This window comes from Paraniabella aurantiaca, from assembly GCF_050309965.1.
Classification (GTDB): domain Bacteria; phylum Bacteroidota; class Bacteroidia; order Chitinophagales; family Chitinophagaceae; genus Niabella.
This window is the reverse complement of the sequence record NZ_JBLOSY010000002.1, coordinates 1,268,776-1,499,461: the sequence shown is the minus strand read 5'-3', so window position 1 is coordinate 1,499,461 and position 230,686 is coordinate 1,268,776. Positions and strand designations below refer to the sequence as shown.

Annotated in this window: 195 protein-coding genes and 1 tRNA gene (2 of these 196 running past the window's edge); 65 read left to right on the top strand and 131 right to left on the bottom strand. The window is 41.8% G+C overall.

The genetic code is table 11. The features are described from left to right. The 7 genes in view from ACLOAU_RS20550 to ACLOAU_RS20520 are tightly spaced (at most 50 nt apart) and all read left to right on the top strand, a layout consistent with a single transcriptional unit that may run on beyond the window. Positions 1-67, top strand: the 3' portion of a protein-coding gene (locus tag ACLOAU_RS20550; RefSeq protein ID WP_427863776.1) for a SusC/RagA family TonB-linked outer membrane protein. 3,209 nt of this gene lie to the left of the window's left edge; the window shows 67 of its 3,276 coding nt (coding positions 3,210-3,276); its start codon lies beyond the left edge, outside the window; it ends in the stop codon at positions 65-67. Positions 68-69: 2 nt separating this feature from the next. Next, entirely contained in the window at positions 70-2,001 is a 1,932-nt protein-coding gene (locus ACLOAU_RS20545) for a RagB/SusD family nutrient uptake outer membrane protein (RefSeq protein WP_427863775.1), read from the top strand. 11 nt (positions 2,002-2,012) lie between these two features. After that, a complete protein-coding gene (locus ACLOAU_RS20540) occupies positions 2,013-3,230 on the top strand; it encodes a DUF4959 domain-containing protein (protein WP_427863774.1) in 1,218 nt (405 codons plus the stop codon). Positions 3,231-3,267: 37 nt separating this feature from the next. Further along, the gene (locus ACLOAU_RS20535; RefSeq protein ID WP_427863773.1) at positions 3,268-4,482 is read left to right on the top strand and encodes a DUF4998 domain-containing protein; all 1,215 of its coding nucleotides are present in this window, start codon (positions 3,268-3,270) and stop codon (positions 4,480-4,482) included. 50 nt (positions 4,483-4,532) lie between these two features. Then, the gene (locus tag ACLOAU_RS20530; RefSeq protein ID WP_427863772.1) at positions 4,533-6,488 is read left to right on the top strand and encodes a sialate O-acetylesterase; all 1,956 of its coding nucleotides are present in this window, start codon (positions 4,533-4,535) and stop codon (positions 6,486-6,488) included. A 19-nt stretch (positions 6,489-6,507) separates the two neighbouring features. Continuing rightward, complete coding sequence (locus ACLOAU_RS20525) at positions 6,508-8,844, top strand: glycoside hydrolase family 95 protein (RefSeq protein WP_427863771.1); 2,337 nt, start codon at positions 6,508-6,510, stop codon at positions 8,842-8,844. Between the two features lie 30 nt (positions 8,845-8,874). Next, positions 8,875-11,061 carry an alpha-galactosidase gene (locus ACLOAU_RS20520; protein ID WP_427863770.1) on the top strand — a complete coding sequence of 729 codons (2,187 nt, stop codon included), beginning with the start codon at positions 8,875-8,877 and terminating at the stop codon, positions 11,059-11,061. Between the two features lie 168 nt (positions 11,062-11,229). Here the strand turns inward: ACLOAU_RS20520 and ACLOAU_RS20515 are convergent, their stop codons facing one another. The 9 genes from ACLOAU_RS20515 to ACLOAU_RS20475 all read right to left on the bottom strand — a co-directional run bounded on the left by ACLOAU_RS20515 (position 11,230) and on the right by ACLOAU_RS20475 (position 24,173). Beyond that, positions 11,230-12,552, bottom strand: coding sequence for a Gfo/Idh/MocA family protein (locus tag ACLOAU_RS20515; protein ID WP_427863769.1), 1,323 nt, complete (start codon positions 12,550-12,552; stop codon positions 11,230-11,232). A gap of 39 nt (positions 12,553-12,591) precedes the next feature. Next, complete coding sequence (locus ACLOAU_RS20510) at positions 12,592-13,539, bottom strand: formylglycine-generating enzyme family protein (RefSeq protein WP_427863768.1); 948 nt, start codon at positions 13,537-13,539, stop codon at positions 12,592-12,594. A 31-nt stretch (positions 13,540-13,570) separates the two neighbouring features. Beyond that, positions 13,571-14,488, bottom strand: a complete 918-nt coding sequence (locus tag ACLOAU_RS20505; protein WP_427863767.1) for a hydroxypyruvate isomerase family protein — start codon at positions 14,486-14,488, stop codon at positions 13,571-13,573. An 89-nt stretch (positions 14,489-14,577) separates the two neighbouring features. Then, entirely contained in the window at positions 14,578-15,687 is a 1,110-nt protein-coding gene (locus ACLOAU_RS20500) for a DUF4998 domain-containing protein (RefSeq protein WP_427863766.1), read from the bottom strand. A 70-nt stretch (positions 15,688-15,757) separates the two neighbouring features. Then, positions 15,758-16,930 carry a DUF5000 domain-containing lipoprotein gene (locus ACLOAU_RS20495; RefSeq protein ID WP_427863765.1) on the bottom strand — a complete coding sequence of 391 codons (1,173 nt, stop codon included), beginning with the start codon at positions 16,928-16,930 and terminating at the stop codon, positions 15,758-15,760. 17 nt (positions 16,931-16,947) lie between these two features. Then, positions 16,948-18,876, bottom strand: coding sequence for a RagB/SusD family nutrient uptake outer membrane protein (locus ACLOAU_RS20490; protein ID WP_427863764.1), 1,929 nt, complete (start codon positions 18,874-18,876; stop codon positions 16,948-16,950). Between the two features lie 11 nt (positions 18,877-18,887). Beyond that, on the bottom strand, positions 18,888-22,328 hold the full coding sequence (locus tag ACLOAU_RS20485; RefSeq protein WP_427863763.1) for a TonB-dependent receptor: 3,441 nt from the start codon (positions 22,326-22,328) through the stop codon (positions 18,888-18,890). A gap of 130 nt (positions 22,329-22,458) precedes the next feature. Continuing rightward, positions 22,459-23,544, bottom strand: a complete 1,086-nt coding sequence (locus ACLOAU_RS20480; RefSeq protein WP_427863762.1) for a FecR family protein — start codon at positions 23,542-23,544, stop codon at positions 22,459-22,461. A gap of 47 nt (positions 23,545-23,591) precedes the next feature. Beyond that, on the bottom strand, positions 23,592-24,173 hold the full coding sequence (locus tag ACLOAU_RS20475; protein WP_427863761.1) for an RNA polymerase sigma factor: 582 nt from the start codon (positions 24,171-24,173) through the stop codon (positions 23,592-23,594). Positions 24,174-24,659: 486 nt separating this feature from the next. On the opposite strand from ACLOAU_RS20475, the gene ACLOAU_RS20470 reads away from it, so the two are divergent. Together ACLOAU_RS20470 and ACLOAU_RS20465 are read left to right on the top strand one after the other, a co-directional pair. After that, positions 24,660-25,943: a BspA family leucine-rich repeat surface protein gene (locus ACLOAU_RS20470; RefSeq protein WP_427863760.1), complete on the top strand. Its 1,284-nt coding sequence runs from the start codon at positions 24,660-24,662 to the stop codon at positions 25,941-25,943. Between the two features lie 190 nt (positions 25,944-26,133). Next, a complete protein-coding gene (locus ACLOAU_RS20465; RefSeq protein ID WP_427863759.1) occupies positions 26,134-26,586 on the top strand; it encodes a hypothetical protein in 453 nt (150 codons plus the stop codon). A gap of 163 nt (positions 26,587-26,749) precedes the next feature. Here ACLOAU_RS20465 and ACLOAU_RS20460 read toward each other — a convergent pair whose 3' ends face one another. After that, complete coding sequence (locus ACLOAU_RS20460; RefSeq protein ID WP_427863758.1) at positions 26,750-27,850, bottom strand: hypothetical protein; 1,101 nt, start codon at positions 27,848-27,850, stop codon at positions 26,750-26,752. Between the two features lie 183 nt (positions 27,851-28,033). On the opposite strand from ACLOAU_RS20460, the gene ACLOAU_RS20455 reads away from it, so the two are divergent. Continuing rightward, positions 28,034-28,717, top strand: coding sequence for an aspartate/glutamate racemase family protein (locus ACLOAU_RS20455; protein ID WP_427863757.1), 684 nt, complete (start codon positions 28,034-28,036; stop codon positions 28,715-28,717). Between the two features lie 200 nt (positions 28,718-28,917). Here the strand turns inward: ACLOAU_RS20455 and ACLOAU_RS20450 are convergent, their stop codons facing one another. Continuing rightward, positions 28,918-29,364, bottom strand: a complete 447-nt coding sequence (locus tag ACLOAU_RS20450) for a GNAT family N-acetyltransferase (RefSeq protein ID WP_427863756.1) — start codon at positions 29,362-29,364, stop codon at positions 28,918-28,920. 88 nt (positions 29,365-29,452) lie between these two features. Between ACLOAU_RS20450 and ACLOAU_RS20445 the strand changes: the two genes are divergently transcribed. The 6 genes from ACLOAU_RS20445 to ACLOAU_RS20420 all read left to right on the top strand — a co-directional run bounded on the left by ACLOAU_RS20445 (position 29,453) and on the right by ACLOAU_RS20420 (position 34,992). Then, positions 29,453-30,907, top strand: coding sequence for an aminotransferase-like domain-containing protein (locus ACLOAU_RS20445; protein WP_427863755.1), 1,455 nt, complete (start codon positions 29,453-29,455; stop codon positions 30,905-30,907). A gap of 204 nt (positions 30,908-31,111) precedes the next feature. Next, a complete protein-coding gene (locus ACLOAU_RS20440) occupies positions 31,112-31,900 on the top strand; it encodes an SDR family oxidoreductase (RefSeq protein WP_427863754.1) in 789 nt (262 codons plus the stop codon). A gap of 168 nt (positions 31,901-32,068) precedes the next feature. Beyond that, positions 32,069-32,422 carry a hypothetical protein gene (locus ACLOAU_RS20435; RefSeq protein WP_427863753.1) on the top strand — a complete coding sequence of 118 codons (354 nt, stop codon included), beginning with the start codon at positions 32,069-32,071 and terminating at the stop codon, positions 32,420-32,422. Between the two features lie 9 nt (positions 32,423-32,431). Beyond that, the gene (locus tag ACLOAU_RS20430; protein ID WP_427863752.1) at positions 32,432-33,343 is read left to right on the top strand and encodes a helix-turn-helix domain-containing protein; all 912 of its coding nucleotides are present in this window, start codon (positions 32,432-32,434) and stop codon (positions 33,341-33,343) included. A gap of 137 nt (positions 33,344-33,480) precedes the next feature. Beyond that, the gene (locus ACLOAU_RS20425) at positions 33,481-34,050 is read left to right on the top strand and encodes a Crp/Fnr family transcriptional regulator (RefSeq protein ID WP_427863751.1); all 570 of its coding nucleotides are present in this window, start codon (positions 33,481-33,483) and stop codon (positions 34,048-34,050) included. 81 nt (positions 34,051-34,131) lie between these two features. Continuing rightward, entirely contained in the window at positions 34,132-34,992 is an 861-nt protein-coding gene (locus ACLOAU_RS20420; protein WP_427863750.1) for an SDR family oxidoreductase, read from the top strand. Between the two features lie 244 nt (positions 34,993-35,236). Here the strand turns inward: ACLOAU_RS20420 and ACLOAU_RS20415 are convergent, their stop codons facing one another. Then, positions 35,237-36,280, bottom strand: coding sequence for an SDR family oxidoreductase (locus tag ACLOAU_RS20415; RefSeq protein ID WP_427863749.1), 1,044 nt, complete (start codon positions 36,278-36,280; stop codon positions 35,237-35,239). A gap of 178 nt (positions 36,281-36,458) precedes the next feature. On the opposite strand from ACLOAU_RS20415, the gene ACLOAU_RS20410 reads away from it, so the two are divergent. After that, complete coding sequence (locus ACLOAU_RS20410) at positions 36,459-37,250, top strand: AraC family transcriptional regulator (protein ID WP_427863748.1); 792 nt, start codon at positions 36,459-36,461, stop codon at positions 37,248-37,250. Between the two features lie 92 nt (positions 37,251-37,342). Here the strand turns inward: ACLOAU_RS20410 and ACLOAU_RS20405 are convergent, their stop codons facing one another. Then, on the bottom strand, positions 37,343-38,263 hold the full coding sequence (locus ACLOAU_RS20405; protein WP_427863747.1) for a helix-turn-helix domain-containing protein: 921 nt from the start codon (positions 38,261-38,263) through the stop codon (positions 37,343-37,345). Positions 38,264-38,324: 61 nt separating this feature from the next. Further along, positions 38,325-39,098, bottom strand: a complete 774-nt coding sequence (locus ACLOAU_RS20400) for an SDR family NAD(P)-dependent oxidoreductase (RefSeq protein WP_427863746.1) — start codon at positions 39,096-39,098, stop codon at positions 38,325-38,327. A gap of 280 nt (positions 39,099-39,378) precedes the next feature. On the opposite strand from ACLOAU_RS20400, the gene ACLOAU_RS20395 reads away from it, so the two are divergent. From ACLOAU_RS20395 to ACLOAU_RS20380, 4 genes are all read left to right on the top strand, one after another. Then, positions 39,379-39,933: a putative glycolipid-binding domain-containing protein gene (locus ACLOAU_RS20395; RefSeq protein WP_427863745.1), complete on the top strand. Its 555-nt coding sequence runs from the start codon at positions 39,379-39,381 to the stop codon at positions 39,931-39,933. Between the two features lie 73 nt (positions 39,934-40,006). Then, positions 40,007-40,354, top strand: coding sequence for a VOC family protein (locus tag ACLOAU_RS20390; protein ID WP_427863744.1), 348 nt, complete (start codon positions 40,007-40,009; stop codon positions 40,352-40,354). Between the two features lie 414 nt (positions 40,355-40,768). Continuing rightward, positions 40,769-41,344 (top strand): Crp/Fnr family transcriptional regulator, encoded by a 576-nt coding sequence (locus tag ACLOAU_RS20385; protein ID WP_427863743.1) that lies wholly within the window; start codon positions 40,769-40,771, stop codon positions 41,342-41,344. Between the two features lie 64 nt (positions 41,345-41,408). Then, positions 41,409-42,419: an NAD-dependent epimerase/dehydratase family protein gene (locus ACLOAU_RS20380; RefSeq protein ID WP_427863742.1), complete on the top strand. Its 1,011-nt coding sequence runs from the start codon at positions 41,409-41,411 to the stop codon at positions 42,417-42,419. 70 nt (positions 42,420-42,489) lie between these two features. Here the strand turns inward: ACLOAU_RS20380 and ACLOAU_RS20375 are convergent, their stop codons facing one another. The 4 genes from ACLOAU_RS20375 to ACLOAU_RS20360 all read right to left on the bottom strand — a co-directional run bounded on the left by ACLOAU_RS20375 (position 42,490) and on the right by ACLOAU_RS20360 (position 45,256). Beyond that, positions 42,490-43,293 carry a helix-turn-helix domain-containing protein gene (locus tag ACLOAU_RS20375; protein ID WP_427863741.1) on the bottom strand — a complete coding sequence of 268 codons (804 nt, stop codon included), beginning with the start codon at positions 43,291-43,293 and terminating at the stop codon, positions 42,490-42,492. A 21-nt stretch (positions 43,294-43,314) separates the two neighbouring features. After that, positions 43,315-43,716 carry a GlcG/HbpS family heme-binding protein gene (locus ACLOAU_RS20370; RefSeq protein ID WP_427863740.1) on the bottom strand — a complete coding sequence of 134 codons (402 nt, stop codon included), beginning with the start codon at positions 43,714-43,716 and terminating at the stop codon, positions 43,315-43,317. A gap of 65 nt (positions 43,717-43,781) precedes the next feature. Further along, positions 43,782-44,573 (bottom strand): SDR family oxidoreductase, encoded by a 792-nt coding sequence (locus ACLOAU_RS20365; RefSeq protein WP_427863739.1) that lies wholly within the window; start codon positions 44,571-44,573, stop codon positions 43,782-43,784. Between the two features lie 599 nt (positions 44,574-45,172). Further along, positions 45,173-45,256: transfer RNA gene (locus ACLOAU_RS20360), tRNA-Leu, on the bottom strand. Between the two features lie 196 nt (positions 45,257-45,452). Between ACLOAU_RS20360 and ACLOAU_RS20355 the strand changes: the two genes are divergently transcribed. Further along, positions 45,453-46,652 (top strand): NAD(P)-dependent oxidoreductase, encoded by a 1,200-nt coding sequence (locus ACLOAU_RS20355; RefSeq protein WP_427863738.1) that lies wholly within the window; start codon positions 45,453-45,455, stop codon positions 46,650-46,652. A gap of 70 nt (positions 46,653-46,722) precedes the next feature. Here the strand turns inward: ACLOAU_RS20355 and ACLOAU_RS20350 are convergent, their stop codons facing one another. Beyond that, positions 46,723-48,912 carry a glutamine synthetase III family protein gene (locus ACLOAU_RS20350; protein ID WP_427863737.1) on the bottom strand — a complete coding sequence of 730 codons (2,190 nt, stop codon included), beginning with the start codon at positions 48,910-48,912 and terminating at the stop codon, positions 46,723-46,725. A 334-nt stretch (positions 48,913-49,246) separates the two neighbouring features. Here ACLOAU_RS20350 and proC point away from each other — a divergent pair, with 334 nt between their 5' ends. From proC to ACLOAU_RS20315, 7 genes are all read left to right on the top strand, one after another. Next, complete coding sequence (proC, locus tag ACLOAU_RS20345; RefSeq protein WP_427863736.1) at positions 49,247-50,041, top strand: pyrroline-5-carboxylate reductase; 795 nt, start codon at positions 49,247-49,249, stop codon at positions 50,039-50,041. Between the two features lie 32 nt (positions 50,042-50,073). Next, on the top strand, positions 50,074-51,387 hold the full coding sequence (locus tag ACLOAU_RS20340; protein WP_427863735.1) for a hypothetical protein: 1,314 nt from the start codon (positions 50,074-50,076) through the stop codon (positions 51,385-51,387). A gap of 195 nt (positions 51,388-51,582) precedes the next feature. Further along, positions 51,583-53,226 (top strand): CTP synthase, encoded by a 1,644-nt coding sequence (pyrG, locus tag ACLOAU_RS20335; protein ID WP_427863734.1) that lies wholly within the window; start codon positions 51,583-51,585, stop codon positions 53,224-53,226. Positions 53,227-53,392: 166 nt separating this feature from the next. Next, positions 53,393-54,667, top strand: a complete 1,275-nt coding sequence (locus ACLOAU_RS20330) for an MFS transporter (protein ID WP_427863733.1) — start codon at positions 53,393-53,395, stop codon at positions 54,665-54,667. A gap of 58 nt (positions 54,668-54,725) precedes the next feature. Then, positions 54,726-55,967 (top strand): nucleoside permease, encoded by a 1,242-nt coding sequence (locus ACLOAU_RS20325; protein ID WP_427863732.1) that lies wholly within the window; start codon positions 54,726-54,728, stop codon positions 55,965-55,967. Then, entirely contained in the window at positions 55,960-56,841 is an 882-nt protein-coding gene (locus ACLOAU_RS20320) for a hydroxypyruvate isomerase family protein (RefSeq protein ID WP_427863731.1), read from the top strand. The genes ACLOAU_RS20325 and ACLOAU_RS20320 overlap by 8 nt, the downstream gene beginning before the upstream one ends. A 103-nt stretch (positions 56,842-56,944) precedes the next feature. Then, positions 56,945-57,814: a TIM barrel protein gene (locus tag ACLOAU_RS20315; RefSeq protein WP_427863730.1), complete on the top strand. Its 870-nt coding sequence runs from the start codon at positions 56,945-56,947 to the stop codon at positions 57,812-57,814. Between the two features lie 302 nt (positions 57,815-58,116). Here the strand turns inward: ACLOAU_RS20315 and tpiA are convergent, their stop codons facing one another. From tpiA to ACLOAU_RS20295, 4 genes are all read right to left on the bottom strand, one after another. Next, positions 58,117-58,878, bottom strand: a complete 762-nt coding sequence (gene tpiA, locus ACLOAU_RS20310) for a triose-phosphate isomerase (RefSeq protein ID WP_427863729.1) — start codon at positions 58,876-58,878, stop codon at positions 58,117-58,119. 14 nt (positions 58,879-58,892) lie between these two features. Continuing rightward, positions 58,893-60,122, bottom strand: coding sequence for a putative sugar nucleotidyl transferase (locus ACLOAU_RS20305; RefSeq protein ID WP_427863728.1), 1,230 nt, complete (start codon positions 60,120-60,122; stop codon positions 58,893-58,895). Between the two features lie 108 nt (positions 60,123-60,230). Then, the gene (locus ACLOAU_RS20300; RefSeq protein WP_427863727.1) at positions 60,231-60,479 is read right to left on the bottom strand and encodes a type B 50S ribosomal protein L31; all 249 of its coding nucleotides are present in this window, start codon (positions 60,477-60,479) and stop codon (positions 60,231-60,233) included. A 199-nt stretch (positions 60,480-60,678) separates the two neighbouring features. Next, positions 60,679-61,170 carry a YajQ family cyclic di-GMP-binding protein gene (locus tag ACLOAU_RS20295; protein ID WP_427863726.1) on the bottom strand — a complete coding sequence of 164 codons (492 nt, stop codon included), beginning with the start codon at positions 61,168-61,170 and terminating at the stop codon, positions 60,679-60,681. Positions 61,171-61,245: 75 nt separating this feature from the next. Here ACLOAU_RS20295 and ACLOAU_RS20290 point away from each other — a divergent pair, with 75 nt between their 5' ends. The 7 genes from ACLOAU_RS20290 to ACLOAU_RS20260 all read left to right on the top strand — a co-directional run bounded on the left by ACLOAU_RS20290 (position 61,246) and on the right by ACLOAU_RS20260 (position 66,873). Further along, positions 61,246-62,307, top strand: a complete 1,062-nt coding sequence (locus ACLOAU_RS20290) for a threonine aldolase family protein (RefSeq protein ID WP_427863725.1) — start codon at positions 61,246-61,248, stop codon at positions 62,305-62,307. Positions 62,308-62,314: 7 nt separating this feature from the next. Beyond that, a complete protein-coding gene (locus ACLOAU_RS20285) occupies positions 62,315-62,707 on the top strand; it encodes a DoxX-like family protein (protein WP_427863724.1) in 393 nt (130 codons plus the stop codon). A 4-nt stretch (positions 62,708-62,711) separates the two neighbouring features. After that, complete coding sequence (locus ACLOAU_RS20280) at positions 62,712-63,458, top strand: DUF2071 domain-containing protein (RefSeq protein WP_427863723.1); 747 nt, start codon at positions 62,712-62,714, stop codon at positions 63,456-63,458. After that, complete coding sequence (locus ACLOAU_RS20275) at positions 63,443-64,207, top strand: class I SAM-dependent methyltransferase (RefSeq protein WP_427863722.1); 765 nt, start codon at positions 63,443-63,445, stop codon at positions 64,205-64,207. The genes ACLOAU_RS20280 and ACLOAU_RS20275 overlap by 16 nt, the downstream gene beginning before the upstream one ends. Continuing rightward, positions 64,191-64,589 carry a hypothetical protein gene (locus ACLOAU_RS20270; RefSeq protein ID WP_427863721.1) on the top strand — a complete coding sequence of 133 codons (399 nt, stop codon included), beginning with the start codon at positions 64,191-64,193 and terminating at the stop codon, positions 64,587-64,589. Before ACLOAU_RS20275 ends, ACLOAU_RS20270 begins: the two co-directional genes overlap by 17 nt. A 56-nt stretch (positions 64,590-64,645) precedes the next feature. Beyond that, complete coding sequence (gene pgi, locus ACLOAU_RS20265; protein WP_427863720.1) at positions 64,646-66,298, top strand: glucose-6-phosphate isomerase; 1,653 nt, start codon at positions 64,646-64,648, stop codon at positions 66,296-66,298. 119 nt (positions 66,299-66,417) lie between these two features. Beyond that, positions 66,418-66,873, top strand: a complete 456-nt coding sequence (locus ACLOAU_RS20260; RefSeq protein WP_427863719.1) for a hypothetical protein — start codon at positions 66,418-66,420, stop codon at positions 66,871-66,873. Between the two features lie 179 nt (positions 66,874-67,052). Here the strand turns inward: ACLOAU_RS20260 and ACLOAU_RS20255 are convergent, their stop codons facing one another. Further along, positions 67,053-67,742, bottom strand: coding sequence for an SIR2 family NAD-dependent protein deacylase (locus ACLOAU_RS20255; RefSeq protein WP_427863718.1), 690 nt, complete (start codon positions 67,740-67,742; stop codon positions 67,053-67,055). A gap of 104 nt (positions 67,743-67,846) precedes the next feature. Here ACLOAU_RS20255 and ACLOAU_RS20250 point away from each other — a divergent pair, with 104 nt between their 5' ends. Further along, on the top strand, positions 67,847-68,497 hold the full coding sequence (locus tag ACLOAU_RS20250; RefSeq protein WP_427863717.1) for a hypothetical protein: 651 nt from the start codon (positions 67,847-67,849) through the stop codon (positions 68,495-68,497). A 142-nt stretch (positions 68,498-68,639) separates the two neighbouring features. Here the strand turns inward: ACLOAU_RS20250 and ACLOAU_RS20245 are convergent, their stop codons facing one another. The 8 genes from ACLOAU_RS20245 to hppD form a co-directional block, all read right to left on the bottom strand. Next, positions 68,640-69,542, bottom strand: a complete 903-nt coding sequence (locus ACLOAU_RS20245) for a DUF4349 domain-containing protein (protein ID WP_427863716.1) — start codon at positions 69,540-69,542, stop codon at positions 68,640-68,642. A gap of 88 nt (positions 69,543-69,630) precedes the next feature. Next, the gene (locus tag ACLOAU_RS20240) at positions 69,631-71,199 is read right to left on the bottom strand and encodes a vWA domain-containing protein (protein WP_427863715.1); all 1,569 of its coding nucleotides are present in this window, start codon (positions 71,197-71,199) and stop codon (positions 69,631-69,633) included. 21 nt (positions 71,200-71,220) lie between these two features. Further along, a complete protein-coding gene (locus ACLOAU_RS20235) occupies positions 71,221-71,871 on the bottom strand; it encodes a hypothetical protein (RefSeq protein WP_427863714.1) in 651 nt (216 codons plus the stop codon). 288 nt (positions 71,872-72,159) lie between these two features. Beyond that, entirely contained in the window at positions 72,160-73,026 is an 867-nt protein-coding gene (locus tag ACLOAU_RS20230; RefSeq protein WP_427863713.1) for a flavin reductase family protein, read from the bottom strand. 47 nt (positions 73,027-73,073) lie between these two features. Beyond that, positions 73,074-73,460, bottom strand: coding sequence for a GxxExxY protein (locus ACLOAU_RS20225; protein ID WP_427863712.1), 387 nt, complete (start codon positions 73,458-73,460; stop codon positions 73,074-73,076). A 152-nt stretch (positions 73,461-73,612) separates the two neighbouring features. Continuing rightward, positions 73,613-74,605: a fumarylacetoacetate hydrolase family protein gene (locus ACLOAU_RS20220; protein ID WP_427863711.1), complete on the bottom strand. Its 993-nt coding sequence runs from the start codon at positions 74,603-74,605 to the stop codon at positions 73,613-73,615. 11 nt (positions 74,606-74,616) lie between these two features. Continuing rightward, positions 74,617-75,843: a pyridoxal phosphate-dependent aminotransferase gene (locus ACLOAU_RS20215; protein WP_427863710.1), complete on the bottom strand. Its 1,227-nt coding sequence runs from the start codon at positions 75,841-75,843 to the stop codon at positions 74,617-74,619. A gap of 131 nt (positions 75,844-75,974) precedes the next feature. After that, positions 75,975-77,105: a 4-hydroxyphenylpyruvate dioxygenase gene (hppD, locus tag ACLOAU_RS20210; RefSeq protein ID WP_427863709.1), complete on the bottom strand. Its 1,131-nt coding sequence runs from the start codon at positions 77,103-77,105 to the stop codon at positions 75,975-75,977. 450 nt (positions 77,106-77,555) lie between these two features. Between hppD and ACLOAU_RS20205 the strand changes: the two genes are divergently transcribed. Next, the gene (locus tag ACLOAU_RS20205) at positions 77,556-78,713 is read left to right on the top strand and encodes a homogentisate 1,2-dioxygenase (RefSeq protein ID WP_427863708.1); all 1,158 of its coding nucleotides are present in this window, start codon (positions 77,556-77,558) and stop codon (positions 78,711-78,713) included. 62 nt (positions 78,714-78,775) lie between these two features. On the opposite strand, the gene ACLOAU_RS20200 is transcribed toward ACLOAU_RS20205, so the two are convergent. After that, a complete protein-coding gene (locus ACLOAU_RS20200) occupies positions 78,776-79,678 on the bottom strand; it encodes a hypothetical protein (RefSeq protein ID WP_427863707.1) in 903 nt (300 codons plus the stop codon). Between the two features lie 143 nt (positions 79,679-79,821). Here ACLOAU_RS20200 and ACLOAU_RS20195 point away from each other — a divergent pair, with 143 nt between their 5' ends. Both ACLOAU_RS20195 and ACLOAU_RS20190 read left to right on the top strand, forming a co-directional pair. After that, positions 79,822-81,741: an SPFH domain-containing protein gene (locus ACLOAU_RS20195; RefSeq protein ID WP_427863706.1), complete on the top strand. Its 1,920-nt coding sequence runs from the start codon at positions 79,822-79,824 to the stop codon at positions 81,739-81,741. Positions 81,742-81,819: 78 nt separating this feature from the next. Further along, positions 81,820-82,437: a carbonic anhydrase gene (locus tag ACLOAU_RS20190; protein WP_427863705.1), complete on the top strand. Its 618-nt coding sequence runs from the start codon at positions 81,820-81,822 to the stop codon at positions 82,435-82,437. 32 nt (positions 82,438-82,469) lie between these two features. Here the strand turns inward: ACLOAU_RS20190 and ACLOAU_RS20185 are convergent, their stop codons facing one another. Together ACLOAU_RS20185 and ACLOAU_RS20180 are read right to left on the bottom strand one after the other, a co-directional pair. After that, positions 82,470-84,242, bottom strand: coding sequence for an aromatic amino acid hydroxylase (locus ACLOAU_RS20185; protein ID WP_427863704.1), 1,773 nt, complete (start codon positions 84,240-84,242; stop codon positions 82,470-82,472). A gap of 121 nt (positions 84,243-84,363) precedes the next feature. Beyond that, entirely contained in the window at positions 84,364-84,771 is a 408-nt protein-coding gene (locus ACLOAU_RS20180) for an EVE domain-containing protein (protein ID WP_427863703.1), read from the bottom strand. A 68-nt stretch (positions 84,772-84,839) separates the two neighbouring features. Between ACLOAU_RS20180 and ACLOAU_RS20175 the strand changes: the two genes are divergently transcribed. Both ACLOAU_RS20175 and ACLOAU_RS20170 read left to right on the top strand, forming a co-directional pair. Beyond that, positions 84,840-85,952, top strand: a complete 1,113-nt coding sequence (locus ACLOAU_RS20175; RefSeq protein ID WP_427863702.1) for an NAD(P)/FAD-dependent oxidoreductase — start codon at positions 84,840-84,842, stop codon at positions 85,950-85,952. Between the two features lie 79 nt (positions 85,953-86,031). After that, positions 86,032-86,541 (top strand): DUF6265 family protein, encoded by a 510-nt coding sequence (locus ACLOAU_RS20170; protein ID WP_427863701.1) that lies wholly within the window; start codon positions 86,032-86,034, stop codon positions 86,539-86,541. A gap of 73 nt (positions 86,542-86,614) precedes the next feature. Here the strand turns inward: ACLOAU_RS20170 and ACLOAU_RS20165 are convergent, their stop codons facing one another. After that, positions 86,615-87,772: a galactokinase gene (locus ACLOAU_RS20165; RefSeq protein WP_427863700.1), complete on the bottom strand. Its 1,158-nt coding sequence runs from the start codon at positions 87,770-87,772 to the stop codon at positions 86,615-86,617. 32 nt (positions 87,773-87,804) lie between these two features. Between ACLOAU_RS20165 and ACLOAU_RS20160 the strand changes: the two genes are divergently transcribed. Then, complete coding sequence (locus ACLOAU_RS20160) at positions 87,805-88,842, top strand: aldose epimerase family protein (RefSeq protein ID WP_427863699.1); 1,038 nt, start codon at positions 87,805-87,807, stop codon at positions 88,840-88,842. Between the two features lie 109 nt (positions 88,843-88,951). On the opposite strand, the gene ACLOAU_RS20155 is transcribed toward ACLOAU_RS20160, so the two are convergent. The 25 genes from ACLOAU_RS20155 to ACLOAU_RS20035 form a co-directional block, all read right to left on the bottom strand. Further along, positions 88,952-90,154, bottom strand: a complete 1,203-nt coding sequence (locus ACLOAU_RS20155; RefSeq protein WP_427864306.1) for a BaiN/RdsA family NAD(P)/FAD-dependent oxidoreductase — start codon at positions 90,152-90,154, stop codon at positions 88,952-88,954. An 89-nt stretch (positions 90,155-90,243) separates the two neighbouring features. Beyond that, positions 90,244-91,044 carry a type I methionyl aminopeptidase gene (gene map, locus ACLOAU_RS20150; protein ID WP_427863698.1) on the bottom strand — a complete coding sequence of 267 codons (801 nt, stop codon included), beginning with the start codon at positions 91,042-91,044 and terminating at the stop codon, positions 90,244-90,246. Positions 91,045-91,111: 67 nt separating this feature from the next. Then, the gene (secY, locus tag ACLOAU_RS20145; protein WP_240848581.1) at positions 91,112-92,452 is read right to left on the bottom strand and encodes a preprotein translocase subunit SecY; all 1,341 of its coding nucleotides are present in this window, start codon (positions 92,450-92,452) and stop codon (positions 91,112-91,114) included. Positions 92,453-92,600: 148 nt separating this feature from the next. After that, positions 92,601-93,050, bottom strand: a complete 450-nt coding sequence (gene rplO, locus ACLOAU_RS20140; protein WP_427863697.1) for a 50S ribosomal protein L15 — start codon at positions 93,048-93,050, stop codon at positions 92,601-92,603. A gap of 125 nt (positions 93,051-93,175) precedes the next feature. Next, positions 93,176-93,355 carry a 50S ribosomal protein L30 gene (rpmD, locus tag ACLOAU_RS20135; RefSeq protein ID WP_114790969.1) on the bottom strand — a complete coding sequence of 60 codons (180 nt, stop codon included), beginning with the start codon at positions 93,353-93,355 and terminating at the stop codon, positions 93,176-93,178. Between the two features lie 82 nt (positions 93,356-93,437). Further along, positions 93,438-93,956, bottom strand: a complete 519-nt coding sequence (gene rpsE, locus ACLOAU_RS20130) for a 30S ribosomal protein S5 (RefSeq protein ID WP_427863696.1) — start codon at positions 93,954-93,956, stop codon at positions 93,438-93,440. Positions 93,957-93,983: 27 nt separating this feature from the next. After that, positions 93,984-94,340, bottom strand: a complete 357-nt coding sequence (rplR, locus tag ACLOAU_RS20125) for a 50S ribosomal protein L18 (protein WP_427863695.1) — start codon at positions 94,338-94,340, stop codon at positions 93,984-93,986. An 87-nt stretch (positions 94,341-94,427) separates the two neighbouring features. Next, positions 94,428-94,982, bottom strand: a complete 555-nt coding sequence (gene rplF, locus ACLOAU_RS20120) for a 50S ribosomal protein L6 (protein WP_427863694.1) — start codon at positions 94,980-94,982, stop codon at positions 94,428-94,430. A gap of 150 nt (positions 94,983-95,132) precedes the next feature. Beyond that, positions 95,133-95,531 (bottom strand): 30S ribosomal protein S8, encoded by a 399-nt coding sequence (gene rpsH / locus ACLOAU_RS20115; RefSeq protein WP_427863693.1) that lies wholly within the window; start codon positions 95,529-95,531, stop codon positions 95,133-95,135. Positions 95,532-95,634: 103 nt separating this feature from the next. Beyond that, positions 95,635-95,904: a 30S ribosomal protein S14 gene (rpsN, locus tag ACLOAU_RS20110; RefSeq protein ID WP_114790703.1), complete on the bottom strand. Its 270-nt coding sequence runs from the start codon at positions 95,902-95,904 to the stop codon at positions 95,635-95,637. Positions 95,905-95,927: 23 nt separating this feature from the next. Further along, complete coding sequence (gene rplE, locus ACLOAU_RS20105) at positions 95,928-96,503, bottom strand: 50S ribosomal protein L5 (RefSeq protein WP_240848577.1); 576 nt, start codon at positions 96,501-96,503, stop codon at positions 95,928-95,930. Positions 96,504-96,554: 51 nt separating this feature from the next. Then, positions 96,555-96,890, bottom strand: coding sequence for a 50S ribosomal protein L24 (gene rplX / locus ACLOAU_RS20100; RefSeq protein WP_114790701.1), 336 nt, complete (start codon positions 96,888-96,890; stop codon positions 96,555-96,557). A 108-nt stretch (positions 96,891-96,998) separates the two neighbouring features. Continuing rightward, positions 96,999-97,367: a 50S ribosomal protein L14 gene (rplN, locus tag ACLOAU_RS20095; protein WP_114790700.1), complete on the bottom strand. Its 369-nt coding sequence runs from the start codon at positions 97,365-97,367 to the stop codon at positions 96,999-97,001. 142 nt (positions 97,368-97,509) lie between these two features. Beyond that, positions 97,510-97,767 carry a 30S ribosomal protein S17 gene (gene rpsQ, locus ACLOAU_RS20090; protein WP_114790699.1) on the bottom strand — a complete coding sequence of 86 codons (258 nt, stop codon included), beginning with the start codon at positions 97,765-97,767 and terminating at the stop codon, positions 97,510-97,512. A 32-nt stretch (positions 97,768-97,799) separates the two neighbouring features. Next, on the bottom strand, positions 97,800-98,015 hold the full coding sequence (rpmC, locus tag ACLOAU_RS20085) for a 50S ribosomal protein L29 (protein WP_114790698.1): 216 nt from the start codon (positions 98,013-98,015) through the stop codon (positions 97,800-97,802). A gap of 24 nt (positions 98,016-98,039) precedes the next feature. After that, a complete protein-coding gene (gene rplP / locus ACLOAU_RS20080) occupies positions 98,040-98,462 on the bottom strand; it encodes a 50S ribosomal protein L16 (protein WP_114790697.1) in 423 nt (140 codons plus the stop codon). A gap of 114 nt (positions 98,463-98,576) precedes the next feature. Further along, positions 98,577-99,335 carry a 30S ribosomal protein S3 gene (gene rpsC, locus ACLOAU_RS20075; protein WP_427863692.1) on the bottom strand — a complete coding sequence of 253 codons (759 nt, stop codon included), beginning with the start codon at positions 99,333-99,335 and terminating at the stop codon, positions 98,577-98,579. Between the two features lie 9 nt (positions 99,336-99,344). Continuing rightward, entirely contained in the window at positions 99,345-99,749 is a 405-nt protein-coding gene (gene rplV, locus ACLOAU_RS20070; RefSeq protein ID WP_427863691.1) for a 50S ribosomal protein L22, read from the bottom strand. 84 nt (positions 99,750-99,833) lie between these two features. Continuing rightward, positions 99,834-100,100, bottom strand: coding sequence for a 30S ribosomal protein S19 (gene rpsS / locus ACLOAU_RS20065; protein WP_114790694.1), 267 nt, complete (start codon positions 100,098-100,100; stop codon positions 99,834-99,836). 28 nt (positions 100,101-100,128) lie between these two features. Continuing rightward, positions 100,129-100,968, bottom strand: coding sequence for a 50S ribosomal protein L2 (rplB, locus tag ACLOAU_RS20060; protein WP_427863690.1), 840 nt, complete (start codon positions 100,966-100,968; stop codon positions 100,129-100,131). Positions 100,969-101,035: 67 nt separating this feature from the next. After that, positions 101,036-101,335 carry a 50S ribosomal protein L23 gene (gene rplW, locus ACLOAU_RS20055; RefSeq protein ID WP_114790692.1) on the bottom strand — a complete coding sequence of 100 codons (300 nt, stop codon included), beginning with the start codon at positions 101,333-101,335 and terminating at the stop codon, positions 101,036-101,038. Between the two features lie 32 nt (positions 101,336-101,367). Beyond that, entirely contained in the window at positions 101,368-102,009 is a 642-nt protein-coding gene (gene rplD, locus ACLOAU_RS20050; protein WP_427863689.1) for a 50S ribosomal protein L4, read from the bottom strand. A 35-nt stretch (positions 102,010-102,044) separates the two neighbouring features. Continuing rightward, the gene (gene rplC, locus ACLOAU_RS20045) at positions 102,045-102,662 is read right to left on the bottom strand and encodes a 50S ribosomal protein L3 (RefSeq protein ID WP_114790690.1); all 618 of its coding nucleotides are present in this window, start codon (positions 102,660-102,662) and stop codon (positions 102,045-102,047) included. Between the two features lie 277 nt (positions 102,663-102,939). Then, the gene (gene rpsJ / locus ACLOAU_RS20040) at positions 102,940-103,245 is read right to left on the bottom strand and encodes a 30S ribosomal protein S10 (protein WP_008584585.1); all 306 of its coding nucleotides are present in this window, start codon (positions 103,243-103,245) and stop codon (positions 102,940-102,942) included. Positions 103,246-103,428: 183 nt separating this feature from the next. After that, positions 103,429-104,541, bottom strand: a complete 1,113-nt coding sequence (locus ACLOAU_RS20035; RefSeq protein ID WP_427863688.1) for an alpha/beta hydrolase — start codon at positions 104,539-104,541, stop codon at positions 103,429-103,431. 185 nt (positions 104,542-104,726) lie between these two features. On the opposite strand from ACLOAU_RS20035, the gene pafA reads away from it, so the two are divergent. Both pafA and ACLOAU_RS20025 read left to right on the top strand, forming a co-directional pair. Then, the gene (pafA, locus tag ACLOAU_RS20030) at positions 104,727-106,355 is read left to right on the top strand and encodes an alkaline phosphatase PafA (RefSeq protein ID WP_427863687.1); all 1,629 of its coding nucleotides are present in this window, start codon (positions 104,727-104,729) and stop codon (positions 106,353-106,355) included. A gap of 133 nt (positions 106,356-106,488) precedes the next feature. Next, entirely contained in the window at positions 106,489-106,749 is a 261-nt protein-coding gene (locus tag ACLOAU_RS20025) for an acyl-CoA-binding protein (RefSeq protein WP_427863686.1), read from the top strand. A 167-nt stretch (positions 106,750-106,916) separates the two neighbouring features. Here ACLOAU_RS20025 and ACLOAU_RS20020 read toward each other — a convergent pair whose 3' ends face one another. The 5 genes from ACLOAU_RS20020 to ACLOAU_RS20000 form a co-directional block, all read right to left on the bottom strand. After that, entirely contained in the window at positions 106,917-108,332 is a 1,416-nt protein-coding gene (locus ACLOAU_RS20020; RefSeq protein ID WP_427863685.1) for a serine protease, read from the bottom strand. 131 nt (positions 108,333-108,463) lie between these two features. After that, positions 108,464-108,931 carry a 30S ribosomal protein S7 gene (rpsG, locus tag ACLOAU_RS20015; protein ID WP_231008431.1) on the bottom strand — a complete coding sequence of 156 codons (468 nt, stop codon included), beginning with the start codon at positions 108,929-108,931 and terminating at the stop codon, positions 108,464-108,466. Between the two features lie 94 nt (positions 108,932-109,025). Then, a complete protein-coding gene (rpsL, locus tag ACLOAU_RS20010) occupies positions 109,026-109,400 on the bottom strand; it encodes a 30S ribosomal protein S12 (RefSeq protein WP_114790683.1) in 375 nt (124 codons plus the stop codon). Positions 109,401-109,691: 291 nt separating this feature from the next. After that, positions 109,692-110,300 carry a hypothetical protein gene (locus ACLOAU_RS20005; protein ID WP_427863684.1) on the bottom strand — a complete coding sequence of 203 codons (609 nt, stop codon included), beginning with the start codon at positions 110,298-110,300 and terminating at the stop codon, positions 109,692-109,694. Between the two features lie 230 nt (positions 110,301-110,530). Next, positions 110,531-111,595, bottom strand: a complete 1,065-nt coding sequence (locus ACLOAU_RS20000; RefSeq protein WP_427863683.1) for a branched-chain amino acid aminotransferase — start codon at positions 111,593-111,595, stop codon at positions 110,531-110,533. 66 nt (positions 111,596-111,661) lie between these two features. Here ACLOAU_RS20000 and ACLOAU_RS19995 point away from each other — a divergent pair, with 66 nt between their 5' ends. The 6 genes from ACLOAU_RS19995 (at position 111,662) to ACLOAU_RS19970 (ending at position 115,516) form a co-directional block, all read left to right on the top strand. Continuing rightward, positions 111,662-112,195: a hypothetical protein gene (locus tag ACLOAU_RS19995; protein ID WP_427863682.1), complete on the top strand. Its 534-nt coding sequence runs from the start codon at positions 111,662-111,664 to the stop codon at positions 112,193-112,195. Beyond that, entirely contained in the window at positions 112,192-112,779 is a 588-nt protein-coding gene (gene rdgB / locus ACLOAU_RS19990; RefSeq protein WP_427863681.1) for an RdgB/HAM1 family non-canonical purine NTP pyrophosphatase, read from the top strand. Before ACLOAU_RS19995 ends, rdgB begins: the two co-directional genes overlap by 4 nt. Before the next feature lie 165 nt (positions 112,780-112,944). Then, entirely contained in the window at positions 112,945-113,454 is a 510-nt protein-coding gene (locus ACLOAU_RS19985) for an RNA polymerase sigma factor (RefSeq protein ID WP_170138303.1), read from the top strand. Between the two features lie 7 nt (positions 113,455-113,461). After that, complete coding sequence (locus tag ACLOAU_RS19980; RefSeq protein WP_427863680.1) at positions 113,462-114,370, top strand: hypothetical protein; 909 nt, start codon at positions 113,462-113,464, stop codon at positions 114,368-114,370. A gap of 52 nt (positions 114,371-114,422) precedes the next feature. Continuing rightward, complete coding sequence (locus ACLOAU_RS19975; RefSeq protein WP_427863679.1) at positions 114,423-114,860, top strand: acyl-CoA thioesterase; 438 nt, start codon at positions 114,423-114,425, stop codon at positions 114,858-114,860. A 38-nt stretch (positions 114,861-114,898) separates the two neighbouring features. Next, entirely contained in the window at positions 114,899-115,516 is a 618-nt protein-coding gene (locus tag ACLOAU_RS19970) for a class I SAM-dependent methyltransferase (RefSeq protein WP_427863678.1), read from the top strand. Positions 115,517-115,563: 47 nt separating this feature from the next. On the opposite strand, the gene ACLOAU_RS19965 is transcribed toward ACLOAU_RS19970, so the two are convergent. The 8 genes from ACLOAU_RS19965 to ACLOAU_RS19930 all read right to left on the bottom strand — a co-directional run bounded on the left by ACLOAU_RS19965 (position 115,564) and on the right by ACLOAU_RS19930 (position 124,691). Beyond that, on the bottom strand, positions 115,564-117,600 hold the full coding sequence (locus tag ACLOAU_RS19965; protein ID WP_427863677.1) for a hypothetical protein: 2,037 nt from the start codon (positions 117,598-117,600) through the stop codon (positions 115,564-115,566). A gap of 2 nt (positions 117,601-117,602) precedes the next feature. Further along, positions 117,603-117,962, bottom strand: a complete 360-nt coding sequence (locus ACLOAU_RS19960) for a DUF2304 domain-containing protein (RefSeq protein WP_427863676.1) — start codon at positions 117,960-117,962, stop codon at positions 117,603-117,605. A gap of 4 nt (positions 117,963-117,966) precedes the next feature. Beyond that, positions 117,967-118,677 (bottom strand): glycosyltransferase family 2 protein, encoded by a 711-nt coding sequence (locus tag ACLOAU_RS19955; protein WP_427863675.1) that lies wholly within the window; start codon positions 118,675-118,677, stop codon positions 117,967-117,969. A gap of 113 nt (positions 118,678-118,790) precedes the next feature. Next, positions 118,791-119,264 carry a hypothetical protein gene (locus ACLOAU_RS19950; protein WP_427863674.1) on the bottom strand — a complete coding sequence of 158 codons (474 nt, stop codon included), beginning with the start codon at positions 119,262-119,264 and terminating at the stop codon, positions 118,791-118,793. A gap of 55 nt (positions 119,265-119,319) precedes the next feature. After that, positions 119,320-119,817: a DUF1573 domain-containing protein gene (locus ACLOAU_RS19945; RefSeq protein WP_427863673.1), complete on the bottom strand. Its 498-nt coding sequence runs from the start codon at positions 119,815-119,817 to the stop codon at positions 119,320-119,322. Positions 119,818-120,006: 189 nt separating this feature from the next. Continuing rightward, on the bottom strand, positions 120,007-122,463 hold the full coding sequence (locus ACLOAU_RS19940; protein WP_427863672.1) for a hypothetical protein: 2,457 nt from the start codon (positions 122,461-122,463) through the stop codon (positions 120,007-120,009). 169 nt (positions 122,464-122,632) lie between these two features. Then, the gene (locus ACLOAU_RS19935) at positions 122,633-123,409 is read right to left on the bottom strand and encodes a LytR/AlgR family response regulator transcription factor (RefSeq protein WP_427863671.1); all 777 of its coding nucleotides are present in this window, start codon (positions 123,407-123,409) and stop codon (positions 122,633-122,635) included. 334 nt (positions 123,410-123,743) lie between these two features. After that, the gene (locus tag ACLOAU_RS19930) at positions 123,744-124,691 is read right to left on the bottom strand and encodes an NAD-dependent epimerase/dehydratase family protein (RefSeq protein WP_427863670.1); all 948 of its coding nucleotides are present in this window, start codon (positions 124,689-124,691) and stop codon (positions 123,744-123,746) included. Positions 124,692-124,839: 148 nt separating this feature from the next. Here ACLOAU_RS19930 and kdsA point away from each other — a divergent pair, with 148 nt between their 5' ends. After that, positions 124,840-125,661 (top strand): 3-deoxy-8-phosphooctulonate synthase, encoded by an 822-nt coding sequence (gene kdsA / locus ACLOAU_RS19925; RefSeq protein WP_427863669.1) that lies wholly within the window; start codon positions 124,840-124,842, stop codon positions 125,659-125,661. Positions 125,662-125,670: 9 nt separating this feature from the next. Here the strand turns inward: kdsA and ACLOAU_RS19920 are convergent, their stop codons facing one another. The 12 genes from ACLOAU_RS19920 to ACLOAU_RS19865 form a co-directional block, all read right to left on the bottom strand. Further along, positions 125,671-126,459 (bottom strand): glycosyltransferase family 2 protein, encoded by a 789-nt coding sequence (locus ACLOAU_RS19920; protein ID WP_427863668.1) that lies wholly within the window; start codon positions 126,457-126,459, stop codon positions 125,671-125,673. Positions 126,460-126,704: 245 nt separating this feature from the next. After that, entirely contained in the window at positions 126,705-127,199 is a 495-nt protein-coding gene (locus tag ACLOAU_RS19915) for a hypothetical protein (RefSeq protein ID WP_427863667.1), read from the bottom strand. Between the two features lie 94 nt (positions 127,200-127,293). Beyond that, complete coding sequence (locus ACLOAU_RS19910) at positions 127,294-128,028, bottom strand: 3-keto-disaccharide hydrolase (protein WP_427863666.1); 735 nt, start codon at positions 128,026-128,028, stop codon at positions 127,294-127,296. Positions 128,029-128,138: 110 nt separating this feature from the next. Beyond that, the gene (locus tag ACLOAU_RS19905) at positions 128,139-128,408 is read right to left on the bottom strand and encodes an acylphosphatase (RefSeq protein WP_427863665.1); all 270 of its coding nucleotides are present in this window, start codon (positions 128,406-128,408) and stop codon (positions 128,139-128,141) included. Between the two features lie 4 nt (positions 128,409-128,412). Beyond that, positions 128,413-128,886: a GAF domain-containing protein gene (locus ACLOAU_RS19900; protein WP_427863664.1), complete on the bottom strand. Its 474-nt coding sequence runs from the start codon at positions 128,884-128,886 to the stop codon at positions 128,413-128,415. Positions 128,887-128,914: 28 nt separating this feature from the next. Further along, the gene (locus tag ACLOAU_RS19895) at positions 128,915-129,439 is read right to left on the bottom strand and encodes a DUF1572 family protein (protein WP_427863663.1); all 525 of its coding nucleotides are present in this window, start codon (positions 129,437-129,439) and stop codon (positions 128,915-128,917) included. 141 nt (positions 129,440-129,580) lie between these two features. Continuing rightward, positions 129,581-130,228: an outer membrane lipoprotein periplasmic chaperone LolA1 gene (lolA1, locus tag ACLOAU_RS19890; protein ID WP_427863662.1), complete on the bottom strand. Its 648-nt coding sequence runs from the start codon at positions 130,226-130,228 to the stop codon at positions 129,581-129,583. 142 nt (positions 130,229-130,370) lie between these two features. Continuing rightward, positions 130,371-132,956 carry a DNA translocase FtsK gene (locus ACLOAU_RS19885; RefSeq protein ID WP_427863661.1) on the bottom strand — a complete coding sequence of 862 codons (2,586 nt, stop codon included), beginning with the start codon at positions 132,954-132,956 and terminating at the stop codon, positions 130,371-130,373. Positions 132,957-133,101: 145 nt separating this feature from the next. Then, positions 133,102-133,485, bottom strand: a complete 384-nt coding sequence (locus tag ACLOAU_RS19880; protein ID WP_427863660.1) for a DUF423 domain-containing protein — start codon at positions 133,483-133,485, stop codon at positions 133,102-133,104. 153 nt (positions 133,486-133,638) lie between these two features. Beyond that, entirely contained in the window at positions 133,639-134,166 is a 528-nt protein-coding gene (locus ACLOAU_RS19875; protein WP_427863659.1) for a shikimate kinase, read from the bottom strand. A gap of 126 nt (positions 134,167-134,292) precedes the next feature. After that, complete coding sequence (locus ACLOAU_RS19870) at positions 134,293-135,477, bottom strand: acyl-CoA dehydrogenase family protein (protein WP_427863658.1); 1,185 nt, start codon at positions 135,475-135,477, stop codon at positions 134,293-134,295. Positions 135,478-135,842: 365 nt separating this feature from the next. Next, on the bottom strand, positions 135,843-136,436 hold the full coding sequence (locus ACLOAU_RS19865) for a Yip1 family protein (protein ID WP_427863657.1): 594 nt from the start codon (positions 136,434-136,436) through the stop codon (positions 135,843-135,845). Between the two features lie 424 nt (positions 136,437-136,860). Between ACLOAU_RS19865 and ACLOAU_RS19860 the strand changes: the two genes are divergently transcribed. Together ACLOAU_RS19860 and tnpA are read left to right on the top strand one after the other, a co-directional pair. Next, positions 136,861-138,045 carry a hypothetical protein gene (locus ACLOAU_RS19860; protein WP_427863656.1) on the top strand — a complete coding sequence of 395 codons (1,185 nt, stop codon included), beginning with the start codon at positions 136,861-136,863 and terminating at the stop codon, positions 138,043-138,045. 637 nt (positions 138,046-138,682) lie between these two features. After that, a complete protein-coding gene (gene tnpA / locus ACLOAU_RS19855) occupies positions 138,683-139,141 on the top strand; it encodes an IS200/IS605 family transposase (protein WP_427863655.1) in 459 nt (152 codons plus the stop codon). A 36-nt stretch (positions 139,142-139,177) separates the two neighbouring features. On the opposite strand, the gene ACLOAU_RS19850 is transcribed toward tnpA, so the two are convergent. Genes ACLOAU_RS19850 through ACLOAU_RS19835 form a run of 4 tightly spaced genes read right to left on the bottom strand, consistent with a single transcriptional unit; the run spans position 139,178 to position 146,038 of the window. Next, positions 139,178-141,454 carry a GH92 family glycosyl hydrolase gene (locus tag ACLOAU_RS19850; protein WP_427863654.1) on the bottom strand — a complete coding sequence of 759 codons (2,277 nt, stop codon included), beginning with the start codon at positions 141,452-141,454 and terminating at the stop codon, positions 139,178-139,180. A 47-nt stretch (positions 141,455-141,501) separates the two neighbouring features. Beyond that, positions 141,502-142,923: a glycoside hydrolase family 125 protein gene (locus ACLOAU_RS19845; RefSeq protein ID WP_427863653.1), complete on the bottom strand. Its 1,422-nt coding sequence runs from the start codon at positions 142,921-142,923 to the stop codon at positions 141,502-141,504. A 32-nt stretch (positions 142,924-142,955) separates the two neighbouring features. After that, positions 142,956-143,858: an ROK family protein gene (locus ACLOAU_RS19840; protein WP_427863652.1), complete on the bottom strand. Its 903-nt coding sequence runs from the start codon at positions 143,856-143,858 to the stop codon at positions 142,956-142,958. Between the two features lie 26 nt (positions 143,859-143,884). Further along, on the bottom strand, positions 143,885-146,038 hold the full coding sequence (locus ACLOAU_RS19835) for a GH92 family glycosyl hydrolase (protein WP_427863651.1): 2,154 nt from the start codon (positions 146,036-146,038) through the stop codon (positions 143,885-143,887). Between the two features lie 202 nt (positions 146,039-146,240). Here ACLOAU_RS19835 and ACLOAU_RS19830 point away from each other — a divergent pair, with 202 nt between their 5' ends. The 7 genes from ACLOAU_RS19830 to ACLOAU_RS19800 all read left to right on the top strand — a co-directional run bounded on the left by ACLOAU_RS19830 (position 146,241) and on the right by ACLOAU_RS19800 (position 157,575). Beyond that, positions 146,241-146,819 (top strand): RNA polymerase sigma-70 factor, encoded by a 579-nt coding sequence (locus ACLOAU_RS19830; protein ID WP_427863650.1) that lies wholly within the window; start codon positions 146,241-146,243, stop codon positions 146,817-146,819. A gap of 67 nt (positions 146,820-146,886) precedes the next feature. Further along, entirely contained in the window at positions 146,887-147,957 is a 1,071-nt protein-coding gene (locus tag ACLOAU_RS19825; RefSeq protein ID WP_427863649.1) for a FecR family protein, read from the top strand. Between the two features lie 212 nt (positions 147,958-148,169). Further along, positions 148,170-151,508, top strand: coding sequence for a SusC/RagA family TonB-linked outer membrane protein (locus ACLOAU_RS19820; protein WP_427863648.1), 3,339 nt, complete (start codon positions 148,170-148,172; stop codon positions 151,506-151,508). Positions 151,509-151,520: 12 nt separating this feature from the next. Further along, on the top strand, positions 151,521-153,143 hold the full coding sequence (locus ACLOAU_RS19815; protein WP_427863647.1) for a RagB/SusD family nutrient uptake outer membrane protein: 1,623 nt from the start codon (positions 151,521-151,523) through the stop codon (positions 153,141-153,143). 140 nt (positions 153,144-153,283) lie between these two features. Further along, entirely contained in the window at positions 153,284-154,432 is a 1,149-nt protein-coding gene (locus ACLOAU_RS19810; protein WP_427863646.1) for a SusE domain-containing protein, read from the top strand. A gap of 7 nt (positions 154,433-154,439) precedes the next feature. Continuing rightward, complete coding sequence (locus ACLOAU_RS19805) at positions 154,440-155,570, top strand: glycoside hydrolase family 76 protein (protein WP_427863645.1); 1,131 nt, start codon at positions 154,440-154,442, stop codon at positions 155,568-155,570. Positions 155,571-156,414: 844 nt separating this feature from the next. Beyond that, entirely contained in the window at positions 156,415-157,575 is a 1,161-nt protein-coding gene (locus ACLOAU_RS19800) for an RICIN domain-containing protein (protein ID WP_427863644.1), read from the top strand. A gap of 274 nt (positions 157,576-157,849) precedes the next feature. Here ACLOAU_RS19800 and ACLOAU_RS19795 read toward each other — a convergent pair whose 3' ends face one another. The 11 genes from ACLOAU_RS19795 to ACLOAU_RS19745 form a co-directional block, all read right to left on the bottom strand. Further along, complete coding sequence (locus tag ACLOAU_RS19795; RefSeq protein ID WP_427863643.1) at positions 157,850-160,114, bottom strand: GH92 family glycosyl hydrolase; 2,265 nt, start codon at positions 160,112-160,114, stop codon at positions 157,850-157,852. A 185-nt stretch (positions 160,115-160,299) separates the two neighbouring features. Beyond that, entirely contained in the window at positions 160,300-162,771 is a 2,472-nt protein-coding gene (locus ACLOAU_RS19790) for a glutaminase family protein (RefSeq protein ID WP_427863642.1), read from the bottom strand. Positions 162,772-163,161: 390 nt separating this feature from the next. Continuing rightward, positions 163,162-163,578, bottom strand: a complete 417-nt coding sequence (locus ACLOAU_RS19785; protein ID WP_427863641.1) for a DUF4488 domain-containing protein — start codon at positions 163,576-163,578, stop codon at positions 163,162-163,164. Between the two features lie 211 nt (positions 163,579-163,789). Next, on the bottom strand, positions 163,790-164,767 hold the full coding sequence (locus ACLOAU_RS19780; protein WP_427863640.1) for a DUF4973 domain-containing protein: 978 nt from the start codon (positions 164,765-164,767) through the stop codon (positions 163,790-163,792). 121 nt (positions 164,768-164,888) lie between these two features. Further along, a complete protein-coding gene (locus ACLOAU_RS19775; RefSeq protein WP_427863639.1) occupies positions 164,889-166,937 on the bottom strand; it encodes a RagB/SusD family nutrient uptake outer membrane protein in 2,049 nt (682 codons plus the stop codon). Between the two features lie 18 nt (positions 166,938-166,955). Beyond that, entirely contained in the window at positions 166,956-170,039 is a 3,084-nt protein-coding gene (locus tag ACLOAU_RS19770) for a SusC/RagA family TonB-linked outer membrane protein (protein ID WP_427863638.1), read from the bottom strand. 27 nt (positions 170,040-170,066) lie between these two features. Then, positions 170,067-171,482, bottom strand: a complete 1,416-nt coding sequence (locus tag ACLOAU_RS19765; protein ID WP_427863637.1) for an IPT/TIG domain-containing protein — start codon at positions 171,480-171,482, stop codon at positions 170,067-170,069. A gap of 507 nt (positions 171,483-171,989) precedes the next feature. Further along, on the bottom strand, positions 171,990-172,925 hold the full coding sequence (locus tag ACLOAU_RS19760; RefSeq protein ID WP_427863636.1) for a BT_3987 domain-containing protein: 936 nt from the start codon (positions 172,923-172,925) through the stop codon (positions 171,990-171,992). A gap of 51 nt (positions 172,926-172,976) precedes the next feature. Beyond that, positions 172,977-175,154 (bottom strand): hypothetical protein, encoded by a 2,178-nt coding sequence (locus tag ACLOAU_RS19755; protein ID WP_427863635.1) that lies wholly within the window; start codon positions 175,152-175,154, stop codon positions 172,977-172,979. Next, entirely contained in the window at positions 175,154-176,950 is a 1,797-nt protein-coding gene (locus tag ACLOAU_RS19750) for a RagB/SusD family nutrient uptake outer membrane protein (RefSeq protein ID WP_427863634.1), read from the bottom strand. Before ACLOAU_RS19750 ends, ACLOAU_RS19755 begins: the two co-directional genes overlap by 1 nt. Before the next feature lie 19 nt (positions 176,951-176,969). Next, positions 176,970-180,041: a SusC/RagA family TonB-linked outer membrane protein gene (locus ACLOAU_RS19745; RefSeq protein ID WP_427863633.1), complete on the bottom strand. Its 3,072-nt coding sequence runs from the start codon at positions 180,039-180,041 to the stop codon at positions 176,970-176,972. Positions 180,042-180,570: 529 nt separating this feature from the next. On the opposite strand from ACLOAU_RS19745, the gene ACLOAU_RS19740 reads away from it, so the two are divergent. Together ACLOAU_RS19740 and ACLOAU_RS19735 are read left to right on the top strand one after the other, a co-directional pair. Beyond that, the gene (locus tag ACLOAU_RS19740; RefSeq protein ID WP_427863632.1) at positions 180,571-183,702 is read left to right on the top strand and encodes a ligand-binding sensor domain-containing protein; all 3,132 of its coding nucleotides are present in this window, start codon (positions 180,571-180,573) and stop codon (positions 183,700-183,702) included. Next, positions 183,692-184,468 (top strand): response regulator, encoded by a 777-nt coding sequence (locus ACLOAU_RS19735; RefSeq protein ID WP_427863631.1) that lies wholly within the window; start codon positions 183,692-183,694, stop codon positions 184,466-184,468. The genes ACLOAU_RS19740 and ACLOAU_RS19735 overlap by 11 nt, the downstream gene beginning before the upstream one ends. Here ACLOAU_RS19735 and ACLOAU_RS19730 read toward each other — a convergent pair. The 17 genes from ACLOAU_RS19730 to ACLOAU_RS19650 all read right to left on the bottom strand — a co-directional run bounded on the left by ACLOAU_RS19730 (position 184,465) and on the right by ACLOAU_RS19650 (position 208,537). Continuing rightward, positions 184,465-185,472 (bottom strand): LacI family DNA-binding transcriptional regulator, encoded by a 1,008-nt coding sequence (locus ACLOAU_RS19730; protein WP_427863630.1) that lies wholly within the window; start codon positions 185,470-185,472, stop codon positions 184,465-184,467. The genes ACLOAU_RS19735 and ACLOAU_RS19730 overlap by 4 nt on opposite strands. Positions 185,473-185,861: 389 nt before the next feature. Further along, on the bottom strand, positions 185,862-186,680 hold the full coding sequence (locus ACLOAU_RS19725; protein ID WP_427863629.1) for a DUF4249 domain-containing protein: 819 nt from the start codon (positions 186,678-186,680) through the stop codon (positions 185,862-185,864). After that, positions 186,677-187,528, bottom strand: a complete 852-nt coding sequence (locus ACLOAU_RS19720; protein WP_427863628.1) for a DUF4249 domain-containing protein — start codon at positions 187,526-187,528, stop codon at positions 186,677-186,679. Before ACLOAU_RS19720 ends, ACLOAU_RS19725 begins: the two co-directional genes overlap by 4 nt. A 1-nt stretch (position 187,529) precedes the next feature. Continuing rightward, on the bottom strand, positions 187,530-189,851 hold the full coding sequence (locus ACLOAU_RS19715; RefSeq protein ID WP_427863627.1) for a TonB-dependent receptor: 2,322 nt from the start codon (positions 189,849-189,851) through the stop codon (positions 187,530-187,532). Between the two features lie 137 nt (positions 189,852-189,988). Continuing rightward, on the bottom strand, positions 189,989-190,858 hold the full coding sequence (locus ACLOAU_RS19710) for an aldose 1-epimerase family protein (RefSeq protein ID WP_427863626.1): 870 nt from the start codon (positions 190,856-190,858) through the stop codon (positions 189,989-189,991). A gap of 32 nt (positions 190,859-190,890) precedes the next feature. Further along, positions 190,891-191,712, bottom strand: a complete 822-nt coding sequence (locus ACLOAU_RS19705) for an SDR family oxidoreductase (protein WP_427863625.1) — start codon at positions 191,710-191,712, stop codon at positions 190,891-190,893. 22 nt (positions 191,713-191,734) lie between these two features. Continuing rightward, positions 191,735-192,790 carry a metallophosphoesterase gene (locus ACLOAU_RS19700; protein ID WP_427863624.1) on the bottom strand — a complete coding sequence of 352 codons (1,056 nt, stop codon included), beginning with the start codon at positions 192,788-192,790 and terminating at the stop codon, positions 191,735-191,737. A 120-nt stretch (positions 192,791-192,910) separates the two neighbouring features. Further along, on the bottom strand, positions 192,911-194,455 hold the full coding sequence (locus tag ACLOAU_RS19695) for an alpha-N-arabinofuranosidase (RefSeq protein ID WP_427863623.1): 1,545 nt from the start codon (positions 194,453-194,455) through the stop codon (positions 192,911-192,913). Between the two features lie 140 nt (positions 194,456-194,595). Continuing rightward, entirely contained in the window at positions 194,596-195,540 is a 945-nt protein-coding gene (locus ACLOAU_RS19690; protein ID WP_427863622.1) for an aldo/keto reductase, read from the bottom strand. Positions 195,541-195,629: 89 nt separating this feature from the next. Next, a complete protein-coding gene (locus ACLOAU_RS19685) occupies positions 195,630-196,400 on the bottom strand; it encodes a sialate O-acetylesterase (protein WP_427863621.1) in 771 nt (256 codons plus the stop codon). Between the two features lies 1 nt (position 196,401). Continuing rightward, positions 196,402-197,571, bottom strand: a complete 1,170-nt coding sequence (gene uxuA / locus ACLOAU_RS19680) for a mannonate dehydratase (protein ID WP_427863620.1) — start codon at positions 197,569-197,571, stop codon at positions 196,402-196,404. A 283-nt stretch (positions 197,572-197,854) separates the two neighbouring features. Next, the gene (locus tag ACLOAU_RS19675) at positions 197,855-200,608 is read right to left on the bottom strand and encodes a glycosyl hydrolase (RefSeq protein ID WP_427863619.1); all 2,754 of its coding nucleotides are present in this window, start codon (positions 200,606-200,608) and stop codon (positions 197,855-197,857) included. A gap of 433 nt (positions 200,609-201,041) precedes the next feature. Continuing rightward, a complete protein-coding gene (locus ACLOAU_RS19670) occupies positions 201,042-202,040 on the bottom strand; it encodes a Gfo/Idh/MocA family protein (protein WP_427863618.1) in 999 nt (332 codons plus the stop codon). Between the two features lie 239 nt (positions 202,041-202,279). Continuing rightward, a complete protein-coding gene (locus ACLOAU_RS19665) occupies positions 202,280-204,649 on the bottom strand; it encodes a glycosyl hydrolase 115 family protein (RefSeq protein ID WP_427863617.1) in 2,370 nt (789 codons plus the stop codon). A 16-nt stretch (positions 204,650-204,665) separates the two neighbouring features. Beyond that, positions 204,666-207,668: a glycoside hydrolase family 2 protein gene (locus ACLOAU_RS19660; protein WP_427863616.1), complete on the bottom strand. Its 3,003-nt coding sequence runs from the start codon at positions 207,666-207,668 to the stop codon at positions 204,666-204,668. A gap of 295 nt (positions 207,669-207,963) precedes the next feature. Next, positions 207,964-208,335, bottom strand: a complete 372-nt coding sequence (locus ACLOAU_RS19655; RefSeq protein ID WP_427863615.1) for a VOC family protein — start codon at positions 208,333-208,335, stop codon at positions 207,964-207,966. 10 nt (positions 208,336-208,345) lie between these two features. After that, on the bottom strand, positions 208,346-208,537 hold the full coding sequence (locus ACLOAU_RS19650) for a KOW motif-containing protein (RefSeq protein WP_427863614.1): 192 nt from the start codon (positions 208,535-208,537) through the stop codon (positions 208,346-208,348). Positions 208,538-208,720: 183 nt separating this feature from the next. Between ACLOAU_RS19650 and ACLOAU_RS19645 the strand changes: the two genes are divergently transcribed. Continuing rightward, the gene (locus ACLOAU_RS19645; RefSeq protein ID WP_427863613.1) at positions 208,721-209,602 is read left to right on the top strand and encodes an NmrA family NAD(P)-binding protein; all 882 of its coding nucleotides are present in this window, start codon (positions 208,721-208,723) and stop codon (positions 209,600-209,602) included. A 16-nt stretch (positions 209,603-209,618) separates the two neighbouring features. Beyond that, entirely contained in the window at positions 209,619-210,539 is a 921-nt protein-coding gene (locus ACLOAU_RS19640) for a helix-turn-helix domain-containing protein (protein WP_427863612.1), read from the top strand. Between the two features lie 54 nt (positions 210,540-210,593). Here the strand turns inward: ACLOAU_RS19640 and ACLOAU_RS19635 are convergent, their stop codons facing one another. From ACLOAU_RS19635 to ACLOAU_RS19575, 13 genes are all read right to left on the bottom strand, one after another. Beyond that, on the bottom strand, positions 210,594-211,400 hold the full coding sequence (locus ACLOAU_RS19635; protein WP_427863611.1) for an alpha/beta hydrolase: 807 nt from the start codon (positions 211,398-211,400) through the stop codon (positions 210,594-210,596). 100 nt (positions 211,401-211,500) lie between these two features. Then, positions 211,501-212,109: an alpha-ketoglutarate-dependent dioxygenase AlkB family protein gene (locus ACLOAU_RS19630; RefSeq protein WP_427863610.1), complete on the bottom strand. Its 609-nt coding sequence runs from the start codon at positions 212,107-212,109 to the stop codon at positions 211,501-211,503. Then, positions 212,096-212,341 (bottom strand): Ada metal-binding domain-containing protein, encoded by a 246-nt coding sequence (locus tag ACLOAU_RS19625; RefSeq protein ID WP_427863609.1) that lies wholly within the window; start codon positions 212,339-212,341, stop codon positions 212,096-212,098. Before ACLOAU_RS19625 ends, ACLOAU_RS19630 begins: the two co-directional genes overlap by 14 nt. Before the next feature lie 3 nt (positions 212,342-212,344). Continuing rightward, positions 212,345-213,058: a 2OG-Fe(II) oxygenase gene (locus ACLOAU_RS19620; RefSeq protein ID WP_427863608.1), complete on the bottom strand. Its 714-nt coding sequence runs from the start codon at positions 213,056-213,058 to the stop codon at positions 212,345-212,347. A gap of 105 nt (positions 213,059-213,163) precedes the next feature. Beyond that, complete coding sequence (locus ACLOAU_RS19615) at positions 213,164-214,021, bottom strand: bifunctional helix-turn-helix domain-containing protein/methylated-DNA--[protein]-cysteine S-methyltransferase (protein ID WP_427863607.1); 858 nt, start codon at positions 214,019-214,021, stop codon at positions 213,164-213,166. Between the two features lie 196 nt (positions 214,022-214,217). Continuing rightward, positions 214,218-215,543 carry a rhamnogalacturonidase gene (locus ACLOAU_RS19610; RefSeq protein ID WP_427863606.1) on the bottom strand — a complete coding sequence of 442 codons (1,326 nt, stop codon included), beginning with the start codon at positions 215,541-215,543 and terminating at the stop codon, positions 214,218-214,220. 148 nt (positions 215,544-215,691) lie between these two features. Then, a complete protein-coding gene (locus ACLOAU_RS19605) occupies positions 215,692-217,482 on the bottom strand; it encodes a RagB/SusD family nutrient uptake outer membrane protein (protein ID WP_427863605.1) in 1,791 nt (596 codons plus the stop codon). A 75-nt stretch (positions 217,483-217,557) separates the two neighbouring features. Beyond that, positions 217,558-220,734, bottom strand: coding sequence for a SusC/RagA family TonB-linked outer membrane protein (locus ACLOAU_RS19600; protein WP_427863604.1), 3,177 nt, complete (start codon positions 220,732-220,734; stop codon positions 217,558-217,560). Between the two features lie 25 nt (positions 220,735-220,759). Next, positions 220,760-222,121, bottom strand: coding sequence for a fasciclin domain-containing protein (locus tag ACLOAU_RS19595; protein ID WP_427863603.1), 1,362 nt, complete (start codon positions 222,119-222,121; stop codon positions 220,760-220,762). A 37-nt stretch (positions 222,122-222,158) separates the two neighbouring features. Next, on the bottom strand, positions 222,159-223,838 hold the full coding sequence (locus ACLOAU_RS19590; protein WP_427863602.1) for a fasciclin domain-containing protein: 1,680 nt from the start codon (positions 223,836-223,838) through the stop codon (positions 222,159-222,161). A gap of 27 nt (positions 223,839-223,865) precedes the next feature. Then, complete coding sequence (locus ACLOAU_RS19585; protein ID WP_427863601.1) at positions 223,866-225,368, bottom strand: RagB/SusD family nutrient uptake outer membrane protein; 1,503 nt, start codon at positions 225,366-225,368, stop codon at positions 223,866-223,868. A 43-nt stretch (positions 225,369-225,411) separates the two neighbouring features. Then, positions 225,412-228,705, bottom strand: coding sequence for a SusC/RagA family TonB-linked outer membrane protein (locus tag ACLOAU_RS19580; protein WP_427863600.1), 3,294 nt, complete (start codon positions 228,703-228,705; stop codon positions 225,412-225,414). A gap of 88 nt (positions 228,706-228,793) precedes the next feature. Continuing rightward, a protein-coding gene (locus ACLOAU_RS19575; RefSeq protein ID WP_427863599.1) for a fasciclin domain-containing protein crosses the window boundary here: on the bottom strand, positions 228,794-230,686 show its 3' portion. 351 nt of this gene lie beyond the right edge of the window; only the last 1,893 of its 2,244 coding nucleotides appear in the window; the start codon falls outside the window, past its right edge; it ends in the stop codon at positions 228,794-228,796.

Genomic DNA, 230,686 nt, shown 5'->3' with positions numbered 1-230,686 from the left:
GGGTGGCAATGGTTTTGCCTACCCTATTCAAAAAGTTTATAACATAGGTATCAATTTAAATTTATAAAAATGAGTCTGTCAGTATATATAAAAGGACTTGCAGGGACTATATTAATAGGTGCATCTTTGTCATCACTCACTTCCTGTAAAAAATACCTGGATATTGTGCCTGATAATGTAGGCACATTGGATTATGCTTTCAGGAATAAAAACGAAGCAGAGAATTATTTATTCACCTGCTACTCTACTATGCAGCGGCAATACAATACTATTGTCAACCCGGGTTTTACCCTGGCTGCAGAAATAATCTACCCAACTGACCCTAATGGTTTCGCCGCATTGAATGAAGCGGGTTTCAGCCTGATAAAAGGCATACAAACGCCATCCAATCCCCTGATTAATTATTGGGATGGCGAAGGAGGTGCGGAGCCTATGTTCCAGGCTATAAGAAGATGCAATATTATGTTGGAAAATATTGATAAGCCAATTGATCTTGACGCTCCAACCAAAAACAGGTGGCTGGCGGAAACAAGATTCCTGAAGGCCTATTATCATTATTGGTTATTAAAAATGTATGGCCCCATCCCGCTTATTAAGCAAAACCTGCCTATTAATACATCAGCCGAAGAGGTGAAAATAAAAAGAGCTACTTTAAAAGAATCTTTTGATTATGTACTGTCCCTTCTGGACGAGGCAATCCCTAACCTTCCCCCTACCATCCAGAATCCGGCGCAGGAACTAGGGCGTATCACCAAAGTCATTGCCCTTTCTTTCAAAGCTGAAATATTGATGATGCAGGCAAGTCCTTTATTCAATGGCAATCCGGATTATGTTGGCTTTAAGGACAAGGATGGAAGAACCCTTTTCCCGGGTGGCTATGATGCGAGTCTCTGGCAAAAAGCGGCAACAGCCTGTAAAGAAGCCATCAACGAAGCTGAAAGCATTGGCATTAAATTTCACACTTATATACCGGTGGGCAATGTACTGAACATGAACGATGAATTAAAGCAGGTACTTACACTACAAACGGCGGTTACAGAAAAATGGGAAAACAACCTGGAACTGATATGGGCAATGAATTATGGTTTCAATTACCAAAACTATGTTATACCGCGTATGACTGATAAATCTGTAGCCAGCGTCAACCAAAACCCGGGCAGTTTTTCTGTGCCTATTGCAACCACAGATCTGTTTTATAGCAAAAACGGGGTTCCTATTAATGAAGATAAAAATTTCGATTACATCAACAGGTATGCCACACAGGCCGGAGATGACGCCAATAAGAATTATATAAAATTGGGATATGCAACCGCAAAGGTGAACTTTAACCGGGAGCCGCGCTTTTATGCCAACCTGGGTTTTGATGGGGGCATCTGGTTTGGCAACGGGGTACTTGATGCTAATAACCCGCGCTATGTTCAAGGTCGCGGACCAACTGCCCTGGCGGGCCCTAAAAGTGTTGGGGCCACCAATATGACCGGATACTGGCCTAAAAAACTGGCCAACTATATAACAGTATATGATGAAACTTTTCAAACGGAACAGTTTAAACTTCCCGTAATCAGGCTGGCAGGATTGTATTTACTATACGCGGAAGCGTTGAATGAGGCCAATGGCCCAACGGCCGAAGCCTATGAATATATAGATAAAGTACGTATACGCGCCGGCTTAAAAGGCGTTATTGAATCCTGGCAAACCTATTCATCCGCCCCTTCAAAACCACTTACAAAAGAGGGATTAAGACAGATCATACACCAGGAAAGAAGAATTGAGTTATGTTTTGAAGCCCAAAGCGGCTGGGATTTAAGAAGATGGAAAGAATTACAGAATGTACTGAGCAGACCACTGCAGGGATGGAACGTGTATGGCGAGACACCGTCAGACTACTACCAGCCAAGGACGGTTCTTATTCCTGTATTCGGGCAAAGAAATTATTTATGGCCCATAAAGACGGATAACCTGGTTGTAAATACCAATTTAACACAAAATCCTAACTGGTAATATCCTGGTATATGAAGAATAAAATAATTACACACAATCTGCTGCTACTAACAGCAATCCTATTTTTAGGCGTTTCAGCGTGTCAAAAATCGGCGTCCAATAACAACCCGGTTTCAACAGATGAAACCAAACCAGATCCTGTAACCAATATAAGAGTAGAAAATACCAATGGCAGTGCCAATATCATCTATACGTTGCCCAACAATCCCAATCTCTTGTATGTGCTGGCAGAATATAATACGGATGAGGGTAAACCCAGACAAACCAAAGCCAGTTATTATACCGATACCATAAAAGTAGATGGATTTGCCGAAAGCAAGGAATATGAGGTAACCCTCTATACGGTCAGCAGAGCCGAAATAAAATCGGACCCGATCCAAGTAAAAGTCAATCCTCTTACACCCAAGTTTCAGGTAGTAAACAGCCAATTGCAATTAACGCCCGATTTTGGGGGTGTGAATATAAGCGGAGCCAATACGTTCAAAGCGCCGCTATCCATGCATGTTGTATTCTTCAACCCTGAAACCAAAAAGTTTGAAGAGAAGGATCCTGTAAATGTGTCGACACAAACTATTAATTTCTCGGTTCGTGGTTTCGATTCAAAACCTACTCAATTCGGGATTTATACTACTGACAAGTTTGGTAATAAATCTGACACATTATTTAAAACATTGACGCCACTTTTTGAAACCATGCTGGATTATAAAAAGTTCTACAAATATGGCCTGGCAAGTGATGCACCCATTGGTTGGGGCGGAGAACTCCATTATTTCTGGGACGGCAAAACCGGAGAACCGGGCTGGCATACTGACATTGCTCCTGTATCGCAGGGCACCTGGGGATTAGGTGTCAATGCTAAACTAAGCCGGTTCAGACTTTACCTAAGACTTAGTGCGGCCTGGGGCTACCAGAATCCGAAAGTATTTACCATCTGGGGCAGCAACAAAACCAACCCTGTGGATATAGCCTTACCTAACGCTTCTCTATTAGGTCAAACTATCGGGGACTGGACCAGTATGGGCACTTACACTTACCCAAATCCTCCGTCGGGTTTGCCACCTAACCAGGCCAATAGCCAGGATATGCAATATATGGCAGATGGCGTTGACTTTAATGTACCCCTTGATGCCATACCTACCCGATTTATACGCTTTGTTGTTAACCAGACATGGGGAGGCATTAGTTACACCAATGCACAGGAAATAACATTATATGGCAGCCCCCAGTAAAGCCATGCGAAGACGACTAACAATAAAACATAAACTAATGAATTATAAAAATAATATCATTGTTTGCCTATCACTACTTCTGTTATTCGGTTGTAAACGATATGACAATGATTATCTGAAATATTTTGATGGTAAAGAATCCGTTTATCCCGGTCTCGTTAAAAGCCTTTCCTACAGGGCGGGTAATTTACGTACTGCGCTTTCATGGAATCCCAGCCCCGACCCTAGCGTAGTAAAATATGTTGTAAAATGGAATAATGGACGAGATTCCATAGTAGTACCAGCCACCTCCCACAACCCCGAGGACAAAATTTCGGTAACAGTTCCCAATTTAAGTGAGTATGTATATTCTTTTGTAATTTATTCGTATGATGATAAAGGTAACCGCTCCATAGGCCAAGAGATTAACAATGTCAGAGTATATGGGGAGGCATATAAATCTTTGTTGCAGAACAGAAATATTAATGCCGCCAACCCTTATGTTTATACTCAAGACGGCATGCTGACACTTAATTTCGCAAATGCGGATACCAGCAATACATCAACAGTTATTACTTATACCAACACATCTAACATTACTGAACAAAAAAAATTGTTACCCACTGAAAATACAATAACTATTAATAATTTCAAGTTTGGAACACCCATCACTTATATATCTTCCTACATCCCGGAAAAAAATGCTATTGATACTTTTAAAACCAATACTACCGGAAACTTCCCTACCGTATACAGGTATGTAATGTGCCCAAAAAACAAATTCAGCCCTTTATCATTATATGGAGACGCACAATCTTACGATGATAGTTACTGGACTTCACTCTGGACTATTTTCGATGGAGCTACATCGCCCAAAGGCTGGTATAATGGTTTTCACAGTAACGACGCCAAAACATTACCTTACCCTATTAGCTTTGATATGGGAGCCACTTATAATTCGTTGTCACATTTTGAAATAATTGGAAGAGATTGCTGTCACAACCCAGTTGAGTATGAAATATGGGGGTCAAATACAAAAGACGTGCCCGGTATAGAGGGGAACAACGCTAACTGGAGAACGCAAATGCAGGCAAGCGGATGGACTTTATTACAATCGGTAAACAGAACAGATGATGGCAAAGCTCCTTTTAAAAGCAGCCTGATCGACAATCCGCCTCCCGTAAGGTATATAAGAATTTTAATCAAGAAGGTAGCGAGCGGTGATAGTAAATACAGTAATTTAAGTCAGGTTACATTCTGGAACAGGGAATAAATAAAAGGAAGCAGTTTATAATGATCTGATAAAAGAATTACCTTGTTGCAATGAGCATATTCAAACAACACATATTATTGGCTGCAGCTGGCTTATTGCTTGCGCTTGGCACTTCGGCCCGGATTACTCTACCCCGAATCTTCACCGATGGCATGGTATTACAACGTGATCAACCGTTAACCGTGTGGGGTACCGCTGGAAGTAGAGAAACAATAAAAGTAGCGATCAACGGGCAGCAAGCCTCGGCCTTATCCAATGCAAAGGGCGAATGGAAGGTTACTTTACAACCGATGCGCTGGGGAGGTCCTTATGATCTTACTATTACATCGCCTAATGATAAGAAGGTACTGCGCAATATACTGGTAGGTGATGTATGGATCTGCAGCGGACAATCCAATATGGAAATGCCGGTATCAGGCTGGTCGAAGGTTAATAACGCGGAACAAGAAATTGCCGCGGCTAATTATCCCAACATCCGGCTGTTCACGGTAGAAAAAGCCACGAGCTTTATACCTAAAAACGACCTGGCCGGTGGACAATGGCTGGAATGTACATCTGCCCATATTCCCTCGTTTTCAGCTGTAGCTTATTTTTTTGGCAGAAAGATCAACCAGGATACAAAGATCCCTATCGGCCTGATCAGTACCAATTGGGGAGGCACGAATATACAGGCGTGGACCAGCTGGCCCACTATATCCGGCTTTGATGGCTACAATCATCTCGACCCGGTTCAAATGAAGCAAACTTTTGCAGAGCAGGATGAAAAAAGAAAAGCCTATAACCTGGCATTAGCCAATGATCGGAGTAGTAGAGAAGCCTGGTATCAGAACGGAGATACCGAAGGCTGGAATACTGTACAGATGCCCTCTTTATGGGAATCTTCTGCTATCGGCAATACGGATGGTATCATCTGGTTTAAGAAAAGCTTCAACCTGGGAAGCGCTCCCAAAGATCAAAATATTGTATTGCACCTCGGGGCTATTGATGATGCAGATTCTACATACGTTAACGGCACATTAGTTGGCCACGACAATGTATGGAATAAAAGCCGTGCATACATTATTAGTGCATCTGTGCTTAAACAAGGACAAAACACCGTCACTATCAAAATGATGGATGGTGGAGCCCAGGGCGGTATGTCCGGGAAACCTGAAGATCTTTTTATAAGCATTGGCGACCAAAAGATATCGCTTGCGGGACACTGGCATTACCAACCTTCCGTTATCTCTACAACCTATAATTTAATAGAAACAGGGCCAAATGCATTTCCTTCCCAGTTGTTCAACGCGATGATCAACCCGATTAAGGATATCAAAATAAAAGGAGCTATATGGTACCAGGGAGAGGCTAATGTAAACGAGGCAGATCAATACCGTCGGTTGTTTCCATCCATGATAGCTGATTGGCGTAAAACATGGGGATATAACTTCCCTTTTATATGGGTACAGCTGGCCAATTATCTGGAAAGAAAAAAAGAGCCTGGAACAAGCGCCTGGGCTGAGCTGAGAAATGCGCAGCACCTTACACTTTCTGTGCCCAATACGGGCGAAGCTGTAGCCATAGATATAGGTGAAGCCAATGATATACACCCGAGCAACAAGCAGGACGTGGGATTGAGACTGGCCCTGGCTGCTGAGAAAATAGCTTATAGCAAAAACATAGTGGCATCAGGCCCTGTACTGGCTTCAGCTAAAACAGAAAGCAACAAAATCATTATCAGCTTTACCCATACCGGTAGTGGACTTGTTGCCAAAAACGGAAAGCTCAATGGCTTTTCGATTGCCGGAGCCGATCAGCAGTTTGTTTGGGCAGATGCGAAGATAACGGGTAATACCGTAGTTGTAAGCAGCCCTTCGATCAAACACCCCATAGCGGTACGTTATGCATGGGCTGACAATCCCGACGCCAGTTTATATAACAAGGAAAATCTTCCGGCCTCCCCTTTCAGAACAGATAACTGGCCCTTAACTACGGCTACCAAAAAGAACTTACAGTCGTCTAAATAATTGTTCAAACAATGTATTGATGAAATATATAAACAGAATCAGCATTTCCATTCTGGCATTTTTTATTGTTATAAACGCCGGCTTTTCACAAGCCCCTAACGAATTAAAGTTATGGTACGACCGGCCGGCTGCCGTATGGGAAGAGACACTTCCACTGGGCAACGGACGTTTGGGTATGATGCCCGATGGAGGTATCCATAAAGAAAACATTGTATTAAATGATATCACATTATGGTCTGGTTCGGAACAGGATGCCAATAATTACGAGGCTAATCAATACCTGCCCGAGATCAGGAAAATGCTGGCTGCAGGTAAAAACGATGAGGCGCAGGACCTGATCAACAAACATTTTATTTGTAAAGGTCCGGGATCAGGCGGTAAGCAATGGGGCTGCTTCCAGGTGCTAGGTAACCTGGAAATTAATTATCGCTATCATCAACCCAACACCACTCCAACTAACTATTACCGCTCTCTGCAACTAGACCAGGCTTTAGCTACCACCCGCTTCACGGTAAACGGTGTGACTTATACCCGGGAATACCTTACCAGCTTTGGCACAGATGTAGGCATTATTAAGTTAAGCAGTAGTAAGCCGGGCGCTTTAAGCTTTTCCATTGGCTTATCCAGGCCTGAACGCTTCAGAGTAAAAGTAAAGGGTCAGACTGTTGGCATACACGGACAACTGGATAATGGAACGGATGGAAAAGGTATGCAGTATATGGCGCTGGCATCGGTGAAGCTGTCGGGAGGCGGATCCGTAAGTACTACTGACAAAGAACTTTCAGTAGCCAATTCTACTACTGCTTATATCTATGTATCCATGGGTACCGATTTCAAAAATCCCGGTTTTGAAAACAAAACCATGCAGTTATTACAAACTGCCCTCAGTAAAAATTACCTGTCGGAAAAAAACATTCATACCCAAAACTTCCGAAAATTATTTAACCGTTTCTCGGTGAACCTGGGCTCCGGCACCAACAGCACTTTATCTACAGACAAACGATTAGATCTTTTCTACAAGAACCCGGAGAAAGACAATGCATTGCCTGCTTTGTTTCTACAATACGGGCGCTATCTCAGCATCAGCAGTACGCGCATAGGTTTATTGCCGCCTAACCTGCAGGGGCTTTGGGCTAACCAGGTCAATACCCCCTGGAATGGCGATTACCATTTGGATATTAATGTGGAAATGAATCACTGGCATTTAGAGGCAGCTAATCTATCGGAGCTCAATCTTCCTCTTGCGGAACTGGTAAAAGGCCTGGTTAAAAATGGCGAACGCACGGCTAAAGCCTATTACAATGCCAACGGCTGGATTGCTCATGTAATTACCAATGTATGGGGCTTTACCGAACCAGGGGAAAGCGCCTCCTGGGGTATTGCTAATTCAGGATCCGGGTGGCTATGTGAGAACCTTTGGGCACATTACGCCTATACCAAAGCCAAAAACTATTTAAAGGATATTTATCCTGTTTTAAAAGGCTCTGCGCTTTTTTACCGGGACGCATTGATTACTGATCCTAAAACCAAATGGCTGGTGACTGCGCCTTCTGTATCGCCCGAAAATACCTTTTTACTGAACGGTAAGCATGTGAACGTTTGCATGGGACCAACCATCGATAACCAGATTACGAGAGAACTTTTCAACAACGTGATCGAAGCTTCCGAAGTTTTAAATATTGATGCAGATTTCAGAGCCGATCTTGTCGAAAAATTAAAACAGCTTCCGCCACCCGGTCGCATTGCCAGCGACGGTAGAATTATGGAATGGCTGGAAGAATATAAGGAAGCAGATCCCCAGCACCGGCATATCTCCCATTTATGGGGCTTATACCCCGGCTCTTCTATCACAGCCAACAAAACACCCCAATTAATGGAAGCTGCCAAAAAAACACTAGAGGTAAGAGGTGATGACGGACCCAGCTGGGCCATTACTCATAAGCAGCTGTTCTGGGCACGCCTGCATGATGGCGAAAGAGCCTTCAAACTTTTAAAAGAAGTATTGAGGCCTACCTTGAAAACAGACATTAATTACGGGGCTGGTGGCGGTGTTTATCCCAACCTGCTTTCGGCAGGCCCGCCCTTCCAGATCGATGGAAATTTTGGCGGTTCGGCTGGTATATTGGAAATGCTCATACAAAGCCATGATGGTTATATTGAATTGTTACCCTCTATCCCGGCCCTTTGGAAAAAGCAGGGTAGTGTAAAGGGTATCAAAGCCCGGAACAATATCACTATAGATATGCAATGGATTAACGGAAAAGTTACCAGCTACAAACTTTACGCTCCGGTTAAGCAACAGGTACAACTAAAAGTAAACGGACAGGTTATTAACATAACCACTATTTCAAAATAATTATATCAATACATTATTAAAACACAGGACATGAGGTTTGCGTTGAAGGTTTTATGGACATTAGTAGTATGTATAGTATCAATACCGGTATGGGCACAGGAAGAAATCATTCCGATAACAACCGCTGAAAATGCCATGGTGTTGAAGGTTGATCAAAAGAAGAACCTATCCATCCTGTACTATGGAAGGAAGCTGGGGAACAATAATGAGTATGCATTAATTTCACAGGCTTATAAACAAACCAGCGACTATACTGAAGTAGCAGATGCGGCCTATACTCCTTCCGGCTCCCGCAACTTACTGGAACCTGCTATTAGCGTAACGCATGCCGACGGCAATAACTCGCTCGACCTCCGTTATGTACAGCATGAGCAAAAAGACCTGGGCAATGGTGTTACGCAACTATCCGTCCTTTTAAAAGATCCGGTGTATGATTTCCAGGTAACCTTATTTTATAAGTCCTATTTCAGGCAGGATGTGATTGAGCAATGGGCGGTGATCAGGCATTCCGAAAAATCGAATATAACTTTACATAAATATGCATCGGCTAACCTGCATATCAAAGCCAAAAGCTTCTGGCTTACCCAATATCATGGCGACTGGGCCAAAGAAATGCAAAGTGAAACATCCAGGCTTACTCATGGTATCAAAACGCTCGACAGCAAATTAGGCACCAGGGCTAATTTATTCCAGCCTTCCGTATTCATGGTATCACTCGATCAACCTGCAACGGAAGACGAAGGTTCTGTACTGTATGGTGCGCTTGAATATAGCGGCAATTTCAAAACAGACCTGGAACTGGACTACCAGAACAATCTGCGTATTATATCAGGCATTAATAACTATGCTTCTGCTTATACTTTAAAACCCAATGAAGATTTTGTAACCCCGGGTTTCCTATACACGCTTTCGCATGAAGGTAAGGGAGGCGCCAGCCGGAAGCTACAGGAATGGGCACGTCATTTCAAAGTGCTGGATGGTAAAAAAGACAGGCTTACTTTATTGAACAACTGGGAAGCTACTTATTTTGATTTTGATGAAAACAAACTGAAAGAGCTGATTAAGGACACCAAAAAACTAGGGGTCGATTTATTTTTATTGGATGATGGGTGGTTTGCCAATAAATACCCCAGGAACGGGGATGTAGCAGGACTGGGAGATTGGGCACCGAATAAGAAAAAACTACCCAATGGTATTGGTACACTGGTAAAAGAAGCAGCCAACAACCAGGTAAAATTTGGCATCTGGATCGAACCTGAAATGGTGAACCCTAAAAGTGAATTATACGAGCAGCATCCCGATTGGGTGGTGAAGCAACCTCAGCGTGCCGAACATTACTTCAGGAATCAATTGGTTCTGGATTTGAGCAACCCTAAGGTGCAGGACTTTGTTTTTAAAGTTGTAGATGATCTGTTCACCCAAAACGGTGAACTGGCTTATATTAAGTGGGACTGCAATGCAGTAATCTACAATGCCCATTCGGCCTATTTAAAAAATCAATCTCATTTTTATATCGAGTATATGCACGGCCTGTACAATGTACTAAAAAGAATACGCAGCAAGTATCCCGCTGTACCCATGATGTTATGTTCGGGTGGCGGAGGCCGTGTAGACTATGGCGCATTAGAATATTTTACGGAATTTTGGCCGAGTGATAATACCGACCCGTTGGAACGCATCTTCATGCAATGGGAATACTCCTACTTCTACCCTGCCATTACCAGTGCTAACCACGTAACAGACTGGGGGAAACAGCCTGTTAAATTCAGAACGGATGTAGCTATGATGGGTAAGCTGGGATTTGATATTGTCGTAAAGCATCTCAATGAAAAAGATCTTCAATATTGTCAGAATGCAATCAAACAGTATAATTCTTTTAAAGACATTGTTTGGTTTGGCAAACAGTACAGGCTGGCCAATCCTACTGAAGGAGATATTGCGTCAATGGCCTATATCAATGAAGAGCAATCCAAGGGAGTTATTTTCAACTACCTCGTTAATAACCGTTATGGTTCAGGAAGTATTTATCCGGTTCGCCTCAAAGGCCTCGATCCGGCAGCAAAATACAGGATCACTGAGATTTGCTTATATCCCGGAACCAAAACTTCTATTGATGAATCAAAAACCTATAGTGGTGAGTTCCTGATGACCATTGGCTTTAACCCGGTAGTGAATGCACAAAGAACGAGCGTAATATTAATGTTGGAGAGAATCTAACTTAATAAGCCTTTAAAAGTCAGTCGAATTGGGTTTGCATTAAAATGCCTGCTTCCGCTATGAGTAGCTTATGTTAGATTAGTGTACACCGGGAAGGTGTGTACTCAGCACAACATAAAAAGAAGAGCGGCCTCGTACCGGAAGCTACTCTTCTTTAGCTCGTCAAGACTAAGAAATATTATACCTGGTTCGCCCCGGTGTGGCAATTGCATACATACCATTGGCATCAGGCATGATCAGTGGATCGGCATCGAAACTGAACTTTTTGGGCATGAGGTCGATACCACTATTCAGCGCTTTTTCAAAATCGATCACTTCACCGCTGTAAGTAGCCATCCGCCCTATAATCCCCGTCAACGTACTTTTAGCGCCATATTCTGCATCCCAGAACTTATACTCTCCTTTCGCCACCGCAGCAAACAGTTCATCATGTTCAGCCTGGTACGGATTATTCTCTCCCTTTTTATCAAACGCAAAAAGCGTATTGCCCCTATGATCCTTAATAACTGCTGCATCGCCATAGATCTTCCCCTTCGTACCAATAAGCAGTTCATCTACCTTGCTCATCGTACGTGGAATATGACGGCACTGACTGTTTAAAATGCTGCCGTCGGCATAATGAAATTCTACGAAATGATGATCATAGATCTCTCCGTATTTTTTATCGGTACGAACCTGGCGGCCTCCCAAACCCTGTGCTTTTACCGGATACGCGTTTTTAAACCAATTCACCACATCTATATTGTGCACATGCTGCTCTACTATATGATCGCCACAAAGCCAGTTAAAATAATACCAGTTACGCATCTGGTATTCCATTTCTGTTTGACCAGGCTGGCGTTCCCTTACCCAAACACCATCATTATTCCACCAGGCCTGGGCCGAAGTAATATCGCCGATCAGCTCTTTATTTTTAAACAGGGCGCGATAGGAGTTCTGATATCTTCTCTGAAGTCCTACTACCACATTTAATTTCTTTTGTTGGGCAACCTGTGCCATATCGAGCACTTTCTTAATACCTGCCGGGTCTGTAGCAACAGGCTTTTCCATAAACACATGCTTACCCTGCTTTACAGCGGCCTCGAAATGAACAGGCCGGAAACCGGGAGGTGTTGTAAGTAATACTACATCGGCAAGGGCGATAGCTTTTTCATAGGCATCGAAACCCGTAAACTTTCGCTCTTCAGTCACATTCACCTTGCTGGCATTAATACCCGATTCGGCCAAATTACCGGTTATTGATTTATAACAATCATCCAACCGGTCCCTGAAAGCATCTGCCATAGCTACTAATTGCACATTCTGGCTGGTACTTAAAGCCTGAATCGCAGCCCCAGTGCCGCGACCACCACAGCCAATTAATGCAATTTTTATAATGCCCGCAGAACCCGAAAAGAAATTAGCATTGCTTACAAGTGGCGCCGCTACCAGCCCACCGGCCAATAAGCCTGTTTGCTGTACAAATTTTCTACGTGAAGTTTTATGATCCATAGTTGTTTTTTTAATTTATAGATGAAGATTCATTTTCTCTTATGGGTTAGATAGGTTCAGATAGGTATCAAAGAATTTATCCACCTCCTGCCCGGATGGCTGTACCAGTGGGCGCACCAGCCTGAAGCCAACAAAAGGGGCATCAGCATTCCACCATTTACTTTTAGGGATCTGGGGATCCCGGCGATTCCAGACAAGATCGGATACCGTTCTCTTTGCACCGCGAAGTGATTTAGCAGGATCATTGTAATGACCACCTCTTACCACTAGGGGATGTTTAAGCCTAGGTGTAACAACCGGATCTTGTGTCACCTTACCTCTTTTATTATAGGCATCAGCAATGTATTGGTCCAGCACCCATTCCTGTACATTTCCCAACATATCATAAAAGCCCCAGGGATTGGGCTTTTTCAAACCGGTTTGATGATACTTTTGCCCGCTGTTAGCGCCGTACCAGGCATAGTCTTTCAAACGGGCGCTATCATCGCCAAAAAAATAGGCAGTTTGAGTACCTGCTTTACAGGCATATTCCCACTCTGCTTCCGTAGGCAGGCGATAAAACACACCTGTTTTTTCGTACAACCATTTGCAATACATTAGAGCACCATGCTGTTTCATACTATTAGCCGGAAAGCCACCTTCTTTCCCCATACCCAATGTTACTTCTATATAAGGGCGGGAAGGACGCGAGATAGCATCTACCGCGCTATTCTCCGGGTAATTCTCATCGTTTAAATACAAGGCGAACTCATCATGGGTCACTTCACGGGCTCCCATCCAAAAGGCACTAAGACTTACCTGGTGTAAGTATTCATCCGGCGCTTTTTTGCTCCCCATTAAAAAGCTACCTGCATTCACAGGAATCATTTCAAACTGTACCGCCGAGCCGGGAATGGTTTGTTTATATTTTTCAAAAACAGGTTGTTGCGCTACGGCATTATAAAAAAGCCAGGACAAACCAACCGTCAAAAATCCATATTGCATCATTTATTTCTCTTCTTGATAATTATTGACCGGTTTACTTCGTCGTTGAAAAATCATCTACCTCACGGTAAGCCTGAACCAGGCGTTGTTCGCCCTGTTTACCTTGTAAAGATGTTCCGTGTTCCATGCCCACTACCCCTTTATATCCTTTGTCATATAAAAACTTAAAGACATTTTTGTAATTAATTTCCCCTGTGGTCGGCTCCCTCCTGCCCGGGTTATCGCCAACCTGTATATAAGGTATTTCGTCCCAGCATAGCTCAAGGTTCTTTATCAGGTTGCCTTCATTCTTTTGCAAATGATAGGCATCAAACAATATTTTACAACTCGGGCTATCCACGGCCTTGCATATCTCGTAGGTTTGTGTGGATGTACGCAAAAACAAATCGGGCGAATCACTTAAAGGCTCCAGTACCATCACTATTCCATGAGGCTCGAATATTGCTGCACCCCGGCGCAAAGCTTCAATTACATTGGCTGTTTGCAATGCAATCGGCAGATGCTTTTCAAAGTCGCCCGGCACAACGGTCACCCATTTGGCATCACAACGTTTAGCCACTTCTACCGACTTCCTGCACCCCTCCAGGAATATTTCTACATGACGGCTGTTTTTTGCAGCCAGGGTATTAGCTCCGTTGCCGCCCTTAGGCACTACAAACACGCCCATACGCATTCCCAGTTTAGCAAGGGCTTCACCTATTTTCGTTTGTTGTTCAACAGACCTTTCTGCCATTCCATTATCTTCAATAGATCTGAAACCCAGGTCGTACATGTATTTGATCTGATCAATAAAATCCCCTCCGGCACTGGTGGAAAACATGCCATCATGAGGTGCATAATCGAGTTTAAATTTTGAAGAAGGGTTAACCTGCGATTTTGCAGATAAAGAATTGCTTATGGCCAGCGCCCCTGTAGACAGCAGGCTGTTTCGAAGAAATAATCGTCGTTGCATGCATTGTTATTTTAATGGATAGCCACCCGTTTCACCTTCGCAAAACGAGCAGCCACTCCATGCTTATTGAGTTAGATAATCAGGAAAGTTTATTTGCCGAAGGCATATATTTCGGCTATGGCAGTAAAAGGAGGTCTGTTGCTATCAGGAAACTGAAGCTTAAGATATCTCCCCTTTGCCTGGCTACTGTTATTAATTGTGAGTTTATCGCCCGAACTGAAAACACCCTCTCCTGCCAGTGTCCAGGTACCCGCAGGATCCGGACTATTTCCAATAAATACCTGTGCCGTTTTAGCATCGGTGTTACCCTTTCTGCGATACACTTCGAAATAGCTAATCTGCTTATCAGAAGCCATATCGATAATTGCCCAATGGGGCAGCGGTGCATGCGGGTCGTATTGCGAATGCCAGTACGAATCAAGATTACCGTCGATCAGTGTGTTCATACCCCCACCATCACTGGCTCTCTCATCGGATACAGCCAGTACCTTCCACAGCGAGCGATTGAACAAATAGGTATCGGGTAACTGTGCATTATCCCAGTTGGTATAGAAAGTATCGATAGAAGCAGCCTGAGGAATGTAAAGCGAACGATATTGAAAAGCAGATCCGGCTTTACCATCAAAAGAACTGGAGAAAGAGCTGGCCGGCACTCTGAGAACAGTGTCCACCCCCGAATACTTGGATACGTATTTAATTTCATTGTAGATCATCCCCTCTCCCCCGGCGAACCATTCAATTCCTGCAGATGTTTCGGTAAGCGAGATCTGGCGAATACGGCGGTTAACCAGCGTAGAAGCGTATAACGGGCCAAAGGCAGCGCCAAACTGTGTATAAGTAAGTGAACGGTTTTTAAAATTATCGATAGCATATATGTTAAAGGCATAGGATTTCTCTTCAAGGCCTGTTAACAGCACTTCCATACTATCTCTCCCCGATTTAAAGTTTACCGGAACTATCATGGAGTCTGCTCCACTATTCCAGCTAACTACCACTTCCTTTACATTCACTCCATTAACCATCCAGAGCCTCATTTTTAAACGCTGTTTACCCGACACAAAAGCAACCGAATCTGGTTTAACGGCATAGATGGCCTCTCCATCTTTGATAAATTCTTTGTGAACATCTGTAAACTTGTCACAGGATGCTACGCTCGTTAGCACGCAGCAAATGATAAGTATATAAAATAAATATTTCATGACTATTTTTTGTCTGATTAATATTTGAGTAATATGGCCTTCCATCATACCCGTTATTTCGGAGCGAGCACTACTTGGGCTCGCCAAAAACATCAATTTCAGCCGGATGGGTAAATGTAGTGCTGCCCCAGGTAGATTTCACTACTATACGGATATAACGTACCGGTTCCTGCGAAAGGTTGAACGTAAATTCATGGCCCGCCTCAGCTGCCCGCAGGTCATCATCTGTAACGGTGCCTGAGGCTCCACCTGACGGTTTAATGATCTCCGTATCCATAATCTTGGTCCACTCCTGCCAGTCTCCGCTTTGCGAAGGAGCTGACGTTCTCACATACAAATCGAAGGCCTTAGGATTACCCCAATTATAATAGCTGTTGCTAAACAGGCGCTGAAAGATTACCAAACGGCTAACCTTGGCCACAACACCAAGATCAATTGTAAAAGGAGCCGGAAGAGAGGACGATGGCGAATGGCCAAAAGATGTTCGGTCATCATCAATCATTTTCTGATCGGAGCCTTCGAAGTTGGTAAAATTCTGATCATTGCCGAGCCTCATAATCCTCATTCGGCTCTTGGCCAGTTTTTCTTCGTACAAAGGAGTGATCAGCCTGCCTGTAGGGAATATAGTATCAGACCGGTTTCCGAAATTATCTTTTACTACAACGCCAAATGGCCTTGGCAATGGCTTGTAACCTCTTAACGACTGCGCACCTTCTGCCAGTTGGGAATTAATAATCCTTACCAACGCCATTCTTCCCAAAGAATCCAGCGTAAAGAACTCGAAAGTGAGCGGAGATTTAAGGTTATTGGACCAGCTATACCTGGCACCACCGAAATCGCCTTGTATGAACATCGTTTTTGATACCAGGCTTAACGGGGATTCAAGTGGCTGAACAGTACAGCTTACAGGCTCAGAAGTTTCCTGAGCCCGGTTAACCGTATAAAGCAATACCTCGTGAGGCTTTTCATCGTTAAAGCCAGCTATGTTAATCTTGTTCTCATAAATAGAAGCTACTGCTTCCATTTTCTTTCCTGTCTCCAAAGTATAAGTGGCTTTCACACTAATGATGTCTTCCTGGTTCGGTATACGATAGCTGATCAATGCACCGCCAGCCATGTTTTCTACTTTAACTTCTGTAACCTGCATGGGCTTGCCCAGGCTCTTTGATATCGGCTCATTCACTTTCTTAGTACAGCCCCATAACCATAGCAACCCGAACATTACTAAACATGAGTATTTCATACGCAATATTTTAAAGGCTACCAGCCCGGATTTTGAATTAATAAAGGATTTTTAATCATTTCTGACTGTGGGATCGGTGCGAAATAATCGCGATAGGTAAACTGCTGCACATATACACTCACCAGGGTATAATATTCCTCAGCTTCCCTGCCGTTGATATTCCAGCCCATAATCGGCCGGTTCTGCTCTGTCAAAGCTGTCTTCCACCGGTGACTATCCCAATAATAACTGCCTTCACAAGCCAGTTCTATTTTCCTTTCCTGTTGTATGATCTGCCGCATACCTTCTTTAGTCAGCGGCTTGGATGGCTGATTGGAATGATTAGCCCAGCTTTCCACTACTCCTTTTAAACCTGCTCTGGATCGTACTGAATCGATATACAGGTACACTTCCTGGTCGGGGGCCGACTTCGATTCGTTGAGTGCTTCGGCGCAGAGTAATAACAGGTCTGCAAATCGCATATCAGGATAAGGATAGGTTTCTTCCGAAACACCATTGGCATCGCGCCAGGTTGTATTCATAGCCACCAGCTTTTTAGGCCAGTACCCGGTTGCGTTATACTCTCCGGGGTTAAATACAGAAGAGTACTCTCCAAACCGGTTTTTAGGATAAGGTGTTTCACTTTCGTTAGACGTTCTGTAGAAATTACCAAACCATCTGCCGCGATCAAAGCCCAGCGTAGAGTAAAAACGCATTTCGCGATCGAAATTCAGCGCTGCTGTTTTTTCTCCCGAAGCAATCAGAAGATTATGAGCCGCATCACCTACCCGGATGCTGTAACGGTTGCCATAAGGATAGGATATATCTTCATTAATAGGCACCCCATTGTTGGAATAAAACAGCTCAACGGTAGAGAGGGGCACGCTTAAAGTTCCGGTCATGCTGGACGGTGTTGAAGTTGCAGGTTCCAGCCTGGGTAAAGAGATCAGCTGAAAAATCCAATCAGCCGGATAGGAAGAGTTACCCCACACTACTTCAGGGTTCCATCGTTGCGTAACCGCACTTCTAAGCGTATTAATTAACAGCGTTGTATCCGACAGCTGCCTGGCGTTTACTGCCTGGTAGTCTGACTTTTTATAAAGACGGATACCCGCTTCGGCACACACATCAATAGCGCGTTTACAGGCAGCTGCCGCGGTATCCCACCTTGCGGCATTGTACTGCTGGTTGAAAAAAGGTTCTTTGTTTTGATTAACAAAACCACTGTAATCACGATTTCCATTAAAAAGCGGGCTTGCCCAAAACACCAGCACTTTGGCCTTTAACATATGGGCCACCGGTGCTGTAAAGCGTCCCAGTTCAGTATTCCTGTTCTCAATAGTTAAAGGCAGCGCTGCTGAGTTGATTACTTCATCGATCAATTGTAATACATAAGCAAAACAATCATCGACCTTCTCCCGCTCTGCCCTGATTGCGGCCGTACTTTCATTCACTGGTGTATTTTGCCGGAGTGGCGTCATAGGCCCGTAATACTGAATCAGGTAAAAGTTCAGATACGCTTTAATCAGCTTTACTTCTGCCTTCATACGTTCTTTTTCATATTGGTTAACGTCCTGCACCCCATCAATACGTTCGAGGAAAGTATTGCAGTCGCGCATGCCTGCATACAAAGACCTTACATAGTCTGAATTATTGCTCCAATAATTAACCAGCGCCAGTGCAGCGCTATTTTCGGACAAGCCGAAACGCATCCCCGCCTGGGTTCTATGATCCCTGTTAAAGATCATTTCCATAGCGCCGAATATGCCGGGATTTTCGTTCCAGCCTGCAGATTTTGGAATACCCCAATAACAGGTGGCCAAAAACTTGGTAGCATTATACCTGTCAGAAAATGCATTGTCAACGGTTGGAATATTATCCGGAACAATATCCAGGTATTTACTACAGGAGCCCAGGCCTGTAGCTATAAACATTATAATTATTATAGTATAGATTTTTTTCTTCATGGCACCTGTTTTTATAAGCCGATATTAAAGCCCACATTAAATACTCTTTGAAGCGGATAGTCAAACCCTGACCCGGCCATCTCCGGGTCCCATAGCTTGAAAGCGCTCCAATGCAGCAGGTTGGAACCGCTGAAATAGATCCGGAAGTCGGAAACCTTAAAACGTTTGAGCATGGAGGAAGGAAAGCTGTAGCCTACATCAACAGATTTCAGTCTCAGGAAACTTCCGTTCTGCATAAACCAGGTACTGGTTTGGCGGTTATTGTCAATATTATAATTGGCAAGTCGCGGCCAAAAGGCATAAGAGTTACGATTGCTTTCCGACCAGTAATCGCTGGCAATAGCCTGGAGAACTGCATTTTGTCCTACCCTTCCGTCACCTCCGTCACCGTCTATAAACGGGGTTACATTATCCTGGTTTAACCAGAAAGACTCGCGGGCTAATCCCTGGAAGAAGAAATTAAAGTCAAATCGTTTATAGCTCACTGATAATCCAAAACCATAAATGATCTCGGGCGTTACAGGATGCCCGATAGGTACAAAATCAAGGTTATCAATTTTACCATCACCATTGATATCTTTATACTTAATATCTCCACCCGAGTAAGCACCAAACTCCTGTCGTGGTGAATTTTTCACTTCGGCGGAGTCAATAAACAGTCGCTCTGCAACCAATCCCCAGGTTTGTCCCAGGTTGGTACCTATTCTCGACAACCAATAGTTATTGCCATAGTCGGGTTCTTCCCATTTAATAACCTTACTGGTAGTATAAGTGAAAGTACCCCGGCCGGTTAACTTCAGATCTTTGCCAATAGTTTTATCGTAATTCAGCTCAATATCAATACCTCTGCCCTCGGCTTCGCCTACATTCGCTTTTACGGCAGGCAGGATACCCGCTGTTGCAGGCATGATACGATCCTGCAGGATGTTTTTTCTGCGCTCCTTGTAGATTTCTATAATAGACGAAAATCCATTTCTCATGTTAAATTCCAATGCCAGGTTGGTTTTATAGGATCGCTCCCAACCCACCTGATCGTTGGCATAGCGGCTTACGTTAATCCCGCCCGGATTTTCATTCATATTTACACCCCAGTTTACATTGTGTGGTGCATTTAAATCAACCTCCGATAAATAAAAGAATCTTTCAGAAGCGCTACCAATGGCTTCGTTACCCGCAATACCATAAGAGCCTCTCAATTTTAACATCCTGAAAACATGGGACAGTGGCTCAAAGAAGGGCTCATTCGAAATAACCCAACCAGCACCAAATGAAGGGAAGAAACCCCACCTGTTGTTTTGTGCAAATCGCTCAGAAGCGTTGTACCCATAAGCAAATTCGGCCAGGTAACGCGTATCAAAGTCGTAAGAGAATCGGCCGGAGAAACTTAAATTCCTGGTAGGAAGCGATAGCTGGATAGAGGATGGCGCCCCTTGTTTAAACTGCCGGGCCGTAAAAACCAATAAACCACTGACGCTGTTTTTACCAAAATTATTATTGTACTGGGTAGCGCCTTCAAAGTAGAAAGAATTAGCTACAGTGCGGGAAGTATTATTTGCATCATAGTCTAGAGTTTCCCTTCCTGTGGTAGGATTTAGTCGAACCAGTTTGTAGGAGTCGTTAGTGAGATCGAAGGAAGATATCCTATAATAGAAAGGCGCATAAGCGCGGGAAATACTATACTCTGATCTGCGATCAAAATTAACCAAAGCCCGGGCCATCAGTCCTTTTGCAATAGCATCCAGGTTTTGCTTCACCTCTACCGTAGTCAGCATATTGCTGCGACTGTAATCTTTGTACCCCCTCATTGCTTCAGCATAGGGATTTAAATAATTACCAGTCTCAAAGTTTCCAAAGAGCGTATGCTTTGCATAGGAGAAATTAGAATCGGGCTCATAGAAGGGCTTAAAGCGGACAGGGTTGGCCTGCATCACCTTGCGGTACATAGCAGAACCTCCATCAATAGGACCTGTATAGTCATCGAAATTGGCTACAAAACGTGTAGACATTTCAGTGGTCTTGGTCAGGTTAATATTAACATTGGAACGAATGGAATATTTATAGAGGTCGATATTAGAATTGAAATCATTTTTATTATCTACTTTCAGGTTACCCCTATCCCTGGTTACGCTACCTGCCACATAATAACGGGCAACGGAACCACCTCCGGTAAAGCTCAGGTTTAGGCGGTTATTAACGGCCATCTTTTTAAACATCGCTTCTTCCCAATTGGTAGCCGGGTAAATATCCCGGTGCAATCCCATTTCAGTAAATGTGATTTGCTCATCGGTGTAGAGTGTTTGTCCGTTAGGATCGCGGGTTTTAACGGCTTCGTTATGCATGCGCATAAACGTAACAGGATCTGCGGTTTCTAATCTTTGAGTGGGGGAAGAAAAGGAATTTTCAAACCGGAGATCAAAATTCATTTTTCCCTCTTTTCCTTCTTTGGTAGTAACCAGGATTACACCATTAGCACCCCTCGCGCCATACAACGCAGTAGCCATCGCATCTTTCATGATACTAAAGCTGGCAATATCATCAGGATTTAAACGGGCCAGATCATTGGGACTTAGTTCAATACCGTCAATTAAAATCAGCGGGTCTTTTTTGGCGGAAGCTCCAAATGAAGTAATACCGCGGATAAAGAAGGCAGCGTTATCCTGGCCCGGTTCCCCGCTTCTCTGGTAAGCCACCATACCTGCTAATCTACCCGCTAAAGCATTGGTAAGATTGCTGCTGGGCATTCTTAGCTCCGATGGCTTGATTGAAGTAATGGAAGCCACCATGCTGGCCTTTTTTTGCTTAGAGAAAGCCACAACAGCAACTTCATTCATACTGCCATCTTCTCCGTCCAGCACAATAATAAGCGGGCGGCTATCAGCTATAAAAACATACTGTGTTTTATAACCAACTGAAGACACTTCGAGACTGTCATACAAGTTGGCATTCAATGTAAATTCTCCCTTTTCATTGGTCAAAGTACCGTTCTGCGTACCTTTTACATAAACGGACACATTTTGCAACATACCTCCGGCCCGGTCTTTAACGGAACCCTGAACTACAATGGGTGGTCGCCTCACGTCTGTAACAGGAGCCGGAATACTCCGCGAGAGAATAACAAAAAGGTTCCGGTCTATTTTTTTATAATACAAAGGCGTGTTCAATAAAAGCTTGTCCATAACCGAATCTATGGAAGCATTCTTTGTACGTATATTAATTTTAAGATCCCTGGGAAAAATTTGTGACTGATAAACAAATGAATACCGGCCTTGTTCCCGGATAGCCTGCAGCACTTTTTCAATAGGTGCTTCTTTCAAATCCAGATTAATGCGTTGTCCTGATACATCACTAGCCCATAGTGATGTATAGGTGAAGAGTAAAAGAACAATGGACAACTTCATTAACAGGAGAAATTTAAATGCACAGCGATAAGCATAGCAGTTCGTTTTTTTCATACTTTTAGAGGATAAAATGAAAAGCAATCGATTTACAGAAGTTAATTTTCGTTTTATGATCAAGGGAGCCTGGCCGCTTCCTTGATACTTTTATGGCATATTTTTTTTATTTGACCATAGGCAAATTGATTTAAGGTTCTATTAAAACAGTATTATTTTCTATCTTGTAACTGAAACCGGCCGAAATCTTCAGCGCCTCCAGCACATTCTGAATACTTTGATTATCATAAAAGCCGTTATACCTTCCGGCCTTCATTTTATCTGACCCGTTAATTATTACGCCTACTCCATACCATCGCGACAAAATCAGCGCTATTTCATCCAGCCTTTTATTTTCAAAGACCAGGTTATTATTGGTCCATTGGGCTTCCGGGGGAATAGAGTCTGTTTTTACAATTTTAAGTTTAACAATATCATCGTCTGGCTTATTAGTGGTGGATTTCGCAGGCTGCAACGGCTCTCTGTTTACGATTAATTTTTCGTCGGGCTTCAAAACATACACCTGCTGCTCATACTTATTGAGTTTAACCTGTAGTGAGCCTCTCACCAGGGTTGTTGTTGTATTCTTTTCGTCAGGATAAGAGCGTACATTAAACGCTGTGCCTAAAACTTTTACATCCAACTCCGAGGTATGGATCAAAAAAGGACGTTCCGGGTCTTTCACCACATCAAAATAAGCTTCACCCGTTAAAGTAAGTGTCCTGTGTGTTTTACCAAACCCATCTTCGTAAGAGATCTTGCTATCACTATTGATCCAAACTTTTGACCCATCAGGCAATACCAGGTTTGATTTGGATCCTCTTTTGGTAGCTACAATATTACTGTTGCGCGCACCTTGTTTGTTTTTTTCTGTTTGCGTTCGAATCCCAATCACAACTACCATTAATAAAATGCTTGCAGCTGCTACCCATTTCAAAACAGACCTCATTTTCGCAGGCTTCCGTACAATAACAATCGGCTCCGACTCTTCAGACATAAGTTGATGCAGCTTATTCCAGTTTTGCTCTCTTTTTACTAGCTGCTTCGGTGAGTGAACCGGCAGGCTATTATTATTGATCAGATCTGACAACTGCTCCTCTACCCGTGCACTTTCCGGATGGGTTTCTAACCACCGGGACAACTCCATCTGTTCCGATAAGGTTATTTCCCCGGAAAGCTTTTTAGTCAGTAGCTCAATAAAACGCTCTTCTTGCATAAACGCATCTATCTGTATCATAGATGACAAAAAAAATAGCGGAACTACGTATTGTAGTTTTATTTTTTTTAAGAATTTCCCGATTTTTTCCGGGGGTGTATATTTTGGCGACCCAGCCAGGAGGTAATTTTCCTTACGGCCTGATAAAGCTGCGTCTCTACTGTCCGGATGGAAGTGTTCAATAGTATGCTTACTTCTTTACAACTCAGCCCTTTATCTTTCACCAGGTAAAAAACCAGGCGGGATTTAGGCGGCAATGTATTCAACAATTCCTCCAGGCACTTTATATTTTCCCGCTCTATCAGCTCTGTTTCGGGGTTGGCAAAGCTGTATTGAAAGGTATCAGCCAAATCGTCTATGTCAATATTATTGATCTCCTTCCTGGACTTTAGCACATTGATGGAAGCATACTTGGCAGCTGTATAAAGATAAGCTGACACATTTTTTATACTACCCATAGTCTTCCGGTTCTGCCACAGGCGAATAAAAACATTGATGACCGCATCTTCAGCGTCCTGCTCGCTATTTAGTATGGAACGGGAGAAAGCGATCAGATCAAAATAAAAAAAATTGTACAGCTCTTTAAAAGCCATCTCATCATCATGCTCCGCTATACGCAGCGATAATTCGTACAATCTTTGATTTTTCAAATGCAAGTCGTTGTTATCTTCAAAAATAGCAGATTCATTTTAAAAAATATACACCTCCCTAAATAGTATTTTTGAATGATTACCGGCCGAATCAAACCCGGCGAAACGCATGGCATATTCTGCTCTTACCCCTTACTAAACGGGCAGTCCTCCCGTTCCATTACAAATATGATAATGAGATAGCTACAAAATCTCTGCCCAATCATGTGAACAATCCCGGCATGCCGGAAATTACAAAAAGGTAGTAAAGATCAATCATGCTACATTATCCTGGCCCCAACACTTATCACCCCCACGATTTTTTTTGATTGTCTTTCCTGCTGTTCACCGGTAAATATAGCTATTCATCGCTTACTGTGGTTGTTCGGCGAGTAGCCACCACACACTTTATATCCCACTTTAAATTCGGCACATGAAAATTGAAACTATCAGTATACCGGTAATATTTTCTAAACCAATTAATTCTTCTATTCAACAAAATCGAAAATGAAACATTATCTTTTAGCGCTTGCGGTGCTAATCTCTTTTTCCGCAAACACCCAGAACTTTATTACAAGGTGGGTATTTCCCAAAGCTTCCAACAGCATCACCTTTAACGGACTAACGGCAGGCGACGTGATATGCCGGTGGACAACAAGTTCCAACCCCTCCGGCGGAACCCTGAGATTCAACAATAGCAACGAAAATTTTCCTATAATAATAGCTGTACCCATACCTGCAGGTGACACCGTAACCTTAAATATGGAACCGGCAAACCTTAGACGTTTCTTCCTGAATGGAGGATATAATAATGCAAACTTTAATGAACTCACTGAGGTTAGACAATGGGGTAATGTTCCCTGGCAAAGCATGGAAGCAGCATTTGTCAACTGTCCCAACTTCAGGCTCCTGGCGACGGATGTCCCCAACCTGTCGGGAGTTAAAAGCATGAAGCAAATGTTTTGGTTTTCCAGGCTCTTTGTTCCTCCCTTCAATATAGATCTTTGGGATGTAAGTGGTGTAACAGACATGGAATCTATGTTTGCCGAAACCGGTTCGTTTAACCGCAACCTGACAACCTGGGATCTGAATTCCCTCACCAATGCCGCGGGCATGTTCAGTAACAGTGGTATCAGCTGCGAAAACTATAGCCGTACTATAAAAGCCTGGGCCGAAAACCCGAATACAGCCAATACGGTAAATTTCTCCTTCCAGAGAGGGGCTGTTTATGCCAATACCGCAGCATCCTTCCGCAACGCACTTATTGCCAAAGGCTGGAGTATCAGTATGGATGACCAGGCTATTCCGGGAAGTGCCTGTTACGATATGTCGCTGCCGGTTCTTTTTGGTGAAGTAAATGCTTCGCTTAAAAACGGGGACCTGCAGGTAAACTGGTCTACTTTAACAGAAAACAATAACGGTCATTTTGATATAGAAGCTTCTGCAGATGGAAATACTTTTACCAAAATTGGCGAGGCTTTATCCAAAGCTCCGTTGGGCAACTCCTCCTTCCCGTTACAATATGAGTTCAGAAAAAAAATCAGCAGCATCATATTATCTGCGTGTATAGGTATATTGGCACTATGCAGTATTGGAGCGGGCTTCGACCGGCAGAAAAAGATCTGGCTTCCCATATTAATTATAACAGGAATAGGCTTGAGCATTGCCGGCTGTACCAAAACCAGCCATCCACAGGAAGATGAAATCGACAGCGCTTATATCCGGATAAAACAGGTAGATAAAGATGGAAATTTTCAAATCAGTAAAGTGGTAACGGTAGTAAAAGAATAACATATATCCGTTATGTTATCGTAATAGTCTGCGCAGGCAGGTATTCACCATCATAAAACTGCTGTTCACCGGTAATTTCAGTGTTGTTCGCCAGTATGGTATTGCCTCCAGGCCCCTGGTGGGTGTATGTTTGTGAAACAATTAATAATAACAACATCGCCTGCAGCCGTCAGGCACAAAACAAATAAAAATGAAAAATTTAATTCTTTCCGCCGCCACATTATTAACGATCACATTTAGTGCCGTTGCTTCACCTGTAAAACCTGTTGTGAGCGAAAAAACCCAGGAAACTTTCACATCCCTGTTTAAAAGCGCAGTTAATGTAACCTGGAGTGAGGCCGGAGACAATGCGGAAGCTTTCTTTACAGTAAATGAAGTAAAAAACCGTGCAACATTCGATGCTAAAGGAAACCTGATCCAAACCATTCGCTACTACAAAGAAGACAAACTTTCACCTGTTGTACTGGCCGGAGTAACATCTTCATTCCCCGGTAAAGAAATTCACGGAATTACTGAAGTAAGTAACAAGAACGGCGTTAACTACCGGATTGTTTTAAAAGATAACAAACACTACACGCATATCAACGCCAACAGCACCGGTGATACCGAAGTAGTTTCAAAATATAAGAGAGGCGATCAATAACCTCACCACTTTTCTCATGTAAAACAACGGAGGGGATTTCTATCTTCTCCTTTTTTATTTATCTGACAACCGCTTTTGAGCTATCGTAATTTTTAGCTGTATACGCAATCTTTGACAAATCCCCGGCGTAACGATGTTCTGATTTTTCGTAATTCCAAAGCCATTAATTGTATTGCCCCGAAATGAACATCCAGCTACTGCCCTTGACGTCGGTAACCTTAACCGCTACTTTCACATCTTTTTGATATGGGATAGACATCCCGGTACCAATAATGACCTGTTTACTCAAGTCCGGCGATAACTTCCACCATTGATAGGCTACTTTGCTTTTAGCCTCAGCATTAGCCCCATTATATTGGTATGATGCAACCAGCTTACCCGACTGCTTAACAGCTTTAACTTCGCTGGCATAGGGTAAGCCGGGCATTGCACCGATCTTATAATTCGATTGAACGGCTTTAAAATACCTGGCCCGCTCCTCGTCAGACAGCCCTTTTTCTATAAACATTGAAGCAACCCAGTTAAAATCAGTTGAGTTGGTTTCTATACCTACACCATAACCCAGCCTTCGTGAAATGTCGGTAGTTGACACTTTACCTAAACTTTTACCGTTCAGCCACAGGGCAATGCTATTTGCTTCATACCGGGCATGGAGATAGCATAATGCAAAGTATTTCGGAAACGCTTTCGCTGTAAGGTAACCATCGGCATTTCCTGCCCGGATATTATCGTTACTAAACCCAAGGTAATAGTTACCCCAGCCGCTTAATAAAGCTTCGTATTCGGTACCGGGCATCTTGCGAAACACAATCGTTATTTCTTCCGGGAAAGAAAAAGGTTTATCATTACTCCTGGTGAGTAGTTTAAAGTTGGCATTGGGCTGGTTACTAAAAACAACTTCGCCGCCAGCCAAGTACGGTTTTGCAATAGTTGGGTTACTGAGTCCCGCGTAAGGTATATCGGGGCCTTTTACAGCTTTTAGCCGGGTTACTATGCCGCTTCCATCTGCTATTGCGCCGGCGCTGGTATAATAAGCATCCGCGAATTCAAGAATATCACCTTTCTCCATAACCAGGTTATCTATCACAGGAGCTTTAACTCCTACCCCACTGATAGAACGGATAAAGCCATCGATTCGCTCATGTGTTTTCAGACTGCCGGCCTGTTGAATTCCCCATGCAGCTTCAACAGTTTTAGATTGGGCAGCGACAGATGCGATGGCGACTAATAATAGGAAGAATGATATAAATGATTTCAAGATCATACTGCTGTCTCTTTGATAAATTAATCAAACCTGTTGAGTTGTTTGACAGGTTAAACGTATTACACAGGCAAGATACGTTTTGAATTGCTTATGTCTTCTATTATGTGTGTGTTTTGATTACATTTACAAGTAGTAGCTCCCTGGCATAACAGAAAGAATTTTGTAAGCAATAAAAAATTTTAAATGAAGAAAATCGGATTGGTGGGTGGCATAAGCTGGACATCTACATTGGATTATTACAGATTTATAAATGAGGGGGTAAATGCAAAACTTGGTGGTTTAAATGCAGCCGAATGCATTATTTACTCTTTGAATTTCGGAGACGTACAGGCTAAAAGCTGGGTAAATTCTTATGAATTATTATTGAATGCCTGCGAAAGCCTGAAAAAAAGTGGTGTAGAGGGCATCGTACTCTGTGCCAATACCGCTCACCTTTTTGCTGACAGACTTCAGGAGGCTATAAAACTTCCCATCATTCACATTGGTGTAGAAACAGCAAAGGCCGTAAAGAAATGCGGGTATAAAAAGGCAGGACTATTAGGCACAAAGTTTACAATGGAAATGGACTTTTACAGGGATAAGCTGGGGGAATACGGGCTGGAGATCCTGATACCGGAAGCTCCCGAAACCAGGGACTATATCCAATATACTGTAAAGGAAGAATTGGGTATTGGCTTCGTCAACCCTGAGACCAAAGCGAAGTATATTACTATTGTAAAAGAACTGGCAGACAGAGGCGCTGAGTGCATTATTTTGGGCTGTACCGAAATTCCCATGCTTATCAACCAGGCAGATGTAGCCATCCCGGTTTTTGACACCACTAAAATTCATTCTGAAGCAATCGTAGACTATATTGTTTCAAGTTGATTATTTCTTAATTCAGTTATTAAAGCATGTGACTAATTATATATACCATGTGTTCAATCTTTTTACACATCGTTGTACTGATATTACTTTAGGTAGCAGTATCTCCTGAGTCAGGACATAAACTACCTTTGGATCAGGCCCAACTCATGAGGCAGTTTAACTCTGTTAAAAAAGGCGGATCAATTGAGTCCGCCTTCCCTCTACTTCCACCAATAGTAATAATTGTGCGCACCATCGTACTGGAAACCGCAACGTGGGTACAAACTATTGCCGACGTCGTTTGTCTTTTCTGTTTCAAGCATCAGGCCGCAGGCTCCGGTTTCATCACACCATTCCTTTGCACGGTCTATCAACGCCACTGAAAGTCCGTTACCCCTATAATCAGGATGTACAAACAAGTCGCTTAGCAGCCATTGTTTCTCCAGCTTAATGTAATGATACAATTTATATAACTGCACAAACCCGACTGCTTGGCCGCCTGCGTATACAACAAAAATGTGTGACTGGTCGTTATGCAACCTCTCATTTATAAACTTTTTACACTTCTCGTAATCATCGGCCTGACGGTAAAAAACCCGATAGCGGTTAAATAACTCAGCTGTTTCATCCAGCTCTTTCAAGCCGGCTTTTTTGATGTTGTAATCCATTACTTATATATTTTAATGTTAGAGCACAAAGATACCTTGCAGTAGGACTACCTTTGTAGTCCAAATTGCACATAAAAGGTAGTCCAGTATGTTTCCTTACGAACACATCATACAGATTGAAAAAGAAAGCAAAGTTCCAGTCTACAGGCAGATTGCTATTTCAATATCTACTGCCGTTAAAAATGGTACTTTAAAAGCAGGAACGCATTTACCAGGTAGCCGGGAATTAGCAAGGATACTGGGTGTGCATCGAAAGACCGTGATTGCCGGATATGAGGAACTGGACAAACAAGACTGGATTACAGTTATACCAAGAAAATACGTAAAGGTTTCCGAAAATATCCCTGTACTCAAGCCGAGAAAATGGAGCCACACCCAAACCGAACTCCCGTACGAAAAACGGTTTAGCAGGCCTTTTAGAATGATTGAGAAAACTGTTGGTGATGATAAAGTGATGGACGCACCTCTTATTATTATTAATGACGGCTGCCCCGACGTAAGGCTATCGCCAATAGATAGTTTATTAAGAACCTACCGCTCACTCACATCAAGAAAGCATACTATCAGGAATGCTAACACAGGAACAGCACAGGGTACATTGAAACTCCGCGAGGAAATGGTAAGGTATCTGTCAGTAACAAGAGGGCTGAACATTTCTGTAGCTAACCTTTTGATTACGCACGGTGCACAGATGAGCATCTACTTAACAGCTCAACTACTTTTAAACGCTGCAACCACCATCATCGTAGGCAAACCTAATTATCCTGTTGCTAATAAAACCTTTGAGGAAACGGGGGCAAGGATAATAGAAGTAACGGTTGATGAAAAAGGTATAGATACTGATGCTATCGAAAAGATATGTAAGCGCAGGAAAATTGATGCCATTTACGTAATTCCACATCATCATTATCCCACCACGGTAACACTTAGTGTAGAAAGGCGGGTAAAATTACTGGAGCTCTCCAAACAATTTTCGTTTACAATTATTGAAGATGATTACGACTATGACTATCATTATACAAGTTCACCGTACCTGCCTTTGGCAAGTGGCAACCATCAGGGAAACGTCATATATATCGGCTCCTTTTCCAAGATGTTAGATCCGGCTTTGCGTATTGGTTTTATGGTAGCGCCAAAAAACTTTATTGAGCAATGCACTGCATTCAGGAAAATAATAGATGTAGGTGGCGATGGCTATATGCAAAATGCATTGGCTACATTAATAAAAGAGGGTGAGCTCAACCGGCATTTAAAAAAAGCAAAAAAATGCTATCACCAACGCAGGGACTTTCTGGATGCTTTGCTAAAGGAAACCCTGGGCAGGTACCTTTCTTATACCCTCCCTACCGGTGGAATGGCCATTTGGATCAAACTAATCCCTGATTTTTCTATTAAAAAACTCGTACGCAGCACACGGCTTGAAATTACGCGATGGGATGAAAAAGAGAACGCATTTCGGTTTGGTTTTGCATCGATGAATGAAGACGAACTAAAACAGGCTGTTGATCTTTTAAAAGCCGGACTACAAAAAAGCAGGCGATAATATAATAAAAAAGCCTTCAGCTGTTCCCCGATAAATATGTAAAAAAAAGGTGGCGTAAGAGCAACTGCTAGTATACCTCTATCCTAATCGTATAAACATACATTTCCAATAACGTTATTTCACTTTCGGCTACATTAAAAGTCGTTTTAGCTACATGTCTTTGGGGATAGGGATACACCTTTGTATCAACAAAAAAGAAATCATATGCAACTAAAAAACAGCACCGTCCTGATCACCGGCGGCACCAGCGGAATCGGACTTGAATTGGTAAAACAGCTAACAGAACAAGGAGCACGTATTATTGTTACGGGACGCAACATCAATGCTTTAAGCGAAACAAAAAGAAAATTTCCAGGGATACATACCTTTCAAAGCGATGTAAGCCATCCACAGGATATCGAACAACTTTATAAAGATGTCACCAGCCGATTCCCCGATTTGAACATTCTCATCAACAACGCCGGATTGATGCGGCTGATAGATCTGCAGGATACCACCCTGGACCTGGAAAATATCAACCGCGAAATTGCCACCAACCTTTCCGGTACCATCCGGATGGTACATCAGTTCTTACCCCATTTAAAAAATCAAAAATCAGCTGCCATCATAAATGTTTCTTCGGGCATTGCCTTTATGCCCTACACTGTTGCTCCGGTTTACAGTGCTACAAAAGCAGGTGTTCACGCTTATACGCAGGCTTTGCGTTTGCAGTTGGAAGATACCGTTGTAAAAGTGTTTGAAATGATACCGCCCGGTGTTAATACCAATCTTCAAAACGACTGGGTAATGCCGGTAAACCCGAAGCAAATGATGGATGCAGATAAGATGGTGCGCATTGCTATTAAACGACTTTTAAACGACAAGAAGGAGCTCAGGCCATTCTTAATAGGTGTTATAAAAATGGCCAGCAGGATCATGCCCAATGCCCTTATCAGGTTCGGGCACAGGGAGTTCAAAAAGTTCAAAACATTACATACTAACAATCAAAAATAACAGAGATGAAAAGTCATTTTTTTCTCATGCTATCCCGCCCATTGGCCTTTCCTTGTATCTCACCCCAAAAACGTTTTCCAGATAAAGCCCCGAAGCTTTGACCAGTGCAGCAGCTGGTGTTCTGGTTGCCATCTCATCAGGCTACTTCTTTAATAACAACATTTTAAAATGATAAAAAATATCGCTTCCCTCGTCCTTCTGATCGTTTCGGTAGCACTCAGTTTCAAACATGGCTGGGATACGTTCAATTACAAAAGCAATCCGCAGTCTTTAAAAATAATGACCGAGCTGGGCATCAGCGAAGGGATGACACCCTTTATGGGTACCCTGACCATATTGACAGGCATATTGCTGTTGTTTCCAAAGTCGTTCTTCTGGGGAAATGTATTGAATGCAATGTCCATTGTGTTGATCATGACATTGGCGATGCGCACGGGTAATATAAAAATGGTTGTAATGGAAATTCCTTTTCTAATGATCCCGTTCATAATGATCTGGTTGAAATACCCTTTTAAAAATTAAATTTGTTGTATGTCAGCGCCATTAAAAGTAAAGTCCATCACCGACGGGCATCGTATCCTCGGCCTGCCCAAACCGGAGCATCCCCTGATCAGCGTAGTTAATTATGCTGACTTACAAATGCCTGAAGGAATGGCGGAGATGAACGCTATGTTCGATTTTTATTATATCTCCTTAAAAAGAGGATTCTCCAATAAGCTTTTTTACGGGCAGCAGACTTACGACTTTGATGAAGGGATGATGTATTTCGTAGCGCCCAAACAGGTCTTACGCGGTGCCGGCCCAGGTCCCGGCGATGATCTCTCAGGGTGGATATTGCTGATACATCCCGATCTTCTGTGGGGAACAACGCTTGCTAAAAAGATAAAGCAGTATGAGTTTTTTGACTACGCCGTTCATGAAGCGCTTTTCTTGTCCGACAAAGAAGAAACGATCATCAATAGTATCATTGATAACCTGAAGACAGAGTATCATACCAATATGGACCGGTTCAGCCAGGACATACTGATCTCGCACCTGGAAACCTTGCTGAACTATGCAGAACGTTTTTATCAACGGCAGTTCCTCACCCGCAAGAAAAGCAATCACCAGGTACTCGACAGGCTGGAGCAGCTTATGAATGCTTATTTTGGCGATGAAGCCTTATGCTCCAAAGGGCTGCCCACCGTGCAGTATATTTCAGGCCAGCTCAACATTTCACAAAGCTACCTGCGCGGACTGCTTAAAACACTTACCGGTCAAAGCACCCAGCAATACATCCACGAAAAGCTCATTGATAAAGCCAAGGAAAAGCTATCTACAACAAGCTTATCCGTTTCTGAAATTGCCTATGAGCTGGGCTTTGAACATCCGCAAAGCTTCAGCAAATTGTTTAAAAGCAAAACGAATCAAAGCCCGCTGGAGTTCAGGGCGGGATTTAACTGACAAGGCTACCCCAAAAATGGCAAACTAATTTAATTAAAGCCGTATCATAGTTCTGGTCTGCTACAATTTGAAAAGGTTATTTTTATTTTTTACCATATGGTAAATGAATGACCCGAACTGTAAACTATCTTTAGGTAATGGAGGCATTGGTAAATCTCATCCTGCAATTTGGAGACCTGAACAAACAGCAAATCGAGTTTTTGTTGAGTAAGGTTGAAACACTTGAATTCAAAAAAGACGACTACCTGTCGGAAGCGGGAAAGGTGCCCCGGTATGTGGCGTTCGTGTTAGAAGGCGTATTCCGCTTTTGCTATTATAACAACAAGGGCGAAGAGATCACTAATTATTTTGTGGACGAGGGCAACTTTGTGGTAGATAATGAAAAGTTCGAATCACAGATCGCGGCTTCGGAATATGTACAGGCTGTTACTGACTGTAAAGTACTTGTTTTTAACAAAAAGGATTGGGATGATATATCCAACACTATTGTGGGCTGGGAAATGATGAAAGCCAACATGGTAAAAAAATGCCTTACGCTGGCTATGGAGCGACGCAGCCCTTTGGTTTCTGAAGATGCCACCACGCGTTACCTGTCATTCATTGAGGGCTTCCCTAACCTGATCAATCGCATCCCACTTTCGTACATAGCCTCCTACCTCGGTATCACCCAACAATCGCTCAGCCGCATACGCAGCAATATTCGCTAGCAACGCTTTTTACCATTTGGTAAATGTTTTGCGGCTGCCATGTTCAACCTTTGCTTATTCATTAAAAACAATTAAAAAAAGATGAGCAAAAAGATTGTATTGATAACCGGAACAAATAGTGGTTTTGGCTGGCTTACGGCCCACAGCGTGGCCACATTAGGACACCAGGTATACGCCACAATGCGCGATACCCAGGGCCGTAATGCGGATAAAGCCCAGGCCCTTGCGGCCCTAGAGAACGTAACCGTTTTGGATGTTTCCCTGACCGACGACGAAAGTGTAAAGCAAGCCGTCCAAACCATTTTGGCCAAAGAAGGCACTATTGATGTGCTGGTGAATAACGCCGGCTACGGTATGACGGGTGTGGCCGAGAGCTTTACCACGGCCGATGTGCACACTACTTTTGACATCAATGTTTATGCCCCCTGGCGACTAATCAAACAAGTGTTGCCTGTTATGCGCAAGCAGGCCGAAGGACTGATCATTAACGTGACCAGCGGCTTTGGGCGGGTATCTTTCCCGTTCGCTACCATTTATGCAGCCTCCAAATTTGCACTGGAAGGAATAAGTGAGGGCCTGCATTACGAAGTAAAACGTTTAGGTATTGATGTGGCGATTGTGGAGCCAGGCGCTTTCCCTACCGAAATGCAGCAAAAGAACTATCCTGCGTCTGATCAGGGCGTGTTTGAAGGGTATGGCGCCATTGCTCATATACCCAACAAAATGGTAGCCGCATTGGGCGGAGAGATGCAGGCTAAAAATCCTAACCCACAGGAGGTTGCCGACGCCATAGTAAAGCTGATCGACACCCCGAAAGGCGCCCGGCCATTGCGCACCGTGGTTGATCCTATCACCGGCCAATATATCGAAGCTGCCAACCAGGCGGTAGCCGATCAATTTGCCAAAGGATTGACGGTATTTGGGATGGGTGAGCTACTGTAAAAGCAGCAGAGCAGATCTAATGGAAACTGCAGTGGCGCGGCCACTGCAGTTTTGCCTGGTAGCTATTGCATCATTTCAACATAGTGTTTACTTTACGTTCAATATAACCCGTAATAGATAACGCCATATTTTTTACAATTTGTTCAATATCTGAATGTTTTTTTAAAGATATCTTACGGTAAAGCGCTTAAATTGTGGATTAGTTTGAAACGCGGAGGGATAAACGATGCCCTACATACAACCATTAAGGAATAATTCTCTTTATTCGCATTTCATCAAACAGTCTAAAGAACATTTTCTCGGTATCAACAAATTCGTGGAACCCAAAGCGCCTGGCTTTACTACCGTCTCCCAAAAAATCATAATCCCATGAAAACACTGAGTCGGCGAAAGTCCAGGACGATAATTCCCTATAGGGATATTTTTCTAAACCATACCTGTCTTGCATAGCCTCATAAACAGCTTCTTTATCAGCCATTACCTGGGTTAATGACAGCTGTAGTGGGAATGCTGCCGGCATATCAAAGTAGGCTGCTATCTTCGGCCAGAGGTCATTCCATCTAAAAAGGTCGCCATTACTGATATTGAATGCCTGGTTGGCGCATTGGGGCGAAGTCGCAGCCCATACAGTAGCTTGGGCCAGCAGGCCTGCGTCGGTCATTTCAAGCAATTTATCATAGGCACCCGGCTTACCCGGGAAACGCAATGGAATCCCAAGTTCTTTGGAAAGGCTTGCATACACAGCGATAGCCATGGCCAGGTTCATAGGGTTGCCGGTCGCTGTTCCGCCAACTACCGAGGGCCGGATGGCAGACCATGACCAATCTTTCCCTATCTGCCGCTTTTCAAGAAAGTATTGCTGCTCAAGATTGAACTCTGTAGAGATTAGCTGGTCATCGCTTTCTTTGGCAGGTGTTTTAAACTGTCCGTAATGGGCACCGTATACTTTATATCCCTGCATCAGGCTGACATGCTGTAAATTGGCTACTGGTTCAATTGCATTAAGTACATTAAAAAGCATTGCCAGATTAGGTGCAACAAGCTCCGCCCAGGTAGGCCGGTCCTGATAAGCAGTATAGAATATATGTGTGATACCGGATAGTGCACCTAGTTTTGCTATACAATCATCTTTATCAAGAAGATCAACAGAAATATAGGATAGTGCTTTGCTGTTCGTTCCGCCGCGGCGGGACAGGCCGATGATATTCCATGTACCCAGGCTTTGCAAGTGATTAATCAGATTGGTCCCTATAACGCCATTTGCGCCGACCACAAGTGCTGTATTCATGATTTACTTTATTTATTTTTTCTTTTCGGAGCCAGCGTATCAACAAGGAAAAGGTTGCCTAATCTTTGTCTGACATTTTACCCTGGCTGGCTATCCGTTTGCTATTTATTTTGCAAAGTTCCTGCTAATACCATGTCGACCCCGGTAATAATCCGTGAGTTTTTTGTATATTTCTAACATGAAACGTTATCGTCAGTACGAACCTCTCCTCATAGCCGATTTTACGGCCAACAAATGGCAGCATCCGCTCCACAACCATAATCATTATGAGCTGATATACATCAAAGCAGGAAAGGGCGTGCATGTTATTAATGGGGTAACATTTCCCTATGACTCCGGCGATATTTTTTTAATCGGGCCCGAAGAAACGCACCGCTTCGAGATTGAGCAACCGACATATTTTATTTACCTTAAATTCACGGACCAGTATATGCATCGTGCCGGTGGGCAGATCAGGGACGGTGTGCAGCACCTGGAATATCTTGTCAAGAGCCGCGAAACACATTTCGCCGGGTTTAAGCTATCAACCCGGGACAGCATAATCGTTGACAGGATCTTCAATGTGGTCCTCTCCCTGAAGGCAGACAGTTTCGCCAACGATCAGCTCATCTGGATGCAGGTACTGTCATTGGCAGCTATTCTTCAGCGTAATATGCCTGAACTGAAACCTGCCGGCCCGCGACATAAGGATATGCAGGCCGTCTTTTGCTATATTCACAAAAACATCTATTATCCAGACCTCTTGAAGGCTGTGGTAATGGCCGGTCATTTTAATGTATCACCAGACTACATCGGGCCCTATTTTAAAAGGAGTACCGGCATAACCTTGCGACAGTATATCAGCGATTACCGCTATAACATTATCAGGCAACGAATAGGTGGTGGCAATTACAGTCTTAAACAGATCGCAAGCGATTTTGGCCTCACAGATGAAAGTCATGTGAGTAAAATTCTCCGGGTATCGAAGTAATTCAAGGTAATTCCTGGCACAAAATATCGGGATCGCAAAAGCGGCGAATACGAAATACTGTCTCGTATACCTTATTGAATGACGTTCATAATTTAGTTGAACGAGGCTCTAAACTCCAGGGGAGATTGATTTGTTTTATTCTTAAAAAGCTTGCTAAAACTTTGCGAATGTTCAAAACCAAGCTCATAGGCAATTTCGGCAACACTTAACCGCGTTGTGCTCAGCCGCTGCTTTGCTTTCTCAATCAATTTTTCATGGATATATTGCTGCGCATTCTGGCCGATGAGCGAACGAAGCAAATCGCCCAGGTAACCGGGTGAAAGATTTAGCTGGTCGGAGAGGAATTTGACAGTAGGCACTCCTTGATGTATAGCCTGGTTGCTATTGAGGTAATTGTCCAGAATGGCTTCTGTTTTCACCAGGATATCATCGTTGGCCACTTTTCGTGTAATAAACTGGCGTTTATAAAAGCGGTTAACATAACTCAACAGCAATTCAATCTGAGCGATCATAACTTCCTGGCTGAATTCATCAACACGGCTATTGAGCTCTTCTTCCATATTCCTAAAAACAGAAAGGATAGTACCTCTTTCTGCGTCGGATAAATGTAATGCTTCATTAGATGAATAAGCAAAGTAACCATATTGTTTGATCTTATTGGCCAAAGGGTAGCCCAGCAAAAAATCGGGATGGATTAGCAAAATGTAACAATATGTTTTGCTATTATACTCCGTACTGCCAACTAATTGGTTCGGCGCTAAGAAAAGCATGCTGCCTTCATTATAATCGTAATAAGCCCGTCCGTACTTCAATCTTCCGTTGTTATGCGTAATGAAAGTGATTTTATAGAAGCTAAGCAGATCGTAGATCGGAGCCATACTTGAATTAAAGGGATTTTGCTCATTGAAATGGACAAGGCTGATCAGGGGATGTTGCGGTTTGGGCAGGCCAAACGCCTTGTGGGTTTCCGATATCGATATAAACCGTATGAGATTATCGTCCTTATTTTTCATCTTATAAATATACTAAAACCCGGGGCTATTTTCCTGCCCCGGGTCATTGACCGCTATTATGTTACCAGGGAATTATATTGTCTGTACCTGCATAGTGCGCGGGTCCTGTAAAGCTTCCTGTAGACAGGTCTTCTGCTAAGGCTACCCTTATAGGCTCAACAGATCCTTCCTCTACCGTGTCGGTTCCCTGGAAATTATTAAGGGCCGTAGCTGTAAAACCAGGGCTTACTAAATGTACTTTGATATTTTCATTTTGTAACTCGTTGGCCAGTGAAAGAAAAACGCCGTTGAGTGCAGTTTTAGACGCACCATAAACGGCGTCGAATGCAGAGCGATAGGGATTAGCCGGGTTGGCATTTAAAGTAAGTGACCCTAATGCGCTTGAAACTGTGACAATTCTTGCTGCCTCTGTTTTGCGTAATAGCGGGAGAAAGGCTTGTGTCACAGCAAGCGTTCCAAACACGTTTGTGTCCCAAACTGCTTTCATCTCATCGATAGGTGCAATGCTGGCACGTTGAGCACCAAGAACCTCTTCCATTGTTCGGCCCGGTTTTCCAGCGTTCGAGATAGCTGCGTTATTAACCAGCAATGTAAGATAACCTACTTCGCTTTGTACTTGCGTTACTGCCGCCTCAATTGAACCAGTATCCGTGATATCCAATTGAATGGCCTTTGACTGGTCTCCTATTTCCTTTGCGGCAATTGCTCCTTTGTCCGGATTTCTGGCGCCAACGTAAACGGTATAGCCGTTACCAGCTAACGCCCTGGCAATCTGGAAACCTACACCTGTATTTGCTCCTGTTACCAGTGCAACTTTCTTTGTTTCTTTCTGCATTTCCTTGATTTTAAATTTATAGAACAAAGTTCAGCAAGGGTGCAGAAATGCCTGTAGCCAAAATGGGAAATGATGTATCCGAATTGGGGAATAGGAGAAAAACTAAATTGCCTGATGTTTTGGTGCTGCAGTAGCTAAGGCGAACATGAATGCCCGATCTGAAAAAGTCTTAATCAAGTCAATCTGAAATAAAGCTTTTTTAAGAACGGTAGCTGTTTCAATAGCGACATGCTTATGGTGTGAAATTTGTTACAAGTTACTAACCGGAAACTTATAATAAATGAAATCATTAATCTGGAAAGGCATTCTCTACAATTCGATGGAACATTTACAAATTTCCGAAAGCCAGGAAACAATTCAAGTTGAGTCAGGCATAATTGGCTCGTTTCAGGAAAGCGATTATATTGTCAGGTACAGGGCAGAAATAACAAAAGATTGGACGGTCACAACCTTCCATATCATATCTGAAGTAAATGGCAGGGTACAAGAAATTAGCGGTACAAAAGAAAATAGCAGCTGGATTATAAACGGAGAGCCGGATACACGTTTTATTGATTTTAGCTTTATTGATATAAGCTTATCGCCGTTCACGAATACTTTGCCTATCAATAACCTGGATATGGCTGTTGGCGGGGAACAGGAAATTACAGTAATCTACATTGATATCCTGGAAGGAGAGATAAAGCCCACCCGGCAGAGGTATTCCAAAATATCTGAAGCTACATACAGGTATGAAAATGTTTATGACGATTTTAGAGCAGATATCCGGGTAGATGAGGAAGGGTTTGTCTTATTTTACCCTGGCTTGTTTGAACGGTCCGTATCGACAAACTAAACTTTATTACTTAAAGGTAAAATGGTATTGAACAGTATTCATATTGAACTTAGGCTAAAAAATGAAAGAATTTATGTCACTAAGAATTTTATCGATTGTATGGGGAGTAAAAAACTTACAAAGAGCTATAGCATTTTGGAGCCAGGCTTTACAATATAAACTAAAAAGGGAGCCTGACGAAGATTTTGCAATACTTGTTCCAAAGGAAGGCCATGGCATGCAGTTATCTCTTAAGCTGGTTAGTTCCGAAGAAGCGAAACGACACCACATAGACCTGATAACCGATGATCAGCAGGCTGAAGTAGAAAGGTTAGTGATGTTAGGAGCTACGAAGCTCAAAGGCTTGAAATATGAAGCTGGCGCAGATCACGTCGTTTTATCGGATCCTGATGGCAACTCTTTTGGCGTGGTGCTGGCTTGATTTGCCAGGCCGACTCACCCATTCCGGGAAGGAATCGACATTGGCATTAGTCATCTCAACTGTATTCTTAGAACTGAGTCTTTATAAATGCAAGATAATTTGAAGCTATAACCTATGCCAATACCACAACACGATTTCAATTTAATTTCATGACAAATGCGTCAAACCCAATATGGCTAAAAACCAGTTTCCATTGTAAAAGTCCAAATGATAATAGTTCAGGCTACCTGTAAGCCAGGTCACAATGTTATGGGAAACAAAAAAAAGTGTTAGCCCTCTAAACCTGGAACAACACCATTTGGCCTGCAGCCTCAACAAGCTTAAAACTAATGATACGGCTGTATGATTTTGGGCAGATCGGAATGAAAGTAAATAACGCTTTATTCCAGGAGCTATGTTTTCTACATTTGCAGTATGCACAATCAACTCATTCAGCTTATTGTACAAAATGTGAAACCTTCTGACCAGGAAAGAAATTTGTGCCTGCAATATTTTGAACCTATTCGATATCCTAAAAACAGGATCATCGAAGAAGAGGGAAAAATTCCGGCTTATCTTTATTTCATTGTTTCCGGCTTTGTTCGCTTGTTCCATTACAATGATAAGGGAGATGAACAGACTACTCATATCAATTGCCCTCCGGGTTTCATTACCTCCTATAATCATTTCACAGGTCAGAGCAAATCAGATGAGAATCTGGAGTGTATTACCGAATGTGAGCTCTTACGCATCACGAAAACAGATCTTGATTTACTGATCCGGGAAAGCCCGGCCTTCAAAGATTTCAGTATTTTGATATTTCAGCAATCGCTGTCTTATAATGAAAAACGTTCTAAAGAGCTCGCTACGCTTAGTACTGAGCAGCGTTATTTAAAACTGATGAACAATCACCCGGAAATACTTCACAATGTACCTATGCAATACATTGCTTCTTTCCTCGGGATGAATCCTAAAAGTTTGAGTCGTATCCGAAAACAAATTATTTGGTAACATTTGTGAAGTGGTTTTGAATGAGCAAGATTGAACTTTGCTTTCTCATTTTAAATCAATGGATATGACAAATAAAAATTTAGTGCTGGTGTCCGGAGCAAACGGACATTTGGGAAATAACCTTGTAAGACTGCTAATAAAAAAAGGATTCCGGGTGCGGGCCTCTGTTCGAAACATACAAAACCCGGATGGTCTCAAAGATCTTGATTGCGAAGTGGTTCAGGCAGACATTACAGATAAATCTTCTTTTGTAAAGGCATTGCAAGGTGTTGATACATTTTATGCAGTGGGTGCAGCGTTTAAATTATGGGCTAAAAATCCGAAAAAAGAGATCTATGATGTGAATATGCAGGGAACCCGCAACACCATGGAAGCTGCAGCAGAAGCCGGGGTCAAAAGAATCATTTATGTAAGCTCCATCGCAGCATTGGATTACACCCACCTTCCTACAAAAGAAAGTAACGGCTACAATCCTGATCGCAGGGACATGTATTATAATTCGAAAAACGATGGAGAAAGGCTGGCTTTCCGGTTAGCCAAAGAATTGGGAATAGAATTAGTTTCAGTTATGCCGGGAGCAATGATAGGAGGTGAAGCACTTTTACCTCTGAATGTATCTTATGGCGTATTAAGGCTGATACTAAACAAGAAAATTCCGATGGATACTAAGATAACACTCAATTGGGTGGATGTAAAAGATGTAGCTGAAGGCTGCTATCTTGCCGCTCAAAAGGGTCGCCCGGGAGAACGGTACATTCTTGCAAACGAAAAGTGTATTACCATTACAGACACAACTATACTTGCTCAAAAACTATATCCCGGATTAAAACTTAAGATTCCCGGTACAGTACCTAAATTTATATTATATGCGATTGCAGGATTAATGGAGTTTTCAGCAAAGATTAGTGGGAAACCGCCTGTTCTCACTACTAAAGACATCGCTATGTTTTCAGGATTACAGCAAAACTTTGATATCTCCAAATCAAGGGAAGAGCTAGGTTTTAATCCCAAGAATGCAGAGGTTGCAGTAAAAGAAGCACTTGACTACCTGATTAAACATAAGGAATTGCTTTAGATTTTTAGCCAGGATGCCTTATCACTATGCTGACCGGCTATAATGAAGCTTGCTTTTTTTAAAAAGTATTTTAAATTTCAGTAGTTGTTACCCCAAATTTCTGTTTAAACGTATAATAGAAATGAGACAGATTTTCAAAGCCCAGGTCCAGATAAAAATCAGCGGGTTTTTCTTTCTTTTGTTTAATCAGATACATTGCCTCGTTCAATCGTTTATCTCTTAACCATTGTTTAGGCGTATTATCGAATACCTTTGCAAAGTCGCGTTTGAAGCCAGATACACTTCTTCCGGTTAGCTTTGCGAATGCTTCCACCGAAACATTAAACATATAATTTTGATTCATGAATTCTTCCAAATCTATTTTATATGGCTCTGAAAAGTCAAACAGAATTTGCTTTAAATCAGGGTTGCTTTGAAGCAATAGCTCAATAGCTTCCCTGATTTTTAAATTTGCCAGTTTAGGCGTTGCTTCTTTAGTTTTGTTTATATAAGGGCCGAGTGAAAGAAAATAGGCAATGAGAAAGTCGTCGGGTTCAAAAAACACTTTTTGCTTTATTTCCGGCCGGTTGTCCAATACGATCTTATGTTCAAGAGCATACTGCCGTAGTATTTCCCGATCCAGTGTGATGGACACAAACTGGTACTTTCCCGATTTAGACGGATATTTTATAGTTCGTATCAATTGATTTCTCCTGACCAATACTACTGTATTTTCCCCGATAACCATATTGCCTTCTACACCAAATGCATGGGTTTCACCTGATAGCTGAAATCCTAAAAAATGTTCTGGTATAAACTCTTCGTATCCCCTGTATTTTTCAAAAGCGCAAGAATAGACTAATTTGTCAAATATGATTTCACTGTTTTGTTCCATTTAACAAAGGTCTTAAAAAAATCAAGAAAGAGCTTTTGCTCCGGCTTCTGCAATTTCTTTGTCTTGTTCTGGTGTTCCTCCGGAAGAACCAATAGCGCCGACAATTTTGCCTTTGTTATTTTTAATTACCATGCCCCCTGCAATAGTCAATAGTCCTCCGTTCGCATTCAACATACCGCAACTATGCAGTCCGGCAACTGCAATAATGGATCCCATAACATCGCTGTCTACACCAAACATTATAGCCGTTTTTGCTTTCTTTACTGCAAAGTCTAACACACCATACACACTATCCAGTCTTGCAAGATTCATTAAATGCCCCCCGGTATCAACTACTGCGATGCTTACGGGAATATTCAATTCTCTTGCTTTTTCAATAGAAGCATTCATCGCTTTTTGTGTTTCATCATATGTAATATTCATATTATTTGGGTTTTTGTTGGAGAAAAAGGAAGCACAGATATTAGCCTGTGCTCTCACAAAATGATTTAGCTTTTTACTGTCCAGGCGTCTGCTTGTAGCTGTTTTATAAAATCTTCTGTCTCTTTTGGATGTACATTTCTGAAATTTGAATTTCCATCCAATGCCACATTTACAATTGTATCTGCCATTGACTGAGGGTCTAGCTGATTTTTCAATGATTCGGCTGCATCTTCAAAAGCTGTTGGAGGCGTAAAATTTTTCTCAGGATTATACCAGCGAAAAATAGAGTCAACGCCACGGTCATTGAATCCTGTACCAAACACTCCCGGATTACAGGTAGCGATTTTAATATTGAATGCTGCCAATTCTGTTTTAAGACCTTCGGCAATCGACTCCATTGCATGCTTTGACGCACAATAAGCTGCCACGTAAGGAACTGTCCAAAGTGCGCCCATAGATGTTGTAAATACAATTTTCGCCGGCTTTTTTTGCTCAATCCATTTTTTTATAAAGCCCTGCGATAATTGCAAACCGCCAAATACATTCACGTCAAACATTGAACGGATTAACTCCAGAGGTTGTTCGGCAATAGGTCCACCCTCCATTATTCCTGCATTACTAATGAGAATATCAATGTCATATTTGCCTATGATATACTCAATATCACGGGTATTGGTTACATCTAGCTTATCAACGGTCAACTCAACTCCTGATTCTTTTGATTCCCGCATCAGGTCGCTTACCTGGGGGTAAACCTGTGTAGTGGCAATTACTTTGTACCCCTTTTTAGCTAAGTCAAATGCAGCAATTTTTCCAAAACCGCTTGCTGCTCCTGTAATTAAAATTGTTTTGCTCATTTTTACTGATTTAAAAAGTATGAAGCAAAAATGAACTAATTACGATTGTTTTTTATTGCCCGGAAGTCCAAATACCTGTTGGTGTAAAGTCCATCAGAGAACTTCAACAATCCCGACATGGTCTTCATTATATTTAAGTCAGCAGAAAATTCATTATTGAAGCCGGTAGTATATTATTGAGGTTATGGTATTGATCAATATAGCATGTTTAGCTAAAAAGTAATTCACGTTAAGGTGGTTAGATACATTTGTCATAGGTTTGCAATTACCGTTATAATTGAAAACACAGGCAGGGAGTTCCAAATACCGTCATTGTAGTGGGTGATGTTATTCCGTCAGGCGACCTTTTTCTTAAAATACCCTAAAGATCATTCATTACAGTCAGCCCAAGGTTCCCAATGTTATTTGAAATATGTATTAAAGAATACGCTCTCTTTTATGATCTGCTGACAGGTTCGCATTGCCTTGGAAAGTTTGCGTGAAAAATCCTCTCAAACCAAAGTTTTCTGAAGGGAAACCAAAAATCCAACAATATAGGATAAGCTTTGTCAGCACAACGTTTCATGGCATAAAAAAACCCCGCTAATTGCGGGGTGTTGTGCCCAGAACAGGAATCGAACCTGCACTCCGTTGCCGAAACAAGATTTTGAGTCTAGCGCGTCTACCAATTCCGCCATCTGGGCTTCTCTTTGAAACGGGGTGCAATATTACGAAATAATCATCAAAAATACACCCTGTTACAAAGTATTATTTTACTCCCCTATTTACAGCAGCTTTTCCTGGGTATAAGAACCTTCAGTATCCATTTCCCTATATTTTTTAATACAGTCATTCAAAAATCTTTAAAGTAAATTGCATAGAACCTTGCTACAAAGTTATATGATTAAAATTGGCATCATCAAAGAAGAAAAGATACCTGCCGACAACCGGGTGGCTCTCACACCCGACCAGTGCAAGTGGCTTCTGTCTCATAACAACAACTTATCTATAGTTGTTCAACCTTCCGCCATACGTTGCTTCCAGGATACAGAGTATGAACGGGCTGGCGCTGTGCTATCAGACGATCTGCAAGACTGCTCTGTTCTTTTAGGTATCAAGGAAGCTGCTATTGACAGCCTGATTGAGGATAAGACCTACCTGTTCTTCTCTCATACCCGCAAAAAGCAGCCCCATAACCGCCACCTGCTAAGAGCCATTTTAAATAAAAATGTCACCTTAATCGATTATGAGTGCCTGGAGCATGACGATGGTCAACGGATTATCGGCTTCGGTTTTTTTGCAGGAATTGTGGGCGCCCATAATGGCATTATGGCCTATGGCAAAAGAACCGGCCTGTACCACCTGGAAAGGGTTTTTAAACAAAAAAATTTCAAAGAATTAATACATAGCTATTTTGGATTGAAACTGCCCAATATAAAGGTAGCAGTAACCGGCAGTGGCCGCGTAGCACATGGCCTTATCGAGATCATGAATTTACTGGGATTGCACGAGGTAGAACCCGAAGACTATTTAAAAAGAAGGTTTGCCTACCCCGTATACACGCAACTAAAAGGTAAAGACCTGTACGAGCATGAAATCACCGGTAATTACAGCCGTGAAGACTTTCATGAACACCCCCAGAATTACCAGAGCAAATTTTTACCTTATGCCAGCCAGACTGATATTTTACTAAACGGTGTTTACTGGGAAGAAGGAATTCCAAGGCTTTTCAGGAAAGAACATATAGCGCAACCCGATTTCATCATTCAAACGATTGCAGATATCTCTGATGACAAAGCAGGCTCTATACCGGTGAATAAGGGTAGCGCAACCATTGAAGACCCGGTTTACGGCATTGATAAATTGTCCCTTGCCCAAACGGCGCCTTATAAAGACAACTCCATAGATATAATGGCAGTAAGTAATTTACCTAACGAGTTGCCCCGGGATGCCAGCCGCTATTTTGGAGAACAGCTGATTAAATATGTTTGGGACGACCTGATAAAAGGCGGAAATACTATTATTCAACGAGCCACCATAGCATCGGGAGGCAAGCTAACCCCACATTTCGGCTACCTGCAGGACTATGTGGCTGACTAAGAGGTTTGAACAATACAAAAAAAAGCCGCTGCATTGCTACAGCGACTTTAACTTATCATTGAATTGCTTATTAGCGTAAGAACAATAACTCGCGATATTTAGGCAGGTACCATTCTTTATCGTCAACCAACAGCTCTAATTTATCAGCGTGGTAACGGATCTGGTCGAAGAAGGCCGCTTTTACCTGGCTTTCATAAGCGATCGCCTTAGTACGTGTATCTTCGATTGCATTCGCAATTTTACGTGCCTGGATCATTTTTTCTACCAGGTCGCTGGCTTTGTTGATATGCTCAGAGATCTTATCGAGGATTTGCTTTTGATTGGCATACGCTTCTTCAGTTAAACCAGCTTCTTTCAAACCCCTGATGTTTTTAGCCAACAGGTTTTGATAGCGGATCGCCGGAGGCAGGATCATACTGGTAGCCATTTCACCCATGATGCGACCTTCGATCTGTACTTTCTTAATATATTTTTCCAGCTCGATCTCATGTCTTGCATGCAGCTCAGAATGACTGTAGATGCCATTTTCAACAAACAGCTTGGTATTCTTTTCATTTACCATTGCATCCAAAGCCAAAGGAGTTGTTTTCAGGTTAGGAAGACCTCTTTTTTCTGCTTCTTTTTCCCATGCTTCGCTGTAACCGTCACCTTCAAACAAAATTTTCTCGCTGCTTACGATGTAATCGTTGATCACCTGCATAATAGCGATCTCTTTCTTCTCTCCTTTTTCGATCAGGCCGTCAACATCTGATTTAAAGTTTTTCAGTGTTTGTGCCATGATCGTGTTCAGCACCGTCATTGGACTTGCGCAGTTGGCTGTAGAACCTACGGCTCTGAACTCAAACTTGTTACCCGTGAAGGCAAATGGAGAAGTACGGTTACGATCGGTATTATCTAATAAAAGATCCGGGATGTTTTTATGGATATCCAGTTTCAGCATGCTTTCGTCCTGCTCATCCATATCACCGCTTACACGCTGTTTAATATCGTTTAACACCTTCGTCAGGTACTCACCAATAAATACAGAGATAATAGCAGGAGGCGCTTCGTTGGCTCCTAACCTGTGATCATTGGGCGCAGAAGCAATAGAAGCTCTCAATACATCCGCATAATCATGAACCGCTTTAATGGCATTTACAAAGAATGTAAGGAACATCAAATTGGTTTTTGGTGTTTTACCAGGAGCTAATAAGTTAACACCAGTATCAGTTGATAAGCTCCAGTTGTTGTGCTTACCGCTACCGTTGATACCAGCAAATGGTTTCTCGTGCAATAAAACACGCAGGCCATGCCTGATAGAAATGCGGCTCATTACATCCATCAACAAAGTGTTGTGGTCAACCGCAAGGTTCGCTTCTTCGAAGATAGGCGCACACTCAAACTGAGCAGGGGCCACCTCGTTGTGACGGGTTCTTAAAGGAATACCTAATTTATAGCACTCGTTTTCAAAATCACGCATAAAAGCATACACTCTTTCAGGAATAGATCCGAAATAATGATCTTCTAATTGCTGGTTTTTAGCTGAGTTATGCCCGTATAAAGTACGGCCACACATTACCAGGTCAGGTCTTGCACGGAACAAACCATCGTCTATAACGAAATATTCCTGCTCCCAGCCTAAAGTAACATTAACACGGGTTACATTTCTGTCAAAGAAATTACAAACATCTACCGCTGCTTTGTTCAACAGGTCGATAGATTTCAATAAAGGTGCTTTATAATCTAAAGATTCACCAGTGTATGAAATAAAAATGGTAGGGATACAAAGTGTACGGCCATGACCAATTTCAATAATAAAAGGAGGTGAAGAAGGGTCCCAACCAGTATATCCTCTTGCTTCAAAAGTAGCACGCAGGCCACCATTAGGGAAAGAAGATGCATCAGGCTCCTGCTGAATCAAAGCAGCGCCATCAAATTCTTCGATAGGTGTACCATCGCTTTTCAGCGTAAAAAACGAATCATGCTTTTCAGCGGTAGTACCTGTAAGTGGCTGAAACCAGTGTGTAAAGTGAGTTACACCTTTGCTTTCTGCCCAGGCACGCATACCATTAGCGATGTTAGAAGCAACGTTTCTGTCGATTTTCTGCCCCGATTTGATAGAAGCGACTATACTTTTATAAGCGTCATCGCTTAAATACTCTCTTGCAGTTTTAAGGTTAAATACATGCGATCCAAATACCGTAGTGATCTTTGGCGTAATTTTTCCCAACTCATCTGTTGTAGCCGGAATGTTCGAAAGTGCAGAAATTCTTAAAGACATCGTGATAAGTTTGTTTTAATTGAGTGCAAATATACGATTTGAGGGATTTTTTTATTAAAAATATTTGTAATTATTACAAAAAATATAATTATTACTATGTTTTCTCCACTTTTTATAACATTATCTAATTTAATAATGCGTTGAGCAATCTATTTTAGTTTTCTTCAAAACATCACTATCCCATGGGTGTGCCCGGAGGAATACAATTCATACAGATTAACCTAAAACGGGAAAATGCCGTAATCTTCACAGGCTTTTGTAGATTTGCCAGCCTTACAAAAGTCATAGCATCGGTACACCGCTGCATCATTCATTTTTTTTAAAACAAATATCAGTGTCTCAAAAAATAGCCATCATTGGCGGAGGAAACTTAGGTACCGCTATAGCACAGGGATTAATCAAGAGTGATTTCTGCAATCCGGCAGATATTACCATTACCAAAAGAAACATATCTACCCTGAAAGGTGAACTGCCGAAAACGGTTAAGATCACTGACGACAACGTGAAAGCCGCTTCGGGCAGCGATGTTATCATTCTTGCGGTAAAGCCCTTCCAGGTGGAAGGCGTTATGAAGACTATTGCGCCGGTACTCCATAAAAAACAGGTTTTAATTTCGGTTATTACAGGTGTAACGGTAAGCGATCTGAAGGAAATGGCCCAGGTAGAGCTGCCCGTGTTCCGCGCTATGCCCAATACGGCTGTTGCCATCCAGGAAAGCATGACCTGCATTAGCTACGAAAACGCAACAGACAAACAGGTGCAGTTCGTTACAAAAATGTTTAATACAGTGGGGAAAGTTGCGGTTATTGACGACAAACTGATGGATGCGGCTACTGTGCTCGGAGCCTGTGGAACCGCTTTTGCACTACGATACATAAGAGCGAACATACAGGGCGGGATAGAAATTGGGTTCGATGCCAAAACCGCCAGCCTTATTGCCGCTCAAACAGTTAAAGGCGCTGCAGAACTGTTGCTGGTAAACAATACGCACCCCGAGCAGGAAATTGATAAAGTTACTACCCCAAAGGGCTGCACGATCGTAGGTTTAAATGAAATGGAACACAGAGGCTTTAGTTCTTCATTGATCCGAGGTGTGATTACCAGCTATAAAAAAATTGCAAGGGATTAGAAACACAAACACTACCCGCTAACACTTGACATATGAATAACCAGCACCCAACAAATTTGTTACAGCCTCCGGCTGCATGGAATTGGTATGAGAAGATCTTATTCAGATTCTTTTTTGTATTCTTCATTCTGTTTATTCTTCTAAACAACAATGGCGCTTTTCCAACGGAAGTAGCATCTTTTACGGCACCGATATCCAACCAGTTTAGCAAGCTGGTGCCCTGGATAAGCAAACAGGTTTTAAAAATTCCATACGAATTTGAACAAAATGGATATGGCAGCGGAGACAATACTTATTCCTATGTAATTTTATTCATTATTTTTTCAATTGCTGTTTTAGCAACCATTTTATGGTCAACAATAGATTGGAAACGCAAAAGCTATGTAAAACTTTACTATTGGTTAACCGTTCTGGTGCGGTTTTATGTGGCTTTTATGCTTTTTAATTATGGAATAGTAAAAATTATCAAACTACAATTCCCTTCTCCACACGTTGGGCGGCTTATGCAACCTTATGGAGAGTCATCTCCTATGGGATTAGCATGGACTTTTTTAGGGTTTTCGAAGGGCTATAATATTTTTATGGGTGTAGCCGAGTGCGCAGCTCTTTTATTGCTTTTTAGAAGAACCATGACTTTTGGCGCTATAATAACCCTCATGACAGCGGCCAATATAATGGCGGTGAATTATTTTTTTGATGTTCCCGTAAAAATTCTTTCTACCATGCTGGTGGTTATGACGTTATTTTTATTGGCACACGATATAAAACGCCTATGCCTGTTCTTATTTTCTGGAAAGCCCGTGTCGTTACCTACGATCAAAGCGCCTGTTTTATCAAAGAAATGGATGCGTATCACTAAGCTGTCTTTAAAAATATTGCTTATTGCCGCTACCCTTATTCCCAAAATAAACTACGCTTTTTCAGCCGATAAAGAGTACGGCGAAAATGCTGCTACCTCTACCTACCTGGGATTTTACGAGGTAAAGAAATTTATAGTTAATAACAAAGAAGTGCCTGCAATTTCGGCCGATTCAACCCAATGGAAGCATCTCAATATCAGAAGCCAAAGACCGGCCACTATACGGTTTATGACTGACAGCCTGAAAAGCTACGAGTATAAATTTATATATGGAAAAGAAAATTATATTGAACTAACCCCGGTTGGTGAACCCGCCTACACCAAAAAGACGCTGAAAATCGAAAGCGACAGAAATGGGATTACCTCTCTCTCGGGGAAGCTGGATGCGGATTCTGTACAGATATTTTTACACAGAAAGAAAAAAGACGAGTTTCTGCTTATGAACAGAGGATTTAACTGGATCAACGAGCGTCCTTTCAACAGGTAATGTCTTTCAACTAACAAGCATTTTAATATATCCGTGCTAATTCCTATCTTTGCATGACCTCCATAAGTTTCCCTTAGCGGAGTATTTCTGCTGGTCGTTTAAGATCCTTTTTTCATACTAAATTTTATCACAACATTGTCTGCAAGTACCTTTTTACTTGTTTGATAATATTTTATTGAGTGTAAACAACTTTTTATGGCCAAGTATATTTTTGTTACGGGTGGCGTAACATCTTCTTTAGGTAAGGGAATCATCGCAGCCTCATTAGCCAAGCTGTTACAGGCAAGGGGCTTCAGGGTTACCATCCAAAAGTTCGATCCATATATTAATATAGATCCGGGAACCCTTAACCCTTACGAGCACGGTGAGTGCTATGTTACCGAAGATGGCGCAGAAACGGACCTGGACCTTGGTCACTACGAACGTTTTTTAAATATTTTCACCTCGCAGGCCAATAATGTAACTACCGGCCGTATTTACCAAACGGTTATTAATAAGGAAAGAGAAGGCGCCTACCTGGGTAAAACCGTTCAGGTAGTACCTCATATCACCAATGAGATCAAGCGTCGTATGATGGAGTTGGGTACTACCGGCGAGTATGATATTGTGATTACGGAGATCGGCGGTACTATTGGCGACATCGAGAGCTTACCTTTTGTGGAAGCTATCCGTCAATTACAGTGGGAGCTACCCGAAGAAGATACAGTTGTTATCCACTTAACCTATATCCCTTACCTGAAAGCAGCAAAAGAACTAAAAACAAAACCTACGCAGCATAGTGTAAGAATGCTGAGTCAGGAAGGAGTAAGACCGGATATTATTGTGTGCAGAACGGAAAAACCCTTAACTCCCGAATTGAAAAGGAAGATCGCCTTATTCTGTAATGTAAAACAGGAAGCTGTGATCGAAGCAACCGACCAGTCTACCATTTACGAAGTACCATTGGCCATGTTGCGGGAAAAACTGGACCTGACCTGTCTGAAAAAAATGAACATGACAGATTATCCTGAGCCGGAACTTTCTAAATGGCGTACTTTTCTCGATAAATTAAAATACCCGAAAACGGTTGTACGCATTGGACTTATCGGTAAGTATCTCGAACTTCAGGATGCTTATAAATCTATCTTAGAGGCTTTTGTACATGCAGGCGCGGTAAACGAATGCCAGGTACAGATCATAAATGTACATAGCGAGTATATTACTGATGAAAATGTAGAAGAAAAACTGGCAGGGCTGGAAGGGTTACTGGTAGCTCCCGGATTCGGACTCAGAGGAATTGAAGGAAAAATAACAGCCGTGAAATATGCCCGTGAAAATGGCCTGCCTTTCTTCGGAATTTGCCTGGGTATGCAAATGGCAGCTATTGAATTTGCCAGGAATGTTTTAGGCTTGAAAGACGCCAATTCTACCGAAATGGATGAAAATGCTTCGGAGCCGGTTATCGCATTAATGGAAGAACAAAAGAAGGTGACCGAAAAAGGGGGTACTATGAGATTAGGTTCTTATACCTGCTCGGTAAAACCTGGCAGCCTGGCACATACTATTTATGAGGCTGAAAACATTACTGAAAGGCACAGGCATCGTTGGGAGTTTAACAATAAATACCTCGATGCGTTTGAAAAAGCGGGCATGGTGGCCAGCGGTAAGAACCCTGATAGCGGATTAGTGGAAGTGATCGAGCTTCCTACCCACCCTTTCTTTATAGGAGTGCAATACCACCCCGAATTAAAAAGTACGGTAGAGAATCCACAGCCCATTTTTGTACATTTTGTAAAGGCGGCCATGGCCTACAGCGCTGTTAACCCCAAAGATCGTAAGGTTGAATTAGCTAAGATCTAATTAGTTTCTTCCTATATAATTATTATTAAGGCTCCCCTCTGGGAGCCTTTTGTTGTATAATCACTTAATAAAAAGTCAGAACACATATATTTGCTATGGATTAAAATGTTACATTTAGCCATAAAATTGTTTTTCCTTTTACCGACAAACTATAACGAAAGCAAGCATGAAGACAATCAACAGGTCGCAACTATTTACAGCAAGTTGCCTGGCCTTACTCGTAACCTCCCTTTCATTCGGCATCCGGGCTGGCATATTAAATAAGCTGGGAGTTGATTTTGGATTAGACAAGGCCGAATTAGGCACCATCGCCGCAACAGCATTCTGGGGTTTTCCTCTTGCAGTAGTTATTGGCGGTCTCATAGTAGATGTTGTTGGAATGAAGAAGCTATTACTCTTTGCTTTCATCTTTCATTTGATCGGCATTATACTCACCATCTTCGCCGGCAAATTCGATAATCCGTTCTGGTCTCTTTTCTTTTCAACGCTGCTTATTGGCATCGCCAACGGAACGGTAGAGGCTGCATGTAACCCTTTAGTTACAGCCCTGTTCCCCGAAAATAAAACCACCAAACTCAATCACTTTCATTTATGGTTTCCCGGAGGTATCGTACTGGGTACGCTTATCGTCTACTTCTTTGATAAAATTGCACTGGGATGGCAGATTCAGGTAGCTATAATGATCATTCCCGCACTTATTTACGGTTTTTTGTTCGCCAAACAACATTTCCCTGTTACCGAAAGAGTTGCCAACGGTATATCTACTGGTGAGATGTATAAATCACTAGCCAATCCACTTTTTATTTTTATGATCATCTGCATGTTCGGAACTGCAATTACGGAGTTATTCACCGGGCAGTGGATCGATGTCTTACTAAGAAATGTAACGGATAATGCCTTGTTGGTGCTAACGGTATCAACTGGTGTAATGGTAATAGGACGGGCTTTTGCCGGGCCTATTGTAGAAAAACTGGCACCACAGGGCGTATTGTTAATGTCTGCTATACTGGCTACCCTGGGTTTATATCTCCTGGGTAACACCAGCGGTAATATGATTTTCGTAGGGGCCCTGGTATTTGGAGCCGGTGTTTGTTATTTCTGGCCTACCATGCTGGGGTTTGTGGCCGAATACCTTCCTAAAACCGGCGCTGTAGGATTAAACCTTATGGGAGGCGCAGGTATGTTCGCCGTGTCTATTTATATGATGTTTATGGGCGGGGTTTACGATAAATATATTGCTGAGAAATTACCTCAGGGTGCCGACATTAAGATTTACAATTCGGCGGAGGCTACTGAAGAAATGAAGCTGGCTTTGAGTGAAGCCAACCGTGCGGCAGGACCCGAAATCATCAACACCACATTAATCATTCCGGTTATTTTAATTGCAGCATTTATTGGCCTTAACCTGTACATGCGTAAAAGAAGACAACTGGCATTATAAAAAATTAACCAGGCCGCTGGCCTGATCATAAAGATTGATCAATTAAAAAAATACAGCAATGAAGCCCACTATCAAGGTACAGTTATCCTTCATGATGTTTCTCGAATTCTTCATCTGGGGAGCATGGTTTGTAACCTTAGGAACCTTTTTAGCCAAGAACTTAAATGCCACTGAATTCGAAAAAGCCAATGTGTTTTCGACCCAATCATGGGGGGCTATTATTGCACCTTTTATTATTGGCCTGATTGCCGATCGCTTTTTTAATGCAGAAAAGATATTGGGCATACTTCACCTCGTAGGTGCAGGTCTGATGTATATGATGTTTAAATCAGAAAACACTGCAGCATTTTACCCCTATGTTTTGTCATACATGATCTTATATATGCCAACACTGGCTCTGGTAAACTCTGTATCTTTCAGACAAATGCAAAACCCTGAAAAGGAGTTCCCTTCCATCAGGATCTTTGGAACAATCGGCTGGATCTTGGCAGGACTAATCATCAGCTATGTTTTCCACTGGGATAACGAACAAAATAATACAACCAACGATACGTTGAGAAATACATTTCTCATGGCTTCTATTGCCTCACTGGTATTAGGACTATTTAGTTTTACGCTTCCCAAAACGCCCCCCAAGAAAGCAGGACAGGGAGCTTCCATCAGCCAGATATTAGGGTTGGATGCGCTTCAATTATTAAAAGATAAAAACTTCCTGGTATTCTTTATTTCTTCTATTCTCATATGCATTCCCCTGGCTTTTTATTATGCTAATGCGAATGTATTCCTAACGGATGTCGGCCTGGAAAATCCAACCGCTAAAATGGCGATCGGCCAGGTGTCAGAAGTATTGTTCCTTTTACTAATTCCGTTTCTGTTTAAAAGATTTGGGTTTAAGAATACTATTTTAATAGGTATGCTGGCATGGGCAGTAAGGTATTTGCTGTTTGCCTATGGAAATGCCGGTGAGCTTTCCTTTATGCTGATTTTGGGAATTGCACTTCATGGTATTTGCTATGACTTCTTCTTTGTGTCCGGACAAATTTACACAGATGCAAAAGCCGGTGAAAGGTATAAAAGTTCGGCACAGGGACTTATTACACTTGCCACTTATGGAATAGGACAATTAATTGGCTTTTGGGTAGCAGGTTATATAGGTAATAAATATAAAGACCTTGCATCTGCATCCGTAAGCGATTTCTGGCAACATGTTTGGCTGGTGCCTGCCGGCATTGCCGCCGTTGTTTGCTTCCTGTTTGCAGTAATTTTCAGAAACGATAAAAAAACAGCTACAAATGCATAGCAGAAGAAACATGCTTAAAACATTAGCTGCCGGCTCTGTTGCCGCCAGCCTCTCTCCCTTAACTACATTTGCGAACGAAGAAAAACCGATGTATCAACTAAAAGGAAATATTAACCATAGTGTATGCCAGTGGACTTTTGGCAAAGTGCCCCTGGAAGAATTATGTGTAACCGTAAAAAAAATGGGGCTTAATGCCATCGACCTGCTGGCGCCTAAAGACTGGCCCACTATTCAAAAACATGGTATCACCTGCAGCATGTGCTATATACCGGGTAAAGTAAGCCTGGTAGACGGTTTTGCGGGAACCGAATTTCACGCAGGATTGATCAAAGATTACGAAGAAGGTATCCCTCTTGTAGCCAAAGCGGGTTATAAAAACCTGATCTGCTTTAGCGGTAACCGGCGCGGTATGGATGACGAAACAGGTTTAAAAAACTGTGTAGAAGGTTTAAAAAAAATACTGCCGCTTGCTGAAAAGCATAAAGTAGTTTTGGTGATGGAACTACTGAACAGCAAAGTAGATCATAAGGATTACATGTGTGATCATACAGCCTGGGGCGCAGAACTTTGTAAAAGATTAGGCAGTGAAAACTTTAAATTGCTATACGACATTTACCACATGCAGGTAGATGAAGGCAATGTGATTGCCAATATTAAAGCCAATCATCAGTATATTGCTCATTACCACACAGCAGGCGTTCCGGGCCGGCATGAGCTGAATGACAAACAGGAGCTATACTACCCTGCTATTATGAACGCTATTCTTGAAACAGGCTTCAAAGGCCACGTAGCACAGGAGTTCATTCCTACAGGGAAAACCGATCAGGAACGTTTTAAAGCGCTGGAGCAGGCGGTACAGATTTGTGATGTGTAGAGGCAAGAGCGTGAATAGTCAATAGTCAATGGCCAATAATAGCTGTTAATTGCAACGAAGCGAAAATATAGTATTAAGAAGGATTCTATTAAAACTTTGAAAAATGGATAGAAAAGATTTTTTAAAAATGAGTGGCGGCGCAGCCCTGGGTATGGCATTGGCCTCCTGTGGCGCCGGTGGCAAGTCTGCAGGTAACCGTGGCACTATCAAAAACCTGGGTATACAATTATATTCACTGCGTGATGATTTACCGAAAGACCCGAAAGGTGTGTTAAAAAAGCTGGCCTCGTTTGGTTATAAAGAAATTGAGAGTTATGAAGGAGCTAACGGTATGTTCTGGGGCATGTCGAATACCGATTTTAAAAAGTATATGGACTCACTGGGATTAACTATCGTGAGCAGCCATTGCGATTATAAAAAAGATTTTGAAAGAAAGGCCGCAGAAGCCGGTGCTATTGGCATGAAGTACCTGATATGCCCTTGGTTGGGTAAACAACGCAGATTGGATGATTATAAAAAAGCAGCTGACGACTTTAACAAAGCCGGTGAGATATGCCAGAAAAACGGGATCCGCTTTGCTTATCACAACCACGACTATTCATTCAGGATACAGGACACGCAATATCCGCAGGATATTATGATGAAGAATACGGATCCGGCATTGGTAGACTTTGAAATGGATATGTATTGGGTGGTTACAGCAGGGCAGGATCCAATAGAGTGGATGAAAAAATATAAATGGAGATTCAAACTCTGCCATATAAAGGACCGTAAAAAAGACATGCCTTTTAAAGACGGCGAGCCTAACCAAAGCTGCATCGTAGGCAAAGGTTCTATCGACTACAAATCAATATTGGCTCAGGCAAAAAGCCTGGGCATGCAGCGTTATATTTTAGAGCAGGAAGCTTACGAAAAAGCGCCATTGGATTGTGTGAAAGAAGGGGCTGCTTATTTAAACAACCTGGTATTTTAATTGAAGCTGATAAAAATAAATGAAAGCCGTTGCCATACGAAGCAACGGCTTTTATGTTATAGCCTGTAATAAACAGGTATCAAAATGATTACTACATATGGTTTAACCTCCGCTCGAGGCCAGTTAAGACACTGACCTGGGCTATGCTGAGGTTTGTGCTCTACAAACCAACTGGATGCATGTCTATAAAATTGATGCCGGTTTATTAAAAGAACACTATTCAGAAGTACCCGAATTAAAAGAGCCAGGCCTGATGGCCTGGATTCAGTATATATAGCTTATAGCTGGTAAAGTAAATTTACTTATTTCAGCGCCTTAATAATCTCAATAAAATCCAAAGCTACTAATGATGCGCCTCCCACAAGACCACCATCTACATCAGGAGAAGCAAAGATCTCTTTTGCATTATTTGCCTTTACACTACCGCCATAAAGGATAGATATTTCATTGGCTACCTCAGCACCATATTGGGCAGCCAGTACTGAACGCAGGTGCGCATGCATTTCCTGAGCCTGCTCAGTGGAAGCGGTTTTACCAGTGCCTATTGCCCAGATGGGTTCATAAGCAATCACTACTTTTTGCACTTCTTCAGCTGATAAATGGAACAAGGATTCTCTTAACTGAACTTCAACAAAGCTATTTTGTGTATTCGCTTCCCTGATATCCAAAGACTCTCCGCAACAAAAGATCGGAGTGATTTCTTTTTCCAGCAACAGGTTTACTTTTTCTGCCAAAACCTGGTTTGTCTCGCCAAAGTATTCTCTTCTTTCGCTATGCCCTACAATGCAATGTTTGATATGAATAGAGTCCAGCATATCTACAGACACTTCACCTGTATAAGCACCCGATTTTTTATTGCTGCAGTTTTGCGCCGCTATATAATAGTTCTTTAACGTAGTTGTTTTTTCCTTTGCCATGATCAGGTAAGGAAAAGGTACAGCAAAAATCACTTCATGGTTTTCTTTGCTTCCCAGGTCATTTTCCAGAATACTTGCCAGCAACTGTTGTCCTTCTGTATAAGTAAGGTTCATTTTCCAGTTTGCTGCTGCAATTTGTTTTCTCATTTTTAAAAATTGTTTTATCGTTTATTGTAAAGTTCTGTCAATATACTTTTTTGGATGTCACTTAATGCAGCTCCCTTTAACCGCATCCAGGCATCAGCATCTCTTAATGCCTTATCCAGCTTGTACACATATTCCTGTTTCCCGGATATACGTTCGTCTGTGTATTGGCGGGATAAATCGCCCAGTCCCGATTCAAATCCCCAGCTAAAATTAGGAATAATTTTCGGAGTGAGCCCCTTTCCAAACAGATGAGCGCTTACGCCCACCCAGGTACCTGTGTTAATAGACGTATTAATGGCCGTCCGGCTAAAATCCCCCATGATCACTCCGCCTTTCTTCTGGCCGGTCACAAGGAGTGCATCGGGTAGCTGGTAGTTCACATCGCCTATATTGTTCTTCATATTACTACTACTGGTGCCGGCGCCAAAATTACACCACTCGCCTATTACCGAATCCCCGATATAGCCATCGTGTCCTTTATTAGAGTTAGCAAAGAATACAGCATTCTTCACCTCTCCACCTATTACACAACCCGGCCCAATAGTAGTTGCCCCGTAAATAGCGGCTCCCATTTTCACTACCGCGTTCTCTCCAATATAGATAGGGCCCCGTAAACAAACGCCTTCCATCACCTGTGCATTTCTTGCAATAAAAATGGGACCTTCTTCCGCATTGAGCATAGCATGCCTTATTACAGCGCCCTGTTCAATAACAATATTTTCGGGGGCTATTAACCTGTTAGAGGGATCAACCGGTTGGCTAACACACTTTTGCTTCAATATCTCATAATCATACAATAATGCATCCTTATTAAACAGGTTGATTTGTGTAACAGCCCCGAGCAGCTTAAAATCTGCCGGCTCAAGGCTTGCTATTGGCTGAAGGCTCTCAACATCTGGTGATTGCATTGTACAGCCTGCCAGCATTGTGTTATCCTTCGACACAATGGACTGACCGGGAAGCAACGTTTTTATCTTTCGCACCAATTCTGTATCGGGTAACAGATTAGCGGGTAGAATGTACTTCACAACATCATCGCCGGCTTCTTCTAAACTCACTGACGGAAAAAACGCTGACAGCCGGTTATCTTTTAAATCAATAGAGGATGCATCCAGGAGTTGCTCCCATTTTTCACGGATAGTTAATGCACCCACCCTGAAATCCTGCACCTTTCTGGTAAAAATAAATGGCTGAAGAAAAGTAAGCTCGCAATGAGCGGGAGCAAAGGCTATAACCTGTTTCATATTGAGGGTTCTAAGATAAGCATTTGCAATGAAGCATAGGTTGAGTAGGTGCCAAAAAAAACCTCTGCTTTTGCAGAGGCTCTTAGTAAAATAAATTCCTGGGGAAAATTATTTCTTCGCGTATTTCTTTTTGAACTTATCAATACGACCCGCTGTATCAACCAGCATATTTTTACCAGTAAAGAAAGGGTGAGAAGTACTGGAGATCTCCAATTTAATTACCGGATACTCATTACCATCTTCCCATTTAATAGTTTCTTTAGAATTTGCAGTAGATTTTCCTAAAAAAGCATCACCGTTACTCATGTCTTTAAAAACAACAAAACGGTAGCTTTCGGGGTGGAGACCTTGTTTCATAATTGTATGATTTTTAAGGTTGTACGGATTTTGCCGTACAAATTATTTAATAAATTTATCCTTAGAATTGCTTCAAAGGAGTGCAAAGGTACAATAAATTTGTGATTTAAGGTTTAAGATTTGAAATTTACCTGATGCTGCTTCACTGGTGATCGTATCACATCCTGGTTCCAATTCCTATTCCCCGTTCACTACCCCTTTAACTTCTCATATTCTCCACCTGTAACGGTATATCCAGGCCCCAGCCTTTCGAAGCCTGTATCACTTCCTGTAAATCATCAATTTTTTTACCCGTAACTCTCACCAGGTCGTCGTTAATAGACGCCTGTACTTTTAAACCAGCGTCTTTAATATGTTTAATAATCTTTTTGGCATCTTCCTGCTTCAGGCCATTTCGCACCTGGATCTCTTTTTTCCAGGCTTTGCCGATCATGCCCCCCTCCTTACTTAAATCAAAAGCTTCGGGAGAAATACCCTGTTTATGAGCACGATTCACTAATACATCAATCAGCTGTTTCATCTTCATATCGTCTTCAGTCTCTACCTTCAGGGTATAGTTTTTCTTATCCAGGTCTATCACCAGGTGAGAGCCTTTAAAATCGAAACGGTTGGCGATCTCTTTACTTACAACATTTACAGCGTTATCTAACGCCTGTGCATCTACCTTACTTACAAAATCAAATGATGGCATAAAATTGCTCCTGTTTTAAAAAATTAATAATGGCAGCCGGTTGGCAAAGATACAGTACAAACTTCGTGCAAATGAATGCATTCTCCTAAATTTGAATCTATAACCAATAAGCATATGATCATCGATTTCCGGTCAGATACCGTTACCCGTCCAACCCCGGCTATGTTAGAAGCCATGATGAAAGCCACAGTTGGCGATGATGTTTTCGGAGAAGATCCTGCTGTCAATGAACTGGAGCAAACGGCCGCCACCTTATTCGGCAAAGAAGCAGCTTTGTTTTGTCCCAGCGGAACTATGACCAACCAGATTGCTATTAAATGTCATACACAACCTGGTGATGAAGTAATCTGCGACGCCGATGCCCATATTTATCAATATGAAGGAGGGGGGATTGCGGCTAATTCAGGAGCCTCTGTCAAGTTGTTACCTGGCGACCGGGGTCGCATCAATGCTTTGCAGGTTGAGCAAGCCATTCAACCCGATGATGTACACCGGCCACGCACCAGCCTGGTTTGTGTAGAAAACACCAGCAACCGGGGTGGCGGCAGTTGCTACGACCTCGAAGAACTAAAAAAAATAAAACAGGTTTGTGACAATAACGGGTTACCCTTTCATATAGATGGGGCCAGACTGTTTAATGCCCTGGTTGCAAAAAATGAAACACCCCGCCCATACGGGGAGTTGTTCGATAGTATTTCGATCTGTTTATCGAAAAGCCTGGGATGCCCTGTTGGCAGCTTGTTGCTGGGAGATGCGCGCTTTATTAAAAAAGCAAAGCGCGTAAGAAAACTCTTTGGTGGCGGTATGCGCCAGGTGGGTTACCTGGCGGCGGCCGGCATTTACGCATTGCAACACCATATTGAAAGGTTGAGTGAAGACCATGAACATGCCAAGACGATAGGAGCCGCATTGCAAACACAGAACTATGTAGAAAGGGTAATGCCGGTAGAAACCAATATCGTCATTTTTGAAACGAAGGGGATCAGCGCTAAAGACCTGGTAGCTCAATTGAAAGAACATTCGGTCCTCGCCTATGCAATTGCTCCTGATAAAGTGAGGCTGGTATTACACCTGGATATTACAAAGGATATGGTAACGAGAACGATACAAATACTGGAAAACTTAAAAATCGCTTAGTTCGGCATTGACAACTGCTTACGCATACATATTCATTTATCGAACCCTTCAATATGCGATAGCTTTTATATGGATCGCAAACGGGCTTTTTTGTAAAATACTCAACCTGGTGCCTAGGCACACCCAAATTGTGGCCACCATACTCCATACACCTTATGCGCGCGTTATAACCGGCGGTATCGGTTTCAGTGAACTGTTGATGGCAATTTGGATCATTAGCGGAATAAAAGCAAGATTGGCAGCTGTAACACAAATGATCATCATTGCAGCAATGAACATCATTGAGTTTCTGCTTGTTCCCGAACTTCTATTATGGGGAAGATTGAATATCATCTTTGCGTTTTTATTAATCGGTCTTATCTACTATCATCAGTTCATTTTGCATAAAAAGATTTGCTAATCGTATGTTGAACTTTTTAAAAAATCATCCTTTTGCCGTGGAAGCTTTTTTTGAAAGATCTACCGTACTAACATTTGCGGTGCCTAAACAAGAAATAACAGCTTTAATACCCGAATGCCTCACACCCGATACATTTAATGACCAATGGGCTTTCATCGCAATAGCCATGGTAGCGACCCGAGACCTTCGGCCTAAAGGCTGGCCACGATGGATGGGCAGTGATTTCTTACTTGTTGGCTACAGAGCTTTTGTCAGATACAGGAATAATGCAGGAAAAAATCTCCGGGGGTTATACATCTTTAAATCGGAAACCAATAAACAAAAGATGCAGATTGGTGGAAATATATTCACACATTATCATTACACAACAGCTGATATTACGGAAAGGTCAACCTCAGACACTATTCATATATCCTCGCAACAATCAGGCTTTAATGCCGGATTATCCCATGCATCGACAGAAGATATTTCACTACCACCCGACTCTCCTTTTGCAACATGGAAAGAAGCCAGGAGATTTGCCGGCCCACTACCCTTTACCTTCACCTATAATCCTGCGAATCAAAAAGTATTGATTATTGAAGGCGTAAGACAACACTGGCAGCCGTCTCCTGTCAAAGTATTAAATTACGATTTTACATTCTTAAAGCAATTAAACGTTAGTGCACCAGTTCTGGCAAGTGCATTTATGGTTGAGAACATACCCTACTATTGGAAAAAAGGAAAAATAGAAAAATGGATCGGCCATTAAGACAGCCTCTTCAGGGCACCATCAATATTATCAGGTTTAACTGGCCACTTTACACCATAGCTTTGGGGTTAGTATTGGTGTTGGCAATTTCGGGATACCTGATTCCTTCATTCAAATATATCTGCCTCATAGCAGGATCAGCGATATTTTTACCGATTCTGTTATCACTTCTTACTTCCTGGTTTGTGTACGACTACAGCTCACTTTATCAACTACCCTGGATCCATCAATTAAAAGGACAGCCTACGGACGTGATCGTTAACATCAATGCCGGCTTTGACGAAACTTCGGATACAATTAAAGCGACGTTGTCTTATCAACATTTCTACATTTTTGACTTTTATAATCCGGATACTCATACCGAAGCTTCTATTAAAAGAGCCCGGAAACGCTATCCCGCACCAGAAGAAACGCGGTCGATACAAACCCATAGCATTCCCCTCAACGACAATTCCGTTGACAAAATATTCGTCATCTTTTCAGCGCATGAAATAAGAGACGAGGCAGAACGTATTCTTTTCTTCAGTGAACTGCATAGAATACTAAAACAGGGCGGTCGCATTTATCTCACAGAACATTTGCGTGACATCGCTAATCTGCTTGCTTACAATATCGGCTTTTTGCATTTTTACACCGGGAATATGTGGCAATGCAACATTGAACAATCTGGCCTTCGTATCGTACAACAACAGAAAACCACACCATTTGTCACTACTTTTACGATCTTAAAAAATGGAATTTCATCTTAAGCTTATTGGCAGTCTTTTAATAGTGCTTGCATTGGCACATATCTTTTTCCCCAGGTATTTTAACTGGAAAGCAGAACTACAATCTTTAAGCATGATCAACCGGCAAATCATGTATGTACATGCATTTTTCATTGGCTTAATGGTTTTATTAATGGGTATTTTGTGCGTAAGCAACTACCCGGATCTCATTGAGACTCCCCTTGGCCGGAAAGTTTGTTTGGGATTGGGTTTATTTTGGGCCTGCCGCCTGGCGATACAGTGGTTTGGATACTCGCCCAAATTATGGAGAGGCAAAAGCTTTGAAACGGCCATACACATCATCTTAACCATTTTCTGGATCTATCTCAGCATTGTTCTCCTATCAATTTATTATGTTTTTTAATTCATACGATATCCTTCCTTATCTTCAACCCATAAACAAAAAAACAAACTATTTATATGCTACCAACAATCAATCCGGCAAAAACAAAAGCCTGGAAGCAATTATTAAGTCATGCTGAAGAAGCAAAGCAATGGAACATGCGGCAATTATTTTCTGCAGATGCGCAACGTGCAACCAGTTTCTCTTTGCAGCATGGGGATATTTATTTCGACTATTCCAAGAACAAGATCAACGCAAAGACCCTACAGCTGTTATTATCCCTTGCAGAACAAACCGAACTACCAGCGGCGATCAAATCTATGTTTGGCGGCGATAAGATCAACCAAACCGAAAACAGATCGGTGCTGCATATAGCTTTAAGAAACTTCGGTTCTAAAGCTATTAAAAGCGATGGCAAAGATGTGATGCCGGAAGTAAGAGCCGTACAAAATAAAATGAAAGCTTTTTGCGAAGCCGTTCATTCGGGTAAACATGTTGGCTATACAGGCAAAAAAATAAAATCCATTGTAAACATCGGTATCGGAGGCAGCGACCTGGGGCCATTAATGGTAACTGAAGCATTAAAGCCTTATACCGTAAAAGGAATTGAAGCCTATTTCGTTTCAAATGTAGATGGCACCCATATTGCAGAAACACTTAAAAAGGTAAATCCAGAAACTACTTTATTCCTTATTGCTTCCAAGACCTTTACCACGCAGGAAACGATGACTAATGCGTTAACTGCCCGCGACTGGTTCCTGAAAAAAGCAAAAGACCCGCAACATGTGGCTAAGCATTTTGCAGCTTTAAGCACCAACAGCAAGGAGGTTGAAAAATTCGGCATCGATACCAATAATATGTTTGAGTTCTGGGACTGGGTGGGAGGCCGTTATTCTTTATGGAGCGCTATTGGCCTGTCTATTGCCTTAACCATTGGCTATGATAATTTTGAAGAATTACTGAAGGGAGCTCACGACGCCGACGAGCATTTTAAAACCACAAGAAAACTCGAAAAAAATATCCCGGTGATTATGGCGTTGGTAGGACTCTGGAACACAACCTTCCAGGGAGCCCAGTCGGAGGCTATTTTACCTTACGACCAATACCTGCATCGTTTTGCAGCCTATTTCCAACAGGGCAATATGGAAAGTAATGGTAAAAGTGTTGACCGTAGTGGTAAGAAAGTTGCTTATCAAACAGGGCCGATCATCTGGGGCGAACCGGGCACTAACGGGCAACATGCTTTTTACCAGTTAATACACCAGGGCACTGAGATCATACCCTGTGACTTTATAGCACCTGCGCAAACACATAATCCTATAGGCGACCACCATGAGAAGCTGTTAAGCAATTTCTTTGCACAAACAGAAGCCTTAATGAACGGGAAAAACCTGGCCGAAGTAAAAGCTGAGTTAAAGCAACAGGGACTCGATGCGGCTGCTATCAATAAATTGGCGCCTTTCAAAGTATTTGAAGGCAACAAACCCACCAATTCGTTCTTAATTAAGAAGATCACACCATTTACACTGGGTCAATTGATCGCTTTTTATGAGCACAAAATATTTGTACAGGGTGTTATATTCAACATATTCAGCTTCGATCAGTGGGGCGTTGAACTGGGTAAACAACTGGCTAATAAAATATTGCCTGAATTGCAAAACAGCGATAAAGTAACCAGTCACGATAGCAGTACCAATACTTTGATCAATTTATATAAGAAACTAAGATAAGAACGGCATTTGTTCTTCTAAAAGCTGGTTGCCCCGGGTAACCAGCTTTTTTTGTCTAAAAAAAATAGAAAACTGTTGTGTAATGCAAAGTCTTTTTGCATCATAACGGAAACTGGTATATGAAAATACTTACTTCCCTGCTTTTTTGCTTGATTTCGGTTAGCTCCTTTGCTCAAAGCAACCTGACGCAAACTACTCCGGCCCCCACCTCGTCTTTTAATGCAGAACCGGAAAACTGGCTGGATACCACCAACATGTACAATAGCAGGTATGGCGCTGTCGCCAGGCTAACACAGGATAATATGCCCTGCATTATGCCGTATGCCGCTGCTGTTCATATTCCAAATGCAGCTAAAAGAAGAACAACACCGCAGGAAATCCCTAATTTCTGGAAATACAAAAGGCCACAAAATTTCCCTGGCAAACCGATGCCCCTTCCGGAAAGTTTACAAAAACCCCAATCATTTAAGTCGCCCGGAATATGGAAACAGGAAATACTGGCAGCAAAACCTATCCCTGGTATCGAAAACCAAATTAAGTTTCCCGTGAAAGACAAAAATCCCAAACAACCTTAACCTGCAAAGAAATACTCGATATGCCGTTGCCTAACCTTGCCACAAGCTAATTGCAGATGATGATTTTCAGATCCGCGTCCGCTTATTCACAGCAGCTCGGGATGAAACCGGTTAGTGATAAATGCAAGCAGCAGCCGACATCATTAAACAAAAAATGAACCTCATCTACCAAAGGCATATTACAGTAGTGCTCGTAATATGCCCGCCAGCTCTTTTACTCCCTCGGTGGCAGGCTTTTCTATGGTCACCAGATTAGACACTGATTTTACAGCAGGTATATTTTTGTCAATTACAAATTTAGGGCTATGAAAAGGAGCGATATCAATTAAGCCTGCTGCGGGATATACTACTAACGACGTGCCGATCACGACGAAGATATCAGCCTTTCTGGTAATAGCTATTGCTTTTTCGATCATGGGTACAGCTTCTCCAAACCAAACAATATCAGGGCGAAACTGACCTCCGTCTTCTGCAAGATCTCCCAACCTTATATCGCCTTTTATTTCAACAGAAGGTGACAGGGATTTAACACTACGCATCTTAAATATCTCACCATGTAAATGGATTATATTGGATGATCCACCCCGTTCATGTAAGTCATCAATATTTTGGGTAATAATCTGTACATCAAACCATTGCTCTAATTCGGCAAGTCCTGTATGAGCTGCATTAGGCAAGGCTTCCAAAGCCTGCTTCCGGCGCATATTATAAAAATCAAGTACCAGTCCAGGATTTCGCTTCCATCCCTCGGGTGATGCCACTTCGGTAACATCATATCCTTCCCAGAGCCCATCGCTATCTCTAAAAGTACGGATTCCGCTTTCTGCGCTAATACCCGCTCCTGTTAGTACCACCAGTTTTTGCTTCATTCAACAAAGGTATGGTCAAAAAAATACTGGTTTCTTAGTACAGAAATAAACTGGTTAACTTTTATTTTTGCCCGGTTTAATTTATACCCATAAACTCAATGAAAATGCGAAAACTCTTAATGATGGCCTTTATAGGCCTGGCTCTTTTTTCCTGTTCCAAAAAAGATAAAGTAGATGGTAACGACGAACCCCCGATTAACCCTATTCCCGGCCTGGGTGAAACCGCCGGCGACATTCCAGGTACGGCCTTCGTACTTCCACAGGGTATTGTACTAGAAGGTGCCATTACCGGTGAAAGCCTGAACCCCCTTTGTAAAGAAGTAGGAACCGGCAGGTTTGTAGACGTTTACCTGATACTTAAAAACACTGCGTCAGCTGCTGTCAATGTTACACTCCCCGCGGGTTTAACACTTAAATCGGTTAGTGGTGAAGACCAGAATGGTATTTTAGCCGATAGTTACGATATTAGTATAGCGCAGGGTACAGCATGTATTATAAAACTAAATGCATATTGTGCCAATGCCTCCAAACATCCCTCCAGTTATACATCCCGTTATACCTTTGGGCCTATATGTAATGCACCAGCTATAACATATCTGTTAAAGCTGCTTAAAAATAAAGACCTTAGCAAGGACGAGGATCATTCGGCCCAGGGTATCATCTGGATGATAACAGACAATACCACTGCCTCTGAAAATTCAGGTACTGTATGGAAACTGGTTAAAGAACAGATCGCCCTTTTGCCTAATAAGTAAACGAATAAGTGATATAAAAGACAGCCGGTCTGATTTGATAGTACCGGCTGTCTTTTTAACTGCTGTAAACTAACCCTGGAAAGCTGCTACAACAGTCTGCCTATTGGCCGACAGCATATAGCAATGAGCATATCTGGGGTATTTATGGATTCCTTTTTTCAGACCTCCAGCGCCTGCGGCTTCGTTTAACAATAAAAATTATTAATATCATTATGATCCAAATAGGCCAGGCGCTTACAAAAGCAATAAAGATCTCACTCAACATGGAAGCTCCATTTTTTATGGCCTTGCCGGTGCGACTCCAAAAACCAGTATTTACATTATAATTTTCATTTCCGCTATTGGGCTCGAAATAAGTAAGATTGATGGTGCTGTATCTTGCCTGCCCTGAAAGCCGCGCCAGGAGAGCTTCTGCAGATTCAATATCTTCCTGGATATTATTGATCTCCTGCTGTATTTTTAATACATCTTCTATTTTTGAAGCCTTACTTAGAAACTCAAGATACTTATCCCTGGTAGCCTTCCTGGTTTCAAGTCTTGCCCGGGTATCAATAACTTCACTGGTAATATCTTCAGAACTGATATTCTTCTGCAATTGCTTAACTTCTGTTGGAGCCAGTTCAGTAATTAAACTATCGAACAACTCAACCGGAACCTTGATGACCATTGTGGTCTGACCATTATTATCTGCTGCATTATTATCTTCTTTAAAAATATAGGCGTTATACTTATTTAGCAGTTTTCGCACATACCGATTGTAATCTTTGTTGCTTTTAACCTCGTGAATCAAATTAGCGGTTCTAATAATCTGCCTGGTCTTTTCTGAGATCGGCATATTTTCGCGAGCCCAAAAATCTTTGTCATTAGACGGAGCTTTTGACATTGTCTTCATTTCTTCCGCCGCTTTTTTTTGAAGAGCCACATCCTGAAGTGTTGTTGCAGGGTTTACGCTTACTGTTGGTAATGCTTCACTTCGATCCGTAGCCCTGCTGCAACTCATACAAATCAGGGACCAGGTAAGCAGTATATAAAAATTTGACTTCATTGGTTCATTTTGGGATTTAGAAAATGCTGCATATTCGTAGAACCTTTTGCATATTGCGGTTAGATACAAAAACTAAAAAAAAATATCACTAATCTTCAAGCCCTCCACTAAGACTCCTGGCCGCTTTTATAAGATCTGTAAACTCCGATCTATATCCATTTTCATCAATACCTTTGGCGGTTTTGGCTATAGCCAGCGCCTGCTCATAGCTTGCTTTGCTTTTGTATTCAGAATTCCGTAGCACCATACCAAACTCTGCCACAGCAGCTGCCAACCTGAAATTCTCGCTGGCATCCTTCCAATCCTCATCATTATCAGGAACAGCAAGGGTTATTTTCCGGCTCTCCTCTTCATCGGGCTTTTTATACCGGAGCTTCACGGTAAATAATTCCTCTGAGTTATTGCCTGACACACTGCCGGTCTTCTGATATTTTAAATGATCTACAGTTTTTACAAAGTCACTTTTCACGCCTACCGGGATTACTTCATATAAAGCTGTCACTGTATGTCCGGCTCCTATTTCCCCCGCATCTTTTTGATCATCGTTAAAGTCTTCCTTGTTCAGCATCCGGTTTTCGTATCCAATCAATCGATAAGCCTGCACTTTGGCCGGGTTAAACTCCACTTGTATTTTAACATCTTTAGCAATAGTGAAAAGCGTACCGCTCAATTCGTTAACCAATACTTTTCTTGCCTCCTGTATTCCATCGATATAATAATGATTACCATTTCCCTTATCTGCCAGTTGTTGCATATTATTATCCTGGTAATTACCCGTACCAAATCCTAATACAGACAAGAACACACCACCTTCCCGTTCCTTTTCAATCAGCCTCACCAATTCATCTTCACTGCTCATTCCAACATTGAAATCTCCATCGGTTGCTATAATCACCCGGTTATTGCCGTTCTTTTTAAAATGCTCGCGGGCAACTTTATAAGCTAGTTGAATGCCTTCACCACCCGCAGTAGAACCACCTGCTTCGAGGTCTTCAATGGCATCTGCTATATCCGATCTGTCCGCTCCACTTGTTGATGGCAGCGCCAGGCCAGCGCTACCCGCGTAAGTAACAATTGATACATTATCATTTTCACGCAAATTCTTTGTAAGCATTAGTAATGACTTTTTCAGTAAGGGCAGTTTATCTTCATCCTGCATGGATCCTGAAACATCAATCAAAAACACCAGGTTAGAAGGAGGCAGTTCCTTTTTTTCGATTTCTTTTCCTTTCAAAGCGATATGCACCAGTTGGTGCTTTTCATTCCATGGGCACCCGGCGACTTCTGTTATCACGTTAAAAGGGTCGTTGCCTGAAGGTTGCTGATAATCGTAATCAAAATAGTTGATCATTTCTTCGATACGAACAGCACCTGCCGGAGGGAGCTGGCCACTATTTAAAAACCGCCGTACATTACTATAAGCAGCCTTGTCAACATCAACTGAAAAAGTAGATAATGGTTGATCGAGGGCAGTAGCAAAGCTATTTTCCGTTATATGAGCATAACCTTCTCCACTAAAGTCTTTTTCCTGATCGAGCGGCGCAACCTGGTCCGCTACCGCCTCTACCGCCACTTCAGAAGTTCTGTTTTTGTAGGATTGATTACAGGCATAGCCCAGCCAGGGCAATATTGCTATTGCAAAAATGAATCGTTTCATAAAGTTTTTATTAACTGGTTATTAAAGTATATTATTAGTAATTGAATCTGTTTTTAAATAGGTATCGCCTTTTGTAAAACCGTGCTGATTAACGAATTTTTTAAATTGCTCTTTATCGGGTTTTACAAGCAACGCTTTGTCATCATCCTTTTTAACCTGGGTAATATGCTCCATCACCTTCACTTCATTTGCAGTTTCTATATTGGCAAGATTGATTACATTATCCCTGAACGAGAGCCTGGTAACCCACCACGTATTGTCTTCCAGTTTATAGTTCAGGTAATAGTCGTCTCCCTCTGCCTTCAACAATTGGTGTTGGTCGGCCAGATTAAAAACGGTGTCAACATACCTGTACCCGGTAAATGAGGAATCAGTAATCCTGGTTATCTTATATTTCCGGCCGGCCTTATTTAGGGTATCTCCTTTTAGTGATTCATTTGTATTCAATTGGCTTTCCAGTACAGTATCTCCAGATGACTTAACGGTGAAAATCAGCTCCGGAGTAATGAATAATTCTTTATCATTGTCATAGTCAAAATAACGTCCCGCCAGGTTACCGGGAATTTCCTTTAAAATATCATTCGTGGCAGGTTGAGGTTCTTCAAACACTACGGTGTTACAGGCAATAAGCAACCAGGGCAATATTGCTATTGCAAAAAATAAGCGTTTCATTATGTAAGTTTTTTTATAGTTAAAAGTTGAGGCGAGCCTCAGGCAGTAAGCAACATTGATATCAACTCCGGACATCCATATCAGTATGCTAATGGCTTATCTATTTTTTGATAGATACTTCTTAATACTGTTTCTACGAAAATGGTAATCCGTAAAATTTGTTAAGGATTGGTAAAATATCAGAAAAGATTAAAATCTCCTGTAGATGGGTGATTACCTAAGCGGCGCCCCGCACATATTAAAATACATGCTGCCAGGCAAACATTTGTAATCAGGAAGTCAGTTAGCTTAAGACCTTAGCAGCACCTGCCATGCTTCCGCTACTTTTCCGGCAGCAATAAGATGAGCAGCATATTGATGTATGGTTTCAGATTTGTTATTGGCATCAGCCAGCAATTGTTCGAAATGTATATCTGAAAATCCAGGCTGTTGTTGCGGTAGTACTTCAACATTGGCAAGAATGCCCAGGTCGTTACCCGAGAGCACTTTACTATTACGGATCGGTGCTGGCAAGGCATCAAATCCGATGCCCAGCTTCACATTAGGTTTCTCTACTTCAAAAAGATTGGTTTCATCAATTTTGCAATACCAATTCCCCCCCAGACGTGCTACATGCTTCAACTTTCGTTGATCGATCCTGCCGTTACCATTCACAATACTCTCGTCTAAATGTATCCGCAACACCTCACATATAACCAGGTTCCCGGCACCCCCTTTATCGCCCAGCGGTTTTACCTCAAGTACCTTGCATTCCATTTTGGCTTTGCTCTCTTTTACCAGCGGAGGTTGTATTAATTGAGCGGGCTGCACGGTGAAACCGGCTTTATCAAATTCGGAAACGTCTTTTCCGTATTCACAGCTTGCAAGAGAAGTTTGCTGCACCATATCGTAATCCACTATATTGATCGCCACTTCCGGAACCTCCAGCACGTTCTCCAAAGTATGTTTAATAGTATTATCTCTCACCCTGCGCGAAGGACTGAATACGACTATTGCCGGGTCGGTAGAAAATAAATTAAAAAAACTAAAAGGGCTTAAATTAACCCGGCCGGCTTTATCGATAGTACTTGCAAAACATATGGGCCGCGGCGCAATGATATGCTGCAGGTAATACTGTTTATCGATAGTGCTGAGTTGTTGTAAATCTAAAATCATTGTTTTTATTTCACCGCGGAGAAAGGAGAAAAAGAGTTTACGCTGAGCTAAAAATTATTTACGATCCTGATGAAGCCATCCTTCAACAAAGGAACATTAAAATTTATAAGATATCCAAGCTTTTTATTTGCCAATTTTAAATAAGTGATTAATTGCGCTTTAAAAATTGGCTCTATTCTGTCAACAGCCTTTATCTCGAGTATAATTTCATTCTCTACCAAAATGTCCATTACATATATTTTACCTAAAGGCACCTCTTTATAACTCATCTCTACGGGCGCCTGCACCTTTGTGTGAATTTCTCTAAGATATAATTCTCGGACCAATGCTATTACGTATGCAGATTCTAACAAACCAGGACCTAATTCCCTATGTACCGTAATGCAGGCATCAAGAATTATTCCTCCAAATTTATTCAGTGTTTCGTTTGTCATAGTTTATGTATTAGCCTGCGTTTCCCTTTCTCAGAGGTTAATGTTACTTTTTCAACGACCGATTTCTAACCTCTAATATACTCCACTTTCCTAAAATCTCATTCGTCATAATCTCCGCGTTAACTCCGCGTTCTCACTTCTCCGCGGTGACATCACTTTTTCAACGTTAATATACTCCAATCTGTATTTTCAGCAATGATGGTATTTTTCAAAGTTCCCAGGCCTTCTATTTCCATTACCACTTCATCGCCGTCCTGTAGCCACTGCTCCTTATATTCCGGGTCGTTTAACTTACCGGTACCGTTCAACTCCAAAAAGCAACCAGTGCCTACAGTACCACTTCCAATTATATCGCCCGGGTAAAGATCTACACCGTAAGAAGCCCTTTCAATGATCTCCGCAAAGGTCCAGTCCATATCACCCAGGTTACCGGCACTTACCTGTACGCCATTTACACTACAGGTCATTTTCAAATCCCAGTTTTTGCCAGTGTGGTTTTCTTTGGGTGCAATTTCGAAGTTGCTCAGCTCATCCAGCGTCACCAGCCACGGGCCTATAACTGTTGCAAAATCTTTCCCTTTTGCCGGTCCCAGGTTCAATAGCATTTCCTCCATTTGCAAAGTACGGGCACTCAAATCATTCATGATCACCAACCCCGCGATATGCGCGTCAGCCGCTGCCGCTTTGATATTACGCCCGCCTTTCCCAATCACAATAGCGGCTTCCAACTCAAAATCCAGCTTCTGAAAATGATCGGGCATACACCTGATGGCTCCAGGCCCCTGAATACTATTATGATTGGTAAAATAGAATATGGGATAAGCATCAAACTCCGGTATCATGGGCACTTTGCGGTTGCGGCGCGCTGCCGACACATGCTGCCTGAAGGCATAACCATCCCGGCAAGAAGTAGGACGCGGCACCGGTGCTAATAATTCAATGCTATCCAGCTCCAGCCTATTTGAATATTTACCCGCTACAATTTCATTATGAATAACCACCAGGCGCGGATACCATTCCTCCCATCCGCTCAATAAACCGGACATAGTACCAGGCATTTCCATCCCGCTTGTTGGATAAACATATTGATCCATCAATATCCCACACTGTTCATTGCCATTATATATATAAGATACCAGTTTCATATTCGAGTGTTTTAATGAGCCATTTCTATTTTTTGCATCAATACTTTTCTAAACCTCTGCAAAATTGCAGCAATATCTTCCAGCTTACAGGTACCCACACTCAACCTGAACCATTGATCGGCTTTTTTTGCACCAAAGGCCGAAAATGGTATCACGGCAATACCCTCATTCAACAGCTCGTTAAAAATATCGCCGGGGATGTCTATTTTTACAGTAAGGTAAATGGATGCCTGCGGAGCTATTATTTCAACCGGAAGCCCTTCCTGCCTTAGTGCCATCAAGCCATCGTAAAAACCGTCGAGACGACGGGCGATCTTTCGTTTAAAGTTATGCAGATATTCTTCTACACCAGGTAAATCGTTAAAGAAAACGGCCAATGCTTTTTGCTCAGCCATGGGTGCCCATGCCCCCACATGACTTAAGATCGTTTTCATTTTATTGATTATTTGTTGCGGACCATACCCCCAACCCACACGTACACCGGTAGCTGCAAAATTTTTACTTACGGCATCTGTAAAAATGGTATAATCTTTCATAGCCGGACAAACAGAAACCGGGTCTACATGCTGTGCTGAGTCCTGTACCAACAGGTTGTAAATGTGATCATACAACACATACAGTTTCTTTTCACCATTTCCTCTCCTGCTATTTTCTTCAACAATCATATCTCCTATTGATTTCATCTGCTCCTGTGTATAGCAGGTGCCCGTTGGATTCTGGGGTGAGCATAAGGCCAGCAAAACAGCGTCTTTTAAATGCGGGCGGATATCCTCGGCAGTCAGCATAAAATTATTATCTACCGAAGTTTCTATAGCACAACCCTGTGCGCCGCTCAACTGCACATAGTAATGATTGTTCCATGAGGGAACGGGATAAATTACTTTATCACCTTTGTCGACAATGGTTTGATAAGCCGCAAAAATCAGCGGCCTTCCTCCGGATGCTACCAGTATCTCAGCAGGTGCATAATACAGGTTCTGAAAATGACGTATAAATATTGATAGCTGCTCTCTCAAATCTGCATTGCCCTCGGGAGCCGGGTAATTGGTTTGCTTATTTTGATAAGCGTCTATAATAGCGTTTTCAAGTAACTGAGGTATAGGGAACAGGGAGGGTAAAAAGTCACCAATGGTCAGGTTATAGATCTGCTCCCCGTTATTGATACGTTCCCTGATGGCATTACCTATGGCCAATGGCGCCGGGGCCGGCATCGTTTCTGCTAATTGTGAAAGTTTCATGAATGAAAAATGTCAAATATTTAATAGATCATTGTTAATGGATCATTGTTTATAGATTGCGGTACAGAACAGGCTAAAGCTGCCCCATCAACTGATCAACCGGTCAACTGATTAACCCGTCAACTTGCCAGCTACAAATTCCCCCTTGCCTCCTGCTCCCTTTCAATAGCTTCAAACAAAGCTTTAAAGTTTCCTTTACCGAAGCTCTTTGCTCCTTTACGCTGTATGATCTCGAAAAACAAAGTAGGGCGGTCTTCAACAGGTTTTGTGAAGATCTGTAACAGGTAACCTTCATCATCCCTATCCACTAAAATTCCTAATTCTTTTAAAGGCAAAAGATCTTCATCAATCTCACCTACTCTATCCAGCAATGTATCATAATAAGATTCAGGCACTTTTAAAAATTCAACACCGCGGTTTTGCAGCTCCGTAACGGTTTCTATAATATTATTGGTAGCCAGCGCGGCATGTTGTACGCCTTCACCATTATAAAAGTCAAGGTATTCTTCGATCTGGGATTTCTTTTTTCCTTCGGCGGGTTCATTGATAGGAAATTTAACAAAGCCGTTACCGCTACTCATTACCTTACTCATCAATGCCGAGTACTCCGTAGAAATATCACTATCATCAAAGGAAATGATATTGCGAAAGCCCATTACTTCTTCGTAGAACCTTACCCACTCATTCATTTTATTCCAGCCTACATTACCTACGCAATGGTCCACATATAGCAAACCAGTCTCTGCCGGATTATAAGAGGATTCCCATTTTTTATAACCAGGTAAAAAAGCACCGCTGTAATTTTTGCGTTCGATAAAAAGATGTACCGTGTCTCCGTAAGTATGTATGCCGCTCATCACTACCTCTCCGTCCTCATCTGTCAGGTGCACAGGCTCCATAAAGCTCTTACCACCTCTCTGCGTGGTTTGCGTCCATGCATCTGTAGCATCTTGCACTCTTAATGCCAGCATCTTTACACCATCGCCATGACGGGCAACATGTGCACTTATCTCGTTATCGCCTTTAAGCGAGGTAGTAAAAACAAGCGTAAGTTTATTTTGTCGAACCGCGTAACTGGCCCGGTCTTTCACACCGGTTTCGGGCCCTGAATAGGCAAGCGACTGAAACCCGAATGTAGTTTTATAAAAATGAGCAGCCTGTTTGGCATTGCCTACATAAAATTCTATATAATCGGTGCCCTCAAGCGGCAAGAAATCAACAACATCAGCCACAGCTTGCGCTGACTGTAATGCATTAGACATAACAAATTTTTTAATCGTTAAAAAGAAAAAACAGAAAAAGGAAATTCCTTTACAGGAAAATTACGTAAATAGGTTAGATACGGTGATCAGTAGCAAGGGCCTCAACAAGCAATACGTAGTTTACGCGCTTGTCCGTAAAAATTTTATATGGATAATCCGGCCTCATCGGTAACGCAAAGATAGTTATTTTTTTAATGCAACAATTTTATCTGTAATTTTAAAGTGGTAATGATGTAATGCGTTGCTCATAAAAAGTACTTTACAAACGATGCCATACTTTAGAAATTTCACTTACTGGATTGATAAAAGAAAATGGAAGTACTGTTTTCTCCTGGCCACATTGGCTATGGCCCGATGAGCCGAAATGTATAATACTCCTATTGAATAGGAATGTAAAACAAAACTGCTCTTCATTTTACATTCCAAATTTTACATTTTAAATTATGGTACATGGCTCATTATTATACGTTGGGAAAAATTCCTCATAAACGTCACACACAATTCAGAAAGCCTGATGGTTCATTATATAGTGAACAGCTATTTTCGACAGAAGGTTTTAGCGATGACTACTCATTGCTATACCATTGCCACCCTCCTACGCAAATTATCAAAACCGAACCCCAGGTAGATGTAAGCCCACGGATAGCAGAAGAAAAAATGTTGCAGCACCGGAGCTTTGAAGGATTTAATATAAAGCCGGCAGCAGATTTTTTACATAGCCGGATACCTGTTTTAGTAAACAATGATTGTCATATTGTACTGGCTGCCCCCCAGCAAAGTATGCGGGATTATTTTTATAAAAATACCGATGCAGATGAGCTCATCTTTATACATGAGGGAAGTGGCATCGTGCATACCCAATATGGTGAATTACCTTTTGGTTACGGCGATTATATTATACTGCCACGTGGCACTATTTACCAGATATCTTTTACCGATGAGAACAATCGCTTATTCATCGTAGAATCCTTTACGCCTTTACGTTTTCCCAAAAGATATATGAGTCGCTTTGGGCAATTGATGGAACATGCCCCTTACTGTGAACGCGATATACGTCCGCCACAGGATCTGCAAACATTTGATGAGAAGGGAGACTTCATGATCAGGGCCAAGAAAAAAGGAATGTTATACAGGCTACATTATGGTACACATCCTTTTGACGTGGTAGGCTGGGATGGCTGCTGTTATCCTTACATTTTTTCCATTCATGACTTCGAACCCATTACCGGTCGCATACACCAACCACCTCCCGTACATCAAACTTTTGAAACCAATGCCTTTGTGGTATGCTCTTTTGTGCCGAGGCTATTCGATTACCATCCCTTGGCCATTCCAGCACCCTACAACCATAGTAATATTGACAGTGATGAGGTGATTTACTATGTAGACGGAGATTTTATGAGTCGCAAACATGTAACCAGGGGAATGATAACCCTGCACCCCGCAGGTATCCCGCATGGCCCACATCCGGGTGCTGTTGAAAAAAGTATCGGGGCCAGGGAGACCAAAGAACTGGCGGTAATGGTTGATACTTTTCGCCCGCTGATGCTCACCCAACAGGCACGTGATATAGAGAATGACAATTACGTAATGAGCTGGGCAGAATAAGCGTATTCTATATTTGGCAAAAGGCTCCGCTATTTCGGAGCCTTTTATATGCGTATTAACGGTTATCGATAATTGATCCGGTTCTCTCCCGTATCCTTTAAATAGGCTGTTACGTTTGCTGGCAACTCATTACTTTCTACCGGAAAACTAATGGAATCTGCTACGAAATTTTTACCATTTCTTACTTTTTGAAAGATCTCGAACAGGGCGATAGGTTCCTGGTTGAAACTGATACAAGTACTTATGAAATGTAATTCGTTTAATTTATAATGAGGCTGCTTCAGCTTTTCATTAATGTCTTTTAACCGGGATATAAAATGCCTTTGTCTTATAAAAGTATTACTATTCATAATTATGAAAACATAATCTGCATAGGCGGTTACCTTTCCGTAATACTTATGATTATCGCCGCCGCTACGTTCGACTAAATATTCGCCAGATGACTCTGCCTTATAAATTTCCAGTGCTGAACGCCAGATACGTTCCTCATGCATTTTACCGGGGTCATCAGGTAAGTTACGGTTGTAAGAATACCAATACCCAACCAGCTCATCCAACAGCTTGGTATTCTCAACCGCTTTAGGTATACTTATTTTTAAATCGTTAAAGCCAAAGGCTTCGGTATGAGAGTTAATGAATTCTATATAATGCTCGTATCCCAACAACTGGACCATATTATTTAATTTTCCAAGGTTAGGTTTGCCAATACCGGTAAGACTTTTTTTCTCAGCGTACTTCCGTAGCTTCCCCAAAACCAGGTGTTCATATAAATAATTAGTTCCAAAAAGCCCGGAGCTCTGCCGGATCTTCTGTTGCTTTGCCCTTCGCATCCATAACTTATTTAACTCTTCTGCAACAGCTAACCATTCAGTCTTGGACACGTCTTTCCATGAAACCTTTTTTAAAAAATGAGAAGCCAGATAATTCATCAGCTTTTCCAGGTGAGATATGTCTTCCTTTTTCATACAAATTTCAGTTATCGATAAGACTAAAATAAGACTTTAATATGATCTAATACGACTTTTATAAGACTTTTCTATTGAAGGCTCAGGCGAAGTTCGTGTAAGAATTAAAAACAAACTATTTATTAAACTAAAAAACACATCTTATGACTTTACAAAATTATTTCACGCAGTACTGGTGGGTTACGGTCATTTTTGCGCTGCTCTTTTACAAGTTAATCCTTCGCTTTCTTTTGGGTATGGTGATTGTACCTGAAAATAAGCTGGGTTTGGTAACTAAAAAATTTGTGCTGCTTGGCCGCTACCGTAAACTACCCGACGGACGCATTATTGCTATTAATGGTGAGGCCGGCTACCAGGCAGCTACGCTGGCACCCGGATTATATTGGAGCATGTGGCCCTGGCAGTACCGGGTAACTATGGAACAATTTACCATCATACCGGAAGGGAAAATTGGATTGATACTTGCGAACGATGGTATTGAAATTCCTACTGGCTCTATCCTGGCAAGAAAAGTAGATTCAGACAATTTCCAGGATGCCGAAAAGTTCCTGAGAAACGAAGGACAGAAAGGAAGACAAACTGCTTATATCACTGCCGGCACCTACCGTATCAACACACTCGCATTTACAGTAACTATTGCAGATATGGTAATGATTGAAGAGAACATGGTAGGTATTGTAACTACGCTTGATGGCCGCCCTATTGAAAGCGGGCAAATTGCCGGCCGTACGATTGAGGGACATAACAACTTTCAGGACATTGATACCTTTCTACAAAATGGTGGCTGCCGGGGTTTGCAGCCGGCAATTATTCTGGCCGGAAGCTATAACCTGAATCCCTGGGCAGTACAGGTTGAAGAAATTCCTATGACCGATGTACCTATAGGTTTTGTAGGTGTGGTAATCAGCTATATTGGTGATGACGGCAAAGACCTTACGGGAGAACATTTCAGACATGGCAATATTGTAAGTAAAGGCCATCGCGGCGTGTGGATAGACGCTTACGGCCCCGGCAAATATGCTATCAATAAATATACCATGAAGCTGGAGCTGGTGCCTACCACAAACCTGGTACTAAACTGGGCCAATGCCCGGAACGAATCGCACCAGCTGGACAAAAACCTAAGCACAATTACAGTACGTTCTAAAGACGGGTTCCCCTTTAACCTGGATGTGTCACAAATCATTCATATACCCGCATCAGAAGCGCCGAAAGTAATTGCGCGCTTCGGCAGCATGAGCAACCTGGTAAGCCAGGTACTGGAACCCACCATTGGCAATTACTTTCGTAACTCAGCACAAGACAGTGATGTGATCAGTTTCCTGAGCACTCGAAAGGAAAGACAACAATCAGCCAAAGAACATATCAAGACCGTGCTGGATGATTATAACGTGAATGCCGTAGATACCTTAATCGGTGATATACTACCACCCGAAGCATTAATGAAAACCCTTACCGACAGGAAAATAGCAGAGGAAGAACAAAAAACCTACCAGATACAAAAGATGGCGCAGGAACAACGCCAGGGTATGGAAAAAGAAACGGCTATTGCCGATATGCAGAAAGAAATTGTAAAAGCACAGCAAAGCGTGGAAATAGCACAGCGCACCGCAGATGCCTTTGTTAAAAAAGCAGAAGGCGATGCCAACAGCCTGAAACTACAGGTAGACGCAGAAGCCGCCGCCATTAAAATGAGGGCTAATGCTGAAGCGGAAGCTACAAAAGCGAGAGCGGGTGCGCAGGCTGAAGCTACCAAACTGAACGCAACAGCAGATGCTGAACGCATCAGTAAAACAGGTTTGGCAGAAGCGGAAAAAACAGAAGCAATAGGGAACGCTACTGCACATGCCTATGAACAACAGGTTAAAGCTATGGGTGGTGATAACTTCACCCGTTATAAGATAACCGAAGAAATCAGTAAAGGGGGTATAAAGATCATTCCTGATTTAATTGTAAATGGCAGTGGTAATACAGATGGTGGTTTAAGCGGGTTAATGGGCATGCAGCTTATACAAATGATGCAGGAAAAGAAAAAGGATGAAGCCTCAACAAGCGAAATGTAAACACCTGGTAAATGATATGAACCAGTCTAATCCTGATCCAACCTCAAACTCCTATTTGTCTTCGTAAAAAATAAACAGATGAAAAATACAGGTTTCAAAAAAGACATAACACCTGAGCAAGCGCTGTACTTACTTAAAAAAGGACATGAACGTTTTAAAAATAATCAATCTCAGATACAGGGTTTATTTCAAAAAGCAAATGCAGTTAATCAAAATCCTTCACCTTTCGCGGCCGTTCTAACCTGTATGGATTCCCGTACAACTCCCGAGCTGATTTTTGACCAGGGCATTGGGCATATTTTCACACTGCGCCTGGCCGGAAATGTAGCCACACAGCCCATCTTAGGCTCACTGGAATATACTGTTGCTATGGCCCGTATTAAATTGATTTTGGTGATGGGCCACACCTGTTGCGCTGCAGTAAAAGCGGCCTGTAATTTTACGGGAACGGAAAATCTATATACCTTATTAAACGACATACAAACATGTATTCCCAGCGAACTTACTGAAGTAAGTGACCGAACCGGGGAAAATCAATCCTTTGTAGATAAGGTAGCGCTTCTGCATGTTAAACAGGCTGCCCGCCAACTGGAAGAGCGAAGCAGCATTATACGGCAACATGTATACACCAATACCATTAAAATTGTTCCGGCTATGTACAATGTATCAACTGGCATAGTTACCTTTTATCATTGATATGCTGGCCGGCTATGTATTTTTTAGTCACACTATAACTCAGTATGTACTCCCGGCAGGATTGAAATCTGGTTCATCGTATTTAAACCATCATTGATAAGTTTCGCTAATTCAGGCTTAACAGTTTTCAGTTGCTGAAGATAGTCCTCTACTTCAAATCTTAAATCATCCAACAGGGGTTGATCTTGTACCAGCTCCAGTATTTCAATAGCACAAAGCCAGTCATGCGGGTGATTAGCTTTTATTTTTGCCCATACATTTACCAGGTCACTCTTCATAGCGTTTCCTTCTCTTATATTGCGCACCTGTTGATACAATTGATGCAGTGTAAGTTGTTCATCGCTGTAAGAAGATACCGGCATTTCTTTGGGCAGCAGGGTTACCTGTTCAAAAGCATCCTTATCAGCAGCACCTGCGAATACCGAAATGATCTTTTCACCAACAGCCATATCATATCGTCCCCATGTTGGCTCAAACAATACCTGTCCTGTAGCTGTATCTTTCACTTCACATTCCGTAAAGCGGATCAATATAATTTTATCATTATTCAAAAGGATATCACCCACCACTCCTTTAACTTCCAGGCCATTGGTAAAATGTAATACGGCCGGCTGTCCCTCTTCAATACCCAGGCTTTTCAGATCGCTGATAGTACACGTTTCTATCGGTTTATCTGTATTTATTAATTTGCCCACAGGCGATCCAAAGCCCGCTTTATGATAAGCTTTTCCATAGCCTTCGAGTTCTTTGTTATCAACGGCCAATGCAGTTGCCCCCTTTGTTTGTATATACGCAAGGTGCTCCTCTTTCCTGTTTCCAACAAACACACCCGAAACCTGCAATCCGGAGCTATAAACTGCAGTACAGGTCATTCCGCATTCAATAGCTCTTCTCAAGCCCAAGGCGCCTCCCGTCCTGTAAGAAAGAGAGTCAGCAAATTCGTCGAGCACAGTTACCAGGTTCTCAAAGTTTGGTGTAACAAATAATTGAGGTTGCGGTTGTGTGATATCATAAGCATAATTAACTGCATCTAGTGTGTAGATAATCTTCTTTACATCCGGCTTCATACAAGTTACACTCTCACCTATCGAAGAAAGAAGCCCCGCGCCATAAATCTTATAATGATCCAGATCGCCAATTAAACCGTACTCCACCGTCCACCAATGTAAGCGCGCCAGCAAAGCCATTTCCGAGGGCTGCCCCATATTCGCCTGAATGTGCAGTAATTCCTCTTCGGCCTGTTTAATCAAATCGGCACCCGTTCCGGCCAGTTCTTTCAGCACAGCCAGTTTCCGGATCGCTTCAAATAATTCATGATCTTTTTTTGAGCTCATGGCTTTTGTGCCCACTTCTCCCGTAAACTGAAGATACCGGGCATATTCCGGTTCGCCTATAATGGGCGCATGCCCGGCAGATTCATGAATAATATCAGGAGCAGGTGTATATTCAATATGTTCAATTTGTCGTATGTCGGCAGCTATAATCAATACCCGGTAAGCCTGAAACTCCATAAAAGCCTGTGAGGGTATGAAACCATTTACCGTAACCGCCCCCCAACCAATCTGCTTTAAATGATCGTTCATTGTTTGCAGATCGGGAATATGCTCAATGGTCAGGCCGGCTTTCTTAAGTCCGGGTATATAAGGGTAATAGGCAACATCCTTTAGATAGTTATAGTTCTGCCGCATCACATAACGCCAAACCGCGTGATCTACAGGCGTATAGTGATGATAATGCTGCGGCACAATATATTGCCGCAAATGACGGGGTAACCTATCTATTATTACGTTATTATAATTGTTCATACAGCACCGGAAAGTGCAATATTAAACAAAAACTAACAACTGTAAGTTTAATGAAATTTTATTAGATAATTGGCAGACTCGTTTTAAGGCTCATAATACCAATTATCTAACCAGCTAATGTCTATTCACCCGACATCTTCAATACCAGGTCCCACTCTTCAGGTTTTACAGACTGGGTAGATAATCTTCCCAGACGTACCAGGTCCATATCCGCTAATTTAGGCTCGGCTTTTATTTGAGCCAACGTTACCGGGTTCTTTAACTTTTTATGAGGGGCTACCTCAACCGCTACCCATCGGTCATCATCAGTAGTGGGATCCTGGAAGGCTTCTGTAGCAATCTTTGCAATACCCACAATTTCTACACCTTCATTGCTATGGTAGAAAAAAGCCAGGTCCCCTTTTTTCATGGCCCTTAAATTCAATCTTGCCGCATAATTGCGCACACCATCCCATACGGTTTTCTTGTCCTTTACTAACTGGTCCCAACTATATTTAAACGGTTCTGATTTGATCAACCAATAAGCCATGATAAAATAATAAATATTGAATGAAAAATATTAAATGATAAATTTATGCTCATAAAAGTAGAAATCATTTGCAACAATTAAGCATTTGGGAAGCAGAAACATTTTATGCTCCGCAGGATATTGTAATCGTTGGCGCAGGCTTTAGTGGTTTGTGGACAGCGCTGCACCTGAAGCAAAAATATCCCTCTAAGAAAATAACCGTTATCGAACGGGGCGCTACACCGGCCGGCGCTTCGGGCCGCAATGCCGGATTCGCCTGTTTTGGCAGTCTTACCGAAATATTATCCGATATCGAAACGATGGGGGCAGATAAGGCATTGCAATTGATTAACTGGCGTTTTGAAGGGTTAAAAATCATTCGTCAACATTTTAATGATATCGAATTTGACTATCATAACACAGGGGGCTATGAACTATTAACTAACGATGGTCCTATTGAAAAATTAAGCTATGTTAATGGCCTGCTTTACAATATCACGAATGCCACCGAGACCTTTGTTCAAAAAGATGGTTATATAGATGAATGGGGCTTTGCCAATGTCACACATGTGTTAGAGAACCGTTTTGAGGGAGCGCTACATCCGGGAAAGTTGTTGAATGCTTTATTGCATAAGGTAATTGCAATGGATGTTCAGGTAATGTTTGGAACGGAGTTAAAAAGCTTTGACGAGAGTAATGATGATATAAAGTTGCATATAAGTGATAAAAGAACCTTATCGGCACAACAGCTGGTATTTTGCACAAATGCCTTTACCAAATCCCTTTTGCCGGAAATAGCAGTAGTGCCCGCACGAGGACAGGTGCTGTTAACCGAGCCTATTCCAGGTTTAAAATTAAATGGTGTTTTTCACTACAACGAAGGCTTTTATTATTTCAGGAACCTGGATGAAAGGATCCTGTTAGGCGGTGCACGCAACACTTCTATTGAAACCGAGTATACACTGGATGCATTCACAACATTACCCATACAGCAGGCGCTGGAAGATTTTTTAAGCAAGGTGGTATTACCCGGTCAGCGGGTGGCTATTCAACAACGCTGGGCGGGCATTATGGCTATGGGACCAGACAAGTCGCCCGTTTTGAAGCAATTGACCGAGCGCAGTTTTTGCAGCGTACGATTGAGTGGGATGGGTGTGGCGCTGGCGCCAATGATGGGAAAAATGCTTGCAGAAATGATGTAAACAAACTACCAGGTCTTAAGAGTGTATCCGAACCAGTAAATAGTACGATTATTTAATTCAATTCAACTTATAGCTTTATATGAATCTAAAACTACCATTGATGATAAGCGTTGTTGCCTGTGTGCTTTCTTGCAATAACGCACCAAAAGAAAAAGCCATGCCGGCCCAAGCCGATCCATACGAGAAGCTGGATAGTATTTCGTGGCTATTAGGCGCCTGGACAGACAGTTCGAAAATGGGTAAAGCAACTGAAACCTGGCATAGAGAAAATGATTCTACTTATTTCGCAGAAAGTTTTATTGTGTCTCGGAAAGACACCATTTTTTATGAACAGGCAAAACTGGAGCAAAGAAATCAGGAGATACAGCTGGTTGTTAAAACCAAAGGGCAGAATGATAACGAGGCGGTGAGTTTTAAATTAAGGTCTGGCAATGCTGAAGCCCTTGTTTTCGGAAATCCTCAGCATGATTTCCCTACCCAAATAACTTATACCAAAATCGGAAGTGACTCTTTGTACGCTGAAATTTCCGGCCTCGCTAAGGGCCAGGAAAGAAAAGTTGGATTTCCTTTTAAAAAGATAGCTCAATAAAAACCTGATTCAAATAATAAGGGCTGCAGCTATTAAGTTGATGCTGCAGCCCCTTACAATAAAGTGGAATAATTTATACAATGGTTCTCACACCTTCTGCTATTACAGAAGAGAATACACCAGGTTGGTACCCTACTTTTTCGTTATAATATTGTGTTAGCTGTTCTCCAAAATCATCAAAGCTATCCTTCTTAACCAAGGCAATAGCACAGCCGCCAAAGCCAGCGCCGGTCATACGGGCACCTATACAGTCGTCAAAGGTTTTACAAAAATCTACAATGGTATCCAGTTCTATACCCGACACTTCGTACAGGCTTTGTAGTGAGGCATGCGACGCGTACATTAATTCACCGAAACGTTTAATATCGCCTGACACTAGGGCCTGTCTCGCATCTTTTACCCGCTGGTCTTCGGATATCACATGCAATGCGCGGTTTTCTACGGTGGTATCATTGATAAGAGCCCGATGTTTATTAAAGTCTTCAATGCTCACTTCGCACAAATGGTCTACAGACAATACCTGCTGCAACTGCTTTAAAGCAGTTCTGCATTCATTAAATCGTTCATTGTATTTTGATTCTACGAGCTTTCGCGGTTTGTTGGTATTAACAATTGCCAGTACATAATCGCCAATTTCAAAAGGCAGGTATTCATAACCGAGGGTATCACAATTCAGCAATACTGCGTTGGAATCCTTACCCATAGCCACCGCAAACTGGTCCATAATGCCACTGTTTAACCCCATAAAATCGTTCTCTACACGCTTGCCCAATAAAGCCAGCTCTACCTTGCTCATGCCACCGTTGAACAACTCATTTAACGCGTGCGCGGTCAATACTTCGATCGATGCAGAAGATGAAAGGCCTGAACCTATTGGTAAATTGCCGCTAAAAAGAAAATCGAGGCCACTCAACTCAATACCAGCCTGTGTGAATTCGTGGATTACCCCTACCGGATAATTAAACCACTCGTATCCGGTTTTGCTATAGCTGCTTTGCTGAGCTACATCAGTAGTTTCAGGGAAATCGACGGCACGGAATCTAAAGATATTATCATCATTTTTAGCCACCAGCAATGTGGTTCCCATAGTAATCGCACAAGGCATTACCATGCCTCCGTTATAATCTATATGTTCGCCAATAAGGTTTACACGGCCAGGGCAAAAGAAAATATGTTGAGCAGGTTTGTTAAAATTCTTTTCAAATTCAAGTTTCAGGTTATCGATAGTCATGTCAATTCTATATTTTTATGTAAAATAAATGTATGGTTGAAATATCAGAACAACAGCATGGCAAACATCCAAATGGGAAAGACATTTTTGTTTATTCTTTAAAAAACGATGCAGGAACCATTGTACAAATAACAAACTATGGCGCCATCATCATGGCGATAAAAATAAAGAAATCCGACAACACTTACAATGATATTGTTTTGGGCTTCGATGAACCCGCTCGGTATTGGAGCGAAGAGTATTTGACCAACTATCCTTACTTTGGTGCTGTAATTGGCCGCTACGGCAACCGGATTGATAAAGCGTCCATTACCATAGACGGAACCGATTACAACCTTAACAGCAGCAGTCCGGGCTTCCAGCTGCATGGTGGCGTAGAAGGTTTTGATAAAAAAGTATGGGAGCGCATTCCCTCTTTAGCCAATGACCTGGTGCTTCAATATATAAGCCCAGATGGTGAAGAAGGCTTTCCCGGCGAGCTTACAACACAAATACTTTTCAGGCTTAACGACAACAATGAATTGAGCTATGAATTGAAAGCAATAACTACAAAGCCTACTGCTGTCAACATCACGCACCATAGTTATTTTAATTTAAATAATGGAGAGGGCGATATTCAGGAGCATCATCTTAAAATTAATGCCAGCAATTACCTGGAGCAGGATTCCAACTATTGCACTACAGGTAAGGTATTAAGCGTAGCCAATACCAGGAATGATTTCAGAGACTTTAACCAGACAGGTAACATTGAAAACCCGGAAAACGGGATAGATATCAGCTTTCCGTTAGATAACCCATCGCTGGAAAATGTGGCTGCAGAAGCTTATTCAGATGACCAGGATATCAAATTGCAGGTTTTTACTACGGAGCCATTGGTACACCTGTATAACGCTGTAGGCGCACCTGTTATAACCGGTAAAAACGGAACCCAGTATCAACCATTTTCAGGCTTTTGTTATGAAACACAAAAGCATCCTAATGCCATAAGAGTGGAAGGATTTCCAGATACTATATTAAGGCCGGGGGAGCAGTATTATACAAAGACGGTATATAGAATCACCAGGAAATAGGAAGCTGGTTATTCTTAGAGATACAAAGGAACCAGCGGGTAGCTATTCATGACTTTTAAATTGAAGCCAGGTAATGTATTTGTACAAGCCTGGCTTTTTCGTTGCTATACTACATACCTGCTATTGTATGTGCTGCCACCCACCCTGTGCTCCAGGCATTTTGAAAGTTATACCCACCGGTGATGCCGTCCACATCAATTACTTCTCCGGCAAAAAAAAGATTAGGTAGCTTTTTGCTCATCATAGTATTCGAATCGATTTCATCTAAAGTGATACCACCTGCCGTTACAAACTCCTCTTTAAAAGTGGTTTTACCTTTTACTGAAAAAAGATAATTAGTTAGTTTTTTAACGAGTTCATTTTGTGGCTTGGCCTGCAAATCGGCGCGGCGGCTGGTTTCAGGAACATTGCATTCTTTTAGAAAAAACTCCCATAATCGTTGTGGCAAACCGAAGGGATTTTTATGATATAGCTGTACGGAGCCGTTATCATTACGTAGCTGCAGGAACTTCTCTTTCAATGTTTGTTCATTATACTCCGGTAGCCAGTTAATGATAGCCTCAAATTCCCAGTTCTTTTCAGCCAACTCTCTGGCAGCATAAGCACTTAGCTTCAACACACCCGGACCACTTAATCCCCAGTGGGTAATCAGTACCGGCCCCAGTTGCTGCAGTTTACTGCCGGTAATCTTAACCAAAGCATTGGGAACACTCACACCCATTAACTGAGTGATAGGGTGCCTGGGTAGGTTAAAAGTGAACAGTGATGGGACTGGTTTCGAAAAGCTGTGTCCTGTTTGTGTCAACCAGTCAAACATCGAAGCCTTGGGAAATCCACCGGTAGCAATACATACATAAGAAGCTGCCAGTTCTTCGTTATTAGCCGTTAAAAGCCGGAAGCCATCCTCAAGTTTTTCGATACTTTTAATATCGCAATGCATTCTGATCTGAACATTATATTGATCCGCCTGTCTTAACAGGCAATCGATAATTGTTTGAGAAGAGTCAGTAACGGGAAACATACGTCCATCTGCCTCAGCTTTTAACCCAACGCCGCGTTCTTTAAACCAATCTATTGTATCATGAGTAAAAAACCGGTGGAAAAGCTTCTTTACAAAATTGCCACCCCTCGGGTAACGCTTTGACATCTCAACTTTGTCGAAACAGGCATGGGTTACATTGCACCGGCCGCCGCCACTTACCTTAACCTTGGATAGTAATTTATTGGAACGCTCTGCAATAGTAACCCTTAATGCAGGATTTATTCTTGCTGCATTTACAGCGCAGAAAAAACCTGCAGCACCGCCACCTATTACTATTAAAGATTTATGGTTTATGATTTGAGATTTAAGGTTCGCTACTGACCTAATGCAGCTATTCGACCATTGTCTATGGACTTACACTACCCGCAAACAAATAAATTAGGATTATTCCTTTCCGCCTCTTCAATAGGTGCATAATTGGAAAGTATGTCTGCCTTATCTTTTCTCACACATACATCGTGCTCAAAATGCACAGACGGCTTACCATCTTTTGTGCGGATGGTCCACCCGTCAGATTCAGTAAAGACATCCTTCTTACCCATATTGATCATAGGCTCAATAGCCAATACCATTCCCGACTTTAGTTTCTTTCCACTACCCCGCTTGCCATAGTTAGGCACCTGTGGATCTTCATGCATACTCTGCCCCAATCCATGACCTACCAATTCCCTTACCACACCATAGCCATGTTTTTTCTCTGTATGCTCCTGGATAGCAAAAGCCAGGTCGCCAATAAAATTACCGCTAACCGCTTTTTCAATGCCTTTATAAAGCGACTCCTTAGTTACTCTCACCAATTGTTGCACGTCTTCTGCTACTTCGCCTATTACAAAAGTATAGGCATGATCACCATGCCATTTATTGAGAATGATTCCTACGTCTATAGAAACAACATCTCCCTCCTTTAATTCGTTCTTGTTGGGAAATCCATGTACTACTACATCATTTACAGAAATGCAGGAATTAAAAGGATATCCATGATAGTTTAAAAAAGACGGAACACCGTTATGATCTTTAATATAGCTTCCTATAAACTCATCTAAAGACAAAGTGGTGATACCAGGTTTTAAAATTTTCGCCACCTCGGTTAAGGTCTGGCTTACCATTAATGCGCTTTTGCGCATCAGCTCTACCTGTTCATCTGTTTTGATAATAATCATAGCCTGCAAAGTTCATAAAAAAACCCGGTAAAACCGGGTTTGTATTTTAATAAATTAGATGTACTGGTTAAATCTGTACAGCAGAACTGGTTTGTCTGCCCTGGATACGACCACCTTTCATCAATCCATCGTATTGACGCATCATCAACTGAGTTTCGATCTGCTGAAGTGTGTCTAAAACAACACCCACCATAATCAATAATGATGTACCACCGAAGAACATGGAGAAGGCCTGAGTCATTCCAAACAATAACTGGATCAAACCTGGAAGAATACCAATAAAGGCAAGCATTACTGCTCCCGGGAAGGTAATTCTGTCCATGATACTACCGATATAGTCTGTAGTAGGTTGTCCAGGCTTTACACCCGGAATAAATCCATTATTCTGCTTCAGATTATCAGAGATCTGCTTAGGATTAAAGATCAACGCAGTGTAAAGGAAGGTAAAGCCGATTACTACCACAGAGTAGATCAGCATATACCAGCCACTGGTATGATCAGTAAACATCCGTCCCAGATCTCCGCCATTTTTACCCAAAGTAAATAAAGTAGGAATAAATAAAATAGCCTGAGCAAAGATGATTGGCATAACACCCGCACTGTTCACCTTTAAAGGTAAAAACTGGCGTGCACCACCAAACTGCCGGTTACCTACTATTTGCTTCGCATAGTTAACAGGTACTTTTCTTACCGCCTGGATCAATAATATACAGCCCATGTTAATGGCAATGTATACTGCGATCTCGATGATAAAAATAAGAATGTCACCGGTACGCTGAGAACGGAAGGAAAGCTCCTGGGCAAATGCCTGTGGCAAACGCGCAAGGATACCCATCATAATGATCAGTGAAGTACCATTTCCTAAACCTTTATCAGTTATTTTTTCACCTAACCACATCACAAATAAAGTGCCTGCAGTTAACACTACAACTGTAGTAAGAGTGAAATAAGCAGCATTAAAACCAGGAACGATAGCCGGCCCTGAAGTTTGACGTAAATAAGCTACGTATGCAAAAGCCTGCACTATAGTAACCAATACAGTTATATAACGCGTTAGTTGGTTGATCTTTTTACGACCACTCTCTCCTTCTTTCTGCATTTTCTGGAAAGTTGGTACCAAAACCGTCATTAACTGCACAAAAATAGATGCAGTGATGTAAGGCATGATACCTAATGCAAAAATGGATGCCATATTAAAGGCACCACCGGCAAAAGTATTGATCAGATCCAGGATACCGTTCTGAGACTGAGATTTACTCAGTTGTTCTAAAGCAATTGGATTGATTCCAGGTAAAGTGATATGCGCACCCAACCTGTAAACAGCTACAAGCAATAAAGTGAAAAGAATCTTACTCCTTAACTCTTCAATGCTCCAGATATTCTTTAATGTTTGTATAAATTTTTTCACCTGATTTCTCTTGAATATTTTTTATTGATACCTGGTCTCCGAAAGAGTCCTGTGGACAAGAGAAACTTCGAAGAAGTTTCTTCTTACATAAACAATCGTCAAAATCAAATGACGCACCCGACCGGTGCGTCAAATATATTTATCGGAATTAATTTAAAATCTCGATAGTTCCCCCAGCTGCTTCAATAAGAGATTTAGCTTTTTCGCTTATTGCATGCACTTTGAAACTGAACTTACCTTTTAATTCGCCGGTTCCCAGAACTTTAACCTTGTCAGTTTTAGCTACGGCACCTATTTCATACAAGCTATCAAAAGTAAACTCTGTTAAGCCGTACACTTCAGCGTAATGATCAAACTGACCTACGTTGAATACTTTGTAAGAGATCTTGTTAGGGTTTTTGAATCCTCTTTTAGGAACACGACGCTGAATTGGCATCTGACCACCTTCGTGAGCCATTTTACTTTTGTAACCAGCACGGCTTTGACCACCCTTGTTACCTTTTGTAGATGTACCACCATAGCCACTACCTTCACCACGGCCAATTCTTTTCTCTTTGTGAGTAGAACCTTTTGCAGGTCTTAATTCATGTAATTTCATTATATGCTTTTTTTAAACTTACGCCTCAAAGCCGAGGCTCGCTTCTTAAAATGATAAATGTAGAATTTTAAGGATGCAAATGTATAACACTTACACTTCAAATTCTACATTTACTATGGAAAATATTAGATTTCTTCTACTTTCAGCATGTGTTCTACCTTACGGATCATACCGAGCACCTGCGGAGTAGCTTCAACTTCTTTACTGCTATTAGTTTTGTTCAAACCCAAAGCCTGCAAAGTCAGCTTTTGTCTTTCCGGGCGGTCGATCGGGCTTTTTACCAATGTTATTTTTACTTTTTTCATTGCGAGTATGTTTGAGGTTCAAAGTTGAATATTTAAAGTTGTTACAAAACATTAAACTTTAAACATCTAACTTCAAACATTTTTAACCTTGAAATACTTTCTTTAAACCCAAGTTGCGCGTTTTAGCGATAGTTACCGGCTCACGTAACATAGCTAAAGCTTTAAAGGTAGCTTTTACCACGTTGTGAGGGTTAGCAGAACCTAAAGATTTTGCTAATACATCGTGTACACCAGCAGCTTCTAAAACAGCACGCATAGAGCCTCCTGCGATTACTCCGGTACCTGGTGTAGCAGGCAAGATCATTACTTTAGCTGCGCCTTCTTTGCACCACTGGTTATGAGGAATAGTACCTTTCAAAATAGGAACTTTGATCAGGTTCTTTTTGGCATCTTCAATACCCTTTGTAATAGCTTCCTGAACCTCTTTGGCTTTACCCAAACCATGGCCTACAACACCATTACCATCGCCTACTACTACTAAAGCTGAAAAACTAAAAGCACGGCCACCTTTTGTAGTTTTTACCACACGGTTAATAGCTACCACCTTGTCTTTTAACTCAAGATCGTTTGCTTTTACTTTGTTGTACGTAACTGTTGACATTATATCTATTTAGAATTATAGTATTTATTAAAATTGAAGACCGCCCTCTCTTGCACCTTCAGCCACTGCTTTAACACGGCCATGGTACAAATATCCACCACGATCAAAAACCACCTCTTTAACGTCCAACTCACCAGCTTTACGTGCAAGAGCTGCACCTACTAATTTGCTTTTATCGCTTTTAGTACCGCTTTGAGCTTTGATATCTTTATCTTTTGAAGAAGCTGCAGCAATAGTTACACCCTTGCTGTCATCAATCAACTGAGCATAGATATCAGTATTGCTGCGAAATATAGCTAGTCTTGGCTTTTGCGCAGTACCACTGATTTTTCTACGAATAGTGTGGCGAATTTTTAGTCTTCTTAATGATTTTACGTTTGACATCTTTTTATATTTTTTTCCTGATGCTGCCAGGAATATTTTAGAGTTTAAAGTTCAAGGTTTACCATTGAACTTTAAACATTAAATGATTTATTTACCAGCCGATTTACCAGCTTTCTTCCTTACAATCTCACCAACAAAGCGAACACCTTTTCCTTTGTAAGGCTCTGGCTTACGCAGGCTGCGGATCTTAGCACATACCGCTCCTACTAATTGCTTATCGCTGCCAGAGATAGTAATAATCGGGTTCTGGCCTTTCAGTTGTTCTGTAGCCAGTGTAAGCTCGCTCGGAACTTCTACCAGGATATTGTGAGAATAACCTAAAGAAAGATCTAACAGGTTACCCTGGTTGGTAGCTTTATAACCCACGCCCACTAATTCCAGTTTTTTCTCAAAGCCTTCAGTTACACCCTGAACCAGGTTGGCCAATAAAGCGCGGTATAAACCGTGCTGGGCACGATGCTGGATCTGGTCAGAAGGACGGCTTACTGTAAGCTGACCGTCTTTCACTTCTACCTTAATTTCAGGATTAATGGCTTGCTTCAGCTCACCCTTTTTCCCTTTTACAGTAACTACGTTATCGCTACTCACTTGCACTGTTACGCCATCCGGAACAGTGATGATTTTTTTTCCTATACGTGACATAATTTCTTTTTGAAAATTATTATTAATAGTTTGAAAATGTAGATTGACCGTGTTCAGTTTCCGTATAGACAACTTAGATTGTCACTCAATTTTATTTTTAGAGATAACCTGAAACCATTTTCTACATTCCAGGTCATCTTGCATTTACAATTAGTAAATGTAGCAAAGAACTTCGCCGCCTACGTTTTGAGCTTTAGCTTCTTTATCTGTCATTACTCCTTTAGAAGTAGACAGGATAGCTACACCCAAACCGTTTTTCACTCTGCGAATTTCAGCAGGTTTTGCGTATTGACGCAGACCGGGACGGCTTACTCTTTCCAGGCTCTGGATAGCAGGCTGTTTAGTATCTGCATCATATTTCAACGCGATTTTAATAACGCCTTGTTTGCTGTCGTCCTCAAATTTGTACTTAAGGATATAACCTTGTTTGTACAGGATTTCAGTCATGCGTTTTTTAAGGTTAGATGCAGGAATATCAACCACACGGTGACCCGCCATTTGCGCGTTACGTATTCTCGTTAAGAAATCTGCTATTGGATCTGTTACCATAATCTATATTTAAGACCTGTCTGCCGACAGGCAGGTTGTAGATTTAATATTTATTTATTGGTCGGTAAATATTAAATAATCAATATTCAATATTCGAAATCAATTACCAGCTGGCTTTTTTAAGTCCTGGAATTTTCCCGTTCAAAGCCATGTCTCTCAAAGCAACCCTGGAAATACCAAAGTAGCGAACATAACCTTTAGGGCGACCAGTAAGCTGGCAACGGTTTTTAAGACGTACTTTAGATGAGTTCTTAGGAAGCTTATCTAAAGCGGCATAATCACCGGCTTGTTTCAACTCTTCTCTTTTAGCCGCATACTGCTCAACTAATTTTTCCCTTTTTAGCTGACGGGCTTTTATTGAAGTTTTTGCCATTTTGTATTATTCAGTTTTATTAATTACTCAGCGTTTCTTTTAATATTTTTGAAAGGCATGCCTAATTCTTTCAACAGTTCGTAAGCTTCCTCATCAGTTTGAGCTGTAGTTACGAAAGTAATATCCATACCAGTGATCTTGTTTACTTTGTCAATATCAATTTCAGGGAAAATGATTTGCTCAGTAACACCCATAGTATAGTTACCACGGCCGTCGAAAGACTTTTCGTTGATACCTTTAAAATCACGTACACGAGGCAGTGCCACAGAAATCAACCTGTCTAAAAACTCGTACATTTTTTCTCCGCGCAAAGTTACCCTTGCACCGATAGGCATAGCCTTACGAAGTTTAAAGTTAGAGATATCTTTTTTGGACTGTGTGATTACCGCTTTCTGGCCAGTGATAGTTGTCAGTTCATCAACTGCAACATCAACCAGTTTTTTATCGGTAACAGCACCGTTTACACCGCGGTTTACGCAAATTTTTTCAAGCTTGGGAGCCTGCATTACACTTTTGTAAGCAAACTTTTTAACCAAAGCAGGCGCTACTTCGCTTTTATATTTTGTTGCCAACCTTGGAGTATATGTATTTGTGCTCATGATCTTTTTGTTGTTTTAATCGATATAATCCTGCCTTGCGACAGAGACGGATTAAATTTTTTCACCGGATTTTTTAAATACGCGGGCAGTTTTACCATTTTCGCGCTCACGTCTTACTTTAGATGGTGCTTTTGCTTTGGCATCCCATAACATAACGTTGCTGATATTAATAGGAGCTTCGCTTTTAACGATACCACCTTTAGTGTTTTGTGCAGAAGGTTTGGTATGACGTGTTTTAATGTTAACACCTTCTACCAATACTTTACCTTCGTCTACCAATACTTCTTTTACTAGGCGTGGTTTGGTTCTATCCTTATCTGCACCAGTAATCACAACCACCTGGTCGCCTTTTTTAATGTTGTACTTGGGTTTAAATCTGTTGCTCATTTTAAATTAATTTGCTAATGTGATAATGAGCCGATTTAGCCGATTATACACATAAAATTTATTTATCTTCATTAGCACATTAGCACATTGGCTAATTAGCTAATTATTTTATAATACCTCAGGTGCTAATGATACAATCTTCATGTATCCTTTATCACGCAATTCCCTGGCTACCGGGCCAAAAATACGTGTACCTCTTGGTTCGTCTGCCGCGTTCAATATCACTACTGCATTATCATCAAAACGGATATAAGAACCATCTTTACGGCGTAATTTGTTAGTAGTACGTACAATAACGGCTTTCGCAACTGTACCTTTTTTAATACCGGCTGCAGGCATTGCGTCTTTAACGGTAACTACTATTTTATCGCCAATTCTTGCATAACGCTGGCCGCTGTTGCCTAATACACGAATACAAAGTACTTCCTTCGCGCCGCTGTTATCTGCTACATTTAACCTGCTTTCTTGCTGTATCATTTTTTAGATTTTAGATGTTCGATTTTAGATGTTAGATGAAGTACTTTATCCAAAATCATCTTCTTTACAATATATTACTAAAGTTTAGTAGTGTATTTTATGATAAAAGTCTCAATACTAATATCTCAATACTAAATTCTAATTACTTCACTTTTTCTACCACTTCAACCAGTCTCCAACGCTTTAACTTGCTCAGCGGACGGGTTTCCATAATTTTAACGGTATCACCAATGCTGCACTCGTTTTTCTCATCGTGTGCGTGAAACTTGGTTGTTTTTTTCAAAAACTTACCGTAGATAGGGTGCTTAACTTTTCTTTCAATAGCAACAGTTATGGTTTTCTCCATCTTATTGCTGGTAACAACCCCTATTCTTGTTTTTCTTAAATTTCTTTCAGACATTTTTAATAATTTGTCGTTTGACGTATTGACTTTTATGCTTGCTCAACCGCTGTTTTCTGGCTGATAAGAGTTTGGATGCGCGCAATGTCCTGGCGCAGGCTGCGAATAGACATTGGGTTTTCAAGCGGAGTGATTGCATGAGCAAATTCCAGCTTTTTTAACCTTTGTTTAGATTGCTCCAATTGCACTTTCAAGTCTTCTACACTCAATCCTTTAACGCTATCTAAGAATTCTTTCTTTTTTGACATGACTTTATTTTTGAGAATGGCGAATTAATTAGTAACTAAATCTCTGCGCATTGTAAACTTCGTCTTAATTGGTAGTTTACCTGAAGCCAATTGTAATGCTCTGCGCGCAACTTCTTCACTAACACCATCTACTTCGAATATGATACGGCCTGGCTGTACTACAGCTGCCCAATACTCAAGGTTACCTTTACCTTTACCCATACGAACCTCTGCAGGTTTGTTAGTAATAGGTTTATCAGGAAATATGCGAATCCATACATTACCTTCCCTTTTCATGCTACGGGTAAGTGCCTGACGAGCTGCCTCGATCTGACGATCGGTAATCCAATGAGAGTCTAACGCTTTTAAAGCATAGGAACCAAAAGATATAGTAGTACCTCTTTTAGCGTCGCCTTTCATGCGACCTTTCTGCATTTTCCTGTGCTTTGTTCTCTTCGGTTGTAACATTGCTTATTTAATTTGCTAATGTGATAATTTGCTAATGAGCCAATCTCACATCTGTTTTCTTAAATCTATATTCATTAGCACATCAGCCCATTAGCTAATTGGCTAATTGTATAATTAATTTTTTCTATCTCTTCCACCGCGGCGGTCACCTCTTCTATCGTCACGACGGTCTCCACCTCTTCTTTCGTTGGCGCCAACTGCTTTATCGTTTCCGGAAATAAAGTTCGGGTTCAAGTCTCTTTTAGTTAAAACCTCACCTTTACAAATCCATACTTTGATACCGATTTTACCGTATACAGTTTGAGCAAATACATTTGCATAATCAATGTCCATACGGAAAGTGTGCAAAGGAACGCGACCTTGTTTGAACTCTTCACTACGGGCAATCTCAGCACCATTTAAACGACCGCTCAATTTAACCTTGATACCTTCAGCACCCATACGAAGCGCAGAAGCAATAGCCATTTTAGTAGCACGTTTGAAATTGATACGGTTTTCGATCTGACGGGCGATAGTATCACCTACGATCATAGCATCAGTCTCAGGACGACGGATCTCTAAAATGTTAATCTGAACATCATCGTTACCGGTTAATTTCTTCAGCTCTTCTTTAATTCTGTCAACCTCTCCACCACCTTTACCGATGATGATACCTGGTTTAGATGTATGAATCGTAATGATTAATTTACCTAAAGTTCTTTCGATAACGATCTTAGAAATACCACCCTTATTTATACGGGCATTCAGGTAAGTTCTGATCTTGTTATCTTCGATTAACTTAGAAGCGAAATCTCTTTTGCTTCCATACCAATTAGATTCCCATCCGCGGATGATACCTAACCTGTTACCAATTGGATTTGCTTTTTGACCCATGTTTATTGGTTATGCGTTTTTAGTTTCTTTTGTCTTATTAGTTGCAGCTTTAGCTTTTTTAGAAGCTTTGGCATCTTCACCTTTTACGTCTACAATCACGGTAACGTGGTTGCTACGCTTACGCACACGGTATCCACGACCCTGAGGTGCCGGACGCATACGCTTTAAAGTTCTACCACCATCTACAAAAATAGTTTTCACCACTAATCCTGTCTCATCGCCACCTTCATTCTTTTGTTTCCAGTTGCTGATGGCACTCAATACCAGCTTACGCAAAGGCACTGAAGAATGCTTCGGGTTATGTTCTAATTCAGCCAACACTAACTCTACTTTCTGACCACGAATAAGATCAGCAAGCAACCTCATTTTACGAGGAGATGTTGGATAATTTCTAAGTTTTGCTACTGCTTCCATTTTAGAAGTTTAAAGTTTAAAGTTTAAAGTTTTGAAATTCTCGCTACCTTAAACTATACCTTGTTATAATTTCTTTACTAATTATTATTTACCACCAGCGTGACCTTTGAACTGGCGTGTTGGCGCAAACTCACCTAACTTATGGCCTACCATAAATTCTGTTACATAAACCGGGATAAATTTATTACCGTTATGTACCGCAAATGTGTGGCCTACGAAATCAGGAGAAATAGTAGAGCGACGGCTCCAGGTTTTAATCACCGATTTTTTTGCGCTTCCTTCGTTGATTGCTAACACTTTTTTCTCTAAGTGAGTAGCTATATAAGGACCTTTTTTAATTGAACGAGCCATATCTTAATTTCTAATTTCCAGTTATTAATTATTTAGAAAGCTTCTTACCGTTTTTACGTTGAATGATCAACTTGTCGCTACCCTTTCCTTTAGTCCTTGTTTTCAGACCTCTAGAGTATTGACCGTTACGGCTGCGAGGCTGACCTCCCGATGCACGGCCTTCACCACCACCCATTGGGTGATCTACAGGGTTCATGGCAACACCACGGTTTCTAGGTTTGATACCTTTCCACCTGTTTCTACCAGCTTTACCCATGCTTTGCAGGCTATGATCGCTGTTACTTACTACACCAACTGTAGCAAAACAGTTAATCAATACTTTTCTTAATTCACCGGAAGGCATTTTCAATACTGCATATTTTTCTTCCTTGTTCGTAAGCTGTGCAGAAGAACCTGCGCTACGAGACAATTTACCACCCTGGCTAGGGTTTAACTCGATATTGTGAACGTTAGTACCCAAAGGCATGTTCTTTAATTTCAACGCATTACCAATTTCTGGTGCTACTGCGTCTCCGCTAACAACCTTTGTACCTACCGTTAAGCCCTGAGGAGCAATGATATAACGCTTCTCCCCGTCTGTATATTCAACCAAAGCGATAAAAGCGGTACGGTTTGGATCGTACTCAATAGAAACTACAGTAGCTTCTATGTTATGCTTATCTCTTTTAAAATCTACGATACGATATTTTTTCTTGTGACCACCACCCCTGTATCTCATAGTAAGATGACCAGAAGAGTTACGACCACCAGTGCTTTTTTTAGTCTCTAACAAGCTTTTTTCAGGCTGGTTAGTAGTGATTTCAGCGTAAGCGTTCCCGATTCTCCAACGGGTTCCGGCTGTCATCGGTTTGAATTTCTTTACTGCCATTTTGTTTCTTCTAACAATTTTTTATTGCAACACTTCGCGGCGGTTGATTGCCTTTCTGTTTGTTCGATTAAAGATTTGCGTACAGATCAATTTCTTCTCCTTCAGCTACAGTAACGTAAGCTTTTTTATAAGAAGGTTTTTGACCTTTGATAAAACCAGCTTTTGTATAACGGGTTTTATTTTTAGCAGGAGCAACTACTGTATTTACGCTTGTTACGTTTACACCGTAAAAAGTTTCGATAGCTTTTTTGATCTCCAGCTTGTTCGATCTTTTATCAACCTTGAAAGCATAGCGGCGCAATTTTTCTTGCTGGGCGTTTGCTTTTTCGGTTAAAATTGGCTTTATTAAAACTTGAGAAGGATTCATCTTCTTTTAATTTGATACGTTTGATAATTTGCTTATGCTTCTGCTACAATACCTTCCTCTTCAGAGAAAACTTTTGCAGCGCTTTCAGTAAGTACTAATACTTCAGAGTTAACGATGTCGTAAGTGTTTAAATCGCTCAACGATACACCTAAAACAGAAGGTACATTACGTAAAGACAATTCAACATTATCGTTAAAAACATCAGAAACGAACATCAGTTTTTTCTCTCCAACATTCAGGGCATTTAATACACCTGTAAATGCTTTTGTTTTTGGAGCTTCGAAGTTCAGGTCCTCAACTATTACAATAGCATTTGCTTTTGCTTTATAAGAAAGCGCAGAGATCTTAGCCAGGTCTTTAACTTTCTTGTTCAGCTTAAAGCTATAATCGCGGGGTTTAGGGCCGAAAATAGTACCACCACCTTTGTATAATGGGTTACGGATATTACCCTTACGGCTACCACCAGTACCTTTTTGTTTGTGTAATTTTTTGCTTGAACCTTTTACTTCAGCGCGGGTTTTTACTTTATTAGTACCCTGGCGCTGCGCAGCTAAATATTGTTTAACTGCAAGATAGATAACGTGATCGTTAGGCTCAATTGCAAAGATATCATCAGGTAATTCAACCGAACGACCGGTACCCTTACCTTGTATATTTAAAACTTCAACTTGCATCTTACTTTAATTTATATGTTAAGGTTTGGGTTATATTAATTTTGAATTAAAACGATAGAACCAATATGCCCCGGAACAGATCCGCTTACCAGTATATAATTCTTTTCAGCGAAAATTTTCACCACTTTTAAACCTTTCATTTTAACGCGATCGCCACCCATACGGCCAGCCATACGCATACCTTTCATAACGCGTGCAGCGTCAGAAGAGTTACCCAGTGAACCTGGAGCTCTTTGACGATCGTGCTGTCCGTGAGACTGCTCACCTACCCCGCTAAAGCCGTGGCGCTTAACAACACCCTGGAAACCTTTACCTTTAGACGTGCCAACAACGCTAACTTTTTCTCCTTCTGAGAAAATGTCAACGCCTATAGTTTCGCCAAGGGCTTTTGCTATTGAAAAATCACGAAATTCTGTTGAAAACTTTTTTGCTGCAGTGTTAGCTTTTGCAAAGTGGTTTTTTTCTGCCTGGTTAGTGCGGCTTTCTTTTTTGTCACCAAATGATACCTGCAAAGCATCGTATCCGTCAGTGTCTTTTGTTTTAACCTGTGTAACAACACAAGGACCTGCTTCAATGATCGTGCAGGCTGTTTGTTTACCTGAAGGATCGTAGATGCTGGTCATCCCTAATTTTTTTCCAATAATACCTTTCATTTTTTTGCGATTTAAATAGCAGGACAGGGTATTATCGGGGACTTGAAGCAAAATGAAAGCTTCAATCGATCCCTCCCGATTAGTATCGGGACTATCAACCTTTTCCTTTATGGGGAAGTACTGATAGTAAACAAACCCTGAACGGCTTGTTTTATGTTGGCTCTCAACTATTTATCGTTGAGAATATTTTAATCAGAGCTCTTTTATTCCTTGCGGAGTTGAGAGATGACATTTTTTGTAAGAACTAATATTTTGAATCCCAAAGGATTCGGAAGCCTTAGGCTTTGATCTCAACCTCAACACCACTTGGCAGGTCTAACTTAGACAACGCATCTACCGTACGTGAAGAAGAAGTATAAATATCCAACAGTCTCTTGTGAGTAGCTAACTGAAACTGCTCACGGCTCTTTTTATTTACGTGTGGAGAGCGAAGAACAGTGAATATTTTACGGTGTGTAGGAAGAGGAATAGGGCCTGTTACTACAGCGCCAGTGCTACGTACAGTTTTAACGATTTTCTCTGCTGATTTATCAACTAAATTGTGATCGTAAGACTGTAATTTTATTCTGATTCTTTGCGACATTGTTAGATACCCTTTTTGAAATGGGAGTGCAAATGTACAGTTAAGTATTTAAATAATCTAATTTTTAAAAACAATTTTTCGCAGAATATCTAAATTATTAAAAAAACAGTACTTCTGCTACTATTCGTTGGGGTAAACTTCATTAACAGTACTTTTATTCCACAATAAACAGCCTTCCAAATTTTATTGCATCAACCACTGGTAAAAACCGGGGAATTGTTTTTGCCACTCGCTCTCTTTATGTTGTCCTGATGGATTTATTACCGTTTTGACGGTTGTTTTAGGAAATTTCTGTTGAATAATACGGGCAATGTCTTTCATATCGGTGATCATTTCTTTACTTTCTCCGCCACCTGCATAAAAATAAATGGCCGGGGTAATGGATGGAGTGTTGAGCAGAAGCGTTTCCTGCAGATCAGTTTTGACCACCCAAAACGCCGGGGAAAATATGCCTGCTTTTCCAAATATTCCCGGATAAGTCATTGCTGCATACATAGAAATTAGTCCTCCCATCGAGCTACCAGCAATAAAAGTATGAGAAGCATCGCTGAAAGTTCTGTAGTTTTTGTCAATGAACGGTTTTAGTTGATGTACCAGGAAATCGAGATATAACTGCCCCTCTCCTTTACCAAACTTCTCATTATTATAAGGATTATATTCTGTCAGCCGCTTGTCACCTCCGTGATCAATACCTACTACAATACATTCGGGTAGCCAGGTACTGTCTAAAAACTCATCAATTCCCCATTCTCCAGCAAAACCGGAGGCAGCATCAAAAAGATTCTGTCCGTCCTGCATGTAAAGCACAGGGTAACGTTGATGGGTATCATTATTATATTTTTCAGGCAGGTATAACCAAATACGCCGGCTGCGTTTCAGCTGGGGAATATAAAAAGCTGTATCTATAATGGTTACCCGCGGAGTAGCTGTATGAACAACAGGTTTTGAAGCAAACTGATCCTGCCATCCTTCAATAGTGAGATGTACAATAGTATCATTGACTACAGAAAAAGACCTGTTCTGTATCGCAGTTCCATTAGCAGAACATTCTTCCCGCTCCCAGGTTCCACGTGTGATTTTAAATTCAGCTGGTCCGGCGGGGAGACTTAAAACAACACTCCTATTGCGAAAAGCATATCCGGATTTACCAGGCTGCCAGCCGTTAAAAGATCCGGCCACATATAATGTGTCAGTAACCGACACTCCAGGAAAAGAGTCCAGCAGGATAGTAACTTTCTTTTGTGCGATCACACAACTACAAAGCACCAATAATATAGCTGTTAATATAAATTTCATACAATGAATATAGTGATTCAGAACTTTTTAACCGGCTCAATGTGGTTTCTCATTACTTTTGGGCAAAACTCAGTTTCCTGAAACAAAGTATCATTAACTTTCTACAACAGGAAAATGCCTAATACCGGGCTCCTGTCCGTCTGACCGGGCGGACATTGAACCATTAAAATGTAATATTTATGCTGATGAAAAGATTATCTCTCTCCCTGCTTTTTGCCTTCTCTTTAGTTGCAGCTTTTGCACAACCTGTTAAACGTCCCAAGCTGGTAGTAGGCATTGTGGTAGACCAGATGCGCTGGGATTACCTTTACAGGTACTACGACCGTTATGAAGCTACCGGAGGCTTTAAACGTATGCTTAATGAAGGATTTAGCTGCGAGAATACTTTTATCAACTATATTCCCTCTTATACTGCGATCGGCCATACTACAGTATTCACGGGTTCGGTACCCGCTTTGCATGGTATTGCAGGCAATAACTGGATTGACCAGGCCACAGGGAAGAATGTGTACTGCACAGACGACTCAACCGTTCAGGGTGTAGGCAGCAACTCCAGCGCCGGCAAGATGTCGCCAAGAAACCTGCTGGCAACAACGATAACAGATGAGCTTCGTTTAGCTACCAATTTTCAATCGAAAGTAATTGGTGTATCGCTTAAAGACAGGGCATCTATTTTACCAGCCGGTCATAATCCTACCGGAGCCTTCTGGTTTGATGACGCTAACGGTGATTTTATTACCAGCACCTGGTATATGAATGAACTACCTAAATGGGTGAAAGATTTTAATGCCAAGGATGAACCAGGCAGACTTACTGCAACCCCATGGACCACACTTTACCCCCTTAGTACTTACAAACAAAGTACAGCAGATGATGTGAAATGGGAAGGAAAGTTCAAAGGTGAAACCACTACTGCGTTTCCTCATGATCTGAAAGAAGTATACAAAACAGATAAGGATGTAATTCGCAGCTCCCCTTATGGCAACACCCTTACATTGAATTTTGCCAAAGCTGCTATTGAAGGCAATAACCTGGGTGGTGGCGCTGCTACCGACTTCCTCACTATTAACTGTGCCTCTACCGACTATGTAGGCCATAAATACGGCCCGAATTCTATTGAAATTGAAGATGTGTATTTGCGTTTAGATAAAGAGCTGGGCGCCTTTTATAAATACCTGGATCAAAAACTGGGAAAAGGCAATTACCTGGTATTCCTGACTGCCGATCATGGCGCAGCGCATGCCATCAACTTTATGAAAGAGTATAAAATGCCTGCTGAATTCCTGGAGCTGAAAAAGATCACTACAAGCCTAAACGATGCTTTAAAAGCTCAGTTCGGTGCAGAAAAAATAGTACTATCGAATACGAACTACCAGATCAATTTCAATAAAAAAGTGATCAGGGACCAGAAACTGGATTATGATGCGATTAAAAAAGCTTCTCTGAAATTTTTAAAAGATGTACCTGAGCTGCAATTTGTAATTGATGTGGAGAATATAGGAGCAGAACCGGTTCCTGAAGTGGTTAAGCAAATGACCATTAATGGCTATAATAACAAACGCTCGGGCACCATACAGCTCATACCCTACCCAGCCTGGTTTGAAGGCGGATATGGAGGAACAGGAACTACACACGGCACCTGGAACCCGCATGATACACATATTCCATTAGTTTGGATGGGCTGGGGCATTAAACCCGGCAAAAGCAACCGTGAAGTGTACATGACCGATATCGCGCCAACCGTTGCAGCCCTTTTACGCATTCAAATGCCTAACGCAGCCATTGGTAAACCTATTACAGAGGTGACGCAATAAGAACTCCGGATTTTGCAAACGACACTCAATGCCATCTTCGCGGATGGCATTTTTTATTGACGGAGAACAAGATTTTGCTACAGCTCAGGATCAGACATCATGATTCCTTATTTTCAATTAAAATCAAAAAAGTATGGAACTGCAACAACAATTTGAAAAAGCGGTTGAAGAAAGTAAAACCCTGATCGAAAAGCCATCCAACGACATCTTACTACAACTTTACTCCTTGTACAAACAAGGCTCGGTTGGAGATATCAATATCGATCCGCCTTCCAATCCTTTTGACATAGTCAACAAAGCTAAATTCAACGCGTGGGAAGCTTTAAAAGGGACAACAAAAGAGGAGGCGATGCAGGAGTATGTGGCGTTGGTTGAGCAATTAAAAGAACATTAAATAGAAAACAGCAGGTATACAGGATAGCAATTAAAACAAAAATGGATTCAGACAGCGAAGCTCCACAATCAATTTCTACTCCGTCAAAAAACGACGGAGTAGAATTGATATCTTTTATCGCAAACCCAACTTAAGTAAAGCAATATTTTATTATATTTAACAATCCATTATAATGGTCCGGTGCTTCCGGGTGGTACAGTACCACTTCTCATAAAATATGCTGTTGTAGTGCCACAAGAAACATCCCTCACCTTTACTGTAAGCGACTTGCTTAGATTTGTATTATTTGTATTAACTCTTACTGTTATTCTATTTGTTCCTTGACCATCAATAATTATTCCTCCCCCTACCCACCAATCTGTTCCAGTTGAAGAAAACACATATTCGCCACCACCACCAAAGCTCATTCCATTATTAGGAAAATTGGTAATGCTGGTTGGTGTAAACGATCCGACTTTATACCAGTTATAAAGTTCTAAATTATTTGCACTACCAGGAAAACTTATTGTTGCCGTTAACTTAACCTGCCCATCCGAGATTCTCGTTAACTCTACGTTACTTCCATTTACAGATAATCCAACAATCCCCGAAGGCGTCGCGCTCCAGTTAACATTAGCTCCTCCTAGATTATTAATTAGGTATGTAGCTGAATTACAAAATTCACTTTGGCCTTGAATACTAGGCCTATATATCCCTGTTACATTTCGAATCCAGCTTAAATAATCTGATACTTTCGTAAAAGCTGACGGTCCATCAGCTGTGCTTGGAAATATCCACCCGTCTGAGTTTCCGGGCATACCCCTTGCAACTATTCCGATTAAAACATCTCCAAAATTGGGTATATCGACTGTTAGCGGCCCACCACTGTCTCCAGCACCGACACTTTGTCTTGATGTTCCAGTTCGCCTTGCATACAGCTCAGAATTAGTTCTAAGAAAGAAAGGAAAATTTACAAAGTAGGGATTTGTCGGAGAAATAATCTCCATCCCAACTGATTGCAACTGTGAATAACTAGTATTACCACTTGTTGTTTCACCCCATCCAGATGCTGTAGCTATGTTACCAGATTCCTGGTAACTAAGCTGCTCAGGATAAATATAATATATAGGACGACAATTTGCGTCTATTATCAGAGGGGATACTAGCCGCACAAGAGCTATATCATTGAATGGATTTGTTAAGGTACCGACATAGTCCGGATGCTTGATTATTTCAGCAACAGAAATCTCCTGACCTGCAAAACCAGCTCCCTCTTCAACATTTGTTGCCCCCGCCCGAACACTATATTGAAAGGAATTATCTTCAAAAAGGTGAGCAGCCGTTAAAATCCACTCCGGGCTTAAAATGACACCCCCACCCCGCCTTACTAATCCAGGTTTTATTCCACGCAATAAAACCTGATACGGTCGTGCAGAAATCTGAATTTCCTGCCCCCCAACAATAGATTGTGTTTCTATCCTCTTCCCTTCTTCAATTTGCTCTGGCAATTGAACATCTTTTTTATGACAGCCGGTAAAAATAGAAATAACTAAAATTAGGACAATACCTAAAGTGGCAATTGACTGATATAGCATTTTTTTCATGGTTTAAACAGTTAAAATTTCAGTAGATTATTTAGCGCTATGAAAATAAGCGATTTAATTATTATCGCAAAATATAAAAATAAAAGCCCATTCCTTTCGGAACGGGCTTTTAAAGCTAGTTGCTATATAAGTTATACTCTGAAGTGAGCAAAAGCCTTGTTCGCTTCAGCCATACGGTGCGTATCTTCTTTCTTTTTGAATGCAGCACCTTCGCCTTTGCTTGCAGCTACGATTTCGTTAGCTAATTTATCTGCCATACTACGACCGTTACGATCGCGGCTATAACGAATTAACCATTTGATGCTTAAAGATATTTTTCTGTCAGGACGAACTTCTGAAGGAATCTGGAAAGTAGCACCACCGATACGACGGCTGCGCACTTCTACAGCAGGAGTTACGTTTGATAAAGCCTTCTTCCAAACCTCATAACCATCTTCGTTAGTTTGCTTGGCTACTTTGTCTAATGCATCATAAAAAATAGTGAATGCACCACTTTTTTTTCCTTCCCACATCAGGTTGTTAACAAAACGTGTAACCAGTTTATCATTAAACTTAGGATCTGGCGCTAAAGGGAGTTTCTTGGCTTGTGCTTTACGCATTTTATTTAATTTTTAGTATCGGCTGAATTTCTTCAAGAATTAAAACTTTACTCAGCCTTTTTTGATATATATAATAATTCAACCGCTAGGGGAATTACTTTTTAGCTTTCTTAGTACCGTATTTAGAACGGCTTTGCTTACGGTCTTTTACACCGGCAGTATCTAAGCTACCGCGAACGATGTGGTAACGTACACCTGGAAGATCTTTTACCCTACCACCACGGATCAATACGATTGAGTGCTCCTGCAGGTTATGTCCTTCTCCCGGAATGTAGGCAATTACCTCAATTTTATTAGTTAAACGAACCTTAGCTACTTTGCGAAGTGCTGAGTTAGGTTTTTTAGGTGTAGTGGTATATACACGAGTACAAACGCCACGGCGCTGAGGGCACTGATCTAAAGCCCTTGATTTACTCTTTGCTTTAATTATTTGTCTTCCTTTACGTACTAACTGGTTAATTGTAGGCATTCCTTGTCCTTTAATTTTTGGACGGCAAAGGTAAGGTAAGAATTCGAATCGACAAAAATAAATTGCCAAAAATTATCTTTCAATATTTTCAGCGTTTTGAGGGGCCAGATAAGACAATATACTCTATTAAGCTTCAATTACCCGTATATCATCCACTTATTTTCGAAGAGCGACAGGTATTAAAAACAGGACACCAGGATTATTTGGAGCTGCTACGTTTTGGTGGAGTTTCCCGGTGCCTGTAAAAGCTACTTGTTTTTCGATCAAACTTTCGCCTAAAAAATTGATATACTATAATTTATATTTCAAGGTTAGATTGGTTTCCAATACGGGATTTTTAAAATATCCGCCGCTGGTCACCCCTACTTCCGGCTCCAGTACAAAACGATCCTTGATATTGATGGACTTGCCTACTTTCAACATGGCGCCCAGATTTACATTCCGGAGATTCATTTTATGAGTAGCTGAGCCTTGCTCAGATATTGCGCTCGTATGGCCACGCATCATATTCAATACAGGCCCTGCGGAAATATTCACAATGGACGTGCGATACTTATAAAGAACAGGTAAAGAATAATAATTGTAAGCCTGTCTGCCACTGTAAGGAATCCATTTACCATTGTCGGGATAAAGGCCTTTTATGTTAGATCTTGACGGCATCCAACGCAATGATGCCTCAATACTACTGTGCCTGGTGAACTGGCGCTCATAGCTAATCCCAAATTGCGGATTAATTCCCCACCCTTCGGTCCAGGCAAGTCCTGTAGTGATGCCCAACAGATTTTTACGTGGTTGATCCTGGGCATGTACACTAAAGTGAGTGATCACTAAAAAAGAAAAAACAGCTGGTCTCAGAACAAAACGAGTTAAAGAGCGGTTTGCGATTTCATGGGTTCTCATAATCATGTATTGTTAATTGGTGAATAAGCTTTTAGCCAGACACCAAAAATAAACCTGCGTGTGTTACAGAGAAATTAATGAAAACGCAATGATTTGTTATTTAACATTCGGAGGTTCAATATCAGCGTTAAGTTAATTGCTTAATAAAAGGCCTTACTTAGGATTAAAAAAAAGAACGGGCTTGAAGAACTACCTTTCAAGCCCGTTTACAAAACGATTATTTTAACTTATTACACTTGCTCCAGCCAGCCATGCGGATCACCGTGAAGATTCTCTTTATAATCCAGCAGATACTTCTTCATTTCAGCAGAAATAACCATGCTTTCCACATCAAATTCCATAATGAAGTCTTTATACTTTAATTCGCGAACATGAGAAATAGTAGCCGCCGTTCCGCAACCAAATACCTCTTTTAATCTACCACTGTTATACGCTTCAACAATCTCATCTATCGACACTTTACGTTCCTCGACTGTATAACCTTTTTCTTTAAATAACTCAATAAGGCTCATACGGGTAATGCCGCTCAGGATCGTTCCGTCAGTAAGGTCGGGCGTAATGATCTTATCATCGATAATAAACAGGATGTTCATCGCCCCTACTTCCTGCACATACTTATGCTCAATGGCGTCCATCCATAGCACCTGGTCGTAGCCTTGTTTTCGTGCTTCGGCAGACGACAATAAAGAAGCTGCATAATTGCCGCCTGTTTTGGCAGCACCGGTACCACCTGGGGCCGCACGCGTGTATTTCTCTTCTACATAAATCCGTGCCGGTGCAGCAAAATAAGATCCTACCGGGCCCGTTATAATTAAAAACTTATAGGAGTTAGACTCTTTTACACCCAGGGTTTCTTCAGTCGCAAACAGGAAAGGGCGTATGTATAACGACTCGTCATAACCTGAAGGAATAAAGGCTTTGTCCAACTCAATCAGCTGCTTCATACCATCTATAAAAATTTCTTCCGGCACGTTTGGCATAGCCATACGGTCTGCCGAGCGGTTCAATCGCTTCCAGTTCTCATGAGGTCTGAAAATATGTATATTACCATTTTCATCCTTATGCGCTTTTTGCCCTTCAAAAATAGTTTGAGAATAATGTAGTACAGATAGGGCTGGAAGAAATCCGAGGTCCTGGTATGGTCTGATCCTGACGCTGGTCCACTCTCCATTTACATAGTCTGCCTCCAGCATGTGATCAGAAAAATACTTTCCAAAACCTAAGTTGCTAAAATCTACCTGTCCTAATTTGCTTTCTTTTATCCGCTCTACAGGTATTTGAACTGCCTCTACCATAAAATGTTATTTTTGACTATTATTGTTATTGCGAATATACGAACACTATCGTTAAATGTGATATGTATGAGTTTGAATGAAATGAATCTCCCTCCCTATCTGGTAGCACAATTGTATCCCTCATCACTTGTCGGACAGGAAAAAAAACCTGATCCTATAACATTTGTGCCAACGGAGCCATCAGTTTTAGCGGAGCCAGAACTAACAATAGAATGGAAATCGCTGGGCAGTAACCGGAAGAGGATATTAGTGGCTGTTAATTATGAAAACATTACCAATTTGCCAGATGCGCAACTGGAGTTTTTAATGCAGCTATTAAAAGCTTGCCAGTTGAGCCTGCATGATGTTGCGCTTATTAATATGAACAACTATCCGGGGGTTGCACATACATCTATTTTAAGTCAATTTAGTACAAAAGTGGTTTTGCTTTTTGGTATCACGGTACAGGACTGGGGATTTCCTTTTCAAACACCGCCCTACCAGGTTCAATCCTTTTCTGACTATACGGTAATGCATGCCCCGGCTTTACATGATCTTCAAAATGACAGGCCAGCTAAAGGTTTACTTTGGGCTGCGTTAAAAAATATATTCCATTTATGACCCTCATTTTTGCGACAAATAATGAAAATAAAGTGCAGGAAATACGCAATACACTGGATGACAGTTTCGAAATTATCAGTTTGAAAGAAGCCGGGATCCATCAAGACATTCCCGAGCCGCATGATACACTGGAGGCAAATGCAACTGAAAAATCGCGAACGATATTTGATCTGAAGGGAATGGACTGTTTTAGTGAAGACACCGGGCTGGAGGTAGCAGCGTTGCTTGGAGAGCCGGGAGTTAAAAGTGCTCGTTACGCCGACGATGAACCTCAGTTTGCTGACAATATCGACAAACTGCTGGATAAAATGAGCTCCCATACCAATCGGAATGCCAGGTTCAGAACTGTCATCTCCTTGATTTTAAATGGGAAAGAACATCAGTTTGAAGGTATTTGTGAGGGTATAATTGCCTACGACCGATCAGGTACAGGCGGGTTTGGGTATGATCCGGTTTTTATCCCCGATGGAGCTACCCAAACATTTGGAGAAATGACCATGGAAGAAAAAAAGCAATACAGTCACCGGGTCAAGGCATTGGCGAAATTGACTGATTGGTTGAAAGAAAATAAAAACAAGGTATAAGTAGACAATAGACCATGAAGAATTGACTATTGACTATTCGCGATTCACTATTACCACTCACTATCGACTATTCCCTATATTTGAAAAAAACTTTTTAATATTTTAAAGAATTTGGAACCTATACGCAACCATACGATTCCGGAAAGCGACTTAATTACAGGGTGCATGGAAGGCGACCGAAGGATGCAGGAAGAGCTATATAAGCGATTCTCTCCTAAAATGTATGCAGTTTGCTTACGTTACGCCTCGAATGCTGATGAAGCACAGGATATTTTGCAGGATGGATTTATTAAAGTTTTCAAAAAACTCGACAGCTTCAGAGGAGATGGTTCCTTTGAAGGGTGGGTTCGAAGAATTTTCGTAAACACAGCTATTGAATATTTCAGGAGAAAGAAATATTTGCAGCCAGTTACAGAAAAGGAAGAAAACACAATAGAAGGGAAATATGTATCGGCGCTTGATGAACTGGCGGAAAAAGATATCCTCGATTTAATTACACAGCTATCACCTGGCTATCGTACGGTTTTTAATATGTACGTAGTGGAGGGATATTCGCACAAAGAAATCGGAGACATGTTAGGTATCAGCGAAGGTACCAGCAAATCGCAGCTTTCGCGTGCAAAAGCACTTCTTCAGGATTTAGTAAAAAAACACATAGAAGACAGATCGAAGTAAATTTACCATGAACAGCCACAATAAAATATATGATATTGAAGTAACTCCACCGGCTGGAGCATGGAATAATATTGCCCGTGAATTAGACAACCTGGAGGAGCAACAAAGTTTAGCCAAACGTTTAACAGCGCTGGAAGTTACTCCACCCGCTATGGCCTGGAGTGCAATAGCTGACCAGCTAGATATTGCCCAACAGGAAGAAAACCTGGCAGAAAAATTATACAATACTGAGGCTGCAGTACCTCCAATGGCCTGGGATGCCATAACCAGTGAATTGGACGACCAAAAAGCTTTGGAGATCATTGAGAAAAAGCTTTCTAATATACAGGTGAGCCCGCCTAATTCGGCCTGGGTTAATATTATAAAAGAGCTGGAAGGTAAAAAGAAAGAACCAGCCCTGGTAGTACCGATGAACCACGGGTGGTTAAAATACGCAGCAGCTGCCTGCTTTATAGCTATTATTAGCATTAGTGCGTTTTTTATTCTTTCGGATGGCAGTAGCGACAAAGGCTTTGTGGCGGGGAACAATGAAAAATCCAATGGCACTCCGAATTTTACAAACGTAACCACTAAGCCTCAACAAGCTAACGCCGGCAGCCGGCAACAACAGGCCTTAGCAGGTATACGTACCAGGCTGGGCAATGCTTACAGCGCCTCCAATGAAAGAAATTCAGATCTGCAAAACCGTTATATTATTTTAATGACACAGGATGGCAACATCGTACGCATGTCAAAAAAGGTAAGCAATATGGCCGATTGTATAGCCGGCGAAGATCATAGTTGTGATGACCAGATCTCTAAATGGCAAAAGGAAATGGCCAGTAGCAATGCAGCATCTTCTCCTGACAATATCCTTGACCTATTGGATATAGCCAGCGGAGACGCCACAGAAGCAGGCTCTGTCCCTAATATGTAACTGGCGCTCTACTGAACATAATAGCTAAGACTTATTTTTGTGCAAAAAACTAATGGCACGCATTAAATTAACGCTTCCCTCCCTTTTTTCTTTTTCGGCTCATATACCTATCCGCATTACAGATGTCAACTATGGCGGACATGTTGGTAATGATGCTATACTCGGCATTATTCACGAAGCCAGGTTACAATTTTTGCAGGCTTTCAGCTACAGCGAAATGAATGTCGAAGGCGTTGGCCTTATCATGGCAGATGTTGCAATTGAATTTAAGTCGGAAATCTTTTACGGAGATGTAATTGAAGTATCAGTTGTTGCCAATGACTTCAACCGGGTTGGCTTTGACCTTATTTATAAACTGGAAAAAAAGCAGGAAAATAAAACTGTAACCGTAGCTATTGCGAAAACAGGTATGGTTTGTTTCGATTACAGTTTAAAAAAAATTGCAGCTTTACCCAATAATGCATTCGAAAAAATGCGGGTGCAACACTAATCAGTTTACGCTAACTTCGAAAGAAATAACCAACGCTAATGGACAAACATAAGATACTAAAGGGGAACCCCACGGACAAAGAGAATTACACAAATTCCCTTATCACCAGGCAATCTAAATGGTGGAAAAAACTGCTGAATGTACAATACCCTTACAAGAAAAACATTAACAGCCTGCAACCCGGCTTTGTGCTTGATATTGGCTGTGGCGTAGGCCGCAACCTGCTGCACCTGGGAGGCAACGGCATTGGAATAGATCATAATCCCACTTCAGTAAAAATATGTACGGCCCAGGGACTTAGAGCCTACACCAATACTGATTTCGAGCAAACCCCATATAATAAGCCAGGAACTTTTGACTCTATTCTTCTGGCCCATGTTGCGGAACATATGACTCAAAAAAATACGCTTGACTTGTTAGCTCAATATCAGCATTTGCTTAAAAGCAAGGGTAAAATTATCGTGATCACGCCACAGGAAGCCGGATTTAAGTCAGACGACACGCACGTTGAGTTTATGGATTTTGAAAAAGTGAAAAAAGTATTCGAAGGGTTACGATACCGCACTTTAAAACAATACTCTTTTCCTCTCCCTCGTTTTGTTGGCCGTTTCTTCAAATACAATGAATTTGTAAGTATCGGGCAAAATAACCGATAGTATGCACTTCAACACAATTTATCCAGAATTTTAAGTCTCCCCCATTTCTAAAGCTTTTGTTCAATAGCCCATTTTAAGTTTGCTGGTGCATTCGGGTGATCGGGTTTTAATTGCAATGCTTTGGTACATGCAGCCTTTGCTTTATCCCATTCTTTTAGCATATTGTAGGCGGCACACATATTATTGTACGCATTAGCGTTATTGGGGTCATTAGATAACACCAGCTTGCAGGTAGCTATACAATCTTCATATTTCCCTTCGCCATATTGCTGTAAACTCAAATTAATCAAGATATCACTAGGGGGTACTACACCAGAAGCAGGTCTAATTACCAATGCTTTCTTTGCTTTTGCTGCATCCAGGTATTGTAGCGCTTTTGTATCACCTGGAACCAGAGCTAACGTAGAGTTAGCCAGACTCTCCAGTTCCGGCCACATTTTTAAAGCCTGGTATACACCCATTAGTATATCTCTGGGCATATATGAACTGGGATTCAGCTCCATGGCCTTTTCTGCCAGGGCTTTCGCGCCATCCAGCTTCTGTTCGTCAAAGCAATACCTTGCATAATATACGTAGCTATTATAATCACCAGGGGCCAACATTTTCCCTTTCTCAAAATTGACAACTGCCTGGACGCTGTCTTTTAAAGATCCGTAGGCAATTCCAAAATTTATAAATAAATAGCTGTAGTAGGGGTTAGTTATTTCTGCTTTTTTATATGCTTCAATAGCCCCGTGATAGTCTCCTCTTGCCATCAGGGCTAATCCATAGTTCATCCACCCTCTCCCGTTTTTGGGACTTTTCTCTGTCACATCTTTCCATAATGTTTCTTCAGTTGCCCACACCTTATTTCGCGTATAAACTCCATAAGCGTTCAAACCAATCACCAAAAATGCAGCCATCAATAAATATTCAATGTTCTTTTTCTTTTCAAAGTAAGTCTCCTTTTTAATAACCAATAACCCCAGAAATGTGACTACGCTTAATGTTAGACCAACGAAAGCAAAGTACATTCTGTGATCATTCATTACCTCGGCAAAAGGAACAAGAGAAGTGGGCAGCAATGATACTGCAAACCAAATCAGGCCAAATGCTATAGGACGGGTCTCCTTTTTCCGGGAGGTTCTAAAAATGACAATAACAAGCGTTGCTACAAATGCAACACCTATCAATAGTTTAGGATCCGACAGATCAGTAATAACTCCTAAATCTGTATCGGCGCTTAAATCAAAAGGTAAAAAGAACGACCTAAAGTAATGAAACCATACATAGGTTTGAGTAAGCAAATAGTAGCCTAATGGGTTTGACATTCCATATGCCGCTCCCTGCGCTTCCATCTTGGATAGTGTATAAAGTTGCACTGCTGCAATTACTATGACCAAAGGTAAGAGCACCCAAATGGCGTGCGCCGCTTTTCCGATATTACCCTTTTTGAAAATATCAAAAAGCGATAATTGCTTTTCAAAAAGGAGGATGTAAAAGAACAATAAAATAGGTAGAACCGGCACTGTTTCCTTGGCAAAAATCCCTATAACAGCCAGCAACACATATAAGAAGTATTTTCTTTTTTCAGGGTAGGCAACATAAGTTAAAAAAGAGGCTACAATAAAAAAAGTAGATAAAACGTCTGAACGGGATATGATGTAATTTAACGTTTCCGCACCAACTGTATGTATACCAAACCAACCTGCTCCCAACAAAGCAATAAATGGCACCCATTTATGAGTATTGGTTTTAGATAATAATTGGCGATACATAAAATAAAGCATCAAACACAATCCAATATGCCATAAAAAAGTTGACAATTGAAACATCCAGGGATTTAACCCGCCAGCAATCCTATAGTCGATAGCCAGCGTAGTTGTCACAAGAGGCCGAAGCCCCCGATGGTTCTGACTTACACTAAACAAAGTGGCATCCGCAAAAAAACGGGGAATATTTTCAAGGGTTCGTATGTTAACATTTTCAACGATGGTATGACTATCATCAAAATGAAACCCATTATTAAAATGATTTGCATAGGCCAGGATAAGAATGCCTAACAAAACCCATCCGATATATTTTAAATCTTTACTAGAAGACATATTTATTTAGTTCTGTTTTCGGTTTCCAATATTTCGAGCCTTTGGTTTACAATAGCCAACTCCTGTGTAAGCCGGGTCACCTGATGTTGTAACTTGGAATTCACACGTGACAAGTGAAGCAGGTAGATCAATATCACAAATATAAGCGCGGAAAATATAAGATTGGTAGGCACCTGCACTCCCAGGAACTCAGATATGATTCCAAGCCCGTCTGACCATATTGAAAATAGAAACAACACTCCTGCGCAAATCCACCAGATTACTGCATATTCTTCCCGCAATTTACCTTTAACAATTAAGCGGCTGGTATATAGCAGAAAAAAAAAGTTAATAGCTATTGCAATTATCTGAATCTTTGTCATAACACTATATTTTTCTTACATAAGAAAGAATGGAACTCAAAGTAACTTTAGTCATATAAAATAAGGTCGAGAAGCCCGCGATAGAAGACTTACCGCCCTGGCGTTCCCTCATAACTACTGGTACTTCTTTAATAGTAAGTCCGGCACGTGAAAAAAAGATCAATGATTCAGGTTCAGGGTAATCATCGGGATAATAAGCAGCTGCCAGCTTTATAGCACGTGCTCCCAACAAGCGGAAGCCGGAAGTTGTATCATGAACGCTCTTGTGTGTTAATATGCGGTTTAGCCAATGAAAATATTTGATACCAAACCGACGAATTAAGGAGGTCTGAAACCCCTCTTTGTTTAAGAATCTGGAGCCAATAATTACATCAGCGTTGGTATCCAAAGCTGCCTGTAACAGCTTATTCACTTCTGAAGGAGGATGTTGCCCATCCCCATCCATCTGCAATACATAATCAAACCCGTTTCGCTTGGCATATTTTATTCCTGCCTGTACTGCACCTCCTATACCCAGGTTGTTAACCAGACTGACCACTGTCTCACCGCTGGCTTTTGCCACAGCTTCAGTATTATCTTTTGAACAGTCGTTTACCACCACGGGTACAACGACAAATGAATGTAAAAATGTGGTAGCTTTTATTTCATACAACAGTTTAGGCAATGCAGTTTCCTCGTTGTAAGATGGGATAACAATTAGTAGCCTTTTAATCATAGCAGTTAGCAAAGCTAAGTATTAAAAAAACAAAACGACGACTGCCAACGTAAAAAAATCCAGGCAATTGAAATATTCAATCGCCTGGATAAAACTTTACAAGTTATTCGCTATTACTTAACTCTCATATATTGCTCGGAGGTGGCTTTATCAGATAGGTATATATAATCAGCATCTCTGGTTAAAGTATACTTGCCGTCGCTAAACCTTGGGTTTCCACTTTCATCCGAATCAATCTGAGGCAACTTAACAGGTTTTTCATCATTTTTTTGAAGAAGCGCTACTCCGGGAGCTTTGATATCGGCCTTAAATCCAAAAACAACTGCGATATGATCCGTTCCTTTTTGGTATAAAATTTTGCTTTTAGTAGCGTACACAGTATCAGCCGGATCGATATCCTTCGAAGTAATTGTTGACTTATCATTAAGATAAGCTTTCAAAACATTCGAGTCTTTGGGATCGTAATACTCTTTGGATTCCTTTTCAATATCCAGAATTGGCTTTACCTTCTCTTCTTCTTTCTCCTTGCAGGAAAAAGTCAAAACCAGGCTCGATAAAGAAACCGCTAATAACATTTTTTTATTCATGAAAAAAATTTTTGCGAAGCTAAAAAATTACTTGTTAACATTTACCAAACACAACTCATTTTTCGGTAACATCTAACTTAAAAGTAAGTATGTGTCCTGTATGCGGACTGGTATTTGCATTTACGAACAACTGTTTTACATGAGTTGCCGCTGGTTGATACTCACTATGAAAGATGGCCCTAATGACCCCCTTTTTGCCCGGCAATACAGCTTCCCTTATTGTAGTAGTATCAACTACGGTACAGCCGCATGAAGCGTTAACGCCAGTTATCAAAAGTGGATTATTGCCCGTGTTTGTAAAACTAAACTTAATCTGTGCAGAATCGCCACGCTTAATAGGCCTCAATTCAACATAAGTTGAATCATCCCAAATCAAACTGGTAAGTCTGGCGGTATCAATCGACGCCCTATGTTCCTTAACAGGCGCCACATCAGCTACTGGTTGAACTTCGACCAGAGGCTTATCCTTTTTATCATTACTTACACAGGAAACAAGACTCATCATAACCAATGCGAAAGATGGTACTCCTATTTTTAATATATTATACCGCATTTAGTCTGGATTAAATAATTGTCTATAAAAAACTACCGCTCAATATACCTGAACGATAACAGTATGAATTAAACAGCCGTTTGCATTAAATGTTCAAAATTTATTTAAAGGGCCTGATATCAGGTAAGATACCTCATAAAAAAGGGCTACTTTAAAAGTAGCCCTTTACTATTGTAAATTTAATTTACATTATTTAACCTGCTGATCAGCTTTCAGGATAACTGGAGTTTGATCAGGATTAGATGAAGGGATTGTTTGAATTTTGAATTTAATAATCACATCATCTTGTTTTTGAATAGGCTTAGGTCTGAACGCACCTGTGAAGAAGTAACCTTCGCAAGCAGGGTTCTGGTTAGAAGGCCATGGGCCATCATAGTAGCTACCACCTGTAGCCGCTGTACGCCAGTAACCATTAGAAGGAGCGCTAGAAGAACCAATGAAACCTTTAGGACCAACCCATCTGTAAGAGTATGCATTATTGATAGTTGTTGCACTACCAGTAGTACCCAGGAAGTTAGATGGAGCAGTGGTCAGGTTACGTAAGTTAGTACCACCATTGAATGCCCAATAGTTCAACTGGATTACACCATTTTGAATCCAAACACCACCATAAGGATACTGAGCGTTTACAGTTGGAGCTAATACGTTGTAAGTACCGTATGCTGGATCAGTGTAGCTAAATTGTCTACCACCGTTGTAAGCTGTAAATGTACCCAGGTAATACGGAGGAGGAGTCATGAAGTATACACTACCATGTGCACCATTCTCAAGGCTATAGTCATTAGCAGCACCGCTACCCAAACCAACACCAGCATTGCTACCAGGAGCGCCAGTTACACCTAAATCATCCAATGATACCCAAGTGTTGTACAGATTTTGTACCAGGTAGTTTGGATAAGTTGCATTAGGAGCAACCAATGGAGCACCAGTGTAAGAGTTACCTGTAACGTTAGCAGGTCTTGGATTAGAACCAGGAGCCCATGTAGCGTTAGATCCGATAGTACCACCAGTAATCTCAGAGCTCAATAAAACAGGAGCAATGGAAGACTGGCTAGCGCGATCACCTGTAGCAGCATAACCTTTGGGAGTTCCGTACATAAATTTGAAGTCGATTGAACCAGACTTTCTTGCAGCAGTCCAAGCAGCACCGATACCAGCTATTGTTTGAGCAGGAGTACCGCTGTTAGAACCAATGAATAAGTTACCATTGTTCAAATCTAAAGTTTTCTTAACATCGTAATCATATACGAGTGCGCTGCTTTGAGCATCAGCTTTCTTCCAAGCTGGTAAGAAATCTAATACCTGACCAATTGTAGCACCTGTTGTAATTGGAGTTGTACCACTACCGTTAGGTACGATTCTGGCATACATCCAGTAACAAAGAGGGTTGTTAGTTGTAACACCGCCTGGAACAGTTTTAACACCTCTCATCTGAATAGAGTCATCAGTATTGAAAGTAAACTGATTTGGAGGGTTAGTTGCATGAGCATCACCTGTAAGACCTAAGTCTGCAACAGCCTGTGCAAATTGAGCGCGGATTGCAGCTGAAGTAATACCAGGGATACCGAATTTCAGGCTACCACCTTGGTATGGAATAGTAGAAGCAGGACCAGCGAACATACCACCAGCATCACGACCTACCGGGTTAACGATACCTGCAGGTAAAGCAGCGTTATTTAAGGTTGGATCTGTGTTCAGGGTATTGTTACCGCCAGGAGCAGCACCAGGAGCAGCATTTAAACCTGCCAGGTAGCCAGCTCTTCTTACAACTGCCATAAATTTAGCATTTGCAGGATCTTTAGTGTAGATATATCTACGACCTAAAGTGTTAACAAGATCGCTTTCGTAAACAGGAACCATTAAATCCTGGTTAGAAGTAGTCAAAGCTCCATCGATGAAAAGGATTTCTCTTCCATTTTCTTCACCCCAACCCGGATATGCCGGAAGCCTTTGTACCACATCGTACTCAGCAATTTTGTATGAAGCATTGATACGGATGCTTGGATCTAACATTAAAGTAGTGTCATTGTAAGGAAGAACAGCGTTTGTTCCTGTTACACCACCCAAGCTAAGATCAAAGAACCATACACGAGGAGTTGCAGTTACGCCAATTTGGGCGCCAGTACCCCATCCAGTTGCAGTTTTGGGACCGTAAACTGTAGAAGTAGCAGTAGCAAACCAAACATCACCTACTGCACCATCAGCAGCTGTAGGAGCGTTTGCGCCAACCAATACTTTAGAACCGGCAGCGCCTGTAGCACCAGTTGCACCAGTTGCACCGGTTGCACCTGTACCACCACCTGTACCACCACCTGTACCAGTAGCGCCAGTAGCGCCAGTAGCACCAGTAGCACCTTTCAGAGATACACCTGTAGCAGGCCACCCTGTAGTAGTTTTAGGACCAAACAACGTAGAAGTAGAAGTGTTCAACCAGAAGTCGTTCACGTTACCATCAGTTGCTGTTGGATTGTTTGCGCCATAACGGAATGAAGTACCGTCTTTACCGGTAGCACCTGCCGCACCTGTAGCGCCGGGTGTACCTGCTGGACCGGCAGGACCCGCAGGACCTGTGTCCCCTTTTTTACAAGATTCTACTCCCACGATTAGTGAGGCTAGAACGAGAACGGATAAGAAGGATCGTCTCATAGTAATTAAGTTTTTTAATTGATTAATTATGTTTTTGTTAAAAATGATGCCTACTCTAACTTTCTTCTGCTTTTCGGCTTACCGCAGGAATATATTTTGGGCAAGATTAGCATTTTATTTGACTTTAATTAACAAACAGGAAATAAAGTCGATTTAAAAGGACGAAACGCTATAAAACGATGTTTTGTCCCTTGTTCTTGACATTATTGGACACGATTTTATACAACCTGCTCATTGCTATTTTACTTAATGTCTTAGAAATCTCGTTGCCGTTGTCCAGGCGTAACCGGCACTCTTTATTATATTTATCGCCCCCCAGGTATACTATTTTTGATAGATTAATAATGGTGCTTTTGTCTATGCGCATCAGGTCTTTAGCCAATATACGCTGGTCAATACTACTGATGCTTTCATTAACCGTTTTATGATTTCCGTCTTTAACAGTTACGGTGCATATATTACGGTTAGACTCAATAAAAAGAATGTCCTGCTGATTTAAATATAATAGTGAACGGTTGGCCTTTAGCGTGATAAAATGATCATCTGTCTGCACATCCTTATCAGTATCAATCATTCCGATGACCCTTTGAACAGCCCGGCCCAGATTCTCCGTATTTAAAGGCTTGATTACCAGCGCAGCAATACCAATTTCAACAATTCTTTGGATCCCCTCCAGTTGGTTGGAGGCTGCCAAAACGATTACTTTCGGCTTGGCGATACTTTGAAAAAGCAATTTCTCTACTACATCAAGGTCATAGCTATGTAGCGCCTTTAGATCTGATATCAAAATATTAGGCCTATGTAAAAACAATGCGCCTATAGATTCTTCAACCGAGGGATGAAAAGGCAAGAAATCAAGCTTCTTTTCTGTAGAAGATTCAATTTTATATTTAACAAGGTCCCAGGCAGTCTTGTTTTCTTCAATAATCTGAACTTTGGTTACCATGGTTTTGTTTTCATTTCAATATTAGCGAACAGTCTATGTGGTTGCGGTGTCATCTGTTATCCGGTACTCACTTCTATCGTTTGTCCTTCAAAATTTATCTTATGGCATAAATAACGAGGTTTATCTCAGGTTACAACAAAATGTTAACGCGTGGCAAATATAAGGTGAATAAAAAATTTCCTGCAAATTTTAATTACTAAAAGACAGCCGCATATATATTATAATTCCGCTTCCGAATAATATGATTAAAAAAGCTGCCCACGCAGACAGCTATTTCTTATTAAACAAAATGAACCTTGCCTTCAAATTAGGGCTTAGATTTCAATTGGAAAGTTTACCCAATAACGAGATTCTTCAACATATCCCCAGTCATTGTTGCCAGATCAAACTTGGGTTTCCATCCCCAATCTTTCTGCGCCACGCTGTCATCAATGCTCTGCGGCCAGCTATCGGCAATTGCCTGGCGGTAATCGGGTTTATAATCGATAGTAAATTCTGGTATATGATTTTGTATGGCTGCAGCAATTTCTTTGGGGGAAAAGCTAAGCGCTGAGATATTGTATGAGGTACGCACCGATATTTTTTCAACGGGAGCCTCCATTAATTCAATCGTTGCCCTGATAGCATCTGGCATATACATCATGGGCAGATAAGTGTCTTCTCTTAAAAAGCTGGTATATTTCTTTTCTTCCAACGCTTCGTGGAAGATTTCTACTGCATAATCGGTGGTTCCACCACCAGGTGCCGATTTATAGGAAATAAGCCCCGGATAGCGCAGACTCCTCACATCTAATCCATATTTTATATTGTAATAATTGCACCAGAATTCCCCCGCATACTTGCTGATACCATATACGGTTGTTGGCTCTATAATAGTTTGCTGTGGACAATTCTGTTTGGGTGAGGTAGGACCAAAAACAGCAATAGACGAGGGCCAGTATACTTTTTTAAGGTTTTCTTCCCGTGCTATATCCAACACGTTCAAAAGGCCCTGCATATTCAAATGCCAGGCCAGGCCAGGATTTTTTTCGCCGGTTGCAGAAAGTATAGCGGCGAGTAAATATATCTGTGTAATATTTTGCCTTATAATTTGTACATGCAGCATCTCTTTATTCATCACATCGATACTAACATACGGCCCCGTGCCTTTCAACAGTTCATTTTCTTCCCTGAGATCAGAGGCGATCACATTGTTGTTACCATATATTTTGCGTAACGCGAGGGTGAGCTCTACTCCTATTTGTCCTGAGGATCCTATTACGAGAATTTTATCTTTTACCATAAAAAAATTATCAGCAAACATATCAAAATAAAACATGTGCTGATCAGAAATGCGCAATCGTTTTCACGCAAAGAATAATTATAGCTGCAGATGATCCAGAGACTGGTGCTATTGATTATTGCTATGGACTTTTCAATACATTTGCTTTATGCAAGCATTTTTAGAGACCTTATTTGAGAAGCAGGTTTATAATAGTAATAATTTCTTCCTGCTAGCAGGACCCTGTGTAATTGAAAGTGAAGCCATCGTAATGGAAGTTGCAGGAACAGTTTCGGAAATCTGTAAAAAACTGGGCATTCCTTATGTGTTCAAATCATCATATAGAAAAGCCAATCGCACCAGTGCAGGCTCTTTCACAGGCATTGGAGATGAGGCGGCGCTACAACTTTTAAAAAGGACCGGCGAAACATTTGGGGTTCCTACAGTAACTGACATACACGCTCACGAAGAAGCAGCGATAGCAGCCGAATACGCAGACATTTTGCAAATACCCGCGTTTCTTTGTCGCCAAACGGATTTGCTGGAAGCTGCTGCAAAAACCGATAAAATTATTAACGTGAAAAAGGGGCAATTTCTCAGCGGCCCCTCTATGAAATTTGCTGTTGAAAAAATTAATAATGCGGGAAACGACAAGGTGTTACTTACAGAACGAGGGAATAGCTTTGGTTATACCGATCTGGTGGTAGATTACCGGAATATTCCCTTGATGCAGGCACATCAGGTGCCCGTTGTTATGGACTGTACGCACAGCCTGCAACAACCTAATCAAACCAGTGGTGTAACCGGCGGCAACCCCGAATTAATCGGCACTATTGCCAAGGCTGCTATCGCAAGCGGCGCCAATGGTATTTTTATTGAAACGCACCCTAATCCGGCTGAAGCTAAAAGCGATGGCGCTAATATGTTGCCGCTCAATCAGCTTGAAAAGCTATTGGAACAATTAGTAAGAATAAGACACGCAGTAGTATAATAACGCACCTCATACATTATTATCGCCGTAACCTTTAGCATAAAACTTCGACAGTAATTTTGCTATATTGTTACCCCATATGCCGGAAAGTATTTCTAATTCTTCCTGCTGACGTTTTCCGTTTTGTATCTGGTGGGTTGTTTCAGAGCCAATATGGATGCGATGTTTGACCAGTTTCTTGTTAACGAAAACAAACGAACCTTCTGCTCGTGCTAATTGCAGCCATGCCACCCAGTCTAACACACAACTGTATTCCTCGGAGAAACGCATGTCTCCGGTATTTACACGGTCAATGGTAACGGAAGGGCAACAGATAGGATCACCCAGAGAAAGCACTGCTTTTTTAACGAGTTTTGACGTAATCGCTCCTTTCAGATAAAACGGAAATAATAATAGATTTTTTACCGTTGCATTCAACGAGCGCTTTCTTTCTACGCCGTTCACCATATCAATGTAGCCACAAAACGCTATCAGGGGCTTTGTATGCTGATAGTTACTTATAGCGGCCATTATTTCGCGGGTATAATCGGGCTTATATATATCATCCTGATGCGCTATTGTAACATACCTCGTAGATGCTTTATTTATAGCAAAATTCCAGTCGTTGCCAATTCCACCCGGGCGCGGAGATACGAAATAGGGAACATCATGTTTTGCTGCAACAGACTGAATATAAGCCGATGGGGTTGAAGTTGCTATAAGCAGATTAGTTGGCTGGTTTTGAGCCTTTAACGCGGTTATACAAGCTTCCAGGTGTGGTGAATCCTTGTAGGCAGGAATAACAAATGTATGATCCATTATAAACTTCATTTAGCTCGCGCTAACCTGACTCTAAGTTATATACGCGATACACTTACCAGTTGCTCTTTAAAGCGTTCAAATGCCGGTTGGCACAAAAAAGCAGCTCTTTCAAGCTGCTTCAAAAACTTAATTATTTACTACTCTAAGCTCCTTCTCCTTCATTGAGAAGGAACAAGATAGGGTCTTTTTTTTAAAAAAACAAAAAAAGCTATATTTTTTAAAAAAAAGTATAGCTTTTAATATTATTGTATGGCATTATACACCACTATTTCTCCATTATCATTAAGTTCAACACTTTTTACTCTTCTTGTCAGAATAGTGTTTCCAGAAGCGAATTCTACACTTTCAACATTGAGTGGCTTAGATTGCTTAAGTGTGACAGGAGCCTCTCCTTCCAGCTGTATAATTGCAATACCATCATTAGTTTTTTTAAATCCATACACGACTGTTAAATTCTTACCATTTTCCTCGGAATGATATAAAATTGTTGTCCGGGATGTATAAGTCGGGTCGTTGAGATCAATATCGCTGGATGTGATGCTCGATTTATTGTTCTTGTAGGCTTCAATGGCAACATCGTCATTCGTTATTCTTCTAGTGCTATCTTGTGCGGCGTTATTTATTGGCGCTTCTTCCATTTCAGAAGTCTCGCCGGCCGCGTTCGTATTTTCATTATCACCACAAGATACCGCCATCATTAAAACCAACAAACCTATTACTAAATACGACTTCTTCATTATATTGATTTAAGATCGCAAAGATAAAAGCTTTAGTTTCTGCATTTACTTTGCACCGTTCTTTTGAGAAATAATTATGATATTTCAACCAGCGTTACTCCAGCTCTCTTATCCAGATATTCCTAAAACTAACTGCATCGCCATGGTCCTGCAAAACAATAGGCTCTTTTTCTTTATGCCAGGTATTGGTAGCTATTCCAATATACTGCGTAGCGCCCCAGATAGCGGTGCTGTTTTGAACTAATACCCCATTGTGTAATACGGTAATCCTGCCCTGCGATTTAACGCTGCTGTCTTTGTTAAAACGGGGAGCTGTAAAAATGATATCATAAGTCTGCCATTCGCCGGGCTTACGGGATGCATTAACCAGTGGAGCTGTTTGTTTGTATATACTACCAGCCTGGCCATTACTATAAGTACGATTTTTGTAACTATCCAGTACCTGCAGCTCATATAAACCCATCAAAAAAATACCGCTGTTTCCCCTTCCCTGTCCTTCTCCTTTCACCTCCGCCGGTGTACGCCATTCTACGTGCAGCTGGCAATCTCCAAATGCTCTTTTTGTTTTAATAACACCTGTTCCTTTTACCACAGTAACCGCATCGCCTTCTACTTTCCATTTTGCAGGCTTGCCGTCTTCGGTTTGCCATTCTGCCAGGTCTTTTCCATTAAAAAGCACAATCGCATCGGCAGGAGCATCGGCAGCGGTTTTACCCGGACTGACAATTTTAGGTTCAGGCTGCCAGATCTCTGTAAGACGGGGGTCTTTATTTTGCGCCAAAGACGCCATACTCAAAAGCAATAATGGTGACGTTACTAATTTTTTCATTTTTCGATTTTGTTTTTTCATTATACAGTGAAATACACTGTTCTATAGTCGTTGGCAATCTGCACTCGTTCACGACTTATTTTTTAAATTTATGGTATTTATAATAACTCCTACAAAATAGAAAAATTTTTAAACTCCTGCAAAGGCTGGTCTGAAATTTCTACATGCTTTACTATAGCCCTGGGCGGCCCTTGCTGACACCAGCTGATCAATTCGGCTATCCGAGTTTCGGTTCCCGTAGCTATAATGCTCACAGAATCTCCATCAGGCAAATTCTCTACCTGCCCTGAAATACCAAGCTCCCGGGCCTTTTGGAGGGTTGACTGCCTGAAAAAAACACCCTGCACTTTTCCTGTTACCAGTATCCTTTTTGTCAACATCAGATTAAAAATTTAAGAAACCCACTATTTCTTCAAGATATTTACGATCGGTCAGATCGAAATGATCTAAGTGTTCACTGTCTACATCAAGAACACCTGTAACAATACCATTTTTTACTATGGGCACCACTATTTCGGACTTAGAAAAACTACTGCAGGCAATATGACCAGGAAATTGCTCAACATCGGGTACAATTAAAGTCTCTGCCTGTTCCCAAGCGGCTCCACATACGCCACGTCCCTTTTTTATTCTGGTGCAGGCTACCGGACCCTGAAAGGGCCCTAAAACTAATTCGCCACCTTTTACAACATAAAAGCCAACCCACCACCATTTAAACTGTTCCTTTAATGCAGCTGCGGTATTAGCCATATTCGCCACTATATCTTCTTCACCTTGTAAAAGACCTATCAATTGCGGCAGTAATTGCCGGTACTGCTCTTCCCTGGTTCCTGAAGCTATTATTAAATCTTCTGCCACTGTATTCTTTTATTTTTTAGTTATATAGTTAACCCTTTTTCATTTGCTCATTAAAGGCACCCGAACCACCTTTTTCGATAGACAAACTCTTCCATCCTTCACCCTTTATCATTTTGCCAATATAAACAATCTGCCCCACGTGCGAAGCATAATGTGTAAGCTGCCGGTGTATTGCCTCTATTACCGTAAGAGGTTGGGTTCTTATATAAACAGTTTTATTTAAATCTTCTTCCCTCAAAGATGTAAGCGCAGTAAATAAAACAGCCCAACCTTCTTCCCATAATTCCAGTAATTCCACTGCGGACTTTGATTGCGCCTCGAACTCGACATCCCTGTTACGCCATTCTTTTTCACCATCCTCAGTAAGAAAATTCGTCCACCTGCTTCGCATATTTCCATTCAAATGTTCTATAATAACAGCCAGGTTATTACAGGCTTCACCCGGATTATAATAAAAGTCTTTTTCCGTGACCTGATCAAAAGTTTTGTCACCCAGCTCTTTGTAAGCCCGAAATTGTTGTATAGCGCTTGTCAAAAAAATAGCTGAATTCATAAACTGTCATTTCATACCCCAGGTTTATCATTTTACCTGACCACTAAATTAAACAAATTCAAAAATGATAAGTTGAAGTTCTTAATGACAAAAAAAGCGCTCCTTACAGAGAGCGCCGTATGTAAACATATTTTTAATTTTTTATCTCAAATCCACTACCTCTACACCGGGATATTTTGCTTTGTCAAAAGTAAAATTAGCATCAGAAATTGCTGTGTTAGGTTTAAAATTACTGACATTATACACATAACGGTTACCGGTTTTTTCGACAACAGTAGTACTTACAATGTTTTTGGTTGCTTTATCTACCGCTACGTATACTCTGGCAAACGGCTTGCTTTTGTCGATGGGCTGCATGACAATCTTATTTACATCCCGTGCTCCCACCTTGCCATCTTTGTCCATTACATACATAAAATCTTTATTATAAAAATCGGTAAACAACTTTTGAGGCGTTATAGTTCCTTCCGATGCGCTGGCACTACTTACAGTTACTTCTTTGGAAGCCGGGTCGTAATTCCATATCGTAACTCCGTCACTTATAATTTTGTTGCTCCCCAGGTTTATGGCATATTTATTTCCCTTCATTTGCACCGTACCATTTTTTGTGGTCAACACTTTACCGGCAGCATTGGCGATCTGGTAGCCAAAATTTGCAGTTACCGTTTTATACGTTTTAAATTTTGCACTTACTTCATCCAATATTGCTTTTGCTTTAGGATCCTTTTGCTGCGCAAACGAAAACACAGACATGAACAGAACAGCTCCGGTGATATACAATTTCTTCATATTCAATTTTTAAGATTTTCTATTTTTTAATTATTTACAGTAAGACGCCAATTTTCATGCCGTGGTGCGGTGGTTAACATTAATTAACATAATTGAGAAATGTTGACAGATGACAGGTGATAGCTGACAGATAATACTACCGCTATCCCAACATCTCAAGATGCTGTTGCAAATCTGCATCGGTTTTAATCAACACTTCGCGGGCCTTGCTGCCCTGGTTGGGCCCAACGATGCCAGCGCTTTCCAGTTGGTCCATTAAACGGCCCGCACGGTTATACCCCAGTTTCATCCTTCTTTGCAAAAGGGAGGTGGAGCCAATCTGGTTGGCCACAATCAACTTAGCGGCTTCTTCAAATAAAGAATCCCGGTCTCCCAAATCAAAGTCACCACTCTCCAGTTCTTTTTCATCCACATACTCAGGCAAAAGGAAGGCTTGCGGATATCCTTCCTGGTAACCGATAAACTCAACTACTTTATCCACTTCAGGGGTGTCTACAAATGCGCACTGCAACCTGGCTATTTCCCCGTTCAAACTAATCAGCATATCTCCCTTACCAATCAGTTGCTCAGCGCCACCTGCATCAAGAATAGTGCGACTATCAATTTTACTGCTCACCTTAAAGGCCACACGCGCCGGGAAGTTGGCTTTAATAGTACCCGTGATGATATTAACCGAAGGCCTTTGCGTAGCAATAATCAGGTGAATACCTACCGCACGCGCCAGCTGGGCCAGGCGGGCAATGGGCATTTCCACTTCCTTACCCGCCGTCATGATCAGATCGGCGAACTCATCTACCACCAATACAATAAACGGGAGAAACTGATGTCCTTTTTCAGGATTTAACTTTCGCGAGGTGAACTTGGTATTGTATTCTTTAATATTCCGGCAACCTGCTTCTTTTAGCAGATCATAGCGGTTATCCATTTCGATACAAAGCGCATTGAGTGTATTGATCACTTTTTTGGTATCGGTAATGATAGCCTCCTCTTCGTTTGGCAATTTAGCCAGGAAATGACTTTCGATATGGCTATAGATACTTAACTCTACCTTTTTAGGATCAACCAAAACAAACTTCAGCTGGGATGGATGCTTTTTATATAACAGGGATACAAGGATAGCATTAATCCCAACCGATTTACCTTGCCCGGTAGCACCCGCCATTAGTAAGTGCGGCATGGTTGCCAGATCTACAATAAACAGTTCGTTATCTATTTTCTTACCAAGAGCGATGGGTAAAGAATGAGCGCTGTTCTGATACTTATCGGAAGAAAGTAAGGTCTTCATACTCACAATGCTCTTTTTGGCATTAGGTACCTCGATACCAATCGTACCACGACCCGGTATAGGAGCAATGATACGAATACCCAGAGCTGAAAGGCTTAATGCTATATCATCTTCCAGATTTTTAATGCGTGAAATACGAACACCTGCAGCCGGCACTATCTCATATAAAGTAACCGTCGGGCCAATGGTAGCACTGATACGCTGGATTTCTATATCATAGTTTCGTAAGGTAGTTATAATCTGGTTTTTATTATTTTCCAATTCTTCCGGATCATGTTCAACTTTTTCAGAACCATAGGACGCCAGCAAATCTAGTGTCGGGTGCTGGTAATCCCTGAGATCCAGTGTTGGCTCGTACGCTTTCGTTTTTTCAACCGGAGTAGTTACTTTTTCTTCTTCCTCTGTCTTGGGCAACGGAGCATCATTTATTTCCAGCTTCAGTGCACCTGTTGTTGCTACAGGTTTAGGCGCCGGTTTTGGTTTCTCTATTTCCAGTTCTTTTTTGAGTTCGGGCTCAGGTTCAGGCTCATCAAAATTGATCCTTGCCTCAGGCTTGAGTACGGTAATGCCTTCAAAGCCTTTCGCTTCTTCTTTAGCTACGGTTTCTTCTTTTTCTATGAGTCCGATTTTATGTTTTGGCTTTTCTGCATCTTCATCGACAATTAAGGTTGCTGCATCGAGTGGTGCTATTTTTTGTTTAGCTGGCACTTTTTCTTCTTCCTTTACAAAATCGTGCTCTGCTAAGGGAAGAGTATCTTTCGGCATGTCTTCTGTTTCGGCCACTGCAGGTATAGCCGCAGGCCGCGTTAGCTTCTTAGGGAATGCAAATACCGGATTGAACTGCCAGATCAGGTAAGCCACTACAATCAATAAAAGGATTGCAGATGCACCTACAAATCCAAGCGAAGCCAGCAACCAGTCACTGATCACATTTCCAACACCACCACCCCAGCTGAATTCTTCTCTCCTTAAAATAAACGCCAGAATAGTTGAAACTGCCAGCATGCCCAGCGTAACATATTTCAGGTTACGCCATATAGAAAAAACACGCCTGCGCCAAAGCAGATTTACACCTACTACGAAGAAAAAAGTGCATACCAGTAGGGAGGCAACACCGAATAGTTTAAAAATGAAGAGGTTTGCTACTATGGCACCGGTTTTACCCAGGAGGTTATTGGCCGTAGTGTCTACATCACCAAGAATTTCAACACCCCGGGATACACTTGCCTGGTCCTGCCTCCAGGTAAAAAAATAGGATACAAATGCAATGATCAGAAATATAGATATCAATAGGGAAGTTAACCCTACAATTTTCCAGGTACGTTCATCTTTGGCCAGCTGTTTTAGCCTTATCCGCTCCTCTTTCTCCGGCACAAAGTGTGTAACAGAATCTTTTGCCTTAGCTGTTGGTTTTTTGCTCTTCGATTTACTCTTATTCGTCATAAAAGCAAAGATAAGGAAGGTTGGAAAGTTGTCCGAAGGTTCGAAGAACTCCTTTGAAGACTACTGTGAAGAAATATTAAAAAACCATGCGCTCCGGGGAGGTTCCAGGAACCGGGCAACTTAATTTCTGAAATTTCAGCCGATGCTACTTTTTCAGCAATGCCATGACAAAGCAAATCCAGCCAACGACAAAGAAAAGCCCGCCGACAGGCGTAATGATGCCCAGTCCACCAAGTCCTACTTTACCAGTTGCTTTTAAAAGCGATAGTGCGTATAATGAACCTGAAAACAAAAGAATACCGATCAAAAAGCATACGCCTGCCCAATTCATTGATTTGAAGGGAAATTTCTCAAAAAGAATCCCTACAATTAATAGTGCGAACGCATGATACATCTGGTATTGAACACCGGTTTGAAAGGTCGGAACAGATTCGGGGGCTGCAGTTTTGAGACCATGAGCACCAAAAGCTCCTAAAATAACACCAAGGCCTGCCAAAACGCTACCTAAGGTGAAATACAATTTATGCATGAAATGTTATGTTTAGATACAGGGTAATGGATACCGGATGTTTGATTTTTATCAATTAATTGTATTTAAGGAACCATCTTCCGATTTACAGATGCTGATTTTGGCAGTCAAAGACTTATTAAAAAAGCTAGCCGGACACTGAAAGGTTATTTATCAATCCTCCTTACCTTCTGCCGTTTGATCAAAAATAGCCTTTATAAAATCATCCACCCGGGCATCACGATCGTCGATCCGCACGCTGGCTCGCTCATAAAAAATTCTCCGGTCGCCATTTTTTTTAACAATATAAGCCTTTAATTGTTCATCATCAAGGCTTTTAAGAAGCGGACGTTTGTCCTTTCCCTGCCGAAGCCGGCCGAGCAGTATTTCGAAGGGTGTGTCGATCCAAACTGTTACCCCTTTTTCGTTCATGTAATCTATATTATTAAAAAAGCAGGGAGCACCACCACCACAGGACAATACCATCGACTCATGACTTTCACTTACCAGGTGTAATATTTCACGTTCCTTCATCCGGAAATACTCTTCACCCTTATCTTCAAACATTTCGGCAATAGACCTCCCCTCGTCGTTCTCGATCAATTCATCGAGGTCAAAAAAAGGGATACCCAGTTTTTTGCCGAGCAGCTTACCCCAATGCGTTTTTCCCACGCCCATGAAACCTATTAAATAAATTCGCATTGCTCTATAATTTAATTATGGCTGTTTAGATACCCGATACCCCGATATAAGTTATCGGCCTTTTAAACACCGCTACTTTCATCTTCCACCCGTCATCTGCCACCTATCATCTGTCAACTATTATCTTTACTTAAATGCATTTTCACCCGTAATATCCAAGCCGGTGATCAGCAAATGTATGTCATGTGTACCTTCATAGGTAATTACACTTTCAAGGTTCATCATGTGCCGCATTACAGGATACTCGCCAGTAATACCCATGCCCCCTAAAACCTGGCGCGCATCGCGGCAGATATTAGTAGCGATTTCGCAACTATTTCTTTTGGCCATGCTCACCTGCTGGGGTGTTGCCTTACCTTCATTCATCAATACACCCAACCGCCAGTTCAATAATTGAGCCTTGGTTATTTCTGTTACCATCTCGGCCAGCTTTTTCTGCTGTAATTGAAAAGCTGCAATAGGTTTCCCAAACTGTTGCCTTTGCTTTGCATAACGCAATGCCGTGTCATAGCAATCCATTGCGGCGCCAATAACACCCCAAGCAATACCATAACGGGCTTTGGTTAAACAGCCCAAAGGTCCTTTTAAGCCTTTAACTCCGGGCAAGATATTTTCCTTTGGTACTCTAACATTATCGAAAACCAACTCACCGGTAGCAGATACCCTTAAACTCCATTTATTGTGCGTAGTGGGCGTACTAAAGCCTTCCATTCCGCGTTCAACAATCAATCCGTAAACCTCTCCCTGTTCATCCTTAGCCCATACCACAGCTACCTGCGCAAAGGGAGCGTTACTGATCCACATTTTACTGCCATTTAAAATAACAGCATCACCATCTGCCTTAAAATTCGTCAACATGCCACCCGGATCACTTCCATGATCCGGCTCGGTTAACCCGAAACATCCGAGCCATTCGCCGCTGGCCAGTTTGGGTAAATACTTTTGTTTCTGCTCTTCGCTGCCATAAACGTAAATAGGATACATAACCAGCGAGCCCTGTACCGAAGCAGTTGAACGCACTCCGCTATCGCCCCTTTCCAGTTCCTGCATCATTAACCCGTAGCTGATATAGTCCAATCCGCCTCCACCATATTTTGCAGGTACGGTTGGTCCAAAACAGCCCAAATCACCTAATTGCTTTACGATCTGCCGGGGAAACTCAGACCGCTGTGCATATTCTTCAATAATGGGTGAAATTTCTTTTTTAACATAGGAACGTACAGCATCACGTATCATTATTTGTTCCTCGCTAAGCAGTTCGTCCACTTTAAAGTAGTCCGGGCTTTCAAAAAGATCTTTTTTTACGGACATGGTAATGAGTTTTTGTTACACTTATGTAAAAGTAAAAGAAAAAGCTTTGTAACCGAACATCAGCTATAAACTATTGCCGGGCGGTTGAAACCAATATGACAGCGTAAGTTTTTTTTAGACGATCCTATCAGGTTGACTGTTCAGTTAAAGTATTGGCTTTTCAAAATACATTATAGTTTCGGGACTAACAATCCAGTAGTCTACGGAAACAGATAAAAATCAAATGTCTCCCCTCAAAGCTTTTAAGCAAGCCTCCAAAATGTATACATTTTCCGCCAGGTACCTTACAGATACCCAACGGACACTACAATTCCGCTAAGATTTCCTGAAAAGAATTTCTACTGCTACCGGTGTAATACCTAATACTAGTGAAATACCGACACCGCTGCAGCCCCCGTTATTAACGAACTAAATAATATGCCGGCAACAACGCTAAAGAGCACAATGTAAATAGCCCAGCTTACGAGTATGTAAACAATAATGTAAACTATTTTCTGATCTTCAGGAGTTTTCTTTAATGGTCCTATTCCCAGATAAAACAAATAAATGCTGTATACAGCACCGGCCAGAGAGATTAGCCCACCCAATACGGGTATAAAAGAAAAAAGGCCAGCTACATAACCTGCTGTACCAGCATAAGCCACCAACTGAGCGGATTTATTAATATCCTTCTCTGATTTAAAACTGGGAGCAAGGGCATCAATCACGTAAGTTGCAATTACAAAAACCAATACAGTAACAATTACTGCGAAAATGGTATAGGCAATGCTGTATGCAATACCAAACAAAGAAGAAAATACGAAAAATTTTAGAAATGAGGCTGCAGCCGCCAATAACGAAAGTGGTAATACATAGGATGTAAGTAGCCCTTTAACAGTTGCTGTTTCGGTATTAATGACTTCCCATTCCCCCTTGGGATTCGTCAGGATATTTTTTACGCGATCCATAAGTGATGTCATAACTTGAGTTTTGATTATTGGTTACTATTTACTTGAAGACAATATAAAAAATGGGCTAAGACTGTAATTAAAATTTATTGCGGTCCATTAAGAAGAAATATCTTTATCAACCATCACATGGGGGCTACAGAAGAACAGCATTTCATCAACAATTCCATTATGTCTAACCAGGTCATTCCCCTCTGCTCCTGTAAAATACTGAGAAATATCAGGTTATCGAAATATATCTGAAAAAACTTGCTCCCGTATTATTTATTTCAGTATAGTTACCTGTAAAGCAAATAAAGCCCCCATCTAAATAAAACTGGCGAATTATTTGCTTATTGTAAGCATGCTCTCGTAAAATGCCTTATAATTACCGGGCATTTTGTAGCTCCTGCCTATATTTGATGGAGCAACTAAATTAAAAACTAAAGATATGCAGATGAAACAGCTACTCTTGCCATTATTCGTGTTATTTACAACAAGTTGTTTTGCTCAAATAGACAGTATAAAGCGCGAAATGAACCTGCGTGATAAGGTGCTGAATGATATTCAGAATAATTTCGACAGCCGAAATAAAACGTTGGATTCAACCGTAACCAAGCTGGATCAACGCTTATCCAGCCTTGATAAATCTATAGCACAATCGAGAGATGCCAATGACAAAGCAGATAAATTACAACAACGGGTACAAGCTGTTGAGGAAAAGCAAAAAGCGATAGAGCAAAACGAATTGAATCTTTTCCAGGCCAATTATCAGTCAGCAATGGTCAACCTGGTATCCATGGACAGAGAAATAAAACCGCTTTTATTATTTAATTCTACCAAGTCTTTTTTTAATGCTTTAAGCGAAACAGGTAACCCGATGAATTATGACGGCTATACAAAATGGTATAACCAATATGCTGCTTATGTGAAAGAGAAGAAGGCAGAAAGCCCGGTGCTTAATGTCACCAGTAACCTGTTGAGTTTTGCAGGCAATTTTACTAAGGGCGCACCAGTAACAGGGCCTATTACCTCTGCCCTGTTCTCAAGCATGACCACTTATATTGACAATATCGGTAAAAAAGAAAAGGCACTGAAAGAACTAAGTGAACAAATGCTGACACTAACTATGAAGATCAGCCAGTTTAATTACGATAATGACCGAATTGAAAATGAGTGGGAGTCCATTACCGCCGAACTGCAGGACCTTCAGACCAAATATGATAAATCTTTAAAGGAAAACCTGTCAATTATTAAAACCTCGCCTGCAGATTTCCAGGCGAATTTTTCAAAGGAAAATGATGCGGAAAAAAGATATCAATATCTTACCCGGCTGAGAGACGAAGCAGCAAAATTCGTAAGTGAAGAAAGAACAAAAAATCCAAAGGACTGGCGTCAAAAGGCATATGTACAAATGAACGATGTACAGTCTTTGAAACAAAGATTTGGCCAGGTAACTTTCAGGATCAGTCAGAACCTGTTAAAGTATAAGGAGCTATTTGATAAGTACAAGGCAGATCCTCAACTGGGTGCAAGAGTAAAAGACCTGGAGATAAAGATGAAGGAACTGCAGGAATCTTTTGATAAAACCTTTGACCCGCTGGAGTATATCAATTCGGCTAACCGCATGTATAAGGTGTAGAGCATATTTTTTAACGCGCCTACGGTTATTGAAGCAGAGCAATGTCATTTAGAATGCATAGATTATAAATGTTCAAGCAGGTTGGCATTTTGAATGTAAATCCTCTGATGAATAAAATCGGTGCGACCCCTTTGCACAAATTAACAAAAAGTTCATAGACGTCTAAATCAATTATTTTTGGGGAACAATTTACTTTTTGAACGATTGATATAAACACGTGGCTCTTACAGAGCCTAATATGATTTATAATTTAAATGGCCTATAAACACATAGCTCCTACCGGAGCAGAGAAAGATCAAAATATAGAAACACCAGCTTCTTTTTAGAGCAAATGTGTATTATTTCACAACGCTTTATTCTTAAGTATTGCGACCAACCATCACTTTTCAATACATAGATAAGCTACACTTAACAATTGAGGGAGCCGAATGCCAATAATAGAATATAGCTTTAAGCATATGTAGCTCCAACGAATAGAAAAATTCTCCTTTAAGATACATATTGAATCTGCCATTTATTTTGAGGGAAGAACGCCTTGCTAAATTATGATATACAAACACAATTATGTCTACTCTATAGAAAAATGTTTAATTTTAAGACAACGGCTCTATAGGAGCCGCGTAAAAAAACAACACCTGTGGCTAACACCTTTTCCCAGATTTACCTGCAATTTGTTTTTGCACTGAAGGGCAGGCAGAACCTGATTCAACCCGACAATAAAGAGGAGTTGCACAAATATATAACTGCATTGGTACAGGCTCGAAATGCCAAAATGTTAGCGGTTCACTGTATGCAAGATCATATTCATCTGTTTGTGGGTTTCAAGCCTTCTATGTTAATATCCGATTTCGTCAAACAAATAAAGGTTCAGAGTAATGAATTTATAAGAAATAAAAAATGGATACCAGGCAGCTTCAATTGGCAGGAGGGTTATGGTGTATTCTCTTATGGGCATTCACAAATCGATCGGGTATGCCAGTACATTCAAAACCAGGAGCAGCATCACCAGAAAAAAACATTCCAAGCTGAATACCTTGACTTCCTGCAAAAATTCTCTATCCCATTTGAAGAACGTTTTCTTTTCGAATGGCCTTGATAAACATGAGGCCTTACAAAGCCCGTCATCGCCTTATTAATCTGACGTGCTCATAGAAAAAGGATAATCAGCTGTAGTAATGCCTCTTGCTTTATTAGGTTTCGCACTCATCCCTATATTGATGGCACCACCTTTCAGCAGCTCAAAATGATCGAGATAATTCTTCGTGGTGGCTTTTCCGTTTATCGAAACAGACTGAACGTAACGGTTTACAGCACTGTTTTGTGGTGCAGTAATAACCAGTTTATTCCCGCTTTCAAACGTCACCTCAGCTTTTTTAAATAACGGCGTTCCTAGAACATATTGCGTGCTGGCAGGGGTAACCGGATAAAAACCCAATGCGGAGAACACATACCAGGCAGACGTTTGCCCATTATCTTCATCGCCGCAATAGCCGTCGGCAGAAGGATTATATAATTTATCCATTACCTCCCTTATCCAATATTGCGATTTCCAGGGTTGACCTGCATAATTGTATAAATAAGTCATATGCTGAATGGGCTGATTGCCATGCGCATATTGTCCCATATTAGTAATTTGCATTTCCCGCATTTCATGTATTACTGAACCGTAGTAAGAATAATCCCCAAAATCGGGTGGCATAATAAACACAGAATCCAACATGCGAACAAACATTTTATCTCCCCCCATTAGTTGCTTTAACCCTTCGATATCCTGGAATACACTCCAGGAGTAATGCCAGCTGTTTCCCTCCGTAAAAGCACCACCCCAGGAATATGGATTAAAGGGTATATGAAAACTGCCATCTTCGTTTTTAGGACGCATTAATAAGGTTTGCGGATCAAACAATTTTTTATAGTTCATCGCGCGCTTTTTATAAACATCTGTTTCTATAGCAGGTTTGCCTATTGCTTTTCCAAAAGCATAAATGGCATAGTCATCATAAGCATACTCCAGGGAACGTGCAACATTTTCACTGATTTTAACATTGTTGGGTACATAGCCCAGGCGATTATAATATGCTACACCTCTTCTTCCTGTTGCCTGGGGCCCCTCATTGTTAGCCCCGTGTACCAACGCCTGCCATAAGGTTTCTGTATCATATCCCCGCAGCCCCTTCAAATATGCTTCTGACACAACAGAAGCTGAATTGTTGCCCACCATTACGGCACGGTATCCGGGTGAAGACCACTCCGGCAACCAGCCACCTTCTTTAAAGTCGCTGATCAATCCCTGCTGCATCTCTTTCGCTATGGAAGGATATACAAAATGAAGAAAAGGATATAAAGCCCTGAAGGTATCCCAAAAACCGGTGCCTGCAAATTTATAACCAGGTTCGGCTTTGCCTGTATATGGACTATAGTGTACGATTTTACCTGCTGCATCTTTTTCATACATTTTCAAAGGGAAAAACACCATACGATAAAGACATGAATAAAAGGTACGCATCTGCTCGTCTGTACCACCGGATACCTTGACACGCCCCAGTATATTGTTCCATTCTTTTGCACCGTTTGTTTTAATGGCCTCAAAGTCCTTATTGCCGATTTCTGATTTCAAATTCAACTCTGCCTGTTCAAAGCTGATAAACGATGATGCTATTTTTGCGTTCACTATGTCACCCCGCTTCAGTCCTTTAAAACCTATTACAGCTCCTGCATGCTTGCTTTTTATTTCGTCTTTATCCGAAAATTTATCTTCATCCCAGGTGGCCTTATAGTCGAATTTTTTATCGAACTGAATAACGAAATAATTTTTAAAATTCTCGGGTACACTGCCGCTATTACGGGTACTGTAACCGATGATCTTATTTTCTGATGGAATGATTTTTACATATGATCCACGGTCAATAGCATCTATAATTACATAGGCGCTATCTGTTTGCGGAAATGTAAAACGGAAGCGCGCCGCTCTTTCGGTTGGGGCTATTTCTGTCGTAACGTCGGCATCAGCGAGGTACACTTTATAATAATGTGGCTGAGCTACCTCGGCCTTATGAGAAAACCAGCTCGCCCGGTCCTGCTCTTTAAAACGCATTTTCCCTGTTGCAGGCATAATTGCAAAATAGCCGTAATCATTCATCCAGGGAGAGGGCTGATGTGTTTGTTTAAAACCGGCTATTTTGTCGTCCTGGTATTTATAGGCCCACCCATCTCCCATACCACCCGTCTGAGGTGTCCAAAGGTTCATACCCCAGGGCATACCAATAGCGGGGTAAGTATTTCCATTGGAAAGTTCGAATTTGGACAGCGTACCCATTAAAGGGTTTACATAGTCAATGGGATTCTGTGCTTTAACCAAACCCGTCAATAGAAGTAATGCGGCTGCTATTATATTTTTAGACAAATTCATCAGTTTATTTTTTTTAGTGTTCACTATCAACAATCCGAAACCATTGGTTACGACAGTAAATGCGGCTTCTCTTTAAAAGTCTTCCAAAGTAGTTCCCCAAACAGGGTATTCGCCCAGGCAAACCATTCGCGTGTGAATTTTTTAGGATCATTTTTATGGAAAGATTCGTGCATAAAGCCGGTGCCTCCATGTGTTTTTCTTAATGTATCAATACTCCATTTAATTTCTTTATCATCTTTAGAAGTCAATGCCTTCATGATAATGCTCATGGGCCATACCATGTCCAGACCCACATGCGGCCCGCCGATGCCTTCGGCCTGCGTGCCTTTAAAGAAAAATGGGTTTTCAGTTGACCACACATAGTTGCGTGTATTTTTGTATACCACGTCGGAAGCAGCAACGCCGCCCAGGTAAGGCATTGCCAGTAAGCTAGGCACATTGGCATCGTCCATTAGGTTATAGCTACCAAAGCCGTTCACTTCAAACGCGTAAATTTTTCCAAAAGAAGGATGTGTTGTAGTGGCATATTTTTGTAGCGCGATTTGAACTTCTTCAGCGAGGTTTGAAAGTTCATTGGCCAATGCAGCATCCTTGCTAATAGCATTCGCCATTTCCGACGCTTGTTTTAAGCTTATTACAGCAAAAAAATTAGACGGTATAAGGTAAGAATACACCGTCGCATCATCACTTGGCCTGAACATGGAACAGATCAAGCCATTAGGTTTAGCCGGATAGCCATACCCGTTCATAGGTATACCGTCAGTGGCAAATTCTGTTTTTCTTTGAAATTTATAAGGTCCTAAATCGTTCTTCCGCTGTTGTTCTCTAAAAGTTCTCAGGGTAAGAAGCAGAGAGGCTTTCCAATCGTTACCCAATGGAGTAGTGTCACCTGTAGCTTTCCAATAATGATACGCTAACCTGATCGGATAACATAATGAGTCTATTTCCCATTTTCTTTCATGAACACCAGGTTTCATGTCTGTAATATCCGACTCTTTCCATTTGCTTATTTTGCTTTCATCGTTATAAAAAGCATTTGCATAGGGGTCTTTCAAAATAAACTCAACCTGCTTATTGATAACACCAGCAATTAATTTTTGCAGGTTTTTATCCTGCCTGGTGAATTGCAGGTATGGGAACACCTGTGCCGAGCTATCCCTTAACCACATTGCATCAATATCCCCCGTAATCACATAAGTATCCGGTTTGCCATTTTTCTCACTGTAAAAAACTGTAGTATCCAAAGTATTGGGAAAACAATTATTAAACAGCCATCCCAATTCCTTGTTAGCCACCTTCGACTGAAAGTCTTTAATTGCACTTTCAATAACATCACTCTTAAAGTGTCTTTTAGATACCGACCAACGTACTTCGGGAAAGCTTTGCGAAGCTTGCGCGAAGGAGAATTTATTCAACGCCAGGCCTGCACCCAATGCACCTGTATTTTGAAGAAATGTTTTTCGATTCATATGATCATTTTTATCGGTTATTATTTTAGTTATCAGTTCCAGAGTAAAGCAGCTCCAAACACACCTGCGCTGTCACCTAAAACGGGTTTACGTATAGGTGTAGTGAGTTGCCCGTTATTAAAAATATACTTTTTTATGCGTTCATATCCCTCGGTATACAGCAAATCGATATTCCCCACACCGCCTCCAATTATTATCAAACCAGGATCAACAATATTAATTACAGAGGATATAGCTTTGCCATAATTCTCCAACAACCTTTCAATAACTGTGCTCGCATGTGCATCGGCAGCTGACAGGTGCCTTTCTACAATAACATTCAGCTTCAGCGGCGTGCCACTTAACTTTTCATAAGCACGCTCAAGTGCGGGACCGGAGATAACCATTTCAACACAACCCTTTTTATTACAGTAACATAATTCGCCATCCTCCTCTAATATATTGTGTCCCCATTCTCCACCAATACCATGATGCCCGTTAATGACCTTTTTGTTCACAATCAAACCGCCGCCGACACCCGTGCCCATAATAATTCCCCAAACCACTTCTGCGTCAGGATATTCCTTACCGGCGCCCATCAGGGCTTCAGCTAATGCAAAACAATTAGCATCATTAGCCAACCGAACCGGAATGCCCAATACCTGCTCCAGGTCTTCCTGCATCCTCCGGCCATTCATACAGGTAGTATTGCAATTTTTCATAGTTTGCGATTCTGGCTCTAATACACCAGGTGTGGCCAGGCCTATTTTTGCCGGGCGCTCACCGTTTTTTTGCGCCACCTGCTCAATCAGCTTTTTTATCTGTGAAAGAATATGATCATACCCCTTGTCCGCTTCCGTTGGTATCCGCTGACGTTCGATAACAGATAAACTGTCAGCATCTAATACGGCACATTCTATTTTAGTACCTCCCAGGTCAATACCCCAAATATTCATATATCTTTTATTTATCGTTTAGCTTACTATCGATTGGTTTCTATAACCAGCTCCTTTCCCTGCTGCAACTGGTCATGCTTTATAAAATAGCCTTTAACAGTCCGGCCTCCATAGGTGATTTTTTCAATTCGTTCACCATTCCCTTTTTTAGTGATCGTAAACTTTTTGCCCTGCAGGTCAAACCGAACTTTATCGAACAAAGGCACCGTTACCAGATATTCGGGATCAGCCGGTGAATAAGTGTAAAGCCCCAATGCATTCATTACATACCATGCCGACATCTCACCCGCATCATCCATACCTGAATAAGCCAACCGCTCTGGTCCCATACGATAGTACTTGCTCATGATGAGGTTTAATATCTTTTGCGCCTTTTCCTGCTTCCCTACAAAATAGTATAGGTAAGGCGAACTGTGGCCCGGCTGGTTACCATGACAATACTGCCCTATAAAAGTGGTGATATTATGAGCCTCATAGCCCTTCCAGGGAATGGTGAATAAAGAGTCCAGCTTTTTCTCGAAAGCGGCTTTGCCGGGATACAGTGCTATAAAGGCTTCCGGCTGATGCGGCGCAAAGAAAGTGGATTGCCATCCGTTGGCCTCCCTATACATATATTCAAAATACGGCTGCTCAGGATTAAAGGGTGTTATCCATTCGCCATTTGCCAGGCGACCACGCATTAGCTGGGTAGCAGGATCAAAAAGATGTTTGTAACTATCTGTTCGCTTCATTAATGCCTGGTAGTTTTTAGTATCTCCAAGTGCCTGTGCCAATAAAGCGGTAGCATAATCATCGTAAGCATATTCCTGTGTTTTGGTAACCGCGGCTTTGGCAACAGTTTCCAGCCGGGGCTCCTTTATATCCATTTCCGAGATCCAGCCTCTCTCTATATATTCCTTCAGATGAGGGCGGCCTCCCTTACCATCAACAAAAGCATTATTCAGCAACAATTGATATGATTTTTTTACATCAAAGTTTTTAATACCTCTCAGGTAGCTGCCCGCAACGAAAACGGATGCATGATCTCCATGAAAAAAAGTAGGCATAAACCCTTTGATGGCTCCCCTGTCGGTTATAGATTTAATGACATCGGCTGCTACATCCGGAGCAATCATGCCCAGCAGGATTAGTTTATTGCGATAATCATCCCAAAATGATGGATCACTGAAATATCGAAAGCCTTTGTTGACTGTTTCCCCATTTGCATTTTTAAAAGCTCCGTTTACATCGCTCAATAAAATGGGCCATAGAAATGACCGGTATAAGGTTGAATAGAAAGTTTCTTTCTGATCTTCGGTGCCCCCGGATACCTGGACTTTAGACAAAAGCGTTTCCCAGGTATGCGTAGCTTCTGTTCTAACCTGTTCAAAACTTTTATCCGCCATTTCAGCCTCCAGGTTCATCCGGGCATTTTCTATACTCACATAAGAAAACCCCACTTTTACCTCAAGCGGGTCATTCGTCTTTCTATCTATATAATTAACTATACTTACTTCTGCATCACCTTCTTTCACCGATTCCACATTCCGGATCTTATAATTGGAGATGGCGTAGAAATAAAAATTAGCCCCTGTTTTCTGATTACCCGTAAAGACGCTATCATTCTTTTTTTCAATCTTCCATTCATTCACTCTTTCGTTAGAACGTGCGAGGTCGGCCAGCAATTTCTTACCCTGCCCGTTTTTATAAGTATATTTATGAAAAGCACAACGCAGGGTTGAAGTCACTTCTGCATTGATATCATATTTATCGAGGTATACCTGGTAATAGCCCGGACTTGCCGATTCACGGGTATGGCTAAAAGGAGAATAATAAGTTTTCGGCTTTACATCTCCACTTACCGCAATCAGCGGTACATAACAAAGATTCCAGTGCCCCTTGCTGGTATGTGCAAAAGCATAAACTACGGTGTCTTCATATTGGTACCCCGAGCCGCTACGCCACATAGTAACAGGCGTAACCTGTACCATGGAATTGGGCAGTGTTGCGCCCGGATACGTTTCACCACCCCATGCTCTCCGGGTAGGTTTATATCCTAAGTCGGCACTATCCCACAAAGTGGTGGTCCCCATGAAAGTGTTTACATAACCTGTAAGTCGTTTCGTACCTGTTTGTCCAAAACCAATAGTGGTTATTAATAAACCAGATGTTATTACAATCAATCTTATTTTCCCGAACATGGCATTTTATTAGAGGAATAAGTAATCAGTCGCCAGCAATCATCAACGATATAAGGCCAAATTTAAAAAAAATATCGAAAAGGCAAAATCGTTTTTGCGATAAAGGTATATATTTGATGGGAAGAAAATAAAATTATTCTTCAAAACAACAGGCCTTGCCTGTATAACGATTCGTTTTTGTCACACTATCTTTTCATTACTTATGAATGAAGATCGCAAACGATACCTGCTGTTAGTCATCGCGGAGCATGATGATCAAAATGCATTTGATGAGCTGTTTAATTTCTACTTCCCGGGATTGGTCTCTTTCGCTTCTAATATTCTAGAGGACCGGCAATTGGCAGAGGAGGTAGTGGAAGACGTATTTGTAAAGTTGTGGCAGAACAGAAAAACCATGGTATCAATTAAAAGCCCTTCCCATTATATTTATACAGCGGTTAAGTATACAGCGCTTAGCACCTTAAAAAAGCAAAATATCATTTCCTACGAAGATTATTCGGACGATGTCGAATTGACCTATTCCAGCCCCGAATCCGATTATATCAGCAATGAAAATATTACCCGAATTAATGAGGCCATTAACCAGCTACCACCCAAATGCAGGTTGATTTTCAGATTAATAAAAGAGGAAGGCCTTAAATACGACGAAGTGGCTCAACTCCTGCAGCTATCTGTCAAAACCGTTGAAAGCCAAATGACCATTGCAATTAAAAAGCTAACAGTTACCATTCAACAGATGCTTCCCGATATGACGGGACATCTTTTACGAAAAAAAGCATAATTTTTATTCAAGTCTTTTAGGGGTATGATCATTTTAAAACCGACTTATAGTTATATAGCGGTTAAAAATGGACAGAAACAGACTTATTGAGTTGCTTACAAAAAGGGAATCGGGCATTTTAACCCTACCCGAAGCCAGGGAACTTAATGAGTATTTGAAGGAAAATACAGATGACGGCCGGTTAGCAGACGTATTAGCTAAAATGCTGAAAGGGCATTTTCACCAGCAGGATAGTTTTCAATCTACCTATATTACAAAACGTCTTGAAAAAATACATGAGCAAATCAGGTTGGAAGATAGCGTAGCAGCCCCCATAGTAAAACCTAAAGGTCGTTTAAAGAAAATCGCCTGGGCTGTTGCAGCTGTATTCGTATTAGCGTTAGGGAGTACGGTGGTATACCGTTTACTTACAGACAGCAATACAATAGATCACTCTAAAAATATCCTTACTACCAAAAAAGGCTCCAAATCTAACCTCGTATTACCGGATGGCACCAGGGTATTACTCAATTCAGACACGCGTCTCAGTTATAATCAGTCTTTCGGCAAACAGGTAAGAGAAGTAACGCTGGAAGGCGAAGCTTATTTCGAAGTAGTAAAAGATGCACAGCACCCCTTTATTGTACATACCAATACAATGGACATAAAGGTGTTGGGAACCGTTTTTAATGTGCGGGCCTATCACAATGAAAAAAACACGCAAACTACTTTACTCGAGGGCTCGGTGGAAGTAATATTGAATAAAAGAAATGAACGCAATCTGGTGGTGTTAAAACCCCATGAAAAGATAGTGGTTAACAACGATCCGGGACATGCTCCTCCGCTAAAAGCTGATGAGGCGCCTGTTGCGGACATTTCTGTGATGACCATCAAAACGAATGTCGAAGATTCGAGTATTCTTGAAACTGATTGGACTAAAAATAAACTAGCCTTTGACCAAGCTAAGTATAGCGATGTTTTTCCAGAGCTGGAGCGTTGGTATGGGGTTACGATCGATATCAGGGATTCTTCGATCTTAACCAGAAAGATCAGTGGTATTTATGAAAATGAAAGCCTTGCCGATGTAATGGAGTCTCTTAAACTGGCCACCGGATTCCGGTACATCATCGACGGCAATCATCTAAAAATATATAAGTAATTCTTCACCCCAAAAAATACACATGAAATAACAAAAGCAACTATAAAAAAAATGGCAGAAAATGCTGGAACATTTTCCGCCGTAAAACGACAGTTCAACTTGCCAAAGAAGCAATAAAACCATCATCTAAAATAGATAACGAAAGTATGAAAAAAAATGATCGCCTTGCCATGCGGGGGGAGCGGTATTGTCTTATTAAATATCTGCTGCTAATGAAATGTTCTCTTATCATTATTCTATTAACTTCTTTTCAGTCCATCGCCTTTAAGGGAGCGGCGCAGGATCTGATCAGTATGCGGGTTAATAACAAATCTTTTTCCCAGGTGCTAAAAACAATAGAAGCAAAATACTCCTACCGGTTTGTTTACAGCGATAGCGTGGCCTTAAGCCGGTATAGAGTAAGTCTTGATGTAAAAGACGCTTCTATTGAAAAGGTTATGAGCCAGCTATTGGATAACACAGGATTCACTTATAAAAAAGTCAACAAAAACCTGGTGGCGATTACACCGGGTAGCGCACTGAATAAAATCCAGTATGAAGTAAGAGGAAAAGTCATCGATTCAACTGGAACTCCGGTTGCCGGCGCCAGTGTAGTAGAGAAGGGAACCAGTAATGGCACTACCACGCGAACGGATGGCAGCTTTATATTGAATGTAGCTAACAAAAGCTCAACACTTGTCATTTCTATGGTGGGTTATAACGAAAGGGAAATAGCCATTACGTCAAACGACCTGGGCCCTGTACTACTCGTAGCAGCTACCCAGCAGATGGAAGATGTGATCGTGATCGGTTACGGAACCACTACCCGGAGAGATGTAACCGGAGCTGTTGACCAGATCAAAGCATCGCAATTTGAAGATCGCCCGGTTGGTAATGTAACGCAGGCATTACAGGGAGCAGCACCCAGCCTGGTGATACAGCAACGGAGCATGAACCCCAACGGGAACGATATGAACATCAATGTGCGTGGTATTTCTACCATGAATAATAATGCACCTTTGATTGTGATTGACGGCCTTATTACTGACGGAGCCAGCCTGAACCAACTCAACCCGACCGATATACAAAGCGTTTCAGTTTTAAAAGATGCCGGCACATCTGCCATTTATGGATCCAGATCTGCAAATGGGGTGATATTAGTCACTACCAAAAGGGGTAATAAAAACCAAAAACCTACGGTAAGCTTAAATGGGCAAATGGGCTGGCAGGATCCTAAGATATTGTTTGCGCCGGTACAGGGATATCAGAATGCGACATTAAAAAACCTGGCCTTGACGAACATCGGCTCTTCGCCTGAATTCACACCCGATCAAATACAGGATCTGTACCAACACAGAAATGAAGAAGAATGGAATTTTTACCAGATACTGCAACCGGCATTGCAGCAAACCTACAACCTGCGCGTATCGGGCGGAAGCCAGAATACCACGTATATGTTCTCGGGAGGATTCTTCGACCAGGGAAGCAATTTTATTGGCAATTACGGTATCACACGTTACAACCTGCGCTCAAATATAACAACAGAGCTGGGTCCGCTTAAAATCACTTCTATTCTTGCGTACACCAGAAACAACTCTCATAACACCACAGCCGGCAATGCTATTATTAACTCCAGTCGTATTCCGCCTTACTACTATTACCGTATGCAGGCAGAAAACGGAAAGTACCTGGTAAATAATGCGCTGACGGACCAGAACCCTTTGGGTGAATTAAGGCAGGGTGGCTTTATAGATGATAAGAACGATTATATCAACGCCAACTTTAACGTAGAACTAAAGCTATTCTCCGGCTTAAAACTCAAAGGCGTGGTGGGTGCCGATGTATATGGCAATACCCAATTCAGCCGCAGGATGGAATTTCCCCTGTATGCAAGTGCTGATGCAATCCAACCTGCACTATCTATGAACCCAAGAAGAGAAACGTCTGACTATAACAAGAAGATCAGCTTAATGAACTACCAGTTGATGCTGGATTATAATAAAAAAATCGGCCAGCACAATATTACCGGATTGCTCGGTGCATCAAATGAGTCCTTTACCAGCAGAGAAAGCAGAACGACCTACTGGTATACCGACTCTCTTTTAGGCATACCTACCTCGGGCACTATCATTGATGAAAACCGGGATAATACCTATCTGACCACTAATCCGGGCAGAACTTTACAAACCAGTTTAAATTCTGCATTCGGCCGTCTGGGCTATTCATTTAAAAATACTTATACCGCGGAAGTTAATTTCAGGTACGACGGTTCCTCGAAATTTTCAAGAAAACATCGTTGGGGCTTCTTCCCTTCTGCTTCGCTCGGATGGACATTAACTAACGAAGCATTCATGCAGCATTATAAAGAAAAAATCGGCGACTTTAAAATAAGAGCCAGCTATGGTGTGCTGGGCAACCAGGCTATCGGTGACTATAAATACATCACACGATACACCCTATTCCCTAATAGTTATATAGTGGGAGATTCTGCACTTGCCGGATCAGGCTTCGTGTATGGAAACGAAGACCTGCGATGGGAGTCTACCCGTAACGCTAATATTGGAATAGATGCCTCTTTCCTGCGCAATAAATTAACTGTATCTGCAGACTATTTTCATAAAAAGATCGTAGACATCCTGGTACCCCCAGTAATACCATTAGCGTTCGGAACGGCACTTGAAGAGTTTAATTCCGGAGAAATGGTCAACCAGGGATGGGAATTAAATATTGGCTACCGCTTTAATACAGGTTCATTTTCTCATAATGTAACAGGCAATATAGGAGACTCCTGGAATAAGGCTACCAAACTTGAAGGGTTTGAACTGATCAGTACTGCTGATAATATTGATAAGCTGACCCGCGTAGGCGTACCGTTGAATGCCTATTATGGCCTTAAAACCGATGGCTATTTTCAGTCTATGCAGGAGATAGAGACCTCTGCTTTACCGGTTGGCCTGAGCTCCTCCGATCTCAAACCCGGTGATGTAAAATATGTTGACCGCAATAATGACGGTGTTATTGATTCAAAAGACCGCTACATATTGGGCTATGGTTTTCCGCGATACACTTTCGGCCTTACCTATAATGTTAGCTTTAAAGGCATGGACTTCTCGATGTTTTGGCAGGGAGTAGGTAAACGAGATATGTTTGTACGCGGTGAGCTGGTAGAGCCATTCCACGAAAATTACTCTTATGTAATATACCAGCACCAGCTGGATTACTGGACACCCACTAATACCGGAGCTCGCTGGCCCAGGTTAACGGCAACAGGGTCTCCATCCCGTCAAAATAATTATGGCCGGGGATCAGACCTCTATCAATTTAATGGGGCTTACGCAAGACTTAAGAACATACAGTTAGGATACACTTTACCCAACGGTTTAACGCAAAAGATCGGTATACAGAAAGCCAGGCTGTACGTAAACGCCCAGAATCTTATTACGCTTTCCAAAGAATCGTGGATCGACCCTGAATCATCAGAGTTCAACTCCAATATGGATGGTGCCGCCAATAGCGGTCGTAATTATCCTACGTTACGTTACTATGGTTTTGGATTAGATATTCAATTTTAAAGATAATTAGGTATGAAGCATATAAATTTCAAATGGAGCATAGCCGCTCTCTTCCTGGCTATCCTGTTTAGCAATTGTAATAAAATGGACCTGCAGCCAGTGGGTGAATACACCGATGATAACTACTGGCTCTCTGCGGGCAACTCCGATCTTATGGTCAATATGGCTTATAGCCAGATGTACTCCGCTGACAAAATGTGGAATGACGAAGCATTAAGCGATAATGTATTTGAGGGAAGATCCAATACCAACCAGCGTGTGATCCGCAACGGCAACGCAGATCCCTCGTTGGTTCTTTTCCACGACGAATGGAAACAAGGATATGAAGCTTTAAAAACCTGTCATATTTACTTAGACAATGTAGACCGGGTTCCCAACATGCCCGCAGCTTTTAAGCAGCAACGTATAGCAGAGATTCGGTTTATAAGAGCTTACGTTTACTTCAGACTCGTTAATTTTTTTGGTGCAGTACCTTTTTCTACCAATGATATCAACCTGGCGGAATCGCGTACCATATCCAGAACGGACAAATCACAAATCCTTTCATTCATTCACCAGGAACTGGATGAGGTAATGCAAATACTTCCGTCTAAAAACAATCTTTCGGGTTTGGATAAAGCAAGGGCCAACAAAGCAGCAGCTTGTGCGTTGCAAGCAAGAGCCTACTTGTATGAAAGTAACTGGCAAAAGGTAGCCACCTATACAGATAGTCTTATTAACAACCCCGACAAGTTTGGCAGCTACAATCTTTTCCCGGATTATGCCGGTCTATTTACAGTAGCAAACGAATATAACTCAGAAGTTATTTTTGATTACGGCTACCTGATCGACAAAAAGACCTGGTCAAAATACTACGATGCCGCTCCCCTGTCGCTGGGTGCCCGTTTAAACGCTTATGCCCCCCTGCAGGAGTTGGTAGACAGTTATGTGATGCTCAACGGCAAGAGTATCACTGAAGAGTCGTCTTACAACGAAAATAATCCTTATATCAACCGCGATCCCAGGCTAGCTGCTACAGTTGTATATGATGGCAGCCAGATACAAAAGCTGGATGGTTCCACCACTACTATACGTACAAGACCAGGTACCAATACGCCCGACAGTTATGTGAACGCTGCATCTAATTCAACCTCTACCGGTTATTATATCAAGAAGTATTACGATGTAAAAGCCAACGCCACTTTTCAATCTGGCCTGAACATCATCATGCTGCGCTATGCAGACGTATTGCTGATGAATGCAGAAGCCAAGTTTGAGCTAGGACAGATGAACGCTGCGGTTTGGGACAAAACCATCAAACCCATCCGCACCCGGGCGGGCTTCACCCAGGCTTCAGCATTGGATTACCCGGGAGCCTTATCAACCGCTCAAATGCGTAATACTATTCGAAATGAGCGCCGGAGCGAGTTAGCACTCGAAGGACTACGATACTTTGATATCATTCGCTGGAAAGCAGGTACCCAATACTTAAATGGTGTGGCGCACGGCGCAAAATTCGCCAATAACAGCACTGCCTTTATTGTACTGGACACGCGGAAATTTGATGAAAGCAGGGACTATTTATGGTCGGTACCCCGATCAGAAATTGATCTGAATAAAAATCTACTACCCAACAATTCAGGATACGGAAACTAAAACTTTACTACAAACTCTTCACAAATGAAACGGAACACGATAAATATTTCTCACATAGAGGAATGTATATGCGGAGTTCCCCGTCCGACCGGGTCAGCCGGGCGGGCATCCGACCATTAAAAAAATTAAAAAATATACGGATGAAAAATATAATTGCAACGTCGCTTTACTCACTATTGATTGCGGCATTATTTTTTAGCTGCAAAAAAGAAGATATGAATTACAAAGATGTCAATATTACGGCAGTTAAAACTTTGTATTCACCTGTCAACAACCGATCCGTTAAACTATTAAGTTCAGCCTCAGCATCCCTGTATTTTGAATGGGAAGCGGTGAAAGCAGAGGATGGAGGTGCCGCATCTTATGAAGTGGTATTTGATAAAACCAATGGAGACTTCTCTAATCCTTTATATAAAATTGTTTCGGACAATAACGGGTTCTCCAACGGCGCTACCATCACCCATAAGATCCTGAACCGGATTGCCGGGCTGGCGGGTGTTGCACCCGGCGGTACCGGTGAAGTAAAATGGACTGTACTCGCTTCAAGAGGGATTAATGTTGTAAAATCGGATCAATCAGCAGTGCTTAGCATTACTGCATTGCAGGGCTTTGCCGACCTGCCCGACGAAGTTTTCGTTACCGGGGAAGGTTCTGAAACCGGAACCAATCTGGCACAGGCAATGTCGTTCAAACTAAATGCACCGGGAGAATTTGAGATCTATACCAGGCTGGAAGCCGGTAAGCCTTACTATTTTACCGATCGCAACAGTGGAACTCCACGCATCTTTTATTCCGATAACGGCAGTTCTTTAAAAGAAGCCTCCGAAACCGGTGCTATTACGGCGTCAAAAACCGGCGTTTACCGCATCAACCTTGATTTTAATACGGCTACTATTGCTTACACTGAGATTACATCCATAGGTATCTTCTTTAGTCCGGAAAACAAGGTACTATTCAATCTGCCTTACCAGGGCAAAGGTATATGGAGAGGAACAGGTGTTGTTACTTTCAGGCAGGAATCATGGGGACGGGATGAACGCTATAAATTTCAAATGCAAACTATATCCAACGGAGCCAATGTAGTAGCACAACTAGGTACCGTAACAGGTACAGATAGTCCGCCCAATGCTTCTTCCCCGGCATCTTATTATTATTTAAGAGTACTGCCCAATACTTCTCAGTGGGATGACAAATGGAAGTTCATGCCAGCTGTTGATGGTAAATCTACGACCATCACGGTATCCATGCAAGGCACTGCTCCTTATACGCATTCTGTACAAGTAAACTAATAGCAACATGAGAAATAATATTTTAATAATAACATTAGCGGCTTGCTTGTTTTGGTCTTGCTCTAAGTACGAGGACGTATATACTTATGGTAATGGAGAGGCTATCAACTGGAACGCAGCTGCAGACAGCTCTACCCATTCGCTGATCCGCCAGTTTTGGAACGAAGGAGGTTACTTTAATTATGGCAGCAACGGATCGGACAATGGGTTTCAGTACTGGCCCAATGCCCACGCCATGGATGTAGTCATTGATGCTTTTATACGCACCAACAATACGCAATACAGCAGTTATTTTGATAAGTGGTTCACGGGCATTAAGGCCAAAAACGGCAACACTTATTACAATGTGTTTTATGATGACATGGAATGGAACGCGCTGACTTTTGTAAGGCTCTACGAAGCAACCAAAGATAATAAATACCTGGCCGCAGCACGCGATTTGTGGAACGACATTATAAAGGGTTGGAACGATACCTATGCAGAAGGCGGTGTGGCCTGGCGTAAGGATATGCTATACAGTAAAAACGCCTGTTCTAATGGTCCGGCGGCCATTCTTGCAGCGAGGTTGTATAATATTACGAAGGAAGAGTCTTTTAAAACCTGGGGCATTAAAATATATGAGTGGGAAAGGAATACTTTGTATGAGTGGGCAACTGGTGGTATTTATGATAATATCAATGGAGAAAGTGGCGCCATCAGTAAAGTAGTATTAACCTACAACACCGGCACTTTTGTAGGTGCAGCAGTAGAGCTGCATAAAATAACCGGTGACGCAGCTTATCTTAATGATGCGCAAAAATGTGCCAATTATACGATCACGAAATGTATCGACTCGGGGAACAATGTATTACGCGACGAAGGAACCGGCGACAATGCCTTATTTAAAGGCATTTTTATCCGCTATTATTTAATGCTGATACAGGAACCAGGATTGAATGAAGACTATAAGAAAAAATTCATCAACTTCTTTAACAACAATGCGACTAATGTATGGACGAAAGCTACTTTCAAAAATTCGTTACTATTTGGTCCTTCGTGGATTGCTCCCCCAGCCGGTGAAGCCCAGTTAACGGCTCAGGCCAGCGCTGGCATGATGGTAGAAGCAAAAGCTGCATTTGAAAAAGCAGGTATCCAATAAGTTGATCTAAATTTTTCGACACTGACAAGAACCACTCTCCGGCATCGTACGGAGACAAAGAAAGAGGCCGATGGCCTCTTTCTGGTTTTATAAAATATTGGTAATTGCATTTGACAATTGCGGCTCTTAATTAACCGCGAACCACATAAAAAGCAAACATAGGAGGCGCAAAGCCGGGAGGTATAGACAGAGTAATAATAACGTTTCTTTGCAACTTAGTCCTTAGCGGTAAATGTTTATCGCTTGCTTCGCACCCTCTCTTACTTGAAATAAATCCTTTCCCTATAACAACATCATTAAACCACAAATACCAGCGTTTCCCCCTCATTTAAATCCCATATTCTACATAGGTCTGCTTTCAACCGCTCCCTTCATGATTGTTATAAATTTAGTTATCAAACGCAAACACCCAAAAATGAAGACAAACCAAAAACTTTAATCTAATACTTTTAAACGTTCAAAAGGTTCAACAATGGTCGAATGCAGAACATCTACGTATGTGAAGGGATTAGCTACAATGCTGCAATCAGAACAATTCCCATATCTCTGGCAGGACCAGGTACATTCTTACTCTTTCGACACGCGAATTTGGAGTTATTGTTCCCAACCTATCACGATGTAATGTTGAGTAAGGATTTTCCTTATAACCTAAAATAATGGTCTCCAATTTATCAAAACCAATCATTTAAGATTACGATTATATACAACATTGACTTAAACCAATTTTATTTTTAATATTTTCAATGGGTGCAATTGTTTAGTTATTTTCCATATATTTGAATTATATCAGACTAACTATTCCTTAGAAAAAGCCAATTATTTATAACCTACAAAATAAAAACAGATGAAAAATCAACGCTACCTGTTACCATTGCTATTTGCAATTTTTATCTTCTCGTGTAAAAAATCTTCTATTAATGATTCGGAGAACACCGTGCCAAGATGTGTTGGAGGAGGGACAGAGACCGAGCTATACATAGACGGTCCTAATGAAATTTGCTTGAATGAAAGTAAAACCTACACTGTTTCTGGCGGATTTTCATTAGATGGCGGAGGTTTTATAAACTGGTCTGTAGACCAGCCAAGTGTCGCTACTTTGGTTACAAGCGGCTCATCGGTTACCGTAACTCGAATAGCCTCCGGATCTTTTAAATTGAAAGCATACCTATGGTCTGGTGCCCTTTGCTCTGCACCGATGTGGCTAAATGACAAAACTGTAAACGAATGCCAAACCATAGTTTCCGGCGGGATTTACAGTTTGGTATCCGCCTTGGATTCTAATTATGAAATCGGGGTGTACGAACCAACCTTTTCACGTTTAACTGTTAAGGGGCCTGTTCAACTTCAAAAAAATGATGCCGAGTTTGGCTATTATTATGGCTGGAGGTTTGAAGGCGGCGGTGAAGACTATACTGTCAAATGTTACAATAGCAGCCAGGGCCTAAATCCTGTAGGCAGTAGCGGATTAGAAATATCTTACACCTCAATACCAACCTGGAAAGTAAAACCAGCAGGTGATGGATACTTTTATATTGAAGATCCTGTTTCAGGCACTAGAGTTTCAATTCCCGCCTCGGGCTCAACAACCGGAACCTTGTTACAACGATCGGCTCCAGGCACTGGTCTAAACCAGAAATGGAAACTAGTACCTATCCTTAGGGTTGATGACCCTTATAGCCGCGAAACGATGACTATTGCATCTTATGACTATAGTGGTGATATTGTATTTACCAATCAAACTACAAGTGAACAAACTACAGTAAGCAATGTCCTTCCCAATACATTCAGAACAATTTACTTAAAAACGACCAACCGTTATACTGTCACTTTTACAAATGGTCCGGGAGTAACCCAGGTTTTTGCTTCACTTGTGAATCCGCACGGAAGTAGAAACTGGTGGTCGAATATTTCTCCATTCACAACAGATTATACTAATATTTGGACTGAAGGCGGACCTTATGTATTAAGGGTTTCCCCTATAAACTATGTCACTTGGGCAGATTAAAGAAACAAAAGAAAGGTACATTTTAACTGATAAATTAAGATCAGGAAGCCGTCTCAAATGTATATGTATTTGAGACGGCTTTTTCATTTTATTGGATCTTGAACCAGCAGATCATTAAGATCTTTGATCTGATCGCAAGGATGCGACCGCGTGAGGCCTGTTCCCGGTTATTTAATATAATTCCCCTTCCCTCATAGCATTCTCGCAGTTAATCAAGAAAGATAGCCGGGGTAATCCAACCAGCCTGAAGTATTTTTGTAGAGTGCAGCAACCTCTATCTCGACACTGAAAACGGCAGATCTGTATCCTGTACTCCTCTTTTATAATTAGGTGTCGCACTCATCTGCAAATTAAATTCACCGCCTTTCACTATATCACCATAAGTCAAATAATTTTTGCTGTACGGTTTATTATTTAAACGGGCATTCGTTATATAAACATTTTGACTACTGTTGCCTTTAGCATTGATCACAAATTTTCTCCCATTCTCCAATGAGATCGTGATCTTTTTAAACATGGGGCTGCCCAATACGTATTGATCGGTACCAGGACAAACACTGTAAAAACCCAATGCACTCAATACATACCAGGAGGAGGTTTGTCCCTGGTCTTCATCGCCGGGATACCCATTCTCTGTCGCATTGTAAAGCTTGGTCATTACCTCGCGGGTTCGCTGCTGCGCCTTCCAGGGTTGACGGGCATAATTGTACAAATATGGCATGTGCTGAATAGGCTGATTGCCGTGCGCATACTGCCCCATATTGGCCATCACCATTTCGGTCATCTCATGGATCATAAATCCATAAGTGCCTACTTTAACCGTATTAGGAACTGCGAATACAGAATCCAGCTTGGCACAAAATTTTTGATCGCCGCCTATCATGTTAATCAAACCATTCATATCATGAAACACCGACCACACCCAATGCCAGGCATTCCCTTCAGTAAAAGGTCCACCCCATTCTACCGGGTCAAAATTATCACCCCAGTTTCCTTTCCTATCCCGTGCGCGCATGAACAGTGTAGCCGGATCAAACACGTTTTTGTAATTAAACATCTTCTGCCCAAAGCTATCCTGGTACTTTTGATTATTTACCGCCTTAGCTAAGGCATAGCCGCAAAAATCATTATAAGCATATTCTAATGTTTTAGCAGTAGCTTCTCTTACCTCGGGGTAGGGAACATAGCCTATGCTGTTATAATCTTTAAAGCCATCACGGCCATTAGCGGGTCCCCATGGGCCTTTATTATTGGCTTCATGGTAATACGCATCCAGTGCTCTTTGCGGATCGAAAGTACGCAAGCCTTTGGCCCAGGCATCTGCCAGCAATGAGATAGCATGGTTGCCAATCATACTCCCCTGCTCGTTGGGAAAAGACCAGGAAGGCAACCAGCCACATTGCTCCTGTGCATTGAGCAAAGCCTGCATATAACGGCCATGCTGTGTGGGGTACATCAATATATTTAGAGGGAACTGTGCCCTGAAAGTATCCCAGAAGCCTGTATCCGTAAACATATATCCTTCGTGCACTTTGCCATCATAAGGACTAAAATAATAAGGTTTACCATTTTTATCGATTTCATAGAAAGCTCTTGAAAAAAGACTCGCCCTGAAAAAGCAGGAGTAAAAAGTCGCTTTATCTGCTTCTGAATCGCCTTCTACTAAAATTCTTTTCAGATGCTGATTCCATACTTTCTCTGCTTTTGCTTTAGTCACTTCCAGGTTTTTATCGGCACCCAATTCCCGTTGCAACGTCAACTGCGCTTGTTCTATACTGATATAAGAAGATGCTACTTTCACCTGCACTTTCACACCGGGTTTGAATTCAATATAAGCACCTCTCCCCTTTCCTTCAGCGTTTTTATTGCCCGCATTTATTTGATTCTTCTCATTTTCCCAGGTGCCATAGGCTGTAAAAGGTTGATCGAAGTAGAGTACAAAATGATTTTTCCAGCCCCTTTGAAATCCATGCCCATTATTCACAAAGCCGGTAATCATTTTTTGCTCCGGGAAAATTTCAACGCCGCTTAAGCCCGTATAACCATCTAACACCAGGTAGGCCTTTTTACCTTCGGGGAAACTGAAACGCAGATGTGCGCCCCTTTCCGAAGGAGAGATTTCTGTGGTAATATTATTTTCAAAGGTCACCTTGTAATAATGAGGTTTCCCAATTTCTTTTTCATGTCTAAACTCTAGTGCCCGTTCGTCCTCGTTCACTACCAGGTTATCTACCACCGGCATTAATGAAAAAACAGCATAGTCGTTCGACCAGGAACTGCACTGGTGTGCCTGCTGAAATCCGCGTATTTTCTTTTTCGTATACTGATACTTCCAGCCATCACCGTTCTTACCCGTTTGTGGCGTCCAGGTATTCATAGCAAAAGGTAAAGCAGTGGTGGGATAAGTGTTTCCCCTTGTCAACTCAAAACTGGAATTAGTACCCTGTAAAGTATTTACGTATGCAACTAAATTCTGGGCAGATAAATGGATTTCTACCAGTAAAAGCAACAATATCAAACCTCTTTTTAACAAAAACATAGATAGTGAAATTTATAAACGTCATCATGACTAAAAAGGAAGACATTAAAGATATCTACTTCCCCCATCTTCCAAATAAAAAAATAATCCCGGTATAGCAACCGGGATCTATTAATACAGTATACTTAACTGTGTATGATTGTACCGGCTATTAAAATAAAATTTGCAGATACTTAAATCAAAGTTTATTTTCCATTCAATTTCATGTCCAACACTTTCATCCAATAACCGCCAATTACGCTTCTTGCCTGAAAGCCCACTTGTTTACCATCAGTAGTTTCATGCCAGTCGCCTAATGGCACTCTTGTTGGCGTCTCCAATGCATATTTATAAACAGGTTTTACCAGGGCTTTAAAATCGCTGTCCCTTCCGGTAAGGCAGGCTGTCCATAAGATCCAGTCGCTTTTTGTATAGGTTTTGCGGCTATCTAAAGGCAATCCATATTTATTCTGATGAGCCAGGTAAAATTTCATTTCCTTCTGAAACACTTCCTCCGGAAAAATATTAAACTTCAAAACCTTATCCCAAATTACGTTGTACTTCTGACTCCATGTTCCCTTCTTTTCAAACGCCAATGTATAATGATCACCATCAGCAGCCAGTTCCATCCATTTAGGCACCATGGCAACAGCTATGTTATGATACTTATTGTACACATCCTCCTTGCCTAACATTTTAGCCAGCATCGCATAGCTTTCAATGCCCATAATGGCCTTCAACGAAAGATTTGAATTACGTGCCAGGTGACCGGCAAAATCATCGGTGCATAACTGGTTTGCCGGATCAAAGCCGTCGTTAACCAGGTAGTCGGTCCAGGTAGTTAAAGTAGCCCAGTGCTTTTGAGCATACGCTGCGTTACCTTCTGCTTTCGCAATGGCTGCCGCCAGTATCACCATATTACCAGACTCTTCCACCGGCATATCTTCTCCGTATACCTGCCCGTTAGCCAGCGGATAGGTACCCAGGTCGTGCGCAGCAAAAGGCTTTTTCCATTTACCGCTTTCGCTGTAATAAAAAATACCATTCATCATTCCCTTTTCGAGGTCGGGATTATATACCAGAAATAGTGGCGCCGAAGGATAAGTAAGATCTACGGTATTGATACAACCATTGCTATAATTTTCCTTAGAAAGCCATAACAGGTCACCCTGCGGGCTTTGTACGAGTTTGTGAGCCGATATGGTTTGCCTGTAACTGATCTCGCATAATTTCGCATAATCTTCCCCACCGGCTTTTAATGCGTCATTATAAATGGTTTGATCCAAAGCATCGCATTTGGCAATGGTTGCAGCATAATCTGCATTAGCAGCCTGTAATTGCGCATCGATCGTAGTATTGTTATCCTTATTCCACCAGGGGCGCAAGTTTTTTCCGAAGTACTGGATAGCCCAGATGTCATCGTAAGCCAACAATATTTTAGAGCTTGCCGACCTTGCTGTATTTAATTGGAGTATCGTACTCAGCTGTAGTTGCTTTCCCTTTTGGTCTGCTACCACAGGAGTTTTAGCAATTTTATTTAACACATTTAAGGACAATTCATCTGATCCTGCAATAAACTGCTGTGCTGTAGCCGAATTAGGAACAGCGACATGTATATATCCCCAGTCAATACGAAGATCATCGCCCTTCTTTGCCAATACAGGCTGGGCAATGGTTCCGGCTTTTAACACAGACAGCCCACCTGCATTATATTTTTTGGCAGCCACTTCCTGTACCGGCGTATTTACAGCCAGGTTGGTAGAAGTATTGAATAAGACTTCCACATTTCTGGCACGTCCGTCTTTGGACGCAGCTGTAAAAGTCACATAAGATACGGGCCTTGCCATCAGGTCTACATCGGTTAATATTAAAGGCGATGCAAAACTTACTTTCAGATCAACCTGTCCGCATGTAAAATCATAAATAGTCTGCGTTGCTTTAACATCCACGTTATTTTGAACTGCGTTAATAACATTCCTTGTTGCCACAGTTTTTTCTTCTTTCACCAACCCAAAATCGAGGTGGCGGCCACCTGCGGTATTTTTGATATGCACTGCCAGAACATTTTTGCCGGCTTTTAAAACGGATGAAGCGTTCTTAACGGGTATATAGATATACTTATGTACCCAGCCAGTAGTATTATAAATCTCTTGCCCATTGAGGTATACTTCTACGTTATCATCATGGTTTAATTTCAGGTATACATCCTCTTCATTACTACTTAACATAGTAAATTCTCTTCTAACCCAAAGATCGTCTGAACGCCACTGCGTTTTTACAAGACCAGCTTCGTCACCGAAAGGCGCCTGTCCTGATTTCCAGCCGCTCTCATTATACCCGATTTGCTGCCAGCCATCGGAAGGTTTATTTTCGGTATATTTTACCGAGAAGGTTTTATCTTCTGAGGCGGGTAATAAAACTTTATAGGTTTTTGTTTCCTTTCCCAGGAAGCGATATATTTTGTTATCCACTTTAACAAAGCCTGTTAAAGAATGATCGGTACCCGTCCAGTGTTTGGTAGGTGACGCGGTGGCATCATCTGTAAAAGACCAGATGCTGAAATAAGGATCATGGGTTATCAAAGGATAGGCCGGAGCTTTACGTTTTTGGCCGCTCCCCACCAGGAAAGAAAAAACAAGAACAAGAACACTTAAGGGCTTTAAACAATACTTAATCATTGAAAGATTTTTATATTTTATCTGAAAGAAGTTATATTTATTTTAATGTGCTAATAAACAGATATACATATTTGTTTTAAAATTTCAGGTAAACTCAACACACCAGAAGATAGCTGGTCCACATGCTATCTTATCCTGAAATCATAGGAACTTCATGCTACAAGCATTATAGTACCGGCACCTGAATCGTATCATAGTGGCAACTCCACCTGGTCTGCACATTGTTTAGCAGACCTTGTAAAGATAAACCTTACCTACAAAATCGATTTTTCAATTTGTCTCAAAAATTACTCATTTTGTACCATTTCTCTTAGCTATACTTACAATTCAAACTTTCTTTTACAGGGCAATGGACCTGCCGAATGATAAGCTTTACCAAAAGCTCAGCAATCATTTTACTCTTTTATAAACTTCCTGTCCGCTTAAATTATTGAGCGACCATTTCATTAAAAATGTATCCGTATCTAAAAAACGGAATACAATCCTTCCCTCTTTTACTGAAGCAGGCACTGCCAGATGTTTTTCCAGTTTTTCAGTATATGTAGAATCAGAAGTAATTTCAATCGTTCCCTTCGACAGTTCCACATATTTATTATTCACATAAATAATATGCTTGAAATTCCCCATCCCATCATATATCTTAAGATCATTGGTTCGTGGCGGAGAAAATTTTCCAGGCGCATTTGCTGTGCTTTGCATAGTAACCTGCCATATACCTTCAAAAATCTCTGGCTTTACTTTCGTTTTTTGAGCTGAGGCCCACATACAAGCTGATAAGCATATTGCCGTTAAAAAAACACGTATCATAAGTTAGTTCATTTTAAATAGCATCTGATCTTTTCATTTAAAACATATCACTATCAATTACAACCTGCTGATCTTCGTCCGGTATCTGGGTATTTCTTACCCGCTCTAGCACCATGGCCTCTGTAAACCTATATCTTAACGGGAACGCAGGCTGCGTGATGTTGTCCTATTCAGACAAGCAATTTTCATGTTACGTAGCAGGTTCTTAAAATTACCACTGAATTGCCTGATCCTCATCCGGTATCTGGCTGTTGATCTTTCGTTCCATTATTAACGATCCGCGAACAGTGTAATCAATAGATGCATTAGCTACAGACGTATAGTCGGTAAAGTTATAGTCAATATTATTGATTGTAACATACCTGTGAATAAGGTAGGGTTGAACTGCGTCTTTGACGTCTTCAATAGAGTAATAAATTTTTTGATTTACACGGAAATTTATAGAAGGATTGTCGGATGTGAGCGTAACTTCTTTTGTCTGGTTATTAAAGCGAGCGTATACTTTATAATTTCTTCTATCCGTCTTATTTTCATCTACCGCACCGGCGTAAAAAAAGACTGTGCTCTCGTCAACAACATAGCTTTGAATCTCACTTTTCACTATAGCGGCCCCATTCTCTTCTCCTTTCAGATACAACTTTAAAGCCGTACCACTGTAAACTCCGGAATAGTCGTTAAACGGTATGATTCTCAGTAATGCTTTTGAGTAATTCCTTCTGGGATTGGGTGTGTAATCGTGTGAGGGTTTAATGGTTAAAGGAAGGATCCATTTATCCACCAGGTCAATATCCTTCAGCGAGAAACTAATGTTCATTGTACTGGCGTTTATTCCCTTCGGTATTGCAACCGTATTGGGAATAGTAAAATACTGGCTGGTCAACTCTTTATAATAAAGATCCTTTCGGTTTTGAAAATTTGCATCATTGAAAGCTTTTAAGGTATCGGAATCTACTCCAACCTGTACCTGTAAATCATTTTCGTTATTTGTTGTGCCACTAACTATTACCGGTAGTTGATAGTTAACAACTCCATCCGGTTTATAGCGGACATAAATAGGTGTAACATTATTACTACTTAAAGGTGCCTTAAAAGAGACAAAATGTTCAAATTGTTCGGTAACCCAGTTCTTATTACAGGCAATAATTCCGAAAATAAGCAGAATGGATAGTAATACGGCTATCTTTTTCATTCGTGTATGTTTTATAATTTAGTTGTTTGAAACATCACCGGTATAAAATTTTCGTCTCCCTTTTGACATCGGATACCTTTAGATTGAAAATTTTACGATGAAGGTTTCATACCTGATTTTGTTATTTATAAGTTTGCCAGCCCGGGTTTTGCGTTAAACGCGCGTCGCGCCTCAATTCATCAATTGAAATAGGCCAAAAGTACATTTTGGGAGCGAACGTGCTTTGAAGGGCAAAAGCTGCTACCGGCTGATGGAACAAATCTCTCTGTGTTGAAGTCATAAGCGTATTGTAGCCATAAATAGGAACTGTTAATTCAGTAGCCGCATCTTCCCATCTGCGCAAATCATAATAGCGCTGCTGCTCACCCATTAATTCAATTTGGCGCTCGCGTTTTATGGCAGCTCTTAATAAGGCGCTGTTAGCATATATAGCTTCAGAATAATCGGGCAATCCGGCTCTGATTCTTATAGGCTTTATTCCTTTATGTATTTCTGCCACATCTCTTGCAATAGTGTACGTTTGCGAACTATCCCAACTAGGAATGTTATAAGAACTATTTAATTCATTTAACGCCTCGGCATAAACCATCAATATATCAGCGTAACGAATAGCCGGTTCGTACTTAGGTACTACTTTACCTATATTTCCATTTTCATAAGTATCCTGCGGATTTACATATTTCATTACACCAATACCCGTTCTCAGCCAAAACATAGTATTAGTATAGCCATTGCCCGATCCACGATAATAAAAAACCTGCTTTTCCCTGTTTGCAACCTGCGACTCATTGGTAAGATGCCAAACACTTCCGTTATACGCCACCGACGCATAAAACCGAGGTTCACGATTTGCAAACTGCAAGGATACGCCGGATGCCAATGGTTTGTATTTGCCACCTGCAACATCCTGATCGGTCACATAGCCTGTTACCCTTTGAGTTCCATTTCCTCTTCCATACTCTAAACCCTTACCCGGCACATCGGCACCATCACTCATATAATAAGCATCTACTTGCTTTAACGTTAAACCATGTGTATTCCATCCGGATGCTATACGCGGCAACTGATGTACCACCATCACGTTAATACCTTCGGAAGATTGATTTTGCCCTCGGGTAAAAATTAATTCCGGATTTCCGGAAGCCGGTACTTCTCCGTCAAACAAGGCGCGATAAGAATCGAATGGATCTATATTAGCCCAACCATCAGGCCATTGTTTATTTGAATATTCTGCATGAAACGGAGGCGCTACCGTTGCAGGATTGGTTACAGTACCCGATGTTTTAAATGGCGATATATACAGGGAATATACACCCAACTGCATAACATCTTTAGCAGCAGCAGCGGCTCTTGCCCATTTCTTTTCATCATATGTAGTCGAAAGCAACTGGTTACCTTTATCATCTACCAACGCTGTTTTAAAATCCATGCTTACTTTACCGCCATTCATTAAAGGACTTGCTGCATATAAAAAAGCTTTAGCGCGGGTTGCCAATGCGGCTCCCTTTGTAGGTCTGCCAATATCCAATTGACCACGGGTTTGCGGTAAATACCTAGCAGCCTGAACCATTTCTTTGCCTATATACTCGGCGCATTGTTCATAAGAATTCCTGGGTAAAGCTAAATCGGCATAACTCTGCGTATAATCAAGTCCTTCTTCAGGAAGAATTGGAACGGGCCCATATTTTTTTAGTAAAAGCCAATAATAATAGGCACGTACAAAACGGGCCTGTGCCTTGTAATCTGCTTTTCTATCTGAACTGATTACGGTAGCCTGATCAATATTTTGTATAAATGTAGTAGCACTTCTAATACCTTCATAGCATTGATTCCAAGACTGTACAAACCCCTCATTATAGTTGCCAAGGCTAAATTTATTATAATCCAAAGAGTTGACATTTGTAGGATCGTAGGCCCCATCCCTGTCCCCGTAATACATATCATCACCAAAATTGAACGGTTCGAAGCCCTTACTTGCCACGTCTGCATTTATACCCATAAGAAATGAGTAGGAATTGGCCAGCCATTCTTCAATGTAGGTTTCATTATTAAATGATTTATCCAGCGTTAACCTATCTTTAAAATATGAATTGTTATTAAGATATTTCTTGCAGGAAATAGCTAGCGTTGCCACTACAAAACAAATGGATATCGTTGTTATCTTTTTCATCGAAATACACATTTTAAATTATAAACCTATGGTTAATCCAACAGTTACCGATTTGGCTTTTGGATATTGTTCACCTCTCGGGTCTGCTGATTCAGGATCCCATAACTTGAAAGGCGCCCAAGTAAATAAATTACTGCCGATACAATACACGCGCAGGCTGCTCACGTGTATCTTATTGAGCATTACTTTGGGAAGTGAATATCCAATATCCACATTTCTAATTCTTAAATAAGCACCATTACGCAGCCAATAGGTAGAGTTGCGAAAGTTATTGGCACTACCACCATAGCTTAATCTTGGATAAGGAGCATTTGGATTTTCAGTTGCCGGGTCTCCGGAAATATCAGCTGATATCCATCTGTTATCTACAACACCTTTTAGTACATTACCCCACTCGCCTTCGCTAAATGCATAAACAGTTTTTCCATAAATAAAGAAACTGGATTGTCCTGCTCCCTGAAAGAGAATATTAATATCCAATCCTCTCCAACTTGCAGAAGCACCCACTCCATATACCAAATTAGGTGTACTTGTTGAGCCTATGGCAGCAATATCGTCATCATTGATAATGCCATCGCCGTTCACATCTTTATACTTGATATCACCAGGTTGATAGGACCCATAAGTTTGTGTAGGGCTATTTCTAATATCATCATAATCTTTAAACAGTCCTAATGCTATAAGCCCTCTGGTTTGGTTAACACGATACCCTTTTTGAAGCTGAAACGGGTAAACACTCTGTTGCTCATCCCGCTCCAGTATTTCGTTTTTACTATATGTTAGATTACCACGCAGCGTTATGTTTAGCTTATTAAAATTATGCTGTAATTTAACGCTTCCGTCAACGCCCATGGAGCGAACAGCGCCTACATTTGCGCTTGGGGTGCTTGTAAGACCTACGTAATCAGGCAAAAAATTTCTCGCCATATAAATACCCGTACGCTCATCTTTAAAGGCGTCAACCGTCATCGAAAACTGATCATGCCAAAGCGATACATCCAGGCCGAGGTCTTGCTTAGTAGCCACCTCCCAGGTTACATAGGGCGATGCTACCTGGGTAAATCCTAATCCGCCGAAATTTTTGGTAAGACCAAATTCCGCCCATTGATAGCCGCCCAACCCTTCTGCTATGGTGTATAAATACGGAAACCTACTCCCTCCTAAATTATCGTTACCGGCCTGGCCATAAGAGTAGCGAATTTTAAATAAATTAACCCACGCCAGGTTATCCTTAACAAAGTTTTCCTCGCTAATATTCCAGGCTACCGAACCCGCCGGGAAGAAACCAAATTGATGACCAGGAGCAAAATTTTCTGATCCTGTATAACCGAAGTTAAAGTTGGCAAAATATTTACTCCTCCAGTTATAAGATACCTGGCCCGCAATCCCCTGATTTTTTCTGGAGATCCCGTTCTTTATATCGGTTCCTAAATTTTGTGTGAACACATTTCCCTCATGTGTAAACCTGGCATCCAACCCTATATTATGGCCATTTTTTATGCTGCGGTTATAGGTAAGCAAACCAATTAAAAATTCTCTACGACTACCACTGGAGCTACTGGCCTGCGTAAGAACGCTTGGATCAGAAATATGCGTAAATACTAAATTACCGTTCTTATCCCTATAACGCTCAGCTCTCCATTGCTCCGGCCATTTACGGCGTTCGATGGTACTGGAGTTGTAAGTATCATAGCCAAAACTCCCTTCAAATCTTAGGCCTTTAACCATAAAATTCAGGTCCTGAGTTAATGTAAGATTTGTTTGAATATTATTATTCCAGGTTTCATTAAACCCAGTTTGCGTTGCCGCTACCCAGGGATTGGTTTGATTTCCTGTACCCACAGCTGGCACATATCCATTAGAGTAATAGACAGGTGTGCGAATGGCGCTGTAACCAAACAACTCACCCCAAACATCATTGTCTCCAAGGCCCGGGCTGTTTCTTTTTGTTAAAGAACCAGATACTCCTAATTTCAAAATAGTCGTTCTGGTAACATTTACGTCGGTATTTAGCCGGTAATTCCATTTTTTAAAATCGGCATTGGTATTGTAGTCATTTCTAATGGCATCATCTGTTTTATACATACCTCTTTCGTCGAAAAGACCACCCGAAACATAATATCTTGCGTTGGTACCGCCTCCGCTTAAATTAATATTTGCATTATATGCCAGCGCACCATCTTTTAATAACTGATCCGTCCAATCTACATTAGGATATAAATCGGGGTCAAGACCCAAACGTAATATTTCCAGCTCAACAGGACTGTAAATAGCTGGCCTGTTACGGGTTATTTGCGCTTCGTTAATTAAACTGGCATAGGTATTACCATCAACAAACTCGGGGGTAATCGTACGGGTATTATATAGTGTTTCTATTTTTCCGTTTATATTGGTTTTGCCCACACCACCATGTTTTGTCGTTATCAAAATCACGCCATTTGCGCCCTTCGATCCATACATTGCAGTGGTTGAAGCATCTTTAAGTATTGAAATAGATTTAATATCATCTATATTAACTTCATTGATATCTCTTTCAAAGCCATCTACCAATACCAGTGCGCTATTATTGGCACCGAAGGTGGAAATACCACGAATCCAGAAGTTTGAGATATCTTTTCCCGGCTGCCCCGAGGTTTGCTGGGCTAAAATGCCCGGCACATTGCCCGCCAATGAATTTACGATACTGGAACTTGGGGCAGATTTGCCCAACACATCCATATCAACCGAAGTAATAGCACCCGCAAGATTTATCTTTTTCTCCAAACGGGTGGCAGTTACCACAACTTCATCCATCGCACTTTTACTTGACTTTTGCAGCGAGACGTTTATGTTGGAAACTTCTTTTATCTGTACTTCAACAGTGTCGTAACCAACATAGGAAAATAATAGTTTTCGGTAAGCATCGGCCTTAATAGTGTACGTACCTTCTTTTGTTGAAAACGTACCCAATCCTGCCGAGTTAATTACGGAAATGCTTACGCCAGGTAAGGGTTCGCCACTTTCTTTATCGGTTACTTTTCCGTAAATAGTCAACTGATTGTTTTGTGAAAAAGCAGTCGTCGCAGCAAAAAGTAATAATAAAAAAACAAGAAATTTTCTCATTAACCATTTATTCATAGCAATCATATTTTAGTTTTCTAGTGAAATTTTTCGAACACGGTGATTGGCACCACCCTCTCCGACATAAAAAGCTTTATTGGTTGAGTCGTAAGCCAGGCCCTTAGGCTGATCAAACCTGGCTTCTGTGCGAAGCGCACCATCTATATAACCATATGGATTGGAATTAATACTTGAACTACCCCTTCCCGCAAAAGTGGTAACTTTTCCTTCTGGTGTTAGAATACGAATATCATGATTGCCCTGTTCGGTAAAATAAAAATCATACTCATCTTTTTTGCCCGCATAGTCGGGATTTCTCACAAACACGCCCTGATACGGATTTGCCAATCTGGCTTGCGTGCCAACACCATCAATCCAGGCCGAGGCCGCTCTCGGTGAGCCGCAAACAACAAAGGGTTGAGTAAAAGTTTTATTGGTCCAATCGTAATCGGTTCTTAATATATAATTCTGATTGATGACAATAATATAGGCGTAGTCCCCGGTTGGTGCAATTTCAATATTAAACTCCCAGTTATTGTCCTGGATTAAAAACAGCGTTTGGTAATCTTTAATACCGAGAGTGTGATTAGCAATATAAGAGTTCAGATCAAACCGATAAAACTGTCCTTTTTCGTAGCTGTTAAAATACAGTTCGCCATTTATAGGGTGTACAGATGCCCCATTACATTGCTTATACGAGGTTAATACCTGGGGGTCTTTAAAGCCACTTGCGCGGGATAGTATAGAAACGGCTTTGCCATTTACATCACCCTGGTCTTCGGCTATAAGCATATAGTTTTTGTCCAGCGAAAAATCGATTGTTCTAATGCGACTCCACCCACCCATAGCTCTTGTAATAGGTGTGGTTACCGTGCTATCTGCAAAATTTAGCAGTCGTATATCGCCACCATCCTGGCCCATATATAATAGATTGGGATTTTTAGGATCGAAGGTTAACCAGGAAGGATTTAAAAAACCACCGCAATTGGCAAAAGTCCCGTCCTTTATATCATAGTTACCTCTTTCGTCCGTTTTACCGGCCAGGGTAGTTACTACCATCCTTTTCTGATAATTAAATGTTGTAGCGGCGGTGGCCAATTGCAAGTTAGCACCAGAGCCTACATTTACTTCAACGTTACCGCTATATGCTCTGTCGGGAACAATGCAATATATTGCTTCATTGCTCACATTAATTACCGTAGCAGCAAGGCCACCAATTTTAACGGATACAATGGATTTGTCATTTCCGAAGTTTTTTCCATAAATGACAAACTGTTGCCCACTCCCTCCCGATTTAGGAAAAAAGTCAGTTACAAGTACTTTTTCAGATGGATCGTACGCTTCAGGTTCAGCAGGTGTTGATTCTTTTTTGCAGGCCAATGCAATAAAAGAAACGGCTACAATAGCCCATAAGCATTTAAAATGAAATAAGATATTTCGTTTCATATGACAGTTGTTTATAAATACAATTTGAGAACTCGTTCCTTCCTGGTTTACCCTGCCGAACTACCGCACATACCCCTCCCGTTAACAAACAATTGCTGTTTGATCAACTCATGGTATCCCCGAAGTTTGCAGATCAATAAAGCACCGTTATCCGCGCATTTCCTGCGTCTTTTAAAATGGACTATTTTGGTTTAAGTCAATTCCCTCGTCAAGCAAACTAGGTAAAGATATCTCACTATAGCAAAAACGATTTTTCATTTTGTTCCAAAATTTCATCAATTTGTACCATTTTTTCAACCTTCCCTCAACGCACCCATGCAATGTTTGCCCCTTCGCTTACACAGCATTCCGGAACCAAACTTGATCCCCGAAATATCTCAGCCTGATATTGCTCGTTTGATATGATCGACGTGCTCCCGATGAGGTAACAACCTGCCGGAGGCCGAACTAATAATAGCTCTCCCCAACTGAAAATTGTGCCCCACCTAAGCCTAAGCTACAGGTCTGCTATTTAAACGTGATCAGTCTCCATTCAGTTATCTGAAAAGCATCTGACCCATGATTTTCTTCCACCAGCCAGCGATAATAGCTATAGGGAGTATCGTTGGCGAATTCATAATTGTAGGTTTGTGTGCGTGCACCGAAAGACTCATTGGTTCTTGTATCCAGCAGGGTCCAGGTGCTGCCATCGTTAGAGCCGAAAAACTTCCAGTTTTTAGGATCCCGCTCCGGAGCGTCGTTGCCAGAAGTAAGTCGGTAAGACTGTACTGCTACTGCCTGGGGTAATTTCAGCTGCATGGATAGGGTCATGGGAAACCCGGCTGCCAGAAATTTGGTAGTAAGATTATTATCAATCATTTTTAACGATCCTTCGCCACCGTTAGGTCCGCTGCCATTATCTTTTGAAACGGTTAATACAGACGGAGTTGTTACATCTGTTTCTTTTCTTGAAATCCTTATCTTGAAATACGCCGTTTTAAGGCTTTCGTTAATCGTTCCCGCTGATGCGCTTTGCAATGTAATGGGAAGCAAATATGCTCCATCTTTGGGTAAAGTTTTTGTGTTGATCGAAATTTTTATACCATCTGAAGTTGTTTTACCGGATTTGATAGTTGCTTCCAGTCCGGAAATAGTATACTTATCAACCGGCAAGTTTATAAAGCTGGTAGCATTAGCCGCATTATAAGCAGCTATCAGCCCGGTATCCAATTTAAAATTAAGTTTTATATCCTGCTGAGGAGACAGCTGTCCGCCGTATGCACCTCCGAATGTAAATGATTGAGCAGTGTCAGCTATCAGCATATTAATATTGCTTCGCGCATCAATCGCTTGCGTCATATAAATGATGCCTTCTTCGCTAGTTATTTTGTCTTTTTTATCACATGCGGCAAAAACACCCGAAAGGGCGGTTGCTAATACTATAGATTTGATAAAGGTTCTCATTTTAAAAGTTTTTAGTTTATTACAGTGATTGCAATAGAACGTTGCTATTGCTTACCATTTAATATTGATCCCTACACCTTCACTTTTGTTTGCAAACTCCAGCAACAAGGTTTTGGTTCTAACATCCCAATTATTCTTTAAGATGGTTGCCGAAGTGTCGCCAGATGTGGCTTGTACACTGACGGGTTTTCCCGGCAGTTTTATCCGCATAATGTTTACCGTATTATCAGGACTTTTAGCAATGAGGGTGTAATCATTTTTGCTAACTTTTTCGCTATATATCCTGGCAGCGGCTGCCAATACCCTTGGGCCGTCCTCATTAACCGAGGCCAGATCAAACAGGAATACCTGATTGCCTGGTAAAACTTTCACTTCATTCAGCACCGGCAACCGGGGATCAAACAGATCAATAACCGGCCCTTTTACAACCAAGGGTTTTTTGTCTGTGTTTTCATCCATTACAGCAGCCATAATGTACTGCCCTCTTCTCAGCACAAAATTGTTTTTAAAAATCAGTTCCTCTTTTTTAAAATTCTTCAATGCTTTTTCTACCTGCTCTACAAGAAGATGATCACCTCCCGCGGTCATGACCAGTTCTTTGGGATCCTGTTCATTAATACTGAAGTAACCTTTACCCGATCTGATAAATTTACCCGTAGTTCCGGAGGATGTTGACAGTCCCAGCTTTTTAAACAGATCTTCAGAAGGAGCCCTATATGTTTTTCCCTTTGTATTCCACCATTCGGCAACACTTTGAAAAGGATCTTTGTTAAGTCCATAATAAATCAGGATACCACCCTGCTTTACCCAGTTGGCTAAAACTGTGTGGTAGGTTTCACTCAAAGGCTTCATATTAGCATAGCTCATGATGAGCAGCTTAATATGCTTCAGAGCATTAGCGTCAGCCAGATTCTCCATGTGAACAATCTCTAGGGGCACTCCTCGTTTTAGCAACGGCATCGTCATTCCATAAAAATTGGAAAGCTGAGGATCTTCATAACCAGAGTGTGTAGGAAAACGCTGAAACATCATCGAATTGGACACCAGCACTCCTACACCGTGACTGCCATTCAACCTGTTGGAGGATACTGGCATTTCATTGAGGGCATTTACCATTACCTGCATTTGTGTAGCATAGGCCGGAGATATAGGCTGTTTTTCCTCATTGCCTTCCACCCTGAACTTACCCAAGTAAATGCGGTTGGGCCAGGGCATTACTTCATAATCCGCTACTCCAGGATATAAAAGTTTAGCAGTAAAAGTGGCCTGATAATTTTTTTTATAATCATCCCAGCTACGTGGCCAATCTTCTATCGGATCTGTGAGCAGAAATATTTTCTTACCCGTTGGCTGCACCATCGATATCATAGATCCATATTCCAGAAAGGCATTCTCAAAAACCCGTTCTTTTTTAATTCCATTAAAATATACCGGTTCCCGCGAAGTACCGGTCCAAACCTGAGCAATATAGCCATCGACTTCTTTAATAGAAGCGAGGCTGGCTTCAGGACTTATAATCTGCCAGGCAGAATAATTGATTAGGGAATGGGTGGGAACATAGCACTGAATATTCCTGCCCAGGGACTTACTATAAGACTTTACATATTCAAAACATTCTTTTAATGCATTATAATATAAATGATACTTGAGCTTAGACGACTGGTAGGTTGCATCGGGTGACTCATGCTGTGGCTTCCAGGTTGTACCATAGTATTTTTGCCATTCCTTTTTAAAAGCATCACTATAGCCTGCCCTCGCCCAAAACTCAGGTTCCTCAAGGTGAATAGCCGTAACACCAGCATCTATAGCTCTCTTGAGATGACTTTTCAGATAGGTAAGAAAACTTTTAGAAGGAACAATATAAGGAACATTTTTGCCATGCCAGATGGTGTCTCCATCCTGCTCTACCTGACCTTCATCCAGGTGTTTTATTCCATCGTATTGGCCCAGGAAATAGTCCTGATACTGCCCCCAGGCAATACCGGTCATGAAGTGCACTTCGTATCCTTTATCACGCCATCCCTTCACCCTTTGTTCAAAGTTGCCCCCTGCATCATTTATACCATACACTATAGCTATATCGGACCTCACATCATACGAGCTGCTCCAGGGTGCTGCTACCTGAAATGCAGTCTTCTTTTTCTGGCTGTAGTTACTGATTGTTCCCTGGCCAGCCAACTGGTAACAGAAAACCGATAAGCACCCTATAAATAGACAACTCTTTGTCATTACCATCCTGGATTTTGGATCAGTTCGAAATCATTATTTACATCCTCAATTGGTATGGGGAAAAAATAGTGCCTTGTGGCGAATACTCTTGTTTCAAAAGCCTTTTTATTATAAAAGCCAGGTAAGCCAGCATCTATATCCAGACCGATAGCCGGCCCGTTGTCCGTTTGAGGAGCGATCTTCCAACGCCGGGTATCAAAGTATCTTACATTTTCAAAACAAAGCTCAACATGCTTTTCCTGCCTGATCGCTTCACGCATGGCAGCCTGTCCGGAAGGGGCCGGAAGGTTGGCCGAACCGTACAAGGGTATACCTGCGCGCTCCCTGATTAGGTTTAAATATTTTAAAATGTCGGCATCGCCCGGATTAGATTCGTTCAATGCTTCAACATAATCTAAGTAGATATTGGCGAGACGAAGCAATATAATTACACTGTTGCCCTGGTTCCAATCTTTGGTTGTAGCTCCTTTACGTACAATGTACCCCGTAGGACAGTAATCATTGCTGGTCCCCTTCCCTGAATTTCCCCGAAAAAACAGACGTGTTATGGCATCGCCTGAATTGGTATTTAACCAGCGCCTGTTGTCATAGGTAATGTTTACATAAAAACGCGGTTCCCTGTTTACCCACTGGTTGAAGGTTTCCCTGTCTGAGTTATCGTCCGGCGCTCGAAAGCTTGAAGTTCCGGAATTGGCATATCCCGAAGAAGGGTCTGTAATGGGCCTGCCATTGGCCATGAAAAAAGCATCTACCTGCCGTTGAGTAGCACCAAGCCCTCCGCTCCCCCTCACTTCGGAGGCAAAGCCATTGTGATAAGGCGTCACTTCATAGTTGCGGGCATTGTCATCATCCGGACGCCCGAAAATAGTTTCTCTGTTCCAGTCTACCAGTATTGCGTCCCTGCACGACACAAACGGATCGAGGCTGCCATCCGACTTATTTGCTCTGTATAAATCAAACACCCCGGGTACAAACTGTGTAATAAAATCTTTGTAAGCTGTTGCTGCACGTGCCCATTTAGCCGCATCGTAAGACTGGGGGATCAGTTGTTTACCATCCTTGTTTTTAAGACCAGCAAAATCGGCATTCCCGTTAAACAAAGGGCTTGCCGCATATAGCAGGGCAGTGGCTTTTATTCCTAATGCTACGGGTTTGGTGATCCGGGCTATATTGGCATCATTTAGAGGACGCACAGGCAAATCGACAGCAGCAGCATCTAACTCTGAAGTTATATACTCAATACATTCATCCACGCTATTTCGTGGTAGTTGTAATTCCTGAAAAGGTGCATCCACAGCTATCACATCATTGCCCAATAATACTACAGGCCCATATATACGGAAAAGATAAAAGTAGTATATCGCTCGAATAGCTCTTGCTTCTGCCTTATATTGGCGCTTTTGGGCTTCTGTAATATCCACCGTTACATTGTCTATATTGGCAATGAAAAAAGTAGCATTTCGTATTCCTTTGTAATAGTCCCTCCAGAAAGACTTTGTAAACCCACTGTTAACATCCCAGCTACCGATATTAATTTGATTAGACTCTACAAATCCCCATAAGTATTCCGCTTCGTCCGAACCTCCCGTCCATGGTCCTGAGTTATAATTACCTACAAAACGCTGGCTATGTTCTCTCGGTATAAAAGAATAGACACTAGCTAAAAACCTTTCTGCTGTAGAGCGGTTTCTAAATGTCTCTTCCAGTGTAAGCCTGTCATTGGGTATTTGATCTAAATATTTTTTGCACCCCGAAAAAGTTACAACCAGTGCGAATAATATAATTATCTGTTTCATGATAGTATGATTAATGAGTTTAAAAGCTGAGATTCACGCCCAAGGAGTAAGATTTGATATTCGGATATCGCGTTCCGTTCCCTACATTTACTGTACTCTCCAAATCCCAGAACTTAAAATTGCTGAATGTTAGCGGATTGACAGCCTGTATGTACACGATAGCTTTTTTGAATACCCCGTTGATAAGGCGTTGGGGAACTATATAATCCAGCTCCGCTGTTTTAAGTCTCATGAAGTCTGCATCACGGATCCACCAGGAGCTGTTCTGTGTATTGTTCCTGTTCCTGTCTTCTCCATTGGCAAGCCTTGGATAGAAAACATCCTGTCTCGGATTAGCTTCCGTCCAGCGATCTTCTATATTGCCAAAAACATTTGAAATACCCGCCCCGTTAGCAAAAGGTTGTATGGCATCGCCCGCCAGGTATATATCAGCGCCACGCTGACCCGTAAAAAGCACATTAAACTTAAATGCTTTATAACCAAGTCCGAATCCAAAACCATACACCATAGAAGGAACGTCGCCATAACCGATATAAGTTTGATCGTAGCTGTTAATCAGGCCATCTCCATTCAGATCTTTGTACTTGATATCGCCTGGAAGCACCAAAGATTTGTCGCCAGGTACGGCGCTTGCATCTATTTCAGCCTGATCTGTAAACAAACCCTCCGCTACATATCCAAAACGCGCCAGTATATTATGTCCTCGCCTGTCCATCCAGGGATACTGAGGAGTGGGCTGATCGTTCTGCACCATTTCATCTTTATTAAAAGTCAGGTTACCTCTCAAATTAAACTCTACCTTTCCGATACTGCCATTGTATTCAACACTTCCATCTATACCTTTATTATCTGTAATACCCAGGTTCCCAAATGGCTGGTTACTAAGTCCCATGAACAAGGGCAATGAGCCTCTTCTTAAAAAAATGCCTTCCCTCCGTTCTTTAAAGAAATCAACGATAAACGACAGCTTATCGTTCAGCGTTTTAATTTCAATACCCAAATTCTGCTTTCTTGCCTCCGCCCATCGTACATCGTATCCGAATTCAGTTACGTTAATGCCGGAAGTATAGCTATAGTCTTTGGCAAACCGATAGCCCTGTACATTATCGGCAACAATTGTAAGATACCCGAACCTTCTCCCTACAATGTCACCGATGCCCGTCAAACCATCAGAATAGCGGAACTTCAGATAAGTAATTACATTCTTAAGCGGCTGGAAGAATTTTTCATTGGATGGCACCCAACCCACTCCAAATGCGGGGAATGTACCAAAGCGATTGCTGGGTGCAAACGTCTCTGAGCCATTATATCCAATATTGCCCTCGATAAAATATCGATCGTCGTAAGAATAGGTAATTCTTCCTGCAAGTCCTACAGCACGCTGGGGGATAGCGCTGGTAAAATCTCCCGCAAATTCGTCTGAATAGTCCTGGGTGTAAAACAATGCCAAACCACCTACCCGGCTCTTGCCAAAAGTGTTGTCATAGTTTAAAGAAGATTCCCAGTAGAAACGCCTGTTACCTTCGTTACTACGGCCATATGACAGGTAATTACCCGAGCCAACAAAAGTTCTTGTTAAATTCAAAGAACCATCATCATTTCTTGGCTTTTGAGGATCGGGGAAAAACGTGTCTTCTCTTTTACCCCTTTCCAATATGCGCTTATTCGCTGCATCAAAAGCAAACATGGATGTAGCACTCAGGCCTTTAATCAGAAAACCGAAGTCCTGAGTCAGACGCAAATTCGAAAACAACTGATTATTGAATTCTGTATTGTATCCCCGCCTGGTAAGGTCTGCCCAAGGATTTCTGTACCCTCCGTTAGGATTTTTTCCTGGTACATAACCACCGGTATACTCTAACGGATATTCAGTAGGCGGCGTAGACATGGCAGATCCAAATATATCTGTTACGGATATAAATGGCTGATTGATATTATTGAAGAACCCGCGGATGCCAATGTCCAGCTTGGTGGTTCTGGTAATATTCATGTTCACGTTTGTCGTAACATTAAACCTCCTGAACTTCAAATCGGCGTTATAGTCCTGTAATTTATCCGTCTTCAACATGCCGGTTTCGTCAAAATAGGATATGGAGCCATAATACTTTAAGAAATCAGATCCACCACTTACATTCACATTGGCAGTACGTACACTTCCGGCTGGTCTGAATAAAGCATCGAACCAATCTACATTCGGATACAACTCTGGATCAGCGCCACTTTCAGTATTATTAATATACTCTTGTGAATACTTGCTCGTTTGCCCTCTTGTAGTGAAAGATTCATTGGCGGCTGCCATATACTGTGCAGCATTGGCCATGGTAGGTACCTGAGTAAATGTTGTAATGCCCTGGCTAAAATCTAAGCTCACCTGCGGCTTACCCACCTTGCCAGACTTCGTTGTGATAAGTATAACACCGTTTGCACCCCGTACACCATACACAGCCGTACCGGCGGCATCTTTCAAAACAGTAAAGGAGGCCACATCCTGCGCATCAATATTATTAATATCCCGTTGAACACCATCTACCAGAATAAGCGGGGCAGACGATCCCCCGCCGAAAGTAGATATGCCACGTATCCATATATCTGCGCCACTCCGTCCCGGCTGTCCGCCCCGCTGTACACCAATTACACCCGATAACCGGCCGGCCAGTAGCGTGTTGATATTAGAAACAGGCATGTTCAGCTCTTCGGGATTGACGGTAGACTGTGCACCTACAACACTGATTTTTCTTTGCCGCCCGAACCCCACTACCACTACTTCGTTTAACGAATTCTGCTCCGCTTCCAAAACAATGTTTAAAACCCGGTTATTACCTACAACAGTTGTAAAAGGCTGGTAACCAATAGCCGAAAATGCAAGGCTATCGAACTTTGAAGCCTGAATACTGAACTCACCTCTTGCATCTGTCATAGTACCCCTGCTGGTACCCTGCACCTGTACTGAAACGTTAGCAATAAACAGTCCTGCCCTATCTCTGACCAAACCCGAAATATTCTGCAATTCTGCCTGGCCATACGCCCCTGACGGCCCGAATAATAGCAGGACGCAACAAAGACTCCCGAGCACCCGATGTAAACATCTCATAGAAAATTATTTTAGAAGTGATTAAATAGTTAAGACAATGAAACAGAACGTTAGTATAGCAATGTGGACCTAGCAATCGTCACAGATTTTGCCTGCCGCATAGCGTAAATTACACGAAATAAAAAACCGCTGCTATTCATGAGGCTACCGGCTGACAGTGCCCTTCTACTCTACCCTTACGCAGGCCATTAAAACGTAAACATATATTATGCTTCATATGACAATTATTTATACAATAGAAGCCGGATGACACGCTCTGGTTTCTTCAGCGGCTTACTCCTAACTGGTCCCTATTAAAAAACGACTACGGTTGGATCAGATTGCAATCCGACATTAATACATTATAAAATATTGCAGCAGATACTCTCTTTCCTTCTTTCAATATGGCCAGGTTGGTTTAATAAATTCCGTTGTGAGGCAAACACTTTGTGAAGATAAAGATATTTTACTATAGCAAAAACGATTTTTCATTTTGTCTCAAAATATCATCAATTTGTACCAATTTTGGAACATAATGTAATTACCGCTAATGAGGATATCTACTATTTTGCTTTTGCTTGCCTGCTTTTACTTTGTGGTTCATGTAAAAGCGCAGCCTTTCTATTTCAGGCATTATGAAGTGGAGGATGGGTTATCCAATAACACGGTGATTAGCGCCTTGCAAGACCGATATGGTTTCATCTGGCTGGGCACTTCGGAAGGGTTGAACCGGTTTGACGGCAATAGCTTTAAAATATACCGCCACCAGGCTAATAACCCGCAGAGTCTGAAAAGCAATTCGGTTTACTGTTTGTATGAAGATAAAAAAGGCAATCTCTGGGTGGGTACCGAAAAAGGTATTGCAGCTTATGATGCAGACCTTGATCAATTTCTCCACCCGATTTTGATGGAGGACGGCCCGGTACGGAGCATCTGCGAAGATACCGAAGGACTTTTATGGTTTATATTCAGGGACCAGCTATACTATTACAAACCTGCTGAAAAAAAATTATTTAAAAAGTATATCCCGGGTATTGAGCAGGTATCGGTTATTACCAGGGATCCCGGGGGCGGCGTCTGGGCCGGATCTGTTGAAGGCGCTGTTGTTTATATACATCATAAAAATGCAACGATCTACCCTTTATTATCGCGTTCGCAAAACAGCATTGAAGCACTATCGCTTTCTAAAAACAACCGTTTATTTATTGGCTCTTCGAGAGAGGGTTTATTGGAGCTGGACCTGGCCACCAAAAAAGTACGGCAGCTGATCAGGGATAAAAACAATCGTCAAACCATTTTTGTACGAAATATTCTACAGGCCTCTGACACCAGTATTTTTATAAGTACCGAAGACGGCCTATATATATATAATCCTGCCAACGGAAAGTATCAAAGCATGCACAAGGATCCCATGAATCCGTTTTCGCTTTCTGACAATGCACTTTATGCATTATGCAAGGATCGGGAGGGAGGAATATGGGTAGGCTCCTATTTTGGAGGAGTGAATTACCTGCCAAACGCAGCGCTGGCTTTCGAAAAATATTTTCCCACAGCCGATCCGCACTCATTAAGTGGCAATGCGGTTCGGGAGATCACCAAAGACCATTATGGCCGGTTATGGATCGGATCGGAGGATGGCGGACTTACGATTTATGATCCCCAAAAAAATGTGTTCACCCGCCATACTCCCAATGCTGAGAACGGCCTCTCCAGCACCAATGTGCATGGTCTGTTAGCCATCGGTAACCAATTGCTTGTTGGAACTTTTGAGCACGGACTTGATATTATGAATATACCAGGCGGCAAGGTTTCCCGGCACTTTAGCGCAGGTACGGGACCCTATGATTTAAAAAGTAATTTCATCAACAAAATATTACAAACAGCCAACGGCAGTATTTTAGTATGCACGGCTCACGGAGTGTTTCATTTCGATATCAAAAGAGAACGCTTTTACCCGGTAAGAGCGCTTCCCGGAGATGCATTTTATTCGGCTATTACGCAGGATAAAAAGGGGACCGTATGGATTGGAACCCATAATAAGGGATTGTTCTATATAAATAATAAAGACACATTGTCTTTTAAATCCGACGCAGATAAAGAAAACAGGCTGGGACGTACCCGCATACTCTACCTGATGGCCGATCCGGACGATCACCTTTGGGTATGCACCATTGACGGACTGTTTTACATCGATTTGAAAAACAAAACCCTGCAACACTATAGCCAGGATGAGGGCTTACCCAGCAATATTATTTACAGTATCATTAAAGATAATTCAGGTAACTTCTGGATCCCGACATCGCGTGGTCTTGCCTTAATGGAAGCAGCAACAAAAAAGATAAAAATATTCAGACAATATAACGGGCTACTTAATAACCAGTTTAATTACCAGTCTGCGTTTAAAGACACAAGTGGCCAGATCTACCTGGGTAGTATTAAAGGCCTGATCAGGTTTAACCCGGCATTACACAGGCCTGCTCAATATATTCCCTTGCTCTATATAACCGGGTTGCAGCAATTAGGTGCTGCTGCTGTTGCCGGGGCAAAAGATGACATCCCTTTGATCAACAAGAACCGGATTACATTGGCTTACAATCAAGCTACTTTTAATATCGACTATGTGGCGCTGAACTATACCGACCCGATCAATATAGAATATGCGTATCAAATAAACAAAGGCGGCTGGTATCCTGTTGGTAATAGCCGGAAAATAACTTTCACAAATCTGCCGCCCGGTAAATATAATATCAGTGTCAGGTCTACCAACAATGATGGCGAATGGATGCTCAACAGCAAGACCCTGTTTATTGAAATACTACCCCCTTTCTGGAAATCACAATTGGCCTACTTTCTCTACATTGCTCTTACCATTGCCTCTATTATGGCAATCCTCCACTATTATACCCGACGCCAAAAAGAGAAACAGCTTTATAAGATGAATGTTTTTAAGCTGACAAAGGAAAAAGAGCTTTACCAGTCGAAGATGGATTTCTTTACCAATATCACACATGAAATAAAAACGCCACTGACCCTTATTAAACTTCCACTGGAACGCATTACAGCGGCGTTGAGTAATACGCCCCAACTGCATCAGTACCTGCAGATCATGAATAGCAATACGGAAAGGCTATTAGCGCTGACGCACCAGTTGCTGGACTTCAGGAAGATTGAAACAGCACATTACCAGCTGTTCCTTACAGATATTGATATAGCAGATATCACAAACGATATTGTACAAACGTTTTCACCGGCAATAGCCGAAAAAAATATTACGCTGCTTTTCGATCGCCAGTTTGAGAAAACCATTATTGCCGCGGATAGAGAAGCCTTGATAAAGATTATTAGTAACCTTATCGACAATGCTATCAAATACTGCGAAAGGTCGATAACCATAAATTTTGAAACCAACCATCTTTTAAGGCTAGTTACACTTCGTATAGCCAATGACGGCAAAACCGTTCCTGACAATATAAGGGATCATATATTCGAGCCTTTTGTAAGACCTTATCACCAGGGAATTGGCGGCTCGGGAATTGGCCTTTCGCTGGTTAATTCACTTACTTTACTACATAACGGGAGTCTTAAATACGAAGCAATCAACAATATGAATATTTTTTCTGTAGCTTTCCCTTTGAAAACTAGCAGTATAGACAGTAATTATCCAACTAACAATGAGCCATAATAATAAAACAATACTGATCGCCGACGACCATGAAGACATGTTGTTCATGCTTTCCGACACCCTTAAACAGGACTATAGTATAGTATGTGCAAGAAATGGTGCCGAAGGTTTAGCGTTGCTGGAAGAGCATCCCGTTACCCTGGTCATCAGCGATGTTATGATGCCGGAAATGAATGGTTTTGAATTCTGCGAAAAGATTAAATCAAATTATGAATTCAGTCATATACCTGTTATACTGCTCACCGCAAAGAACACGTTGCAATCTAAAATTGAAGGACTGGACGTTGGTGCTGATGTATATGTAGAAAAGCCCTTCTCGATGGAGTTCCTGGTTGCCCAGATAAAAAGCCTCTTGATGAACCGGGACCGGTTAAAATCTTATTTCATCAAGTCTCCAACTGCACAGATCACCAGTATAGCGTCTAACGATATTGATAAGTCTTTCCTGGAAACATTAGAACACCATATTTATGAAAATATGGCTAATCCAGACTTAGACGTGCCATTACTGGCCAAGCGTATGAATATGAGCCGAACGAGTTTGTATAGAAAAATAAATTCGCTTTCAGATCTTTCGCCGGCAGAAATTATTAACCTTACCCGGTTAAAAAAAGCGATAGAAATATTAAGCACCAAAAATATGCGCTTAAATGAAGTGATAGATGCGGTTGGTTACAGTTCCGTAACTCAATTGGGAAGGAATTTTCAAAAACACTTTGGCATGACCCCGTCTGAGTATATTAAAAAAACTTACAAGTCTTCTTAAACAGATTTTCGTACTATCAACTCAGAAGGCAGCAGCAGCTCTTTAACGGCCGGTACTTTCTGAGCATTCATTTGCAACCTGAGATTCTCTATCCCTTCCCGGGCGATAGCTGCTATAGGCTGGCTGATGGATGTAATAGCCGGGGTATACAATTTGAATATCTCGTGATCATCGAAAGACAAAACAGCTACGCGTGAGGGAATTTTCCATTTCAGCTCCTGCAACACTTTTAACCCTTGTATAGCCAGGTAATTCGTAGCAAAAAAGATAGCATCAATATCTGTGTGATGGGTCAGAAAATCTTTGATCCCCGGTTCATAGGCGCCTTCTTCCGCCGCAAAAGGAAGCTCCAAAATCAAATCGGTAAACAAAAGACGATGTGCTTTGGCGCTTGTCTTAAACGCGTTTAAGCGATCCTGCATCTGCATTTGCTCCAACGCAGTTACAACAAATGCTATTTTTTTATAGCCCTTATCTGCCAGTAGCTGTACGCCTGATTGAATACCCTCTTTATTATCTACCAATACAGACGGTATATCTACATCTGTAAAATACCTGTCCAGCAATACCACAGGCTTCTTAGCTTTTTTCAATTTCAACACTTCTTCCTTCATACCACTGGTGGGTGTTACAATAAAGCCATCTACCTGTTTATGCAACATCCTTATTAATTCAGTGCCCTTTTTGTCATCGTTTTCGGTACTGCAATACACAAGGCGATATCCCACCTGGTAGGCGATATCTTCAATTGCTTTGGCCAGCGACGCAAAAAACCTGTTAGAGATATCTTCAACAATTAACCCGATCACATGAGTTTTACCGGTACGCAAACTTGCTGCAGAACGGTTAGGTACATAACCGGTTTCCTTTATAATTTTCCGGATCTTTTTCGCCATTTCTTCACTAATACGCATTTCCTTTTCCTTGCCGTTAATAACAAAGGAAACTGTGGATGGTACAACACCGGCAATCCGGGCAATGTCTTTAATAGATAGTTGTTTCATATTCAAGTGATCTGTAAATGGCCGTTATTTGCTTGTAGTAAAGATGCAGTTCAAGTTTGTAAAGTGAAAATACAATAACTCTTTCAACTCTGCCGATAATACCTGTTTTTTATATCGTGATCAATAATTTCCCTATGCCGGGAACTAATACTCCTGTTGCACCCCTTGTAGTATTTTCCGACTCTGCTACAAGAACCCTTAAGGCAAAATCGTTTTTGTTTACTTTAGTGAATATACTACTTTTTCTAAATTCTATACCGGATATGCCACTATAAAGATTTTACACCGTCAAGAAAAGCAACTACATTTATTTACAAAAGCACTGCACCTGTATCTCGCAGCTGACCGATCTTCAGGCAGCGTTCAGACTAAAACCGGAGCAATGAAAACTACCGGAGTATGGCTGAGCGAGAGCTAACAGTATGTGTACTGAAATAGCCAACTGCACCTCGTCCAAAGGGATTAACCGGATTTGCCGGTGATGCCGCCTGGCTTTGCCCCAACGCACCCTGATCCAAACTATACCAGTAGTTATACATAAACGGCGTAATCGTTAACAATTCCACGCTTAACCGGTCACCTGTTTTTAAAGGATCCTTTTCATCTTCAAAAACCAGCATCTCGTACACTGTTTTACGACCATCAATTAAATGATCATTAGTTATAAATATATTGTTATCCTTTTTTGTGTTGACATATTGTATAAAGCGGTATACATTTCCCAGGCCGGGAGGATCATTAAATTCTACGGTAGCTACCCTTCTCGTTTTCCCAAAAAAAAGCCGTTCGGTAATATAGAAGCTGTCTGCTGTTACTTTTTGCGGAACAACAGATGTAGTGCTGAATACACTACCGTTCACGTCTATCCGCAAGGTATAACTCCGCCCCGGCCGGCCTGATACGCCAGCCCTGTAATACCCCCCATTTACCTGGTTCAATTTAACAGGCGTTCTGCCATCTTCCGTAATCGTAATATCGGCACCGGAAACTATATCGTAATGATTGGAATCAGACAAATTCAGTGTCTGCGATAAATTCACCCTGCATCCCACATCACTGAGCACGGCTTCTATTACATAGAGCTTTTCAGCATCAGGTAATTTAAGGTCTATTACTTTATCACAGGAAACCATCATTATCAACACAGGCAGGCAGCAAGTGCATATTACTCTCCCCGGTGCAGTTTTATGGAGAGCATCGTAATTCATCGCCGGGAATTTTCGTCTGAATAGCTACAGGTAGAATCGGGAAAAACAGCAATGTGCAATGACGATACTGCATGAGCACTAAAATAACCCAGTGCGCCTCCTTTTATATTGGATGCAGGGTTACCGGGCGATGCGGATTGTGAAGACCCCAGGGAGCCCTGGTTGAGGCTATACCAGAACAAATAAACAGGCTGATCAATACTCTGTAATTCTACATTTAGCTGATCGCATTTTTTCAAAGTATATTCATCGTTAAATATCAGCAGCTCATCTACTACAGTGCGGCCGTTGATGAGGTCGTCCTTGGTAACAAATACTGTTGTCTCCAGTTCTCCGTCCACACGTTGCACATAACGGTAGGCATTGCCCGGGGCAGGCGGATCTTTGTAGCGAATTGCCGCTATCATACGCATCTTACCCAGGAAAATACGTTCTGATACATATAAGCTATCCAGCGCTACTTTTTGTGGCATTGTTGATGTAGCTGTAAATACATGGTTGCTTACCGAATCCCGGTATTCAACCCGTAAATGATAGGTTTTTCCCGACTGGCCGGTAAAGGGGGCAGTATATTCACCCCTGTTACTGGATGCACTCAACACAACCGGCGGCTTACCGTCTTCTGTAATGGTTACCCTGGCACCACTAACGCCCCTTAAATTGATCGTATCATAAAAATTGCTGGTTTGCGACAAGCGCACCCTGCAGGTACTATCATCTGTTAACACGCCTTCCACTACAAACCTGAGCGGCTCATCTTTTATGTTTACCTGTATAACACGTTCGCAACTCATCAGCAACAGAGATGAGATAACAACCATACCTATACATTTCCAAATTGCCGACATCTTACTTAAATTTAAAATTATAGGATATAGATGGCACAAACCGGAAAAGAGATGTTTTAACCGCTTCTGTTTTTGTCGCGTCTTCTTCACTCTGCCTGAAGGTAATCGCATAAGGATTTTCCCTTCCATAAGCATTAAATAAACTAAACGCCAACTCCGAACGGAACTTTTTCCTGTCTTTTAGCAGCCAGGTTGCTCCCAGGTCCAAACGGTGGTAAGATGGCATCCTGTCTGCATTCCTTTTGGTATAGTAAAATACTACCTGGTTATCGATAATATATTTTCCACTCGGGTAAGTAACCGCATCTCCTGTATAATAGATCCAGTTAGCAGCCAGATTCCATCGCCTGTTGAGTTGATGGTTTACAACGATAGCAACATCATGAGTACGATCCTGACGGGCATTGTACCATTCACCATCATTAATGCCATCAATTTTTCTTTCCGTTTTGGCCAATGTATAACTGATCCAGCCTGTTGTTTTACCTGTTTTCTTTTTCAGAAAAAGCTCCCAGCCATAAGCGCGGCCTATACCAAACAATATCTGCGACTCAATTGCATCATTGGTGAAAACATCAGCACCTGTTCTATAATCAATCTGGTTCTGCATTTTTTTGTAATAGATCTCGGTAGAAAACTCAAGCTGGTTTCCTGCCAGATTCTTATACCAACCTAATGCTACCAGGTCGGCTATTTCAGGTTTAATAATATTGGTACTGGCTAACCATTTATCGGTAGGAAAACCAGTTGTGGAATTAGACATTAAATGCAGGTTCTGCACGTTTCTTACATACGAGGCTTTGAAGGAAGACGATGGGGTCAGGATAAAGCTGGCAGCGAGCCGGGGCTCCAGGTTTATATAATTTTTTACCAACTGGCCTTTACTATAGGTAAGGGTGTCGGTAACATTTCCATCGCCATCTACCTCGTAAAAATCGCCCTCACCCAGGATCGAAAAAGAAGTCAGCCTGGCACCATAAGTAATGTTCAGCCAGGGTGCAGCCTTCCAGGTGTCTGTTGCAAAGAGGGCATTCTCCCAGGAAAACCGGTCCTGTAAATAAAAGTTATTAAAGCTGGTTGTACCCGAAGAAGTAACATCACCCGGCCTTATTTTATGATAAGTGGAATTGAATCCAAAACGCAATGAATGCCTGCTGCCGGCATACCACTGAAATTCCTGTTTCAGGTTCAGGTCGCGGATCTTGGAGTAGATGTCCAGGTCGTTGCTTGGATTACTAATATTGATATTGTAATCAAAATCGCTGTAGATAAAAGAGGTGTTGGAAAACAATTTGCTATTGAAGATATGATTCCACCGCAATGTACCGGTGATATTTCCCCAGTTGATACCAAACTGCTGGTCTAACTTTAAATAGTCACGCCCGAAATATCCTGATATGTAAATATTATCTTTTTCCCCTATTTTATAATTTAACTTGGCATTATAATCATAAAAGTAAAGTTTGTTATTTCTGATAGCGCTATCCTTGGCTAATGGTACAAATACATCAGCATAGGTTCTGCGGCCCGACAATAAAAAAGATGACTTGTTTTTCTGGATAGGACCTTCCAGGTTTAGCTTTGCAGATATCAGTCCCACGCCCCCGCTCAATTCATAGTTCTGATTGTTTCCCTCATTCATCTTTACATCCAGCACAGAGGATAACCTGCCTCCATATTGTGCAGGCATTCCCCCCTTATATACGGTTATATCTTTAACAGCATCTGAGTTGAAAGTTGAGAAAAAGCCTAATAAGTGCGATGCATTATACACCTGCGCCTCATCCAAAAGGATTAGGTTTTGGTCGGCGCTCCCACCTCTTACATAAAAGCCGCTATTGCCATCACCAGCCGGTTTAATACCCGGCAGCAGCTGTATGGCTTTCAGGATATCACGTTCGCCCAATAACATAGGGATGGTATTTACCTCTTTCATTGTGAGCCGCTCCACTCCCATTTGTGTACCGGTGATCGTTCGGCCTTTACCACTTGCAGATACCACCACATTCTCCAGATCCTTTACCTCGTCGGGCAGAGAAATATTTTTGGTGATATTCTGAGTGAGACTGATCTTCTCTATAAAGGCATTAAAGCCAACAGCACTGTATTCAATTTCGTAATCGCCGGCCGGCAGTGTAATGGAGTAAAAACCATACTCATTGCTGCTCACGCCCTCTGTACCATTGACAGATCTGACGCTGGCATTAATAACAGTTTCGCCTGTTCGCTCTGAGCGAACCGTACCACTGAGGGTAAATTTCTGTTGCGCATAGCTAACAGATACCCCTATTAATAAAAGGAATAAACAAAAAGCCTGTTTCATTATTTAAGCAGGCCGAAAGATAACTGATAAACGCGATACGTGTGAGCGCAGTTGCTAAATTTTAGAAATATATTAGGTATTCAGTCGAAGGTATATCGCCAAATTTGATATGAACCTGAAAAATTTGAAAAAGTACATTAGCCTACAGCAGCAAATTTCCAGGTCCTTTCAAATAAGGCTCCTGCATTGAGCTCATTAATGCCCTCTTTTTCTACCAGCTGCTGATTGCTATTCACGCTATCGGCTATGCCGCACCAGGGTTCAATGCATACAAAGTCTGCCCCTTTCGCCGCCCATATACCCAGGTAAGGAAAACCATTGAAATCAAATTCAAAACCCTTGCGCGTTTGCTCCTGTACTAGCCGCACTTTAGTGCTCTTTAATTGCTTCAATACAATGGCATCGGCTTCAAACAGTTCTTTCCGAAGCGGCAGGCGATCGGCATCCTCCAGCAATGGAACAGTGCCGGTTTCGATCAAACCATTATCCAAAAGCCATCTTCCTGCGTTTTCTACCTGGTTGAATTCAAGTATATAATCGTTATAAGTATCCCCTTCAAAAAGAGGAACTTTAAAGGCGGGGTGCCCGCCAATAGAAAAGTACATGGGTTTTTCGCCGGTATTGACTACCCTATAACTTACGCTTAAGGTAGGGCCGGCAATCGAATATTCTACATATAATTCGAATGGGAACGGATATTTAGCTAAAGTAACTGCGTTGCTGGTCAGCCTGAAAGTTAGCATGTGCCCGCTTTGCTGATACAGTTCAAATTCCATTTCTCTTGCAAAGCCGTGACGGGGCAGATGATATGCTTTTCCCTCGTAGATGTATGTATCGGCCTTTAGCGTACCAACAATGGGAAACAATAAGGGGGAATATTTCGCCCAGTAAGCATGATCGGCGTTCCACATGTATTCAATGCCCGTATTTTTGCCGGTGATACGCTGCAATTCAGCTCCCAGCGTAGCCACTTCCACGCTTATATCATTATTTTCTATTGTTGGCATAAAATCAAATTATGTTACCGTGTAAATATACACTACACACCACTAAAAATAGTAAAGCCGCCATCTACCTTAATAGAAGTTCCGTTTACAAACGTAGATTCGTCGCTTAACAGCCAAATGAGCGCACCGGTTAATTCATCAGGATTTCCAAAGCGTTTATACGGTGTGCTACGGATTACTTTATCACCTCTGTCTGTGTAAGTACCATCTTCATTCGTTAACAACCTCCTGTTTTGCTCCGCCAGGAAAAAGCCCGGTACCAGCGCATTCATTCTTAGTTTATCGCCATAGCGATTGGCCATCTCCACTGCGAACCATTTGGTATATGCTTCTATGGCAGTTTTAGCCAGGCTATATCCTAAAACCCTCGTCACCGCACCATGAGCCGCTACTGAAGAAATATTTACAATACTGCCTTTATCCGATGTTTCGGCCATCGCTTTACCAAATACCTGGGTAGGCAATAAGGTACCAAACAGGTTCAGGTCCATTACCTGCTTTAAAGCGTCCATATCCAGTTCAAAAATTTTCCCGTCAGGTTGTACTACTGCGCCTGGTTGATTACCCCCGGCCGCGTTTACCAACCCGTCTACTTTGCCGTACTGATCCAACACTTTTTTTAACGCCGCTTCGAGCTGCTCCTGGTTAGCCACGTCAGCAATTAACGCAATAGCCTGTCCTCCTGCCGCTACTATTTCAGCAACCCTTTCTTCCGCAACTTTTTCATTACGTCCCAGCACGCCTACAATAGCTCCCTGGCCAGCCAGATCTTTTACAAATGAATGCCCCAGCACGCCTGTGGCACCGGTTACAATAATTACTTTACCTGCCAGAGAAAATTTGTTGTTACTCATAATTTATATTCAATCTTTATTTTTATTTATACAAAGCATCCGTGAACTGGCTATCCCCATCTGTTTCTTTAATAACAGAACCATTTGCCTGCGGAATAAAAGTTACAATACTTAATGTTTGCTTTGTCTTATTCAACCGCATCAACCGCATCGTGCCATTACCACCATTACGATCTTTCGCACCTTCATAAGGCTCGCCTTGCCTAGACTGATAGTCGGAAAGATAAGTTTTAATGGTATTGCCGTTATAGGTATCTTTTCTATACCCTTCCCCTGCTATATGGCCGCCCAGCATTAAGAATACATTACTATGATTCTTGGCCATTTCGTAAATACCCTTTCCCTGTTTGGTGAAATTGCTCTGCAGGCTATTATCCCCTGCCCCTGGTTTATCGCCACTGGTGGTGCCTTTAGGCCTCCCCAACATGCTGTGACATACTAAAATCGCTTTCCTGTCGGCTTGCGCTGTTAAAACACTATCGGCCCAGTTGAGCATCTGTTTTTCGTAAGCTTCATTGTAGCCTTTATAATCGGGCTGATTAAAGGCAAAATACATGACGAGGTATTTATCGCCATTGGCAGTAAACAGGTCGAAATGTGTATCGCTATTATTGTTGTTACCCAGCGCACCTCCATACCAGGGCCGGCTACCAAAGTGCGTTTTTCCAAAATACCTGGTATATTGAGTAGTATCGCTGCCTGCGGAAGGCGTTCCGTTAGGCGTTTGGTCATGATTCCCCACGGCCAGGCCATAGGGTACTTTAGTAGCATCCAGGCGATACATAGCCGATGCGGCTCGCTCCCATTCTACCGGTGCATTGTGATCGGTTATATCACCTAAATGAATGACATACGCGATCTTTTCCTTTTGATAGTTCTTAACCAGCCAGTCTACCTGGTTCTGAAACATGCTCATTGTACCACCATGACGCAATGCTGTATAATACTGGGTATCGGGCAATACGGCAATCGAAGCATACTCATCTCCCTTCTCAACGCCATAATCTGCAAGTACCGACGCTGTTTTACAACTGAAAATGCCTGCTATAAAAAATAACAGAAAAAACTTCTTGCTCATAACGTTTGGGTATAAAGTTTAAAATGGCGGCAACAATAATAACGATAATCGATCTATTTCCGGTTTTACTGTTAACAAATTATTATTTCAAACGTTTGATTTGTTTGCTTCAGCGTTTATTTATTCTAAGGTGATGCTCACCACGCTCAGCTTAGGCAGTTTAATGTTTAAAGAGCCTTTGCCAATTGTTGCACCACTGAAAGCCGCAGGAACTACTTTGTTTTTATTGTCAAATGTATTGATATCGGTAAAACTTTTTGACGTCAATATTCTTCCGTTCACTTTTTTATAGCTCTTTCCCTTAAGCGATACATTTAACGTAATATCTTTTCCGGCGTCAATATTAACCAGTGTAATATGCATTTTACCATTGGAGTCGAGCGAAGCGGAAGCATTAACCGCGGGAATTTTCTCGTTACCACTTGTATAATCCGGCGTAGTAAAACTCATCGGTATCAGCTTGGCATCCATATGTCCCATAAACAGGTCGAATACGTGGTAAGTAGGTGTCAGTAACATTTCTTTTCCTTTGGTTAATACGATGGATTGCAGCACATTCACTGTTTGCGCCAGGTTGGCCATCTTTACCCGATCTGCGTGATTGTTGAATATATTCAATGTGGTTCCGGCAATCAAAGCATCTCTTAAACTATTTTGCTGGTACAGGAAACCCGGATTAGTGCCCGGCTCCACATCCGTCCAGATACCCCATTCGTCCACCACCAGCGCCACGCGCTTTTCTTTATCGTATTTGTCCATTATAGCCGAATGCTTCTGCACCAGCTCCTCCATATGCAGGCAGTTTTTCATGGTTTTAAAGTACTCCTGTTCGTTAAATACGGTTGCAGATCCCTTGCTGCCGTTCCAGTTACCGGTAGGCAGCGTATAGTAATGTAAAGTCATGCCCCACATCTGGTTACGCGGAACATTCTTCATTAACACTTCGGTCCACCTGTAATCGTCGGAATTAGCACCGCTGGCTATTTTTTTCATGGGGGCACCCGGATAATTACGGGCATAAGTAGCATATCTTTTATACAGGTCGGCATAGTACTCTGGCGTCATATTACCACCGCAGCCCCAGCTTTCATTACCTACGCCCCAGTAAGTTACTTTCCAGGGCTGTTCCCGGCCATTCTGCTTCCTGAGTTCAGTCATGGTACTTTGTGCAGGAGAATTTAAATATTCCACCCACTTAGCCATTTCTTCTACCGTACCGCTACCTACATTACCTGCTACATAAGGCTCGGTATTCAAAAGGCCGCATAATTCCAAAAACTCATGGGTGCCAAAACTATTATCTTCCGAAACGCCGCCCCAGTTAGTGTTCACCATCTTTGGTCTGTCAGCCGGCTTACCAATGCCATCTCTCCAATGATACTCATCAGCAAAGCATCCGCCCGGCCAGCGCAGGTTGGGTATCTTAATTTTTTTCAATGCCTCTACCACATCCAACCTGATGCGGCCCTGCTTTTTTACATCCATATTTTCATCTACCCAAAAACCGTCGTAGATACACCGGCCCAGGTGCTCGGCAAAATGTCCGTATATATGTTTGCTGATCGTGGTTTTAGCATCTTCCGTATTTAATGTAGTGGTTACTACCTGTGCATTTACTCCGGCTCCTAAAACTGCAGCGAGCAGGGCCAGCGTCATTTTCTTCATGGCAATTGATTTTTAATTGTTAATCGTACAATTAAAAATAGGTAATTAGTTGATTACTGCAAACAAGCCTTATTATATTTTTTTTTGTGATAATAAAAAAGCCTGGCGAACCAGGCTTCCATTCATATTCTTAATCTAATTTATTTACTTGCCTTATTTAATGCCTCCAGGTCTTCATTTGAAAGTGTTAATTCAGGAGCGGCAAATAAAGCTTCCAACTGATGATTGCTGGTGGCGCTCACAATAGGTGCATCAATATGGGGTTGCGCCAATAACCAGGCTAACGCTACTGTTGCCGGGGTACTGTTATGCGCAGCAGCTACCTGGTCTAATACTCCCAATACAGCCAAACCTTTTTCATTCAGGTATTTGGCAGCACCGGCACCACGGGCACTTTTATTGAAATCGGCTTCGCTACGGTATTTACCGGTTAAGAAGCCAGCCGCTAAAGACCAGTAAGGAAACACAGACAAGTTGTATTGTTGTGCCAGGGAAGCATATTGTTGCTCGTACTTTTCCCTTTCGACCAAATTATAATGCGGTTGCAGGGCTACATAGCGTGGCAGATTATTTTTCTCAGCAGCTTCAAATGAGGCAATAAGCCTCTCAGGTGATAGATTAGAAGCCGCTATATACCTCACTTTCCCGGCTTTGATGATTTCGTCATAAGCTGATAAGGTTTCTTCAACCGGAGTTTTGTTATCATCAAAGTGCGTGTAATACAAATCGATATGATCGGTCTGTAATCGTCGCAGGGATTCATCCACCGACGTTAAAATATGCGCTTTGCTGATATCATAGCCGTGCTCTTTGGTCTCCGAACCCACTTTGGTAGCTAACACAATTTTATCACGGTTGTTTCGGGCTTTTATCCAGTTGCCAATGATGGTTTCAGACTGACCGCCGGTACCGTTTACCCACCAGGCATAGGTATCAGCCGTATCTATAAAATTATAGCCTTTATCAACAAAAGCATCTAATATGCCAAAAGACTGATCTTCATTTAAAGTCCAGCCAAACACATTACCACCAAAATTCAACGGAGCGATCTCCAGATCTGTATTCGAAATTTTTACCTTATTCATTACTTTATTTTTATAGGATATGTTTATAAAAAACAATCATTCTATAAAAAGGTTGAAATAAATATAGCCGGAAATAAACCGACAGCTGATCATTTTTTCTGCAATTGCTTCATTGCCCGGGCATACCGCTTTCCCAGTTCCCGAGCCGATGGAGTATCAAAATGCAAATGATCACCTTTATCGGTAAGCCCGTCAGCAGCAACAACTGATGTATAAGGTAGCTGATTCGGTAATTGGTTGATTATTGCATTAATAAAATTTCGTTTATTAAAATAGCCAACTTCACCTGCCACAAAAGGTAATTGCTCGTTAGAAAAGTCTTTACGGAATCTTTGTACCAACAATACCAGTTCACTCAGGTATTTTTTTGATCGGATTGAATCATTATCCGCTTCTCCCTGATGCCATAGGATACCTTTCAACACGCCTTTTTGCATGGCTATTTTTGTACGCCGTATAGCATCATCATAAGGATGTGCACTCAAATAAGCAACTCCGGGCTTCCACACTTCTACGGGCGATCCGCCCCAGGCACAAGGGATCAGGCCTATGGAAATATTGTTTTCCTCTCTCAGCATTTCATCGGCAAAGCCAATAGCAGGTCCTACCCCGGCCATTTGGGGTTTATCAAAATGAACAGGGTCGGTTGCCGGTACCCAGCTATTCGTTGAGTCCAGCATCAGGATCTTTGCGTTAGTCAACCTGCTTTGCGCATCGGGCTTTCCCCGCCCTGCCATATTCGATTGCCCCACCAAAAGGTACAAATGAATACTGCTGTCTGGTTTTCCAGGCTGGGCTGCCGAATCAAAAGCAACCAGGCAGGATGTAATACAGGCAACTATCGCTAAGATCCGTTTCATATTATAATATTGAGTTCGCGATTCCCATTTCCAATCCTCTTAACTCGGCTAATCCACGTAAACGGCCGATACAGGAGTAGCCCGGATTGGTTTGCTTACGCAGGTCATCTACCATCTGGTGCCCGTGATCGGGACGAACCGGTAAAGAGATCTGCCTTTTTTGCTGTAGCAGCACCAACTCTTTCATCACTGCATACATATTGGCATCGCCTTCCAGATGATTGGCTTCATAAAAATCGCCTTCTTCATTTCTTTGTGTAGACCGCAGGTGGATAAAATTAACACGATCGCCCAGGTTGCGCAACATAGCAGGTAGATCATTTTGAGGGATCACGCCAAATGACCCCGTACAATAACAAAGCCCGTTAGATGCATTAGGAACTGCGGCTGCCAGTTTTTGAAAATCAGCTTCTGTGCTCATAATTCGGGGCAGGCCCAGGATCGCATAGGGAGGATCATCAGGGTGAATAGCCAGCTTCACGCCCACTTCATCTGCTACCGGCGCTATCTCTGATAGGAAATAGATCAGGTTCGAGCGCAGCCGCTCCGCATCGGTGTTGCTGTAGCGATCCAATTGTTTTTGAAAGGCTTCGAGGGTAAAGCTTTCTTCCGCACCGGGCAAGCCTGCAATCATATTTGCCACAAGCGTGCTCTTTTCTTCTTCGGTCATACCATCCAGTCTCAACCTGGCCTTGCTTAATTCTTCTTCAGTATATTCTTTTTCCGCACCAGGACGTTTTAATAAAAACACATCAAAAGCTATGAAAGCAGCTCTTTCAAACCGTAGTGCTTTAGATCCATCCGGCATGGTATATGCTAAATCAGTACGCGTCCAGTCTAACACCGGCATAAAATTGTAAGTTACGATGCGTATATCGCATGCTGCCAGGTTGCGAATGCTCTGCTTATAATGATCAATATATTTTTTATATTCCCCTTCCTGCGTTTTGATATGCTCATGAACCGGTACGCTTTCTACCACTGACCAGGTAAGACCTACAGCTTCAATTTCAGATTTTCTTTTTTGAATTTCCTCTACTGTCCATATTTCGCCATTCTTAATATGATGTAACGCTGTTACCACACCCGTGGCACCTGCCTGCCTGATATCCCACAGTGAAACCGGATCGTTAGGGCCATACCAACGCCATGTTTGTTCAAATAATTTCATTCCTTGTACTTTTTTGATCCGCTAAGATAACTATTGTATGTATTTCATTTCTCTCAGCCATTCCAAAGTAATTTCCGGCCACATATTTGCCGACCCGGGATTCTTATTTACCGTATACCCGTGACCGCCATAGGGGAATATATGCAGGGATGCATGTAAAATATGTTTAGAATTTCATCAATCATTGATTGGTGTCGAGCCAATCAATGTGAAGCAGATTTCTCCCTCATAGCCGATGGCTAAGATGGTCGAAATGGCGATAAGGAATTAACTCAATCGCTTCTTACTTCAACGGTACCAATTGAACTGTTCCACCTAAGCCAGAAGGCTGTACTTTCCACTTGCCGGCATCGAAATCTTTATAATTAATATTCACAAAATTGATCTCATGGTAATTGCGCCATACTTCACCTTTCTGATCCATATCACGGATGCGATTGGCCATCAGGTTACACACTTCAATACTGATGGTATTATTTCCGGGCCTTAAATACTGGCCAATCCTTTTTTCGAAAGGCAGGCTCCAGATCAGTCCGGCATCCTTTCCATTCACAATGATCCTAGCCGACTCATATAATTGATCCAGTTGTAACAGGTAGTCTGCGGCTTTATTTTTAAGAACAAACGAAGTAGTATAAACGCCGGTTCCGGAGAAAGCCCGGGTACGGGCATCGTTCGTAAAATCCGTCCATGGCTTAATACCCGTCATCTGCAAGGTTGCGGGTAGCTGAGGTCCGCCTTCTTTAAAGCTCAACATCCATTTATTATTTTGAAGTTGAATTGCATTTGCTGCGGGCTCTATATACTTATAAACAGGTGCTTCTTCTTTCTTTTCAGTGAGCTTTATAATTACTGAAGCTCCTGATTTTAATTGCAACCTGAAACCCGTTGCAGTGCCATCTTTTTGATGTGCAACTTTATTCACTGTGCCATTCACCGGATCCATTATCAAAACCGTTGCTGCTGCATTTTGCAGGGAAATAGTTTTATCGAAATCATTAGCCGTATTGTTCACTATAAAATAATAACTGGCATCAGGCATTTTCCTGCGGATAAATTTCAATCCACTGTCTGCAATGGTTTCCCTTGCAACTTTTAAATAGACTAAGGCTTCGTGCACATCACCTATCACTATCTTACCCTTACCCACAGCAGCAACCTGCAAATTATTATTTTCAGACGGCCTCAATTGGGCGATCAGGCGCTTTAACTCCTGCCTTTGTTGTGCTACATCTTTATAACCGGGTACATCCTGCGGAAATTGCTGTATGACAACAGCTGCACCTTCAGACGCCAGTCTGATAATATTCTTAAAAGTTGCTACAGGCATTTTTTCACATGCTGGTATCAACAATACTTTATGTTGACCACCTTTTGGAGAAATACTGAACTGTGTTCCGTTGGCTTTGGCCAGCTCCAGCATTTTGTCAGATACAAAGTCCAATGCATAACCTTCATTTTGCAAAGACACGAGGTTTTTATAAAAGGCGGTCGGGTGTAACCAATCATCCACATGATGCACCGACAAAGGCTTATCCATACCTTTGGCATTATGCCATATATCATATATTGGCCAGTAAATCGCTAATTCATTATCCGGCGTACCGGCCTGTAATACTGACTGGCAGCGGGCTATATAATCGTTCAACCCCTTTAAATGCGGCCATAAGCTATTGTTAGGCACAAAATTTACAGAAGCATAAAATAGCCAGCCTGGCCATTTAGCATCAGCAGGGCTATAAGTAGTACCATGATAAAACACATGATTGACTCCCGAAAGAAAGACCTGGTCTACTTCCGGTTTGCATTGACTCCAGGAAGTTTTAAAATGTTCGCTGAGCCAGGTAAAGGTTTCGCAGCTCGTTAATGGCTTTCCATAAGCATGCGCTGCGGAGGATGCAAACTTCAACATATTCGGATCGGGATCCACATTTCTTATATCTGCACTATCCCTTCTTAATCCTTTGATAGGAAAATAGCTGCTGCCAAAGGTTTCTGTTTCGGGCACATCAAATGCTCCATAAAGATCGAGCAGGTTACCGGGAGAGCCATGCGCCTGGTTAATGGAAAGTGCCTTGCGTTGATGTGTCCAATTAGTATAAACGGTCGAAAAGTTCTCCCGCATCAGGTCAGCCATTGTTTCGCGGTAGTCGGATTTAATACGGGCAGTATGGTCATCTTTTGTATCAGAAAAAAGTACATTGATATGCTGCTCCAGGTCGTAGCCTCTGCGCCTGCCAAATTCACTAAAGAATTCAGGCGTCCAGTTGGCGCCATATACTTCATAGCTATCGTTAAAAAAACCTTTTACACCATGCGAGCTATTACCAAAAGCAGTATCAAATGCTTTAAAATAATTAGCAGTTGCCGATTTTGAGAAGTGATCTATTGTAAATCCTTCGCCCCCCGGTGCAGCCCTTTTTACGGCCTGGCGGGTTTTACCGGTGAATAAGGCAAATAGTTTCAGATCCTCCGTTGGTTTAAAATTTAACTTACCGGAGGCATCTAGTTTACCAGTCAGGTCCGTTGCCTTCCCCTCACTGTTATAGCCCATCAATACACTTAAAACAGCTCCATCCTTTTGTTTGGGATCATTTACTACAATAAGATCCGTTAAAACAGTATTAGCTTTCAGATCATATTGCTGTACCAGGGCTTTTGATGCCGCATCTTCTTTGGCAACATGCGATCCACCGATAGGCCAACCTGTACCTACTGAAATATATACGCCCATATTTAAAGCATTGGCCCTGCTTACGGTATGATCCAACATCTGCATCCATCGGGGAGACAAATACTTAATGTAACGGCTCTCGTAACCTTTAGCGCCATAAATAGGTACAATCTCTACGCCGCCCAGGCCAGACTCACTGTACTGTTTTAAAAGGGTGCTGATATTATTTTCGTCAACAGCGCTACCCATCCACCACCAACGGGTCCAGGGTTTTGCCTGTTGCGTAATGACAGGCCATTGAGCCTGGGCCATTAACTGGCTTACTCCCAACATCATTAAACAGGAAAACAGTAATTTTTTCATCCAATTATTTTATATATCCAAAAGAGCTTTTCTTAAAAGTTATAAAACCGCAATCGCATTGCTTTTATTTTTCTGCGTTTTAAACCGTTTGATACACCAATCATACGAGTTCGGCCGAATAGCGTTGACCTGCGTCTGGCTAAAGTGATGGGTAACAATGGTGAAGCAGTAATCTTCATCAGGCATATAATCGTTTTTGTCGAAGAAGCCTTAAAGATAAGTCCATCTTGCTAACAACCATCCTGCTTCATCCTGAAACAATGGCAGTAGCTTTTGTATATAATTCGAAGATACCAATCATTGCCTGGTGCAGGCTCGAGCGTTGTGCCTGGCCATCTCCTAGCCTGGCAGTTCAAACCTTTTATTAACCCCCAAAGCATAGTTGCACGCAGTCAGACTAACAAGTTTCTATACCTAATTGTATATTTAATGCTTATAAATCCAAACCACTCGTATTGTTACCGGCAAACGCATCTATAATTTCCATTACTTCCGTACCAATAGCTCCGTTACAGGGATTTTCTCCCTCATCCAGAAAATAACTAACCACTCTTTCGATCATAGGCTGCTCTACATGTTGTAAGGGCTCAAATTCCAATAGCTCTGTTTGTCCGTCAACGGTTACCCATACCTTTTGTCCGAAAAATCCGAAGCGAATTGTTCCTCTTGAACCATAAATGGTACAGGTATCCACCGCATCCTGCTCACTTACGGCAAAGCACCAAACCCCGTTAAATAAAACGCTGTTTTCAAAAAATATGGAGCCGCTCACCAGGTCGTCTGCCTGGGAGGTCTGGCTTTGATTGAACGCAACACCCGAATATTGTTTCACTGCTCCGAACAGGTAGAGCATAATATCTATCTGGTGAGGAGCTAGATCATGAAAAAGACCACCTCCCGATAAAGCGGGATTCGTACGCCAGTTATCTTCTGAACGGGCAATGAGGTTCGCTGACTGGCCTTGTAATAAATGCAGTTGTATAAAACGTATATCACCAATAGCTCCCGTGTCCACCAGGGATTTAATTTTTAAGAACATCGGCTGCATGCGACGATAATGCGCAACGCAAAGTTTTACATTCTTTTCTGTTGCATAGTCAGACATTTGCCTTGCTTCAGCCGCGTTCAGCGCCATTGGCTTTTCCACATACACCGGTTTACCAGCCTGCAAAGCTGCTAATGTATAGGTTGCATGTGTGTTCGGTGGCGTAGCAATATATATCGCGTTGACTTCGGGATCATTAATGAGTTCGTCTGCATCAGCATACCATTTGGGCACACCATGCCTGCGTGCATAATCTGCTGCTTTGTCCGCGTTGCGGCGCATTACAGCTACCAGTTTAGACTGTGCAATTTTATTAAATGCAGGTCCACTCTTTACTTCGGTTACATCTCCACAGCCAATGATCCCCCAGTTTATTTGTTGTGTCATTTTTCACTTTTTAAACGCATTAATAATTTCACAAAACTACTTAACGTCTTAATACTCTTAACTTCTTAATGGTTCCGTCTTTTTCTCAAGATACATATTATAAAACATTAACGGATGAAGGCACATTAAGAATTGCTCTCAACGGCTCAATAGATTACCAATCTTAACACCCTTAACTCCTTAATGGTTCTACTTTCTTCAAATTCTTTCATAAACATTAAGAATGAATACCATTCTCCTCACCAAACCTTTACCTGATCCACCACAACACCTTCATCCAAAGCCGTGATGTATATCATTTGTTTACCTTTTTTGTTCAATAGATGACTGGTGCTGCGGATGGCCTGGTTACGCAATACATTCTCCTTCCATTCTTCACTTCGGCCTTCGGTAGCATAGTTTACGATTTGATCCGGTCCATCATTTATACGGATCGCGTATCGGATCGCTTTTCCTTCAACAGGATGATTCGGCGCTAATGCCAGCTCTACGCGCAACGAATCTGCAACGCTGGTATTAAAACTATAGTTGAGTGTTGTACCCACAGGCACCGTAACGGCACCACGCTGATAGCCCAAACCATGAGCCACCGGCTTGCTGCCTGAATAAGCGGTATAGACTGTTCCGTTCCACATAAATTTCGGAGGATTATAAGATGCCAGACCAGCTTCAGCTTTTGTACGAGGTAATCTATCGAAAACAGCCAGGTTACGAGGCTTAAAATCCATCATACCCCTCCACTTTCCGTTACTTACTGCATTATATTGTTGCGTAAGTTGTTCTATCTGATCATAAGCCTTATCACTTTCTGCCCAATCGGCTTTACCATGCCTGGCTAACTGCCCGTATAATATTTTTTTGTTCATTTCAGCAGCACCCAGCACTGGATATGCAACCAATTGAAACCAAGTATCTTTTTGGCCCAGGGGTATCTTTTTTGAAAGTGCTGCAACCTGTGCTGATAATGCTTCGTAAGCTTTTAATCTTTCCCTTATCTCCGGCTCGCTCCAGGGCAGATCAGCAACCATTTTATACTTTGGATCTTTCTCTTCGGCTCTCGTAGCACCCATAAACTCAGGTTTGCGGATATATGCCAACCGGTAATATTCATTCATTAACCGGAGTAGTGCTTCCCCATTCGATGAACCAAACTCCCTGCCTAACCAGCTTTTCAGGTGTTGGTCTAGGCCGATGATATCATTGTTTATTGCATTGATATTCCAGGCCATGTCTAAGAACAATTCAGTGAGATATTCGCCGGGCTTTAAATCACCTACATTTACTATCCAGAAATCTTTAGCACCTTTATCATAAGCCTGCCTCATCTGCGTATACAGCTGTGCCGGGTGGTTGGTAGACAGCCAGAGATAATCGTGCGGACGTCCCCAATAAGAAATATGATAATACACGCCATTGCCTCCTTTACGTGCTCTTTCCGCTGCGGTAGGAAAATTCCTGATATACCCATAATTATCGTCGCACCATACCAGCGTTACATCTTCGGGTACTTCCATCCCGTCGTTATATACATCCAACACTTCTTTGTAAGGTATAAACACCTGTGGTATTTTTGTTACATCCGGATTTACATAGGTTTTCAAGAGCTCTCTTTCATCTTTAATCACCTTCGACAATACAGCTTTATGTTCTTTCAAAGTCTTTACCCCCTGCATCATGCCGTCGTGCTTACCCCTTAAGCCGATGGTATAGATATTATCAGAGCCTTTCAACTCCTTTAATCTTTCAGTCCAATAAGCAAGCATGGCCTCCTTGTTCGTTGTGTAATTATAATCGCCCTTACCTGCTATATCCCATTCATTCACGCTATTTCTCATCAGGGGCTCGCAATGAGAGGTACCCACAATAATTCCGTATTGATCTGCTGTTTCCTTATTGCCTGTAGTAAAGTAAAACGGGACCGTTACCTCGTGCATCGCCGGCCAGATTGTATTGGCTCTCAATCTTAATAATAATTCAAAAACCTTCGCGTATGTTTTAGGACCGATAGCGCCTTTTGTATTTCCTACGGTGGGTAGGCCGGGTTCAAAACTGGTACTGCTCCAGGGTAACAGGCCCCAGTCTTCATCGTTAAAGAAAATACCCCGGTGTTTGACAGAAGGATATTCCAGGCGGTTATAACCATTTTTTAAAGTGAATACTTTCTTTTTTGCAACCGGCGAATCAGCCCACCATTCCCAGGGAGACACGCCGATCATCCTTGACAGTTCTAATATACCATAAGCGGTACCTCTTTTATCAGAACCTACAATATATAACCGGTTGTTTTTAACTTCAATTACAAAGCCTTCGTTATGTGAACGTAAATCATTCAACAGTTTAGGAGAGATATACTTTTCAGCTGTGCTGTTTCCGCCCAAAGTACCTATAAAAATAAGCGGGCTGGCAGCTTCTATGATTTCACCGCCGAAAACTTTAGTATAATCTTCTTTTAAAATACCCAAGGCTGTGTGTATAACCGGGGCCTCCTGCTTATCGAGTGATACAGATAGATTTTTATTTCGCTGGAAAACAAAATCCGCATGTGCCTGAAAGGAGCCCATTATGAGGACTGTAAAAAACAACGCCAGCTTTTTCATCAGCAATTCCATTATGCGTTAAAGTTCGTTATTTGACAAGCTCATAAAACTCTGCTTCAATAATACTTAAAGCCCCTTTAGCTTTCGCGTCATCACGGGCAACACCATCATCCAGTTTTTTACCACCTACTTCCACTTCGCCCGAACCCAATCCCGTAGCAGCATTGGTTGCCAGCCTGATACGTATTTTTGTACCTTTAACCGGTTTGCATTGGATGGTGTAGTATCCCAGTGTAGGCCTGGTAGCACCGTCGAATACTTCTTTACCATCTACTGTAATGATCAAAGGGTAAGCTCTGGAACGAAAATTATTTAACTTCAACGCAATCTCATCTACTGTTGCGGCTTCCGCTAATTCATACTCAATCCATGCGGTATTGAGTTTACCATCGTTTACCCAGTCGCTTAGTTCATTATCATCGTAGCTCTGGCCGGCCTTCTCAGCATTAGATCCCGCAGTGGCCGCTTTCACACTCAATGCCTTACGGCTTACGGTGTAAGAAGGTGTAGCAGGTGTAGCGCCACGGGTTAATACAGACGGCAATCCAGCTGCGGGCAACACGGCGCCCAATCCATTTTCTGTTTTTACCGGTCGGGTTGTTAATTGTATGGATGCTGCTTTTAATCCATCGGCCTGGGCTTTAACGGCAATAGTACCTGGTGTAGTGGTTGAGCGGATCACAAATCGATTAACGCCGCCTTGTACCGGGAAACTTTTGGCTAACACATAATTATCAGGCCCCATCGCCATACCACCCCGCCATTCGCCTGGTCCATCCAGGGTGTACTGTACCTTATTCAAAGCCGTCGGACAACGCCGGCCTTTAGCATCTACGACTTCCACTTCAACAATAGAGACGTCGTTACCATCAGCCAGGAAGGGCGTTGGACGTTTAATTTCCGTCAGGCGTATCCCTACCGGATCTCCGGCAGTTTCCAGCTGCGTTGTGCATACCTGCTTGTTATTTTTATCGTATCCTACTGCGGCGATCGTCCCGGGTTTCCAGGCTACATTTTTAAAAGCAAAGATGAATCCATCGCTCAATGCGCCATAACCTAATGATTTACCGTTCACCTTCAGTTCCACCTTTGCTGCGGAAGAAATTACGTACATATCTTTGGTTACCCCCGACTTGTAATTCCAATGCCCTACAATATGAGCACGATAGCTTTCGGGCACTACCCATCCGTCCCACATTACTTCATGTGCATAATAGTTCTGTTTCTTAATACGCATGGCGTCTACCTCACCGCTGCGACGATAATTCTCTTCACCCCGATGATGCGTATTGGTTTCTGACCAAACGATGTTAACGCCCCCGCTGCTTACTCTTTTACCGGTACCTGGACGTTCTTTCCAGAACTCGTACCAGCGCTTTACATTTTCAAGGGCGTGGCTCTCCATATTCCTGTTGTAAGTGGCAGCATTTTGTCCATTATGCAATGGACCATCACCGTCCTTATGAAACGGCGGTGACCACTCATCCCAGTATTTGCGGGAGCCCTCATCACGAGAGTACTCCATAGCCCACATGGGTATATGCGCGCTCTTATTCGTATACAGCATCTCACCGCCATACTCGGCTACTTTACTATCCAGCATTTCACGGCTGCCAATGGCTCTCCCCCCAAAAGGATCGAGGCGATCACGCAGCGCTTTCATCTGAGTCATGTGCGCCTCACTAATGCTTTCATTACCGCACTCATAAAAAATAATACTCGGGTTATTACGATTGTAAATAATGGCATCATGCATCACCGCTACACGCTGATCCCAGCGGGTGCCTTCCACATCTTTTTCCGCATCACCTGCGGGCATCGCCTGTATCAGCCCTACCCTGTCGCAACTTTCCACATCCTGCTTAGAGGGCGAAATATGCATCCACCTCACCAGGTTGCCACCACTTTCTACCATCAGGCCGTTACTGTAATCGCTCATCCAGGCAGGAATAGAAGTACCCAAAGCTGGCCATTCATTTGAAGTTCGCTGGGCATAACCATGCACCATCATCACGCGGTCATTAAGATAGATCATCCCATCTTTAAATGCTGTTTTCCTGAAGCCTGTTTTAGTCGTCACTACATCTACCTGCTGATCGTTGAGCAGTATGGACGTTTTCACTTCGTACAAATAACCGTATCCCCAACTCCAGAAATTAAGTCCTGCAACGCGGGATTTAGCGCTCAATGTTTTCGTTTCGCCTGGCTGTATCGTGGTTTTCCCTCCTGTAAAAGATTTAATCGTTTTTCCATCCAGATCAATCAGGTCAACTTTAAAGCCCACCTGTTGCGCCTGCTGTGTTTCATTTTTTATTTCAGAAGCTGCGTTGACGGTTGCCGTTCTTCCCTTAATATCAAAATCACTCGCATAAATATATACGCCAGTCGTTTTAAGATTGGAATACAATGGTAAGGTTTGATACAACCTCGGTGTAATATGTAAAAACACATTACGGATGATGCCTCCGTAGTTAGCATTAAAATTCTTATCCTCCCATTGGTATTTACTGTTGGTAGCCCTTTCGCGATAGTTCCAGTCATTATCGATACGGGCCGCAATAATATTTTCCTGCCCATCAAAGTGTACCAGGTCCGTGATATCAAATCCAAAAGCGGTCACTCCATTTTCATGAAAGCCGATGGCCTTGCCGTTTATATAAAAATCGCCGCCCTGGCGTATGCCTTCAAACTCAATAAATACTTTTTTCCCTTTAGAAGATACAGGCAATTTAAAATGCTTCCGGTACCAAACAATACCCGTAGACAGATTTACAATATCCTTTTTAAAAGCATCATCTTCATTCCAGGCAGCAGGTAGCGTTACCTTTTTCCAATCGTCATCTTTACAGGCTGGTTCTTTAGCCTCAGGAATATCTCCCAACTTGAAAATCCAATCGTTATTAAAATTATATTTACGTTGCGGTACCGGCTCATACGCAATAGCGAAACTGCTCCATAGCACCAGTAACAAACAGCAAATACTACTTACTATTATTTCCCTGTTTGGCCGCTTGACTTGTAAGAATTTCATATTAATCGTTTCAATCGTTCTTTTGAATGGGTTGCCCTATAATGACTGAAACGAAAATAGAAGAGTTTGATTATTTATTGTCCTGCTGCGTCCTGCTCTGGCCTGCTTCATCGTTTTCTTTTATGCGCTTTATTAAGTGGCATGCCTTTTCAATCGTTTGAAATAAATAGCGCGAATGATCTATTAATATATCAATTGGCTATTGACAAAGGGTGAAGAAGAAAATATGGGAAGTAGTATCACCCGAATTACGGAGATTCTCTACTATTTATTGTATACCCGGGCAGGTAACCAATTATTTTAAAGCAGCAATATCCTGACCAAATTGCAGCAGGTAGCCGTTATTATCATAAATGGCAAATTCGCGCATTTCCCATTCGAAATTCTCAATAGGGTAGCATACTTTCACCTTATCTTTCAGAGATTGCCAGAGGGCGTCTACCTCATCCGTATTGAAATAAAAACTACCTGTAAAAACAGGCTTTTCAAATTCCTCATGTTGGTTAGGCTTAGCCAGCATAATCGATACCTGGTCTTTATAAAGAGAAGCCCATCCCCAATCTTCATTTTTCCCTGCCAGAATAAAACCCAGCATATCAGTATAAAACCGAATGGTGTCTTCCAGTTGATCTGTATAGATCATAGGACGTAAGGCGGTTAATTTCATGATAACTAATTTACAATTTAACAATCTCTACATTACGGGCCAGGGTTTTAAAACGAGTATGATCGTCCTGCTCTACAGTAATAGTAATATGGCCGGTTTTGCTGGTATGGATATCCCGCACTCTTCCTTGCTTTCCTTTATGAGTGCCGCTTACTACTTTGCAATAGTCGCCGTCTTTCAAAGATGTATTGTTGTAGTCCATATTATTTATTCGTTGAGATCATTATCCTTTTTAGCTCCATCATCTATAAAGTTCCTGATAATTATTCAGACAAACAAGAGCATACCACTTCCAATTATCCATTTTTGGCTACAGCAAAAGCAGATCTGGCTACATTGACACGGATGACAGGCCAGAACTTTGTATCAACAAAAATCAAAGAAAATGAAGATCATTATTACGGGTTCTTTAGGACATATCAGCAAACCCCTAACACAGGAATTAGTAGCAAAGGGCCATACCCTTAGCGTTATCAGCAGCAACCCTCAAAAACAGGAAGCTATTCGCAACCTGGGAGCCGAAGCCGCTATTGGTTCTTTATCGGATACCGATTTTTTAAGCCAGACTTTTACGGGAGCTGATGCCGTATATTGTATGATACCGCCGAATTACGATCATCCTGATCAAATGGTTTATTACCAGGAAACAGGAAAATCATATCGGCAAGCCATATTGAGAACCGGCGTTCAGCGAGTTGTTTGCCTTAGCAGTTACGGTGCTCATCTTCCTTCAGGAACCGGTTTTATAAGAGGTTCTTATTTTGTAGAGCAGATATTGAACACCATCCCAGACATTTTACTAACTCATGTACGTCCAACATTTTTTTACTATAATTTGCTGGGATTTATTGACATGATCAAAACAGCCGGATTTATAGGATCCGTTTATGGTGGTGATGACCGGCTAACTATGGTATCTCCCCGGGATATTGCAACAGCAATTGCCGAAGAATTGGAAAAAACTATGAATACCGAAGCTATACGCTATGTATCGAGCGATGACCTTACCTGCAGCGAAGCAGCAGCTATACTAGGCAAAGCTATTGGAAGACCGGATCTGGAATGGAAGACTTTGTCTGAAGAAGTAGTGTTAGAAGCTTTATTGGGCCGTGGCATGCCTGAAGAATCAGCCAAGAAATATGTAGAACTGGGAATGGCCATTCATACCGGGAAACTCAGAGCAGACTACGACATGCATCCACCTATATTGGGAAAAGTCAGGCTGGAAGCTTATGCCACTGAATTTGCCAGGGTATTTAATAGCTAATTATTACATTTAATACATGAAAAGCCAACCACTTCAGCGGATCAAAACCATCAGCCAATTTCATGAACTAAGAAATTTGCCCCAGCCTGAGCATCCATTGATCAGCATAGTTGACTACAGTTTGATTCAACCGAACGAGAATTACAACTCCTTTATACAGGATTTTTACTCCATCTCATTGAAAAGAACTACGAATGCCAAAATATTATACGGCCAGCAGCAATATGATTTTGATGCAGGTGTATTATTCTTTCTGGCGCCTAACCAGCTTTTCAGTGTCCAGCATAATAGCACAGCTACTCCGCAACACACGGGGTGGCTGCTGTTAATTCATCCCGACTTTCTCTGGGGCACTTCTTTAGCCAGTATTATAAAAAAGTATGTTTTTTTTGATTATGCTGTTAATGAAGCACTGTTTCTCTCAGAAAAAGAAGAAGAAACATTAAACAGTATTATCCGGCATATCAGACATGAATATCATGCAAACCTGGATCAGTTTAGTCAAAATATTATTATATCGCACTTAGAAACTCTTTTGAACTACTCAGAACGGTTTTATCAAAGACAATTTTTAACGCGTAAAATCAGCAATCACCAGGTTTTGGACCAGCTGGATCAACTATTGCAGAAGTATTTTGAAGGTAATGCCATTGTGCAGAAAGGCTTGCCTACCGTTCAATATGTTGCCGAACAATTGAACATTTCTGCCAGCTACCTGGGTTCTTTATTGAAGTCGCTTACGGGGATGCACACCCAACAGCATATTCATGAGAAGCTGGTTGAAAAAGCAAAAGAAAAATTATCTGCATCGTCCTTATCCATCAGCGAAATAGCTTACGAATTGGGCTTTGAACATCCGCAATCATTTAGTAAGTTGTTTAAAAATAAGACCCACTTAACACCGCAGGAATTCAGGCAATCTTTTCACCACAGGTAACCGGATTAAAAGAAGTTGCATGTAAGTGCCCACAATATTTGCCAGCATGTTGAGTTATTGTTTATTGAACGCCCAAACCAATGCCTTTTCCTTGGTTGCCTTGTATATAGTAGCGTGCTGTTCGAGTGGTTCATCTGAATAATGCCATTGAAGGCCGGGCAGTCGGGCTGCTTCCAAAGCTGCCGACAGCTGGCGCGTATCATTATATACATCCTGAGACCCGGCAAACCAAAGCCTTTTACCTGCAGGAAGTTTTGAAATATAGCCAGCAGCATGCTTAATGAGGTAGCGATCATTCCACCATAAAGAAGGATCCATTGCTATATACCGGTCGAACAATTCGGGACTCTGAAGGAAGGTCTCTACCACGAAAAGGCCGGCCAACGATTCACCCATAATGCTTCGTTCATTTTTAATCCTGTATCTTTTACTGATCTCCGGAAAAAGCTCTTCTTTTATAAAAGACCTGAACACTGCTGCACCTCCTACTACCGGCGCGATCTCTTTATCTTTTTTAATTTCGGTTGGCCCCGTAAGATCTCTGCGTCGTTGCGTATTCTCAATGCCCACCAATATAACCGGTGGTATTTTGTTGGCAGCAACGAGGTTTGAAACCGTTTGAGCAATATGCGGAAAATCCTCAGCGATACCACCATCTGCCATATACAAAACGGCAAAAGAATCGATGGCTGCGGAATAACCAGGTGGTGTCCAAACGTTGATCGTCCTGGCCTCTTTTACATTTTTTGATTCGATCCTAAATGTTTCATGCACTGGCACAGAATCCTGCTGGGCCAAAGTATCAGGACAATTTACAATAATGCCCATCAGCAATAATAAACAACAGTAAACAAACTTCATATCCTTTTAGTTATTCCAGATAAATAAAATAAACATACATTAATTATTTCATATCTATAATAACATCGTAGTGCAATACTAATTCCTGACATGCTGTTGCTCACTCTATTATAGTTCTGAATGTGAGATTTACCCTGGGTTTGATTACTTTTTTACTGGGCGGAAGCCGATGCCACCAAAAAGTTTGTGTCGTATCTTTCATGATCAATAAGCTGCCATGCTCTAAGAATAGCTCTACTTTTTCTTTGGTTTGTTTATGTTTGAAAGCAAATTTCCTTTCGGCTCCAAAGCTTAAGGAAGCGATAGCTCCATCTTTTTTCAGGTCGGTCTCTCCATCACTATGCCAGGCCATTCCTTCCTCTCCATTGTGATATAAGTTAAGCAGGCAGGAATTAAAACTTTCACCAGTCTCTTTTTCAATCAAGGTTTTTAATGCGATCAACTCTTTGCTCCAGGGCAAGGCCCGCTTGGTAGTATTAGAGTAAGTATATTCATAGGGTTTGTTGCCATACCAGGCTACTTTTCTTTTGGTGATGATCTTTTTGCCAAAAATAACGGCTTCATCATTTCGCCACTCAATGGTATTTAACAGTCGTTCCAGGTAAAAACCCGCCTCTGTTTTCGACAATAATTTACCATAATAATTAACCGTTCCATCATATGGAAGCCAGTTTTTATCCTGATCGATCGTTTGATTAAAGAGATCCATTTTTCCATTTTTTATAGGCCGCTTTCATGCAATGTCCGCAAGGCCTGTAACCATTTTGCAGTGCTTGCTGTTCAGATTTGAAGAAAAACCTGTTTGTTCTTTTCATTCGTTTGCCGGAAGCACAGTTTAGTATACCATATATTTTAAATTGTTGATGGCCGCCCCAATTGATCTTTCCACTGCGTATCGAACTCCTCAGTGCTGTATCTGAAATTGCTGTATGCTGTATCATACTTCAACTCAATGCATCATGAAATATAATACCAAGGGTATGCCGCTCCCCGGCTCTCACTTCGCTTACGCCATGTTTCATATTCACCCGGTAATAACCCCTTGCCCCTTTCTCAGGTTTAAAATTAGTAGTAAAGATAACAGCATCACCTTTTCCCGGCTGGAGAACGATTGCTTTAGACTGCGCTCTCGGAACCTGCTGGGTTAATACAAATTCGCCACCTGTAAAATCTGTACCAGGCTCATTTAACTGTAAAACCACCTGGATGGGAAAATAAATAGCCCCATATAAATCCTGATGCAGGGTATTAAATCCACCGGCTCCATACTTTAAAATCAAAACAGTGGCCTTGTCCTGTCCACTAGCATGACATTGCTGCAATAATTCTGCATGCTTTAAGGGAAACTGTACCTCTATGCTCAAAGCTTTAAACCAGGCATTGGCAATGGTAGCCAGATGCGGATATATAGCTGACCTGACATCATCAATCAACCCGGGCAATGGATAATTAAAATACCTGTACTCGCCTAAACCAAAGCGGTAACGCTCCATTACAACCGTTTTGCGATAAAGATCGGTGCGATCATAGCTGGCTTTCAACTCCTCACATTGCTCATCCGACAACAACTTCGGAATGATCGCATAACCCTTATGGTGCATAGCTTCTGTAACCGCCGGCCAGTCTGTTGCCACTATTTTCTGTTCAATGGTTTTCATGTGTTATTTTTTTATTGTTAGCCACATCGTATAAATAATAAAAATTGTCATCGTTTTGCCCGAACGACGTTCAGCCGGGCGGGCATATCAATCAGCCCGATAATTTCATAGTGCTTCAGTATTCGGTTGCGTTTGCGCACCCTCCCAACCAATAATGGCGGCTTTTCTTGTAGGCCCCCACATATAGCCCCCAAAAGTGCCGGTTGATTGAATGACGCGGTGACAGGGAATTAAAAAGGCTACCGGATTACTTCCTATTGCGGAGCCTACTGCTCTAGAAGCATTCGGACTACCCATCGCAGCCGCCAGGTTACCATAGGTGGACAGCTTTCCCATCGGGATCTTTAATAAACTTTCCCAAACCTTTAATTGAAAAGCAGTCCCTTTCAGGTGCAGCTTAACCTGGCTAAGCTTGCTCCAGTCGTCCTGGAAAATAAATAAAGCATTTTGTTGCAGCAGGTCTAATTTTCTTTCAAACGCCGCATTCGGAAATTTTGCAACGAGATCTTTTAGTGCTTTTTCTTCATCGTTTTCAAATGCCATATAGCAAACACCTTTAGATGTTGAAGCTACAATTAAAGGACCGAAAGGACTTTCTGCAAAACTGTACAGGATGTGCAGGCTCTTACCACCGTTTTTATATTCAGCAGGTGTCATCCCTTCTATATTCACAAAAAGATCGTGTAAGCGACTGGTGCTGGACAATCCGGTTTCAAAAGCCGCATCCAATAAGCTTGCCTGATCCTGCTGAAGCATTTTCTTGGCATGCTCGATACTAATGTATTGTAAAAACTTTTTCGGGCTTGTACCCGCCCACTCTGTAAACAACCTTTGAAAATGTGCAGGGCTTACATGTATATTCTTTGCCACTTCATCCAGGCTGGGTTGTGATTTAAAATTAGCCTTGATATAATCGATTGCGTCTGCAATTCTTTTAAAGTTGATATTTGCCTGTGTATCCATATTCCTGACTTTTATAATGCAAATATCCAAACTTGTCCACAGTTATAAAATCCGGAATATGCTATTATTGGACGACCAATATCCTGATCGTTGAAATAGGGGAATATCCAATCTTGTTAAGACGCTATATAAGATCCGATTCAGTGAGAATAGACACCGGGGATAGTATCCGTTAGCGACCTTTTACCAACACATTTTATTGGGTAGTTTTGTCGTTCACTACTACGTTATCCAGGGTAAAGTTTTCAATATACTCTTTATGTATAGCAGGATTTTTTGCGGCTTTAACTTTCAAGTCTTTAAATGTAAAATTCGTCAATTTATACTGTTCAGAATTACTAACATTAAACACATTATCGCAATCCAGCTTCAGGTTTCGCATAATGATATGATTGGCAAAAGACATTTTGATATCTTTCTCTCCTTTCAGATCAAAGAATTGTGTCCAGGGCTGGATATAAAGCATATTTGCTACACTGCCTTTGATATCTTCAACCGTAACATATTCATACAGCTGTGGCGTATCCGGGCGCATTTTCAGCCATAATAATCTTTGGGCATGATCTATTTTAATACGACGCAGCATTATATTCTTATTGTGAACGGACTCACTGCCGAAGGTGAGCGCACCATGACAAAAGCCAAAAGTGTTATCTTCAATAATAACGTTAAAATTACCACCGTTGTTAGCATCTTTGTCTGCCTGCGGACCTTTACCTCCTTTCAAAGCCACCGCATCATCGTTTACCGACATGTAACAATTTTTAATTAATACATTTTTACAGGCATCCAAATCTATGGCATCAGAGCTGGGTGCTTTCACTGGGGCTGCGGGTGCATAAATATACAGGTTCAGTAATTTCAAGTTTTCGCATTTGTAATAGTGTGAGGTCCAGAAAGGTGAGTTGATCAACCGCACACCGGACACCTGCACGTCTTTGCTATTGGATATATACAGGAGACGCGGGCGCATTTCATCTTTATTGGTGCATTGGGGATTCCAGCTACGGCGCAACCAGAATGCTTTCCAATAGCGCAGGCCGTTCCCGTTCAGGGTACCTTTCCCTGAAATGGTAAAACCGTCTACACCGTCAGCATTAATAAGCGCGGGAAAATACTTACAGGTTTCTCCTTCAATACGGGTGGAAAGCACTTTAAAATCACTGATATCATCACTGGCTTTCAGGGTAGCCGCCTCTTCAAGGTGCAGATGCGTGCCCGGCTTAAAAAACAGGTTTCCACTTAAGAAAACGCCACGTGGAATGATGATCACGCCACCACCGGCTGCCGCGGCTTTATCAATTACGGATTGTATTGCCTGGGTTTGCACCAGGTTACTATCGGTCTTCACACCGTGTGCTGTAATACGATATTGTTTTCCGAGTTTTTTAATATCAGTCAACTCGTTTTGCCTGAACCAATCAAGAATGGGTGTACCGTCGGGAAAAAGATCCTGGCCCGCTAGTTCGGTGCTAAAAGCTACTAATAATACGACAAACAGTTTTATACTTCTATACATCATAATCGTTCAAAAATAAGCAGTTCGTTTTAGTATAAAACATTGAAAAGATATAGGCCACGAATGAAAACTTAAACTTAAACATTCCGAATATGCTGCCAGGCCTCTCGTCTGTCAACTATCATCCATTATCTCGTATTCGTCATCTTTCCTAATCCAGCTTAAACGGCAAATACCATCCTTCCCTATTCATTAGCTTAGCCCTGGCTGCTCCCGCATTCGGGTCTCCACCCTTCAATAATTTCTGGTAAACTTTATCAGCAATAATAGAGGGATCGTTGCGACGGCGTGCTATGCGAAGCAGGTCGGCCCAACGCGTACCCTCGAAAGCATTCTCCAAAGCGCTCTCTTGCAATATTCCATTTTCTACCTGCACCAGGCTGTCAGCTTTGGTGGTTGCAGTAATTGTGTAAGGCAATAAATAAGCCCTACTCCTTACGCCGGTATGGCGATACCACGGGCCGCGAAAGTAAGGAGAATTATCACCACTGTTTCTGGCATCGAAATCATAAGGATAGGGATAGGTTAATGTGTTCTGCCATTTTGTTTTATTGGTTGCACCAGCACTATCGAAATTACCACTGATACCATTGTTGAAAAAAGCATTTGCCAGCCTGTGCCATCCCTCCATATTAGCGGCTTCTGCAAAACGCATTACCAAATGAGTTTGCCGGAACAGGTACCAATCGCCATTTTTCACCAATACATCTAAAGGCGCTTTAGTATCCCATTTTAAATACTTAGATATAAACTTCATGGCCACCGGCTGCCCACTTACACTACTCACACTAAATAAGCCTCGCGGATCATAGGGTGACCCTGTAGAAGGTATTGTATTGCCACTCATGGTTTGACTGGCCCACATATCCATTACCTGTAGCGAAGGCTTTACCAGGTAATCTCCTCCCACTGGAGAAAATAATTTAATTAAAGGATTAGCCGGTGCAAATTTATTGTCGAAAGGCAATGACCACACCCATTCGTAAACGAACTTATCACTTGTGTAACCGGCTTCAAACATAGTGCGCCATCCCTGGTCGTACAAAAGGCTGTTCATGTCCCCTGCCCTTGTTCTCGTAGTAAATGCCACCCTATTATCATTGATGGGGACATCTGCATTACCCCACCAGCCCATTTTATACTGACTGGTGAACACGTTACCTGCTCCCAGGCCTCTTGGTGTTGTAGTTTCCATTACCTCGCGGTAATAGGATGCAGATTTATTATAGTCGGCCTTCCACAAATACAGATCTCCCAGCAATACTTTTTTATTAATAAAAAATTTAGTGGTGGGATATCCGTCTAATGTAATGTTCAAAGAAGAACTAGCTGAATACAACTCTTTAAAAGGAATAGCCTCTGTAAAAGCAATCAACGAATCCAGCAACGCATCAAAGCTTACTTTGGGGAAAAGCGCCGTATTGTTAACATCATGTAAGGTAGCCAGTGGGTTGGTTACATACCGCACTTCATCACCATAATGAATGCCTAACTGCAGGTACAAAAAGCTTCTTAAACAAGCTATATCCGAATAACGCTCATAGTAATCGGACTCACTGATCTTTTTCTCTTTATACATTTTACTAAGATTGAACAGCACATCATTGCAATTGACAATCACCTCATAAAATGGCCTGGGGTCTACATAGGGGTTATCTGTAGTGGCTGTATGATTGCTGATCTGGCGCAACCATTTATCCGCATTCAGCGTATAGTCTAAAAGATCGGCCCGCAGTTCATTTAAAATAATGTAGCGATCTGCCAGCCCCATAAATTTGCCATACACCCCCATTACAGCGGCATCTGCATCGTATACGTTAGCATAAGCCTGACTATTCTCAAGTTCATGAGTGGGCATTTTATCAAACATTTTTTTACATCCAGCCAACACTATCATAGCCACCATGCTTAATAATATTACTTTTATAAAAAATCTTTTCATTTCTATCGTTTTTATATTTTCATTGTGTTACCCCGGGCCTGTCAAACAGCAGCACCTGTTCTTTTTATCGCATTTTTACAGCCCTAATCTCACTCCAACTATAACGCTTTTAAACAAAGGATCCAGACCGGTGTCTATTCCCTGAGCCAACGGGCTCGGCGAAGCACTAAACTCCGGATCATATCCCAGGTACTTTGTTGCAGTAAACAGGTTATTGCCTGTAAGCGACACCGCTATATTTTTAAACGCTGCTTTTGCTTTTAAAGGCACATTATAGGTAAGATTTATTGAACGAAGTCGCAGGTAAGACCCGTCTTCTATCCAACGGTCACTGAAACGGTTGTTTCCCATAGGGTCGCCCCAGCTCGCTTTGGGCATTGTTGTTTGCTGACCGTCAACCCTCCAGCTATTTAAAACGCTCTGCAACTGGTTTTCAACGCCACTCTGTGCCTCCAGGCGATAGCGCAAATAATTAAACACTTCATTACCTACAGAAAAAGTAAATAAAGCGTTTAACTCAAAGCGGTCCCATATCAGGCGGTTACTAAAGCCCCCGAAAAAATCAGGGTTAGGGTTTCCTATAACAACGCGATCTTTTTCATCGATGATTTTATCGCCATTCTGATCAACAAAATGAACATCGCCTCCTTTAAAAGCCGTATAGCTGCCATCGTTATTCTCCGTTCTTAAACCTGCCTGGGCAGCTGCGGCATCCGAAACAAATACACCTTCTGTTTTATATCCAAAAAACTGGTTAGCCGGTTGCCCCACAGCGGTCAAAATAGTAGCCCCTGCAAAATCAGTATAAACAGCATTACCCGGAACCGTTATTATTTTATTTTTATAGGTCGCGATATTTGCTCCGAAATCCCATTTAAGCTTTCTTTTATTGATCAGGCGTAGATTTAATGCGCCCTCTATCCCATTGTTCTTTAACGTACCGCCATTAGTTAGGGCGTTGCCAAATCCTGTAACAGTTTGCAGCGGCTGGTACACAAGCATATTAGTAGTGCGGTTACTATATACGTCTATACCAATAGTAGCCCTTTCCGTCCAGAAAGCCAGATCGAGTCCTGCATTTAACTTCCTGACAGTTTCCCATTGCAGCTCAGGATTAGATATCCATTTGCGTACAGAACCCTGCGCGCCCAGAAAGTTTTGCCCTACGTAAATATAACGCGAAGTATAATTGCCTATATCGTCATTACCAGCTATGGTATAGGAAGCTCTTAATTTTAAGAGATCAATCGACGAGCCAGACATAAACCGTTCAGACGATAGCAACCATGCAGCTGCAACAGAAGGGAACAAAGGGAACTTATGACCAGCTATAGTAAGGCCATTAGCTGCCTTTATACCAAAACGTGAAGACCCGTCTAATGCCATATTCAGACTTAAGAACAATTTATTCCTGAATCCATAATTGGCACCCAGGTAGGTATTCAGCCAGTTCCACTCTCCCATTTCACCTCCAACACGACGCAGCGCAGCCAAACCGTTTTGCACACTTACCATATCATCGGTTGCAGAGTTGGCCGTAACAACATTCACCTGGCTGGCTTTATTGTTTTGATATCGTACTCCAATGCTGGCACTTAATGAATGTACATAGCCGAAGGTCTTATTATAATCCAGCCTGGTATCATTAAATAACGAAAACAATTGCTTCACCTGTGATCCCATTCGGTTATTGGCAATATCATTCCAGAGTGTATCCTGCACTACACCAAGACTGGGTATAAAATAGTTCTCCCTTACCTTGTCAAATTGTAAACCAATAAGCGTGCTTGCAGATAAATGTTTATTAATATCATACTTGAATTTAAAAGAACCGAAAAAACGATAGTACTTGTTGTATTCCTCTATTTTTTCGATAATAGTAGTGGGATTCCCTATGCCCAGAATATCCACGCCTTCCAGGTTAGGAGATGGCGTTCCGTCGGCGGCTAACTGATTAGCCGTAAGGAAAGGAGCTTTGATCAACCCGTTGAATAACGGTGCTGTTTTGTCTGCAATACCCTGATCTTTTAGATTCTGTGTATTATAGGTAAATGATAAATTGGCTACACCTGTCAGTTTATCGGTAAAATTAAACTCTGCATTAAATCTTGTGTGATAACGCTCCAGGTTGGTATTATTAACGATACCTGAATTTTTCATATATCCTACAGTGAGGCCGTAAGTAGCAATATTATCTCCCCCTGTAATACGCAGATAGGCGTTTTGACTCAAGCTGTTGTTCAATACCTTTTTCTGCCAGTCTGTAGTATTATGATAAGAATAATAGTCGGTTCTCGAAGGATCGTCTATCATATAAGGCTGGGCTGCGATCTGGCCCGCAGTCCAGCCCCTGCTGGATAACATCCTGCCCAAATGGGTACGGTAATCGCTGGCGTTCAGCACAGGTAAATTAGAGGGAGCCAGGTTTACACCAGCATAAACTCCTGCATCTATTTTTGTAGCCTGTTTACCCTCCGCGCCTACTGTTGTAATAATAATGGCACCGTTAGCGCCTTTTGCGCCATAAATACCGGCGGCATCTTTTAATATAGTGATATTGTCAATATCTTTTATATCGATCAGGCTAAGCGGGTTCGTGTAGTTGTTTGCTATAATGCTCTCGCCATAATCGTTTGCATCAAAAGGCATTCCATCTACTACAATAAGAGGTTTATTCATTGCATACAAAGAATTGATCCCGTTTAAAAACAAATTAGCCCCCGCTCCCTGCAGCCCCGACCGGCGTACCGCGTTTAGGCCTGCAACACGCCCTTGCAGCCAGGAATCAATGGTTTCGGTAGGTTGTTGCCAGCTATCCGGCGTCTGTTGCTCGGCAGATGCGGTAATAAACTTTTTTGGTTGGCTGCTTAGAGGCATTACTATAATATCATTATAAGACTGTAACGTACGTGACTGCAGGGCGACATCGACCTGCTCCCTGTATTTTACAGGCACCAGCTGTGCATCAAACCCATCCGCTTCTACCAATAGGGTAGCAGTATTATTAGGAACCTTTAAAGAAAATTTTCCGGCAGTATCTGTAATTGCAGCCGAAAATCCCCTTACCTGCAATTGAGCACCGTTAATGCCGTTACCCGTAGCAGCATTTTTTACAACACCTTTTATTATGAGCACCTGGGGAGCAGCAGTTAAATTACTTTTGGCGTTCTTCGTATTTTGTGCATAAACTCCCCCCGCCATCAAAACCGCTATAGCCAAACTTAAAACAGGTTTTATTTGATTGTACATCATCTTCTTTTTAGTCTTTATAAACAGTTTAGAACACCGGCACCAGTCTTATATAATTACATACAATAGCATTCGTATTAGCTGTAGTATTGTTGGCTGCAGTAAGAAATAGATTAAAGGCTGGCCTGTAATTGGTTAGGGTAAACTCTCCGGCAAGTTGCTCCGCATAAGTATTAAGCGGCACCGTTACATACGCTGGCAACGGTGAATTAAAAGAATCTACACCAATCTTTTGCGTAAACGGCGCGGTCATGCCGTTAATATTATCATTCAATGCCATCCAATACGCACGATATTTAAGAGACGGCACTTCCGTAATCCTGTACCGAAGGTTAAACTGAGCCAACCCATGGTTATATACCAGAATATCCCTGAATATGCTGCCTGTGGCTGAGTCTCTTTTATCTCTTATATAGGTATTAGCCAGGCGGTTGGCGCTGGCCGCTGCATAGTTTTCTGCTTGAATGATGATGTCCTTGAATTTATTAGCAAGCGGAACCTCCAGTCGGCTCATTACATATACTACGCCATTACTGGTTCTAATGGTAGATACAATATCATTCTTATTAATGGCAACGCTTACTCCCGAGCGGGAAACCACCGTTGCCGGGATTTCTGCCGCAGACTTATAAAGCGCATCTACTGCCAGATCTTTTACTACGATCCAGCCTGCGACCTTTGCTGTACTGTCCGCATTACCCAGCACATTGGAGTAAGGTTTAAACTTATTGACTTCTGATTGCCATGCAGCATCCTGCAACACAAAGAGGGTAAAATTTTTCGATTCATCTCCCAGGTTATGTACCCTTGTGCGAAACAAACTTCCCAACGAATCTACCATTGCTACCTTTTGCAAAGCGGGCATACGGGTATCGGTGGCCGCAAAATCCCAGGTATTATTTAACAACGGCAAAGCTGCACCCAATACCTGTATTACGCCATTCTGAGCTACCAGATCTTTTTCTGAAAAACCCACATCATTGATCGCTGCGCTATTTAAATCGTGATATTTACCACTCAATACGGGGATACGTTGCAAGCCCTGAACGGCTTGCGTATAGTATGCTTTGTTGGCTATATGATTGGCTACAAATTTTTTAAGCACTTCTATATCACTGCTCTCCAAACCGGCCGCTATAGAAGCCAGTGCCGCATTGGAGGGCGCATATACTGTAAAATTCCTCGAAGACGCTAAGGTATCTGCATAGCCCGATTTAGCCAGCAAGCCTGCAAATGCGCTCAGCTCAGGATTTGCCTGTATACGCTCCAAGAGGTTTAACGCAAGATTTTTATCTTCAACACGGTTATGCTCTTCCCATTTTTTACAGCCAGCCAATACTACCAGGCCGCTACTCACTATGAGAAAAAGTTTTTTGATTTGATTATACATCTAACTATTTTTTCAGTTCAATGACTTTGTTTTGCTTTTACGGTACATAGGACATCGACCCATCTGTTGCAAACCGGGGAACGATCTGATTTTCATCCACAGGAATAAAGTGGATCATATCAAGCTGAAGTGAATTGGCACCCGTGCCGCTTACCCATTCGAAACGAACCGTCTGAGTACCCGTTGTAGCAATATCGACAATACCAACCAATCTGGCATTATGCCTGTTGGGACTATTAGAGGTGACGTAGTTTTTCCAGCCGATAGACTCCCGTTCTTCCGGAGTGCCTGCAGGCATAAATTCGTTAAAGTTCACCTGGCGTGTCATTGGCAGTCCATTCACAAATACATTAGTCACTACGCCAACCTGTGCGATATAACAAACCCACACTTTGTAACGGCCTTTAATCAATGTGGGTGACTTGATCTCAAACCAGGTAGCCCGGTTAGGGCCGCCAAAGTGCAAAGCCAACCTATCTCTGTTTACATTAAAGATATCCGGTGTGCCGGTCCCGCCATAGAAATACTGTATTCCTGCGCTATTGGCATTCCAGGACCAATCCATGCTGGCAATAGGTCTATCTGTGGCAGTAGGCCGGGCAAACCATAATGATGCTCTTCTAAAATAAGCAGGTTGATTCATCAGTTCCGGGAAAGTACATACATCCCAGAACAATGATTGTGGCTTGCGAAACTTAGCCATGGTGTGCCCGCTGGCGCTATGCCATACCCCATTGGTTGCCGAATTGTCGCTTGATGGCCGGATAAGAGTAACCCCTTTTTCCAGCACCCCGTTAAATTCCATCTCGTTTAATACCACTTGCTGGTTCTGGTGTCTGATCGTAATTACCTCTTCGGGCAATAATGTTAACTGAGCGCTATAGTTAATGATATCCCCCAGAAAATAAAGTCCATTTATAATATGGTAGGCAACATACATATTCAGGCTATCTTTCGGATTAGAAGGATTACCGGTTTGACTATATTTTGCTTTAAGAGCTGCGTAAGAATTATAGCCACTATCTGCAAGCGCTTTATTGCTTTCCGCAATTACCGTTCGCCATCTTTTGGTAGTGTCGGTTTCTACCCGGTTCAACACTTCATAAAAACCGGTTTCTTTCATTGCCTGAACAAAAATGGAAAAGTTGGGATCACTCTCTATTTCCTGCGCAATTGTTTTAGCAGCGGGCGTTAGCATATGGTCAATTACATGTATTACACCATTTCCCACTCTTACATTAGATTGCACGATGGAGGCCTGCCGGTTTACCGTATAGGAGGCTACTCCATTTACAAAGTTGACGCCTGTAATTAAATACTGCCCATACATAGTAGCTGTTTTAAGCTTTCCATCGGTGAAAAGGCTGGTATTAATAGTATCCTCCAGCAAATGAAATCTTACCAGGTTTTTTAGCGTGCTTACATCTGCAGCAGCAATTGACGGTACCCCGTTCGAGTCCATCCAACGTTTTACACCGGCATTCGTTACAACAAAGCATGTATAAGCGCCGTATGCATCAAGATAGGCTGCCGTACCTGTCACATCCAGTATTTCCTTAAACAGGGAAAACGAATCAAGCCTCGTGTTAAGATACCCGGTGATGTTTACATCGCTGGTGGTCTTTAAATCATATTGTGTTTTCTTGCAACCGGTAACCAGCAAGCCTGTTATAGCCACGATAACAGCCAGTTGCATTATTTTAATTTGTAGTTTCATCTGCAGGATTTTTTTGATGACCGGATGTTATCTGTAAAACGGGTTTTGCACCAACAATGGATTACTGCTGAGCTCGTAAAAATAAATCGGCATATAATGGCTATTGGGATCTTTAAGTTTATTAAAAGCAGCCTGCTGAAGACTGGGCACAATGCTGATTGCCGCCGAATTGGTCAGAAATGTCAGTTGTTCGTAATTGTTTCTCTTTGCATTACGCAGCAAATCGAACCAGCGTTTACCTTCAAAAGCAAACTCCCTTTGTCTTTCCGCTACAATAAAATTGGTCATCGCTGACTTATCAGTACTATCCATAGGCATGAAATCCAAAGCTCCTGCTCTCTGCCTTATGGCTTTAACCAGCCGGGAGGCTTCAAGTGGCCGGTTTAATTGGTTGACCGCTTCTGCCTTTATTAGCAATGCATCGGCATATCGGTAGAAGATCCAGGGAGCAAAAGATTGATCTACCGTTCTGAAATTATCCCCGTTATTGTCAGCACCCACATATTTCCAGATACTAAAGTCGCCTTCCCTATATGCTGCATTTTCTCCCCGGTAATCGAGTAACGGGGTAGCATTTACTAGGTCCAATCCAAAAACGGATTCGGCCAGATTCAAAGCCCCGCTCCATCTTTTTTGAGAAGGCGTGTGCATGTTATAAAAAGGATTTAATAACTGCTCATCGTATTGCAGTTCAAAAATGGTTTCTTCCGAAGCACCGGTCAAAAAGATGCTATTGAAAAACTGGTTTCCAGGCACGAGTTGAAACGCGTTAGAACTGATAATTTTATCGCATTCTGCAGCTGCATCAGCATACCTATCCATCCACAAATACACATCGGCCAATATAGCATTAGCACCATAACGGGTAACGCGGCCTTTGTCGAATGCAGCTGTGCGGCCGTAGGTCGCCGGCAGCTTGGTTTCTGCCTGCTTTAAATCCGTTACAATTTGGTTCAGTATAGTATCAGCTCCCGTTTTAGGAATGGGCGCTATCTTTTCATCGCTCACCGTGGCGTCTAACTTTAAAGGCACATCTCTGAAGGTGCGCACCAGGTAGAAATACATTAATGCACGTATCGCCAATGCCTGGCCTACAGAACGATCGAGATGTTGCTGGGTAAAGGTGTTATCTTTCTGCAGCACACCAGGAGCGAGGTCAATTACTACATTACAATAATTAATAGTTCTGTAAAACCCGGCCCAATCAGAAAATGCATTATTTGCAGTCATATTGATATTAATCATATCCTGCTCATCGGGACTGGTTCTGTTACCGGTAGTAACCATATCAGCACGCGCCTCTCCCCATACAAACATGTAATCTGTAAGCGCCCTGCCGTTAGTTACAGTACTGGCTTCAATGGAAGCATATATACCGGTAACTGCTGCATCTACCTGCTCCTTGGTTTGCCAGAATTCATCGCCTACGATACCATCACGTGGCTTAAGGTCTAACCATTTTTTACAACCCGCCAGGCTGCCGGTTAGCGCTACTGCCAGTAAAAAGTGCATTAGTATATTTTTTTTCATCTGACTATTTTCTTAGATAATTAATTCTTTTTTCAGCACATCCCTAAAATCCTACAACCATTCCTATCGTGAAGTTTTTACTAGGTGGGGTCATAGAATTATCTGTTACTATTTTAAAAGCGTCGCTGCCAGGCATGCTTACTTCGGGATCCTGACCGGTATAATTGGTAAACGTGTACAGATTTTCAGCCGTTAAATAGGCACTTAATGACTTAAACCCTAGTCTTCTTAATTTAACGGGCGGTACAGTATACCTTATTGTGATCGTTCTAAAACGTAAAAAGGAAGCATCTTCTACATATTTATCACTTCCCAACCAATTATAAGAAGTTCCTTGTATTGCCCTGGGTATATCAGTAACGTCGCCCTCGTTCCTCCAACGTCTTAATACTGCAGTGCTTTGGTTATCATACCCGTTCATACGGGTAGTACTCATTTTGGTACCGTTGACCACGTCCACATCGTAACGATAATTGAAAAAGGCAGACAAGCGCCACATGCCATTCTTCCAGCTTATATTAGGTCCAAACCCTCCATACAATTTAGGATTGTTATTACCGAGGTATACAACGTCTTTATAATCGATATTGCCATCATGATTAACATCTTCATATATAGCATCTCCCGGCTGAAATACATAATCGACCGTCGGGTAACTGAAACGCATATAAATAGTTTGTCCATTAGGACCTATAATGGGATTACCATTAGCATCCCTGGCAATTGTAGATTCCTTGTCTTTGTAAACGCCCTTGAACCTGTAGCCGTAAAAAGAGCCAAAAGGATTATTTAATTGTAATACGGCAAGATAATTACCGGGCGCATTCATATTTCCTTTCTCCATTGGATAGTAGGGAGAGATTTCGGTGATCACATTTTCGTTCTGAGAAATATTGAAATCGAAACCAATAGTCAGGTCCTTTGTTTTATAAGGTTGGGTCCATAACGCAAATTCCCAACCCCTGTTTTCCATAGTTCCAACGTTCATGTTAACCGCGCTGTAACCCGTATAAGAACCGATACGCAGATTGTTAGAGAAGAGATCTTTGGTAGTATTGTAATATACGTCAATATCAGAGCGGATACGTCCGTTGAATAAGGATATGTTTACACCCGCATTCCTTCCATGTACTGTTTCCCAACGCAGGTTGCTAAGCTCCATAGACGATGGGTATATCGCACTCTGCCCCTGGTAACTCCAGCTATAGGTACTATAGGTATTATAGAAACTATAATCGCTGCGTGGCGCATTACCAATTTGCGCATAGCTAGCCCGGAAACTCAGGTCGTCGAGAAACTTCATTCTTTGGAAAAACTTCTCACCCGATATGCGGTAACGCAGGGAGGCGCTGGGAAATAAACCATAACGATGGGCAGTACCAAAGCGGGAATCACCATCGCCGCGCAAACTACCATTGATCAGGTATTTATCTTTATACCCATACTGTACCTGTGCCACTGCACCTATTGATCTGCGTTGTGTAAGACGCGATGCAGCGAGCAGCTCTGCATTTTGTGTACGCCCATCAGCAGTAACATCTACCAACAAAGAAGAAAAAGCATTTGATTTCATTACCTCCTGCGAGTTGTTGGTATAATCGCTGGTGAAAAGATTGGCAAACGCCATTATCACGTGATCGCGGTTCTTCAATTTGGGCGTGTAATTAAGGCTCGTTCTTGTTGTCACACCAAAAACATCAATATCCCCGTTATACGAACGGTTCACGACTGTTTCCGTATTAGGACGCCCTGTTGCAATCTGTGGCAGAAAGCTGCTGTTATTCGTGCTGTTAATATCAAACTGCACATCAACCGTGGTGTTGAGTACGCCCTTAATAATATTGTATTTTAACTGAAAGCGTGGTACAATACGGTTACCCAGCACAGAATATATTGCCTGGCTGGCCATGGCCACCGGGTTATATATACGACTATATTGCCCCTGTATATTAGCTGCCGGTGAAAAATAATTAGTAGTCAGGTTACCGAATTCATCATACTCAAATACACTCATATTCGGCATTTTAAGATACGCCACATTACGAATGGCCCCCTCATCATTAGCTGTATAGTTTCTATTCCTGTCTGTATATGTGTAAGCAATACTGGTAAAAATCTGCAGTTTGTTAGAAATATTATAATCAAGATTGATGCGGGCATTCATTCTTTGCAGATCATTACCGATAACAGTACCTGTTTGTCCTAAATAGCCAATGGAGGCAAAGTAGCGGGCCTTTTCTCCTCCCCCCTGTAAACTAACGGTATGATCCTGTAAATACCCCTGGCGGGAAATAGCATCTACCCAATTGGTGTTATTACTATAATTATGATACCAGTACGGACTATATGGATCATAATTAAATTCCTGGTTGTTGACATAGTTTAATGTAGAAGACCCTGTTAACCGGTTCATTACCGCCTCCGGTATCAGCGTTGAGTACTGATCACCATTCAACATGGGAATAGCAGCTGGTCTGAAAGATGTATTTACCTTCATTGTGTATTGAACAACCGGTTTGGTAACACGGCCACGTTTGGTGGTAATAACCAATACACCATTAGCAGCCCTGCTTCCCCACACAGCCGTTGCGGCGGCATCTTTCAATACTGTAATATCTTTAATGTCTGCGGGCGATATATTCAATAAACTGGCATAACCCTGTTCATCAGCAGCGCCGAAATTAAAGTCGCTGGGAATGTCCGTTTCATAAGGCATACCATCTACTACTATCAACGGGTTACCATTGGAGCTCAAAGAAGATACTCCTCTTATGCGAATATTCATAGCTGCACCCGGATCACCGCTGGTAGCTGTAATATCCACCCCTGATAAACGTCCCTGCAAAGCCTGATCGATAGAGGTAGCCGCCATCTCTTCCATTTGCTCGGCGTTGATACGGCCGACCGAAGTAGTTAAATCACGCTCATTAATATCATTCAAACCATTGCTTGTTCTTCTCTGGCTGATCACCACAACTTCCTCCTGGCTTTTTCCATCTTCTTCCAGCTGGATATTAATTGTCGTTCTGCCCCTGATGGGTACAATTAAAGTTTTATACCCTATAAAAGTAACTGCAATGGAGTCCGCTGGGTTGGTAATACGCAATACGAAATTTCCTTCTACATCCGTTGAGGTAGACTTAATAATACGTCCTTCTTTATCCTGCTCCGACACAGAAGCTCCTTCCAATGGTTGGCGTGTACCCTTGTCTGCAACCTTGCCTCTTAACAGAGTAGCAGCGTCATCTTGTGCCATTGCCTGGGAAGCGCCCACCGTGAGTACCAGCAGGATGCGAAGTATGTTCTTTACAAGTACGCTCATCAGTATATGTTTCATTGTTTAAGTTTGGTCTGATGTGACATTTTATAACTACGCCTGTGATTATTAAGCGCACAGGTTTTATAACGCATTGGATTAATCGTTATTAATAGATGTATTGCAGGTAATTATCAATTAAATGAATGGTAGCCCTGTTAGCCAGGTAATTACTGCTGGCCAGGATCGTATTAGCGAATCTCTCATTCATATCCTTCAGGTTCAAATTACCAGGCGTATTGGTAACAAATATCGTGGTGTTATTTCCCTGGTTATCTTTCAATATGGTTGGGATAGCTCCACTTTCAACGCCGTCGGTACCAATATTGCGCTTATCCAGGATATGATATTGAATAAAGCGAACCACTTGCTGCCTTTCCAACTCCGTAGTTGGATTAAAATTCGGCACTTTATTAGGCGCCGTGCCGGTGCCCGGAAGGAAACCGTCATTTACGGCCTTTTGTATTGCTGCATTATTAGGAATAAAAAAGGTATAAAAACTACCGTTGGCAACACCGGCAATTAATTTGCTGGTGGCATTCCATAATGCGGTACTGCTGCTCAGGTATCTCCAGAAATAATTGAACTGCGAAGTGGTCGGAGCTCCCAGCCTTTCGATATCTTGCCCCACCGTTTCTTCACTGAAGTCCAGGATGCGGTCAGCATAATACACTCTGCCGTTCTTTGCATTTTTGAAGCTGTTAATTTTAGCAACATTATTGGAATCTACATTTCCTGCAGTGTAGGCCGTATTATTCACATAACGCATATATTCTCCCCCATAAGTCATCACAACACCGTCGGTACCAAAATCATTTAATACTTTATTAGGAACTACATGATTGTTCAATATCCGTTGCAAGCGAGACCTGGTAGTTGATCCGGTGCTGGCTGGCAAAGTTGAACCAGGTAGCGGGGTAAAGCGCCACTGGTCTGCAGGATTAGTACTTATTGATTGATCTACTGTAAAACCGGCATCATTGAACATTTTATTACTGATCATAAAAACCGTGTAATTATTGTAGATATTAGAAATCGCTGAACGTAATTCGAGGTTCAATAAAGCAACCATCATCGAATATTGAGGGTCCAGGTAAGCCTTTCCATATACACTGGTAAATATGTTAGCATCCTGCACTTTGTTTGTTCCATAAAAAGTTCCATTGCTCAAAAGCCTCTTATCAACAATATTAGTTGCAGGATCAAACCGGGCTTCTTCGCCGGCAAAATTGACCGTGGTTTTGAACTGGCTCGGCCATACAGCCGCCTGCCACATATGCGCATTTAAAAAATCCCAGATGATAGACGGCTGCATATCATCGAGCGAGTTATAATGCTCCAATAGTACAGTATCGATATACGCCTGTAATACGTCGTTTTTAGGTGCAAAAATGCTAAAGCTTCCTTGCTGAGCCTCATTACTCGGAGGGGCAGTCAGATAGCTTTCATTATTTAACGAATAAGCTAAGGAGGCGTTATAAACTTTTGTATATACCTGGTCCGTTCCACCCGTCATCACGTTATAGTTTCGCGTAATGGTTGGATTCAAAACATATGACACCATGTATTTTTGATAAAGGTTGTAGAAAAGACTGAACTGTGAATTATCTTTCAGGTACTCTTCTATAGAAGGTAAAGCAGCAATCACTTTATCTACTACATGTATCACGCCATTCTCAGCATTGATATCCGCCTCTTTTACGGTAGCATTAATAACATTAAAGCCGGTGTATGCAGTATTCGGGTAGAAATAATTATAGTCAGCCGCCCCTAAACCTTTAGCCTTCATAAAACCGTCAGCAAAGTAGGGAATGTATTTATAGTTATTATCATTGATCACATAGTTTGCTGTACCAGTATTATTACGGTTACTACCTATAACCTTCATTTTGGTGCCTGTAAAGCTGGTTTCATCATACACCCCTTTGTAATTAGCGGTACGTCTTCTGAATGCCTGGTCAGCAATCCAGCCGGTAGCTGCCTGATAATCGTCTATCCGGTC

Coding starts and splice junctions, on each gene's coding strand:
- ACLOAU_RS20545 (WP_427863775.1), top strand. CDS start 70: ATGAGTCTGTCAGTATATATAAAAGGACTTGCAGGGACTATATTAATA.
- ACLOAU_RS20540 (WP_427863774.1), top strand. CDS start 2,013: ATGAAGAATAAAATAATTACACACAATCTGCTGCTACTAACAGCAATC.
- ACLOAU_RS20535 (WP_427863773.1), top strand. CDS start 3,268: ATGAATTATAAAAATAATATCATTGTTTGCCTATCACTACTTCTGTTA.
- ACLOAU_RS20530 (WP_427863772.1), top strand. CDS start 4,533: ATGAGCATATTCAAACAACACATATTATTGGCTGCAGCTGGCTTATTG.
- ACLOAU_RS20525 (WP_427863771.1), top strand. CDS start 6,508: ATGAAATATATAAACAGAATCAGCATTTCCATTCTGGCATTTTTTATT.
- ACLOAU_RS20520 (WP_427863770.1), top strand. CDS start 8,875: ATGAGGTTTGCGTTGAAGGTTTTATGGACATTAGTAGTATGTATAGTA.
- ACLOAU_RS20515 (WP_427863769.1), bottom strand. CDS start 12,552: ATGGATCATAAAACTTCACGTAGAAAATTTGTACAGCAAACAGGCTTA.
- ACLOAU_RS20510 (WP_427863768.1), bottom strand. CDS start 13,539: ATGATGCAATATGGATTTTTGACGGTTGGTTTGTCCTGGCTTTTTTAT.
- ACLOAU_RS20505 (WP_427863767.1), bottom strand. CDS start 14,488: ATGCAACGACGATTATTTCTTCGAAACAGCCTGCTGTCTACAGGGGCG.
- ACLOAU_RS20500 (WP_427863766.1), bottom strand. CDS start 15,687: ATGAAATATTTATTTTATATACTTATCATTTGCTGCGTGCTAACGAGC.
- ACLOAU_RS20495 (WP_427863765.1), bottom strand. CDS start 16,930: ATGAAATACTCATGTTTAGTAATGTTCGGGTTGCTATGGTTATGGGGC.
- ACLOAU_RS20490 (WP_427863764.1), bottom strand. CDS start 18,876: ATGAAGAAAAAAATCTATACTATAATAATTATAATGTTTATAGCTACA.
- ACLOAU_RS20485 (WP_427863763.1), bottom strand. CDS start 22,328: ATGAAAAAAACGAACTGCTATGCTTATCGCTGTGCATTTAAATTTCTC.
- ACLOAU_RS20480 (WP_427863762.1), bottom strand. CDS start 23,544: ATGATACAGATAGATGCGTTTATGCAAGAAGAGCGTTTTATTGAGCTA.
- ACLOAU_RS20470 (WP_427863760.1), top strand. CDS start 24,660: ATGAAACATTATCTTTTAGCGCTTGCGGTGCTAATCTCTTTTTCCGCA.
- ACLOAU_RS20465 (WP_427863759.1), top strand. CDS start 26,134: ATGAAAAATTTAATTCTTTCCGCCGCCACATTATTAACGATCACATTT.
- ACLOAU_RS20460 (WP_427863758.1), bottom strand. CDS start 27,850: ATGATCTTGAAATCATTTATATCATTCTTCCTATTATTAGTCGCCATC.
- ACLOAU_RS20455 (WP_427863757.1), top strand. CDS start 28,034: ATGAAGAAAATCGGATTGGTGGGTGGCATAAGCTGGACATCTACATTG.
- ACLOAU_RS20450 (WP_427863756.1), bottom strand. CDS start 29,364: ATGGATTACAACATCAAAAAAGCCGGCTTGAAAGAGCTGGATGAAACA.
- ACLOAU_RS20445 (WP_427863755.1), top strand. CDS start 29,453: ATGTTTCCTTACGAACACATCATACAGATTGAAAAAGAAAGCAAAGTT.
- ACLOAU_RS20440 (WP_427863754.1), top strand. CDS start 31,112: ATGCAACTAAAAAACAGCACCGTCCTGATCACCGGCGGCACCAGCGGA.
- ACLOAU_RS20435 (WP_427863753.1), top strand. CDS start 32,069: ATGATAAAAAATATCGCTTCCCTCGTCCTTCTGATCGTTTCGGTAGCA.
- ACLOAU_RS20430 (WP_427863752.1), top strand. CDS start 32,432: ATGTCAGCGCCATTAAAAGTAAAGTCCATCACCGACGGGCATCGTATC.
- ACLOAU_RS20425 (WP_427863751.1), top strand. CDS start 33,481: ATGGAGGCATTGGTAAATCTCATCCTGCAATTTGGAGACCTGAACAAA.
- ACLOAU_RS20420 (WP_427863750.1), top strand. CDS start 34,132: ATGAGCAAAAAGATTGTATTGATAACCGGAACAAATAGTGGTTTTGGC.
- ACLOAU_RS20415 (WP_427863749.1), bottom strand. CDS start 36,280: ATGAATACAGCACTTGTGGTCGGCGCAAATGGCGTTATAGGGACCAAT.
- ACLOAU_RS20410 (WP_427863748.1), top strand. CDS start 36,459: ATGAAACGTTATCGTCAGTACGAACCTCTCCTCATAGCCGATTTTACG.
- ACLOAU_RS20405 (WP_427863747.1), bottom strand. CDS start 38,263: ATGAAAAATAAGGACGATAATCTCATACGGTTTATATCGATATCGGAA.
- ACLOAU_RS20400 (WP_427863746.1), bottom strand. CDS start 39,098: ATGCAGAAAGAAACAAAGAAAGTTGCACTGGTAACAGGAGCAAATACA.
- ACLOAU_RS20395 (WP_427863745.1), top strand. CDS start 39,379: ATGAAATCATTAATCTGGAAAGGCATTCTCTACAATTCGATGGAACAT.
- ACLOAU_RS20390 (WP_427863744.1), top strand. CDS start 40,007: ATGTCACTAAGAATTTTATCGATTGTATGGGGAGTAAAAAACTTACAA.
- ACLOAU_RS20385 (WP_427863743.1), top strand. CDS start 40,769: ATGCACAATCAACTCATTCAGCTTATTGTACAAAATGTGAAACCTTCT.
- ACLOAU_RS20380 (WP_427863742.1), top strand. CDS start 41,409: ATGACAAATAAAAATTTAGTGCTGGTGTCCGGAGCAAACGGACATTTG.
- ACLOAU_RS20375 (WP_427863741.1), bottom strand. CDS start 43,293: ATGGAACAAAACAGTGAAATCATATTTGACAAATTAGTCTATTCTTGC.
- ACLOAU_RS20370 (WP_427863740.1), bottom strand. CDS start 43,716: ATGAATATTACATATGATGAAACACAAAAAGCGATGAATGCTTCTATT.
- ACLOAU_RS20365 (WP_427863739.1), bottom strand. CDS start 44,573: ATGAGCAAAACAATTTTAATTACAGGAGCAGCAAGCGGTTTTGGAAAA.
- ACLOAU_RS20355 (WP_427863738.1), top strand. CDS start 45,453: ATGATTAAAATTGGCATCATCAAAGAAGAAAAGATACCTGCCGACAAC.
- ACLOAU_RS20350 (WP_427863737.1), bottom strand. CDS start 48,912: ATGTCTTTAAGAATTTCTGCACTTTCGAACATTCCGGCTACAACAGAT.
- ACLOAU_RS20340 (WP_427863735.1), top strand. CDS start 50,074: ATGAATAACCAGCACCCAACAAATTTGTTACAGCCTCCGGCTGCATGG.
- pyrG (WP_427863734.1), top strand. CDS start 51,583: ATGGCCAAGTATATTTTTGTTACGGGTGGCGTAACATCTTCTTTAGGT.
- ACLOAU_RS20330 (WP_427863733.1), top strand. CDS start 53,393: ATGAAGACAATCAACAGGTCGCAACTATTTACAGCAAGTTGCCTGGCC.
- ACLOAU_RS20325 (WP_427863732.1), top strand. CDS start 54,726: ATGAAGCCCACTATCAAGGTACAGTTATCCTTCATGATGTTTCTCGAA.
- ACLOAU_RS20320 (WP_427863731.1), top strand. CDS start 55,960: ATGCATAGCAGAAGAAACATGCTTAAAACATTAGCTGCCGGCTCTGTT.
- ACLOAU_RS20315 (WP_427863730.1), top strand. CDS start 56,945: ATGGATAGAAAAGATTTTTTAAAAATGAGTGGCGGCGCAGCCCTGGGT.
- tpiA (WP_427863729.1), bottom strand. CDS start 58,878: ATGAGAAAACAAATTGCAGCAGCAAACTGGAAAATGAACCTTACTTAT.
- ACLOAU_RS20305 (WP_427863728.1), bottom strand. CDS start 60,122: ATGAAACAGGTTATAGCCTTTGCTCCCGCTCATTGCGAGCTTACTTTT.
- ACLOAU_RS20300 (WP_427863727.1), bottom strand. CDS start 60,479: ATGAAACAAGGTCTCCACCCCGAAAGCTACCGTTTTGTTGTTTTTAAA.
- ACLOAU_RS20295 (WP_427863726.1), bottom strand. CDS start 61,170: ATGCCATCATTTGATTTTGTAAGTAAGGTAGATGCACAGGCGTTAGAT.
- ACLOAU_RS20290 (WP_427863725.1), top strand. CDS start 61,246: ATGCATTCTCCTAAATTTGAATCTATAACCAATAAGCATATGATCATC.
- ACLOAU_RS20280 (WP_427863723.1), top strand. CDS start 62,712: ATGTTGAACTTTTTAAAAAATCATCCTTTTGCCGTGGAAGCTTTTTTT.
- ACLOAU_RS20275 (WP_427863722.1), top strand. CDS start 63,443: ATGGATCGGCCATTAAGACAGCCTCTTCAGGGCACCATCAATATTATC.
- ACLOAU_RS20270 (WP_427863721.1), top strand. CDS start 64,191: ATGGAATTTCATCTTAAGCTTATTGGCAGTCTTTTAATAGTGCTTGCA.
- pgi (WP_427863720.1), top strand. CDS start 64,646: ATGCTACCAACAATCAATCCGGCAAAAACAAAAGCCTGGAAGCAATTA.
- ACLOAU_RS20260 (WP_427863719.1), top strand. CDS start 66,418: ATGAAAATACTTACTTCCCTGCTTTTTTGCTTGATTTCGGTTAGCTCC.
- ACLOAU_RS20255 (WP_427863718.1), bottom strand. CDS start 67,742: ATGAAGCAAAAACTGGTGGTACTAACAGGAGCGGGTATTAGCGCAGAA.
- ACLOAU_RS20250 (WP_427863717.1), top strand. CDS start 67,847: ATGCGAAAACTCTTAATGATGGCCTTTATAGGCCTGGCTCTTTTTTCC.
- ACLOAU_RS20245 (WP_427863716.1), bottom strand. CDS start 69,542: ATGAAGTCAAATTTTTATATACTGCTTACCTGGTCCCTGATTTGTATG.
- ACLOAU_RS20240 (WP_427863715.1), bottom strand. CDS start 71,199: ATGAAACGATTCATTTTTGCAATAGCAATATTGCCCTGGCTGGGCTAT.
- ACLOAU_RS20235 (WP_427863714.1), bottom strand. CDS start 71,871: ATGAAACGCTTATTTTTTGCAATAGCAATATTGCCCTGGTTGCTTATT.
- ACLOAU_RS20230 (WP_427863713.1), bottom strand. CDS start 73,026: ATGATTTTAGATTTACAACAACTCAGCACTATCGATAAACAGTATTAC.
- ACLOAU_RS20225 (WP_427863712.1), bottom strand. CDS start 73,460: ATGACAAACGAAACACTGAATAAATTTGGAGGAATAATTCTTGATGCC.
- ACLOAU_RS20220 (WP_427863711.1), bottom strand. CDS start 74,605: ATGAAACTGGTATCTTATATATATAATGGCAATGAACAGTGTGGGATA.
- ACLOAU_RS20215 (WP_427863710.1), bottom strand. CDS start 75,843: ATGAAACTTTCACAATTAGCAGAAACGATGCCGGCCCCGGCGCCATTG.
- hppD (WP_427863709.1), bottom strand. CDS start 77,105: ATGTCTAATGCATTACAGTCAGCGCAAGCTGTGGCTGATGTTGTTGAT.
- ACLOAU_RS20205 (WP_427863708.1), top strand. CDS start 77,556: ATGGCTCATTATTATACGTTGGGAAAAATTCCTCATAAACGTCACACA.
- ACLOAU_RS20200 (WP_427863707.1), bottom strand. CDS start 79,678: ATGAAAAAGGAAGACATATCTCACCTGGAAAAGCTGATGAATTATCTG.
- ACLOAU_RS20195 (WP_427863706.1), top strand. CDS start 79,822: ATGACTTTACAAAATTATTTCACGCAGTACTGGTGGGTTACGGTCATT.
- ACLOAU_RS20190 (WP_427863705.1), top strand. CDS start 81,820: ATGAAAAATACAGGTTTCAAAAAAGACATAACACCTGAGCAAGCGCTG.
- ACLOAU_RS20185 (WP_427863704.1), bottom strand. CDS start 84,242: ATGAACAATTATAATAACGTAATAATAGATAGGTTACCCCGTCATTTG.
- ACLOAU_RS20180 (WP_427863703.1), bottom strand. CDS start 84,771: ATGGCTTATTGGTTGATCAAATCAGAACCGTTTAAATATAGTTGGGAC.
- ACLOAU_RS20170 (WP_427863701.1), top strand. CDS start 86,032: ATGAATCTAAAACTACCATTGATGATAAGCGTTGTTGCCTGTGTGCTT.
- ACLOAU_RS20165 (WP_427863700.1), bottom strand. CDS start 87,772: ATGACTATCGATAACCTGAAACTTGAATTTGAAAAGAATTTTAACAAA.
- ACLOAU_RS20160 (WP_427863699.1), top strand. CDS start 87,805: ATGGTTGAAATATCAGAACAACAGCATGGCAAACATCCAAATGGGAAA.
- map (WP_427863698.1), bottom strand. CDS start 91,044: ATGATTATTATCAAAACAGATGAACAGGTAGAGCTGATGCGCAAAAGC.
- rplO (WP_427863697.1), bottom strand. CDS start 93,050: ATGAAATTACATGAATTAAGACCTGCAAAAGGTTCTACTCACAAAGAG.
- rpmD (WP_114790969.1), bottom strand. CDS start 93,355: ATGAAAAAAGTAAAAATAACATTGGTAAAAAGCCCGATCGACCGCCCG.
- rpsE (WP_427863696.1), bottom strand. CDS start 93,956: ATGTCAACAGTTACGTACAACAAAGTAAAAGCAAACGATCTTGAGTTA.
- rplR (WP_427863695.1), bottom strand. CDS start 94,340: ATGTCAAACGTAAAATCATTAAGAAGACTAAAAATTCGCCACACTATT.
- rplF (WP_427863694.1), bottom strand. CDS start 94,982: ATGTCACGTATAGGAAAAAAAATCATCACTGTTCCGGATGGCGTAACA.
- rpsH (WP_427863693.1), bottom strand. CDS start 95,531: ATGGTAACAGATCCAATAGCAGATTTCTTAACGAGAATACGTAACGCG.
- rpsN (WP_114790703.1), bottom strand. CDS start 95,904: ATGGCAAAAACTTCAATAAAAGCCCGTCAGCTAAAAAGGGAAAAATTA.
- rplE (WP_240848577.1), bottom strand. CDS start 96,503: ATGAGCACAAATACATATACTCCAAGGTTGGCAACAAAATATAAAAGC.
- rplX (WP_114790701.1), bottom strand. CDS start 96,890: ATGAGCAACAGATTTAAACCCAAGTACAACATTAAAAAAGGCGACCAG.
- rplN (WP_114790700.1), bottom strand. CDS start 97,367: ATGATACAGCAAGAAAGCAGGTTAAATGTAGCAGATAACAGCGGCGCG.
- rpsQ (WP_114790699.1), bottom strand. CDS start 97,767: ATGTCTGAAAGAAATTTAAGAAAAACAAGAATAGGGGTTGTTACCAGC.
- rpmC (WP_114790698.1), bottom strand. CDS start 98,015: ATGTCAAAAAAGAAAGAATTCTTAGATAGCGTTAAAGGATTGAGTGTA.
- rplP (WP_114790697.1), bottom strand. CDS start 98,462: ATGTTACAACCGAAGAGAACAAAGCACAGGAAAATGCAGAAAGGTCGC.
- rpsC (WP_427863692.1), bottom strand. CDS start 99,335: ATGGGTCAAAAAGCAAATCCAATTGGTAACAGGTTAGGTATCATCCGC.
- rplV (WP_427863691.1), bottom strand. CDS start 99,749: ATGGAAGCAGTAGCAAAACTTAGAAATTATCCAACATCTCCTCGTAAA.
- rpsS (WP_114790694.1), bottom strand. CDS start 100,100: ATGGCTCGTTCAATTAAAAAAGGTCCTTATATAGCTACTCACTTAGAG.
- rplB (WP_427863690.1), bottom strand. CDS start 100,968: ATGGCAGTAAAGAAATTCAAACCGATGACAGCCGGAACCCGTTGGAGA.
- rplW (WP_114790692.1), bottom strand. CDS start 101,335: ATGAATCCTTCTCAAGTTTTAATAAAGCCAATTTTAACCGAAAAAGCA.
- rplD (WP_427863689.1), bottom strand. CDS start 102,009: ATGCAAGTTGAAGTTTTAAATATACAAGGTAAGGGTACCGGTCGTTCG.
- rplC (WP_114790690.1), bottom strand. CDS start 102,662: ATGAAAGGTATTATTGGAAAAAAATTAGGGATGACCAGCATCTACGAT.
- rpsJ (WP_008584585.1), bottom strand. CDS start 103,245: ATGTCGCAAAGAATCAGAATAAAATTACAGTCTTACGATCACAATTTA.
- ACLOAU_RS20035 (WP_427863688.1), bottom strand. CDS start 104,541: ATGAAATTTATATTAACAGCTATATTATTGGTGCTTTGTAGTTGTGTG.
- pafA (WP_427863687.1), top strand. CDS start 104,727: ATGAAAAGATTATCTCTCTCCCTGCTTTTTGCCTTCTCTTTAGTTGCA.
- ACLOAU_RS20025 (WP_427863686.1), top strand. CDS start 106,489: ATGGAACTGCAACAACAATTTGAAAAAGCGGTTGAAGAAAGTAAAACC.
- ACLOAU_RS20020 (WP_427863685.1), bottom strand. CDS start 108,332: ATGAAAAAAATGCTATATCAGTCAATTGCCACTTTAGGTATTGTCCTA.
- rpsG (WP_231008431.1), bottom strand. CDS start 108,931: ATGCGTAAAGCACAAGCCAAGAAACTCCCTTTAGCGCCAGATCCTAAG.
- rpsL (WP_114790683.1), bottom strand. CDS start 109,400: ATGCCTACAATTAACCAGTTAGTACGTAAAGGAAGACAAATAATTAAA.
- ACLOAU_RS20005 (WP_427863684.1), bottom strand. CDS start 110,300: ATGAGAACCCATGAAATCGCAAACCGCTCTTTAACTCGTTTTGTTCTG.
- ACLOAU_RS20000 (WP_427863683.1), bottom strand. CDS start 111,595: ATGGTAGAGGCAGTTCAAATACCTGTAGAGCGGATAAAAGAAAGCAAA.
- ACLOAU_RS19995 (WP_427863682.1), top strand. CDS start 111,662: ATGAGTTTGAATGAAATGAATCTCCCTCCCTATCTGGTAGCACAATTG.
- rdgB (WP_427863681.1), top strand. CDS start 112,192: ATGACCCTCATTTTTGCGACAAATAATGAAAATAAAGTGCAGGAAATA.
- ACLOAU_RS19985 (WP_170138303.1), top strand. CDS start 112,945: ATGGAAGGCGACCGAAGGATGCAGGAAGAGCTATATAAGCGATTCTCT.
- ACLOAU_RS19980 (WP_427863680.1), top strand. CDS start 113,462: ATGAACAGCCACAATAAAATATATGATATTGAAGTAACTCCACCGGCT.
- ACLOAU_RS19975 (WP_427863679.1), top strand. CDS start 114,423: ATGGCACGCATTAAATTAACGCTTCCCTCCCTTTTTTCTTTTTCGGCT.
- ACLOAU_RS19970 (WP_427863678.1), top strand. CDS start 114,899: ATGGACAAACATAAGATACTAAAGGGGAACCCCACGGACAAAGAGAAT.
- ACLOAU_RS19965 (WP_427863677.1), bottom strand. CDS start 117,600: ATGTCTTCTAGTAAAGATTTAAAATATATCGGATGGGTTTTGTTAGGC.
- ACLOAU_RS19960 (WP_427863676.1), bottom strand. CDS start 117,962: ATGACAAAGATTCAGATAATTGCAATAGCTATTAACTTTTTTTTTCTG.
- ACLOAU_RS19955 (WP_427863675.1), bottom strand. CDS start 118,677: ATGATTAAAAGGCTACTAATTGTTATCCCATCTTACAACGAGGAAACT.
- ACLOAU_RS19950 (WP_427863674.1), bottom strand. CDS start 119,264: ATGAATAAAAAAATGTTATTAGCGGTTTCTTTATCGAGCCTGGTTTTG.
- ACLOAU_RS19945 (WP_427863673.1), bottom strand. CDS start 119,817: ATGCGGTATAATATATTAAAAATAGGAGTACCATCTTTCGCATTGGTT.
- ACLOAU_RS19940 (WP_427863672.1), bottom strand. CDS start 122,463: ATGAGACGATCCTTCTTATCCGTTCTCGTTCTAGCCTCACTAATCGTG.
- ACLOAU_RS19935 (WP_427863671.1), bottom strand. CDS start 123,409: ATGGTAACCAAAGTTCAGATTATTGAAGAAAACAAGACTGCCTGGGAC.
- ACLOAU_RS19930 (WP_427863670.1), bottom strand. CDS start 124,691: ATGGTAAAAGATAAAATTCTCGTAATAGGATCCTCAGGACAAATAGGA.
- kdsA (WP_427863669.1), top strand. CDS start 124,840: ATGCAAGCATTTTTAGAGACCTTATTTGAGAAGCAGGTTTATAATAGT.
- ACLOAU_RS19920 (WP_427863668.1), bottom strand. CDS start 126,459: ATGGATCATACATTTGTTATTCCTGCCTACAAGGATTCACCACACCTG.
- ACLOAU_RS19915 (WP_427863667.1), bottom strand. CDS start 127,199: ATGAAGAAGTCGTATTTAGTAATAGGTTTGTTGGTTTTAATGATGGCG.
- ACLOAU_RS19910 (WP_427863666.1), bottom strand. CDS start 128,028: ATGAAAAAATTAGTAACGTCACCATTATTGCTTTTGAGTATGGCGTCT.
- ACLOAU_RS19905 (WP_427863665.1), bottom strand. CDS start 128,408: ATGTTGACAAAAAGGATACTGGTAACAGGAAAAGTGCAGGGTGTTTTT.
- ACLOAU_RS19895 (WP_427863663.1), bottom strand. CDS start 129,439: ATGAATTCAGCTATTTTTTTGACAAGCGCTATACAACAATTTCGGGCT.
- lolA1 (WP_427863662.1), bottom strand. CDS start 130,228: ATGAAGAAATTGTATATCACCGGAGCTGTTCTGTTCATGTCTGTGTTT.
- ACLOAU_RS19885 (WP_427863661.1), bottom strand. CDS start 132,956: ATGACGAATAAGAGTAAATCGAAGAGCAAAAAACCAACAGCTAAGGCA.
- ACLOAU_RS19880 (WP_427863660.1), bottom strand. CDS start 133,485: ATGCATAAATTGTATTTCACCTTAGGTAGCGTTTTGGCAGGCCTTGGT.
- ACLOAU_RS19875 (WP_427863659.1), bottom strand. CDS start 134,166: ATGCGAATTTATTTAATAGGTTTCATGGGCGTGGGAAAAACGCATTGG.
- ACLOAU_RS19870 (WP_427863658.1), bottom strand. CDS start 135,477: ATGTCCGTAAAAAAAGATCTTTTTGAAAGCCCGGACTACTTTAAAGTG.
- ACLOAU_RS19865 (WP_427863657.1), bottom strand. CDS start 136,436: ATGACATCACTTATGGATCGCGTAAAAAATATCCTGACGAATCCCAAG.
- ACLOAU_RS19860 (WP_427863656.1), top strand. CDS start 136,861: ATGAAACAGCTACTCTTGCCATTATTCGTGTTATTTACAACAAGTTGT.
- ACLOAU_RS19850 (WP_427863654.1), bottom strand. CDS start 141,454: ATGAATTTGTCTAAAAATATAATAGCAGCCGCATTACTTCTATTGACG.
- ACLOAU_RS19845 (WP_427863653.1), bottom strand. CDS start 142,923: ATGAATCGAAAAACATTTCTTCAAAATACAGGTGCATTGGGTGCAGGC.
- ACLOAU_RS19840 (WP_427863652.1), bottom strand. CDS start 143,858: ATGAATATTTGGGGTATTGACCTGGGAGGTACTAAAATAGAATGTGCC.
- ACLOAU_RS19835 (WP_427863651.1), bottom strand. CDS start 146,038: ATGTTCGGGAAAATAAGATTGATTGTAATAACATCTGGTTTATTAATA.
- ACLOAU_RS19830 (WP_427863650.1), top strand. CDS start 146,241: ATGAATGAAGATCGCAAACGATACCTGCTGTTAGTCATCGCGGAGCAT.
- ACLOAU_RS19825 (WP_427863649.1), top strand. CDS start 146,887: ATGGACAGAAACAGACTTATTGAGTTGCTTACAAAAAGGGAATCGGGC.
- ACLOAU_RS19820 (WP_427863648.1), top strand. CDS start 148,170: ATGAAATGTTCTCTTATCATTATTCTATTAACTTCTTTTCAGTCCATC.
- ACLOAU_RS19815 (WP_427863647.1), top strand. CDS start 151,521: ATGAAGCATATAAATTTCAAATGGAGCATAGCCGCTCTCTTCCTGGCT.
- ACLOAU_RS19810 (WP_427863646.1), top strand. CDS start 153,284: ATGAAAAATATAATTGCAACGTCGCTTTACTCACTATTGATTGCGGCA.
- ACLOAU_RS19805 (WP_427863645.1), top strand. CDS start 154,440: ATGAGAAATAATATTTTAATAATAACATTAGCGGCTTGCTTGTTTTGG.
- ACLOAU_RS19800 (WP_427863644.1), top strand. CDS start 156,415: ATGAAAAATCAACGCTACCTGTTACCATTGCTATTTGCAATTTTTATC.
- ACLOAU_RS19795 (WP_427863643.1), bottom strand. CDS start 160,114: ATGTTTTTGTTAAAAAGAGGTTTGATATTGTTGCTTTTACTGGTAGAA.
- ACLOAU_RS19790 (WP_427863642.1), bottom strand. CDS start 162,771: ATGATTAAGTATTGTTTAAAGCCCTTAAGTGTTCTTGTTCTTGTTTTT.
- ACLOAU_RS19785 (WP_427863641.1), bottom strand. CDS start 163,578: ATGATACGTGTTTTTTTAACGGCAATATGCTTATCAGCTTGTATGTGG.
- ACLOAU_RS19780 (WP_427863640.1), bottom strand. CDS start 164,767: ATGAAAAAGATAGCCGTATTACTATCCATTCTGCTTATTTTCGGAATT.
- ACLOAU_RS19775 (WP_427863639.1), bottom strand. CDS start 166,937: ATGAAAAAGATAACAACGATATCCATTTGTTTTGTAGTGGCAACGCTA.
- ACLOAU_RS19770 (WP_427863638.1), bottom strand. CDS start 170,039: ATGAGAAAATTTCTTGTTTTTTTATTATTACTTTTTGCTGCGACGACT.
- ACLOAU_RS19765 (WP_427863637.1), bottom strand. CDS start 171,482: ATGAAACGAAATATCTTATTTCATTTTAAATGCTTATGGGCTATTGTA.
- ACLOAU_RS19760 (WP_427863636.1), bottom strand. CDS start 172,925: ATGAGAACCTTTATCAAATCTATAGTATTAGCAACCGCCCTTTCGGGT.
- ACLOAU_RS19755 (WP_427863635.1), bottom strand. CDS start 175,154: ATGACAAAGAGTTGTCTATTTATAGGGTGCTTATCGGTTTTCTGTTAC.
- ACLOAU_RS19750 (WP_427863634.1), bottom strand. CDS start 176,950: ATGAAACAGATAATTATATTATTCGCACTGGTTGTAACTTTTTCGGGG.
- ACLOAU_RS19745 (WP_427863633.1), bottom strand. CDS start 180,041: ATGAGATGTTTACATCGGGTGCTCGGGAGTCTTTGTTGCGTCCTGCTA.
- ACLOAU_RS19740 (WP_427863632.1), top strand. CDS start 180,571: ATGAGGATATCTACTATTTTGCTTTTGCTTGCCTGCTTTTACTTTGTG.
- ACLOAU_RS19735 (WP_427863631.1), top strand. CDS start 183,692: ATGAGCCATAATAATAAAACAATACTGATCGCCGACGACCATGAAGAC.
- ACLOAU_RS19730 (WP_427863630.1), bottom strand. CDS start 185,472: ATGAAACAACTATCTATTAAAGACATTGCCCGGATTGCCGGTGTTGTA.
- ACLOAU_RS19725 (WP_427863629.1), bottom strand. CDS start 186,680: ATGAATTACGATGCTCTCCATAAAACTGCACCGGGGAGAGTAATATGC.
- ACLOAU_RS19720 (WP_427863628.1), bottom strand. CDS start 187,528: ATGTCGGCAATTTGGAAATGTATAGGTATGGTTGTTATCTCATCTCTG.
- ACLOAU_RS19715 (WP_427863627.1), bottom strand. CDS start 189,851: ATGAAACAGGCTTTTTGTTTATTCCTTTTATTAATAGGGGTATCTGTT.
- ACLOAU_RS19710 (WP_427863626.1), bottom strand. CDS start 190,858: ATGCCAACAATAGAAAATAATGATATAAGCGTGGAAGTGGCTACGCTG.
- ACLOAU_RS19705 (WP_427863625.1), bottom strand. CDS start 191,712: ATGAGTAACAACAAATTTTCTCTGGCAGGTAAAGTAATTATTGTAACC.
- ACLOAU_RS19700 (WP_427863624.1), bottom strand. CDS start 192,790: ATGAGCAAGAAGTTTTTTCTGTTATTTTTTATAGCAGGCATTTTCAGT.
- ACLOAU_RS19695 (WP_427863623.1), bottom strand. CDS start 194,455: ATGAAGAAAATGACGCTGGCCCTGCTCGCTGCAGTTTTAGGAGCCGGA.
- ACLOAU_RS19690 (WP_427863622.1), bottom strand. CDS start 195,540: ATGAATAAGGTAAAAATTTCGAATACAGATCTGGAGATCGCTCCGTTG.
- ACLOAU_RS19685 (WP_427863621.1), bottom strand. CDS start 196,400: ATGAAACGGATCTTAGCGATAGTTGCCTGTATTACATCCTGCCTGGTT.
- uxuA (WP_427863620.1), bottom strand. CDS start 197,571: ATGAAATTATTTGAACAAACATGGCGTTGGTATGGCCCTAACGATCCG.
- ACLOAU_RS19675 (WP_427863619.1), bottom strand. CDS start 200,608: ATGAAAAAATTACTGTTTTCCTGTTTAATGATGTTGGGAGTAAGCCAG.
- ACLOAU_RS19670 (WP_427863618.1), bottom strand. CDS start 202,040: ATGACACAACAAATAAACTGGGGGATCATTGGCTGTGGAGATGTAACC.
- ACLOAU_RS19665 (WP_427863617.1), bottom strand. CDS start 204,649: ATGGAATTGCTGATGAAAAAGCTGGCGTTGTTTTTTACAGTCCTCATA.
- ACLOAU_RS19660 (WP_427863616.1), bottom strand. CDS start 207,668: ATGAAATTCTTACAAGTCAAGCGGCCAAACAGGGAAATAATAGTAAGT.
- ACLOAU_RS19655 (WP_427863615.1), bottom strand. CDS start 208,335: ATGAAATTAACCGCCTTACGTCCTATGATCTATACAGATCAACTGGAA.
- ACLOAU_RS19650 (WP_427863614.1), bottom strand. CDS start 208,537: ATGGACTACAACAATACATCTTTGAAAGACGGCGACTATTGCAAAGTA.
- ACLOAU_RS19645 (WP_427863613.1), top strand. CDS start 208,721: ATGAAGATCATTATTACGGGTTCTTTAGGACATATCAGCAAACCCCTA.
- ACLOAU_RS19640 (WP_427863612.1), top strand. CDS start 209,619: ATGAAAAGCCAACCACTTCAGCGGATCAAAACCATCAGCCAATTTCAT.
- ACLOAU_RS19635 (WP_427863611.1), bottom strand. CDS start 211,400: ATGAAGTTTGTTTACTGTTGTTTATTATTGCTGATGGGCATTATTGTA.
- ACLOAU_RS19630 (WP_427863610.1), bottom strand. CDS start 212,109: ATGGATCTCTTTAATCAAACGATCGATCAGGATAAAAACTGGCTTCCA.
- ACLOAU_RS19625 (WP_427863609.1), bottom strand. CDS start 212,341: ATGATACAGCATACAGCAATTTCAGATACAGCACTGAGGAGTTCGATA.
- ACLOAU_RS19620 (WP_427863608.1), bottom strand. CDS start 213,058: ATGAAAACCATTGAACAGAAAATAGTGGCAACAGACTGGCCGGCGGTT.
- ACLOAU_RS19615 (WP_427863607.1), bottom strand. CDS start 214,021: ATGGATACACAGGCAAATATCAACTTTAAAAGAATTGCAGACGCAATC.
- ACLOAU_RS19610 (WP_427863606.1), bottom strand. CDS start 215,543: ATGATGTATAGAAGTATAAAACTGTTTGTCGTATTATTAGTAGCTTTT.
- ACLOAU_RS19605 (WP_427863605.1), bottom strand. CDS start 217,482: ATGAAAAGATTTTTTATAAAAGTAATATTATTAAGCATGGTGGCTATG.
- ACLOAU_RS19600 (WP_427863604.1), bottom strand. CDS start 220,734: ATGATGTACAATCAAATAAAACCTGTTTTAAGTTTGGCTATAGCGGTT.
- ACLOAU_RS19595 (WP_427863603.1), bottom strand. CDS start 222,121: ATGTATAATCAAATCAAAAAACTTTTTCTCATAGTGAGTAGCGGCCTG.
- ACLOAU_RS19590 (WP_427863602.1), bottom strand. CDS start 223,838: ATGAAACTACAAATTAAAATAATGCAACTGGCTGTTATCGTGGCTATA.
- ACLOAU_RS19585 (WP_427863601.1), bottom strand. CDS start 225,368: ATGAAAAAAAATATACTAATGCACTTTTTACTGGCAGTAGCGCTAACC.
- ACLOAU_RS19580 (WP_427863600.1), bottom strand. CDS start 228,705: ATGAAACATATACTGATGAGCGTACTTGTAAAGAACATACTTCGCATC.